A 219,901-nucleotide genomic window follows, 5' to 3' on the forward strand; every position below is an offset into this window, starting at 1 on the left:
GGTAACCGCCCGGCCCGTGGTGGCGGCAACGACCGCCCGGCCCGTGGTGGCCGTGGTGGCGAGCGTGGCGGCCGCGGCCGCAAGCCGCAGCAGCAGTCCGCGCCAGCTGCCGAGGCCCCCAAGGCCGAGGCACCCGCCGCAGCTGCCGCTCCGGCTGAGAGCACCGGAACGGAGGCCTGACCGACATGCTGATCCCTCGTAGGGTCAAGCACCGCAAGCAGCACCACCCCAAGCGCAGCGGTATGTCCAAGGGTGGTACGCAGGTTGCGTTCGGCGAGTACGGCATTCAGGCCCTCACTCCGGCGTACGTGACCAACCGCCAGATCGAGGCGGCTCGTATCGCGATGACCCGCCACATCAAGCGTGGCGGCAAGGTCTGGATCAACATCTACCCGGACCGCCCGCTGACGAAGAAGCCCGCCGAGACCCGCATGGGTTCCGGTAAGGGTTCCCCCGAGTGGTGGGTCGCGAACGTCAAGCCCGGACGGGTGATGTTCGAGCTGTCCTACCCGAATGAGAAGACTGCGCGTGAGGCGCTTACCCGCGCTGCTCACAAGCTTCCGATGAAGTGCCGGATTGTTCGGCGCGAGGCAGGTGAGTCGTGATGTCGGCCGGTACCAAGGCGTCCGAGCTGCGCGAACTGGGCAACGAGGAGCTCCTCAACAAGCTCCGCGAGGCCAAGGAAGAGCTGTTCAACCTCCGTTTCCAGGCGGCGACCGGTCAGCTCGAGAACCACGGTCGGCTCAAGGCCGTCCGTAAGGACATCGCGCGGATCTACACCCTGATGCGTGAGCGCGAGCTGGGCATCGAGACGGTGGAGAGCGCCTGATGAGCGAGAGCAACGTGACTGAGACCAACACCGACCGCGGTTTCCGCAAGACCCGTGAGGGTCTGGTCGTCAGCGACAAGATGGACAAGACCGTCGTCGTCGCTGTCGAGGACCGCGTGAAGCACGCGCTGTACGGCAAGGTCATCCGCCGTACGAACAAGCTCAAGGCGCACGACGAGCAGAACGCTGCCGGCGTCGGCGACCGCGTCCTCCTGATGGAGACGCGTCCGCTGTCGGCGACCAAGCGCTGGCGCATCGTCGAGATCCTCGAGAAGGCCAAGTAATTCTCTGAGGGGTATCCCTCAGGGTTCGTTCCGCCAGGCTCCCGGGGCAGTTCGCTGAACTGCCCCGGGGGAACCGGCAGACAAACAGGAGATAGACGTGATCCAGCAGGAGTCGCGACTTCGCGTCGCCGACAACACGGGTGCGAAGGAAATTCTCACCATTCGTGTTCTCGGTGGCTCGGGTCGCCGCTACGCGGGCATCGGTGACGTCATCGTCGCCACCGTCAAGGACGCGATCCCCGGTGGCAACGTGAAGAAGGGTGACGTCGTCAAGGCGGTCATCGTTCGCACCGTCAAGGAGCGCCGCCGTCCCGACGGCTCGTACATCCGCTTCGACGAGAACGCCGCCGTCATTCTGAAGAACGACGGCGACCCTCGCGGCACCCGTATCTTCGGCCCGGTGGGCCGTGAGCTGCGCGAGAAGAAGTTCATGAAGATCATCTCGCTCGCGCCGGAGGTGCTGTAAGCATGAAGATCAAGAAGGGCGACCTGGTCCAGGTCATCACCGGTAAGGACAAGGGCAAGCAGGGCAAGGTCATTGCCGCTTACCCGCGCGACGAGCGCGTCCTGGTCGAGGGTGTCAACCGGGTCAAGAAGCACACGAAGGCCGGCCCGACCGCCAGCGGTTCGCAGGCCGGCGGCATCGTGACCACCGAGGCCCCTGTCCACGTGAGCAACGTTCAGCTCGTCGTGGAGAAGGACGGCAACAAGGTCGTCACGCGTGTCGGTTTCCGCTTCGACGAAGACGGCAACAAGATCCGCGTTGCCAAGCGGACGGGTGAGGACATCTGATGACGACCACCACCACTCCGCGTCTGAAGACGAAGTACCGCGAGGAGATCGCGGCCAAGCTGCAGGAAGAGTTCTCGTACGAGAACGTCATGCAGACCCCCGGCCTGGTCAAGATCGTGGTCAACATGGGTGTCGGCGACGCCGCCCGTGACTCGAAGCTGATCGACGGCGCCATCCGCGACCTCACCACGATCACCGGCCAGAAGCCGGCCGTGACGAAGGCCCGGAAGTCCATCGCGCAGTTCAAGCTGCGCGAGGGTCAGCCGATCGGCTGCCACGTCACGCTCCGTGGCGACCGCATGTGGGAGTTCCTGGACCGCACCCTGTCGCTCGCGCTTCCGCGCATCCGCGACTTCCGTGGTCTGTCCCCCAAGCAGTTCGACGGCCGTGGCAACTACACCTTCGGTCTCACGGAGCAGGTCATGTTCCACGAGATCGACCAGGACAAGATCGACCGCGTCCGGGGTATGGACATCACCGTGGTCACCACGGCGACCAACGACGCTGAGGGCCGTGCCCTTCTCCGTCACCTCGGCTTCCCGTTCAAGGAGGCGTAAGCGAGATGGCGAAGAAGGCTCTTATTGCCAAGGCTGCTCGTAAGCCCAAGTTCGGTGTGCGCGCCTACACCCGCTGCCAGCGCTGTGGCCGTCCGCACTCCGTGTACCGCAAGTTCGGCCTCTGCCGCGTGTGCCTTCGTGAGATGGCTCACCGTGGCGAGCTGCCGGGCGTGACCAAGAGCTCCTGGTAATTCCCCTCTGTCCTTAGGGACTTGGGAATTACCGGAGGCTCTCGGTAAGTATCTGGTCGGTAGGTGGCCCACCTCTCCATGGCTTAGGCTAGGAGGGTTGGGCGCCTGCCGCCCTGACCGACTTACTACGCCGTAGGTCCCCGCGCCGCACCCGTCCCGCCTCTGAGTGGGGAGAGGGATGGCGCAGATAGGAAACCACGGCGAGAGAGGCCGAAGGCCAATTCATGACCATGACTGATCCGATCGCGGACATGCTGACTCGTCTGCGTAACGCGAACTCGGCGTACCACGACTCCGTGGCTATGCCGCACAGCAAGATCAAGTCGCACATCGCGGAGATCCTCCAGCAGGAGGGCTTCATCACGGGCTGGAAGGTCGAGGACGCCGAGGTTGGCAAGAACCTCGTTCTCGAGCTGAAGTTCGGCCCGAACCGTGAGCGCTCCATTGCGGGCATCAAGCGGATCTCCAAGCCCGGTCTCCGGGTTTACGCGAAGTCCACCAACCTGCCCAAGGTCCTCGGCGGCCTCGGCGTGGCGATCATCTCCACGTCGCACGGTCTTCTGACCGGACAGCAGGCAGGCAAGAAGGGCGTAGGTGGGGAAGTCCTCGCCTACGTCTGGTAGTCGGGAACGGAGGAATAGCTAATGTCGCGTATTGGCAAGCTCCCCATCACGGTTCCCGCCGGCGTGGACGTCACCATCGACGGCCGTACGGTCTCGGTGAAGGGCCCCAAGGGTTCCCTCTCCCACACCGTCGTCGCGCCGATCGAGATCGCTAAGGGTGAGGACGGCGTTCTCAACGTCACCCGCCCGAACGACGAGCGTCAGAACAAGGCCCTGCACGGCCTGTCCCGCACGCTGGTGGCGAACATGATCACCGGCGTGACCCAGGGTTACGTGAAGAAGCTCGAGATCAGCGGTGTCGGTTACCGCGTGCTCGCGAAGGGCTCCAACCTGGAGTTCTCGCTGGGCTACAGCCACCCGATCCTGGTCGAGGCCCCCGAGGGCATCACCTTCAAGGTGGAGTCCGCGACCAAGCTTTCGGTCGAGGGCATCGACAAGCAGAAGGTCGGCGAGGTTGCGGCCAACATCCGCAAGCTGCGCAAGCCCGACCCGTACAAGGCCAAGGGTGTCAAGTACGAGGGCGAAGTCATCCGCCGCAAGGTCGGAAAGGCGGGTAAGTAAGCCATGGCATACGGTACGAAGATCGCTAAGGGTGACGCTTACAAGCGTGCCGCGATCAAGCGTCGCCACATCCGGATCCGCAAGCGGGTCTCGGGCACGGCCGAGCGTCCTCGCCTGGTCGTGACGCGCTCGAACCGCAACATCGTCGCCCAGGTCATCGACGACATCCAGGGTCACACCCTGGCGTCGGCGTCGACCCTGGACACCACCATCCGTGGTGGCGAGGGCGACAAGTCGGCGCAGGCCAAGCAGGTCGGCGCCCTGGTCGCCGAGCGTGCCAAGGCCGCGGGCGTCGAGACCGTTGTGTTCGACCGTGGTGGTAACCAGTACGCCGGGCGCATCGCCGCCCTGGCGGACGCCGCCCGCGAAGCCGGACTCAAGTTCTGAGTCGGTTCCGTAGCTAGCGGAAACAGAGAGAGGTAATTCCAATGGCTGGACCCCAGCGCCGCGGAAGCGGTGCCGGTGGCGGCGAGCGGCGGGACCGGAAGGGTCGCGACGGTGGCGCTGCCGCCGAGAAGACCGCATACGTTGAGCGCGTTGTCGCGATCAACCGTGTCGCCAAGGTAGTCAAGGGTGGTCGTCGCTTCAGCTTCACCGCGCTGGTCGTGGTGGGCGACGGTGACGGCACCGTAGGTGTCGGTTACGGCAAGGCCAAGGAGGTGCCGGCCGCCATCGCCAAGGGTGTTGAGGAGGCCAAGAAGCACTTCTTCAAGGTCCCCCGTATCCAGGGCACCATCCCGCACCCGATCCAGGGCGAGAAGGCCGCGGGCGTCGTCCTGCTCAAGCCGGCTTCCCCCGGTACCGGTGTTATCGCCGGTGGCCCGGTGCGCGCCGTTCTGGAGTGCGCCGGCGTTCACGACATCCTGTCGAAGTCCCTGGGCTCCGACAACGCGATCAACATCGTGCACGCGACCGTGGCGGCCCTCAAGGGCCTGCAGCGTCCCGAGGAGATCGCGGCTCGCCGTGGTCTGCCCCTCGAGGACGTCGCCCCCGCGGCTCTTCTCCGTGCACGTGCCGGGGCGGGTGCGTAATGGCTCGCCTCAAGGTCACGCAGACGAAGTCGTACATCGGCAGCAAGCAGAACCACCGCGACACCCTGCGCTCCCTTGGTCTCAAGGGCATCAACACGCAGGTCGTCAAGGAGGACCGCCCCGAGTTCCGCGGAATGGTGCACACCGTCCGCCACCTCGTGACGGTTGAGGAGGTCGACTGACATGGCGGAGCAGAACCCGCTGAAGGTCCACAACCTCCGGCCCGCCCCGGGCGCCAAGACCGCCAAGACCCGTGTGGGTCGTGGTGAGGCGTCCAAGGGTAAGACCGCTGGTCGTGGTACCAAGGGCACCAAGGCCCGTTACCAGGTTCCGGAGCGCTTCGAGGGTGGCCAGATGCCCCTCCACATGCGTCTCCCGAAGCTCAAGGGCTTCAAGAACCCGTTCAAGACCGAGTTCCAGGTCGTGAACCTCGACAAGCTGAGCGCGCTGTTCCCCGAGGGTGGCGAGGTCACCGTCGAGGCCCTCGTGGCCAAGGGTGCCGTTCGCAAGAACAGCCTTGTCAAGGTCCTCGGCCAGGGTGAGGTCACCGTGGCGCTGCAGGTGACGGTTGACGCCGTCTCCGGCTCCGCCAAGGAGAAGATCACCGCCGCCGGCGGTACCGTCACCGAGCTCGTCTGAATTCACCAGGCTTCTCGATGACTTGAGCGATTCCCAGCCGGGGATGCCCCACATATGGGGCATCCCCGGTTGGTCGTTCCAAGGGGGGCACGGTCGCCGGTAAGGTGGCGTGCACTGTCTAAGTTCCGTGCGGTCTGCCCGCGCGGTTTTTGTGACTGATACGTATTCGTCGATCCTCAGACCACTACCTCTGACGCACGTGCGCGGGGGTCGCAGGAGGCACCGTGCTCACCGCGTTCGCCCGGGCGTTCAAGACGCCCGACCTGCGCAAGAAGCTGCTCTTCACGCTCGGCATCATCGTGATCTACCGGATCGGTACGCACGTACCGATTCCCGGCATCAACTACAAGAACGTCCAGACCTGCATGGACGTCGCGAACACCAATCAGGGGCTGTTCGGTCTCGTCAACATGATGAGTGGTGGTGCCCTGCTGCAGATCACGATCTTCGCGCTCGGCATCATGCCGTACATCACGGCGAGCATCATTCTGCAGCTCCTTACCGTGGTGATCCCGCGGCTCGAGGCCCTCAAGAAGGAGGGCCAGGCGGGCACGGCCAAGATCACGCAGTACACGCGTTATCTGACCGTGGCGCTCGCGATCCTGCAGGGCACCGGCCTGGTGGCCACCGCCCGCACCGGCGCGCTCTTCTCCGGCTGCCCCGTCGCCAGCGAGATCGTGCCCGACCAGTCGATCTTCGTCACCGTCACCATGGTCATCACGATGACCGCGGGTACGGCCTGTGTGATGTGGCTCGGTGAGCTCATCACCGACCGCGGCATCGGCAACGGCATGTCGATCCTGATGTTCATCTCGATCGCCGCGACCTTCCCGAGCGCCCTGTGGGCCATCAAGCAGCAGGGCTCGCTGGCCGACGGCTGGATCGAGTTCGGCACGGTCATCGCGGTCGGTCTGGTCATGGTCGGCCTGGTGGTCTTCGTCGAGCAGGCGCAGCGACGCATTCCGGTCCAGTACGCGAAGCGCATGATCGGCCGCCGGTCCTACGGCGGTACGTCGACCTACATTCCGCTGAAGGTCAATCAGGCCGGAATCATCCCTGTGATCTTTGCCTCTTCACTGCTCTACATTCCGGCTCTCGTCGCGCAGTTCGCGGGGGGCAACTCGGGGTGGAAGCAGTGGATCGAGGCGAACCTGACCAAGGGTGACCACCCGATCTACATCACGACGTACTTCTTGCTGATCGTGTTCTTCGCCTTCTTCTACGTGGCTATCTCGTTCAACCCCGAGGAAGTCGCGGACAACATGAAGAAGTATGGTGGCTTCATCCCGGGCATCCGGGCTGGCCGTCCGACCGCTGAGTATCTGAGTTACGTACTCAACCGGATCACCTGGCCGGGCTCGCTGTATCTGGGCCTGATCGCTCTTGTACCGACGATGGCGTTGGTGGGCTTCGGCGCGAACCAGAACTTCCCGTTCGGCGGGACAAGCATCCTGATCATCGTGGGTGTGGGTCTGGAAACCGTGAAGCAGATCGAGAGCCAGCTCCAGCAGCGCAATTACGAAGGGTTCCTCCGCTGATGCGTATCGTCCTCGTCGGGCCGCCCGGTGCGGGCAAGGGAACGCAGGCTGCGTTCCTTGCCAAGAACCTGTCGATCCCGCACATCTCCACGGGCGACCTCTTCCGCGCCAACATCAGCCAGGGCACGGAGCTGGGCAAGCAGGCGAAGGCGTTCATGGACGCCGGCAACCTCGTCCCCGACGAGGTGACCATCGGCATGGCCAAGGACCGCATGGAGCAGCCGGACGCCGTGAACGGCTTCCTGCTCGACGGCTTCCCGCGGAACGTGTCGCAGGCGGAGGCGCTTGACGCGTCGCTCAAGGCGGACGGCCAGCAGCTCGACGCGGTGCTCGACCTTGAGGTCCCCGAGGACGAGGTGGTCAAGCGCATCGCGGGCCGCCGCATCTGCCGGAATGATTCGAGCCACGTCTTCCACGTGTCGTACAGCAAGCCGAAGACCGAGGGCGTCTGTGACGTCTGCGGCGGCGAGCTCTACCAGCGCGGTGACGACAAGGAAGAGACCGTGCGCAAGCGGCTCGACGTGTATCACCGCGAGACCGAGCCGATCATCGACCACTACAAGGCCCAGGGCCTTGTCGTCACGATCTCGGCGCTCGGCAAGGTGGACGAGGTCACCAAGCGTGCGATGGACGCGCTCTCTCGCGAGGACGCGTAACTCAAGCAGTGACACGTGGGCCGCGGCATCCCCCAGGGGTGCCGCGGCCCACGTCGTGGACGGGGCGCGGGGAGGTTCGTCCCCGCCGTATCGTTGTGGATGTCCCGTCATCTCAGGTTCAGAAAGGCTCAGGCCCCTTCATGGTGCAGATCAAGACCCCCGAGCAGATCGCGAAGATGCGTGAGGCGGGCCTTGTCGTCGCCGCCATTCACGCCGCGACGCGTGAGGCCGCGGTGCCCGGCGCCACGACCAAGGACCTGGACGACGTCGCGCGCAAGGTGATCGCCGAGCACGGCGCCAAGTCCAACTTCCTCGGGTACGGCGGCTTTCCCGCGACGATCTGCACCTCGGTCAACGAGGTCGTCGTACATGGCATCCCGGATGAGAAGACCGTCCTGAAGGACGGCGACATCATCTCCATCGACGCGGGCGCGATCATCGACGGCTGGCACGGCGACGCCGCCTTCACCGCCTTCGTCGGCACCGGTCACGCTCCGGAGCTGGTCGAGCTCTCCCGGGTGACCGAGGAGTCGATGTGGGCGGGCCTCGCCGCCATGAAGCAGGGCAACCGCCTCGTCGACATCTCCCGCGCCATCGAGACGTACATCCGCCGGCAGCCGAAGCCGGGCGGCGGCAAGTACGGGATCATCGAGGACTACGGCGGTCACGGCATCGGCACCGAGATGCACATGGACCCCCACCTCCTGAACTACGTCGAGCGCCGGCGCGGCAAGGGCCCGAAGCTGGTCCCCGGCTTCTGCCTGGCCATCGAGCCGATGGTGTCCCTCGGCACGCCCCGCACGGAGGTCCTCCAGGACGACTGGACGGTCATCACGACGGACGGCACCTGGTCCTCGCACTGGGAGCACTCGATCGCGCTGACGGAGGAGGGCCCGCTGGTCCTCACGGCTCCTGACTGCGGCAAGGCGAAGCTGGCGGAGTACGGGGTTACGGTCGCGCCGGATCCGCTGGGCTAAGCCGCGGTGGGTGCCGCCCCGACGGACGGAGTCCGGCGCAGCCGCTCGAAGCATGTGAGGCGCGCCAGCGCCGAGCCCGCGAGGGGGGCGTCGGGAAATGGTCGACTGGACGGTCATCACGACGGACGGCACCTGGTCCTCGCACTGGGAGCACTCGATCGCGCTGACGGAGGAGGGCCCGCTGGTCCTCACGGCTCCTGACTGCGGCAAGGCGAAGCTGGCGGAGTACGGGGTTACGGTCGCGCCGGATCCGCTGGGCTAAGGGCTGGGCGGCGCCCGGGTTGCTTAAGGATCTCCCTGGTGGGGCATTCTTTCTCGATTCGTCTTTCCGGGTGGCCTGACGTAGACTGACGCGTCGGCTCTCGTGCATCCGTGTGTCTGCATGCGGTGTGTGAAGTCGATCAAGGTAGTCGATTCGAAGGGCGAAGCGTGGCCAAGAAGCAAGGTGCCATCGAGATCGAAGGCACTGTCGTCGAGTCTCTTCCGAACGCCATGTTCAAGGTGGAGCTCCAGAACGGCCACCAGGTCCTGGCACACATCAGCGGCAAGATGCGCATGCACTACATCCGTATCCTCCCTGACGACCGGGTCGTGGTGGAGTTGTCTCCGTACGACCTGACGCGTGGCCGGATCGTCTACCGGTACAAGTAGATCTTGCCCGCACCCCATTCACGTGGGGTGATGGCACTGACCCGGAGAACCTCACCCAATGAAGGTCAAGCCGAGCGTCAAGAAGATCTGCGACAAGTGCAGGGTGATCCGCCGTCACGGCCGGGTCATGGTTATCTGCGACAACCCGCGCCACAAGCAGCGCCAGGGCTGACGCACGACTGCAGTTCGCAGATTTTCGCGCGACGCAATTAAGCACATATGCAGGACCCGTCCCTCTTCAGATCCATCGGTAATGGAGGGCGACACCCCCGGTCGGAGGCCGGGGACCCAGGATGTACCTCATACGGCACCTGGGAACGGTTCTGCTGAAGACCTCCGAAAATCAACAGGAGCCTTGAATGGCACGCCTTGAAGGTGTTGACCTCCCGCGCGACAAGCGCGTTGAGGTTGCCCTCACGTACGTGTTCGGCATTGGCCGCACGCTGTCCCAGCAGACGCTGGACGCCACCGGTGTGGACCGCAACACCCGCGTTCGCGACCTGACCGAGGAAGACCTCGTCAAGATCCGCGAGTACGTGGACGCCAACATCCAGACGGAGGGTGACCTCCGCCGCGAGATCCAGGCCGACATCCGCCGCAAGGTCGAGATCGGCTGCTACCAGGGTCTGCGTCACCGTCGTGGCCTGCCCGTCCGCGGTCAGCGCACCAGCACCAACGCCCGCACCCGTAAGGGCCCGCGTCGCGCCATCGCCGGTAAGAAGAAGCCGGGCAAGAAGTAGTCCTCAGCGGTCGATCGACAGCTGTCGCTGCAGGACCGACCACCTCGCGTAGGAGTTATAGATGCCCCCCAAGGGTCGTCAGGGCGCTGCCAAGAAGGTGCGCCGCAAGGAAAAGAAGAACGTCGCTCACGGGCACGCCCACATCAAGAGCACGTTCAACAACACGATCGTGTCCATCACGGACCCGACCGGCAACGTGATCTCCTGGGCCTCCGCCGGCCACGTCGGCTTCAAGGGCTCGCGCAAGTCCACTCCGTTCGCCGCGCAGATGGCCGCCGAGTCGGCTGCCCGTCGCGCGCAGGAGCACGGCATGCGCAAGGTCGACGTCTTCGTCAAGGGCCCGGGTTCCGGTCGTGAGACCGCCATCCGTTCGCTCCAGGCGACCGGCCTTGAGGTCGGCTCGATCCAGGACGTGACGCCCACGCCGCACAACGGCTGCCGTCCGCCCAAGCGCCGTCGCGTCTGACGTTCGTACGTCGCTTGTCTTGAGGATTCGGGCGGTACGGCTCTTCGGAGTCGTATCGCCCGTACCCTTGTAACGAATCAGGGCATCAAATAGTGGGTGCCCCTGACTGAAGGATCGCAACATGCTGATTGCTCAGCGTCCCTCGTTGACCGAAGAGGTCGTCGACGAATTCCGCTCCCGGTTCGTGATCGAGCCGCTGGAGCCGGGCTTCGGTTACACCCTCGGCAACTCCCTGCGTCGGACCCTCCTGTCGTCGATTCCCGGTGCGGCTGTCACCAGCATTCGCATCGACGGTGTCCTGCACGAGTTCACCACCGTGCCGGGCGTCAAGGAAGACGTCACCGACCTCATCCTCAACATCAAGCAGCTCGTCGTGAGCAGCGAGCACGACGAGCCTGTCGTGATGTACCTGCGCAAGCAGGGTCCCGGTCTCGTCACCGCCGCCGACATCGCGCCGCCGGCCGGTGTCGAGGTGCACAACCCGGACCTGGTCCTCGCCACGCTCAACGGCAAGGGCAAGCTGGAGATGGAGCTGACCGTCGAGCGCGGTCGCGGCTACGTCTCCGCCGTCCAGAACAAGCAGGTGGGCCAGGAGATCGGTCGTATTCCGGTCGACTCCATCTACTCGCCGGTTCTGAAGGTCACGTACAAGGTCGAGGCCACGCGTGTCGAGCAGCGCACCGACTTCGACAAGCTGATCGTCGACGTCGAGACCAAGCAGGCCATGCGTCCGCGTGACGCCATGGCGTCCGCCGGTAAGACGCTGGTCGAGCTGTTCGGTCTCGCCCGTGAGCTGAACATCGACGCCGAGGGCATCGACATGGGTCCGTCCCCGACGGACGCCGCCCTGGCCGCCGATCTGGCGCTGCCGATCGAGGAGCTCGAGCTCACCGTTCGGTCGTACAACTGCCTCAAGCGCGAGGGCATCCACTCCGTGGGTGAGCTCGTGGCTCGTTCCGAGGCCGACCTGCTCGACATTCGCAACTTCGGTGCGAAGTCGATCGACGAGGTCAAGATGAAGCTGAACGGCATGGGTCTTGCGCTGAAGGACTCGCCTCCCGGCTTCGACCCGACCGCCGCCGCGGACGCCTTTGGCGCCGACGACGACGCGGACGCCGGGTTCGTCGAGACCGAGCAGTACTAAGAGCTCGGGACCGACGGATTGATTTTGGCTGCGCGTGCGTTTTGTTTGCTCGCGCAGTTCCCCGCGCCCCTTACGGGGCGCGGTCCGCTGACCCCGGTACCTGATACGGCCGGGGCAGACATCAAGGAGAAACACCATGCCGAAGCCCACCAAGGGTGCCCGTCTGGGCGGCAGCGCCGCGCACGAGAAGCTGCTGCTGGCGAACCTTGCCAAGCAGCTCTTCGAGCACGGTCGCATCACGACCACCGAGGCGAAGGCCCGTCGTCTGCGTCCCTACGCGGAGCGTCTGGTCACCAAGGCGAAGAAGGGTGACCTTCACAACCGCCGCCAGGTGCTGTCCGTCATCACCGACAAGAGCATCGTGCACACGCTCTTCACGGAGATCGGCCCGCGCTACGAGAACCGCCCGGGTGGTTACACCCGTATCACCAAGATCGGTAACCGTCGTGGCGACAACGCGCCCATGGCGATCATCGAGCTGGTCGAGGCCCTGACCGTGGCGCAGGCTGCCACCGGTGAGGCCGAGGCGGCGACGAAGCGTGCCGTCAAGGAAGACGCCCTCAAGAAGGACGCGCCCGTTGAGGACGCTCCGGTTGAGGCCGCTGAGGAGTCCAAGGACGCCTGAGGCATAGCGCTTCTGTGAGCGGGTCCGCCCCCTGGGGGCGGGCCCGCTTTCGTATGCACCTGGTGCTGAGAGGATTGCGGTGTGAGTGATGAAGTAGAGCCCGGCTTTGTGCGGGTGCGCCTCGACCTTTCCTACGACGGGAAGGACTTCTCCGGCTGGGCCAAGCAGCGGCAGGGGCAGCGGACCGTCCAGGGGGAGATCGAGAGTGCGCTGCGGACCGTGACGCGGTCGCAGGAGACGTACGAGCTGACCGTCGCGGGGCGGACCGACAGCGGGGTGCACGCCCGGGGGCAGGTCGCCCATGTCGATCTGCCGGAGGGCGTGTGGGCCGAGCACGGTGACAAGCTGCTGCGGCGGCTCGCCGGGCGGCTTTCGCACGATGTGCGGATCTGGAAGGTGGCCGAGGCGCCCGCCGGGTTCAACGCGCGGTTCTCGGCCGTGTGGCGGCGCTACGCCTATCGCGTGACCGACCATCCCGGCGGTGTCGACCCGCTGTTGCGCAGTCATGTGCTGTGGCACGACTGGGAGTTGGATCTCGACGCGATGAACGCGGCTGCCGAGCGGCTCATCGGCGAGCATGACTTCGCGGCCTACTGCAAGCGGCGTGAGGGTGCCACGACCATTCGTACGCTGCAGGAACTGCGGTGGGAGCGGCGGGACGACGGGATTCTCGAGGCGACCGTGCGGGCCGATGCCTTCTGCCACAACATGGTGCGGTCGTTGGTGGGTGCCATGTTGTTCGTGGGGGACGGGCATCGGCCTGTGGAGTGGCCCGCGAAGGTGCTTGCCGCCGGCGTCCGGGACTCCGCCGTGCATGTCGTGCGGCCGCACGGGCTGACCCTTGAGGAAGTCGGTTACCCCGCCGACGAGTTGCTCGCCGCGCGCAGCAAGGAAGCGCGCAACAAGCGGACGTTGCCCGGCGCCGGGTGCTGCTGAGCCCCGGTCGCCGGACCGTCGACTTCCGGTCTACTGCGGGGCGTTGGCCGCGGCGGAGGCCTGCGCCTCGCCCCGCCGGTTGATCTGCTGGAAGGTGAAGCGGGCCAGGTCGTCGCCGACGGAGTAGACCTTGCGGTCCTGCTTCGTGACGTCCTTGTCGCTGGTGAAGCCGGTGGTCGTGAAGTAGGCATAGCGGCCGTACGCGTTGTACGTGCCGCGGCAGACCGCCGTACGGCAGAAGCTGGGCACGCCCTTGCCGGGGAGCGAGACGACGAGGCCCTTCTCCGCCTGCTTGTTGACCTTCTCGGCCTGGGCCGCGGTGTCGAAGACGGCCACGCCGACCGTCACCGCCACGTTGTCCTTCACATAGCTGGCGCGGTACAGCGTCTTGCAGTCGTGCTTGGTGAGGAGCGAGCCCAGGGCGGCCTGGGTGACGCTCGCGCACTTCTTCGTGCCGCTGGTCGCGCCCTTCTTGTAGACGCTGTCGCCCGAGGTCAGCGTCTTGCCGGGGAAGAGGGTGTCGGCGCTGAGCGGCGCCTTGTCCTTCTTGGCGCTGGAGATGAACTCCTTGGGGTCCGGCGGGGGCGGCGGCGTCGTCTCCTCGAAGGACGGGCCGGGGTTCGTGCTCGCCCCGGGGATGTCCGCGGTCGTCGGCAGCTCGCTGGCCGGCTTGTTCGACGCGGAGGAGTTGTCGCTGTTCGCGGAGACGACCGCGACGGCCACGGCGGCGGCGACCGCGACCGTGGCGAGCGCGCCACCGCCGATCATCAGCCACTTGCGGCGCCGGGCGCGCGACTCGGACGCCTCGGCGAGCGCCGCCCAGTCAGGGGTCTGTCCATCGCCCGGACCCCACTGAGGTCCCCCTTGCCCAAAGCTCATGCGCCGCATCTTAGACGGGGAGTTGGGGATGTTGAGCCGGGGCCGGGGGCAGCCTCCGACCTAGCCTGATCCGTATGAATACGGGCAAAGACGCTCTTAGTGGGTGGTTGTCGCGGCCTGCGACCTGGCACGTCTGGGCGGTGCTCGGGGCGGTGCTGCTCGCCGCGGTCGTCCGGGTGGGGCTGCGCGGCCCGGACGGCGGGATGGACAACGCGATCGTGGTGGGGGCCGCCGAGGCCTGGCTGGACGGGCGCTCGCCCTACGCCGACCGGCACTTTCTGTATCTGCCGGGGGCCGTGCTCGCCGCGCTGCCGCAGGCGCTGCTCCCGCAGTCCGTCGTGCGGTTCCTGGTGCCGGGCGGGGTCACGGCCGCGCTCGTCGTCGGGTGGGCGTGCGCGCTGCGGATCCACGGGGTGGCGTGGGGCAGCCGGTTCGCGGTCATCGGGCTTCTCGCGCTCGCCGTGGGGTTCGCGCCGTTCGGGCACCTCGTCGAGCTCGGCAACTGGACCGTGGCGTCGGCGGCCGCGCTGCCCCTCGCGCTGTTGCTCGTGTGCCGGGGGAGGTGGGTGGCCGCGGGCCTGGTGATCGGGGCGGCCGTCGCCGTGAAGCCGCTGCTCGCGCCGGTGGCGCTGCTCTTCGTCTTCGCGCGGCGGTGGCGGGGGCTCGCGGGGGCCGTGCTCGTGCCCGGGGCGGTGTCCGTGGGGGCGGCGCTGCTCATGCCGGATCCGACCGGGTTCTTCACGCGGACGCTGCCGTTCCTGTTGCGGGGCGACGACCGTTTCGTACGGCTCTATGAGGCGTCGCCCGCTGCGGTGCTTCCGCGTCTGGGGGTGCCGCAGGGGGCGGCTTCGCTGCTGGCGGTCACGGCTGCGGCGGCGGGGGTGTGGTGCGCCTGGCGGCGGTGGTCCTGCGGGGGCGCGGGGCCGCTGCGGGTGGTCGAGACGGCCGTGATGCTGATGCTGGCGGCCTTCCTGGTGTCCAGGCCGTCGTACGACCACTATTTGCTGGTCGTCGTGCCGCTGCTGCTCGCGGGGGCGCTCATGCCGGGTGCGGTGGCCAGGGGGCCGTGGTTCTGGGTGGCGCTCGTGCCGCAGGTGCCGGGGTTCAGCTGGCCCTGGCTGGAGCCGGGTACCAGGCGGGCCTTCCGGGATTTCGTGACGCTCTGTGTGCTGGCGCTCACGGTTGCCCGGAGCTGCGTCCGGACGGGCGGGGTCATGGCTGGAAAGTTCAGTCCCGCCCGTGGTGGGGGAGTCGCCGGTGCCGGTCTCCGGAGCCGCGTTTTGACCCGTACGGGGCGGCGCGGGTAGTCTCGGGGATTGTTATGCGTATTGGCTTCGTCGTTCTCACGCGAAGGGCCCATACGTAGGTTCCCTGGAGCAGTTACCAGTGGCTCGCATACGGGCAGCGTCCCCGGCATTGTGTGCCCCAGCTGCATGATCGCTTCCGATCGTTTCTGGGGTGCCGTGTGTCTGGACCCCATCCACTGAAGAAGCGAAGGCTACGAAGTGCGTACGTACAGCCCCAAGCCCGGCGATGTCACTCGCCAGTGGCACATCATCGACGCGCAGGACATCGTCCTGGGCCGTCTGGCGACTACGGCAGCGAACCTCCTCCGGGGCAAGCACAAGCCGACCTATGCGCCGCACATGGACATGGGTGACTTCGTCATCATCATCAACGCCGAGAAGATTCACCTCTCCGGCAACAAGAAGACCCAGAAGCTGGCTTACCGCCACTCCGGCTTCCCGGGCGGTCTTCGTTCGGTGCGCTACGACGAGCTGCTGGCGAAGAACCCCGAGAAGGCCGTCGAGAAGGCCATCAAGGGCATGATCCCCAAGAACACCCTGGGTCGTCAGATGCTCTCGAAGCTGAAGATCTACTCGGGCGACCAGCACCCGCACGCTGCGCAGCAGCCGGTGCCGTTCGAGATCACCCAGGTCGCGCAGTAGTTCCGGCCACACCCCCTAAGACGTAAAGAAAGATCTGAGGAGAATCGTGGCCGAGACCACCGTTGAGCAGCCGGTCGAAGAGACCGAGGTTGTTGACGTAGAGCAGTACACCACCGAGTCCGAGGCGCCCGTCGAGGGCGAGTACACCTCGGAGTCGAACGCCGCGCGCTTCGGCGACCCGCAGCCGGCCGCCGGCCTGGGCCGTCGCAAGAACGCCATCGCCCGCGTCCGGATCGTCCCGGGCACCGGCAAGTGGAAGGTCAACGGGCGCACGCTCGAGGACTACTTCCCGAACAAGGTCCACCAGCAGGAAGTCAACGAGCCCTTCAAGGTGCTCGAGCTCGACAACCGCTACGACGTCATCGCCCGCATCTCGGGTGGCGGCGTCTCCGGCCAGGCCGGTGCGCTCCGTCTCGGTGTCGCCCGTGCGCTGAACGAGGCCGACGTCGAGAACAACCGTGGCGCCCTCAAGAAGGCCGGTTACCTCAAGCGTGACGACCGTGCGGTCGAGCGCAAGAAGGCCGGTCTCAAGAAGGCCCGCAAGGCTCCGCAGTACAGCAAGCGTTAATCTGCCTGCTTGTGCTTTTCGTTCGCCCCGGCGGCACGTTGTGTGCCGCCGGGGCGTTCGTTTATCGGGAACCCTGGTGATCACCGGGGCGGGACCCCGGTGATCCCGGGGTAGAAGTCCGGAGGAGGACAGCAGTGGGACGACTCTTCGGCACGGACGGCGTGCGCGGTGTCGCCAACGCGGATCTGACGGCCGAGCTCGCGCTCGGGCTCTCCGTTGCGGCGGCTCATGTGCTCGGCGAGGCGGGCACGTTCGAGGGCCATCGGCCGGTCGCGGTGGTCGGGCGGGACCCCCGCGCGTCAGGGGAGTTCCTGGAGGCCGCGGTGGTCGCCGGTCTCGCGAGCGCGGGCGTGGACGTCCAGCTCGTCGGTGTGCTGCCCACCCCCGCGGTGGCGCATCTCACCGGTGCGCTGGGCGCCGACCTCGGCGTGATGCTCTCCGCGAGCCACAACGCCATGCCGGACAACGGCATCAAGTTCTTCGCGCGCGGCGGCCACAAGCTGGCCGACGAGCTCGAGGACCGTATCGAGTCCGTGTACGAGGAGCACCGCACCGGCGCTCCCTGGCAGCGCCCCACGGGCGCGGGCGTCGGCCGTGTGACGACGTACGACCAGGGCCTCGACCAGTACGTCGCCCATCTCATCGGCGTCCTGCCGAACCGCCTCGAAGGGCTGAAGATCGTCCTCGACGAGGCGCACGGCGCGGCCGCCCGTGTCTCGCCCGAGGCGTTCGCCCGCGCCGGTGCCGAGATCATCACGATCGGCGCCAAGCCGGACGGCCTGAACATCAACGACGGCTGCGGCTCCACGCACCTGGGCCTCCTGAAGGCCGCCGTCGTCGAGCACGGCGCCGACTTCGGTGTCGCGCACGACGGCGACGCGGACCGCTGCCTGGCCGTGGACCACACGGGCGCCGAGGTCGACGGCGACCAGATCCTCGCGGTGCTCGCGCTCGCCATGCGGGAGCACGGCAAGCTGCGCTCGAACACCGTTGTCGCGACGGTCATGTCGAACCTGGGCTTCAAGCTCGCCATGGAGCGCGAGGGCCTGTCCCTCGTGCAGACCGCCGTCGGCGACCGGTACGTCCTGGAGTCGATGAAGGAGCACGGCTTCGCCCTCGGCGGCGAGCAGTCCGGGCACGTGATCATCCTCGACCATGCGACGACGGGTGACGGCACGCTGACGGGCCTCCTTCTCGCGGCGCGCGTCGCCGAGACGGGGCGTTCGCTCGCGGAGCTCGCCGGGGTCATGGAGCGGCTTCCGCAGGTGCTCATCAATGTGCCCGACGTCGACAAGTCGCGGGTCACGACCTCCGCGGAGCTGACCGCCGCCGTCGTCGAGGCCGAGGCCGAGCTGGGCGCGACGGGGCGGGTGCTGCTGCGCTCGTCGGGCACCGAGCCGCTGGTGCGGGTCATGGTCGAGGCGGCCGACATAGAGCAGGCCCGGTCGGTGGCCGGGCGGCTTGCCGACGTGGTGAAGTCCGCGCTGGGGTAGGGCTGTTGTCCGTTCTAGCGGAGTCCTGACTTCGCCGTACGTTCGTGCTGTCTGGTCCAGAGGACCTTCTGGACCAGCAGCGTGAGCGTGCCGGCCAGGACGATGCCGAGCAGGTTGAGAAGCAGCTGTTCGGTGGAGCCCCATGCCTGCTTGTACTCGCTGTAGCTGAAGGCGACGGCCGCGTTCGCCGCGGCCGGGACCGTCGTCACCGAGATCGCCACGCCCACCAGCGCGCCCGACTTGGCCGAGGTGAGCGAGAGCGTGCCCGCCGCGCCGGCGAGGACGGCCACGACGAACGAGAACCAGTCGGGGCGGTAGATGAAGTTCGTGTTCGGGCGCTGCGACTTCAGGGCCTCGTCGCTGAACAGGTTCATCGCGTCCATGAAGTAGCTGAAGCCGACGGTGACCACCATCGCCGCCGCGAAGCCCACCAACAGGGCGATCAGCGAGCGCAGCGCGAGCCGCGGGGCGCGCTGCACGAGGGCGGTGCAGAAGCCCGCGAGCGGGCCGAACTCGGGGCCGACCGCCATCGCGCCGACGATCAGGATCGCGTTGTCGAGCACGACACCGCAGGCCGCGATCATCGTGGCGAGCGTGATGAAGGCGACGTACGTGATCGAGAGCGTCGACTCCTCGTGCGTCGCGTCCGTGAGCTGCTCCCACAGGACCGCGTCCGCGCCCTCGCCCGGCGCCTCGTCCTCCGCCTTGTCCGCGCGCAGGGAGAGCGACAGATCGATGTGTTCGAGGGCGATCGAGCCGGTCTTGTCGATGTCGAGCGCGCGCAGGCCCCCGATCAGGGTGTCGCCCGCTTCACGGGCGACATCGCACATCACGACGTCACCCGCCGGGTTGCGGGCCGCGCCCGGCACGACGGCCAGGTGCGTGGCGCCGACCGTCTTCTCGATCAGGCGCACCACGGCGTCCGTCTTGTCGGCCGGAGTGATCAGGCGCAGATGCAGCATGCGCGCAGCGTAGCCGGGGGAGCCGGGCGGCTACAGCTTGCGCAGGCTCAGGCGCTGCACCTTGTGGTCGGGGCCCTTGCGTACGACCAGGGTCGCGCGGCCGCGGGTGGGGGCCACGTTCTCCACCAGGTTGGGCTTGTTGATGGTCCGCCAGGTGGTGCGGGCGTAGTCGAGGGCCTCTTCCTCCGACACCTGCGTGTACTTGCGGAAGTACGAGGACGGGTTCTGGAAGGCCGTCGCGCGCAGCTTGCGGAAGCGGTTCAGGTACCAGCGCTCGATGTCCTCCGTGCGCGCGTCCACGTACACGCTGAAGTCGAAGTAGTCGGCGAGGCCGACGCGGGTGCGGCCGTCCTTGCCGGGGAGGGCCGGCTGCAGGACGTTCAGGCCCTCGACGATGAGGATGTCGGGGCGGCGGACGGAGAGGCGCTGGCCCGGCACGATGTCGTAGATCAGGTGGGAGTAGACGGGGGCAGTCACCTCGTCCTTGCCCGCCTTGATGTCCGCCACGAAGCGGGTGAGGGCTCTTCTGTCGTACGACTCCGGGAAGCCCTTGCGGGACATCAGGCCGCGGGCCTCCAGCTCCTTGGTGGGGAGCAGGAAGCCGTCCGTGGTGACCAGTTCAACGCGGGGGTGCTCGGGCCAGCGGGAGAGCAGGGCCTGCAGGAGGCGGGCGACGGTGGACTTGCCGACCGCCACCGAGCCCGCGACTCCTATGACGAAGGGGGTTCCGGACTGGGACCCCTTCTCGCCGAGGAAGGTGTTGAGGGCGCCGCGCAGGCCGTCCGTCGCGCCGACGTAGAGGTTGAGGAGGCGGGAGAGCGGGAGGTAGATGTCCCGCACCTCGTCGAGGTCGATGACGTCACCGAGGCCGCGCAGCTTCTCCAGCTCTTCCGCGGTGAGGGGCAGGGGTGTCTTCTCGCGGAGAGCACTCCACTCGGCGCGGGTGAGGTCGACGTAGGGAGTCGCCTCCGGCTTGTGCCGGTGGGCGCTCCGGGGTGCCGTCGGGGGCACGGAGACCGAAGAGATCACAGTCCATTGTTACGGCTGTTTGAACGGGGCGGAGGGTGGGGTGCGTCACCCTGCGGGGCTCGGGCGGGGCTCTAGGCTGCTGCCCGTGATTATTGGGGTTGGTATCGACGTGGCCGAGATCGATCGGTTCGGTGCGTCGCTCGAGCGCACGGCCGGGATGGCCGAGCGGTTGTTCGTGGAGCGGGAGTTGTGGCTGCCGAGCGGGGAACGGCGGGGCACCGCGTCGCTTGCCGCGCGGTTCGCGGCGAAGGAGGCGCTGGCCAAGGCGCTGGGGGCGCCGGCGGGGCTGCGCTGGACGGACGCGGAGGTGTTCGTCGAGGAGAGCGGGCAGCCGCGGCTGCGGGTGAAGGGGACGGTGGCCGCGCGGGCCGCCGAGCTGGGGGTACGGCAGTGGCATGTGTCGCTCAGCCATGACGCGGGGGTGGCTTCCGCTGTGGTGATAGCTGAGGGGTAGGGGTTCTGGCGGTCGGCTGTGGTCGGTTGGTCGCTGCGGGCCGTGTTGTCGGCTGACAGACTCGGGGCATGCGTACTGCGTACTCCGTGGAGACGGTCAGGGCCGCCGAGCGGTCGTTGATGGCCCGGTTGCCGGAAGGCGCCCTGATGCAGCGGGCCGCCGCCGGGCTCGCCGTGGTCTGCGCCCAGGTGCTCGGCAAGGTGTACGGGGCCCGTGTCGTGCTGCTTGTGGGCAGCGGGGACAACGGGGGCGACGCGCTGTACGCCGGGGCGCGGCTCGCCCGGCGTGGCGCGGGGGTCGGCGCGGTGCTGCTCTCGCCCGATCGGGTGCATGCAGGTGGGCTCGCGGCGTTCCGTGCGGCCGGGGGGCGGGTGCTTTCCGCTGCGGATTCTCTTGGGGTGGAGGACGCTCTGCGGGGTGCCGACCTTGTCGTCGACGGGATCGTGGGCATCGGCGGGCAGGGCGGGCTGCGGGCCGGGGCCGCTCAAGTGGTGGGCCTGGTGCGGGAGTCGGGGGTGCCCGTGGTCGCCGTCGATCTGCCGAGCGGCGTCGACGCCGACACCGGGGTGGTGGCCGGGGACGCGGTGCGGGCCGACGTCACGGTGACCTTCGGGGCGTACAAGCCGGGGCTGCTTATCGATCCCGGGCGGGAGTACGCCGGTGTCGTGCGGCTCGTGGACATCGGGCTCGGGGCGGTGCTCGGGGCTCCTGAAGTGGAGGCTCTTCAGTACGAGGACGTGGCCGCGCTGCTGCCGGAGCCGACGGGGGAGAGCGACAAGTACCGGCGGGGCGTGGTGGGTGTCGTCGCCGGGTCGGCGCGGTATCCGGGGGCCGCGGTGCTCACGGTCGCGGGTGCGCTGCGGGGTGGGGCGGGGGCCGTGCGGTACGTCGGGCCTGCCGTGGACGCGGTGATCGCCCGGTTCCCCGAGGCGCTTGTCTCCGACGGGGCGCCGTCCAAGGCGGGGCGGGTGCAGGCGTGGGTGGTCGGGCCGGGGCTCGGGGACGATGCGGGGCGTCTTCAGGACGTGGTCGCCGCGGATGTGCCGGTGCTGATCGACGCGGACGGGCTGCGGCTTGTCGAGGCCGAGGTGGTGCGGGGGCGTTCCGCTCCGACTCTGCTGACGCCGCATGCGGGGGAGGCGGCGGCGCTCCTTGGGGTCTCGCGGGGGGAAGTGGAGCGGGGGCGCCTTGCGGCTGTGCGGGAGTTGGCGGGGCGGTATGGGGCGACGGTGCTTCTGAAGGGGTCTACGACGCTGGTGGCCGGGGCTGCGGGCGGACGCGGGGGTGGCCGCGGGGGCGTGGTGCGGGTCAATCCGACGGGTACGCCGTGGCTTGCCACCGCGGGCAGTGGGGATGTGCTGTCGGGGCTTGCCGGGTCGTTGCTGGCGGCGGGGCTTTCGGCGGGGGACGCGGGGGCGGTGGGGGCGTATCTCCATGGTCTTGCCGCTCGGCATGCGGCGGATGGGGCGCCGGTGGGGGCGCAGGACGTTGCGGCGGCGCTTCCGGTGGCTTGGCGGGATGTACGGGGGTAGGCCTGCGGCCTCGGGCCGCTTGTTGTCCCGCCGCTTCGCGTTGTTGTCCCGCCGATCAGCGGCGGATCTTCGGGTGGGTGTGCCGCGGAGGGAGTCGGTGGCGGCGGCGGGCGGAGGGCGCCACCCTTTGGGTGACTCCGCCGCGCGGCTCAGCGCCACGCCCATGCCCCGCAGGGTTCGCTCATCGCATGATCAGTCAGACCGCCCGGCGCGTGCTTTCTCTGCTCCTTGCGATGGCCGCCGCCATCCCCGCGGGGCCCGCCATCGCCGAACCCCCGCCGCCGCGCCCCGCATCCCCCGCGCCCGGCGTCCCGCTCCCTCCGCCACACCCCTGGCAGCAGGACACCCCGGACCAGGCCCTGGCGCCGGACACCTACACCCCCAGTGCCGAAGAAGACGCCGTCGAACCGGCCCCCGCCCGCGGCGAAGAGCTCATCGAATCCGTGCCGCCCGGTGTTGACGTGCCGAATGCCGCGAAGAAGAAGTGCCCCACGCGCGCGTACCGCGTCGCCTGTGTCGATCTGCGGCGTCAGTTGATGTGGGTGCAGAAGGGGAAGCGCGTGCTGCTCGGGCCCATGCCCGTGCGGAGCGGGCGGGCCGGGTACGCGACCCGTACCGGGTGGCACAAGGTCTACTGGAAGCACAAGAACCACTGGTCGTCGATCTATGAGACGCCGATGCCCTACAGCCAGTTCTTTGACGGCGGGCAGGCCTTCCACGGCATCTACGCCAGCATCCACAACCCGCCCGGCTCGCACGGCTGTGTGAACCTGCGGCTCGACGACGCACGTCGCCTGTGGAAGACGCTCCACAAGGGAGACCGGGTCTATGCGTGGGGGCGCAGGCCCGGGACCTGAGGCGCGCGGCTGCGTGGGTGTCGGTGGGCTCTGAGAGACTGGTCGGCGTTATGACTGAGACCGCACCCTTGCGTGCCCGCGCCGAGATCGATTTGGCCGCCCTCCGGGCCAATGTGCGGACTTTGCGTGCCCACGCGCCAGGCGCCGCCTTCATGGCCGTGGTGAAGGCCGATGCGTACGGACATGGAATGGTGCCCTGCGCTCGGGCCGCGATCGAGGCCGGTGCCACCTGGGTGGGCACCGCGACCCCCGAGGAGGCGCTCGCGCTGCGCGCCGCCGGGATCCAGGGGCGTCTGATGTGCTGGCTGTGGACCCCGGGCGGGCCCTGGCGCGAGGGCATCGAGGCCGACCTCGACATGTCGGTGAGCGGGTTGTGGGCGTTGCGCGAGGTCGCGGCCGCCGCGCGGCAGGCGGGGCGTCCCGCGCGTGTTCAGCTGAAGGCCGACACCGGGCTCGGGCGTAACGGCTGTATGCCCGCCGACTGGCCCGAGCTCGTCTCGCAGGCGCTTCAGGCCGAGGCCGAGGGGCTTGTGCGCGTCACCGGGCTCTGGTCGCACTTCGCGTGCGCAGATGAGCCGGGCCATCCCTCCATCGCCGCTCAGCTCCGGCTCTTCCGCGAGATGGTCGCCGCCGCCGAGGAGCGGGGGATCCGGCCCGAGGTGCGGCACATCGCCAACTCGCCGGGCACGCTCACCCTGCCGGAGACCCACTTCGATCTCGTACGACCGGGCATCGCGATGTACGGGATCTCGCCGAGCCCCGAGGTGGGGACGCCGGAGGACTTCGGTCTGCGCCCCGTCATGAGGCTCAGCGCCTCGCTCGCCCTGGTGAAGCATGTTCCGGGGGGTCACGGCGTCAGTTACGGGCATCACTACGTCACGCCCGGGGAGACCACCCTGGGCCTCGTCCCCCTGGGGTACGGGGACGGGATCCCGCGGCACGCCTCTGGCACCGGACCGGTTCTCGTCGGCGGCAAGTGGCGGACGGTCGCCGGGCGTGTGGCGATGGACCAGTTCGTGGTCGACCTCGGCGGTGACGAGCCGGCGGCCGGCTCCGAAGCCGTCCTGTTCGGCCCCGGTGACCGGGGCGAGCCGACCGCCGAGGACTGGGCGCAGGCGGCGGGGACCATCGCGTACGAGATCGTCACCCGCATCGGATCGCGTGTTCCGCGCGTCTATGTGAATGAGCGGGCCGAAGAGGGCGACCGGCTCGACGACTGAGTAGGAGCGGCACGTGAGCGAGAGCAGCACGGGGGCGGCCGCGGAAGCGGTGACGGAAGTCGCCGCCGCGGCCGGGAACTGGCGCAGGGCAGGCATCGCCGGTGCCGCGATAGGCGTCGTCGCGGCGGGCGCCGCGGCCGGTGTCGCCATCGAGCGGCTGACCGTCGGCCGCGGCATGCGCCAGAAGGCACGGCTCGCGCTCGACGCGTCGGGTCCTTACGGATCGCTGCGCGGCATGCCGGGCAAGGCGTACGCGGACGACGGCACGGAGCTTTCGTACGAGGTCGACGAGGTCGAGGCGGAGAGCGCGCAGGCGCCGCGGCGGCGCCGGCTCTTCGGGCGCAAGGTGCCCGCCCCGGTCACCGTCGTCTTCAGCCATGGCTACTGCCTGAGCCAGGACTCCTGGCACTTCCAACGGGCCGCCCTGCGCGGTGTCGTGCGGTGTGTCTACTGGGACCAGCGCAGCCACGGCCGGTCCGGGCGCGGGGCCGCACAGCTCGACGACGGGAAGCCGGTCTCCATCGACCAGCTGGGGCGGGACCTTAAGGCCGTCATCGACGCGGCCGCGCCCGAGGGGCCGCTGGTCCTGGTCGGGCACTCCATGGGCGGCATGACGACGATGGCGCTTGCCGACCAGTTCCCCGAGCTGATCCGCGAGCGGGTCGTGGGGGTCGCTCTTGTGGGTACGTCGGCCGGGCGGCTCGGTCAGGTCAACTTCGGGCTTCCGGTGGCCGGGATGAACGCCGTCCGGCGCGTCCTGCCCGGCGTGCTGAAGGCGCTCGGTTCGCAGGCCGCCCTGGTGGAGCGGGGGCGGCGGGCCACATCCGATCTCTTCGCGGGGATCATCAAGCGCTACTCGTTCTCGTCGAAGGACGTGGACCCGGCGATCTCGCGGTTCGCCGAGCGGATGATTGAGTCGACGCCGATCGACGTGGTCGCGGAGTTCTATCCGGCGTTCGCCGAGCACGACAAGGCGGAGGCGCTGCGGTACTTCGCCGAGCTGCCGGTGCTCGTGCTCGCCGGGGAGAAGGACCTGGTGACGCCGAGCGAGCACAGCGAGGCGATCGCCGATCTGCTCCCGGAGGCCGAATTCGTGCTCGTACCGGACGCGGGGCATCTGGTCATGCTGGAGCACCCCGAGGTGGTCACCGACCGGCTCGCGGACCTGCTGGCCAGGGCGGGTGCCGTGCCTGCGGCGGCGGATGCGCGGACTTCAAGCGGCTGACGCAGCCGCTAACGTGGTCGGCATGGAAGCACCGCACGACCCGATCCCCGCCACCACCCTCAAGATCACCGTCAACTCGCCCGAGCAGATGGGCGAGTTGGGCCGCCGGCTTGCCAAACTGTTGCGCCCCGGCGACCTGGTGATGCTCACCGGCGAGCTCGGCGCGGGCAAGACGACCCTGACCCGTGGCCTCGGTGAGGGCCTCGGCGTACGGGGCGCCGTCACGTCCCCGACCTTCGTCATCGCCCGCGTCCACCCGTCCCTCGGCGACGGACCGCCGCTCGTGCACGTGGACGCGTACCGCCTGGGCGGCGGGCTCGACGAGATGGAGGACCTCGATCTCGATGTCTCGCTGCCCGAATCGGTGATCGTCGTGGAGTGGGGTGACGGCAAGGTCGAGGAGCTCTCCGACGATCGGCTGCGCGTGCTGATTCACCGTGCGGTGGGCGACACCACGGACGAGGTGCGGGAGGTGACGCTGAGCGGCGTCGGGGCGCGCTGGGCCGAGGCGGACCTCACGTTGCTGGCCGCGTAGTCCCGTGCGGGGCCTTTGCTTTCGTACGTTTCAATGAAGGTTCCGACAAGGCGTCGGGAAGATGTTGCGCCGGGCGCTCTGCGCGTGGTCACATGGATACCGGTACAGGTTAGGTCTACCTAACCATGTCTGCCCCGGAGCCCCAGGAGGCGTCCATGTCGGCTTCTGAACGTGACGCGCGGCGGGCCCCTGGGCCTTCGGGCGTTTCCATGAGCGTGCTGCTGGCTTCGTGTGCGGCTGCTCGGGCGGTGTCCACGCCGCCGAGCGCGCCGGAGCGCGGGGTGCGGGTTCCTCGGGAGCGGAAGAGCGCCTAGGGGGCTGCCTCGGATCGCCGTGCGCGGCTGCGGGGCTGTTGTGGTTGCTCGCGCAGTTCCCCGCGCCCCTGACGGGGCGCCCCCCCGGCGGTATCTGAGGGGCTGTACCTAAGGAACGACTACGACCTTCGCGCTGATCGTTGCGAACTCCCACATCGCGTTGCCGTTCTCGCGTGACTGGCGGATGCCGCCCGTCTTCTTCGACGGGTCCGGCTTCGGTGTCGAGCCGTCCACCGCCGAGCTGAATCCGATCGCGATGCCTTCCACGCTGGTGAAGCGCACGACGTGCTCGATCGGCACGCCGTCCGTTCCGGTGACCGTCCCCGAGCGCGAGCTGACGGCGTACGTCCCCGGTACGGGGTCCACCGTGCTCGGCGTGACCTTGTACGTGCGCTGCGCCTTGCCGGAGGCCTTGACCAGCCAGACGCGGTCCTCGCCCACCGAGTAGATGACCCGCTCGCCCGAACCGGAATGTGCGGGGACCGCCTTCGGGCCGGCCTTGTCCTTGGGGGAGCGTGACGCGGAGGCCGAGGGGTCGGCGTCCGGCTTCTTGCCCGTCAGGTGGTCCGGCGCGCTGGCCGATGCCTGGTACGCGAGGAAGCCGACCGCGGCGAGCGCGGCCGCGGTGAGCCCGGCCACGAATCCCGAGCTGCTCCTGGACAACTGCGCCACCCTCTTCGTACTCCGCACGGCTACGCGTTGACGGTAGCAGCAGGTGTGCGGCTTCCCCGGTCGGCCGTGCGCCGTGCGCCGGAGCCGTAGGCTGTTCGCGTGCTCTTGCTCGCTCTGGATACCGCAACCCCCGCCGTCACCGTCGCCCTGCACGACGGGTCGTCCGTCGTCGCAGCCTCCAGCCAGGTGGACGCCCGCCGCCACGGCGAGCTGCTGCTGCCAGCCGTCGACCGGGTGCTAGCCGAGGCGGGGCTGAGACTCGACGCGGTGACCGGCATCGTCGTCGGCGTGGGCCCCGGCCCCTACACCGGTCTGCGCGTCGGCCTGATGACCGCCGACACCTTCGGCCTCGCGCTCGGTGTGCCGGTGCACGGCGTGTGCACGCTCGACGGCCTCGCGTACGAGTCCGGCATCGAGAGCGGCCCCTTCGTCGTCGCCACGGACGCGCGGCGCAAGGAGGTCTACTGGGCGCGGTACGCGGACCCCCGCACCCGCCTCACGGACGCCGCCGTGGACCGGCCCGCGGACATCGCGGAGGCGGTGGCCGGGCTGCCCGCCGTCGGCGCGGGCGCGGTGCTCTACCCCGACACCTTCCCGGACGCCCGCGCCCCCGAGCACGTCTCGGCGGCCTCGCTGGCCTCGCTCGCCGCGGAGAAGCTCGCCGCCGGCGAGGAGCTGCTGGCCCCCAGGCCGCTCTACCTGCGCCGCCCGGACGCGCAGGTCCCCAAGAACTACAAGGTGGTCACCCCCAAGTGACGTCCGTGACGACAGTCGTCCTGCGCGAGATGCGCTGGTGGGACATCGAACCCGTCTTCGTCCTGGAGAAGGAGCTCTTCCCGGACGACGCCTGGTCGCGCGGCATGTTCTGGTCCGAGCTCGCGCACGCGCGCGGCCCGCTGGCCACCCGCCGCTATGTCGTGGCGATGGACGGCGAACGGCTCGTCGGGTACGCGGGGCTCGCGTCCTCCGGCGACCAGGCCGACGTACAGACCATCGCGGTGGCCCCGAGCCACTGGGGCACGGGGCTCGGCTCCCGGCTTCTGACCGATCTGCTGGGCGCGGCGACGGCCTTCGAGTGTGCCGAGGTCATGCTGGAAGTGCGGGTCGACAACACACGGGCGCAGAAGCTGTACGAGCGCTTCGGCTTCGAGCCCATCGGCTTCAGACGCGGCTACTACCAGCCGGGCAATGTGGACGCCCTGGTGATGCGCCTGACCGATCCATCAACCTCAGTGAATCCCGCGCAAGGAACCGACACCCATGGCTGACGAACCGCTCGTACTCGGCATCGAGACCTCCTGCGACGAGACCGGCGTCGGCATCGTCCGCGGTACCACCCTGCTCGCCGACGCCGTCGCCTCCAGCGTCGACGAGCACGCCCGCTTCGGCGGTGTCGTGCCCGAGGTCGCGTCCCGCGCGCACCTGGAAGCCATGGTGCCGACCATCGACCGCGCCCTGAAGGAAGCGGGCGTGACGGCGAAGGACCTCGACGGCATCGCGGTGACCGCGGGGCCCGGTCTCGCGGGCGCGCTGCTTGTCGGCGTCTCGGCGGCCAAGGCGTACGCGTACGCGCTCGGCAAGCCGCTGTACGGCGTGAACCACCTGGCCTCGCACATCTGCGTGGACCAGCTGGAGCACGGCACGCTGCCGGAGCCGACGATGGCGCTTCTGGTGTCGGGCGGTCACTCCTCGCTGCTCCTGTCCGCCGACATCACTTCGGACGTACGTCCGCTGGGTGCGACCATCGACGACGCGGCGGGCGAGGCCTTCGACAAGATCGCGCGGGTGCTCAACCTGGGCTTCCCCGGCGGTCCCGTCATCGACCGTTACGCGAAGGAGGGCGACCCGACAGCGATCACCTTCCCGCGCGGTCTCACCGGGCCGCGCGACCCCGCGTACGACTTCTCCTTCTCCGGTCTGAAGACGTCCGTCGCGCGCTGGATCGAGGCCAAGCGGGCCGCGGGCGAGGACGTTCCCGTACGTGATGTGGCGGCGTCCTTCCAGGAGGCGGTCGTCGACGTGCTGACCCGCAAGGCCGTGCGGGCCTGCAAGGACGAGGGCGTGGACCACCTGATGATCGGCGGCGGCGTGGCCGCCAACACCCGGCTGCGGGCGCTCGCGCAGGAGCGCTGCGAGGCGGCCGGGATCCGGCTGCGGGTGCCGCGGCCGAAGCTGTGCACGGACAACGGCGCGATGGTCGCCGCCCTCGGCGCGGAGATGGTGGCCAGGAACCGCTCGGCCTCGGCCTGGGACCTGTCGGCGGATTCTTCGCTGCCGGTGACGGAGCCGCACGTCCCGGGGCACACGCACGATCACGACCACTCTCACGATCACGTGCACGAGGTCAGCAAGGAGAACCTCTACTCGTGACCGTCGCGCTGATGTGGGAGGCCCGCGCCGCCGAAGGGCGGGGCGAGGAACTGCTCGCCTGGGCGCGGGCGCAGGTCCTGGACGGTGAGCCGGCCCGGCGGGAGAGCTTCCGCGCCCCGCAGGACCGGGTGCTCGTGCTGACCTGGTGGGACGCCGCGTACGACGCCGACCTTCCCGAACTGCCGGAGCCCGCACCGGAGTTGGTGACGCGGGCCGTGCACAGGTGGCGGTTCGAATCGGTCGGCGTGGACTGACGCGGCGTACGCCCGAGCCCTAGTCCGGCTCGGGCACCCGCAGGAGCAGCGCCACGGCCGTCAGCGCCAGAACCGTCGTGACCACCGTGGACAGCAGGGCGAGCGTGCCCGGCGTTGTCGTGCGCCCTGGTTCAGCAGTGCCATCCCGTCCCCCGTGATCGGCCCGGAAGTGTCAGGGGCGTCCCGCCTGCCCCAGGAGCCCGTCGATGACCGCTCCCAACTGCTTGGACACGTCGTAGTCCGCCGTCAGTTCCAGCCAGCGGTCGGCCAGTGCGGTCATGTGGGGCAGCTCATCGGCGTCCGCGGCCGTGATCATGTCGGGGAAGTGGCGCTTGCGGTCGGGTTCTTCGGCGCGGCGGGCCATCGCCTGACGGAAGACCAGGTCGCCGTACACGCAGTGCCAGATGGTGCGGTAGGCGGCGACGGCCTGGCCCGGCGTGAGTCCGAGCGTCATCGCCGAGCCGACGATCTCGTCGACCATCCACAGCGCGCCCTTGTCGGTGAGATCACCGAGGCTCAGGACCTCGACCACCCAGGGCATGCCCGCCAGCGTGCCGTGCATGTGCACGGAGACCGCGAGCATCCGGTCGCGCGGGTCGTCGGGCAGCTGGGGGCGGGGGACCGAGTCGGCCATGCCGGACAGGGTGAGCATCAGGAGCTCGTCCTTGTCGCGTACGTGGTGGTAGAGCGCCATCGGGGTCGTGCCGACCTCCTTGGCGACCCGGCGCATGCTGAGGGCGGCGACGCCTTCCTCCTGGAGGATGCGGCGCGCGATGCCGACGATCGCGTCGAGGTCGATGCGGCTGGGGCGGCCGCGTTTCTTCTTCTCTTCGGTCTTTTTCTCTTCTGCCTTTTCAGCTGCCACGTGGCTCATTGTCGGGGAACGCTTCCCGGTTGATTTTCTATACGCGTATAGTAATGTTCCTGGGCATGGTGAAAACTGCTGACTCGACGCCCTCGCACCACCGTTGGCTGCTGCCGGTGCTGCTCACCGTGCAGTTCCTCGTCTCGCTCGACATGTCCGTCGTCAACATCGCGCTTCCCGACATCGGCGACGACCTCGGCTTCGGGGCCGATTCACTGATCTGGGTGGTCAACGCCTACGCGCTGGCCTTCGGCGGCCTCCTCATGCTCGGCGGGCGGCTCGCCGACCTGGTGGGGCGGCGGCGCACCCTGATCGCCGGCTTCGCGGTCTTCGGTGCCGCCAGCCTGGCGGGCGGTCTCGCAGGCACGCCGGGGCAGCTCGTCGCGGCGCGGGCCGTGCAGGGCGCGGGCGCGGCGGCGCTCGCCCCCGTCGCCCTCGCCCTGATCACCGTCAACTACGAGGCGGGGGCCGCGCGTTCGCGGGCGCTCGGGCTCTGGGGGGCGTCGGGCGCGCTCGGCGGCGCGGTCGGCGTGATGGCGGGCGGACTGCTCACGGACTGGGCCGGCTGGCGCTCCGTGATGCTGATCAACGTCCCGGTGGTCCTTGCCGCGCTCCTCCTCTCGCGCGGCGGCGTCCCCGCCGAGCGGCGCACCGGGCCCGCGCCGCGCCTCGACGTGGTGGGGGCGCTGCTCGTCACGGCGGGCATGGCGGTGCTTGTCCTCGGCCTGGTGCGCACGGAGACGTACGCATGGGGATCCGGTACGACCCTGGGCACGCTGGGCGCGGCGGTGGTGCTGCTTGCCGCCTTCGCCGTCGTCGAGTCCCGCAAGCGGGATCCGCTGCTGCGGCTCGGCCTGCTGGCGCACCGGCCGGTGCTCTCCGCGAACGCGTTCTCGCTCCTGATGTCGTCGGGCCAGTTCGCCGCCTTCTACTTCACCTCGCTCTACCTCCAGGAGGTGCTTTCGTACGGTCCGACGACGGCGGGAGCGGCCTTCCTGCCCTTCTGCGTGGGCGTCGTCGCCGGTTCGGTCATCTCGGCGCGGACCGTGGCGCGCTTCGGGGAGCGGGCGCTCCTGGTCACCGGCGGGCTGCTCGGGGCGGCGGGGCTCGCCTGGTTCGGGCTCACGGTGGGCGTCGACGGCACGTTCCTGAACTCCATCCTGGGGCCCTCGATGGTCGCGAGCGTGGGCATCGGCATGTGCTTCGTGCCGCTGGGCACGGCCGCGACATCGGGTGTCGCCGCCGAGGAGACCGGCATGGCGTCGGGGCTGCTCAACAGCTCCCGGCAGCTGGGCGGCTCGCTGGGGCTCGCGGTCCTTGCCACGGTGGCGTCGGGGGTCACGGGGGAGGGGCGGGGGCCGGGCCCGCTCGTCGACGGGTACGCGGCGGCGTTCTGGGTCGCGGCGGCGCTCCTCGTCGCGGCCGCCCTGGCGACAGCCGTGCTGCATCGCGCGCCCGCACGGCTCCGACCTGCGCAGACGCAGGCCCAGGAAGAAACTTCGAAGAATCTCGGCGACGATGTCGATCCGGGCGTCTCCCGTTCGACGCATGGGTGAGAGGCGGGCAGAAGCCCCGCCCACGCACCGAATGGAGAACCGGTCATGCCGCGCTACCTGACGATGATCCGCATCGACGAGAAGAACTCTCCCGAGGGCGGCCCGAGCCCCGAGATGGGGCAGCGCATGGGTGAGCTGCTCGAAGAGATCACCAAGGCGGGCGTCATGCTCGACACCGCCGGCCTCACGCCGACGTCCGAGGCCTCCCGGGTGCACTGGGAGGGCGGCCGCCTGTCCGTCACGGACGGGCCGTTCACCGAGGCCAAGGAGGTCGTCGGCGGCTACTCGATCTCCCAGTGCAAGGACAAGGCCGAGGCGATCGAGTGGGCAAGCCGCTTCCTGAAGATCCACGACGAGGAGTGGACGGTGACGGCGGAGGTGCGGGAGATCGCCGAGGGCTGAGTCTTTGCGGTGCCCCGCGCAGGGTGCTCTGATGGGTGGCCGTGACGGCCCACTCTTCTGAGCACCCTCGCCCTTCCGAGCACCCTCGCCCGGACGCCTCCCGCGGCGCCATCGACACCGTCTTCCGGATCGAGTCGCCGCGCGTCGTCGCCGGTGTCGCGCGGATCGTGCGCGACGTGGGCATCGCGGAAGAACTGGCCCAGGACGCGCTGGTCGCCGCGCTCGAACAGTGGCCGGCGACCGGCGTCCCCGACAACCCGGGCGCCTGGCTGATGACCACGGCCAAGCGCCGCGCCATCGACCTCGTACGCCGCAGGGAGCGCTACGCGCTCAAGCTGGCCGAGATGGGCCGCGACCTGGAGGCGGCGCCGCCGTCCGCCGACGACCCGGCCGACGCCGACCCCGACGACATCGACGACGACCTGCTGCGCCTCGTCTTCACCGCCTGCCACCCGGTGCTCTCCGCCGAGGCCCGTATCGCGCTGACGCTGCGGCTGCTCGGCGGTCTGACGACGGCGGAGATCGCCCGCGCGATGCTGGTCCCCGAGCCGACGGTGGCCCAGCGCGTGGTGCGCGCGAAACGCACTCTCGCCGCCAAGGGCGTGCCCTTCGAAGTTCCGTACGGTCCCGACCGCGAGGCCCGCCTCGGATCGGTCCTGGAGGTCATCTACCTCATCTTCAACGAGGGGTACGCGGCCACGGAGGGCGACGACTGGCTGCGTCCTTCCCTCTGCGAGGACGCGCTGCGCCTTGCCCGCGTGCTGTCCGGTCTGATGCCGAAGGAGCCCGAAGTGCACGGCCTGGCGGCGCTGTTGGAGCTGCAGGCCTCGCGCGCCGGTGCGCGGACGGGTCCTGCGGGCGAGCCGGTGCTCCTCGCGGAACAGGACCGGCGCCGCTGGAACCAGGCGCTGATCCGGCGCGGCTTCGCGGCGCTCGCGCGGGCGCGGGCGGTTTCCTCGGCGGCTCCCGGGCCGTACGCCCTGCAGGCCGCGATCGCCGCGAACCACGCGAACGCGGCTTCGTACGAGGAGACGGACTGGGCCCAGATCGCCGCCCTGTACGCCCTGTTGGCCGAGCGGGCGCCCTCGCCGGTGGTCGAACTGAACCGCGCGGTGGCGGTCTCGATGGCCTCAGGCCCGTCGGAGGCGCTGCCCCTGGTGGACGCGCTGGCCTCTGAACCGGCCCTGAGGGGTTACCACTTGCTGCCGAGCGTGCGGGGAAATCTGCTGCTGCGGCTCGGTCGCCGGGCGGAGGCGCGGGCGGAGTTCGAGCGGGCGGCGGGGCTTGCGCGGAATGTGCGGGAGCGGGAGCTTTTGCTGGCGCGGGCGGGGGAGTGCGGGTAGGGGTGCCCCCAGCTGTGCGCACCGGATGATCACCGGCTTCGACGAGTTCGTCCTCAAACTCCCCCAAGCTCTTAAAGAGCAGGGAGGGACCCCCTCGACGGGCTGAAAGATTCAGGTACCGGGTGGCCGATCAGCATCGTCGGCGCCCCACCCACCCGCGTGAGAAAAACCGTCGCCGAGTTCTTGCCCTGCGGCTTCACCTTCCGTCGCAGCTCCTCCGGCTCCACCGCCGACCCCCGCTTCTTCACCGTCAGGATCCCGACCTCGCGCTCCCTCAGCACTGCCTTCAACTTCTTCACCCCAAAGGGGAGTTGATCGGTGATCTCGTACGCCACCGCGTACGGCGTCTGGTGTAGCGAGTCCGACGTGACGTACGCGATCGTCTCGTCGATCAGACCGCCCTCGACCCGCGCGGCCACCTCCGCCACCAGATGCGCACGGATGACGGCGCCGTCCGGCTCGTACAGATAGCGCCCGACGGACCGCACCTCCGGATCCGGCAGCATCGCGTCGAGCGAGGACCACAGCGAGGCTCCCGATGGCAGCAGCGTCGCGCGGTGCGAGGCGGGGGACTCGGTGCCGAACCACAGCACGGCCTCCTTCACGTCGCCGCCGTCCGAGATCCACTCCGCAGCGGCGTCGTCCGGCACCGCCTCGTGCGGGATCCCGGGAGCGATCTTCAGCGCCGCGTGCGGTGCCTTGCGGGCGGCCTCGATCGCCCAGGAGAGGGGCGGCGAGTAGGCCTCGGGATCGAAGATGCGGCCCCGCCCGCCCCGCCGCGCCGGGTCCACGAAGACTGCGTCGTACGCGGATGTGTCGACCTCGGTGACATCGCCCTCGCGCACCTCGATCAACTCCGCGAGCCCAAGCGCCTCCGCGTTCGCACGCGCCACCGCGCACGTCAGCGGGTCGCGGTCGACGGCGAGGACCGCGATCCCGGCCCGCGCGAGCGCGATCGCGTCGCCGCCGATGCCACAGCAGAGGTCGGCGAGACTGCGTACGCCCAGTGCCTTGAAGCTCTCCGCGCGGTGCACGGCCACGCTCGTGCGCGTCGCCTGCTCGACGCCGTTCGGCGTGAAGAACATCCGCCCCGCGTCCTCGGCGCCGAACTTCGCCACCGCCCGCCGCCGCAGCCGCGCCTGTGCGAGGACCGCCGTGACCAGTTCCGCCGGGTGCTCGCGGCGCAGTCGGGTGGCGACGGCCAGCTCCCGCGCGGGCTCGGCCTCCCGCACCTCGTCGAGATCGAGCAGGGACCGGCCCTCGGGGGTGAGCAGCGCGGAGAAGGAGGCCAGGGCGTGGTCGAGGTCGTTCACCCGGCCCATTGTGGGCCAGTCGGTGGATGGTGCGCGCGCGGCGGCGGTGTCGGCCCCTCATCAGGGCCGTGAGCTGCAAAGATCCGGCGCCATGCAACTAGTACGACAAAACGATCAATACGGCAGAAGACGGAAGCGACGGAAGGGCCGGACGCGGGTCACCGCGGCTGTCCTCACCGCCGCCGCGATCGCCTCCGGCTGTGCGGTCGGAGGTGAGTCGGACGGTGTGAAGCCCGCCCCCGGCCAGCAGCGCCTCGAGGCCCCGCCGGCCCGCGCTCTCGACTCCTACGCCCACAAGCTCCGCGTCGCCCAGGGCGCCCGCGCCGCCGCCGCGAAACGCTGGGGCCTGGCGAAGACCCCGCTGACCGCTCCCGCGGCCCCCGCCAAGAAGCCGCGGATCACCACCCGCAAGGGCTTCGAGGTCAAGGGCCAGGCGGGCCTGCCGCCGGTCTTCACGACCATCCCCACCAAGAAGAAGGTCGTCTTCCTGACCATCGACGACGGCGCCGAGAAGGACCCGGCGCTGCTGAAGATGATGACCGAGCTGAAGATCCCGTACACCGCGTTCCTCAGCGACTATCTGGTCAAGGAGAACTACGGCTACTTCAAGAAGATGCAGTCCCGCGGCGTCTCCCTGAACAACCACACCCTCAACCACCGCTATATGCCGGGACTTTCGTACGCGGGCCAGCGCCGCGAGATCTGCGGCATGCAGGACATCATCAAGAAGCGGTACGGCAAACGGCCCGAGCTCTTCCGCCCGCCGTACGGCAACTACAACGTGGACACGCTGCGCGCCGCCAAGTCCTGCGGCATCAAGGCGGTGCCGCTGTGGGCGTCGGAGGCCTTCGTCGACCGCATGGAGTGGCGCGAGTGGGACAAGGACCTGCACCCCGGCGACATCATCCTCACGCACTTCAGGGGGCGCGAGCACTGGAAGGGCAGCATGCCCGACATGATCCGCAAGGTCATGAAGACGGTCACGGACAAGGGGTACGCGGTGGCCAGCCTTGAGGACTACCTGTGACCGGGCGGGCGCGGCGATTCCTTGCCGGAGCCCTCGCGGCAGCCGTCCTCGCGCCCGCACTCCTCACGGGCTGCGCCCAGTCGGTGGACCCGATCGAGAGGCTGGGCCGGAAGGCGGCAGAAAAGGTCCCGAAGCGGGAGCCGGAGGCTGACCGCTGTGGGCAGGCGTTCCGCAGGGCGAGTGGGGTCTCCCCTGGTCGAGCGGAGCCGAGAGCTTTGGGAAGGGTGGGCACAGCCCCACCTGCCGGGCCACCGAAAACGCAACGGCACGAGGCAACGGAGACGGAACCCCCCACCACGGAGAAACGTTGCCAAGAGGGGCCCGGGGCATCCCCCGCACCCCCAGAAGGCACCCCCCACCGCTAAGACCCGCGTCAGCAATTGGCACTCCGCTTGACCGAGTGCTAATCCCCGTCCTAGTCTCAGCTCTGGCACTCCCCACTGGAGAGTGCCAATAGCGACGGGCAGGTCCGGCACCCGCGACGACGGATCCACCTGGTCGCCACTTCAGACTGTTAACCCCGTAGATCTCCGAAGGGGGAGACCGGATCGTGACGACCGCCAGCTCCAAGGTTGCCATCAAGCCGCTCGAGGACCGCATTGTGGTCCAGCCGCTCGACGCCGAGCAGACCACGGCCTCGGGCCTGGTCATTCCGGACACCGCGAAGGAGAAGCCCCAGGAGGGTGCTGTCCTCGCCGTGGGCCCGGGCCGCTTCGAGAACGGCGAGCGCCTGCCGCTCGACGTCAAGGTCGGCGACGTCGTGCTGTACAGCAAGTACGGCGGCACCGAGGTGAAGTACAACGGCGACGAGTACCTCGTCCTCTCGGCTCGCGACGTGCTCGCGATCGTCGAGAAGTAATTCACCCGAAGCAGAACATTGCTTTGAGCTGCGCCCCTGGTCACCCCGCTGATTGCCGGGCGGCAAGGGGCGCAGTTCGTTCAATCCCGAGTTTTCGAGAGGGCTGAACCGCTCCCATGGCGAAGATCCTGAAGTTCGACGAGGACGCCCGTCGCGCCCTTGAGCGCGGCGTCAACAAGCTTGCCGACACGGTCAAGGTGACGATCGGCCCCCGCGGCCGCAACGTCGTCATCGACAAGAAGTTCGGCGCCCCGACCATCACCAACGACGGCGTCACCATCGCCCGTGAGGTCGAGGTCGAGGACCCGTACGAGAACCTCGGCGCCCAGCTCGTCAAGGAGGTGGCGACCAAGACCAACGACATCGCGGGTGACGGCACCACCACCGCGACCGTGCTCGCCCAGGCCCTGGTCAAGGAAGGCCTGCGCAACGTCGCCGCGGGCGCATCCCCGGCCGCCCTGAAGAAGGGCATCGACGCCGCCGTCGCGGCCGTCTCCGCGGAGCTCCTCGCCACCGCGCGCCCGATCGACGACAAGGCCGACATCGCGGCCGTCGCCGGTCTGTCCGCCCAGGACCCGCAGGTCGGCGAGCTCATCGCCGAGGCGATGGACAAGGTCGGCAAGGACGGTGTCATCACCGTCGAGGAGTCCAACACCTTCGGCCTGGAGCTGGACTTCACCGAGGGCATGGCCTTCGACAAGGGCTACCTGTCCCCGTACATGGTGTCCGACCAGGAGCGTATGGAGGCCGTCCTCGACGACCCGTACATCCTCATCCACCAGGGCAAGATCTCCTCCATCCAGGACCTCCTGCCGCTGCTCGAGAAGGTCATCCAGGCCAACGCCTCGAAGCCGCTCCTGATCATCGCCGAGGACGTCGAGGGCGAGGCCCTTTCGACCCTGGTCGTGAACAAGATCCGCGGCACCTTCAACGCCGTCGCGGTGAAGGCCCCCGGCTTCGGCGACCGCCGCAAGGCCATGCTCGGTGACCTCGCCACGCTCACCGGCGGCACCGTCATCGCCGAAGAGGTCGGCCTCAAGCTCGACCAGGTCGGCCTGGACGTGCTCGGCACCGCCCGCCGCGTGACCATCACCAAGGACGACACCACCGTCGTCGACGGCGGCGGCAACGCCTCCGAGGTCGAGGGCCGCGTCAACCAGATCAAGGCCGAGATCGAGGCCACGGACTCCGACTGGGACCGCGAGAAGCTCCAGGAGCGCCTCGCGAAGCTGGCCGGCGGCGTGTGCGTCATCAAGGTCGGCGCCGCCACCGAGGTGGAGCTGAAGGAGAAGAAGCACCGTCTGGAGGACGCCATCTCCGCGACCCGCGCCGCGGTCGAGGAGGGCATCGTCTCCGGTGGTGGCTCCGCTCTGGTGCACGCCGTCAAGGTCCTCGAGGGCAACCTCGACAAGACCGGCGACGAGGCCACGGGTGTCGCGGTCGTCCGCCGCGCCGCCGTCGAGCCGCTGCGCTGGATCGCCGAGAACGCCGGCCTCGAGGGCTACGTCATCACCTCGAAGGTCGCCGAGCTCGACAAGGGCTTCGGCTTCAACGCCGCGACCGGTGAGTACGGCGACCTGGTCAAGGCCGGTGTCATCGACCCCGTCAAGGTGACGCGCTCCGCGCTGGAGAACGCCGCGTCGATCGCTTCGCTGCTGCTGACGACCGAGACCCTGGTCGTCGAGAAGCCGGCCGAGGAAGAGGCTGAGGCCGGGCACGGCCACGGGCACTCCCACTAAGGCTGCCCTGTAGCTGAACTGAGGCCCGGTGCCCCCTGGTTGGGGGTGCCGGGCCTCAGTGTTTTCGGATGCTCGTCTGCCGGGTTTCGCGTCTTTTCCGGCTGCGGATCGTGGTCCGTCCTCGCGCAGTTCCCCGCGCCCCTTACGGGGCGCCCCCCGGATGTCTTACTGCGGGCCGTACTTGCGTCCCGTACGTGAGGTGACCCCACCCAGCAACGCCCTCGGGGTCACCTTCACCACCCCCATCAGGGTCTTGTAGCGGGGGTCCGGGATCGACAGGGTCTTGCCGCGTGCCAGGTCGGACAGGGCCGCCGCGACCAGCTTGTCCGCGTCGAGCCACATCCACTTGGGGATGTTGGACGTGCCCATCCCGGCGCGCTCGTGGAACTCCGTGCGGACGAAGCCGGGGCACAGCGCCATCAGCCGCACCCCGGAGCCGGCCAGGTCCTTCGCCGCCCCCTGGGTGAACTGCACGACCCACGCCTTCGAAGCGCCGTACGTCCCGCGCGGCACGAACGCCGCCACCGACGCGACGTTGACGACACCGCCACGGCCCCGCTCCCGCATCGCCTCCGCGGCCGCCGACGTCAGCCGGAGCACCGCCTCGCAGTGCACCTTGAGCATCGTCAGCTCGTCGGCCATGGGCACCTCGAGGTATTCGCCCTTGTTGCCGAACCCGGCGTTGTTGACCAGGAGGTCGACCGGGTTCCTGCGGTCTCCGAGCCGCTTCTCGACGGCGGCGATCCCGTCGTCCGTGGCGAGGTCGGCGGTGAGCACCTCCGCCTCGATGCCGTGCCGGTCGTGCAGTTCGGTCGCCTGTTCCCGCAGCCGCTCGGTGTTCCGTGCCACGAGGACCAGGTTGTGGCCGTCACCGGCGAGCCGCCGGGCGAAGGCCGCGCCGATACCGGCGGTCGATCCCGTAATCAGAGCCGTAGTCATGGACCAAGGCTAGTGAGATCCGGACGACCGCTGCGCCGCAGGCCCGCGCCGTACCAATCCCCGCACTACTCCCCGTACTTCTCCACGTACTTGCGCGCCGACTCGATCGACCCGGGATGCAGCGCGTCGCCCGCCGCAAGCAGCCTCGGCAGCAGGTTCTTCTCCGTCGTGACGGCCCTGAACTGGAAGGCGACGGTGACCTCGTGGTCAGGGCGGTGCACGATCTCGATCGTGTCCCCGCCCCGGATCTCACCCGGCTCGATCACCCGCAGATACGCGCCGGGAGCGCCCTGCCGGGTGAAGCGCTTCACCCATGCCTTCTCGCCGACATGGCCCTGGAACGTACGGCAAGGGATGCGGCTCGACGTCACTTCGAGGATCAGCTCGGGGCCGACGCGCCAGCGCTCGCCGATCTTCGCGCCGCTCACGTCGAGCCCGGCGGTCGTGAGGTTCTCGCCGAATCCGCCGTTGGCCAGCGTGCGCCCGAGCGTGCGCTCCCACTGGTCGAGGTCCTCGCGCGCGAAGGCGTACACCGCCTGGTCGTTCCCGCCGTGGTGCCGCAGATCGCAGACCTCGTCGCCGGCGAGGCCGCTCCCGCCGACCCCCTTCTCGCCGGGCGCAGTCACCCGGACGGCCCCATCGGCCGGCTGCTTGTCGATGCCGGTACCGCCCGAGGGCGCGTCGGTGTACTCGACGGCCTTGAGCCGGCCCAGATTCACAGAGAGAAGCTTCATGAGGGCAGGCTAGGCGAGCCCGCTCAAAGCGTCGACGCAATATTGGGCACTTCGCCCAAGTGTCGCTTATGCTCGAACCATGATCGAGGCCCGTCATCTCCGCGTCCTGCGTGCGGTCGCCGCCACCGGCTCCTTCTCCGCCGCGGCGCGCGAGCTCGGCTGCACCCAGCCCGCCGTCAGCCAGCAGATGAAGGCACTCGAAGGCTCGGCGGGCACACCGCTGCTGATCCGCACGGGCCGCGAGATGCGCCTGACCCAGGCGGGCGAGGCCCTGGTCCGGCACGCCGCCGGGATCCTGGCGGGGCTCACCGCCGCAGAGGAAGAGGTCGCCGCCATCGCGGGCCTGCGGGCGGGCCGTGTCCGCCTCGTCTCCTTCCCCAGCGGCAGCTCGACCCTCGTGCCGAGTGCGCTCGCCGCCCTGCGCGCCGCACACCCCGGCACCCGGGTCTCCCTGGTCGACGCCGAGCCACCGCGCTCGGTCGAGATGCTGCGCGAGGGCGACTGCGATGTGGCGCTCGCCTTCCGTTACGAGGGGGCATCGGCAGCCGAGGAGTGGGACGACCTGGTGGTGCGCCCCCTGCTCGCCGACCGGCTCGTAGGTCTCGTGCCGGACGGGCACCGGCTCGCGAAGGCGGAATCGGTCGCCATCGGGGAGCTCGCCGACGAGCCGTGGATCGCGGGCTGTCCGCGCTGTCGCAGGCAGCTGGTGGAGGTCTGCGAAGGGGCGGGTTTCGTGCCCCGGATCGATTTCGCGACGGACGACTATCCGGCGGTGATCGGCCTGGTCGGCGCCGGCCTTGGCGTCGCGGTGCTGCCCGAGCTCGCCATCGAGTCGGTACGCCCCAAGGGTGCACGCACGGTGACGGTGGAGCCCGCCGTGCAGCGCGAAATCGTCGCGCTCACCTTGCCCGACCTGGCGCAGGTGCCCGCGGTGGCCGCCACGCTTGACCACCTCGAGCGGGCCGCAGAGCGCTGAGCGCCTGCGAAGAAACGTTCCTTCAAGAACGCGAGACCGCGTTTCCGCCGACCGCCGAGTGCGGCGCCGCTGACGCCGCGACCAGGCGGTTGCGGGCCCGGCCCATGAGTTCCTCGCGCTCGTCCTCCGTCAGCCCGCCCCACACGCCGTAGGGCTCGCGCACCGCGAGTGCGTGAGCGGCGCACTCCGCGCGCACCGGGCACCTCATGCAGACCTCCTTGGCGGAGTTCTCACGCGCGCTTCGTGCCGCGCCACGCTCGCCCTCGGGGTGAAAGAAGAGCGAGCTGTCGACCCCGCGGCAGGCCGCGAGGAGCTGCCAGTCCCACAGATCTGCGTTCGGTCCGGGAAGGCGGGAGAAATCTGCCATTGCTTGTCTCCTGGTAGCCGTTCTGCGCGGATACGGTGCCCACGACCGTACATCTACTGTCTAAGGAGATGAAAATATGACTCATTGGAAAATCTAGCCACAGACACCAGTAAAAGGGAAGGAAACCGGCTAAATGGGGCATGGCTTGTGATGAAAGGTTGAGGGTCTCCTGCGCTGCCCCCGCTGTGTCCGCGCCCTCACGTAGAGTGCCGAAGGAGGCTGACCGCCCCGTAACTCTTTCGGGTGACCGTCGTTGAGAGTGCGGAGGCGGTTGAAAGAACAAGCGCTCGGGCAGATGTCCGAGAGCGTCAACCGCACAGGTGACGAACATGTATCCAGCCTGGAGGCTCAAGGTGACGCGCAGCAGCTGTGAGAGCCGCGGAGGACAGTCATGACATCCGTCCTCGTCTGCGACGACTCCCCGCTCGCCCGAGAGGCGCTCCGCCGCGCGGTCGCGACCGTGCCCGGCGTCGAGCGCGTGACGACAGCGGCCAACGGCGAGGAAGTCCTCCGCCGCTGGGGCGCCGACCGCTCGGACCTGATTCTGATGGACGTACGCATGCCCGGTCTGGGCGGCGTGGAGACCGTCCGGCGGCTGCTGTCCGCCGACCCCGGTGCGCGCATCATCATGCTCACCGTCGCCGAGGATCTGGACGGCGTCGCGCTCGCGGTCGCCGCCGGCGCCCGCGGCTATCTCCACAAGGACGCCTCGCGCGCCGAGCTGCGTGCGACCGTCACCCAGGCGCTCGCCGATCCGACGTGGCGTCTTGCTCCGCGCAGACTGCGCTCGGCCGAGATGGGCGCGGCGCCCACGCTCACCGCGCGTGAGATCCAGGTGCTCGAGGGCATGAGCCACGGCCGGTCGAACGCCGAGATCGGACGTGAGCTTTTTCTCTCCGAGGACACGGTCAAGACGCACGCCAGGCGGCTGTTCAAGAAGCTCGGCGCCTCGGACCGCGCGCACGCCGTGGCGCTCGGTTTCCGCTGGGGCCTGGTTCGTTAAGTGTCCCGCCGCGGGGGCACGGCGATCCCCGCCCGCCGTCCGGTGGGCGGGGTGAGCGATGCCTGTCGCGCCCCTTCGCGGGAGCGGTTGCAGCCGCTTCGCCGCCGATGCCGCATCCTTGATGTGTGGAGTTCCTCGGGGACAAGTCGGTCGAGCGGGAGGGGAGGGCGCAGGAGATGAGTTCCGGCGCACCTGCTCATAACGCTTCGGTGCACAACTACGGACGCGGTGCCGCGGACCAATCGGCGCCAAGGCACCATGGACCGATGCGCGATGACAAGACGACGGTGATCGGTGCCCTCGTTCTTCGCGCGGTCGAGGGTGATGAGCAGGCCACGCACGATCTCCTGGCCCATGTGCACCCCCTGGCACTGCGTTACTGCCGTACGCGGCTTTCCCGACTGCCCGGTGACGCACGGCACTTCGTGGAGGACCTGGCGCAGGAAGTGTGTGTAGCCGTCCTTCTCGCGCTGCCGCGCTACAAGGACACGGGGCGTCCCTTCGAGGCGTTCGTCTTCGCGATCGCGGCGCACAAGGTCGCCGATCTGCAGCGTGCGGCCATGCGTCACCCCGGTTCCACGGCCGTGCCGTCGGACGAGATGCCCGAGCGGCCCGACGACTCGCTCGGCCCGGAGGAGCGCGCGCTGCTCAGCAGCGACGCCGAGTGGGCCAAGAAGCTCATGGCCAACCTGCCGGAGAACCAGCGCGAGCTGCTGCTCCTGCGCATCGCGGTCGGGCTCACGGCCGAGGAGACCGGGCAGATGCTGGGGATGTCCCCGGGGGCCGTGCGGGTGGCGCAGCACCGGGCGCTGAGTCGGTTGCGGGCACTGGCCGAGCAGTAGCGGTCGAGGACCGGTCGACGGTTGTCTTCGGCGGTCGTTCATGATGTGTGAACGTACAAACCTGGCCGATGATCTTGATCGTGGAATGAGACACCCTCGGATCCCGTTAGCATGGACATCCGCACCGATCAAGGCCATTTGGGGAAGGTGTCATGACTGCAAACGTCGACGGAGTGCCCGAGAAATTCGCGACGCTCGGGCTGACCTACGACGACGTGCTGCTGCTGCCCGGCGCGTCCGACATGGCGCCGGACCAGATCGACACTTCCTCGTTCATCTCGAAGAACGTGCGGGTCAACGTCCCGCTGCTGTCCGCGGCGATGGACAAGGTCACCGAGTCCCGCATGGCGATCGCCATGGCGCGGCAGGGTGGCGTCGGCGTGCTGCACCGCAATCTCTCCATCGCCGACCAGGCCAACCAGGTCGACCTGGTGAAGCGCTCCGAGTCCGGCATGGTCACCGACCCGATCACGGTGCACCCGGACGCGACGCTCGGCGAGGCCGACGCGATCTGCGCCAAGTTCCGCATCAGCGGCGTCCCGGTGACCGACGCGGCGGGCAAGCTGCTCGGCATCGTCACCAACCGTGACATGGCCTTCGAGTCGGACCGTACGCGCCAGGTGCGCGAGGTCATGACGCCGATGCCGCTGGTCACCGGCAAGGTCGGCATCTCCGGCGTGGACGCCATGGAGCTGCTGCGCCGCCACAAGATCGAGAAGCTTCCGCTGGTCGACGACGCGGGCGTCCTCAAGGGCCTCATCACGGTCAAGGACTTCGTCAAGGCCGAGAAGTACCCGAGCGCCGCCAAGGACAAGGAAGGCCGCCTCCTGGTGGGCGCCGCCGTCGGTGTCGCCGGTGACGCCTTCGAGCGTGCCCAGGCCCTCGTCGAGGCGGGCGTCGACTTCATCGTCGTCGACACCGCGCACGGCCACTCCCGCCTGGTCGGCGACATGGTCGCCAAGATCAAGTCCAATGCCTCCGGCGTGGACGTCATCGGCGGCAACATCGCCACGCGTGACGGCGCCAAGTCGCTCATCGACGCCGGTGTCGACGGCATCAAGGTCGGTGTCGGACCGGGCTCCATCTGTACGACGCGTGTCGTGGCGGGCATCGGTGTTCCGCAGGTCACCGCCATCTACGAAGCCTCGCTCGCCGCCAAGGAGGCCGGGGTCCCGGTCATCGGCGACGGCGGCCTGCAGTACTCGGGCGACATCGCCAAGGCGCTCGTCGCCGGCGCGGACACGGTCATGCTGGGCTCGCTGCTCGCCGGCTGCGAGGAGTCGCCGGGTGAGCTGATGTTCATCAACGGCAAGCAGTTCAAGTCGTACCGCGGCATGGGCTCGCTGGGGGCCATGCAGACCCGTGGCGAGCGCAAGTCCTTCTCCAAGGACCGCTACTTCCAGGAGGGCGTCGCCTCCGACGAGAAGCTGGTGCCCGAGGGCATCGAGGGCCAGGTTCCCTACCGCGGCCCGCTCTCCGCGGTGGTGCACCAGCTGGTCGGCGGTCTGCGCCAGTCGATGTTCTACGTAGGCGGGCGCACGGTTCCCGAGCTCCAGGAGAACGGCCGTTTCGTACGGATCACTTCGGCGGGCCTCAAGGAGAGCCACCCGCACGACATCCAGATGACGGTCGAGGCGCCGAACTACACGAACAAGCGCTGACCCAAGCGCTGACCCGAAAACGCCGCGCACGCGCGCGTGGGGGCGGCCCGGATTCCCGGGGCCGCCCCCTTGGCGTGCGTCGGGGATACTGGTACGGCAGACAGAGTGCCGAAGTGGCGAAGTAGTGCCGAAGTACCGAAGAAAGCTGAAGGGCCACCCACGTGACTGAGATCGAGATCGGGCGCGGCAAGCGCGGCCGCAGGGCGTACGCCTTCGACGACATCGCCGTCGTACCGAGCCGTCGGACCCGCGACCCGAAGGAGGTCTCGATCGCCTGGCAGATCGACGCCTACCGCTTCGAGCTGCCCTTCCTGGCCGCGCCGATGGACTCGGTCGTCTCGCCGCAGACCGCGATCCGCATCGGTGAGCTGGGCGGTCTGGGCGTACTGAACCTCGAGGGCCTGTGGACGCGGTACGAGGACCCGCAGCCGCTGCTCGACGAGATCGCCGAGCTGGACACGGACAACGCGACCCGCCGCCTCCAGGAGATCTACTCCGCGCCGATCCAGGCCGACCTGATCGGGCAGCGCATCAAGGAGGTGCGCGACTCGGGTGTCGTCACCGCCGCCGCGCTCTCCCCGCAGCGCACCGCCGAGTTCTCCAAGGCCGTCGTGGACGCCGGTGTGGACATCTTCGTGATCCGCGGGACGACCGTCTCCGCCGAGCACGTCTCCGGTGCCGCCGAGCCGCTCAACCTGAAGCAGTTCATCTACGAACTCGACGTGCCGGTCATCGTCGGCGGCTGCGCCACCTACACCGCCGCGCTGCACCTGATGCGCACCGGCGCCGCCGGTGTCCTCGTCGGCTTCGGCGGCGGCGCCGCGCACACCACGCGCAACGTCCTGGGCATCCAGGTGCCGATGGCCACCGCCGTCGCGGACGTCGCGGCCGCCCGCCGTGACTACATGGACGAGTCCGGCGGCCGGTACGTGCACGTCATCGCGGACGGCGGCGTGGGCTGGTCCGGCGACCTGCCCAAGGCCATCGCCTGCGGCGCCGACTCGGTGATGATGGGCTCCCCGCTGGCCCGCGCCACGGACGCGCCCGGCAAGGGCCACCACTGGGGCATGGAGGCAGTCCACGAGGACGTGCCGCGCGGCAAGCGCGTCGACCTCGGTGTGGTCGGCACGACCGAGGAGATCCTCACCGGTCCCTCGCACATCCCGGACGGCTCGATGAACTTCTTCGGGGCGCTGCGCCGGGCGATGGCCACGACGGGCTACAGCGAGCTCAAGGAGTTCCAGCGCGTCGAGGTGACGGTCGCGGACTCGCAGCACAAGCGCTGACGGTTTGGTTTTTGGACTGATGTCCACGAAGGGCCCCGGTACTCGTACCGGGGCCCTTTGCGTGTCTCAGAGGCGGTGCGCCGCGCCCGCCGGGGTGGCGCCCCTTGTGTCGAGGAGCAGTTGGGCCTTCACGGCAAGGCCCTGCAGGTCGTACGTGCGGTGGTGCTGCAGCAGGATCGTGAGGTCGGCTTCGGCGGCCGCTTCGTAGAGGGAGTCCGCGCGGGGGACGGGGTGGCCGAGGACGCTCCAGTTCGGGACGTAGGGGTCGTGGTAGCTGACGGCGGCGCCCAGTTCCATCAGACGGGTCGCGATCTCCTGGGCGGGGGAGCCCTGCTGGTCGGCCAGGTCGGGCTTGTAGGTGACGCCGAGCAGCAGGACGCGGGCGCCGCGGGCGGACTTGCCGTGTTCGTTGAGCAGGGTCGCCGAGCGCTGGATGACGTACTGGGGCATGCGGTCGTTGACCTGCTGGGCCAGTTCGACGATGCGCAGGGGGCGGGCGCCGCGGGACGGGGTGGGGATGTCCAGGGGGACGCCGTGGCCGCCGACGCCGGGTCCTGGACGGAAGGCCTGGAAGCCGAAGGGCTTGGTCTCGGCGCAGCGGATGACGTCCCACAGGTCGATGCCCAGGTCGTGGCAGAGCACGGCCATTTCGTTGACCAGCGCCATGTTCACGTGCCGGTAGTTGGTCTCCAGGAGGTGCACGGTCTCGGCCTCGCGGGGGCCACGCGCGCGTACGACCTTGTCGGTGAGGCGGCCGTAGAAGGCGGCGGCCGATTCGGTGCAGGCGGGCGTGATGCCGCCGATGACCTTGGGGGTGCCCGCGTAGCCGTGGGTGCGGTTGCCGGGGTCGAGGCGGCCGGGCGAGTAGGCGAGATGGAAGTCGCGGCCCGCGCGCAGGCCGGAGCCCGACTCCAGGATCGGGCGCAGGAACTCCTCTGTTGTGCCCGGGTACACGGGCGATTCGAGGATGACGGTGGTGTGCGGACGCAGCCGTGCGGCCAGGGCGTGCGCGGCGTCGGCCACTTGGCTCAGGTCGAGCGAGCGGTCCGCCGCCGGCGGGGTGGGCGCGCAGATGACGGCGGTGCGGACCCGGCCGAGCTCGACGGGGTCGGTGGTCGGCCTGAAGCCCCCCGAGAGCATCCGGCGGACGTCGGCGGCGGTGAGGGTGCCCTCGGCGCCGTCGCAGGGCAGGCGGCCGCCTGCCAGGTCGGTGGCGCGGACGGGGTCGTAGCCGATGGTGGCGATGCCGCCGGCGACGGCGGCCTGGGCGAGGGGCAGGCCGAGGTGGCCGAGACCGATGACGGCGAGATCTGCGGGCATGGCGGTGGGCCGTCCTCCCAATAGCCGGAGTGGGACGAGCGCGCAAGCCCTGTGGACAAGGTGGACCAGCGCAATGTCAGACTAGGAGTAAATATGACCGTTATGCGGCATTGCGTGGCGCCGGATCTTGGAGTGTTGTCCACAGGCGGCGACCGAACTCAGCGGGCTCGACCAGAATCTGGGCATGATGTGAGCGCGACCACACCCGAAACGAAACGGGAGGCAGCGGTGAGGACAGCGACACTGGGGCCGGCGGAGCGTGCCGAGTCACTTGCGGAAATGGCCGAGCGGGAGCTGGACGTCCTGGTCGTGGGAGCGGGAGTGGTCGGCGCGGGCACCGCGCTCGACGCCGTGACCCGCGGTCTCTCCACGGGCTTGGTCGAGGCGCGGGACTGGGCGTCGGGCACGTCGAGCCGGTCGAGCAAGCTGATCCACGGCGGCCTGCGCTATCTGGAGATGCTGGACTTCGCGCTGGTGCGTGAGGCGTTGAAGGAGCGCGGCCTGCTCCTGGAGCGGCTCGCCCCGCACCTCGTGAAGCCGGTGCCGTTCCTCTACCCCTTGCAGCACAAGGGCTGGGAGCGGCTCTACGCCGGGTCGGGCGTCGCGCTGTACGACGCCATGTCGATGTCCCGCGGCCATGGCCGCGGACTGCCCATGCACCGCCATCTGAGCCGGCGTCACGCCCTGCGCGTCGCCCCGTGCCTGAAGAAGGACGCGCTGGTCGGGGCGATGCAGTACTACGACGCGCAGATGGACGACGCCCGCTATGTGGCGACGCTGGTGCGCACGGCGGCCGCGTATGGCGCGAAGGTCGCCAACCGGGCCCGAGTGACCGGCTTCCTGCGGGAAGGTGAGCGGGTTGTCGGTGCTCGGGTACAAGATGTCGAGGGCGGCGGGGAGTACGAGGTCCGGGCCAAGCAGATCGTGAACGCGACGGGTGTCTGGACGGACGACACCCAGGCGATGGTCGGGGAGCGGGGGCAGTTCCACGTCAGGGCGTCCAAGGGCATCCACCTGGTCGTGCCCAAGGACCGGATCAGCTCGACGACCGGGCTGATCCTGCGGACCGAGAAGAGCGTCCTCTTCGTCATCCCGTGGGGGCGGCACTGGATCGTGGGGACGACGGACACCGACTGGGACCTGGACAAGGCGCATCCGGCGGCGTCCAGCGCCGACATCGACTATCTCCTCGAGCATGTGAACTCGGTGCTCGCGGTGCCCCTCTCGCGGGACGACGTGCAAGGGGTGTACGCGGGCCTTCGGCCGCTGCTCGCCGGGGAGTCGGACGCCACGAGCAAGCTGTCGCGTGAGCACACGGTGGCGCATCCTGCGCCGGGCCTCGTGGTCGTCGCGGGCGGCAAGTACACGACGTACCGGGTGATGGCGAAGGACGCGGTGGACGAGGCGGTGCACGGCCTCGACCAGCGGGTCGCCGACTGCGTCACCGAGGACATCCCGCTCGTCGGCGCGGAGGGATACAAGGCGCTGTGGAACGCGCGGGCCAGGATCGCCGCGCGCACCGGGCTCCATGTGGTGCGTGTGGAGCATCTGTTGAACCGGTACGGCTCGCTGGCGGAGGAGGTGCTCGCGCTGGTCACCGACGATCCCTCGCTGGGCGCGCCGCTGCAGGCGGCCGACGACTATCTGCGCGCCGAGATCGTCTACGCCGCGTCGCACGAGGGGGCGCGGCATCTGGACGATGTGCTGACGCGGCGTACGCGCATCTCGATCGAGACGTTCGACCGGGGCACGCGCAGCGCGCGGGAGTGTGCCGAGCTGATGGCGCCGGTGCTCGGCTGGGACAAGGACCAGGTGGAGCGGGAGGTGCAGCACTACGAGAAGCGGGTGGAGGCGGAGCGGGAGTCGCAGCGGCAGCCGGATGACTTGACGGCTGATGCGGCGAGGTTGGGGGCGCCGGACATCGTGCCGCTGTAGCGCTCCGCTGGTGACCTGGATCGCCGGCTGCGGGTGCGTCGTGGCTGGTCGCGCAGTTCCCCGCGCCCTGCGGGGCGCGCCACGCTATGTGCAGAACTCAGCCGACAGGAGCGTGCGTTCGAGGGTCGGGTCCGCTATCCCGTCCGTGTTGACCCGGAAGGTCAGGACGCGGTCGCCGTCCCGGGTGGCGGCGGTGCGGACATAGCTGCCGGCGATGTGGCCGTTGTGGCCCCAGACCGTGGTGCCGCAGGGGAGCTTCTGCGGGTAGAGGCCCATGCCGTAGCGGCCTTGTGCGGCACGGGTGTTGAGCATCTGGTGGAGCTGGGTGGCGGGGAGCAGTCGGCCGCCCAGCAGAGCGGCGTAGAAGCGGTCCAGGTCGGCGAGGGTGGAGATCAGTTCGCCCGCGGCGCCCGCGACGCGCGGGTTGAGGGCGGTCACGTCCTCGCCCTCGCTCGTGTACGCCCGGCCGTGCGGGGAGGGGAGTGTGGTGCGGGCGCCGGGGAACGAGGTGCCGGACAGGCCGAGCGGGGTGATGATGCGGCGCGTGGCCTCGGTGGCGTACGCGTTGCCGGTGACCCGCCTGATCACCATGCCGAGCACCACGTAGTTGGTGTTGGAGTAGGACCAGCGGCCGGGTGCGGTCGCCGGCAGGGCTAGGGCGGTGCGGACCGCCTCCAGGGGAGTGACGGGGATGAGGCCTTTGGTTCCGGCGGTGTAGTCGGCGAGACCGCTCGTGTGGGTCAGCAGTGCGCGCAGGGTGAGGGTGCGGCCGTCGAGGTCGGTGCCGTCCAGGTCGGTGCCGTCCGTGTCGTTCTCGCCGCGGATGAGGCCCGGCAGGTGACGCTCGACGGGGTCGGACAGGGACAGGCGGCGTTCGGCGGCGAGTTGGAGGACGACCGTCGCGATGAACGTCTTGGTGATGCTGCCCGCGCGGAAGTGGTCGGTGCGGCGGATGCCGGGGGCGGAGCCGGTGGCTGAGGCCGTGCCTCCGGATGCGTCGGTGCCGTCGGCGCCGGTGTGAGTGCCGGTACCAGTGCCCGTATCGGTGCTGTTGTTGTCCGTGCGGGCGACGAGGGCCTTGTAGGTCTGCGTGAAGTGCCAGCGTGGGCCTTGGTCCGGTTGTTGGGCCGCCTGGGGTTCGGGCTGCCCCGGCGCCGCCGGGGGCCACGGGTCCTCGCGGGTCAACAGAGCCGCGGCCGGGGCCTTGCCTCGGGTCACCAGCAGCGGAAGAGTGACGTCCGTCGCGGGTGCCGCGGCGAGCGGCGAACTGGCGGTCGGCAGGCCGAAAAGGGCCAACGCGAGGGGTATGACCAGCAGTGTCCGCGAATTGGGCATGACCGAGCCTCCTTGTGCGAGCCCATCATGGGGGACCGTGGACCCTGGGCGTAGAGCGGTCCCCGAGTGAGGGACAATGAAGGCTCTGTCAGGGCGGGTTGCGCGGGTAGCAGCGGTAGCAGCAGAGGGGACGCATGTCGGACGCGGAGAAGACGGGTCAGTCCCGTCAGGACAAGAGCGAACGTCTCCTCTCCGGGCGCTACCGGCTGGGGGAAGTGCTCGGCCGCGGCGGAATGGGAACCGTCTGGCGCGCCAAGGACGAGACACTCGGCCGTACGGTCGCGGTGAAGGAGCTGCGCTTCCCGTCGAGCATCGACGAGGACGAGAAGCGCCGCCTGATCACGCGTACGTTGCGTGAGGCGAAGGCGATCGCGCGGATCCGCAACACCAGCGCGGTGACCGTCTACGACGTGGTCGACGAGGACGACCGCCCGTGGATCGTGATGGAGCTGGTCGAGGGCAAGTCGCTCGCCGAGGCCATTCGCGAGGACGGTCTGTTGACGCCGCGGCGCGCGGCAGAGGTCGGCCTCGCCGTGCTCGACGTACTGCGCTCGGCGCACCGCGAGGGCATCCTGCACCGTGACGTGAAGCCGTCCAACGTACTGATCGCCGAGGACGGCCGGGTCGTCCTCACGGACTTCGGCATCGCTCAGGTCGAGGGCGACCCGTCGATCACGTCCACCGGCATGCTCGTCGGCGCCCCCTCGTACATATCGCCGGAGCGGGCGCGCGGGCACAAGCCCGGTCCCGCGGCCGACCTGTGGTCGCTCGGCGGGCTGTTGTACGCGGCGGTGGAGGGCGTGCCCCCGTACGACAAGGGGTCGGCCATCGCGACCCTCACGGCGGTGATGACGGAGGACGTCGAAAAGCCGACGAACGCAGGTCCCTTGGAGAAGGTCATCTACGGCCTGCTCGCCAAGGACCCCGAGCTGCGGCTCGACGACGCGGCGGCGCGGGCGTATCTGCTGGACGTCATTCACGCGCCCGAGGCCAAGGACGAGCCGGAGCCGGTCGAGGCGACGAAGGTGGTGCCGCTGCCGCCGGCTCCTCCGGAGAAGCGGGCGAAGGCCGCGCGGTCGCCGCGGGTGGGGATGGCGAAGCGGTTCGGCAAGGGTGGTTCCGGTCGTGGGGCCGGGGCGGCCGCTGCGGGTGCCGCGGGTGCCGCGGGTGCGGCCGCGGCGTCGGCCGCGGTCGGTGCGCCGGGTACGAAGAGCACCGACGCGCCGTCGGACGCGGCCGCTACGGCGAGTGCCACCGACACGGCGGCGGCCGGCAAGTCCGGCGATGCGTCCACGGCTTCGGACGCCGCGGACTCCGGCGCGGGAGTGGCCACCTCTGGAGTCGTCTCCGCAGGCAAGGGCAAGAAGTCCGAGGAAGCGGCCGAGCGGCTGCGCGGCGCGCTTCAGTCGGTGCGGAAGGCGGCGGCGACGGCCGCCGCGACGGCGTCCACGCGGGGCGCGCAGACGAACGCGGGCACGGCGGCCGGGCACCCGGAGGGCGCCCCGCCGGTTCCCGCGGCACCGCCGCGCGGGCCTGCCAAGGCCTCGGCCTCGCTCACCGATGTGGTGCCGCGGCGCACGCTCGTGATCATCTCGGTGGTCGTCGTGCTCGCGGTGCTCGGGACCGTGCTTGCCCTGGCGCTCGGCGGCGGGGACGACGGCGGTGCGCGGGACAGCAAGGGCGGCGACAAGGCCGCGTCCAGCGGGGCGACCGCGGGCGGCGGCGAGAAGGACCCGGAGAAGGACAGCGGGGCCGAGAAGGAGAAGGACAAGGGCAAGGAGGGCTCGGGAGCGGGCACCGACCCGGGGTCCGACCCGGGCGCCGACGCCGGTGAGGGCCACGACCCGAGTGAGGGCGACGGCGGCGGCAAGGAGCCGGACGACGGCGCCGATTCGACGTACAAGCACTCCCAGGGATTCTCGATCGGGCTGCCGAAGGGCTGGAAGTACCAGTCCACGGCGATCGCGGGCGCCCGCTTCAGTGGGCCCGACGGGCAGAAGCTCCTGATCGGCTGGACGACGACGCCCAAGGACGACCCGGTCGCCGACTGGAAGAACCAGGAGTCGGGCATGGTCCGGTCCCAGTACAAGCGGATCCGGATAGAGAAGGTCGGCTTCCGTGGCTGGAACACGGCCGACTGGGAGTTCACGTACGTCGACGGCGGCACGAAGTACCGCTCGATAGACCGTGGGTTCGTCGTCAACGGCGGTCTGGGCTACGGAATGATGTACACCGCGAAGGCCGACGACTGGGACAGCGACCGGCGCAAGGACACGTGGCGGACCTTCACGCGGACGTTCGAGCCGAAGAAGTAGCCGAGCCCGAGCGATGAAGTGGGCGAGCCGGAACGATGAAGTGGGCGAGCCGGCCGGGGCGGGAGGCGGCACCTCCCCGGCGCGCTGTTCTGTGAGATCTCGCATCCCCTCAATGCGCTTCGGCTCCGGCACGTATCGTGAGTGCTTGCGGACCGTACGCAGCCGCAACAGGGCGTAAGACGAACGGAATTGACCACCGGGCGGACGGGGGAGGCGTCGTGGACGAATACGCGGGGCGGGTACTCGCCGACCGCTATCGCCTGCCGTTGCCTCCGGCGGATGAGTACGAACTCGCCGAGACCCGTGCCTTCGACACCTACAGCGGGCAGGAAGTCCTGGTCAGGCAGGTGCCGTTGCCCGAGGTCGTCGACGCGGAGGTGCTCGAGCTCGACGAGCGTGACTTTCCCGACGGGGAGTTGCCCGCGGGGTTCGTGAGCGCGGGGGCGGTGCGGCGGCCGTCGGCGCGTACGACGCGCAGGCCCTCGGATCCGGCGGTGCGGCGCGCGATCGAGGCCGCGCAGGCCGCCGCGCAGATTCCCGACCATCCGCGGCTCGACCAGGTCTTCGACGTGTTCGCCGAGGGCGGTTCGCTGTGGATAGTCAGCGAGTTGGTGGCGGCGAGGCCGCTGGCCGCGCTGCTTGCGGAGCGTCCGCTGAGTCCCTACCGCGCGGCGGAGGTCGCGTCGGACGTGGTGACGGCCCTGCGGGTGCTGCACGCGCACGGCTGGGTGCACCGCAACATCACCGCGCGCACGGTGCTGGTCTGCGACGACGGCCGGGTGGTCCTGACGGGCCTGGCGGCGGGCGCGGCGGAAGAGGCGCTGTGCGGCTACGACCCGCGCCCCGAGGAGGTCCTCGGGGGCTTCGAGGCCGACGGCTCTGCCGCTGCCGCTGATGAGACGGACGATGAGGGTGGGTACGCGGAGATAGAGCCCGGCGGCGCGGGCGCCGACGCCGACGAGTCTCCCGAGGAGCCGGCCGCCGAGCCCGAGCCTCAGGTCGATGTGCGGGCGGCGCGGGCCGGTGCGATAGCCGCGTATCGCGCCGGGACGCGGGCCGCGGCGCGGCTGAGCGAGGGCGAGGTGCCGGGGCCGCGGGGCGGCGGTGCTTCGGATGAGGCGGGGCGTCGCGACGGTTTCGAGGCGTACGACGGTGAAGGCTCGGACGGATACGGCGCGGACGGATACGGCTCGCGTGGGTACGGCGGTGGCGACAGCGGTGGCGGCGAAGCCGATGTGGCCGGGCGCATCCTGGACCCGTACGGCGTCGCGGGCACGAAGCCGTGGCATGGGGCGGTGCCCAGGGGCGGCGGCGAGGTGTCCCGTCGCGAGGGGCAGGGGGGTGCTCCGCATCGTGGCGGCCCCGGTAGTCCGGCGCCGGGGCATGGGATTCCGGGCCAGGCGTCGCGTGGTGGTGTTCCTGGGGCTGAGCCGGGGCGTGGTGAGTTGGGTCGTGGAGGGTCCGGTTCCGGGTCGGGTTATGGGGCTTCTGGTTCTGGGGCGGGTCGCGGCGTTTCTGGGGCTGAGGCGGGTCGTGGTGAGTTGGGTCATGGTGGCTCCGGTTCCGGGTCGGGTTATGGGGCTTCTGGTTCTGGGGCGGGTCGCGGTGTTCCTGGATCTGCGCCGGGCCGCGGTGAGTTGAGTCGTGGTGGTCCCGGTTCCGCGCCGGGCCGCGATGAGTTGGGCCGCGGAGCTGCCAGCCCCGCGTCGAGCCGCGGCGAACTGGGCCGCGGCGGTCCCGGGTCCACCCCGTCCCGCGGCGAGCTGAGCCGCGGCGGTCCCGGGTCCACCCCGTCCCGAGGCGAGCTGAGCCACGGCGGTCCCGGTTCCACCCCGCCCCGCGGCGAGCTGCGCCACGGTGCGCGAGGCCGTGTGTCCGCCCCCGGTGGCGCCGCCTCCGGCCCGAACCCCGGCCCTTCGAACCCCGGCCGTTCGACCTCCGGCCCCTCGACCCCCGGCCCCCGAAGCCCCCACACCCCCGACTCCGCCCCCAACCCCGGCAATTCCGGGCACACCTACTGGGACGCCCTCGTCGCCGAGCGCAGTGGTGCCCGGCGGGGGCCCGCCACCGCCTTGGCCGCCGAGCGGGCGCGGCATGCGCGGATGACCGTGGTGGGGGCCGTCACCGAGCGGTGGGCGCCCGAGCAGGCCGGGCCCGTGCATGAGAACTGGCAGCTTGCCGCGCCCATCGGGCCCGCCACGGACCTGTGGGCGCTTGGCGCGTTGCTGTTCCGTGCCGTGCAGGGCCATGCGCCGTACCCGGAAGAGAGCACGTTCGAGCTCGTCCAGCTGGTCTGCGCCGAGCCGCCCGCCTTCGCCGAGGAGTGCGGTCCGCTCCGGCCCGTGGTCGAGTCGCTGCTGCGGCAGGACCCGACGGAGCGGCTCGACTTCGAGGAACTGAGCGGCTGGCTGCGGTCGTTGGTCCGCTCGGCGCCCGAGCCGGAGGCCGGTGCGAACGTCGTGCCCGCGCCGCCGTTCGACGCCCGCCGGCTGCCCATCCTGCGTCGCCGTGGCGAGGTCGTGCGCCGCCGTCGCGCCGCCGCTCAGGCCGCCGCCGTGTCGCGGCAGAACGGGCGGCACAAGCACAAGGCCGGGTCCAAGGCCGGATCCAAGGCCGGGTCCAAGGCCAAGGGCAGGGCCAACCCCAGGCGGGGGCGCGAGAGCAGGGCCGCGATGCCGGCGGCCGCTCCGCCGCCCAGACGCGCCACCGCGCCGCGCCAGCCGCGCAGCAGCGCGGGACAGCGGCCGCGCTCCCTGGGACGCGTACTGCTCCTGCTCATCCTCGTCGGCCTCGTCGCGGCAGTCGCGTACGCGATGGTCTTCATGCCGAAGTCGGGGGAGAGGGAAGGCGGCGACAGCGGACGGGCCGGTTCCGCGGGGGACGTCGGGAGCAGTCAGGCGCCGACGCCTGACAGCAGTTCCAGTGCGCGGCCGGGCCAGGACGGAAAGCCGGACAACTCCGGTGAGCCGAGCGACAAGCCGGAGAAGAGCCCGAGTTCGGAGCAGCCGCAGACCAGCGGGCCCGAGGTGCCGCAGGGCTTCACGCTCCGCAAGGACGCCGAGGGCTTCCGGGTGGCCGTCGCCAGCGGCTGGGACCGGCAGCCCAAGAACGGGCGCGGGCAGGTTCTTTACACCCACGGCGACTTCCAGCTGATCGTCGTGCCGGGGCGGGACGGCACGGACGAGTACGGCAGCGATCCCATGAAGTACCAGCGGGAGCACGAGCGGGAGCTGCAGCCGTTCCGGGACTCGACGTGGGCCACGTCCGGCGGGATGCGCACCGTGGACGTGGGCGGGCGGACCATGGCCGAGGGGCAGTTCACCTGGCAGGACGCGGAGGGACGCGAGATCTTCGTACGCAATCTCGCGATGCCCGTCGGCGGGAAGTACCACGTCGTGCAGCTGAGGGGTCCGGAGGCCGAGCGGGACGAGGTGACGCGGCTCTTCGAGCAGGCGTCGGCGACGTATCAGGTCGCGGACTGACCGTCCAGGCGCGGAAGTTGACCGTCCGTGACCAGTACTTTCGGGTGTCCGGCCGACGCGCAAGGCGGCGCGCCCACAGTGCGTGAAGCATCACAGTGCGATCTCCGTGCACCCCCGAAGGTTCCCTGTACGCTGCCCCCTCCCTAATCTTGGCCCTGTCAAGACCAATGATGGGGAATCGTGAATCAGATGCAGGGCCTGCTCCTCGCGGGCCGCTACCGGCTCGGTGAGTCCATCGGGCACGGTGGCATGGGGCGGGTGTGGCGCGCGCACGATGAGGTCCTGCACCGGGCCGTCGCCGTCAAGGAGCTGACGGCCGCACAGTGGGTGCAGGAGGCCGACCGCGCGGTGCTCTTCGCGCGCACCCAGACGGAGGCCCGCGCTGCGGCCCGCATCAACCACCCCGCCGTCGTCACGGTCCACGACGTCCTCGAGTACGACGACCGGCCCTGGATCGTGATGGAGCTGGTCGACGGCTGTTCGCTGGCGGACGCCGTGAAGGACCAGGGCCGCGTCGACCCGGTCGAGGCCGCCCGCATCGGCCTGTGGACCCTGAAGGCGCTGCGTGCCGCGCACGCCGCCGGGGTCCTGCACCGTGACGTCAAGCCCGGCAACGTACTTCTGGCGGACGACGGCCGCATCCTGCTCACCGACTTCGGGATCGCCGCGATCGAGGGCGACACGACGATCACGCGGACCGGCGAGGTCGTCGGCTCCGTCGACTATCTGGCTCCGGAGCGGGTCAGTGGCGCCAACCCCGGGCCCGCGTCCGACCTGTGGGCGCTCGGCGCCACGCTCTACACGGCGGTCGAGGGCAACTCCCCCTTCCGGCGCACGTCGCCCCTCGGCACGATGCAGGCCGTGGTCGGCGAGGAGCCCGCGCCGCCCGAGCATGCGGGGGCGCTCGCGCCCGTCATCGGCGCGCTGCTGAGCAAGGACCCGGAGGACCGGCCCACCGCCGAGGAGGCCGAGCTGATGCTCGCCGAGGCGGCGGAGGGGCGGCGGCCGAGCGGGGCACAGGCGTACGTCCCGACGCAGGTGCATGTGACCGGGCAGCAGCCCGTGCCGCAGGCCGCGCACTCGGCAGAGCCGGGGACGGCCGTCCAAGGCGCGGCGGGAACAGCCGCCCATGGCCATGGCTCCGGCACGTTCGTCCACGACGGTCACTCCCACCACCCCCCGAAGCGCCGCAAGTGGCCCGTGATCGTCTCCGTGGTCGCGGCCGCCGTACTGCTCGGTGGCGGCGGGGCCGCCGTGTCCCTGTACCTCGGGGACGGCAGGCACGAGGCCAGTACGCAGGGGGCGGAGGACGGGGATCCCGGCAAGACCGTCGGCGGCATCCCCGCCGACTGGCCGCGGGTCAACGACGACGAAGGCTTCAGCCTCAGGCTGCCCAAGGGCTGGGTGCGTGAGATGGACGGCAACCAGATCGACTACACGCCGGACCACGGACGCCATTTCGTACGCATCAGTATCGACCGCAAGACGGCGTGGGAGAGCCCCTACCTGCACCAGCTCGACCTGGAGAAGAACATGAAGGTCAAGCTGCCCGCCTACAAGCGGCTGCAGTTGGACTCGAACACCTTCCGCGACCGGGCCGGCGCCCTCTGGGAGTTCAGCTGGACGGCGGGTGCGAACGACACGACGGCGGGAAAGCGCCGCGCCATCTCGCAGTCGTATCTCAGCCGCGACGGCATCGAGTACGTGATCTACATGTCATCCCCCGCCGAGGACTGGGGCACCGCACGGCAGCAGTTCGACGCGATCCTCCGGAGCTTTAGGGAGAAGCCGGTCAACTAGGCGCGCAGGAGGCGGGCGGTACGAGCGGCCGGAACCAATCCGCCGCCCGGGCCCACAGGGTCCGGGCCCGCACAGGTGGGGCATGATGGCCCGCATGGGGAGCGTGGGGGACAACGCCCGGGTCATAGCTGGCCGTTACCGCCTGGAGGCGCGGCTCGGCCGGGGCGGCATGGGCGTGGTCTGGCGGGCCACCGACCAGTTCCTCGGGCGTCGGGTCGCCGTCAAGGAAGTCGAGCTCGACGAGACGCTCTCCGATGCCGAGTCGCTGCTGCAGCGTGAACGCACCCTGCGCGAGGCGCGGGCGGCCGCGCAGCTCAGGCATCCGCACATCATCGTCGTACACGACGTGGTGGTACAGGACGAACACCCGTACATCGTCATGGAGTTGATCGAGGGCGGCTCGCTCGCCGGACGGATCGCGCGGTCCGGGCCGATGGACGCGCGCACGGTCGCCCGGATGGGCATCGATCTGCTCGGCGCGCTGCGCGTCGCGCACGCCGCGGGGGTCCTGCACCGCGACATCAAGCCCGCGAACGTGCTCCTGGAGGAGGCGACCGGCCGTGTCGTCCTCACCGACTTCGGGATCGCGCAGGTCAGCGGGGCGACGACGCTCACCGAGACCGGGTCGTTCGTGGGCTCGCCCGAATACACCGCGCCCGAGCGGATGTCGGGCGAGACCACCGGGCCCGCGTCCGACCTCTGGTCGCTGGGAGCGCTCCTCGTCGCCGCGCTGACCGGGGAGTCGCCCTTCCGCAGGGACTCGATCGGCGGCGTCCTGCACGCCGTCGTCTTCGACGAGATACGCCCGCCGCCCGCCGCCGCACCGCTGCTGCCCGTCGTGCTCGGCCTCCTGGAGCGCGATCCGCGGCGGCGGTTCGACGTGGCGGAGGCGGAGCGGCTGCTTCGGCTGTACGTCGAGACGGGGCGGATGCCCTCGACGGCGGCGGGCCGGGCCGGCGGTCAGCCGTCGGCGCTGCCGGACGGCTACTCGCCCACCCAGCGCGATCTGCCGGTCCGTCCGGCGGCGGGTCCTGCCGCGCCCTTCCGGGGCCGGCGCCGCGTGCTCCTCATCGCCGCCGCGCTGGTGGCCGCGGTGGCCGGGGCCGGGGTGTCGGCCGCCGCGCTCCTGATGGGCGGTGGCGGCGACGGTGGCGGTGGTACGCCGACGAGTTCGGCGCCGCGTACCTCGCAGACCACGGGGACGGCGACGGGCAGCCCTTCGCCCACCCCCACGGTGACGGTCACCCGCGGCAACACCGCGACGCCGTCCACGCCCGCGGCCCCCGACGGCTACCGCATCGCGAAGGACCGCAGGGGCTTCACGCTCGCCGTGCCGGAAGGTTTCGCCCGCGAGGTCGACGGGCCCCGCACCTTCTACAAGTCCCCCGGCGGCACCTTCCGCATCGGCATCAAGGAGTCCGACCCCGACCCCGGCGGCCCGCTGGCCGTGCAGCGCCGCTCCGACGCCAAGGGCCCCGAGAACAACCCCGGTTACCGCGACGCCGAGATCACGCAGACCACGCACAACGGCAGGCCGGCCGCCCTGTGGCAGTTCACCTGGGACGGCTTCAGCGCGGCGGAGGGCGCCCGGCACACGTACGACCTGTGCTGGGAGGAGGGCGGCCGGATGTACGACGTGTGGGTCTCGGCGCCGGTCGGCAAGGCCGAGGAGGGCAGGCGCTATTTCGACACGGCGGTGGACACGTTCATGAGCCGCTGACGCCCCGACGGGTTCCCGGTGGACTTCTGTACGAAGCATCACCACGGTCACAAGTCAGTGACCCGAGTGGAACCAGAGGCCATCGGCAGGGTACTGATGTGTGCATGAGTAACGACGGGGGAGCCTCCTACGGCCCGTACGAACCCACCAGTTTCGGACTGCAGCCGCCGCAGTCCGGCGTCCCCGGACAAGGGGGACAAGGTGGGCAGTACGGGGGGCAGTACGGCGGGCAGCACGGTCCCGCCGCGCCGACGCCGCCTCCGTCGCCGTACGCCCAGCCCACCCAGGTGGTGCCGAACCAGCCCTCGGAGCCCGACCCGGGCGCGGGCCGCCTGATCGCGGGCCGCTACCGCCTCCTTTCGAAGCTCGGCCACGGCGGCATGGGCACGGTCTGGCGCGCGAAGGACGAGACGGTGGACCGCGAGGTCGCGGTCAAGGAACCCCGCATCCCCGACCACCTGCCGGAGCGGGAGCGCGCCAACGCCTTCGAGCGGATGCGCCGCGAGGCGCGCGCCGCGGCCCGCCTCGACCACCCGGCCGTGGTCAACGTCCATGACGTGGCCGTGGAGGACGGCCAGCCGTGGATCGTCATGGAACTGGTCCAGGGCCGCTCGCTCGGCGCCGCACTCCAGGAGGGCACCCTGGGCGCAGGCGAGGCCGCCCGCGTCGGCCTGGAGGTGCTCAACGCCCTTGACGCCGCCCACCAGGCGGGCATCCTGCACCGCGACGTGAAGCCGGACAACGTGATGCTCGGCTCGCACGGCCGCGTCGTCCTCACCGACTTCGGCATCGCGCAGATCGAGGGCGAGACGAACCTGACGGACACCGGCGGCTTCGTCGGCTCCCCCGAATTCATCGCCCCGGAGCGGGTGTTGGGCCAGCGCCCCGGCCCGGCCTCTGACCTCTGGTCCCTCGGCGTGGTCCTCTACGCGGCGACGGAGGGCGTCTCGCCCTTCCGCCGCAACAACACCCCGGCGACCCTCCAGTCCGTCCTGAACGCGACACCGGCGGCCCCCGCCTCGGCCACGGGCCCCCTGGCGGACGCGATCAACCGCCTCCTGACCAAGGAGCCGGCCCAGCGCCCGAACGCCGGGCAGATCCGCACGCTCCTGGAGGAGTCGGTGCGGCCGCCGCAGTTGGCGCCGACGCGGGTGGTGCAGGTCGGCGCCGGCGGAAGCGACGGCCGCAAGGGCGTCTTCCTCAGCCGCAAGGCGCTGGCGACCGTCGCTGCTGTGGTCGTCGCGGCCGTGGCGGCGAGCGTGCTGGTCGCCCTGAACCCCTTCGAGGGTTCGGACGCAGACACGGAGGGCTGGAAGGAGCACGAGTCGAACGTGGTCGCTGCCACCGTCTCCGCGCCGGGGCACTACGTGGAGACCAAGCCGGACGACACCGACACGGACAAGACCTGGGTCAGGTACACCGACCCCAGTGGCGCGATCTTCATCACGCTCGACCTCGCCGAGAAGAAGGACACCACCGAGGAGATCCTCGGGTCCGCCGCGTCCCAGGCGTACGCCGACATGGAGGACTTCAAGGCGAGCGGCGAGAGCTCGTTCAGCAGCATGTCCAGCGACCCCGCTCCGGACGGAACGACGAAGGACGCCAAGTACGAGGAGAAGGACGCCGCCGAGAACACGGTCAAGTACACCGACTCGGAGTCCGAGTCGCCGCACGAGGCCAAGATCTTCTACTACCGGACCCAGTCCGGGAACATGTACCGGCTGTGGATCGACTACCCGGGCAAGGGCGACTTCGTTGAGCGCGGCCGCGAGGTCGCCAAGACCGCCATCGCCAACCTGAAGATCGCGAAGCCCTGACCCGGCATGACCGATGACGGGGGACGTCTGATCGGCGGCCGCTACCGCCTGGCGGAACGCATCGGGTCCGGCGGCATGGGCACCGTATGGCGTGCCGTCGACGAGCTGGTCGGGCGGGACGTCGCGGTCAAGCAGCCCCGGCTGCCGGGGGATCCGCACGACGCGGCGGAGCGGCGCATGTACGCCCGGCTGCAGCGGGAGGCGCGGGCCGCCGCGCAGGTGGAGCATCCGGCGGCGGTGGCGATCCACGACGTGGTCGTGGAGGACGAACTGCCGTGGATCGTCATGGAGTTGATCCGCGGCGATTCGCTGCACGAGCTGCTCAAGCGGGGCGCGCTGCCGCCCGCCGAGTCCGCGCGGATCGGCCTCGCGGTGGTGGGCGCGCTGGCCGCCGCGCACGCCAGGGGCATCGTGCACCGTGACGTGAAGCCCGCGAACGTACTCATCGGGCCGCACGGCCGTGTCGTCCTCACCGACTTCGGGATCGCGCACATCCAGGGCGAGGAGTCGCTCACGGTCAGCGGCGAGTTCGTCGGCTCGCTCGAATTCATCGCGCCCGAGCGGATGTCGGGCAGCACGGCAGGCCCCGAGTCCGACCTGTGGTCCCTTGGCGTGCTGCTCTACGCGGCCGTGGAGGGCTGGTCCCCTTTCCGGCGTACGACGCTGGAGTCCACCCTGGCGGCCGTGCTCTCGGCGGAGGTTCCGCCGCCGGTCAGGGCGGGCGAACTGGGCCCGCTGATCGAGCGGTTGCTGTCCAGGGACCCCGCGCTGCGGCCCGACGCCTCCGAGGCCGCGCTCGCCCTGGAGGCGGTGGCGGAGGGGCGGCCGCTGCCGGAGCCCTTCGGCGGCGAGGTGGCCCAGGATCCTTCGGGTCTGCGGGAGTTGTCGGACGACGTGGGGACGGTGCGCCTCACCCCCGCTCCACGGCCCACACCGGACGCGGACGCGGGCGAGACCGCCTCGGCCGAGCCCGCCGCCAAGCCGCCCGCGCGCGCCAAGGGGCGCCTGATCGCCGCCGCGCTCCTGGGCGTCGTACTGGTCGGAGGTGGCGTCTGGCTCGGCACCTCGCTGGGTGACGGCGGTGACAGCAAGGTGGAGGCGGACACAGGCAAGAAGGAAGGCAGCGAGAAGCCGGACGACGACAAGAAGGAGAAAGGCGAGGCGAGCCCCTCGGGCGAGGGCGACTGGACCGTCCACAAAGAGCCCAAGGTCGACGCCGAGATCTCCGTCCCCGCCACATACACCGAGATCATCCGCGACCCGGCCAACCCCATCGTCGAGTACTCCGAGCCCGACGGCCCGGTCTCGCTGCGCGTCACCAAGCCGACAACCGCCGCCACCCCCGCCATCACCTGGGCGAACGCCGAGGCCAAGGAGTTCGAGGGCGCCCCCTACGAAGCAGTGAACACCGAGACCACCCCGACCAGCTTCCACGGCCAGGACGCGGCCCTGCTCGACGCCACGTACACGGAGAGCGCGGAGGAGGACCTGGTCGAGCCGGTCGTCACCCGTGAGCTGCACCTCCTGATCGTCACGGACGCCGGGGAGCACTACGACCTGATGGTGCGGATGCCCAAGGGCGTCAAGACGTACGAGAAGCAGGGCACCGACCTGTTCAAGGCGGCGCGCGAGCGGCTCGGCGTGGGGAGCCCGCTGGTCGGCGGCTCCCGAAATTGATGGACCAGCTTGATCAACTCCCGCTAAGCCCCTGATCAGGGGCTTTGCCGCCAGCGATCGCTGGCATCGTGTGTGTGCCCGGTGAAAGCTGATTACCGACGGGTACCCAAAACGTTGACCTGGGCCTACGCTCTGCCCCATGACGGACTCGCAGGCCACCGCAACGCCCCTCGGAACGAACCCGACAGCCACCGCCCCCGAAGGCGCGCGCACCGCCGCCGACGTGGTGACGCCCGAGCTGATCGCGCAGCTCACCCGGGACGTCGTCGGTTCGGGGCGGACCGCCAATCACACGCCGTTCACCGGCGAGAAGCTGGCGGACCTGCCCGAGTCCACCCCCGAGGACGTCGCCACCGCCTTCGAGCGTGCCCGGGTCGCCCAGGTCGCCTGGGAGCGCACCCCGGTCCGCCGCCGCGCCGCGGTCCTGCTCCGCTTCCACGACCTGGTCCTTCAGCGTCAGGCCGAGGTCCTCGACCTCATCCAGCTGGAGACCGGCAAGGCCCGCCTTCACGCGCACGAGGAGCTGCAGGCCGTCGCCGTCGCCGCCCGGCACTACGGCCGCAAGGCCCCCGCGTATCTGAACCCCAAGCGGCACACCGGCGTCGTACCGACCCTCACGAAGGTCACCGAGAACCGGCAGCCGCGCGGCGTCGTCGGGCAGATCGCGCCGTGGAACTACCCCTTCGAGCTGTCCATCGGCGACGCGCTCCCGGCCCTGGTCGCGGGCAACGCCCTGGTGATGAAGCCCGACACGGAGACCTGCCTGACCGCCCTGTGGGCGCGTGACCTGATCATCGAGGCCGGGCTGCCCGCCGAGGTCTTCCAGGTCGTCATCGGTGAGGGCCCGGTCGTCGGCCCCGAGATCGTCAAGCACGCCGACTACGTCTCGTTCACCGGCTCCACCCGCACCGGCCGCGAGGTAGCCCAGGGCGCGGCCGGCCGTCTGGTCGGCGTCTCGCTCGAACTCGGCGGCAAGAACGCCATGTTGGTCCTGCACGACGCCGACGTCGACAAGGCCGCGGCGGGCGCCGTGCGCGCCTGCTTCTCGTCCGCCGGTCAGCTGTGCATCTCCATCGAGCGGCTGTACGTCCATGAGTCGATCGCGGACGAGTTCGTGTCGCGCTTCGCCGCGCGGACGAAGGCGATGCGGCTCGGCAAGTCCCTCGCGTACGGCGCCGAGATGGGCTCGCTGGTCGGCGAGCGCCAGCTGGAGACCACCAAGCGGCACGTCGAGGAGGCGGTCGCCAAGGGCGCCACGCTCGTCGCGGGCGGCGTCGCCCGGCCCGACATCGGCCCCTTCTTCTTCGAGCCGACGATCCTGGACGGCGTCGAGTCCCCGATGGCGGTCTGCGCCGAGGAGACCTTCGGCCCGGTCGTCTCCATCTACCGCTTCACCGACGAGAACGAAGCGGTCGAGCTCGCCAACTCCACGTCGTACGGCCTCAATTCCTCGGTCTGGACGAAGGACGGCAGCCGCGGCCGCAAGATCGCCGCCCGTCTGCGCACCGGCACGGTGAACGTGAACGAGGGCTTCGCGCCCGCCTACGGCAGCGTGCAGTCCCCGATGGGCGGCATGAAGGACTCCGGTCTCGGCCGCCGCCACGGCTCCGAGGGCATCCTCAAGTACACCGAGGCGCAGACCGTCGCGCACCAGCGTCTGATCCCGCTCGCGCCGTCCTTCGGCATGGACGACGAGAAGTACGCGGCGTTCATGAGCTTGAGCCTGAAGGTCATGAAGGCGTTCCGCTTGCGCTGAGAGCGCCCCGAAGGGGCGCGGGGAACTGCGCGCCCAGCCACGAACCGCCCGCAGGGAATATCAACGAGGAGAGTTCATGCCACAGGAGAGCTCTGCCCAAGGCCAGTTGGGCGACGAGGCTGTGTACGACTACGACGTCCTCGTCGTAGGCTCCGGCTTTGGCGGTTCCGTCTCCGCCCTGCGGCTGACGGAGAAGGGCTACCGCGTCGGCGTACTCGAAGCGGGCCGTCGCTTCACCCGCGACGCGCTCCCGAAGAACTCCTGGGACCTCAAGAACTACCTGTGGGCACCGGCGCTCGGCCTCTACGGAATCCAGCGCATCCATCTGCTCGGCAATGTGATGGTGCTGGCGGGGGCGGGCGTCGGCGGAGGTTCGCTCAACTACGCGAACACGCTCTACGTACCCCCCGAGCCGTTCTTCAACGACCCGCAGTGGAAGGACATCACGGACTGGCAGGACGAGCTGAGCCCCTACTACGAGCAGGCCAAGCGCATGCTCGGGGTGCGGCTCAACCCGACCACGACACCGTCCGACATCCATCTGAAGGCGACCGCCCAGGCCATGGGAGTGGGCGACAGCTTCCACATGGCGCCGGTCGGCGTCTTCTTCGGAGACGAGCAGGACGCCTCAGGATCTTCAACGGCCGAGCCGGGCCAGGAAGTTCCCGACCCCTACTTCGGCGGCGCGGGCCCCTCGCGCAAGGCCTGCACCGAGTGCGGCGAGTGCATGACCGGCTGCCGCCACGGCGCGAAGAACACCCTCAACGAGAACTACCTCTACCTGGCGGAGAAGGCCGGCGCCGTCATCCACCCGATGACGTCCGTCGTCACCGTCACCGAGGACTCGCGGGGCGGGTTCGCCGTCGCCACCCTGCCCACCGACGCCAAGCGCAAGGGCAAGGGCCGGACGTTCACGGCCCGCAAGGTCGTCGTCGCCGCGGGCACCTACGGCACGCAGACGCTCCTGCACCGCATGAAGGACAACGGGCTGCTGCCGCACATCTCCCCGCGGCTCGGCGCGCTGACCCGCACCAACTCCGAGGCCCTGGTGGGCGCCCAGACCACCGACCGCCGCTACCGCAAGGCACATGGCGGAGCGAAGCCGGACTTCACCAAGGGCGTCGCGATCACCTCGTCGATCCACCCGAACGACTCCACGCACATCGAGCCGGTCCGCTACGGCAAGAAGTCCAACGCGATGGGCGGCATGACGATCCTCCAGGTCCCCTACAGCGCGAAGGCGCGCGTGGCCGGCTGGCTCGGCAACGTCGCCAAGCACCCCTGGCTGATGGTCCGTTCGCTCTCCAACCGGCGCTGGTCGGAGCGGACCATCATCGGCCTGGTCATGCAGTCGCTCGACAACTCCTTGATCACTTACCGCAAGGAGAAGGGCATCGGCAAGGGCCTGCTGACCGCCCGGCAGGGGCACGGCGCGCCCAATCCGAACCAGATCCGCGAGGCCACCGAGGCCGCGACGCTGCTCGCCAAGGAGATCAACGGCTTCCCGGGGTCGAACGTCGGCGAGCTGATGGGCACCCCGCTGACCGCGCACTTCCTGGGCGGCTGCCCGATCGGGGACTCCGCCGACACCGGAGTCATCGACCCCTACCACCGCCTCTACGGCCACCCGGGCATCTCGGTCGTCGACGGCGCCGCGGTCTCCGCGAACCTCGGCGTGAACCCGTCCCTGACGATCACCGCGCAGGCCGAGCGCGCGATGTCCTTCTGGCCCAACAAGGGCGGCGAGGACACCCGTCCCGCACAGGGCACGGCGTACGTACGTCTCGCGGCCGTCGAGCCGAAGACCCCCGCGGTGCCGGACGACGCGTTCGGCGCGCTGAAGCTGCCGTTCCTGGGGATGCCGGCGGTACCGGCGAAGAAGTAGCGCCTGCGCGCTGTTGAACGTACGTACGCGAAAGGACCTGCGCCCCCCTCCGAGCGCAGGTCCTTTCGCGTGCTCAGGTGCCGTCGCGAGACGGCGTGCCGCGGTGCGGTGTACCGCTGTACCGCGTACCGCTGTACCGCGTACCGCTGTACCGCGTACCGCTGTGCGGCGTACCCCGCTTACGCGGAGGCGTCGGCCTTCTTGCGGCGGACGATGAAGACGGCGCCCGCACCGGCGACGACGGCGACACCGCCGACGAGACCGATGGTCGGCAGCATCGAGCTGGAGCCGGTCTCGGCGAGGTTGCCGGTGGCCGGGATCTCGTTGGTGCCGCCCTGCGGCGCCTTGCCACCCTGCGGCTTCTTGCCGTCCTGGCCCGGCTTCTCCTCGGCCTCACCCGGGTTCTCGTTGCTGCTGCCGGCCTTCAGGACCGTGAACTCGTAGAACGCGAAGGCGTTGTGCACGCAGTTCGCCTCGGAGTCCAGGTAGCCGCCGAGGCCGAGCGCGTAACCGTCGCCGGCCGGGGCCTTGGCGCTGATGTTGACGCGCAGCTTGATGTCGACCTTCTCCTTGGCGCCCAGCTCCGTGGCACCGAAGTAGAGACCGCCCGAGACCTCGTCCGCGATGGACTCCCAGGACTTGGAGTCCGGGTTGAAGTACTGGATCTGCGCGTAGCTGGCGAGCCAGTCCTGCTCGTCCTCGCTGTCCGACCAGTTGTCCACGGCGGCCAGCCACTGGACCTCGCCGAGGTCCTCGTCGCTCGGGTTCGACGCGGTCAGCTTGAACTGGTGCCAGCCGCTGCCGGCAACGATCTTGCCGGGCAGACCCGAGAGCCCGAGCTCCAGCTTGGAGTCGACGTCGACGCCCTCGTCGTCGACCGGGCAGTCCGTGGGGGCCTCGGTGGGCTCCTCGGTCGGCTTGGCCGTCTCGGTCGGCTTCCCGGTCGGTTCGGCCGTCTCGGTGGGCTTGGCCGTCTCCGTCGGGGCGGCCGTCTCGGTGGGCTTGGCCGTCTCGGACGGGGCCGCCGTCTCCGTCGGCTTGGCCGTCTCGGTCGGCGTGGCCGTCTCGGAGGGCTGGGCCGTCTCGGTGGCCGTCGCGCTCGGAGACGAAGTGGTGGTGTCCTCGGTAGCGAAGGCGGCAGGGGCCGACAGCAACGCGATCGGGGCTATGGCAGCGGTCGCGGCCGCGGCGGCCATGACACGGCGAAGCTTCATGAAGACCTCAGGAAGTCCGGCGTACTGCCTGGTGAGCAGTACGGAGGTGGAGGCCTCCGCGGTGGGGACGCGGGTGTGGCCGTTGTTACGCATGCATGACCTGCGTCCCCTGTGAATGGTTGTCCTGGAACTCACATCATTCTTATGTGGCTTGAATCACATGGCTTGTGCGGTTGTCGCGGGGTGCCGTAGAAATTCCTCCGCCCGACGGCGAACGGCCGCCGGGCGAAGGGCAGTAGGAGGGGGCTGCGTGACAGTGCCGGACGAGATGCCGGAGCACATACCCGACGAGGTGTGGGAACGGTTCGAGCGCGACAGTCTGCGCGACATCCGTACGTCCGCGCCGAAGGAGCCGTCCGCGCGGGCGCGCATGGTGGCCGAGCGGCTGCGGCGCCTGGACGAGGAGGCGGCGCGCCAACAGGCGGCGGACTCACGGGCGTTGGGCCGTCGACGCAGAAAGCGCAAGGCCGCGCGGGGGGAGGATGCCGCCGGGGCATGGCGGCCCGACGAGTGGCGGTCCGCGCCCACCGGGCCGCGCCGCAGCGCCCGTTCGGAGCGCAGCCGCCGGGTGTGGAGCGTGGTGATCGTGGTGGGCGGCATGGCGCTGGCCATCGTGTTCCTGAGCCCGTTCCGCTTCTGGATGTGGGGCTAGCCCGTACGACGGTCGCGCCGGCCGAAGCGGAACCAGGCGCGATGATCTTCCGTCGTACGAGGGGTGCGGGTGACTCCGCATGGTGCGACAGGAAGAAAGAACGGGGAGCGGGAACGTGAAGTCAGCTGTGTCACGCGGCGTGGTGGCCGTTTCGGTGGTGGCGGCACTCGGCCTGACGGCGGCGTGCAGCGGGAGCGGCGGCGACGGCAAGGGCGGCTCCGGTGGCAAGAAGCCGTCGAAGTCCGCGGGTGCCGCCGGGTCCTCGGCCGCCGAGAAGCTGGAGAAGTCCGCTCTCGCTACGGGTGACGTCAAGAAGTACAAGGTGGAGAAGGCATCCGAGGCGTCTGGGGCGTCTGAGGCGTCTGAGGCGTCCGCGGACAAGACCGCGCCGCCCTCGGCTGCCGTGCGTCCCGGCGAGTGCCGTTCGCTGTCGGACATGCTCAGGGCCACCGCACCCGAGGGTCCGAAGGCGCAGGTCGTACGGACGCTGAGCAGCACCGACATCGACGACGCCACGACGACCGAGGTCGAACTTCTCGCGTACGACAAGGCCGGCGCCGAGAAGACGATGGACACCCTGCGGTCCGCGTCGAAGTCGAAGAAGTGCGCCACCTTCGGGGTCGGCGGCCACCGGTACTTCGGCGTGCGGCCGCAGCCGGCTTCGGTCGGCGGCGACGAGTCCGTCTCGTTCAAGCTCGCGAGCCGCGCGGGTGAGTTCCTGGCGCGGGACAAGGTCACCGTCGTACGCAGCGGCTCGACGCTGATGTCCTTCCACGCGTCGAACGTCTTCGACCAGAAGGCCGTGAAGTCCGCCAGGCAGGGCGACCCCGAGGTCGCCGATGCGATCGTCGACGCGCAGCTGTCGAAGGTGGAGAAGTAGCCCCCGCCGGTGACTGAGGCGCGGTCGGCGCAGAGCGAAGGGCCCCGCGGGACGGATCCGCGGGGCCCTTGGCTGTCAGCACCGACGTCAGGGCAGCGTCGGTGCCGCGGAGCGGCGCCGGGGGAGTGCGCCGCGAGTCTGTGGGGCGCCGGTGGCCGACCCGGCGCACGAGGGGCGCTCACGTGGTATCGACCATTGGCAATGGAATTGTGGAGTGCCGCGTTTGCGGCCCGTACCTCTACGCATCGTGCTGGATCTGGCGTTGCCTGCGCAACCGTTTCGACCAGATCTAGACGAACAGGGACAGCTCGGGGTTCTCGACGGGACGGCCGGGTCGGCTGGGGGCTGCGGGACGGTTGGGGGGACGGCCTGGGAGGCATCTTGGGGGACGTCTTGGGGACGTCTTGGGGACGCTTTGGGGGACGGAGGCCGGCCGGCTTCGGGCGTCCCCGAAGCCGACCGTTCTCTTGGGTGACCGGGCTGCTGTCCCCTGCCGTCCGGTCACGTCTCTGGAGCGAGGTCCCACGGCGTACACGGTGTGTGCGCCTCATCGCTCCAGCGGAGCCACGCGTGGTTTTCCCGTGCCCGCCCCTGGCTGGCACGGACATCGGGACCAACGAAGCCCCTCCGGAACCGGTCACGCGCCGTACGGGTGAGAGCGGACCCGAACTCAGGTCCGGTGGCACAAGGGTTCCGGGGACCCGGACCCGGCAGGCGGTGGGACGGTCCGGGGCGGTTCAGACGCGGCCGCGGCACAGCTCGAGGAGCGTCATCGCGAGCGACGTGCCGGGCTTGCCGAGCGCGTCCCTGTAGTGGCCGAGGACCTCCATCTCGCGGGAGAGATTCACGCGGCGGCCGCCCGAGGCGATCCGGGCCTCCTGGATGACGGAGGACACGGCCATCCGTTCCTGGACGAGGCCGATGATGCGGTCGTCGAGCGCGTCGATCCGCTCGCGGGCGTTCTCGATCACATCGGCTGCCTCGGGGGTGCGGGCGCCGGTCTTCTCGGTCGTGGCGGAGGTGGTGGCGGTGCTCATCTGGGGCTCCTCGTCGGATGGGAGGCGGCCCCGGAGCGACAAGGTCCGGAATGACAGAACGCCCCGGGCCTTGTCGGCCCGGGGCGCCTGGGAAGTCGCTTGTCAGTGGATCAAGCAGCTCGACCATGGCAGCCGGCGGGCCGGTTGCCATAGGTAAAGAGGAAGCTGAGGTGCTTGGTCACGAGGTCAGTATGCCCCCAGGCGCGCGTGCCCGGTCAACACGGGTTCCGTCGCGGCTCGGATGCTGAGACGCCCCCCGGCGCCGGGCCCCGTGCGGACCGGCTCCCGTCGGATGCGACGAAGGGAGTACTCACGCGCCCGTTAGAATCGACAAAACAGACCCCTTGCCACACGCACTGAGCCCCAGCTCACGCTCAACGCCGGAAGGCCGCCGCCGTGCCATCAGCGTCCCCCGCTGCCGCCGCTCCCGACACCGTTCTGGTCGTCGACTTCGGAGCGCAGTACGCCCAGCTCATCGCCCGACGTGTCCGTGAGGCCCGGGTCTACAGCGAGATCGTGCCGAGCACGATGCCGGTCTCCGAGATGCTCGCGAAGAACCCCGCCGCAATCATCCTCTCCGGCGGCCCCTCGTCGGTGTACGCGGACGAGGCACCGCGCCTGGACCGCGCGATCTTCGAGGCCGGCGTCCCCGTCTTTGGCATGTGCTACGGCTTCCAGCTGATGGCGACCACCCTCGGCGGCACCGTCGACAACACGGGCGCCCGCGAGTACGGCCGTACGCCACTGGCCGTCTCCAAGCCCGGCTCGACGCTCTTCGAGGGCACCCCGGCCGAGCAGTCCGTGTGGATGTCGCACGGCGACGCGTGCAGCGCGGCGCCCGAGGGCTTCTCCGTCACCGCGTCCACGGACGTCGTGCCGGTCGCGGCCTTCGAGAACGACGAGAAGAAGCTGTACGGCGTGCAGTACCACCCCGAGGTCATGCACTCCACGCACGGCCAGCAGGTGCTCGAGCACTTCCTCTACCGCGGCGCCGGCCTGAAGCCCGACTGGACCACCGGCAACATCGTCGAGGAGCAGATCGCCTCGATCCGCGAGCAGGTCGGCACCAAGCGCGCGATCTGCGGCCTCTCCGGAGGCGTCGACTCCGCCGTGGCCGCCGCGCTGGTGCAGAAGGCCATCGGCTCGCAGCTGACCTGCGTGTATGTCGACCACGGTCTGATGCGCAAGGGCGAGACCGAGCAGGTCGAGAAGGACTTCGTCGCGGCGACGGGCGTGCAGCTCAAGGTCGTCGACGCGCAGGAGCGGTTCCTGAGCGCGCTCGCCGGTGTCTCCGACCCGGAGCAGAAGCGGAAGATCATCGGCCGCGAGTTCATCCGCGTCTTCGAGCAGGCGCAGGCGGAGATCGTGGCCGAGGCGCCGGGCGACCAGCCCGTCGAGTTCCTCGTCCAGGGCACGCTCTACCCGGACGTCGTCGAGTCCGGCGGCGGCACCGGCACCGCCAACATCAAGTCCCACCACAACGTGGGCGGCCTCCCCGAGGACCTCGAGTTCCAGCTGATCGAGCCGCTGCGCCAGCTCTTCAAGGACGAGGTGCGGATGGTCGGGCAGGAGCTCGGTCTGCCGGACGAGATCGTCCAGCGCCAGCCCTTCCCGGGCCCCGGCCTCGGCATCCGTATCGTCGGCGAGGTCACGAAGGACCGTCTCGACCTCCTCCGCGACGCCGACGCGATCGCCCGCGAGGAGCTGACCGCCGCCGGTCTCGACCGTGACATCTGGCAGTGCCCCGTCGTGCTGCTCGCGGATGTGCGCAGCGTGGGCGTGCAGGGCGACGGCCGGACGTACGGCCACCCGATCGTGCTGCGGCCCGTCTCTTCCGAGGACGCCATGACCGCCGACTGGTCGCGCCTTCCGTACGAGGTCCTCGCGAAGATCTCGACGCGCATCACGAACGAGGTCGCCGACGTCAACCGCGTCGTCCTCGACGTGACGAGCAAGCCGCCGGGCACCATCGAGTGGGAGTAGTCCCACAGGGCTTACTGCGGGGCTTCCCGCGGAGCTCTCCGCAGGGCTGAAACGGCGCCGTCCACTTCTGTGGGCGGCGCCGTTCGCGTACGTCAGGTCCGCCTGGTCGTCCGCGCGGGCGCACCCGGCTTCCACAGCCGCACGGCCAGATACTTCTCGTCCTCGATGTACGTACGGACCACCTCGGCCAGTTCCGTACGGAACAGGTGGAACGGCTCCGGCGGCCCGACCTCCCCGGCATAGCGCGCGACGGTCTCGGGGTCCGTCACCTCGATGGCCCGCCCGGCGATCCGGATGTCGCCGCCCGCCATCTCCGTGCCGGCTCCCGGATTCGCCTGGAGGGAGAAGCGCGGGTCGCGGCGCAGGTCGAGCGCCTTCATCGAGTTCGGCATCATGCCGAGCCACAACTCGCCGTACAGGAAACGGACTTCGAGCCCCGTGGTGCGCGGCGAACCGTCTTTGCGGAGCGTGGCGATGACGTGGTGGGTGAAGAGGCCGAAGCGCTCCTCGGCGGTCCGTGCGAAGTCGGGTTCTGCCGCGGCGAAGGCTGCCCAGTTCGATGTCATACGGCTCGATGTCATACGGCTCGATGTCATACGGCGAGTGTGGCGCCAATACCCGACATCCTCTGTCCGGCTTCGCATCCCGATTGCGCACTCTCTTCACAGGGACCCCCTGTCTTCCTGCGCTGACCGGCGGTAACTTCCGCTCCGTACAGCGAGGGATGGAGGAACCATGCAGGCGCCCACACCGATACCCGTCGAACGGCTGCAGTTCGCGATGCCGCCCGTCCACGACTCGATGGCGGACGAACGGCGGTACCGCAAGGAGCGGCTCGCCGGGGCGCTGCGGCTTTTTGGCCGGCTCGGATACGAGGACGGGGTTTCCGGGCACATCACGGCGCGCGACCCGGAGTACGACGACTGTTTCTGGGTGAACCCCTTCGGGATGCCCTTCAAGCACATCACCGTGGGCGATCTGGTCCTCGCCAACGCGGAGGGGCAGGTCGTCGAGGGCCGCCACCACGTCAACCAGGCCGCCTTCACCGTCCACGCGCAGGCGCATCTGGCGCGGCCCGGCGTCGTCGCCGTCGCCCACTGCCACTCGCTGCACGGCCGCGCGCTCTCCACGCTCGGCGAACTCCTCGACCCCATCACCCAGGAGTCCTGCGCCTTCTACGAGAGCCACGCGCTGTACGACGGCTACACCGGTGTCGTCGTCGACGCGGAGGAGGGGCGGCGCATCGCGACCGCGCTCGGCGACCACAAGGCCGTCATCCTGCGCAACCACGGACTCCTCACGGTCGGCGACTCCGTGGACGCCGCCGCCTGGTGGTTCCTCACCCTGGAACGCTCCTGCCAGGTCCAGCTGAGCGCACGGGCCGCGGGCCGCCCGGTCCTGATCGGCCACAAGCAGGCCGTGGCGACGCGCGAACAGCTCGGTAGCGATCTGGTGGCCTGGATCAACTACCAGCCCCTGTGGCAGGACATCAGCCGCAGCGAACCGGATCTGCTGACCTGAGCCGCCGCTCCCCTCCGTCAACCCCGGCGCGCCGGCCTCACCCGCCCTGACCTGACCCGAGGGACCCGATCGACTTCCCGTACGGCACAATCCCCTTTCATTGCAAGGAAGTTCACGGATCGGTGCTTCACGGATCGGTGCTCGGACGAGGGCGGGGAAGGCGGCGTACGAGGTGGCGGTGCAGGAGGCTCGGCAGGGCGCGCACGGGGGTGGCTGCGCGTGCGGTGACTGCCCGCACGGTGCGCGCGAGGGACACCGGCGGGCCGTGGCCGAGTTCCTCGCCAAGCGCGACGAGCTGGCCGCCGGGGAGGGGCTTCCCGCGGCGGTCGCGCACTCCGCGGGCGCTTCCCGGCAGTGGGTGTCGGACGAACTGACCCAGTCCGCGCGCGCCGTCGCCGAACGCGGCCGCGCCGAGGGCGAGGCCTGGCTCGGCCTGCTCCGGCAGCGCACCCTCGGTGTCGTCTGGGGAGCCGTGGGCGTGCTGCTCCTGGTGCAGGCGCTCACCGCGATCGGCACCGGCTGGACGCTCGCCCGCACGGCCGGGCTCCTGTCGGCCGTGGTCGTCGGCGGCCTGCTGTCCGGCGCCGGACATCTGCACCGGGCGCGCGGCGGCGTCCTCGCGCCGGTGATCGGCGAGGACAATCGCCTCTCCACCTCCCGTGCCGTGGCGGCCTGCTGGATCCTCCTCGTCGTCTTCGCCGTTCTGGTCCTCGCCGGGCAGCTGACCGGCGCTTCCGGGCACCGGCAGCGGGACGAGCTGATCGCCGGTCTCGAAATCGCCCGCGCAGCCGGAGCCGTGACCGTCCTCACCGTGGTGTGCGGGGTCGCCGTGCTCGTCCGCCGTGTGGTGGGCCTGCGGGTCCTCGGCCAGCGGCTGCAGAAGGTGCCGGCCCACCGGCCCCGAGCCGCCGATCTGCTCACCGACGACGCGGGCCGCGGCAGCTTCGCGGACACGCAGTACGTCCTGGTCAGCGCCGTCGCCATCGTCTTCGCCGCGGTACGGCTCGCGCGCCGTCCCGAAGAGCTGCCCGACCTGCCGTGGGGGCTCGCGCTGCTCGTCCTGGTGTCGGCGGCGACATACCTGGCGGGCAAGTACGCCGAGGGCGGCCGCCCCGTGATCCTCTCCGTGGTGCGGGCCCGCGAGGCCGGCGACCTCGACGCCCCCATCCGCACCGGCGACGACATCGAGATCCGCGGCGCCGGATTCGTGCCCCCGGGCGCGCAGAGCGCCGACCGTCTCGCCCGCATGGTCGTCCGCATCGGAACGGTCCACGTCCATGTGCCGCTCGTCCCCGTGCCCGGCGGATTCACCAACCCGACCGACGCGGCGCTGACCGTCCCCGTCCCGGTCGACGTGGAGCCGGGCCGCGTCGACGTCCAGGTGATCACCGCGGCGGGCGTGGAGACGAACCGGTGCACGATCGACGTCACGGACTGAACCACGGACCGCAGCACGGCCTCCACCACGGACCGAGTCATCGACCGATGAGCTCGGCACGGCAACGGATCTGTTCTCGCGAATTCGGTGTACGCCACTGAGCAGGGCCCCCTCTTCGTACGTATCGTCTGATGGCGGGTCAATGGGAGAGACGGTCAACGGGAGAGGCGGCGAGAGCGATGGCTCACGGCATGCGCACCGACAGCCACAACAGCTACGTCAGAAGCAGCGGCTGGAGGGAGAGCGCTTCCCGCTATGCCCTGCTCCCGCTCCGCGTCTTCCTCGGCGTCACCTTCATCTACGCCGGCCTGGACAAGATCACCGACAGCGCGTTCATGTCCGCAAGCGGCGCCGGGTCCATCGGCGAGATGATGGAGGGCGTCCGCGACATCTCCGCCATCCCGGCCCTCGTCGACCTCTCCCTCAAGAGCCCCGTCGGCTTCGGCTACGCCATCGCCCTCGGTGAACTCGCCGTCGGCATCGGCACCCTGGTCGGCCTGTTCGCCCGGATCGCGGCGCTCGGCGGCGCGCTGATCTCGCTCAGCCTCTGGCTGACCGTGAGCTGGTCCACCGAGCCCTACTACTACGGCAACGACCTGGCGTACCTGATGGCCTGGCTGCCCCTGATCCTCGCCGGGGCGTCCATCTTCTCGGCCGACGCGATGCTTGCGACCCGGCGCAGGCGCGCCTCGGGGCTCGTCTAGCCCCGGGGCTCACCCAGGCGCTCACCGGTACTCGGCCGTACGCCCGGCCGTGCGTCGCCTGGACGTCCGTCAGCCGTCCGTGGAGTCGTCGGGTGACCGGTCCGCCGGGCGGCCGGGTATGTGGTCCGCCGGGAGGTCGGTCGAAGGGCCGGGTGAGCGGTCGGTCGAGTGACGGGTCGAGTGACGCGTCGAGCGGTGGCCGGGGCGGCCGCGTATGCCATAGGCCACGGCTGCCGTCGCGCCGCCGAGCAGCAGGCCCGCCAGCAACAGGGGGAACGCCACGAACCACGGCGTGTCCCAGAGGCCGCCCGCGTCACCCGCGTAGGCGATCGCCGCTATCAGCAGGAACAGGCCCAGGACCAGCTTGCCGGGATGGAACTCATGACGTAGCACGGGTCACCTCCGCCTGTCCGATGCCCACTTCGACGTTCAGCTCAAGTGTGCCGCCGTCCTTGCTGCCCGCGGGCGGGTCCAACGTCACCCTCTTCTCCTTGCCCGGAGCGATGTCCACATCTCCGTCGCGGTCGTCCGGCAACTGGATGTCGCCGACCCCGACTTCGACGTTCAGCTTGACCGTGCTGTCCTTCGGCACGATCACCTTCAGCTGTCCGGCCCCCACCTCTGCACTCGTCGTCACCGTCCGGTCCTTGCCGGGGCCGGCCCGGCTCAGATCGAGGGTGCCGATGCCCGTACCCAGTTCGTAGTTGGGCCGCACCTGCTCCGACGTGGCCGGTTTCCAGTCCGTGCGCGCCCAGGTGGTGCTGATGTCCTTGGGCAGCGCGGCCGCGCCCGCGAGCAGCGTCGCCGTGATCACCGCGAGGATGATCGAGCCCACCCCCGTACGCCCGGCGAAGGCACTGACGGCGATGCCGACCGCGAAGACGGCGAGCGCGCACGCGAGGCCGGTCTGCAGGCTGGTGCCGAGCGCCTGCTCCTCCCACGTCAGGCCCGTGCCGAGGCCGCCGGCGACCAGTGCCGTCAGGAAGACCGAGCCGCCGATCCAGCGCGGGCCGCGCGGCTTGGGCCGAGGGGTGGGAGCCGCGGGCTCGCCCTGCCGTATCCGACCGTGTGGCGGATCCGGCTGGTACTCGACGGTGACGCCCTCCGGCCCCCAGAAATAGCCCGAGATCCCGTCGTGCGTGCCGTCCTTGACGATCGGGTCCCGCCACCACGAGGGCGCCCCGGCCACCGGCGGTGCCTTCGCCTCGGGCGGTGCGTCCGCGACGGTCTGTGCCGCCACCGGGTCGGGATCGGTCAGGCCGCGCTGCTGCGACCAGTACCCCGCGCCCGCGAGGAGCAGGGCGAGGACGGCGGCGAAGGTCAGCGCCCCGCCGTTGTTCAGCAGGGACAGGAAGACTCCGCAGCCGACGAGCGCGAAGAGCACGGCCGTCAGGGCCTGGCCGTCGACCCGGCCGGAGAGCAGCCTGCGCGCCTCGTTCTCCTCCTCGTCGTCGAAGGGGACGAACAGCCACGCGAAGCCGTAGAAGACAAGGCCGAGCCCGCTGGTGACCGAGAGGACCGCGAGACCGATCCGGAAGATCACCGGATCCATGTCGCAGTGCCGCCCGAGCCCCGCGCACACGCCGCCCAGCTTCTTCTGACGGCGGTCACGGCGGAAGTTCCGCACGCCCGCGGGCCCGCCCGGCTCCTGTGCCGTGGCGGACAGCGGATCGCGCTGCGCGGCCTGCGGGCCCGTCCCGGCGGGCTGCTCGTCTGTCATGTGTCCATGGTGACGGGCGGGAGGCCGCGACGGCAGTCGGAACAACCCTGGCCGAACCCTGATATCACCCCTGACGTACCCCTGCCCCGACCTGCGGCCACCGTTCGTCCGGGGCGGAGATCAGGGGAGTCTCGGGGGTCGACCCTGATGCCCCCGCCCGCGTACGCGTGTGAATATCGGAGACATGCCGGAAGCCGCAGCAGTACCCATCGAAGACGAGCGGCCGCTGCGAAAGCTCTACCGCAGCGGTGACGGTCGTTGGCTCGGCGGAGTCGCGCGCGGCCTCGCAGGGCACCTCGGGCTGCCCGTCGTCTGGGTGCGGCTGATCTTCGTCGGCCTTTTCATGGCGGACGGCCTCGGCGCGCTGTTGTACGCGGCGTTCTGGTTCTTCGTGCCGCTGGGCGTCGGCGGTGTCGACGCCCAGCGCGCGCCCTCCGCCGTCACCACAGAGACGACGGCCGACGGCCGCCGCAAGCTCGTGGCCCGCAAGCCGGACAAGGGGCAGCTCGTCGCGCTGCTCGCGATGGTCGTCGTCGCCATGGTCTTCGTCGGCAATGTGGACCTGGGCAGTTCCACCAAGGCCTATCTCGTCCCGACCCTGCTCGTCGCCGCCGGTGTCGCCCTCGTCTGGCGCCAGGCGGACAACGCGCGCCGGGCCCGCTGGATGGCGGTCGGCCGCCGTCGGCGCACGCTGACCATCGCCCGTGCGGCGGCCGGGGTGCTGCTCGTCGGTGCCGGTGTCTCCGGCATCGTCGTGCTGCAGGGCTCGACCTCGCACCTCAGCTCCGTGCTGCAGGCGGCGCTCGCCGTGCTCGTCGGCGTCGCCCTGCTCGCCGGCCCCTATCTCGTACGCATGATGCAGGACCTCTCCGAGGAGCGCCTGATGCGGATCCGCGCCCAGGAGCGGGCGGAGGTCGCCGCGCATGTGCACGACTCGGTGCTGCACACCCTGACCCTGATCCAGCGCAACGCGGAGAACGCCTCGGAGGTGCGCAGGCTGGCCCGCGCCCAGGAGCGCGACCTGCGTCAATGGCTCTACAAACCGGAGGGCACGGGCAAGGACGAGGACGACGAGCCCGACACCCTCGCCGAGGCGGTCCGGCGCAACGCGGCGGAGGTCGAGGACAAGCACGGCGTCCCCATCGAGGTCGTCATAGTCGGCGACTGCCCGCTCGACGACCGGCTGTCCGCGCAGATGCAGGCCGCGCGGGAAGCGATGGTGAACGCCGCCAAGTACGGTGGCGAGGGCGGTGCGGTGCAGGTCTTCGCGGAAGTTGAGGGGGAGACGGTGTTCGTGTCCGTCCGGGACCGTGGCCCCGGGTTCGATCTGGATTCCGTGCCGGACGACCGCATGGGAGTACGAGAATCGATCATCGGCCGTATGCAGCGCAACGGCGGCACGGCGCGGCTGCGCGCCGTGCCGGGGGGCGGCACGGAAGTCGAGCTGGAGATGGAGAGGACGGCGACGACATGAGCGACGCGAGTGAGCCCGTGGGGCCCAGGGGCGGATCAGAGGGTGCGCCCGACCCGACCGCGGCCGGACCGGACACGTCGGCCGGACCGGGCACGTCGGCCGTGCCGACTGAATCGGCTCGGCCCGCCGATGCGGCCGGTACTGCCGTCGGCGGTGACGAGGAAGGCCGCCGGGTGCGTGTCGTCCTCGTCGACGACCACCGGATGTTCCGTACGGGCGTGCAGGCGGAGATCGGCAGGACGGCGATCACGGGCGTCGAGGTCGTGGGTGAGGCCGCCGATGTCGATCAGGCGGTCACGGTCATCACGACGACGCGTCCGGAGGTCGTGCTCCTCGACGTGCACCTTCCGGGCGGCGGCGGGGTCGAAGTCCTTCGCCGTTGCGCGCCGTTGATGTCCGACGCCGAGAACCCGGTGCGGTTCCTCGCGCTCTCTGTGTCGGACGCCGCCGAGGACGTCATCGGAGTCATCCGGGGCGGCGCCCGCGGCTATGTCACCAAGACCATCACCGGCACCGATCTGGTCGACTCCGTCTTCCGTGTGCAGGACGGCGACGCGGTGTTCTCGCCGCGGCTCGCCGGGTTCGTCCTCGACGCCTTCGCGTCGACCGACGCGCCGCCGGTCGACGAGGACCTGGACCGCCTCACCCAGCGCGAGCGCGAGGTGCTGCGGCTCATCGCGCGCGGGTACGCGTACAAGGAGATCGCCAAGCAGCTCTTCATCTCCGTGAAGACGGTGGAGTCGCATGTGTCGGCGGTGCTGAGGAAGCTGCAGCTGTCCAACCGGCATGAGTTGACGCGGTGGGCTACGGCTCGGCGGTTGGTCTGACGGGTCGGTCGGACTTCAGCGGTGTGTGCCGCCCGCGACCGCGGTGGGGGTCAACATCCGTACCGCCCAGCGGTAGTGGCCGACCGCCTTGGTGACGCCGACCAGGCCCGTCAGCCACAGGACCAGGCCGGCGCCCATGCCGAGGGCGACGTCGCCGTACGAGTCGCGTCCCGGCTCGGCGTAGGCGGCGGCAGCGAAGGACGCCCCCAGGCCCAGCGCGCACAGGACGAAGGAACCGAGGAGCCAGCAGAGGCTCAGGCCGGGGGAGCGGAGCGCGGAGTCCGCCGTCGGGTGGCTGTCCAACGCGAGCCAGGTGTCGGTGAGTTGGCGTATCTGCCGGTCGCGGCGGATGCCCAGGGCGACGCCGATCACCGAGGGGACGAGTGCCCCCAGGCCCAGGACGGCGCAGACCGGGCCGAACACGATGACCATGGGCTCCTTGTCCTCGACCATCTGGATCGGCAGCGCGAGCAGCGACCACCCGATGACGCCGCCGAGCCCCAACAGCCAGAGCAGCAGCAGCCGGTGCACTCCCAGGCTCCGCCTGCGCAGCTCTTCGAGTGCCATGCCGCGGTCGGCGAGGAGCGCGTTGCGGTCCGGCCACGTGCGCAGGTGGGCGGGCGGCGGTGGGGGCGGCAGCGTACGGCGGGGCATGAGCCAGAACAGTACCTTCGGGCTGCTCGGACTCTTTGTGAGGCCCTTCACGCCACCCGCGTGGCCCCCGCGAACGGCATCTGGCTGATCGGTGCCAGGCGCACCGGCGCGCTCGGGTTCGGGGCGTGGATCATCTGTCCGTTGCCCACGTAGATGCCGACGTGACTGATGCCCTGGTAGAAGAAGACCAGGTCTCCTGGCTGCAGTTGGGAGCGCGGGACCCGGTTGCCCGCCGCGATCTGGGAGTACGTCGTACGGGGAATGGCGACCCCCGCGGAGCGGTACGCGGCCTGGGTGAGCCCGGAGCAGTCGAAGGCGTTGGGGCCCGTGGCGCCCCATACGTACGGGCTGCCGAGCGCCTTGTAGGCGTAGGAGACGGCCGTCGACGCGCGGGCGTTGGGGGCTTTCGCCGGGGCGTCCAGGGCGGCGTCGCGGCCGGCGGCGCGGGAGGTCCGGTCCTGATCGCCGTCGCCCGCCAGCCGCGCACGCTCTTCGGCGGTCAGCCGGGCGAGCAGCCGCTTTGCGGAGTCCAGCTTTCCGTTGACCGTCTTCTTGTGCTTCCTCAGCTCCGCCTGGCGGGATTCGAGGCGGTCGAGCGTGCCGTCGGCCTCGCTGTGCAGCTGGTCGATCTCCTGGAGCTGCTTGCGTACGCCGCTGACGGCCGAGGCCTGGCGGCTGCCCGCACGGTCGGCGAGCGCGGCGCGCTCCAGGAACTGGTCGGGGTCGGAGGAGAGCGCGAGCTGGACGGCGGGATCGATGCCGCCGCTGCGGTACTGCGCCGCGGCGATCGAACCGAGGCCCTCGCGCGCCGAGTTGAGCTTCTCCGTCTTGCGGGCCGCCTCGTCGCGCAGCTCGCCCAGGGACTCCTCGGCCTTGTCCGCCTTCTCCTTGGCGCCGTTGTACTTCTCGGCGGCGATCTCCGCCTCGCGGTAGAGCGCGTCGACCTTGGACTTCACCTCGGTCGGGCTGAGCCGGGGGTCCGCGTGGCCCGTCCCGTCGAAGGCGGTCGCCGTGGCGGCCCCGGCGAGGGCGAGGGTGGCGGCGGTACGGGCCGTACCGCCGCTGAGCGCGCGCTGTCTGGGCTTGCGGTGAGCTGCCACGAGGGGGCTCCTTAGGGTCCGGCGACGGCCCGCACAGGGGGAGCGGACCGCCGCCGGGTTTCTCGGCGGTGGTGTCCGACTGCCGCCCCTGGTCCGGACGGCGGTGGGGAGCCGGTCACCTGACGAAGGACGCTAAACCTGACCGTCACGGGTTGGTGACGGAATGTACGCAACTGACGGAAGTGCTCCGGCCGGTGGCCGTATGTGGCCGCGCGCATCGCGTGGCCGCACAGCCTTCGTACAGGCCCCTGACCGATGCGCCGCTTGTGGCCCACCTGGGTGCCGAGCGGTGGTATGGCCCCGGCTAGGCTCCGGATCCATGGACGTACTCACCCATGTCTTCGTCGGTCTGCACATCATCGGTATCGCCTCCCTGCTGGGCGGCTTCCTCACCCAGATGAAGCAGATGGGCCAGGGCACGGCCCGCTTCAACCCCGCGATGCTGCACGGCGCGCTGACCATGCTGGTCACCGGCGTGATCCTGGTGGGCCTCAACCAGGCGGACGACAACCCGGTCAACAACCTCAAGATCGGCATCAAGATGGCCGTGCTGATCGTGATCCTCGCGCTGGTCTATGTGAAGCGGGACGAGGAGAAGGTCGACAAGGGCATGTTCGGTGCGGTGGGGCTGCTGACCACGGCGAACATCTTCATCGCGGTGCTGTGGACCTGACCACCGCAGGAAAACGGCCCTCCACGCGCGCGTGGAGGGCCGTTTTCCTTTGCGTGTGACGGTTACGCGGGGCGCACCACGCTGTGGATCGGCATGTAGTAGATCGACTCGACGCGGACGTTCGTGCCCGGCTTCGGGGCGTGGATCATCTTGCCGTCGCCGATGTAGATCCCCACGTGGCTGATGTCGTCGTAGAAGAACACCAGGTCACCCGGCTTGGCGTCGGCGGTTTTCACCGTCGTGCCGACCTTCACCTGGTCCCACGTGGTGCGCGGCAGGGAGATGCCCGCGGCCTTCCACGCGTCCTGGGTGAGACCGGAGCAGTCGTAGGAGTCGGGGCCCGTGGCACCCCACACGTACGGCTTGCCGATCTGCGCCTCCGCGAAGGCGATGACCTTCGCGGCCTTCGTCGCGTAGCCGCTGTCGGTGTCCCCGGAGCCGGTGCCGGTACCGGTGTCGGAACCGGTGTCCGGGGTCTCAGTGTTCTCGTCGGTCCCGTCGTTCTGCTGCTCTTCCTCGCGCTCCTTGGCGGCCGCCTCTTCCGCCGCCTTGCGCTTGGCCTCCGCCTCGGCCTCCTGCTTGCGGGCCAGTTCGGCGGCCTTGCGCCTGGCCTCTTCTTCCTTCTTCTTCTCGATCGCCGCGAGCCGCGCCTTCTCCTCGGCGGTCAGCTCGGAGAGCAGCGTCCGGGCCTTCGTGAGCTTGTCCTGGACGGCCTTCTTGCTCGTCTTCAGGTCGTCCCGCGAATCGCTCAGCGTCTCCAGGGACTTCGCGGCCTTCGCGCGCTGCTTCGTCGCCGACGCCTGCTGCGTCTGGTAGTCGTCGACGGCCTTCTTCTGGCGCTCGGTCAGCCGGTCCGAGAGATGGTTCTGGTCGAAATACCCCTGCGGGTCATCGGCGAGCATCATCGTGGCGGTCTCGGAGACGGCGCCGGTGCGGTACTGGGCCGCGGCGAACGAACCGAGCTCCTGACGGGCCTCGTTCAGCTTGTCCGTGCGCTGGGCCACGTCGTCCAGGAGGGTGTCGACCTTCTTGCGCTGCTTCTCGGTGCGCTCCTTGGCCGAGTTGTACTTCTGGGTGGCCACGCCGGCCTGCTGGTAGAGGTCGTCGACCTTCTTCTGGACCTCTTCGAGACTGGGCTTCTGTGGCGCCGAGGGGGCCGCTTGGGCGCTCTGCGACAAGAGGGCCACGGAGGTGAGGGCCGCCGTCGTGATGCCGATGGCGGGAGTGGTGCGTATTCCGGCAATGCGGGTCCGCGGCTTGCGGTGCGACGCCAAGGGAGGCGACTCCTTCCGTAGACCGCCTACCGGGTTAGCTGTCGGGTTCGGGCGGGTGGTTCGGAAGGTTGCCCTACAGTCCCGTACTTCGTACGGGACCGATTCACCCCAAGGTCTTGGTGGGTCCCCGGCTCCGAGGAGGTCGGACTCGGCGGAGGCCACCCGTTCCCGGCGGGGTTCGCCGGTGGAAGTACGAGCAGCCCGCGGAGCACGCTAGCCAACTCGTGTGGTCCGTGTGAAGGTTGATGTTCGATATGCCCGATACATTTTCGTGACTTTACGAAGCTCTTGACGCGGGCACGCCGTGCCGTAGCGGAGCGTCACCGCCCGCGGGCGGGGCGTGAGGGGTCTCCCCTGCTCGAGCGGAGCCGAGAGCTTGGGGAAGGATCGAGGTGGCCGGAACCCGGGGCGGGTTGTCAGTGGGGCCGCCTAGACTCGGGAGGCGATGAGCAGCCTCTTTGATGACAGCTTCCTGGCGGACCTCCAGCCCTTGCGGGCATCGGAGGGGGAGCCCCCGCCGCCGCCCGAGGACAGTGCTCCGGAGCCCATTCCGGATGATCTGTTCGACGGGAAGTTCGACGCGCCCACGCCCCGGGACGCGCACTACCGCGGCGGCGCGCCCCGCCCGGTGATCGACCCGGCGGCGCTGCTCGACGGTCTGAACGAGAACCAGCGCGCGGCCGTCGTGCACGCGGACTCCCCGCTGCTCATCGTGGCCGGCGCCGGCTCCGGCAAGACCCGGGTCCTGACCCACCGCATCGCCCATCTCCTGGCCGAGCGGCATGTGCACCCGGGACAGATCCTGGCGATCACGTTCACGAACAAGGCCGCGGGCGAGATGAAGGAGCGCGTCGAGCAGCTCGTCGGGCCGCGCGCGAACGCGATGTGGGTGTCGACCTTCCACAGCGCCTGCGTCCGCATCCTGCGCCGCGAGTCGAAGAAGCTGGGCTTCACCTCCTCCTTCTCGATCTACGACGCCGCCGACTCCAAGCGGCTCATGGCGCTGGTCTGCCGTGACCTGGACATCGACCCGAAGAAGTTCCCGCCGAAGTCCTTCAGCGCCGAGGTCTCGAACCTGAAGAACGAGCTGATCGACGAGGAGACCTTCGCAGGACAGGCCGCGGACGGCTTCGAGAAGACCCTCGCCCAGGCGTACGCGATGTACCAGTCGCGGCTGCGCGAGGCGAACGCGCTCGACTTCGACGACCTGATCATGACGACGGTCCACATGTTCCGCGCGTTCCCGGACGTCGCCGAGCACTACAGGCGCCGCTTCCGGCACGTGATGGTCGACGAGTACCAGGACACCAACCACGCGCAGTACGCCCTGGTGCGCGAGCTGGTCGGCCCCTCCGGAGGCGAGGGGGACGATCCGGCCGAGCTGTGCGTCGTGGGTGACGCCGACCAGTCGATCTACGCCTTCCGCGGCGCCACGATCCGCAACATCCTCCAGTTCGAGGAGGACTACCCGAACGCGACGACGATCCTCCTGGAGCAGAACTACCGCTCCACGCAGACGATCCTCACCGCGGCCAACGCCGTCATCGAGCGCAACGAGAGCCGCCGCCCCAAGAACCTGTGGACCAACGCGGGCGCGGGCGCGCGCATCACCGGCTATGTCGCCGACACCGAGCACGACGAGGCGCAGTTCGTCGCCGACGAGATCGACCGGCTCACCGACGCGGGCGACGCGAAGGCCGGCGACGTCGCGATCTTCTACCGGACGAACGCGCAGTCGCGTGTCTTCGAAGAGATCTTCATCCGCGTCGGCCTGCCCTACAAGGTCGTCGGCGGTGTCCGCTTCTACGAGCGCAAGGAGGTCCGGGACGTCCTCGCGTATCTGCGCGTGCTCGCCAACCCGGAGGACTCCGTACCGCTGCGGCGCATTCTGAACGTACCCAAGAGGGGCATCGGCGACCGCGCGGAGGCGATGATCGACGCGCTCTCGCAGCGCGAGAAGATCTCCTTCCCGCAGGCGCTGAAGCGCGTCGACGAGGCGTACGGCATGGCGGCCCGCTCGGCGAACGCCGTCAAGCGTTTCAACACGCTGATGGAGGAGCTGCGGACCATCGTCGAGTCCGGCGCGGGCCCGGCCGTCGTCCTGGAGGCCGTGCTCGAACGGACCGGCTATCTCGCCGAGTTGCAGGCCTCGACCGACCCCCAGGACGAGACGCGCATCGAGAACCTCCAGGAACTGGCCGCCGTGGCCCTGGAGTTCGAGCAGGACAGTGGTGCGGCGGGCGAGACGGGCGCCGAGACGGAGACCGAGGCGGAGGGTGCGGGCGCGGGTGTCTCCGGTTCGCTCTCCGAGTTCCTGGAGCGGGTCGCGCTCGTCGCCGACTCGGACCAGATCCCGGACGAGGACGACGACGGCTCCGGTGTCATCACGCTGATGACCCTGCACACCGCCAAGGGCCTGGAATTCCCCGTCGTCTTCCTGACCGGCATGGAGGACGGCGTCTTCCCGCACATGCGCTCCCTGGGCCAGGTCAAGGAGCTGGAGGAGGAGCGCCGTCTGGCGTACGTGGGCATCACGCGCGCGCGGGAGCGGCTGTATCTGACGCGGTCCTCGATGCGCAGTGCCTGGGGCCAGCCCTCGTACAACCCGCCCTCGCGCTTCCTCGAAGAGATCCCCGACGCCCATCTGGACTGGAAGCGGACGGGGTCCGTCGGCGCGCCGGCGTCCTCCGGACCCGCGGCGGGCATCACGTCCTCCCTGTCGTCGTCGCGCTCGCGTGCCGGCGGCGCACAGGGCTTCGCCACACGCCGCGCCACCGAGAAGCCGGTGGTCTCGCTGGCGGTCGGTGACCGGGTGACGCACGACCAGTTCGGCCTCGGGACCGTGGTCGGGGTGAAGGGCTCGGGTGCGAACGCCGAGGCGACGGTGGACTTCGGAGAGCCCAAGCCGAAGCGCCTGCTGCTGCGGTACGCGCCGGTGGAGAAGCTGTAACGCCGGGGGCGGCGGCCGGAGTTGCGTCGGTCGCCGCCGCGGGTCGCAGCCGGAGTTACGTCGGGTCGAGGTCGTGGCTGCGCAGCCACGGCAGCGGGTCTATCGCCGAGCCGCCGCCGGGACGCACCTCGAAGTGCAGATGCGGTCCCGTGGAGTTGCCGGAGTTCCCGGAGAAGGCGATGACGTCGCCCGCCTTGACGGGGCCGCTGGAGATCTTGTGTGTGGAGAGGTGGCAGTACCACGTCTCCGTGCCGTCCTTGGCGGTCACTATCGCCATGTTTCCGTAGGCGCTGTTCCACTTCGTGGAGACGGTGCCGTCGGTCGCGGCCATCACTTCGGTGCCGTACGACACCGGGAAGTCGATTCCGGAGTGCGCCGACATCCAGTTGATGCCTGCCTGGCCGTAATAGGCGCTCAGCCCCTGCTGCTTGACCGGCAGCGAGAACTTGGGGCGCAGGCGCTCCTTGCGTGCGGCTTCCTCGGCGGCCTTCTTCTCGGCGGCCACCTTCTGCGCCTTGAGGTCGATGCGTTCCTGGGTGCGGCTCGCCCGGTCCGCGAAGTCGCCCGCGTCCGCCGAGAGGTTCTCCAGCTGCGTGTCGAGCTTGTTGTTGGCCGCGGAGGGCTTCACCGACGTCGGGTCCGGGGCCGTGGCGGCCTGGGTCTCCTTGCCGTCGTCACCGCCGAAGCTGCCCACGGAGGCGGCGGCGATACCGGCGACGCCCATCACACAGGCCGAGGGCACGGCCACCGTGAGCAGGGCGGAGCGCTTGGCGGGGGTGCGGCGGCGGGTCCGCGAACGGGAGCCGCGGGAGCGGTCCATGACCGGCGGCTCGTCGTCGTCGGTGTCGCGTCCGAAGCTCGGCTCGATCGGGCCGAGCGGCTCCGCGGGCGCCTCGTCCGGGGTGAACTCGTGTTCGGCGGGGGCGGGTTGGGCGTACGGATCGGACGCGTAGGAGTCGACCGGGGTGTCGGCCGCGTACGCCGCGTGCGCGTAGGCCTCTGCGGGCTCGGAGGGCTCGTACGGATCCAGGGTTCCGTGCTCTTCGACAAGCGCCGTCGTGTGCGCCTCGGTTGCCCCGTACGTCTCGTGTGTCCCGGTCGCTCCGTACGCCGCCTCGTGGCCGCCGGAGTTCCAGGCCGTCGCGTCGTACGCCCCGGTGTCGAAGGGCTGCGCCTCCCACTGGCCGGTCTGCTGCGGCTGGTTCCAGGCGGTGGAGTCCCACTGCTCACTGGCGTCGGGGCCCGGCTGGGCGGGGATGTCCGTGGCGAGCGTCTGGTAACCGCCGGTCGGCCACGCGGCGCTGGTGTCGTAACTGCCCGTCTCGTAGCCGTTCGCGTCGTACGCGACCTGGGGCTGCGCGGCGTACGGGTCGTAGCCGAGTGTCTGCTGTGTCCCCGTGGTTGACCACTGGCCGGTGTCGTACTGACTGCCGGGCATGTCGCCGAAGAGCGGGTCGGAGGCGAAACTTCCGGTGTCGGGATTCGCCGTGTCGTAGCCGCCGGTGGTGGTGAACGTGCCGGTGGAGTAGCCGTCGTACCCGGTGTAGCCGCCGTGCTGCGTGCCCTGGTCGTACGACGCATAGGGCGCGTAGTCGGCGGGTGCCGAGGCCGGGGGAGTGGGGGTCCCCGACGGGTGACGGTCGTTCACCAACTTCTCTTTCGCCTCGGCAGCAGGGGGCAGAGCAGTGCGGTGACTGTACCCGGCGGTACGCGGGCGCGACAATCTTCGGCAGGTTTCCTGATCTCAGGAAACGGGCATTCGGCCGCCTTTCGGCGGACTGTGGGCACAGCTTTGGCCCTGCGTTCGAGAAGCGTTCGACGAATCGTGGTGAACGCGGGGCGTGGGAGCCGCTGCTGAGGTCGCCGCGCGTGCCGCATTTACGTCACCGCGTGCCGCTTCATGCCACCGCGCGTGCCGCCTTCACATCGCCGCGCCTGCCGCCTTTACGCCACCGTCAGTCCGTTCAGTCCGCCCGCGCCCCGATCTCCCGTGGCCGGCTGGTCGATGGCCTGGCGGATTCCGGTGGCGACCGCGGGATGCACGGGCAGGGCGAGGTGGCCGATGCCCGAGACGCGTACGTTCTCCGCGATCAGGTCGGGATGGTCGATGCAGGCCGTTTCCAGGGGGATCATCAGCCGGTCCAGGTCGCTCCAGAAGCTCACGAAGCGCGTGCGGCACTCCGGCGCGGGTTCGCGCAGCTCCTCGATCACATCTGAGCCGGGGCGCATCTGGCGCACGATCGGGTGCGCGTCGGCCAGCGGCACCACCCGTGTGCCCGAGTGCGGCGTACCGAGGGTGACCAGCGTGCGCACGCGCCGGTCGCCGCCCAGGCGCTGCGCGTAATAGCGGGCGATCAGACCGCCGAGGCTGTGGCCGACGATGTCGACCCGGGCGTGGCCCGTGCGCTCGCAGATCTCCTCTATGTGGCGGCCGAGCAGCTCGGCGGCGGTGCGGATGTCGCAGGTGAGAGGGGAGTAGTTGAGCGCCTCCACATGCTGGCGGCCGTGCTGGGCCAGGGAGCGGCGGAGCAGCACGAAGACGGAGCGGTTGTCGATGAAGCCGTGCAGCAGGACGACCGGCGGCCTGCTCTCGGTGGGGAGCCGGGGGGCTTTGGGGGATGACGGCGCGGGGACGGTCCTGCGTTCCGGCACGATGCCCGAGGGGTAGAGGAGGAGATGCCCGGTGAGGATCGCCAGCTCGAGTGCGGTCGCTTTCAGCAGGGTCAGGGAGAGTCCCGCCAGTCTGGCGGGGAGCAGCGAGCAGAGCGGGTGAAAGGGCAGGACCCTCGTGACGGTCATGGTCGACCTCCCGGTCGGCACGCAGGAGGACGGCTCTGTCCCCCGTGTGCCCGTAGCGGGGAGGCGCGGCGGAGGGCGGGCGGCGGCGCGTGGTCGGCGCCGGTGGCCTGCCCACCGGCGGCGCGATCGCCGATACGCCGCATCACCACGCCGCGCGGCTGACTGCGCGGTGGTGCGGCGTCCTCCTTGCGGCTCCCCTTGCGCCGTCCCGAATACGGTCCGTATACCGACGGATACGGGAGTGGCGCGCAGCGAACGTGTCCCTTTGTGTGATTTCCCCCTCGCTCTCCACCGTGAAACTGCCGGGTGAGAGATGCTGGAGATAACGTTCGTTCACTTCCCCGGCCGGTGCGGCACGGGGTGCCAGTGCTTGGACAGATGGATATCGGTACATGGAGGCAGTGATGGGTGTGGCAGCCGGTCCGATCCGCGTGGTGGTCGCCAAGCCGGGTCTCGACGGTCATGATCGCGGGGCCAAGGTGATCGCGCGGGCACTGCGTGACGCCGGTATGGAGGTCATCTACACGGGGCTGCACCAGACGCCCGAGCAGGTCGTGGACACCGCGATCCAGGAGGACGCCGACGCGATCGGTCTCTCCATCCTCTCCGGTGCGCACAACACGCTCTTCGCGCGCGTGATCGAGCTCCTCAAGGAGCGCGACGCGGAGGACATCAAGGTCTTCGGCGGCGGCATCATTCCCGAGGACGACATCGCCCCGCTCAAGGAGAAGGGCGTCGCGGAGATCTTCACGCCCGGGGCGACGACGGCTTCGATCGTGGAGTGGGTCCGGGCGAACGTGCGGCAGCCTGCGGGCGCCTGAGCGGTTCGCCTTCTTGGGGGTGCGGGCGGGGGTGCCGGTATTCATGGCGCCCCCGGTTTTGCCTGCCCCGGCCCTGGCTCTGGAGCTGATGTGCTCGGCGGATTCGCTTGCCCCGGCGTACGCGGCTCCACCCCCAGCTCCGCGCGCATCGCCGCGCGTAGGCGCAACGTGCTGACCAGGCGCTGGAACGCCTCCGACCAGTAGCCGCCGGCGCCGGGCGACGCGTCCTCCGGCTCGTCCGGGATCGCGGTGAGCACGTCGAGCCGGACCGCCTCCGCCGGGTCGAGGCAGCGCTCCGCCAGGCCCATCACGCCGCTGAAGCTCCAGGGATAACTCCCCGCGTCCCGCGCGATGTTCAGCGCGTCGACCACGGATCGCCCCAGGGGCTCCGACCAGGGCACCGCGCAGACGCCGAGCAGCTGGAACGCCTCCGAGAGGCCGTGCGCCGCGATGAACCCCGCGACCCAGCCGGCCCGTTCCTCGGCGGGCAGCGTGGCCAGGAGTTTCGCGCGCTCGGCGAGCGACGCCGCGCCCGGTCCCGCCGCGTCGGGCGACGCGGGGGCACCGAGGAGCGCCCGGGACCAGGTCGCGTCGCGCTGCCGCACGGCGGCTCGGCACCACGCCGCGTGCAGCTCGCTCCGCCAGTCGTCGGCCACGGGCAGCGCCACGATCTCGGCGGGGGCTCGGCCGCCGAGCCGCTGCGGCCAGCAGGCGAGAGGGGCCGCCTCCACCAACTGGCCCAGCCACCACGACCGTTCACCCCGGCCGGCGGGTGGCTTCGGGACGACGCCGTCGCGCTCCATGCCCGTGTCGCACTCGTGCGGGGCCTCGACAGTGAGCGTCGGTGTGCTCTTCGTGCCGTTCGCATGGTCGATGGCCACGCAGGATGTGGCCCGGTCCGCCATCCGCGCGGCGAGGGCGGACGAGGGGAGCGCGGAGAGCAGCTCGGCCGCCGTGGCACGGACGTTGCGGCTGCGGTCGGCGAGTGCCTGTTCCAGGAACGGCTCGTCGGCGTCGCAGAGCCGCGTACGCAGCGAGTCGAGGAACATCAGGCGGTCCTCCGCCCGCTCCGTGCCCCAGGTGGTGGCGAGCAGGGCCCGCGCGGCGGCCGGGTCGTGGGCCCGCACCGACGCGAGCAGGGCGACGCGCTCGGCGAACAGGCCCTCCTCCCAGAGCTGTTGGACCTGCGCGGTCTCCTCCGGGGCGGGCAGGGCCACGCCGCCGCCGGGAGTGGAGCGCAGCGCGAACTTCCAGTCGGGGTTGAGCCGTGCTAGCCACAGCGCGCGCGGGCCCGCGAAGGCGAGGGCCTGCGGCCGGAGGTCCGTGCGCCCACGGGCCGCGTTCAGGAGCGCAGGAAGCAGCTCCGGGGGTGCCGCGAAGCCCCGTTCGTTGGCCAACGCCAGCCACTGCGGCAGCAGTTCCATCAGATCGGGCACCGCGCCACGGCGTCCTCCGCTGCCCGCTCCGGGGTGATCGGTGAGCAGGGTGGCGAGGCGGCGCCGGGCCGTGGGCGGCACGCAGGGCCTGGGATCGTCGGCGGCGGGCTCGGGCGGCGCGGCGGCGGGCGCGGGGCGCAGGCCCGCTCTGCGCCGGAGGGTCTGCACGGCGGCCGCGTCCAGGAGCGCGGTCGGGGCGTCCTTGCCCGGTGCGTGTACGGGGGGTGTGCGGCGGTCGGTGCCGAGGAGCGCGGCGGTCACCAGCTCCTCCCAGGGGGTGGCGGCGGCCTCGTCGAGCGGGGTGGTGCCGGTCATGAGGTCCCTTCTTGTGAAGTAAGCGCCTTTGAAATGCCTGCTCTTGGAGTACGTGATGCTGCGCGGGCGGCAGCGGTGGCGCGAGGTGCGGTCAGCACAGCGGCACCGCTTCTCCTGTTCCCTGCGGCCAGGCCGTCAGGGGAGTGAAGCCCTGGTGGCCACATTCGCCGAACACCGTCACCGGAGCGCCTCCGGAGAGTGCGACCAGGCGCCACAGCCCAGGTCTGGACGTCGCGGACGGGGTGATGGGCAGGGCAAGTGCCCCTTCCGCGTCCGCCAGTTGCCAGCCGTCCGCGTGCGGGGTCGGTATCACCTCGCGCAGCGTCACCGGCCAGGAATCCAGCCACGGGTCAAGGCGCAGCGCCTCTCCGTAGCAGGACGTCGCCCGCGCCGTGCTCACACCGGGCGGCCGGGCCGCCGTGGGTGCCGGCGCCGCGAACTGCTCGCCCAGGTCCGTGCGCAGCTGCCCTGCGCCCGGGTGGGCGGTCAGCTCGGCGTCCAGCGCAAGGCCGACCGGAAGCGAGAGCGCCGGGGCGCGGCCCGCGGCTCCGTACGAGAGAAGCAGGGCCGTGCGCCCGCACTCCGTGCCGTGCAGCCAGATACGGCGGGTGGTGAGCTTGCTGTCCGCCGTGTCGTACTGCGCGAGCACCAGCCAGCTGTCCCGTACCGGTGGGCCCTGCGCGGGCGTGGGCAGGCCGATGCGGGAGCGGACGGTGCCGGCCAGCGCGTCCGGCAGCCGCTCGCGGTGCAGCCAGCCCTGGTCGAGGAGGTGGAGCAGCGCGCACTCCTCCAGCATCCGCACCGGCCAGCCGGGCCCGGAGGACGGTATGGACCCCAACTCCCGCACCCGCGCGGCAAGTCCGGGCGCCTGCGCGTCGACCATCCGGGCCGCCGTCTCCTCCCACAGCCCGTACCCCGTCTGTTCGGCGGCCGCTATGCCGCCGCGCAGCAGATCGGAGAGGCGCTGCTCAAGCTCCGTCGCCCCCGCCGTGACCCGCTCGGCCCGCCGCTCCGCCCTGCGGCGCGCGGCCTCCGGATCGGCGGGCGCGGGCGAGCCCGGCTCCGCGGCCGGGCCCTGCTTCGACTCCGCTCTTTTACGGCGCGCAGAGAGCCACTCCCGCGCCCATTCCGGCGGCTGCGCATCGGGCACCCTTCCATCCGCCCCCGTCGTCCAGAGCAGCAGCAGCCCGAGCGCGTGCTTGCACGGGAACTTGCGGCTCGGACAACTGCACTTGTACGCCGGTCCCGCCGATCCGGTGATGTCCGTGATGTCCACGACTGTCTGATACGGCTTGCTGCCGCTGCCCTTGCACAGCCCCCACACAGCCCCCTCGCCCGAACTGCCTGCCTCCGACCACGGCCCGGCGATGCCGAGCCTGCTTCCCGCCTTGCGTGACGGGGCATCAGGTGCCAATGCAAGGACCTGATCCGCCGTCCAGCGCACCCCCTGCTGAGTCATGTCTTCGACGGTAGGTCCCGCCACTGACAATCGACCTGACGCTCGACATCCGTGCAGGTCAGAGGCGTTCGGAGGTCGATTGTCAGTGGCGTGGTGCACCGTTGGAAACACATCCGGGCCAGACACGTCCGGACGAGCTGGAGGGGGATCGCTCCATGACTGTTTCCGTCGACGAGACGACGACCGACAACCAGTCCGCAGCCGCGTCCGCGAAGGCGGGGGAGGTGCTGCGGCCGCACGCCGAGCACGCCTTCGCGGCCGAACTCGCCGCGCTGGCCGCGCAGGACGACCGGCCCCGGCCCGCCCGCTGGCGGCTTTCGCCCTGGGCCGTCGCGATGTATCTGCTCGGCGGCACGCTGCCGGACGGAACGGTCATCACGCCGAAGTACGTGGGCCCGCGCCGCATCGTCGAGGTCGCAGTCAGCACCCTCGCCACCGACCGTGCACTGCTGCTGCTCGGTGTGCCCGGCACGGCGAAGACCTGGGTGTCCGAGCATCTGGCGGCCGCCGTCAGCGGCGACTCGACGCTGCTCGTGCAGGGCACGGCCGGCACGCCGGAAGAGGCGATCCGCTACGGCTGGAACTACGCGCAGCTGCTCGCGCACGGCCCCAGCCGCGACGCGCTCGTGCCCAGCCCCGTCATGCGGGCCATGGCCGACGGCATGACGGCGCGGGTCGAGGAGCTGACCCGCATCCCCGCCGACGTACAGGATTCGCTGATCACGATCCTGTCGGAAAAGACCCTGCCCATACCGGAGTTGGGTCAGGAGGTGCAGGCCGTGCGCGGCTTCAACCTCATCGCCACCGCCAACAACCGCGACCGCGGGGTCAACGACCTGTCGAGCGCGCTGCGCCGCCGCTTCAACACGGTCGTCCTGCCGCTGCCGGAGAGCGCGGACGCGGAGGTCGACATCGTCTCGCGCCGCGTCGACCAGATCGGGCGCGCGCTCGATCTGCCGGCCGGGCCCGACGGTATCGACGAGATACGCCGCGTCGTCACCGTCTTCCGCGAGCTGCGGGACGGCGTCACGGCCGACGGACGTACGAAGGTCAAGTCGCCCAGCGGCACGCTCTCGACGGCCGAGGCGATCTCCGTGGTCACCAACGGCCTTGCCCTGGCCGCCCACTTCGGGGACGGCGTGCTGCGGCCCGGCGATGTCGCCGCGGGCATTCTCGGCGCGGTGGTCCGCGACCCGGCGGCGGACCGGGTGATCTGGCAGGAGTACTTGGAGGCGGTGATCCGTGAGCGTGACGGCTGGAAGGACTTCTACCGCGCGTGCCGCGAGGTGAGTGGGTGACGGATGTCGGCGGGGTCCGAGGTGAGAGGCGAAAGGGGGTGCGGACATGAGTGACGAGGTGCGCGGGGGCGTGGAGCCGGGCGGGGGTGCGGAGTTGGGCACGGAGGCTGAGGTGGGGGCAAAGGTGAAGGCAGAGGTGAAGGCAGAGGTGGGGGTGGAAGCGGAGTTGATCAGTGGTGCGGAATGCGGCGAGGCCGCCGTGGCTCGGGGGCGTTCGGGGGAAGGGCCGCTGCTGCTCGGTGTGCGGCACCACGGGCCGGGGTCGGCGCGGGCGGTGCGGGCCGCGCTTCAGGAGGCCGCTCCCCGAGTGGTGCTGATCGAAGGGCCGCCGGAGGCCGACGCGTTGGTGCCGCTCGCGGCGGACGAGGGGATGCGGCCGCCGGTCGCGTTGCTCGCGCATGTAGTGGACGAGCCGGGCCGCTCGGCGTTCTGGCCGCTCGCCGAGTTCTCTCCGGAGTGGGTCGCGATCCGGTGGGCCGCGGGGGCGGGCGTTCCGGTGCGGTTCATGGATCTGCCGGCGGCGCATTCGCTGGCGCGGGCGGAGGGCTCGGCGGATGCGGACGTGGATGCGGACGCTGACCTGGACGCCGACGTGGACGCGGTGCCGATCGATCCTTCCCCAAGCTCTCAACTCCGTTCGACCAGGGGAGACCCCATCTCCCTGCTCGCCGAGACCGCCGGGTACGACGATCCCGAGCGGTGGTGGGAGGACGTCGTGGAGCACCGGGGCACGGGCGGCGACGTGTTCGCGCCGTTCGAGGCGCTCGGCGAGGCCATGGGGGTGCTGCGGGAGGAGTACGGGAGCGGCGGGGACGACCGGGACCTGGTCCGCGAGGCGTATATGCGGATCCAACTCCGGGCGGCACAGCGGGAGTTCGGTGGCGATCGGGTTGCCGTCGTGTGCGGGGCCTGGCATGTGCCCGCGCTGCGGCAGAAGGTGACCCTGGCGGCCGACCGTGCGCTGCTCAAGGGGTTGCCCAAGGTGAAGGTCGACATGACCTGGGTGCCCTGGACGCACCGCCGGCTGGCCCGGGCGAGCGGGTACGGGGCGGGGATCGCGTCGCCCGGCTGGTACGGGCATCTGTTCAGCGTGCCCGACCGGCCCGTCGAGCGCTGGCTGACCAAGGTCGCGCGGCTGCTGCGCGACGAGGACAGGATCGTGTCGTCCGCGCACGTCATCGAGGCGGTGCGGCTCGCGGACACGCTCGCCGTGATGCGGGGGCGTCCGCTGCCGGGGCTGACCGAGACGACGGATGCGGTCCGGTCGGTGCTGTGCGAGGGCTCCGACGTACCGCTCTCCCTCGTGCACGACAAGCTCGTCGTCGGGGACGTCCTCGGGGAGGTGCCCGAATCGGCGCCCGCGGTGCCGTTGCAGCGGGACCTCACGCGGCTGCAGCGGAAGCTGCGGCTCAAGCCGGAGGCACTGGAGCGGGAGTTGGAGCTCGATCTGCGCAAGGAGACGGACGCGGCACGCAGCAGGCTGCTGCATCGCCTCCGGCTCCTGGGGATCGGCTGGGGCGAGCCGGCCGAGTCGCGGGGGAGCACGGGTACGTTCCGGGAGACCTGGCGGTTGCGGTGGGAGCCGGAGCTTTCCGTGCGGGTGGCGGAGGCGGGGGTGTGGGGGACGACGGTCCTGGCCGCGGCGAGCGCGAAGGTCGAGGCCGAGGCGGTGGGGGCGGGGGCGCTGGCCGATGTGACCTCGCTTGCCGAGCGGTGTCTGCTGGCGGAGTTGCCGGATGCGTTGCCCGTGGTGATGCGGGTGCTTGCGGATCGGGCGGCGTTGGATGCGGATGTCGGGAACCTTGCGCAGGCGTTGCCTGCGTTGGTTCGGGCCCTCCGTTATGGGGATGTGCGGGGTACGGGGACGGCTGCGTTGGGTTCTGTGGCTGTGGGGCTTGCTGAGCGGGTGTTTGTGGGGTTGCCCCCTGCGTGTGCGGGGCTTGATGAGGACGCGGCCTTTGTCATGCGGGGACACGTTGACGCGGTTCACCAGGCGGTGGGGCTGTTGGGGGAGTTGGACCTTGCGCCTGGTTCATCGGTGCCCGGCAGTGAGGCGTTGTGCCCACCCTTCCCCAAGCTCTCGGCTTCGCTCGAGCAGGGGAGACCCCACTCGCCGTGCGGAACGCCTGCCCACAACGCGGCCGGCCACGACGAGGGCGGGACGCCTGGCCGCAGCGTGAGTGGGGGCGGGCATGGTTTGAAGCTGCGGTGGTGGGGTGTGCTTCGGGTGTTGGGGGAGCGGGAGAGTGTTGTTGGGGTTGTGCGGGGGCGGTGTGTGCGGATTCTCATGGATTGTGGGGAGTTGGGGGAGGGGGAGGCCGCTCGGTTGATGGGGCTTGCTCTGTCTCGGGGGAATGAGCCCGCTGAGGCCGCTGCCTGGATCGAGGGGTTCGTCGGGGGTGGGTCCGGGGGCGGCATGTTGCTCGTGCACGACGAGCGGTTGCTGGGGCTTGTCGACGAGTGGTTGAGCGGGGTTTCTGACCAGGGCTTCACCGATGTGCTGCCGTTGCTGCGGCGCACGTTCTCCGCCTATGAGCCGGGCGTGCGGCGGACGTTGGGGGAGTTGGTGCGGCGCGGGCCCTCGGCCGGTGGCGGCGGCGCGTCGGCTGTGGACGGGGGCATACCCGGCTTCGGGAGCGATCTTGATGCGGAGCGTGCGGATGCCGTTCTGCCGGTGGTGAGCCTGTTGCTCGGGGTCGGGGTCGGGGTCGATGGCAGTGGCGAGCTTGTGGGGGTGGGCCGATGACGCGGGGCGCGGCAGCAGGAAGCGTGGAGCAGGGCGCGGGCGGGGACCCCGCCGCCGAGCGGTTGCGGCGGTGGCGGCTGGTGCTCGGCGGGGAGTCGGCCGACGGCACGGGGTGTGCGCTCGGCGGGCGGGACGCGGCGATGGACGGTGCGCTGACCGCGCTGTACGGCGGTGGGGAGGAGAAGAAGGGCCGGGGGCGGGAGCGTTCGGCGGGGCTCGGGGCGTCCGCGCCGTCCGTGGCGCGCTGGCTCGGGGACATCCGGACGTACTTCCCGTCGTCCGTCGTCCAGGTCATGCAGCGTGACGCCATCGACAGGCTCGGGCTCTCCACGCTGCTCCTGGAGCCGGAGATGCTGGAGGCCGTGGAGGCCGACGTACACCTGGTGGGGACTCTCCTCTCCCTCAACAAGGCCATGCCCGAGACGACCAAGGAGACCGCGCGGGCCGTCGTGCGCAAGGTGGTCGAGGACCTGGAGAAGCGGCTCGCCACACGCACCCGCGCCGCCCTCACCGGCGCGCTCGACCGCAGCGCCCGCGTCAGCAGGCCGCGCCACCACGACATCGACTGGAACCGCACGATCGCGGCCAACCTCAAGAACTATCTGCCGGAGTACCGGACGGTCGTGCCCGAGCGGCTCATCGGGTACGGGCGGGCATCGCAGTCCGTGAAGAAGGAGGTCATCCTCTGCATCGACCAGTCGGGGTCGATGGCCGCGTCGGTCGTGTACGCCTCGGTGTTCGGCGCCGTGCTCGGGTCGATGCGGTCCATCAGCACCAGGCTCGTCGTCTTCGACACGAATGTGGTCGATCTGACCGATCAGCTCGACGATCCGGTGGATGTTCTGTTCGGTACGCAGCTGGGTGGCGGTACCGACATCAACCGGGCGCTCGCCTACTGCCAGTCGCAGATCACCCGCCCCGCGGACACGGTCGTCGTCCTCATCAGCGACCTCTACGAAGGCGGCATACGCGACGAGATGCTGAAGCGGGTCGCGGCGATGAAGGCGTCCGGCGTGCAGTTCGTGACGCTGCTCGCGCTGTCCGACGAGGGGACCCCCGCATACGACCGCGAGCACGCGACGGCGCTCGCGGCGCTCGACGCACCGGCGTTCGCGTGCACCCCGGATCTCTTCCCCGAGGTGATGGCGGCGGCGATCGAAAGGCGCCCTCTTCCCATACCGGACATGAATACGCATCGGTAACAGGAGACTTGCGCGATGGCGGGCGGCCCGTGCGAGGATCGGCGGGCTTCACTCCCGGAGCATCGCGCTCAGCGTCGAGTTCCGTGTCCCGCCCCGCCCAGCAGAGGAACCACCTCATCTTGACCTCCGCAGCAGTCGTTCTGCCCGATGCCGCTGTGCGCATGGTGCGCGCGGTGGCCGGGCGGCGTGCGCTGCAAGTGGTGCTGCTGCTCGCGGGGTTGCTCGCGCTCGGCTTCCTCTGCGGTGAGCGGGCGCAGGCGGCCGATGGGCTGCCGGCCCCGGATCGCGTCGAGTCCGCGCGGTCGGCCGACACGGCGGTGCGCGAGGAGTCGGCGGCTGCGGCGGGGCCCGACGGTTCCGCCGAGCCGGTCCGTGAATCGGCCCGCGCCGCGCAGACGACGGTGCGCGAGGCTCCCGGTGAGCTCGCCGCCGGCGCCCGTGCCGGTGTCGATGCCGCCGGGCCCGTTGTCCGTGGCGTACACGATGTCGCCGTGAACGGGGTCGTGCGTCCGGTCGTCGACGAGGTCACCGGACTTCTCGTCGGCGCCCCGGAGCGGGTGCTGCCGGACATGCCCGAGCTTCCGCGGCCCGGCACCGGGCTCGGTGACGGCGAGGATGCCGACGGCGGTACCGGAGCAGATGCGCCGGACAGTGCCGCCGATGCGCGCGGCGGTCAGAGCGAGGCGAATGGCCGGGCGCACGATGGGCGGAAGTCCCGTGCGGCGAAGGCCGAGTCCTCGTACGGCAGCGGTGATGCGTACTCCGTCGGTCGGCTGACGCGCGGTGACGGTTCCTGGGGCGGCGACGTCTCGGGAAGCGCGCTCCGCGGCGGGCACGAGCCGCTTCCCGCGCCCGGTGGTCCGGTGCGGACGCTGGGCGGGCCTTCGGCCGGTGACGGAAGCTCGACGCGGCACGGCGATCCGGGCGCCGCATCGGGCGCAAGCCGTGCGCCGGTGCGGCTGCTTGCCGGCGCCGGGGCCTCTCAGGTCTCCGCGTCCCTCCGCGACAGACACCGGGACATTCCCGAATTCCCTGGCTAGGGCAGCCCTTTCCCCGCGATGACCTGCCGCGCGGGGGCGGAACAGGTCTGCCCGCCGGTCCCCGGACGGTTCCGGACATCCCCGGAACATCCCCTGACCGGATCCACAGCCAGAGTTCGAATTCGAAGGATCTGACGCAAGCATGAACAAGAACATCCGCCGTTCCATCGTCATAGCCGCCGGTGTCACGGGTGCCTGGGCGCTCGGTTCCACCGTCGCCAGCGCGGACGAGCTGCCGCAGCACTCCATCGCCCTGCCGGACCAGGCGTCCGACGCGGTCGAGGACGTCTCGGTCGAGGACGTCTCGGTCGACGACGTCTCGGTCGACGACGTCAAGGGCGACGCCGCCGAGGCCAAGGCCAAGGCCAAGGCCGAAGCCAAGGGCAAGGCCAAGTCGACCGTCGCGGACGCGAAGTCCACCGTCGCCGACGTGCGCGCCGCCGCCCCCAAGGCCGACCTCCCCCAGGTCGACGCCCCCGCCGTCAGCACCCCGGACGTCCGCACCCCCGAGGACTCCGTCGACTACCTCTTCGGCCCGCTCTCCGCCTTCGCCCCGGAGCTGGAGAACACCACCGCGACGGCCAACACCACCGCCACCGCGGCCACCACCACCGCCACCCCGATCGTCGACGAGACGGCCACGGCCGTGCTGCCGCCCGTCGCCGCCACCGCCGTCGACGGCGTCGTGCCGGTCGCGGGCCAGGCGGCCAACGACGTCACGTACCTGGCGCAGGGCGTCGTCGGCGATGTCCAGCCGTTCGCCGGTGGGGTCGTCGGCGAGGTCGGGCCCTTCGTGCAGGGTGTCGTCGCCGATGACGTGCAGCCCTTCGCGGGCGGTGTCGTCGGCTCGGTCTCGCCGCTCGTGCAGACCGTCGCCGACCAGGTGCAGCCCGTCGTCCAGGGCGTCGGCGGCAGCGCCGACCAGCTGGCGTACGGCGTGACGGGCGACGTGCGGCCGTTCGCCGGTGACGTCGTCGGCCAGGTCTCGCCGTTCGCGCAGGACCTGACCGGCACCGTCGCCCCCGACGCGCAGGCGCTCGCCGGCAACGCCGTCACCGGCGCCCAGGGCGTGACCGACTCGGTCGCCCCGAGCTACCTGCCGACGTACGAAGAGGCGTACAACGCGACGTACAACGCGACGTACAGCACCACCCAGGGCGCGACGTCCGGCATCTGAGGCACAGAAGAACAGCGCAGAACCGCGAGCACCTGATCGCGGAAGCGACAGCCGTACGGCGGTATCCGTGCCACCGCTGGCCTTACCCGTCGTATCAGCCGTAACAGGCGCAAACGGGCGGCCCCTGGATCCACAGGGGCCGCTCACCTCGGCGTTCGGGCGGTTGTGAGGATGAGGCGAGGGCGGGATCTGTGACAGTCATCACCGCCCAAATGTGATCCGCGATTTAGGGACCCGCCTCCCTCGGCGATAACCTGCGAGACGGACATGCCGCGTACCGGACTCCGTCCTACGCCTCCCTTGTGACAGCGCAGTCACGTTGCCCTCCGCGGCACGCCCACGCAGACAGCTGACACCAAAGCAGCGAGATCGCAGCGAGATCACGGAAAAGGGACGGACGCGCGTGGACCTGTTCGAGTACCAGGCGAGGGACCTCTTCGCCAAGCACGGTGTACCGGTGCTGGCCGGTGAAGTCATCGACACGCCTGAGGCGGCGCGCGAGGCCACCGAGAAGCTGGGCGGCAAGTCGGTCGTCAAGGCGCAGGTGAAGGTCGGTGGCCGCGGCAAGGCCGGCGGCGTGAAGCTGGCCGACAACCCGGACGAGGCCGTCGCTCGCGCGACGGACATCCTCGGCATGGACATCAAGGGCCACACGGTCCACAAGGTGATGATCGCCGAGCTTTCCCCGGAGATCGAGGCGGAGTACTACGTCTCGTACCTCCTCGACCGCACCAACCGCACCTTCCTCGCCATGGCGTCGGTGCAGGGCGGCATGGACATCGAGGAGGTCGCGGAGAAGACCCCCGAGGCCCTCGCGAAGGTTCCGGTCAACGCCGTCGAAGGCGTGAACATCGAGAAGGCCCGCGAGATCGTGGCCCAGGCGAAGTTCCCGGCCGAGGTGGCCGAGGGTGTCGCCGAGGCCATGGTGACCCTGTGGGACACCTTCGTCGCCGAGGACGCGCTCCTCGTCGAGGTCAACCCGCTGGTGAAGACCAAGGACGGCCGCATCCTGGCCCTGGACGGCAAGGTCTCGCTCGACGAGAACGCCGACTTCCGCCAGCCCGACCACGAGGCGCTCGAGGACAAGGACGCAGCCAACCCGCTCGAGGCTGCTGCCAAGGCCAAGAACCTCAACTACGTCAAGCTCGACGGCGAGGTCGGCATCATCGGCAACGGCGCGGGTCTCGTCATGAGCACCCTCGACGTCGTCGCGTACGCCGGTGAGGCGCACAACAACGTCAAGCCGGCCAACTTCCTCGACATCGGCGGCGGCGCTTCGGCCGAGGTCATGGCGAACGGCCTGGAGATCATCCTCGGCGACCCGGACGTCAAGTCCGTGTTCGTCAACGTCTTCGGCGGCATCACCGCGTGCGACGAGGTCGCCAACGGCATCGTCCAGGCGCTCGAGCTTCTCAAGTCCAAGGGCGAGGAAGTCACCAAGCCGCTGGTCGTGCGCCTCGACGGCAACAACGCGGAGCTGGGTCGCAAGATCCTGAGCGACGCCAACCACCCGCTCGTGCAGCGTGTGGACACCATGGACGGCGCGGCCGACAAGGCCGCCGAGCTCGCGGCCGCGAAGTAAGGGACGAGGGACAGAACAGCCATGGCTATCTTCCTCAACAAGGACAGCAAGGTCATCGTCCAGGGCATGACCGGTGCCACGGGCATGAAGCACACCAAGCTCATGCTGGGTGACGGCACGAACATCGTCGGCGGCGTGAACCCGCGCAAGGCCGGCACCGAGGTCGACTTCGACGGCACGTCCGTGCCGGTCTTCGGCACGGTCAAGGAGGCCATGGAGGCCACGGGCGCCAACGTCTCCGTCCTCTTCGTGCCGCCGGCCTTCTCCAAGGCCGCCGTCGTCGAGGCGATCGACGCCGAGATCCCCCTCGCGGTCGTCATCACCGAGGGCATCGCCGTCCACGACTCCGCCGCCTTCTGGGCGTACGCGAAGTCGAAGGGCAACAAGACCCGCATCATCGGCCCGAACTGCCCCGGTCTCATCACCCCGGGCCAGTCGAACGCCGGCATCATCCCGGGCGACATCACGAAGCCGGGCCGCATCGGCCTGGTCTCGAAGTCCGGCACGCTGACGTACCAGATGATGTACGAGCTCCGTGACATCGGCTTCTCGTCGGCCGTCGGCATCGGTGGCGACCCGGTCATCGGTACGACGCACATCGACGCCCTCGAGGCGTTCGAGGCCGACCCCGACACCGACCTGATCGTCATGATCGGCGAGATCGGCGGCGACGCCGAGGAGCGCGCGGCGGACTACATCAAGGCCAACGTGACGAAGCCGGTCGTCGGCTACGTCGCGGGCTTCACCGCCCCCGAGGGCAAGACCATGGGCCACGCCGGCGCCATCGTCTCCGGCTCTTCTGGCACCGCACAGGCCAAGAAGGAGGCCCTTGAGGCCGCCGGGGTCAAGGTCGGCAAGACGCCGACCGAGACCGCCAAGCTCGCGCGGGCGATTCTGGCCGGCTGAAGCTTGACCTAGCTGTTGAAGGTGGGCCCGCATCTCTTTTTTTGAGGTGCGGGCCCACTCTTTTGCCTGCGGGTTCGTCGTGGCTTGTCGCGCCCACGCGGCGGAGCCGCAAATGTCACAGCCCCGCGCCCCTAACGGGGCGCCTACTCCGCCTGTGGTGTCAGGCGTTCCGGGCCGCTTGAGAGTTCGTTGCGCAGCTTGCTGTGGAGGGACTGCTCCTCGTACGACAACGGGGCCGGGCCCATTCTCGGCGGGACTCCGTTGATGGCCTTGCCCGGGGACTGCGGGGGCTCGTAGTGGGTGGGGGCCGTGCGCAGGGTCAGGGCCGTCGCGCCGATGATCAGGGCCGTGAAGGCGATCGCGGCGCGGGTCCAGAGGCGGGCGCGGTGTTCGCTTCCGGTGCGCACCCGGTCCGCCTTCGGGGGCTGCAGTTTTTCTGCCTTGCAGAGTTCGCTCAGACGCCGGTGCAGGGCGTCCGGGGTCGCCGCGAGCTCCGGGATCTTCTCGATGATCGTCTCGTGCGCGCGCAGCAGCCGGTTGGCCGTCGCGGGCGTGCTCGCCTCCGTCTCGGCCGCCGTCTCGGGCAGGTCGAGGCCGACGCCGTCGTAGAGCAGCAGGGTGCGGCGCTGTGCGGGCGGCAGGCTCATCAGTACGTCGAGGAACGCGCGGTCGGCCGGTTCGGCGGGCGGGGCGTCCGGGTGCCGGTGGGCGGGGCGCAGGCGGTGCCAGGGCGACATGGCGTACTCGTACGCCGCCGCGCGGACCCAGCTCGCGGGGTCGCGGTCGACCGCCACCTCGGGCCAGCGCTGCCAGGCGAGCTGGAAGGCGCGTTCCACGGATTCCTGGGCGAGGGTGCGGCGGCCGGTGAGGAGGTAGGTCTGGCGGACCAGGGCGGGGGCGCAGGCCGCGCAGAGGGCGTCGAAGGCTTCCGCGGGGGTGAGGGTCTTGGCGGGCGGGGGTTCTGGCGTGGCTACCGCCACTGCGTGGGGCGTCGGCCTGCCGTTGCTCTTGGCGGTGCTCGGCAGGGTGCCTTGTGCCCGCCCTTCTCCAAGCTCTCGGCTTCGCTCGAGCAGGGGAGACCCCACTCGCCGTGCGGCAGAGGCGGCCGGCTGTTGCTCCTCTGCGAACGTCGCCAGGAGTTTGGCGTAGATGTCGCGTCTGCGGCCGCGTGGGGTGGTGCGGCCCGATTCCCAGGAGCGGACTGTTTCCTTGGTGACGCCCACTTTTGTGGCGATCTCCGCCTGGCTCAGGGACTTTGCCTCGCGCAGTCGCCGGCATTCCTTGGGGGACGGCAACGGGGTAGCAGGGCTCTGGGTCATGTCGGACTCTCCGCGCCGGGGGCCGTGTGCCGTCGTGCGGTGGGCAGCGGGGCGCAGCTGATCCGCCGTACGAAAAAGTACATAAACGTATCTTGAGCGACACATCGGGCATTCGCCTGTTACAGGGAGAAAGCGCGTGTCGTTGGGAGCATGGCGGCGTGACTCAAATCACCCACCGCAGCTCTTCGTTGCCGCCCCTGATGCCGCCGTTGGAGCGGGCGCGCGGCCGCTCACCCGGATTGGCGACCTGCCTGTTCGGCGGGGCGGTCGCGGCCGGGCTCGGGCTCGGTTCGTTCGCCGTCCTGGTGATGGTGCTGTGGATCAGCTCGCCCTATCCGGACAGCGGGCCCGGCGGGGCGCTGCATGTCGCGGCCGCGGTGTGGCTGACCGCCCACGGCACGGAGCTGATCAGGACGGACACGCTCTCCGGGGTGCCCGCGCCGGTCGGCGTGACCCCGCTGCTCCTGATGGCGCTTCCGGCCTGGCTTGTGCACCGGGCGGCGCGGGACGCGGCGGATCCGGAGGGGCGGGCGATGGCGGTGCGGACCGCGTGGTGCGGGGTGGTCGGCGGCTATCTGCTGGTGGGTACGGCGGCGACGCTGTACGCCGCGGGGGGTGAGCTGCGGCCGTCGTGGGTGAGCGCGGCCGTGCAGGTGCCGCTGGTGGCGGCGGTCGCGGGGGCGGTGGGCGTGTGGACGGCGCACGGGCGGCCGCGCCAGCCGCTGCCGGGCCTGGTGACGCGTGCCCTGGGCGCCCTTCCCGAAGGGGTACGTCCCTTCTTCGTACGCCGATACCTGCCGGCCGTCACGCGGGCAGCGGCGGCGGGGGCGGCGGTGCTCGTCGGCGGTGGCGCGCTGCTCGTGGCGGCGTCGCTCGTGCTGCACGGAGGGCTGGTCCTGGAGTCGTTCGCGCAGGTCACGGACGTGTGGCCGGGGCGGTTCGCGGTGCTGTTGCTCGCGGTGGCGCTGGCGCCGAACGCGGCGGTGTGGGGTGCGGCGTACGGGCTCGGGCCGGGCTTCGCGCTGGGTACGGGGAGTGTGGCGGGGCCGCTCGCCGTGGGTGCGGGGCCGCTGCTGCCGGCGTTTCCGCTGCTGGCGGCGGTGCCGGGGGAGGGGCCTGGGTCGCCGCTGACCTGGGCGGCGGGGGTGGTGCCGGTGGTGGCGGGCTGCGCGGTCGCGTGGTTCACGGTGCGGGCGGCGGCGCCTGCGTACGGGGAGCGGGACGAGGCGTGGTCGCGGGGGTGGACGGCGCTGGTCGCGGGGGCGGCGGCGGTGCTGTGCGGGGTGGCTGTGGCGGTGCTTGCCGCGCTGGCGGGTGGGCCGATGGGGGTGGCCGTTCTCGCGGAGTTCGGGCCGGTGTGGTGGCAGGCGGGGGGTGCGGCGGTGGCCTGGACCGCGGGGATCGGGGTGCCGGGGGCGTTGGCCCTGCGGGCGTGGAGGCTGCGGGCTGCTCTGCGGTGGGTTCGCTTGCCCCGCGTGCCGTTGCCTCGTCGCCGGGTCGCTCCTGCATCGGAGGCTGCCGCTTCGCCGCCCGCGGAGTTCGAGCCGTACGACTTCCTGCCGGGCGGCGGCGACTGGCACGGGGACGCCGCCCGCGAGTCCCGCTGGACCGCGCTACGGGAGGCGGGGGAGGGCTCTCCCCCTCCCCCCTGAACCATCGACACCCGGCGGTAAGGGCTGTGCCCACCCGTTCCGCCCTGCGGAACGCCTGCCCACAGCGAGGGTGGGCGCCGCTGGGTAATCGCGTGGGTGGGCGGGAAAAGGGCGACCGCCGAGGGGATCAGTCCCGGTCCGCGAGCAACGGCCGCAGCTCCTCCGGCAGGAGCTCCTCGCAGGACTGCTTCGACGTGGTCGTCAGTGCGTCGTTCACGCACGTGTAGTAGTCCCGGTACACCAGCTGCGCGGCAAACGTCGCCGCCACCATCGCCAGCGCGAGCGAAGCCGTCACCAGGCCGCTGATCGCCGCGGTCGTCTGCGGCTTCGTGCTCGAGGCGTCGGCCGCAGGCCCCTGCTTGGCGGGAGCGGGGGCGGCGGTGGGAGCCGGAGCCGTCGGGTCCGGAGCCTTCGGCTTCGCCCGCAGCGAGCTGATGCCCCAGTACAGCGCCAACGCACCCAGTAGCAGCGCGACGTACCGCCAGCCGAAGAGCGCGAAGAAGAAGGCCCACATGCCGGAGAGCAGCGCGTAACGCGCGCGGCGCTGGGCCGGGTCGGTCGGGTCCCAGCGCATACCGGAGCCGGAACCCGAGCCGGAAGGACCGTCGGGGCCGGAGCCCTGCTGGCCGGGCCGCTCGCCGAAGCCGCCCTGGGAGCGGCCGGGCTGCCGGTCGCTCCACTGGCTGCCCCAGGGGGAGTTGCCCTGGTCGGGAGAGTCGCCGCCGTTGCCGGGGCGCGGGCGCCACGGCTGGTCCGGGGTGCCATCGGGCGGCGGCGCGAAGGGGTTGTCGTCCTTCTTGTCGCCGGAGGAGCCCGACGACCCCGACGACCCCGAAGAGTCCGAAGAGCCGGAGTCCTGGGAGTCCTGCGGCGGGGACGACGGGCGGCCGTCGCGCAGCAGCGTCGAGCCGCGCTCCCCTCCGTGCGTCAACCCGAACGCGAAGGACAGCGGGAGGCGGAGGCTACGGTCCGGCATCAGGTGTGCGTCTTCCCCTTGGTCGAGCGAGCTGTGTACGAGCTTCGGCAGCGGCATGGCGCCGTGGCACAGACGCTACCTCCCGGCCGCGCCCCCGTCCCGTGAGGGGCGCCTCCGTGTGCCGGTATCGTTGCTGACGGTCGGCCGCTTCGTAGAGTTCCCCGTATCGCGGGGCACGAAGCCTTTGTATGACCGTACAAAGCTGCCGTACAGAGCCGCCGTACAAGACGCACCTCCCGAGAAAGGGCCCCGCTGTGGCCAAGAGCCCTGTGGCCAAGCGCCTCGTCGTGCTGGTCTCCGGATCAGGCACGAATCTGCAGGCTCTGCTCGACAAGATCGCGACGGACGGGACGGCGGGCTACGGAGCCGAGATCGTCGCCGTCGGCGCGGACCGCGAGGGCATCGCGGGTCTCGAGCGGGCCGAGCGGGCCGGGATCCCCACCTTCGTGTGCCGGGTCAAGGACCACGCGGACCGCGCCGCGTGGGACGTGGCGCTCGCCGAGGCCACGGCCGCGTACGAGCCCGACCTGGTCGTGTCGGCCGGGTTCATGAAGATCGTGGGGAAGGAATTCCTCGCACGGTTCGGCGGCCGGTTCGTGAACACGCACCCCGCCCTGCTGCCCAGCTTCCCCGGGGCCCACGGTGTGCGCGACGCGCTCGCGTACGGCGCGAAGGTCACGGGATGCACCGTCCACTTCGTCGACGACGGCGTCGACACCGGCCCGATCATCGCCCAGGGCGTGGTCCCGGTCGGGGATGAGGACGACGAGAGCGCTCTGCACGAGCGCATCAAGGAAGTCGAGCGAAGGCTGCTCGTCGATGTCGTGGGGCGTCTGGCCCGTAACGGCTACCGCATTGAGGGACGAAAGGTACTTATCCCGTGACCGCCGAAGGTACGCACGGTTCGCAGCGCCCGATCAAGCGCGCGCTCATCAGCGTCTATGACAAGACCGGGCTCGAGGAGCTCGCGCGCGGGCTGCACGCCGGCGGCGTCGAGCTCGTCTCGACCGGTTCGACCGCCGCGAAGATCGCCGCCGCCGGGGTGCCCGTCACCAAGGTCGAGGAGCTGACAGGGTTCCCGGAGTGCCTGGACGGCCGGGTCAAGACGCTGCACCCGCGCGTGCACGCCGGGATCCTCGCCGACCTGCGCCTCGATGACCACCAGCGGCAGCTCGCCGACCTAGGCATCGAGCCGTTCCAGCTTGTCGTCGTGAACCTCTACCCCTTCAAGGCGACCGTGGCGTCGGGCGCGACGCCCGACGAGTGCGTCGAGCAGATCGACATCGGCGGCCCCTCGATGGTCCGCGCCGCCGCCAAGAACCACCCCTCGGTGTCGGTCATCACGAGCCCTTCCCGGTACGCCGACGTGCTCGCCGCGGTCCGTGACGGCGGTTTCGACCTGAGCGCGCGCAAGCGTCTGGCCGCTGAGGCGTTCCGGCACACCGCCGAGTACGACCTCGCGGTCGCCTCCTGGTTCGCGGACGACTACGCCGCCGACGGCTCGCCCTTCCCCGAGTTCCTCGGCAGCGCCTACGGCCGCAAGAACGTCCTGCGCTACGGCGAGAACCCGCACCAGAACGCGGCCCTCTACGTCGACGGCCATGGCGGCCTCGCCGAGGCCGAGCAACTGCACGGCAAGGAGATGTCGTACAACAACTACACGGACACGGACGCCGCGCGCCGTGCCGCGTACGACCACGCCGACCCCTGCGTCGCGATCATCAAGCACGCCAACCCGTGCGGCATCGCGATCGGCGGGAACGTCGCCGAGGCGCACCGCAAGGCGCACGCCTGTGACCCGCTCTCCGCGTTCGGCGGTGTGATCGCCGTGAACCGTCCGGTCACCAAGGAGATGGCCGAGCAGGTCGCCGAGATCTTCACCGAGGTCATCGTCGCGCCCGAGTACGAGGACGGCGCCCTCGAAGCCCTCACCAAGAAGAAGAACATCCGCGTCCTGCGCGCCCACCGGGCGCCGGCCGGCGCGGTCGAGGTCAAGCAGATCGACGGCGGCGCGCTGCTCCAGGTCACCGACCGGTTGCAGGCCGACGGCGACAACCCGGCCAACTGGACGCTGGCCACCGGCGACGCCCTGAACCCGGGCGAGCTCGCCGAGCTCGAGTTCGCCTGGAAGGCGTCCCGCGCGGTGAAGTCCAACGCGATCCTGCTCGCCAAGGACGGCGCCTCGGTCGGCGTCGGCATGGGCCAGGTCAACCGCGTCGACTCCGCGAAGCTCGCCGTCGAGCGGGCGGGCGCCGAGCGCGCGCACGGTGCGTACGCCGCGTCCGACGCCTTCTTCCCGTTCCCCGACGGCCTGGAGATCCTCACCGATGCGGGCGTCAAGGCCGTTGTCCAGCCCGGCGGTTCGGTCCGCGACGAGCTGGTCATCGAGGCCGCGCGGAAGGCCGGAGTGACGATGTACTTCACCGGTACGCGGCACTTCTTCCACTGACCTCGCCGCTCACCACAACGGGCCCTGCCCCCCTCAAGAGGGGGGCAGGGCCCGTTCGTTGACCGCTCGCCTCAGTAGCGGGGGCGGGCGAACCAGGCGGTGCCGCTGGGCACGACCGGCGCGATCGTGATGATGACGGCGAACGTCACCCAGATCAGCGGGCCGATGATCGCGGTCGCGAACCCGGAGTCGAGGCCGACGAAGAGGCCGATCAGACCGACGACGCCGCCGAGCGCGCCGTAGACGACCGTGGTGATACGGACGCCCTGGCCGCCGCGGCTGAACTTCACGCCGAGCGTGATGGACAGGGTCCCGAGGGCGGCCGCGACGAGAGCGGCGATGATCGCGATGCCGGCGACCGCGTCACCGGCGTCGCTCATGCCGCTGAGGCCCAGGTCCTCGCCGCTGTCGCCGGCGTCGCTCGCGATCGCACCCAGGTAGAGGTAGACGATCGCCAAGATGATCTGCACCGCGGAGATCAGGAACAGGAACACGCGGGCCGTCACGAGGAGCCCCGGCATCGACTGCGGCATCATGTTGCCGCCCGGGTAGCCGGGGTAGGCCGGCTGCTGCGGGTAGCCGTAGCCCTGCTGCGGCGGGACGCCCGGAGGGGCCTGCTGGGGATAGCCGTATCCGGGAGCGGCCGGGGGCTGCTGGGGCGGCTGCCCGTAAGGGTTGTTCGGGTCGCCGTAACTCATGGCGGTCTTCCTCCGTCGGGTAGTGCGGGGACGACGCGGCACATCACGGAGGAAGTTCTACAGATGCGGTCCGTCCCCCCGACACTGCCCGCGGCACTGTGCCGCCAATCGTTCTTTAGGCCGGGCTTATTTGTCCAGCCGCATTCCGTATGTGTTGTGCAAGTGCAACAGAGCTGGTCAGGTCTCGGGACACAGCTGGGACACAGGCGGGGGTGCGGGGGCGCCCTGATTGGTACCGGGCGGGCCTCATCCGGGAAGATGGGGTCATGACCGCCCAGATTCTCGATGGCAAGGCCACCGCAGCTGCGATCAAGTCCGAACTGGCCGTCCGCGTGGCGGCCCTCAAGGAGAAGGGCAGCACCCCCGGACTCGGCACCGTCCTGGTCGGTGACGACCCGGGCAGCCAGAAGTACGTCGCGGGCAAGCACCGCGACTGCGCGCAGGTCGGTATCGCCTCCATCCAGCGCGAACTGCCCGCCACCGCGACGCAGGACGAGATCGAGGCCGTCGTCCGCGAGCTCAACGAGGATCCCGCCTGCACCGGTTACATCGTGCAGCTCCCGCTGCCCAAGGGCATCGACGAGAACCGCATCCTCGAGCTGATGGATCCGGCCAAGGACGCGGACGGCCTGCACCCGATGAACCTCGGCCGCCTCGTCCTCAACGAGCCGGCCCCGCTGCCCTGCACGCCGAACGGCGTGATCACGCTGCTCCGTCAGCACGGCGTGGAGATCAACGGCGCGGAGGTCGTGGTCGTCGGCCGTGGCGTGACGATCGGCCGCTCGATGCCGCTGCTGCTCACCCGCCGCTCCGAGAACGCGACGGTGACGCAGTGCCACACCGGCACGCGCGACCTGGCGTACCACCTCAAGAAGGCCGACATCATCGTGGCCGCCGCGGGCGTCCCGCACCTGATCAAGGCCGAGGACGTGAAGCCGGGCGTCGCGGTCCTGGACGTCGGCGTCTCGCGCGACGAGACCGGAAAGATCGTCGGCGATGTGCACCCGGACGTCTACGAGGTCGCCGGGTGGATCTCGCCGAACCCGGGCGGCGTGGGCCCGATGACGCGCGCCCAACTGCTCGTCAACGTCGTCGAGGCGGCCGAGCGCGCCGCCGCTGCCGCGAGCTGACCGGGAAGAGGGCGAGCCCATGAGCGTAGGCGCGAAGGGCGGGAACGGAGCGGCGTCGGCGTCGTCCGGGCCGGACGACGCTGACGAGAGCGGGGCCGCGGCGTCCGAACCGCAGGCTGCCGAGTCCGAGTCCGAGCCGAGGGCCGGGGCGTCCGAGCCGCAGACCGAGCCGCAGTCCGAGGGCCAGACCGCTGGACACGGCGGCGCGGCCGGCCCGAACGGGCAGGCCGAGCGGGCCTCGCGGCGGCCCGAGCAGGGAGCCGGGGCGTCCGAGTCGCAGGCCGACGGGCAGGCCGGCGCGCAGGCCGAGGGGCACGTCAGCGCGGTCGGTGCCGACGGGCAGGTCAAGCGGACCTCGCGGCGCTTCCCGCTGTTCACCCGCGACACCGCGCGGCCCGAGGGCGGCGGCCGTGCCGCGAGCGGTGACGCGCCCGCGCCCGCCCGCCAGTGGCCGCTGCTCGTGGTGATCGCGACGGTGGCGATCGGGCTGCTGCTCACCGCACTCGACGTGTTCCGCGTCGGGACGATACTGATCGGCGTCGCGCTGATCGGGGGTGCCGTGCTGCGCTGGGCGCTGCCCGACGTCGGCATGCTGGCGGTGCGTTCGCGCTTCACGGACATGGTGACGTACGGCGTCCTTGGCGTCGCCATCGTGCTGCTCGCGCTGATGGCACAGCCGAAGCCGTGGCTGGAGATCCCGTTCCTCAGCGACACGCTGCACCGCACGATCACCACCTGAGCGAGCGCACACGGCGGCCCGCACTCTCCCCCTATGAGTGCGGGCCGCCGTGTCGTCCCATCCCGGAAACTACCGGCGGCGCGGCGGCCCCGTCGTCCCGTCACGGGTTGACGTTCGGCCGCACCCGGCGCGGTAGCCTGCCGGTTCCTGCAACTTCCGCTGTACCGCGGAAGTTTGACGTTCGGTTGCCCGCCCCGGCGCTACGCTGCGGCGATGCGGATCCGCCCTCTCGTCGCCGACGTGGCGATCGCGGCCGCCCTGACGACGGTCGCCGTACTGCTCGGGCAGGAGTCGGCGCGCCAGGGGTGGCCCGAACTCGACGCGCCTGGCCATGCGTTGGTCGTCCTCGCCAATGTCCCCGTGGTGTTCCGGAGCAGGGCGCCGCTCGCGGTGCTGCTCCTCGTCCACGGGGTGTGGATCGGTTATGTCGCCGCCGGCTACTGGCCCGTGGTGAACACCTTCGCGCCCATGCTCACCGTCTACACGGTGGCCTCCCTGCGGCCCGACCGCGTCTCCGTGCCCTGCGCCGCGCTGATGAGCGCCGTCTGGATCTACGCGGGCCTGGTGAGCGACGGCGCGTCGATGGCGTCCGTCGTCGGGCAGGCCGTCGGATTCGCCCTCGTGCTGTGGCGGTTCGGACATGTGGCGCGCAGGTCCGCCGAACTGGCCCGCCAGTTGAAGCGCGAGCAGGACGAGCGCGCGCGGCGCGAGGTCGCGGAGGAACGCGGGCGCATCGCACGGGAGTTGCACGACGTCGTCGCCCATCACATGTCGGTGATATCCGTGCAGGCGGGCCTCGCGAAGTTCGTCTTCGCCTCCGACCCGGCCACCGCGCACGCCGCGCTCTCCACCATCTCCGGCACCAGCGGCGAGGCGCTCGAGGAGCTGCGCCGGATGCTGCGGGTGCTGCGGGCACAGGAGGACGGCGACGAACCGCCCGACGCGCCGATGCCGGGGCTCGCGCGGCTCGGCGAGATGGTCGAGCGGGTACGGGCCGGGGGAGTCGCCGTCGAACTGCGCATCGAGGGGACGCCACGGCAGCTGGCCCCTGGCGTCGAACTCTGCGCGTACCGCGTGGTCCAGGAGGCGCTCACCAACGTACTGAAACATGCTCAGGGCGCCGCCGCGGTCGTCGAACTCCGTTATGAGCGGCACCACGTGACGGTTTCGGTCACGGACGACGGGGAGGGGGTGATTCTGGACAGAGTGGGCGGGGGGAGCGGCCACGGCTTGATTGGGATGCGGGAGCGGGCCAAGCTCTACGGCGGGACGATCAGCATCGGCCCGCTGAGCGAGGGAGGGTTCGCCGTGCGCCTTACCCTGCCGACATCGGCGCAGGCCGCACCGCAGGGGGACGGCGCGACTTAAATGACCAGGGTTCTCGTCGTCGACGACCAGTTCCTCATCCGGGCAGGCCTTGTGGGGCTGCTGCGTGCCGCGCCCGGCGTCGAAGTCGTCGGCGAGGCGGGCGACGGCGCCGAGGCCGTCGAACTCGCCGCGGAGACCCGCCCCGACGTCATCCTGATGGACATCCGAATGCCCGGCATGAGCGGCATCGTGGCCACCGAGAAGATCCTCGCCGAGGCGCCCGAACCGGCCCCGCGCGTCCTGGTGTTGACCACCTTCGACCTCGACGAGTACGTGTACGGGGCGCTGCGCGCGGGAGCCTCCGGCTTTCTGCTCAAGGACTCGGGGCCCGAGCGGCTGCTCGCCGCGGTGGCCGCGGTCGGCTGCGGCGACGCGCTGTTCGCGCCCAGTGTCACCTGCCGCCTCGTCGAGGCGTTCGCCCGGCAGGCCGGTGCGGACGGTGCGCCGTCCCAGCCTCCGCCGGATCTGCAGGCCTTGACGCTGCGCGAGGTCGAGGTCCTGAAGCTGATCGCGCGCGGCCTGTCCAACGCGGACATCGCCGACCGCCTCTACATCAGCGAGGCCACCGTCAAGACCCATCTCAACCGCACGATGAGCAAACTCGACCTCGACAGCAGGGCGCAGGCCGTGGTGGTGGCGTACGAGACGGGACTCGTCACGCCGGGCGACGCCCGCTGACCCCGGACGCGTGAAGCGGCGCCCGTCCTCTCCCCCGACGAGGACGGGCGCCGCTGCGGTGGTGTGGGACTGCACTGCCGTGGTCAGCGGCAGTTGACCCACTTGTTGGAGAGGATCTTCAGCTTGTGGTCGGCGTTGCCCTTCTCGCCGCGGGGCTGCGTGCCGATGTACTTCGTGTAGTTCTTGCCCGCGTAGAGGGCCACGTCGCACTTGCGGCCGTTGTTGTAGCCGGACCAGGAGCCGCCCGCGAACACGGCGAACCTGGACAGGTCCTTGTTGTTGTACTGGACCTTCTGCATCCGCCCGGTGAAGTTCTTGCCGGACCAGACGCACAGCCAGCCCTTGGGACAGTCCGACGCCCCCTTGGCCTCGACGCCGGCCGGAGCCGCGGCGCCCCCTGTGCTCGCCATCGCCACGCCGCTCGCCGACCCGCCCATGAGGGCGAGCGAGGCGATGCCGATGCCGACGGTCCTGCGCGTTGCCGTGATGTTCATGTCTTCCCCCGAAGAATTCACGGTGATGTGGAGGGCGGCGCGGGGTGGACCGCGCCGCCCGTTGTGCACTGATGACGATGGGGGACGGCGGGCGCGGACCGCCAGATCCGCCGGTGCGATCAGGCACGCGCGGGACGTCCCGGGCGCTGACCTGCGGGTCCCTGGTGCGTGGGACGGCTTGGGCGGGACGGCTTGGACCGGCCGGATTCGGCAGGACGCAGGAACTGGCGCCGGGCGTTCGGGCATCCTCTACTTCAGGGACTGAAGGACATGGGGTGGAACATGTCTCGATGGAAGGAACTGCCCGACTCGCTTGACCCGCGGGTGCGGCAGTTCGTCGTAAGGCTGCGCAGGCTCAAGGACCACAGCGGTCTCGGCCTGGCGGCGTTGGCATCCCGGACGGGGTACAGCCGTTCGTCCTGGGACAGGTATCTCAACGGCAGGTCACTGCCTCCCGCGGAGGCCGTCGAGGCGCTCGCGCGGGCCTGCGACACCGAACCGGCGCCGCTCCTCGCGCTGCGTGAAGTGGCCGCGGAGGGCTGGGGCGTAGACGTAGACGTAGAGGTGGATGTGGACACGGGCGCGGGCGCCCCGGCGGGGGAGACCGCCCCGGCCGTGCGCCGCCCGGTCCCCTGGCTCGCGATCGTCCTTTCGAGCGTGTGCACGGCGCTGGTGATGCTCGCGGTGTTCGCGCTGCTCGCGCCCTGGGAGGAGGAGAGCGACGGCAAGGGGGACGACAAGCCGTTCACGGGTGAAGCCCACCCGGAATTCGGCGAGTTCGAGTACAAGCCGGGCAAGACCTATGAGTGCGAGGTGCGGCGCGACGACAACGGCCTGCTGTACGCGGGCTACAGCCGCACGCGCACGGAACTGATCGAGCGGTTGTCCACCCGGTGGTCCGTGGTGGAGGCGCAGTGCCTCCTGGAGCACCGCGAGGCATCGCCCGGAGTCGCCGACGGCGCGTTCGGCAACAACACCGAGCGCGCGGTGAAGCGGATCCAGGACAAGGCGAACATCGCGGTCGACGGCAAGATCGGCCCCGATACGTGGAAGGTGCTGCGCAAGTGACCAGGCAGGAACCGCCGTCGGAGTGTGTACGTCTCGCCGAGGCGCTCCGCGAACTGCGGGCGGCCGCGGGGCTGAGCCTGGCCGCGCTCGCGGCGAAGACGCCGTACAGCAAGTCGTCGTGGGAGCGCTACCTCAACGGAAAGACGCTGCCGCCCCGGCAGGCCGTCGAGGAACTGTGCGTCCTCGCGGGGGAGCGGCAGGACCGGCCGCTCGCCCTGTGGGGTCTCGCGGAGTCCGCGTGGAGGGGCCGCGCGGGCGTGGGCGGGGCGGGGCCCGCCGGAGCGCGGCGCGAGGAGCCGCGTGACGTGGCCGACGCGCACACGCCGGATGCCGACGGTGAGCCGGACCCCCCCCTGCGCGGGGGCTGGCGGTCCACCGGGTTCCTCGCCGGGGCGCTCGGCGGTCTCGCCGCCGTCGCGGCAGGGGTGCTCCTGGTCGTCTGGGGCTTCGGCGGCAGTGGCACGGACGCGGAGGGCGCCCCGACCACCGCCAACTCGGGCCCCGCGCCGGGCTGTTCGGGCGACTCCTGCACCGGCAAGGACGCGGAGGCCACCCGCTGCTCCGGCGCGGCGAACCCGCCCGGCACGCTGGCCGAGCACCGCTTCGGCGGCGGCACGGTCGTCAAGGTGCGGCGCTCCGTGGAGTGCGGGGCGGTGTGGGCCCGGATCGACCGGGGGCGGGTGGGTGACCGGGTCGAGATCGTCGCGCCGGGCATCGGCACCCAGCAGACCGAGGTGCGGGACCGGTTCGACGAGGAGGGTTCGCTCTCGACGCCGATGGCCACCGCGCGCCGTGCCGCGCTGCCGGACGTGCGGGGCTGCCTGGTGCGGGACGGTGAGCGGCAGTGCTTCGGGACGGCTGACGAATAGGACCCGGTCACGCTGACAAACAGGCCCCGGAAAACAAGACGGCGCCCGTCCTCTCCCCCGTGGGAGGACGGGCGCCGCCGGTCTGTGGGGCCGCTTTCAACGAGTTCCAGCGTCATGCCCGCGCCAATTCCGTTCAAGGGATGCCTTGCCCCTGTGGCACGGAGGTGACCATTCCGCAACGGTGTGCGAAGCCCGCAACAGGTGCCGACCGGGTGCGGAGGGAACCACTTCGGGCCGTCCGACCGTCATGTGGGCAAACTGGGCACATGCTGGGGGTGAAGCATGAGTGCTGCCTGGCGGCCGCTGCCGGAGGGACTTCCCCCGGAAGTGCGGCACTTCGTGGAACAGCTGAGGCTGCTCAAGGACCGCACCGGCCTGAGCCTGGTCGCGCTCGGCAAGGAGACCGCGTACAGCAAATCCTCCTGGCAGCGCTACCTCAACGCACAGCAGCCACCGCCCCGCCGGGCGGTCACGGCGCTGTGCGAGGTGGCGAAGGAGGACAGCGAACGGGTCTGTGCGCGCTGGGAGTTGGCGGTGCGCGTGTGGCCGCGGGGCACAGCGGGGGGCGCGGATTCAGCCCCGCGCGTCGTGCTGAGCAAGGAGGGCAAGCGCGCGAAGCCGCGCAAGCGCGCCGCGTGGACGTGGCGTTCGATCGCCGGTCTCACCGCGTTCCTCGTCCTCATGGTGCTGCTGGAAGGCCTGCTGAGGAATCTCATGAGCTAGGGCCGCCACGGAGTGACGGCCCCAGTCGGGGGTGCGGGTGGAATCGGGGGTGCGTGAAGTCGGGGATCAGCCACGCCAGTTGTACGCGGCCTTCTTCCACTCGCCGCCGATCTTCACGTAGTACGTGCTGCCGAGGCGCTTGAAGGTGACGTCGTGCTTGTAGCCGCTGTAGGTGACGCGGCCGTTGTACCCCGGGCCGTCCAGGTAGTCGTCCGCGACGCCGAACGTCTCCTTGCCAGCGATTCCGTCGACGTCCTCCACGTCCTCGCGCTGCTGCCACCACTTGGTGGCCGACTCGGTCTTGCGGCCGAAGCTGCCGTCGATGTCCCACTTCTTGAACGTGTGCCGGTTGCCGTTGCTGTCCTTCCACTTCGCCCCGTCCGCGTACAGGACGGTCTGCCAGAGCCGCGTGGCGTTGCTGTTCGCGTGGCTGTGGCGGGACAGGTCGCCCTCGTCGCCCCAGTCGTTGTACGCGGCGCCCTTGCCGTCGATGACGTGCGGACCGCTCGCCTGTGCGAGCGATGCCGTGCCCCCGAGCGCGAGCGCGGCCCCCGCCGTCACGGCGATCGCCGAGCCGAGCAGCCGCTTCGACCTGCCCTTGCTGATGCGCATCTGATCCCCCCTAGGTGGTGCGTTGACCCCTCCGATGCTGCCTTCCGGCCGCCGCTCACAAAAGGGTCAACAGGCGCATTCGGGATGCTTTGGGACGTCCCGGGCCGCTACCTGGGGTTCCGGATTGTGATGCGGGACAGCGGTGGGACACTGGACGCCGGCCCGCGGGGAGTGCGACGGTGCACGCCAGTGGCCCGAATGCTCCCGTGCGCCCCCAGTCTGGGAACTGACATCCTGACTTCTGGCATCCCTCTGGGTAGTCCATGACAGGGGTGGCGGGGGGCTGCCCCCTTGGCAGGGCAGGGGGCTTCACGCGCGGGGGCAAGTAGGCACGTACGGGGGGAATAGGGGGAGTAATGCCTCGTTGGAAGGCGCTACCGGATGAGCTTGATCCGGAGGTCAGGGAGTTCGCCAATCAGCTGCGCAGGCTCGTCGACCGCAGTGGTCTGAGCATTGCCGCGGTGTCGGACCGCACCGGGTACAGCAAGACGTCGTGGGAGCGCTATCTGAACGGGCGGCTGCTCGCCCCGAAGGGTGCGATCGTCGCGTTGGCCGAGGTGACGGGCACCAACCCCGTTCACCTCATCACCATGTGGGAGCTCGCGGAGCGCGCCTGGAGCCGCTCCGAGATGCGCCACGACATGACCATGCAGGCCATCCGGATCTCCCAGGCGCGGGCCGCGCTCGGGGAGCTGGGGCCGAACCCGCCCAAGGGCAAGGGCAAGGGCGGTCCGGGCACGGCGCGGGGCGGCTCGGCGGGCGGCACAGGCACCGATGTCGACGCCGGTGGCCGTGGCGGCCGGAGCATGACGGGGGTCGCGGGCCCGGCGGGCGTCGCGCCCACGGCGCCTCCGCAGGCCTCGCCGTCCGGCGCGGGCGTGGCAGCGGGCGCGGGAGCCGGTGCGTACGGGGCTGCTTCCTCGTACGGCGTCGGGGACGGCGGCCGGGGGCCCGTCGCCGCGCCGCCCGGCACGCAGGAGCCGCGCCGCGGCGGGGATTCGCCCGACGGGCAGCGGCGGCGCAGGAAGCTGACGATGTTCCTCGCGGGGACGGTCGGCGCGCTCGTGGTCATAGCCGCGGTCGTCTTCCTGACGGACTTCGGCAAGGGCGACAAGGGCGACGAGGGCGCGAAGCCGCCGGCCTCGCCGACCACGAGTGACACGGATCTGCCCGCGGGCGTCGAGTGCAGCGGCAAGAGCTGCACCGGCAAGGACCCGGAGACGATGGGCTGCGGCGGCGAACTGGCCAAGACGACGACGCGCGCGACGGTCGGCAAGGCGCTGATCGAGGTCCGCTACAGCCAGACCTGCGGGGCCGCGTGGGCGCGGATCACGCAGGCGGCGGTGGGGGACAAGGTGACGATTTCGGCCGGCGCGGGCGCCAAGCAGGCGGGGACCGTGAACGCGGACTTCGACGCGTACACGCCGATGACGGCCGTGAAGGACGGGGCGTCGGCGGAGGCGTGCGCGACGCTGAAGTCGGGCGTCACCGGCTGCACGAAGTAGGCGGACGCTTGGCCCACCCATTCCGCCGGGCGGATCGCCTGCCCACAACGACGCACGGCTGCCGGGTAATCGGGTGGGCGGGCGGGAGAAATCCGCCGCGAAGCGGCGGCTCAATCCGTACGCATGGATCCCAGGCGCCCGGGAAGGCGCGCAAGTACCCCCACGGGATGGGTCACACCCCCGGGCGGCCGTCACGCTCCCCCTCCTGAGGTGGCGGCCGCCACCATGTGCGCCGGGCCACACGGACCCGGCGCACCGCCCCGCCCGAGGCGGTATAGCCTGACTCCGGATCTCTCTTGATGCCAAGAGATCGATCATCGAGAGGCGATCGAAGAGGCGTCGGCAGGGGATCCAGCACAAGGGGCAGGGACCCCCACCGCCAGCTGTCTTACGGAGATCGCCATGACCCGCACTCCCGTGAATGTCACCGTCACCGGCGCGGCCGGCCAGATCGGCTACGCACTGCTCTTCCGCATCGCCTCGGGCCACCTGCTCGGCGCGGACGTGCCGGTCAACCTGCGCCTTCTGGAGATCACGCCGGCGCTGAAGGCCGCCGAGGGCACCGCCATGGAGCTCGACGACTGCGCCTTCCCGCTGCTGAACTCCATTGAGATCAGCGACGACCCGAACGTCGCCTTCGACGGCGCGAACGTCGCCCTCCTCGTCGGCGCCCGCCCCCGCACCAAGGGCATGGAGCGCGGCGACCTGCTCGAGGCCAACGGCGGCATCTTCAAGCCGCAGGGCAAGGCCATCAACGACAACGCCGCGGACGACATCAAGGTCCTCGTCGTCGGCAACCCGGCCAACACCAACGCGCTCATCGCGCAGGCCGCGGCCCCGGACGTACCGGCCGAGCGCTTCACCGCGATGACCCGCCTCGACCACAACCGCGCGCTGTCGCAGCTCGCGAAGAAGACCGGCACGTCGGTCTCCGACATCAAGCGTCTGACCATCTGGGGCAACCACTCGGCGACCCAGTACCCGGACATCTTCCACGCGGAGATCGCCGGCAAGAACGCCGCCGAGGTCGTGAACGACCAGGCCTGGCTCGCCGACGACTTCATCCCGACCGTCGCCAAGCGCGGCGCCGCGATCATCGAGGCCCGTGGCGCGTCCTCGGCCGCCTCCGCCGCCAACGCCGCCATCGACCACGTCCACACGTGGGTCAACGGCACGGCGGACGGCGACTGGACCTCCATGGGTATCCCGTCGGACGGTTCGTACGGCGTTCCGGAGGGCCTGATCTCCTCCTTCCCCGTCACCACCAAGGACGGCAAGTACGAGATCGTCCAGGGCCTGGAGATCAACGAGTTCTCGCGTGCGCGCATCGACGCGTCCGTGCAGGAGCTCGCCGAGGAGCGCGAGGCGGTCCGCGGCCTCGGCCTCATCTAGTACGTCATCGCGTACGTCTAGTACGTCATCGCGTCCGGCTCTGCCCGTACGCGCGTTCGTCCACTGCGCCCCCGGAAGCCGCTCGATCGGCAGCCGGGGGCGCAGTGCGTCCGGTCCGGTACCCGAGGGTGACCAGTGCCGCCGCGGCCACCACCGTGAGCCCCACGACCCGCAGCGCCGCCTCCATCCCGGAGCTGAACCCCGGGTGCGAGGCGAGGACCGTCCCCGTGACGGCGACCCCGAGCGCGGCCCCGATCTCCCGCGCCGACGTCCCGAGCCCCGAGCCGAGGCCCGCCTGGTGCGGTGGCAGCGACGAGACGACGCCGAGGGCGAGCGCGGGCATGGAGAGACCCGTGCCCGCCGAGATGACGAGCAGCCAGCAGGCGTACACCGCGTAGGGCGTGCCTTCGTGCGCCGTTGACGCGCCGAGCAGGCCGAGCCCGATGAGGAGCAGTCCGCCGCCGACCAGCGGTCGTGGCCGATTCGACCAGCGCGCCGCGAACCTGGGGACCAGGATCATGCCGACCGTGAGCGGCACGATGGCCAGGCCCGCACGGGCGGCGCCGTACCCCTTCACGTACTGCAGATACTGCGAGTTGACGTAGAAGAGCGAGAAGAGACCGAAGAAGGACGCGGCCGTTCCGAGCGTCGCGGCCCGCAGCCGGCGGGACCCGAAGACCCGCGGGTCGAAGAGCGGCGAGCGGGAGCGCAGGGCGTGCCCCGCGAACGCGGCGACGAGCGCCGCGCCCACCCCGAAGGCGATGGCGATGCGCGCCGACGTCCAGCCGTGCGCCGGGCTCTCGATGATGCCGAAGAGCACCGCGACAAGACCGCCGGTCAGGAGCGTGGCGCCGAGGGGATCGATGGCGGCCCCGACCGACTTCTCCGTACGGGGAGTTGTGCGCGCCACGGCCAGGGCGAGCAGCGCGGCGAGCGGCACCATGACCCAGAACAGGGCGCGCCACGGCAGATACTGGCCGATCAGGCCGCCGACGGCATTGCCCGCGAAGCCGCCGAGCCCGGCGGCGAGCGCCCAGGAGGCGACCGCGCGCGGCCGGTGCTCGGGCGATGCGGTGCGCACCAGGATCGACATGGTCGCGGGCATGATCAGCGCGGCGCCCGCGCCGGAGACACCGCGTCCGGCGATCAGCGGGACGGGCCCTGTGGCGAGCGCGCTGACCGTGGCGCCCGCGGCGAAGAGGCCGAGCCCGCAGAGCAGCGCGCCCTTGCGTCCGTAGCGGTCGCCGACGGCGCCTGCGGGGATGAGCAGCCCCGCGAAGACGATGACGTACGCGTCGACCGTCCACAGCAGTTCGCTCGACGACGGGTGGACGGACGACGAAGTCAGCTGCGGGATGAGGAGGTTGATGGCGGCGACCATGCTCTGCGCGACGAGCACGCAGGCACAGAGGGTGAGTTCGGCCGAGCGCTTGAGCTGCTTGAGCGGCACGGCCTGGTTTCGGGCAGGCGAGGGCAAGGCTCCTCCAGGGAGCGTCGTGGCGTGGTGTGGGATGCCCTGTCACCGTAGGCTCGCCGCCTACCTGATCTCCAGTGCAACCTTTGCAAGGGGTAAATGCACGTGACGCATTCAGAAGAGGCCCGTTCCAAAGTGGCGCATTCCGAAGTGGCGCATTCCGAAGTGGCACCGTCCGACCCGGGCCGGGGCCTCGACCTGAACCTCCTGCTCGCCCTCGACGTACTGCTCGACGAGGAGAGCGTCTCCGGCGCCGCCCGCCGTCTGCATCTGTCCGAGCCCGCGATGAGCCGCACCCTGGGCCGCATCCGCAAGGCGCTCGGCGACCCCGTCCTGGTGCGGGCGGGGCGGCGGATGGTCCCCACCCCGCACGCGCTCGCCGTCCGGGCCGAGGTGAGCGCCGTGGTGGAACGCGCCCGCGCCCTGTTCGCCGGCCCCGGCGCGGCCGATCTGCGCACCGTGTCCCGCACCCTCACCGTCCTCGGCAGCGACGTGATCGCCGCCGCGTACGGCCCCGCGCTCTTCGCCCGCGCCGCGGCCGAGGCCCCCGGCGTACGCATCCGGTTCCTCGGCGAGAGCCATGTGGACGCTCCCGTGCTGCGCGAGGGCACGGCCGATCTGGAGGTCGGGGTGATCGACACGGTCGCGCCCGAGGTGCGGATCGAGCGGCTGCACGACGACCGGATGCTGGGTGTCGTACGTCCCGGACACCCCTTGCTGCACGGCGAGTTGACGCCCGAGCGGTTCGCCGCCGCCGATCACATCACGGTCTCCCGCAAGGGCAGACTGCACGGCCCGCTGGATGCCGCGCTCGCCGAACTGGGCCTGGAGCGACGGGTGGTGGGCAGTGTCGGCACCTATCCGTCCTCCCTCTTCGTGCTGCTCCGCACCGACCTGGTGGGTCTGGTCACGTCCTGGGCCCGGCCGCTGACCGACACCCTGGGCCTGGTCACCTTCGACGTCCCGCTCGACCTGCCGCCACTGCGCCTTGCCATTGCCTGGCATCCCCGGCACGACGCGGATCCGGCGCACGCGTGGCTGCGGGGGTGTGTGCGGGATCTCCTTGAGGGCACCTGAAATCTCCTTGAGGTCACCTGAACGAGTGCCGGGAATTCACCTGTCCGAGCGGCGTGCCCCCCTTCCCGCGGCCACCGGGCGCACACTCCGTCTAGCCTCCAATTCCGATTGATACCAACGGAGTTGGCGCCATGGCAGGTAACACCGAGGCCACCAGACTGCTGTGTGCCGGCGTCCACCTGGACGCGGTGTTCCGCGGCCGGGTCGTGTCCGAGCTCGTCGACCACGCGGAGCGCCCCGTCGCGCCGCCGTTCGGGGCCGATGTGCTTCCGGTGCTCGCGCACGCGCTGCGGGCCCGGCGCGAAGAGGTGACCACCGCGCTGCTCCTGGCAGCGGTGTGGATCGGGTTCCTCGTCACCGACGCGGTCCTTGCCTGGGACGCCCTTGAGGACTCCCAGGGCGGCGATTCCGGAGTGTCCGGCGCGGACTTCGTACTGCTCGCCCTCGACCCCGAGGCGTTCGGCGCGCCGATCCCCGGCACGTTCGGCGGCGTGGTGCCGGGCGGCTGGGCACTGTCGTACGCGGTGGTCGTCCTGCTGCTGTGGCTGGCCCGGGTGTTCTCCGGCAGGGGCGCCGACGGCAGCGTGCTGCGGAAGGTGAACCTGCCGCCGATCCTGTCCTGGCTGCGGCGCCGGATCGGCTGGCTGGTGACGGGGTTCGCGTGGTGGTGCGCCGCCTCGTACACGGTCTTCGCGGTCATCGAGATCAAGGAGACCCGGACGCCGTACCCACTGATCTTCCCGCTGCTCATCGCGGCCGTGGTGTGGCGGCACCAGTACCTGCGCAAGCGCATGCTGCGTACGCGCCTGGCACGGCAGACCTTCGCCGAGACCGAGCAGCCCGCGCTGCCCGCACGCTTCAGCCGCATCGCCGACTGCATCCGCCGCGAACAGGACGCCAAGGTCACCCTCTACGACGCGAACCGGCCCTTCCTGGGCGCAGGGAAGCCCCGTGAACCGTGGTCCGTCGTGCTCGAACTGCAGCGCGCCGACACGGAGCCGGACGGCGGCCTGCCCAAGCAGCGCGCGTACGAACCGCTCTCCGCGCGCGAGGTCATCGAGATGATCCGGCCCCGTCTGAAGGACCTGCGCACCTCCGCCAAGGCCACGAGCGTGGACCGGCTGCGGGACCTGGAGATCGAGGAGTTCGTCTATCTGCCCGCGGGCGCGGGCCGTGCGGAGCAGGTCTACACAGGCCAGGGGTACGACACCGCGGGCGTCTACGACACCGAGCAGACCGAGCGGCACATCGCCAGGGCCGCGGGCGAGGGCGGCGAGGCGCGACGGCACTTCCTGCGCATCAGGGTCGGCGCCTGGAACGAACAGGTCGTCGTCTCGCTCCTGGTCAGGGTGCACACCCAGGGCGGGATGCTGGTCCTCGAAGTGGTGCCGCACGTACTGGGTCCGATCGTCCCCGAGTTCCGCGAGGTCGACACGATCGTGGCGCGTGAACCGGAGGGCCCCGTCCGCGACGCCCTGCGCGCCTGCGTCGACGGGCCCGCGGCAGGCGTGGCGGTCGGCATCGCCGCCCTGCGCGCGCTGCCCTCCGCCGGCACCTCGTTCCGGCTCTGGCTCGCACAGCCCGAAGGGCCCGTACCCGCGCCGCGCGCCGCCCGCATGCTGCGCGCCCTGTGCTCCCGGCTCGGCCTGGGCGGCCCGGCCCAGGCGCCGCCGGACGCCCCGCTGGTCTCGCTGCGCCAACTGGCGAGCACCGACGAACTCTCCCTCTTCCAGGAGATGGACGTCGCCCGCTACATCCGAACCCTCCAGGACCGCATCGGCGAGGGCGTACGCGACGCGCTGCAGGCCGGCGGCTTCCGCACGGACCGCCTGGAACAGAACATCACGCAGATCAACAACAGCGGGGTCTACATCAAGGAGATGTCCGGCGGCGCCCTCGCCACCGGCACCCACGGCCGGGCCACGCACACCGAGAGGAGCACGGCATGAGCGGCGACGGGGAGAGCGGCGGCGGCGCGCACGTCCAGATCGGTTCGATCACCGGCGGCTCGCAGGCCTTCGGCTCGCACGGCAGGGCCGATTCCACCAACTACTCGGTGGTGACGGCCGATCCGCACCACCAGCACCTGCTCACCCAGGTGCGGGCCCTGCGCAGTGCGCTGCCCGAGGCGGCGGACCGTACGCCCGACGAGGCCGCGCTCGACGCCGAACTGGACGAGGTGGAACGGGAGATCGGCCGCAGCGGGCGCAGCGACGGCGGGCTGCTCACACGCCTGCGCGGTCGGCTTGAGCAGTACACCGCGGCCGCCGCGACGGCCGCGTCCGTCACGGCGGTCATCCAGGCGATCGCCCAGATCACCGGCTGAGGAAACGGCCGTGCGGATCTTCGACGCCGACCGCCAGGAGTGGGTCGGCCACGATCAGGAGCAGCGGATCGCCGAGCTCCACGACCGGGACGCGGTGCGCCAGGACAAGGCGCTGCGCGGCGCGGTGTCGGTCCTCGCGGTCTGCGCCCTGGCCTTCGGCGGCTGGGCGCTCGGCTGGAAGGACGAGCCGGAGCCGAGGGGGTACTTGGCGGTTCTCGAACCGCCCGTGGTGAGCCCGGAGGATGCCCCGTCGCCCTCCGCGTCGGGCGGTCTGCCGGTCGGATACGAGACCGTGCAGGACGAGTTCGGCTACCGGCTCGCCCTGCCGTCCGACGGCTGGAGCCGCGCGACGGGCGGCTCCCAGTACGGCCCGGAGGTGGTCAACTACCGCAGCGCGGACGGTAGTCGGCGGCTCCAGATCTACGAGGTGGAGGAGGAGAGCCCGTACGCCTCGCTGGACCTGTGGCTGTCGGACGTGGCCAAGCCGGCCGGCTTCCGCCAGCTCTCCGAGGTGACCCGCACGGTCGACGCGGGGCGCCCTGGCGCCCGACTCACCTACCAGGCCGACCATTTCAAGGGCGAGCCCGGCAACGGCACGTGGTACGCCATCGACCACCGCTTCGAATCGGTGGACGGCCGGATCTACGCCCTTGCCGTGTACGGCGCCGACGCGGACGGCAGGGAAGACGAGGAGGAGCTCATGGCCACGGCCCTGGCGTGGTTCTGCCCTCCGGACGAGATCTGCGCCCCCGGCTGATTGCTGTTGTCAACGTACTCGCCGATGTAGTACTTCTTATATATGAGCGAGCAAGTGCACAACAGGTTGGCGATGGTGCGCGCGGAGCGAAAGGTGTCGCGTCAGAGCCTGGCCGAGGCAGTGGGGGTCCACTACCAGACCATCGGCTACATCGAGCGCGGGCAGTACAACCCGAGCCTCGACCTGGCGCTGAAGATCGCGGAGTTCTTCGGGCTGCCGGTGGAGGCGTTGTTCTCGCTCCGGCCGTTCCGCCCGCTCACGGATGAGGTCTACGGGAGGAGTCAGGGATGATGACGGACCAGCAGGCGCGGGAGATGACCGGGTACGACCGGCGGATGTTCGCGCTCATGAACCGGCGGGAGGCGGCGTCCCTCCACGCCACCGCCGGGCGCAGGCGGCTCGCGGTCGGCGTGCACATCGCGCTGACCGTGGCGAGCGTCGCGGCCTGGCTGCTGACCGTCGTGGGCGATCAGCGGTGGGCGATGTGGACGATGCTCGCCCTGATCCTGCCGTGGTGCTTCGCCACCGGCGTCATCAACGGCGCGACGCGCGGCCTCCTCGAACTGCGCGAGCGTGCACTCGACGAGCGGCAGCGCGCGGAGAAGGCCCGTGTCGCCGCTCGCGCGCGGGGGCTCACGCATTGGCTGCTGCTCGCGGCCGCCGTCGGTGCGGGCGTGGTCGCGCTCCAGGGCCGGGACACCGAAGGGCTGCTCTTTCCCGTCCTGTTCACCCTGTTTGTCCTGCACTGGCTGATGCCGCTGTGGGTGGCGGGGCTCGCCGTGCAGGACGAGCCCGAGGACCCCGAGGGCCCCGAGGTGTGAGGGGAGCGGTCGCTCAGGAGTCGGCTGCCGGTCCGCCGTCCCGGACGCCCTGCAGCTGCGACACGTTCACCGAGTCCTCGTCCGAGGGCGTGTCCTTCGGCACCGGCTTGTCGTACTCGGACAGCGTCAGCGTCGAGTCGCTCCCTTCCCCCTTCTCCGTGGCCCTGACCAGGTACGGAGTGCCCTCGGCCGCGACGTACATCGTGGTGGTCTTGCCGTCGTCCCTGCCGGTGACGGGGATGACGTCGGTGCCGTCGACCTTGGTCCGCTCGCCCTTCTTGAGCGTCGACTCGTCGCCCGACTCGTCCCGGACCTCCTTCTGGATCTCCTTCAGGTCGCAGACCCCGGCCATGTCCTTGAGCAGGGCGTCACTGGTGGTGCCGTAGAGATAGCGGTCCCCGATGATGTCGGCCGCGGCCTCGCCCTGGCCGCCGGGGAGCTGTGCCTTCCAGAAGGCGGCGTCGGGCTTCATCCAGACCCTCTCGCCCCGTTTGATCAGCTCCAGGCTGCCGCCGTCGTCCGCCATGGTCAGTGACCCGACGCAGTTGTCGTCCTGGTCGAGGGTCAGCTCCATCGTGGCGGGCTCCTCGTCGTCGAGGTCCTTGCCCTTCTGCTCCAGTTCGAGATGGACGGACTTGGCGTCGAGCAGTTCCTTCTCCGCCTTGTCGGAGATCTCCCGCGCGCTCAAATCCTCCGTGTCGGCGAGCGCGACCGCCGGGGCGGCCAGGAGTGCGGCCGCCGTACAGGCCGCTGTTCCCCACGCCTGCTTCCTGGAAATTCTGCGCATTACGCCACCTCCAGTGACAAACCCCTCTTCGAGCGTACGTTTCGCCCCGAGTGCCTGCACGGGCAGTGACACAGCGCACTTTCGGCCATGTAATACGCATGGTTTCTTCACCCGAGGGCAGGTGGACCCGGCTACCGCGAGTGACAGGCGGGGCATATGACAGGAACGGAAGGCAAACGGGACGTGTCCGCACAACAGACCATCCATGTGGGCGGAGAGTGGCTAAGCGCCCTCTCCGGCGCCACGCGCGAGATCCTCGACCCGGCGGATGCCAAGCCGTTCGCAGTGATCGCCGAAGGCGGCACCGAGGACGCCGACGCGGCCATCGCCGCCGCCCGCGAGGCCTTCGACCACGGAGCGTGGCCGCAGACTCCGGTCGCCGAGCGTGCCGCGCTCCTTCGCCGCGTCGCCGACCTCCTCGTACGCGACCGGGAAGAGATCGGGCTCCTGGAGAGCCGCGACGCCGGCAAGACCCTCGAAGAGGGCCGCGTCGACGTGGACTGCGTCGCCGACGCCTTCCGCTACTTCGCCGACCTGGTGATCGGCGAGGGCGCGGGCCGTGTCGTCGACGCGGGATCCGACGACATCCACAGCGTCGTCGTGCACGAGCCCATCGGCGTCTGCACGATGATCACGCCCTGGAACTACCCGCTCCTGCAGGCCAGCTGGAAGATCGCCCCGGCGCTCGCCGCGGGCAACACCTTCGTCATCAAGCCGAGTGAGATCACGCCGCTGACCACGGTCGCGCTCATCGAGCTGCTCGTCGAGGCCGGCCTCCCTGCTGGTGTCGCCAACATCGTGACCGGTCCCGGCCACACCGTCGGCGCCCGGCTCTCCGACCACCCCGACGTCGACCTGGTCTCCTTCACCGGCGGCCTCGTCTCCGGCACCAAGGTCGCCCAGGCCGCCGCGCTCGGCGTGAAGAAGGTCGCCCTCGAACTCGGCGGCAAGAACCCCAACGTGGTCTTCGCCGACGCCTGCGCCACCGAAGAGGGCTTCGACACCGCCGTCGACCAGGCCCTCAACGCCGCCTTCATCCACAGCGGTCAGGTCTGCTCCGCCGGTGGCCGCCTCATCATCGAGGAGTCCGTCCGCGAGCGCTTCGTCGCCGAACTCGCCCGCCGGGCAAGCAGGATCAAGCTCGGCCGGGGCACCGAGGACGGCGTCGAGTGCGGTCCGCTCGTCTCGCAGCAGCAGCGCGAGAAGACCGAGATGTACGTCGCGTCCGCCCTGGAGGAGGGCGCGGTGCTCCGCTCCGGCGGCAAGCGCCCCGAGCCGAGCGACGCCCGCCCCGCGACCGGCTACTTCTACGAGCCCACCGTGCTCGACCAGTGCCACCGCGAGATGAAGGTCGTACGCGAAGAGGTCTTCGGCCCGGTCCTGACGGTCGAGACCTTCCGCACCGAGGACGAGGCCGTAGCGCTCGCCAACGACACCGAGTACGGTCTCGCGGGCGCCGTGTGGACCACCGACGCCGGTCTCGCGCGCAGGATGGCCCGCCGCATGCGCCACGGCACCATCTGGATCAACGACTTCCACCCCTACCTGCCGCAGGCGGAGTGGGGCGGCTTCGGCAAGAGCGGCGTGGGGCGCGAGCTCGGACCCGCCGGGCTCGCCGAGTACCGGGAGTCCAAGCACATCTACCAGAACCTGGCGCCCGCGCCGGTGCGCTGGTTCGCGGGCTGAGCCCTCGATACGTACGACCGCTCATTACGCGCAGAACGTTGGAGTAACCGCATGTCCCAGACCGAGTACGACTACGTCATCGTCGGTGGCGGCACCGCAGGATCGGTGATCGCGTCCCGGCTGACCGAGAACCCGGACGTCACCGTCGCCGTCATCGAGGGCGGCCCCAGCGACATCGACCGCCAGGACGTCCTCACGCTGCGCAAGTGGCTCGGCCTGCTCGGCGGCGACCTCGACTACGGCTACACCACCACCGAGCAGCCGCGGGGCAACTCGCACATCCTGCACAGCCGCGCCAAGGTGCTCGGCGGCTGCTCGTCGCACAACACCCTGATCTCCTTCAAGCCGCTGCCGTCCGACTGGGACGAGTGGGAAGAGGCCGGGGCCACCGGCTGGGGCGCCAAGGCGATGGACCCCTTCTACGGCAAGCTGCGCAACAACGTCGTACGCGTCGCCAAGAAGGACCAGAACCAGATCGCCACCGACTGGGTCGAGGCGACGAAGACCGCGCTCGGCGTCCCCGAGGTCGTCGGCTTCAACGACAAGCCCTTCGACGAGGGCGTCGGCTTCTTCGACCTCTCGTACCACCCGGAGAACAACAAGCGCTCCTCCGCCTCGGTCGCCTACCTGCACCCCCACATGGAGGCCGGTGACCGCCCGAACCTCCATCTCTTCCTGGAGACCTGGGCCACCAAGCTGGAGCTTGAGGGCAAGACCGCGCGCGGCGTCCACATCCGCACCAAGGACGGCGCGGAGCAGCTGCTCACCGCCCGCCGCGAGGTGCTCGTCTGCGCGGGCGCCGTCGACACCCCGCGCCTGCTCATGCACTCCGGCATCGGCCCGGCCAAGGACCTCGAAGCCCTCGGCATCCCGGTCGTGCACGACCTGCCGGGCGTCGGCGAGAACCTCATCGACCACCCCGAGTCGGTCATCGTCTGGGAGACCAACGGGCCGATCCCCGGCAACTCCGCGATGGATTCGGACGCCGGTCTCTTCGTGAAGCGGGACCCGGACCACAAGGGCCCGGACCTGATGTTCCACTTCTACCAAATCCCGTTCACGGACAACCCGGAGCGGCTCGGCTACGAACGCCCCGAGCACGGCGTGTCGATGACGCCGAACATCCCCAAGTCCCGTGCGCGCGGCCGTCTTTACCTCACCTCGGCGGACCCCGAGGTCAAGCCCGCCCTCGACTTCAAGTACTTCGAGGACGAGGGTGACTACGACGGGCAGACGCTCGTCGACGGCATCAAGCTGGCGCGCAAGGTCGCGCAGGCCGAGCCGTTCGCCAAGTGGCTCAAGCGGGAAGTGTTCCCCGGCCCCGACGTCACCGACGACGCCGAGATCAGCGAGCTCGTGCGCAAAGCCGCGCACACGGTGTACCACCCCGCAGGAACCTGCCGAATGGGTGCCTCCACTGATGAACTCGCCGTGGTCGACCCGGGTCTGCGGATCCGGGGACTCGAAGGAATCCGAATCGCGGACGCATCCGTCTTCCCGACGATGCCGGCCGTGAACCCGATGATCGGAGTGCTCATGGTCGGGGAAAAGTGCGCGGAACTGCTGACCGGGAGTGATGTCCGATGACCACCACCACTGACAAGACGCCCGCGACCGAGTCCGCGGCACCCGTGTTCACCGTCCGGGACCTGTGGAAGGTCTTCGGCCCCAAGGCCCAGCGGATCCCGGGCAATGCCGAGTACGCGGGTCTCTCCACGGCCGAGCTGCGCGAGCGCACCGGCTGCACGGCGGCCGTCCGGGACGTCAGCTTCGACGTCCAGCGCGGCGAGGTCTTCGTCGTCATGGGCCTGTCCGGCTCCGGCAAGTCCACGCTGGTGCGGACCCTGACCCGGCTCATCGAGCCGACCAGCGGATCCATATCCATGGACGGCACGGACGTGCTCGGCATGGACAAGAACCAGCTGCGTGAACTGCGCCGCCACAAGGCCGCGATGGTCTTCCAGAACTTCGGCCTGCTTCCGCACCGCACGGTCCTCGACAACGTCGCGTACGGCCTGGAGATCCAGGGCGTCGGCAAGGCCGAGCGCCGCGCCAAGGCCATGGAGGTCGTCGCCAAGGTCGGCCTCGAAGGCCTGGAGAACCGCCGCCCCACCCAGCTCTCCGGCGGCCAGCAGCAGCGCGTCGGCCTGGCCCGCGCCCTGGCCGTCGACCCCGAAGTGCTGCTCTTCGACGAGCCGTTCAGCGCGCTCGACCCGCTGATCCGCCGCGACATGCAGGAAGAGGTCATCCGCCTGCACCGCGAAGAGGGCCGCACCATGGTCTTCATCACCCACGACCTGAGCGAGGCGCTGCGCCTGGGCGACCGCATCATGCTGATGCGGGACGGCGCCATCGTGCAGCTCGGCACCCCCGAGGAGATCGTCGCCAACCCGGCCGACGACTACGTCCGCGACTTCGTCCAGGACGTGGCGCGCGAGCAGGTCATCTCCGTACGCCGCGCCATGCGCCCCGCCGTGGGCGACGAGGCCGATTCCGGTGCCGCGATCGGCCCGGACACGCTGGTCGTCGACGCGATCGAGGCCGTCGCGCGCAGCGGCGAGCACTGCCGCGTCGTGGACGGCGGCCGCACCCTCGGTGTCGTCGACCACGAGCAGCTGCTCGCGGTGGTCGCGGGCCTCGACAATGACCCCCAGGACAAGGAGGTGGCGGCTGTATGAGTGTCGCCCCGTCTCCGGTACTGGAGAAGAAGGACAGCGTGTCCCCGCCGGGCCCCACTGAGGGCCCCGGGCCGCTGGCCGCTCTCGTGCGCAACCCCAAGGCCATCGCGCTGCTCGTCGCCGTGCTCGTCGCGGTCGTCTCGGCTGCCGTCACCGCGAACGGCGTCTGGCCATCCGACCTGACCTTCGACGTGCGCTCGCCGCTCGACGACGTCAACACGTGGATGGCGCAGAACCGCGACCGCCACTGGATCTTCCTGTACTTCCTGCTGCACATCAGCAACACCTCGGAATCCGCGGTGGAGGGTGTGCTCAGCGGTCTGGAGAGCCTCGGCTTCATCGGGGTGACCGTCGCCGCCGTACTCATCTCCTGGTACGCGGGCGGGGCCGGCCTGCGCCGCCGCTCGCTGACCCTCGCGGGCACCGCCTTCGCCACCTTCGCCGTGATCGGCGTGCTCGACGTGTGGGAAGAGGCGATGGAGACCCTCGCCCTGATGGTGGTCTGTGTGGCCGTCGCGGCGCTGGTCGGCGTACTCCTCGGACTCGCGGCCGGACTCTCGGACCGCGCCGAGCGGATCCTGCGGCCGGTCTTCGACACCATGCAGGTCCTTCCGGCCTTCTCCTATCTGCTGCCCTTCGTGATGATGTTCGACGTCGGCACCCCGGCCGTCTTCATCTCGACCGTCATCTACGCATCCCCGCCGATGGCCCGGCTCACCTCGCTCGGCCTGCGCGGCGCCGACGCGGCCGCCCTGGAGGCCTCGCAGTCGCTCGGCGCCAGCGCCTGGCAGCGGCTGTGGACGGCCCGCCTTCCGCTGGCCCGCAAGCAGATGCTGCTCGGCCTCAACCAGACGATCATGATGTCGCTCTCGATGGTCGTGCTCGCCACGGTGGTCGGCGCCGGCGGTCTCGGCGACCCGATCTTCACGGCGATCTCCACCCTCGACGTGGGTCTCGCGGCCCCGGCGGGCATCGCGATCGTGCTGATCGCCGTCTGGCTGGACCGCACGACCGCCGGGTTCGGCGCACGCGTCGACGACTCGGCGCCCCCGCGCAGCGCTTTCGCGACGCGCATCCTGTGGGCTGCCATCGCGGCGCTTGTCGCGGGTGCCACCGTGCTCGGCCAGGCGCTTGGCCGGACCGAGTGGCCGGAGAACTGGATCGTCTCCATCTCCGAGCCGGTCAACGACGTCGTCGGCTGGGTCGAGCGTGAGTTCAGCTCCGGCGTCCCGGTCGTCGGCGGCACCCTCACCTGGGCCAGCGGCTTCACCCGTGGCGTCATCAACCCGATGTTCGACGCGCTGCTTGCCACTCCCTGGTGGGCGCTGCTCCTGGTCGCGGGTGTCCTGGCCTATCTGGCCGGCCGCTGGCGCGCGGCGGTCACCGTGGTGCTCGCGCTCGCCGCGATCGGTGCGATGGGGTTGTGGAACCGCTCGATGGACACGCTCTCGCAGGTGATCGCCGCTCTGGTGGTCACGCTGGTCCTGGGCTTCGCCATCGGTGTGCTCGCGGCCCGGGTCGCCTGGGTGGAGCGGGCGATCCGTCCGGTGCTCGACACCATGCAGACCCTGCCGGCCTTCATCTATCTGATCCCGATGATCGCGCTGTTCAACAACGACCCCTCGGCCGGTGCGGTGGCAGCCGTCATCTATGCGCTGCCCGCCGTCATCCGCATCACGGCCCAGGGCATCCGCCAGATCGACCCCTCGGCCCTGGAGGCGGCCCGCTCGCTGGGTGCCTCCACCGGCCAGCAGCTCTGGCAGGTCCAGCTGCCGCTGGCCCGGCCCGCACTGCTCGTCGCGCTCAACCAGGGCATCGTCCTGGTCCTCTCGATGGTCGTCATCGGCGGCATCATCGGCGGCGGCGCGCTCGGCGTGGACGTGATCAGGGGCCTCACCAAGGGCGATCTCGGCCTCGGCATGACGGCCGGTATCGCGATCGTCTGCCTCGGGCTGGTCCTCGACCGCATCTCCCAGCCCGGCAAGGACGTCAAGGAACGCGCACTGCGCTGACGTACCCACCCCCCCCGGATCCCGCTCTCCTGCTACGTAAGGGAACAGTCTCGTGAACCACAGCAAGCGGATACGCACTACCGTCATCGCCGGTCTCGGCGCCGCCTCCATGGTCGCGCTCAGCGCCTGCAGCGCCGCCGACACCAAGTCCTCCGGCAGCTCCGACGAGGTCACCATCGCGGTCCCCTCGTGGGTCGGCGCACGCGCCAACGCCGAGGTCGCCAAGGTGCTCCTCGAGGACGAGGTCGGCGTCAAGAAGGTCGACCTCAAGCAGCTCGACGAGCCGATCGCCTGGGACGCGCTGAACAACGACAAGGCCGACGCGATCCTGGAGGACTGGGACGGCCAGCCCAAGAAGCAGAAGCTCTACATCGACCAGAAGAAGACGGTCGTCAAGGGCGGCGACCTGGGCGTCACCGGCCACATCGGCTGGTACGTGCCGAAGTACTACGCGGACAAGCACCCCGAGATCCTCGACTACAAGAACCTCAACAAGTTCGCCAAGGACTTCAAGAGCGACCGCAGCGGCGGCAAGGGCGAGTTCATCGGCGCGGCCCCCTCGTACACCACGTACGACGAGTTCCTGATCAAGAACCACAAGCTGAACTTCAAGATCAAGGACACGGGCAACGAGGCGGCCCAGATCAAGGAGATCCAGGGCAAGTACGCCGCCAAGAAGCCCTTCATCACCTACTGGTGGGAGCCCCTGTGGGCGAACGCCGACATGGAGATGGTCGAGGTGAAGCTGCCCGAGTTCAAGGAGGGCTGCAACGAGCCCGAGGCCAAGACCGAGTGCGGTTACGCCAACACCCCGCTGCAGAAGTACTTCAACGCCGACTTCGCCAAGGACGGCGGCGACGCCGCGAAGTTCCTGAAGAACTTCAAGTGGACGACCGAGCAGCAGAACGAGGTCGCCATGTCCATCGCCAAGGACAAGATGAGCGGCGAGGCCGCGGCCAAGAAGTGGGTCAAGGAGAACAAGGACGTCTGGGAGTCCTGGATCCCGAAGAAGTGACGTAACTGCCGTACGCGACGGTGCCGGTGCCCATTCAAAGGGCCCCGGCACCGTCGCGTTACCCACCCGGCGTATTGCACTTTCGTGCAATTGTGGGGCCCGATCTGCCGCGCCTACCTTGGGCTGTGTTCATGCCAAGCCTGAAGAGAGATGGTAGACGCGTATGAATCTCCCTCGTCGAGTGAGTACGCGAGTGTGCGCACTCGCCGTCGGTGCCGCCGTCCTGACGCCGATGATGGGCGTCGGGTCGGCGCAGGCCAGCCCGTCACCTGCCGCAGCGGAGAAGTCCGATGTGGCCGCCAAGGCCGGATTCCACACCAAGAAGGGCACGCTCAAGTGCCGTAAGAGGGGCGAGACCGCCTGGATCTGGGACTCGGCCGTGGGTGCGTCGCGGGTGTCGTGGAAGCCTGCCGGCGGCAGGCTGGTCTCCAGGATCTGGAAGCACGATCCCAGCGGTGCCTCGACGCGGACCATTCCGACGTGGCGCAAGTCCGTGAAGTGGAAGGTCACTTCATCCTGGGGAAACCCGAACAACCTGAACAAGGTGTACGGCTACTGCAGTTCGCAGGGCTGGCGGGTCGGAAAGGCGTCGGACAAACTCAAGCAGAAGAAGTCCGGCACCAAGACCTGCCCCGCGGGGAAGACGGTCTATATCTCCTCCGCCGGAATCGGCAACATCAAGCACCGGTTCAAGTCGACGGGTGGCGGCGCGCTGCGCACGCACAACTTCGGCGGTTCTCAGCAGGTTCTGGTGACGGACCGCGCAACACCCACCGAAATGCGTTCGGTGAAGTGGCGGGTGGAAGCCTGGAGCATCAAGGACCAACTCCCCGATGCCCAGACCGGCCGGGTCAAGCTCTCCTGCATCAGCAAGTACTGACGCCGTTCCGGGCTCCCGTCGTACGGGAGCCCGGCACCGTCACGTCTGCCGCAGCTGACCGGCGATCTCCCGCAGTGCCTCCGTCGCCCGGATCAGCAGGCCGGGCCCGAACGTGATCCGAGTGACGCCCAGTTCACCCAGCTTCCGCAGGTCCGGGCCGTGCGGGTGCGCGCCCGCGTTGACGGGGCCCTCGATGTCCGCAAGGAGCCGCGGCAGCACCTCGGGCGGCGCGGAGATCGGATAGACGCAGTCCGCGCCCGCCGCCACGTAGAGCCGGGCCCGTTCGACGGCCTGCGCGGGGTCGGCGACTCCCCGGATGAACGTGTCCACACGGGCGTTGATGAACACCCGCCCGTCCGCGACGGAACGCACCTCCGCCAGCCAGTCCGCCTGCTCGCGCGGATCCTTGAGAACCCCGTCCGAGGAGTCCTCCAGGTTGCAGCCCACCGCGCCCGTCTCCAGGAGCCGCTCCACCAGCTCCTTGGGCGGCAGGCCGTAGCCGTCCTCGATGTCCGCGGACACCGGCACGGACACCGACCGTACGATCCTGCGCACCGCCGCGAACATCTCGTCCGGCGGCACCGATCCGTCCGCGTACCCCAGCGACGCGGCGACCCCCGCGCTCGGTGTGGCCAAAGCCGGGAATCCGACCTCCTCGAAGAGCCGCGCGCTTGCCGCGTCCCAGGGTCCCGGCAGGACGAGCGGGTCACCGGGCGCGCGCCCGTGGTGCAGCGTCCTGAAGTCGTCGACGAGGCTCACGGCGTATACCCTCCGGGCTCGATGCGGCGGCTGACCATCAGCCGGTTCCAGCTGTTGATGACGGCGATCAGGCCGATGAGATGGGCGAGTTCGGCCTCGTCGAAGTGCTTGGCCGCCTGCTCATACGTCGCGTCGGGCACGAAGCCGTCCGTGAGGACCGTGATCGCCTCGGTGAGCGCGAGCGCCGCACGCTCGCGCTCGCCGAACAACTCCCCCGCTTCTTCCCAGGCGTTGAGCAGCGCGATGCGTTTGGCGCTCTCGCCGGCCTTCAGGGCGAGGTCCACATGCATGTCCAGGCAGAACGCGCACGCGTTGATCTGCGAGGCCCGCATCATCACCAGCTCGGCGAGCACGGGGTCGCCGAGCCCCTTCTTGGCGGCCGCGCTCAGTGCGGACATCGCGCGGCCGACGCCCTTGTCCAAGTAGGTCGTACGAGGGCTCACTTGGCGTCCGCCGCCTTGTAGTGGCCCGGCACCTGCCGCGTGGAGACGCCGAAGCGGTTCCACGCGTTGATCACCGTGATCGCGGCGATGAGCTGGGTCAGCTCCGCCTCGTCGAACTGCTTCGCGGCCTTCTCGTACACCTCGTCCGGCACGAAACCGTCGGTCAGGACGGTGATCGCCTCGGTCAGCTCGATCGCCGCGATCTCCTTCGCGGTGTAGAAGTGCTGCGACTCCTCCCATGCGCTGAGCTGGATGATCCGCTCGACGCTCTCGCCCGCGGCGAGCGCGTCCTTCGTGTGCATGTCGAGGCAGAGCGCGCAGTGGTTGATCTGCGAGGCGCGGATCTTGACGAGCTCGAAGACCACCGGGTCGAGGCCCTTACGGGCGGCCGCGTCGAGCCGGATCATCGCCTTGAAGACTTCGGGGGCGTGCTCGGACCAGGCGAGGCGGGGGGTGTGCTCGTGCAGGTATTCCTTGGGCTGCCTGGTCTGCGCCGTCTGCGCCGTCTGCGCCGTCGGCGCCGTCAGTGCGGAGGTGCTGTCGTTCGCGTTCTCGTTCGCGTTCTCGTGCGTGGTCATGGTGTCGACCGTACGGCCCGAATAGCCCAGAGGTATGGTCCATTTCCATGGAAGAATCGTGGGCCACTTTGGGGGTCGACCTCCATCTGGAGACGGCCGGTGACGCGTCGCGCTCCGGTGTGCGCAAGGGGCTCACGGACGCCCTGCGCGAGGCGGTGCGCGGCGGGCGCCTGGCCCCCGGCACCCGGCTGCCCTCCTCACGGTCGCTCGCCGTCGACCTGGGCATCGCGCGCAACACGGTCGCCGACGCGTACGCGGACCTGGTCGCCGAGGGGTGGCTCACCGCGCGGCAGGGGTCGGGGACCCGGGTCGCCGAGCGGAGGGTCCCGCGTCCCACGGCGCCCGCGCGGCCCCGCCGGGTCGGCGGCGCACCGACGTACGACCTGATGCCGGGCACCCCGGACCTCGCGTCCTTCCCCCGCGCCGAATGGCTCAAGGCCGCCCGCCGCGCGCTGAACGCCGCGCCGAACGACGCGCTCGGCTACGGCGATCCGCGCGGCCGGACCGAGCTGCGCACCGCCCTCGCGGACTACCTCGCGCGGGCGCGGGGAGTGCATGCGGACCCGGACCGCATCGTCATCTGCGCCGGCTTCGCACACGGACTGAAGCTCCTCGGCGAGGTGCTGCGGGCGCGTCGGCTGCGGGAGGTGGCGGTGGAGCCGTACGGACTCGACGCCCACTGGGAGATCCTGAGGCGGTCGGGGCTGCGGACAAGACCGCTGACCTTCGACGAACTGGGCACATCCACCGCCGAGTTGGGGCCTGGCTCGGCGAAGGTGGCGCTGCTCACCCCCGCGCACCAGTTCCCGATGGGCGTACCGTTGCACCCCGACCGGCGTGCGGCCGCCGTCGACTGGGCGCGGCGCACGGGCGGGCTGATCCTGGAGGACGACTACGACGGGGAGTTCCGCTACGACCGGCAGCCGGTGGGCGCGCTGCAGGGGCTCGACCCCGACCGCGTGGTCTACCTCGGCACGGCGAGCAAGTCCCTGGCTCCCGGCCTCCGGCTCGGCTGGATGGTCCTGCCGGCGCCGGTCGCAGCGGAGGTCATCGAGGCGAAGGGCGGCACCGACTGGAGCTGCGGGGTGCTTGATCAGCTGACGCTCGCGGAGTTCATCACGTCCGGTGCGTACGACCGTCATGTGCGCGGCGCACGGCTGCGCTACCGCCGCCGCCGCGACCAACTGGTCGCCGCGCTGGCCTCGCGGGCGCCGGAGGTGCGGGTGTCGGGGATCGCGGCGGGCCTGCACGCGGTCCTCGAACTCCCGGCGGGCACGGAGCGCTCGGTGGTGGAGGCGGCTAGCTGGCAACGCCTTGCCCTGCAGGGGCTTGAGCAGTTCCGGCATCCCGCGGCGCGGGTTGCTCTGCGGGATGCGCTGGTGGTGGGGTATGGGACGCCGGCGGATCACGCGTGGGCGGGGGCGCTGGACGCACTGTGCAGGGTGCTGCCGTAGGGGGGCAGGGCTTTTCCCGCCCACCCGCCCGATTGCCCCGCAGCGGCTCCCATCGGCCGACGTGCTGTCGTCGGGCGCGCCGCCGTACCGCCGCTTCGCGGCGAAAGCTTTCCCGCCCGCCCACCCGATTGCCCCGCAGTTGCCCGCCCTTTCAGCCCGTCCGGCGTTTGAGGACGAGCTCGCCGGAGGCGGTGATCTGCGGTCAGCTCGCGGCCGGCGGAGCCGGAAGGGATTCGGGTAGGGGTGGGATCGGGGAAAGGGAAACGCCCCTACCGAGCCCCCTCAACCCCCGCCTCACCAACCCCCGCCTCACCGAACCGCGCCAGCGCCAACGCCCCCGCCACCGCCACCACAAACCCCAGCACCGCCAGCCACCCCAGCCCCTCCCGGGTCCGGTCCCCCAGCCACACCACCCCCACCAGCGCAGGCCCCACCGTCTCCCCGATCACCATCCCCGCGGTGGCGGTGGTGACGGAGCCCCGCTGCAGGGCCGACGTCAGCAGGAGGAACGCCGCACCGCCGCCCACCAGCAACGCGTACGTCGCCGGATTGGTGACAAGCGCGCCCAACGACACCTCGTCGATCAGCCGCACCGCCACCTCCACCACCCCGAACCCGAACCCCGCCCCGAGCCCGAGCGCCAACGCCCGCCCCCGGTCCGGCAGCCGCCCCGCCACGGCCCCGAGCAACAGCACCCCCACCGCCACGCCCAACATGGCGTACTGCAGAGTCGTCGACCCGCCCGTGTCCCCCTCCTCGCCCGACGCCAGCCCCAGCATCGCGAGCCCCGCGCACACCACCCCCACCGCTCCCCACTCGACCCCGCTCAGCCGCACCCGCAGCAGCCGCGCAGAGACCACCGCCGTCACGGCGAGGCTCGCCGCGAGCGCCGCGCCCACGGCATAGATGGGGATGGAGCGCAGGGCAATGATCTGCAGCACAAATCCGAGCCCGTCGAGGCCGAGCCCCGCGATGTACCGCCACTGGCGCACCGCCCGCAGGAGCAGTGCGGGATCGACTCCGGATCCCGTACCCGGCGCGGTCGCACGCGCGGCGATCGCCTGGAGGACCGAGGCCGTGCCGAAGCAGACCGCTGAACCGAGCGCGCAAATCATCCCAAGAGACACGAAGTGACTGTAGAGGAAGGGGATTCCGTGGAGCCGGTTGGCGGGCCGGGCGGAGGCTTACCTACGCTGATCGCCGATCACGTACAACATCACGTACGCAAACACCGCGTACGCAACAACACGTGCGCAAAGCAACACGTGCGCAAGCAACACGTACACAAACAACGGGGAGTGAAAGAACCGATGGCAGCGGAGAAGCAGCGGCGCAGGCTGCGGTCAAGCACGGTCGTGCTCGGCGGAATGGGTGTCCTCGCGGCGACCCTGAGCGCCTGCGGCTCGGAGCCGGACAAGCGGTGTGTGGACCGCGACAGTTACGACCTCGTCAACGGCTACAAGATCGTCGCGGACAAGAACTGCAAGAGCGGCGGATCGTCGTACTCGTCCGGCAAGGGCCGCAACACCGGCAGCTCCTATGGATCCGGAACAGGAACCGGAACCGGAACCGGCAAGTCCGGCCGAATGGACGCCGACTGGTACTACGACGCGGACATCGACGGCCGCTACGCCGACTACGGCACCTTCAGCCACAGCGAGGCCGTCGACCGCGACGGCTTCGGCTGCTCGGGCAGCGGCAGCGGCGGCGGCTGAGCCGGAACCGGACAGACCGAGGTTCGAGACCATGGAACGCCGCACCCTCACCCCACGCCCCGGCTGGCAGCAGACCGTCGAGGATCAGGGGCTCATCTACCCGCTCACCCGCTACCCGGACGATTCGCTCCGCCCGTACTGGGACGAGTCCGCCTGCTACGTCTTCTCGCTGCCCGAGGTCGAGGCCCTGGAGGAGGTCGTCGAGGAGCTGCACGCGATGTGCATCGCGGCGGCCGGGCACATCGTCACGCACGACCGCCTCGCGGACCTCGGCATCACGGACCCGCGGGTCGCCGCAGCGGTCACCGAGGCCTGGCACCGGCGCGCCGAACTCCCTTCCCTCTACGGCCGGTTCGACCTGCACTACGACGGCCGTGACGGCGCACCCGCCAAACTCCTGGAGTACAACGCCGACACCCCGACCTCCCTGGTCGAGGCGGCGAGCCCGCAGTGGTTCTGGATGGAGGAGCGCTTCCCCGGCGCCGACCAGTGGAACTCCCTCCACGAACGCCTCGTCGACGCCTGGAAGAAGCAGGCCGCCCTGCTGCCGCCCGGCGGCCCGCTGTACTTCGCGCACTCCGCGGGCGACGAGCTCGGCGAGGACCTGATGACCGTCGCGTATCTGCGCGAGACCGCGCAGCAGGCGGGGCTCGACACCGAGGCGATCTCCATGGAGGACATCGGCTGGGACCGGCTCTCGGGGCGGTTCGTCGACAAGAAGCTCCGCTTCATGCGCAGTTGCTTCAAGCTCTACCCGTGGGAGTGGCTCACCACCGACCGGTTCGCCCCGCACGTCCTGGACACCCTCGACAACGGCGGCGGCACCGGCTCCACCCTGTGGATCGAGCCTGCCTGGAAGATGCTGCTCTCCAACAAGGCGCTGCTCGCGATCCTCTGGGAGCTCTACCCGGGCCACCCGAACCTCCTCCCCGCCTATCTCGACGGCCCCCGCGAGCTGGCGTCGGAACGGGGCTACGTCGCCAAGCCGCTGCTCGGCCGCGAGGGCGCCGGCGTCACGGTGCACCCGCCGGCCGACGGTCCGGTCTCCCTGCGCGAAGAGGCCTGCTGCTACCAGGAGTTGGCGCCGCTGCCCGACTTCGACGGCAACCGCGTCGTGCTCGGCGCGTGGGTCGTCGAGGACGAGTCGGCGGGGCTCGGCATCCGGGAGTCGTCGGGTCTGATCACGGACGAGTACGCCAGGTTCCTGCCGCACGTGATTCTCTGAGGCTGGGGGTCGGGGGTTGGGTTGGGTGCTCAGGCCGGGGTTGCTGCCGGTGGCCTCAACTCGCCTGAGTACCCTGCGGATTGATCGATCCGATCACGTACGGAGGCGAACCGCATCATGGCCGACAGCAGGATCAACACCACGCAGCCGCACACGGCCCGCATCTGGAACTACTGGCTCGGCGGCAAGGACAACTACCCGGTCGACCAGGCGGCCGGGGACCAGATCCGTACGCTGCACCCCGGCATCGGCGAATACGCCCGCGCCGACCGGCTGTTCCTGGGGCGGGCGGTGAGCCACCTGGTCACCGAGTGCGGCATCCGCCAGTTCCTCGACATCGGCACCGGCCTGCCGACCGCCGACAACACCCACGAGGTCGCACAGCGCCTGGCCCCCGAGACGCGCGTCGTCTACGTGGACAACGACCCGCTGGTCCTCACCCACGCGCGGGCGCTGCTGACCAGCTCGCCCGAGGGGAAGACCGACTACCTCGACGAGGACCTGCGCAATGTCGAGGCCATCCTCGAACACGCCGCCAAGACCCTGGACTTCGACCGGCCCGTCGCGCTGATGCTCCTCGGAGTCGTCATCTTCATCGACGACGACTCCGAGGCGTACGGCATCGTGCGCCGCCTGCTCGACGCGCTCCCGGCCGGCAGCCACCTGGTCCTCTCGCACACCATCACCAGCCCGGCGATGCCCGACGTGGACGAGGCCGTGGCGTTCTGGAACGAGAACGGCACACCGAAGCTCACCCAGCGCACCCCGGACCGGGTCGCGGAGTTCTTCGACGGGCTCGAACTCCTCGACCCGGGCGTGGTGTCGTGCAACCGCTGGCGCCCGGAGACGGATGCGGCGTCCGGCCTTGCGGACGTGGCCATGTTCGGCGGGGTGGGCCTCAAGCGCTGAGGCCGGGGGAATCCGGCGTCAGGCGGACGAGCATCTTGCCGGTGTTGGCGCCGCGCAGCACACCGAGGAAGGCGTCGGGCGCCTGCTCGATGCCATCGACGACGGTCTGTTCGGTGCGCAGGGTGCCGTCGGCGAGCAGCCCCGCTGCCTTGCCGATCCACTCGGGGAACAGGTCGAAGTGGCTGCTGACGAGCATGCCGCGCAGGGTCGCCTCATGGGTGGCGGCACGGAAGAGGTTGTTCGGCCCCGGCGCCGGCTCGGTGGTGTTGTAGCCGCTGATGGCGCCCACCAGGGCGATGCGGCCTCCGGTGCGGATGGCGCCGATGGCGGCTTCGAGATGGTCGCCGCCGACCGAGTCCAGGTAGACGTCGATGCCGTCGGGGGCGGCCTGGGCGAGCTGCTGCGCGATGCCGCCCTGGCGGTAGTCGATGGCCGCGTCGTAACCGAACGTGTCGAGCAGCTTCTTGGTCTTCGCCGGTCCGCCCGCCGAGCCGATCACACGGGAGGCCCCGAGCTCGCGGGCCAGCTGTCCCGCGACGCTGCCGACCGCGCCTGCGGCCGCCGAGATGAAGACGACGTCGCCCGCACGGACCGGTGCGGTGCGGGTGAGCGCGGCGTACGCGGTCAGGCCGGTGGTGCCGAGCGGGCCGAGGTAGGCGGCCTCGGGGGCGAGCGAGGTGTCGATGACGGTGGCCGCCGCCGCGTCCACCACGGCGTACTCCCGCCACCCCAGGAAGTGCGAGACGCTCGCGCCCACCGGGATGCCGGGCGCCCTGGACGCGACGACCTCGCCTATGGCGCTGCCTTCGAGGGCGGCGCCGAGAGCGAAGGGCGCGATGTAGGAGGGGGCGTCGTCCATGCGGCCCCGCATGTACGGGTCCACGGACATCCAGGTGTTGCGTACGAGGATCTGGCCCTCGGCGGGCTCGGGGATGCCGGTGGTGACCAACTCGAAGTCGGCGGGGGAGGGTTCGCCGGTGGGGCGGGCGGCGAGGCGGATTTCGCGGGAGGTGGCGGTGTTCATGGTGACGTTCCTTCTCTGAGTGTCCGGTGTTCGGTGTTGTGCTGCGGTGATGGGACTACCGTGCCGGGAGCCGCGCACGGAACGCTGACGGTTCACGCACGGGGGCTGACGGCTCGCGCGCGGGGGCCGGGTGCGGCTGGTGATCGCTGTGCCGCGGGCCCGCATTACCGTTGCGGCATGCGATTCGAGGTGCTGGGCCCGTTGGTGGTGCGCACGGAGGGCGGGGCGGTCGTCCCGGTTCCCGAGCCGAAGGTCCGTGCGCTGCTCGCGAATCTCCTGCTCCACGAGGGGCGGCCGGTCCCGGCTGACGTACTGATCGACGACCTGTGGGGCGATCGCCTGCCGGGCAACCCCGCCAACACCCTGCAGACCAAGGTCTCCCAGCTGCGCCGGGCCCTGGAGAAGGCGGAGCCGGGCGCGCGGGAGCTGGTGGCGCACGGGCCGTCCGGGTACGTGCTGCGGGTGGCCGCGGAGTCGACGGACGCGGGCAGGTTCGCCGCGCTGACTGCGTTGGCGTACGACGCTGCCGAGCCGCCTGCGGATTCTCGTACGGATTCTCGTACGAAGGTGAAGTGGCTCTCGGAGGCGCTGGCGCTGTGGCGGGGACAGGCCTACGCGGACTTCCGGGACGCGGGCTTCGCGCGGGCGGCGGTGGCGCGGCTGGAGGAACAGCGCCTGACGGCCCAGGAGATACGGGCCGAGATCATGCTTGACCTGGCAGGTCCGGGTGAACAGGGCGCGCTGGCCGATGAGTTGGCAGACCTGGTGGCCGAACAGCCGCTGCGTGAACGGCTGCGGGGTGCCTACATGCGCGCCCTCTACCGTGCGGGGCGCCAGACGGAGGCCCTGGACACCTACCGTGACCTGCGCGAACGCCTGGCCGACGACTTGGGCATCGACCCCGGTGCGGAACTGACCGCCCTCCACGGCGCGATGCTCCGCCAGTCCCCTGAGCTGTCCGCGCCGACGCCTTCTTCTCCTGCACACCCCCTCACGAATCTCCCCGCACCCGTGACGGCATTGATCGGCCGGGAGAAGGCGGTGGCCCGCGTACGCCAACTCCTCTCCACAACCCGCCTGGTCACCCTCACGGGCCCCGGCGGTGTGGGCAAGACCCGCCTCGCACTGGAGGCGGCGGCGGGCTTTACGAAGGACTTCACGGAAGACTTGGCCGACGGCGTGTGGCTGGCGGAGCTGGCCGGCACGAGGACCGGCGTGGCCGAGACGGTGGCCGCCGCGCTGGGCATCCGCGACGACGTTTCAGTGATCCGGGACGAGGAGCCGGAGGGCGGGCGCGGTGCCTGGGGAAGCGCTCGGGGAGCGGAGAGCTCGCCCCCTCCCCTCGCGACGGTGCTCGCCAAGGCGCTCGCCCCGCGGCGGCTGCTTCTGGTGCTCGACAACTGCGAGCACGTACTCGACGAAGTGGCCGCGCTCCTCGACCAACTCCTACGGCACGCCCCCGGTCTACGCGTCCTCGCCACCAGCCAGGAACCCCTCGCCATCGCCGGCGAGACCCTGGAGGCCGTCGCACCCCTCGGCGAGGATGAGGCCCTGGAGCTGTTTGCTGCGCGGGCCGCGGCCACGGCCCCCGGCTTCGCGCTCTCCGCGGAGAACACCGACGCCGCCGCCCTCATCTGCCGCCGCCTCGACGGCATCCCGCTCGCCGTCGAACTGGCCGCCACCCGCGTACGAGCCCTCGGCGTACACGCCCTCGCCGACCGCCTGCACGACCGCTTCCGCCTCCTGAACCAGTCCCGCCGAGACGCCCCCGCCCGCCAGCGCACCCTGCGCGCGATGATCGACTGGAGCTGGGAACTGCTGACCCCGGACGAGCAGTCCGTGCTGCGCCAACTGTCGGTCTTCAGCGGCGGATTCACCCTCCAGTCCGCCGAAGCGGTGTACAAAGCCCCGGGAATCCCTGGCGGGGGGACGGGCGTGACGGTTGGCCTGGGTGGGGGTACGGGTGCGATGCCTGGCGCGGGCGGGGGCATGGGCGCGATGCTTGGCTCTGGCGGGGGTACGGGTGCGACATCTGGCCCGGGCGGCGGCATGGATGCGATGCCTGGCGCGGGCGGCGGCGCGGGTGCGATGCCTGGCGCGGGCGCGACGCTTGGCTCTGGCGGGGGTAAGGGTTCGATGCCTGGCCCGGGCGCCGGCATGGGCGCGATGCTTGGCCCCGGCGGGAGCACGGCCGCGACACCCGGCCCCGGCGGCGGTACGGCGGAGACGCCCGGCCCCGCCCTGGACGTACTCGACCTCATCACCCGCCTGGTCGACCGCTCCCTCCTCACGGCGGCACCCGGCACCGACGACACGCACGGCATCCGCTACCGCATGCTCGAATCCGTCACCGCCTACAGCCTCGAACGCCTCGACGAGGCGGGAGAGACGAAGGACACCCGCCGCCGCCACGCCCGCCACTACACCCACCTGGCCGAACAAGCCGCCGGCCAACTTCGCGGCCCCGCCCAACACCACTGGCTGCACCGCCTGGACACCGAAACGGTCAACCTGCGCGCCGCACTGGAGTGGGCCGCGATGGACGACGACCAGGCCGAGGACGGGCCGGCCCTTGTCGTGTCCCCCTCGGGTGGGTCAACGCCATCCTCGGACCTCACCGCTCCGGGCGACGCGCCCCCGAGCCATTCAGCCCGGACCGATACCGCACTCGGCGCCACCACGGCGCACGTTGACGCCCTCAGCGGCACCGTACCCATCGGCGATCCGAGCGGATCCGGTGTGTCCGGCGGCGGTGCACTCACCGGCAGTGCTGTCACCGGCAGTGCACTCACCGGCGGTGCCACCACCGGCGGTGCCGCCACCCGCAGTGTGCCCGGCGGCAGCACGCTCTCCGAGCCATCGGCTCGCCCTGCCGCCCAGGACCGCCCCGCCCCCGGCGCCGCCGCAACCCCCCTCTCCCTGCGCCTCGCCAACTCCCTGACCTGGTACTGGTTTCTCCGCGGTCGTCTCGGTGAAGCCGAGCGGTCGCTCGGGGGTGCCCTGGACCCGTATCCGAACGGGAGCGCCGCCGCCTCCGCCCGTACCGCCCGCGCCGCCTTCGCCCTGCTGACTGGCGACGCACCCCGCGACATCGCCGCCGATGACGACGCCGACCCCCGTTCCCGCTGGCTGCTCGCCTACGCCGGCTGTGGATTTCGTACGCCGCACGGGGACGCCACGATCGACGGGATCCTGGAGGAGTTCCGCGCGGCGGACGACCGCTGGGGTGTGGCCGCCGCCCTCAGTGTCCGTGCCACGCTGGCCCTCTACCGCGGCGACCTCCCGGCCCTGCGCCGCGACGCCGAGGACAGCGCCGCCCGGTTCGCCGAACTCGGCGACCGCTGGGGCCAGTTGCAGGCCTCCGAGCAACTCGGCGTCCTCGCCGAGATAGCCGCCGACTACGAAGCCGCCACCCGGCTCCACCGCGACGGCATGCGCGACGCGGAGGAACTGCGCCTGTGGACCGATGTCTCCTTCCGCCTCTCACGCCTCGGCCGCATCGCCCTGCTCACCGGCGACGACGCCGCCGCCACAGACTTCCACGCACGCGCCGCCCGACTCGCCGAGCAGCACTCGCACCGCCCCGCGCAGCAGTTCGCGGAGACGGGCCTGGCCATCGGCGCCCGCCGCCGTGGCGACCTCGACACCGCCGAGCAGCACCTCCTGCCGTGGCTCGCCTGGAACCGCCGCCTGGGCGTCGACTCAGGCTCCGCCCTGATCCTGGCCCAGCTCGGCTACGTCGCCGAACAGCGCGGCGACGCGCAACGCGCGGAGGAACTCCACCGCGAAGGCCTCACCACGGCCCGCGCCACGGGCGACGACCGCGCGGTCGCCCTGGCCCTGGAGGGCCTGGCCGGCGCCCACTCCCTTGCGGGCGACCACACCCGCGCCGCCGAACTCCTCGGCGCCGCGGCCGCTCTGCGCGAGGCGGCCGGCAGCCCACTGCCACCCGCCGAACGCGCCGACGTGGACCGCGCCGCCCACCGCTCCCGCACTGCCCTGGGCGAGGACGACTACACCGCCGCCTTCACCCACGGCCACACATCCCCACCGGAGGGCTGGTGAGCCCCTAGGGGGCAATCCCTTCCCCGGCGGGGGAGCGGCCCCGCCAGGGTGCGGCACGCCGAACTAGCTCAGCACCGCCCGGAGTTGATCAAGCCCCCAGTCCAGGTCCTCCTTACTGATCACCAGCGGCGGGGCGATCCTGATCGTCGACCCATGGGTGTCCTTGACCAGCACCCCCCGGTCCATCAACTTCTGGGAGATCTCCCGGCCCGTGCCGTGCGACGGGTCGATGTCGACGCCCGCCCACAGCCCACGGCCCCGCACCTGCGTCACCGCGCCCGTGCCGGCGAGCAGCCCCAGCTCGGAGTGCAGATGCTCGCCCAGCTCGGTGGCCCGCTGCTGGAACTCGCCCGTGGCCAGCATGGCGACGACCTCCAGCGCCACCGCGCACGCCAGCGGATTGCCGCCGAACGTCGAACCGTGCTCACCCGGCTTGAACACCCCGAGCACATCCGCGTCCGCCACCACCGCGGACACCGGAACGACACCCCCGCCGAGCGCCTTGCCCAGGATGTACACGTCCGGCACCACGCCCTCGTGCTCGCACGCGAACGTCCTGCCCGTCCTGCCGAGCCCCGACTGGATCTCGTCCGCCATGAAGAGCACGTTCCGCTCGCGCGTCAGCTCCCGCACACCCGCGAGATATCCGGCCGGTGGCACCAGAACCCCGGCCTCGCCCTGGATCGGCTCCAGAAGCACCGCCACCGTGTTCTCCGTGACCGCGGCCCGCATCGCCGTCAGATCGCCGTACTGGACGATCTCGAATCCCGGCGTGTACGGGCCGAAGTCGGCCCGCGCCTCCTGGTCGGTGGAGAAGCTGACGATGGTCGTCGTCCGCCCGTGGAAGTTGTCGCGCGCCACGACGATCTTCGCCCGCCCGTCCGGCACCCCCTTGACCTGGTACCCCCACTTTCTGGCCGTCTTCACGGCGGTCTCCACCGCCTCCGCCCCTGTGTTCATCGGCAGCACCATCTCCTTGCCGCACAGCTCCGCGAGCCGCGTACAGAACTCGGCGAACCGGTCGTGGTGGAAGGCCCGCGAGGTGAGCGTCACCCGCTCCAGCTGTGCCTTGGCGGCATCGATCAGGCGGCGGTTGCCGTGCCCGAAGTTGAGCGCCGAGTATCCGGCCAGCATGTCGAGGTAGCGGCGCCCCTCGATGTCCGTCATCCACGCACCCTCCGCCGACGCGACCACGACGGGCAGCGGATGGTAGTTGTGCGCGCTGTGCGCTTCGGCCGAGCTGATGAACTCTTCGGTAGTCGACACGGGGTCTCCGATCGTCCTGCGGCATGGGGCGGGTGTGGCGCCCAATTTCTATCGTCGCTCGGATCGTGGACGAAGAAACCTGCCGTCCCGGCGCGCCAGCTAGGCTGGCTCCGACAGCACGGCGACTGGCGCGCGGGGAACGGACCCCGGGGAAGCCGTGCGAGGCAGAACCTTCGAGGTGCCGCCCGCCTGGGCACCCCGGGACCACGACCGGACACTCACCGCTCGCCCCGGAGGACGCCATGACCCACCCCTCTCCTTCCTCGTCTTCTTCATCGGCCGATTTGCCTTCGCCGAACGCCCTCAGCCACCCCGCGCTCGCCGCGCAGGACCCCGAACTTGCCGCCCTCGTCGGCGCCGAGGAACAGCTCCAGGCCGACACCCTGCGCCTGATCCCCAGCGAGAACTATGTCTCCACCGCAGTCCTCGAAGCCTCCGGCACCGTCCTGCAGAACAAGTACAGCGAGGGCTACCCGGGCCGCCGCTACTACGAGGGCCAGCAGAACATCGACCCCGTCGAGCGCCTCGCCGTCGCCCGCGCCAAGTCCGTCTTCGGCGTCGAGCACGCCAACGTCCAGCCCTACTCCGGCTCCCCGGCCAACCTCGCCGTCTATCTGGCCTTCGCCGATCCCGGCGACACCGTGATGGGCATGGCCCTGCCCATGGGCGGCCACCTCACCCACGGCTGGGGCGTCTCGGCCACCGGCAAGTGGTTCCGCGGTGTGCAGTACGGCGTCCGCCACGACACCGGCCTCATCGACTTCGACGAAGTACGCGACCTCGCCCTCAAGGAACGCCCCAAGCTGATCTTCTGCGGCGGCACCGCCCTTCCCCGCACCATCGACTTCGCCGCGTTCGCCGAGATCGCCCGCGAGGCCGGCTCCGTCCTGGTCGCCGACATCGCGCACATCGCCGGTCTGATCGCCGGCGGCGCACACCCCTCACCGGTGCCGCACGCCGATGTGATCTCCACGACCACCCACAAGACCCTGCGCGGCCCGCGCGGCGCGATGCTGATGTCCCGCGAGGAGCACGCCAAGGCCATCGACAAGGCGGTCTTCCCCGGACTGCAGGGCGGCCCGCACAACCAGACCACGGCGGCCATCGCCGTCGCCCTCCACGAGGCGTCCAAGCCCTCCTTCCGCGACTACGCCCACGCGGTCGTCGCCAACGCCAGGGCCCTCGCCGAAGCGCTGCTCGCCCGCGGCTTCGACCTGGTCTCCGGCGGCACCGACAACCACCTGATCCTGATGGACCTCACCCCCAAGGACGTCCCCGGCAAGGTCGCCGCCAAGGCCCTCGACCGGGCCGGGATCGTCGTCAACTACAACACCGTGCCGTACGACCCGAGGAAGCCGTTCGACCCGTCCGGCGTCCGCATCGGCACCCCCTCGCTCACCTCCCGTGGTCTCGGCACGCAGGACATGCCGACCGTCGCCGACTGGATCGACCGCGGTGTCGCCGCCGCCCGCACCGGCGACGAGGACGCCCTGACGAAGATCCGCTCCGAGGTCGCCGACCTGATGGCCGCCCATCCGGCCCCGGGCCTGCCGACCCACTGATCCCCGGCAGATCACGTCCCGCCTCCCTCCGCCGGTCACCTCACCGGCCGGGGGAGGCCGCACCGCTCACACATCCCGCAGCGACGCGAGCGGTGACCGGCCCTCGGCGAGCGGCCCCCGCAGCAGCAGCGCACACCCGCCGCCCCCACCGCGACGCCCGTTGCGGACGCACTGTGTTCCTCGTCTCATTGGCGACGATCGACAGCAGCCACGGCTTGAACGCCGAGCCCTCCCTGAACCGCCCCAAGGAGCAGTACGCCTTGAAGAAGGCCTGCCGCACCACGTCTTCCGCGTCCGATCCCGCCCCGAGCGCCGCGGCCGCCACCGGCGCGCACACGCGCGATCACCGCACCCTCGTCGACGACGCGGCCCCCCTCCAGGACCTCCCCCTGTGCCCGCGGCGGATCACAAGATCGCGGCACACCCGTCACACGTCTGTTTCCGAGCAATGAGAGACACCTGAGAGAATGAGCCTCATGGCCTCTGATCGTCCTCGCGTGCTCTCCGGAATCCAGCCCACCGCGGGCTCGTTCCACCTCGGCAACTACCTCGGCGCCGTCCGCCAGTGGGTGGCGCTGCAGGAGTCCCACGACGCCTTCTACATGGTGGTGGACCTGCACGCGATCACGATGCCGCAGGACCCGGCCGAGCTGCGTGCCAACACCCGCCTCGCCGCCGCCCAGCTGCTTGCCGCGGGACTCGACCCGGAGCGCTGCACCCTCTTCGTCCAGAGCCATGTCCCCGAGCACGCCCAGCTCGCCTGGATCATGAACTGCCTCACCGGCTTCGGCGAGGCCTCGCGGATGACGCAGTTCAAGGACAAGTCCGCCAGGCAGGGTGCGGACCGCGCCTCCGTGGGCCTCTTCACGTACCCGGTCCTCCAGGTCGCGGACATCCTGCTCTACCAGGCCAACCAGGTCCCGGTCGGCGAGGACCAGCGCCAGCACATCGAGCTCACCCGTGACCTGGCCGAGCGCTTCAACGGCCGGTTCGGCGAGACGTTCACCGTTCCGGCGGCGTACATCCTCAAGGAGACGGCGAAGATCTACGACCTTCAGGACCCGTCGATCAAGATGAGCAAGTCGGCGTCCGCTCCCAAGGGCCTGATCAACCTCCTCGACGATCCCAAGGCCACCGCCAAGAAGGTCAAGAGCGCGGTCACCGACACGGACACGGTCGTGCGCTACGACACCGAGAACAAGCCGGGTGTCAGCAACCTCCTGACCATCTACTCGACGCTTACGGGGACCGGTATTCCGGAACTGGAGCAGAAGTACGCCGGCAAGGGCTACGGTGCGCTGAAGACCGACCTCGCCGAGGTCATGGTCGAGTTCGTGACCCCCTTCCGGGACCGCACCCAGGCCTACCTGGACGACCCGGAGACGCTGGACTCGATCCTGGCCAAGGGCGCGGAGAAGGCGCGTGCCGTGGCCGCGGAGACTCTCGCCCAGGCGTACGACAAGGTGGGCTTCCTGCCCGCCAAGCACTGAGCCACACAACCCCCTGTACCGAGCCACGTACAGCAGCGCCCTCTGCCCGCCACCCGACCGACAGGAGTACGACGTGGGGACCGTAACGATCGGTGTTTCGATCGCGGTCCCGGAGCCACACGGCAGCCTGCTCCAGGAGCGGCGCGCGGGCTTCGGGGACCCCGCGGCGCACGGCATTCCCACCCACGTCACGCTGCTCCCGCCGACCGAGGTGGACGCATCGGCTCTGCCGGCGGTCGAGGCGCACCTGGTGACCGTCGCGGCCGCCGGGCGCCCCTTCCCGATGCGGCTCTCCGGTACGGGTACGTTCCGTCCGCTGTCGCCCGTCGTCTTCATCCAGGTGGTGGCGGGCGGCTCGGCCTGCGGATGGCTCCAGGAGCGCGTCAGGGACGCATCCGGGCCCATCGAGCGCGAGCTGCAGTTCCCGTACCACCCGCACGTCACGGTGGCGCACGGCATCTCCGAAGAGGCCATGGACCGGGCGTACGCAGAGCTCGCCGACTACGAGGCCGAGTGGCCCTGCACCGGATTCGCGCTCTACGAACAGGGCGCCGACGGAGTGTGGCGCAAGCTGCGCGAGTTCGTCTTCGGAGGGGGCGGCCCCCTCGTGCCTCCGCAGGCGACGGCCCCGGCCGCGCACGGCACGCTGCCCGCCCGCTGACCTCCCCCTAGGAGGTGCCTCCTCACCGCAGAAGCAGGAGAGGCACCTCACACCGGAAGCCGCCGGAACACCGTCCGCGGCACATGCCGCAGCGCCGACATGACCACCCGGAGCGCCCCGGGCACCCACACCGTCTCCGAGCGCCGGCGCAGGCCCGTCTCGATGGCCTCGGCGACCGCCTCAGGAGTGGTCGCCATCGGGGCCTCCTCCAGGCCCGCCGTCATCTTCGAACGTACGAAGCCGGGGCGCACGACCATCACGTGCACGCCCGTTCCGTGCAGCGCGTCGCCCAGGCCCTGGGCGAAGGCGTCGAGGCCGGCCTTGCTCGATCCGTAGATGAAGTTGGAGCGCCGCGCCCGCTCGCCCGCGACGGACGAGAGGACCACAAGGGAGCCGTGCCCCTGGGACTGCAGCGCCCGCGCGCACACCAGGCCCGCGGAGACCGCCCCGGTGTAGTTCGTCTGCGCGACACGCACCGCCGACAGCGGCTCGTCCTCGTCGCGTGCCTGGTCGCCGAGGATGCCGAACGCGAGCAGGACCATGTCGATGTCGCCCTCGGTGAAGATCTTCCCGAGGGTGTTCTCGTGGGACTCGGAGTCGAGCGCGTCGAAGGCGACGGTGCGGACGTCCGCGCCCATGTCGCGCAGGCCCGCCGCGGCCTTCTTCAGGCCCGGGGACGGCCGCCCGGCCAGCCACACCGTGCGGGTGCGCCGCGCGACCAGACGGCGGGCGGTGGCGAGGCCGATCTCGGAGGTGCCACCGAGCACGAGCAGCGACTGGGGGGTGCCGAAGGCGTCCTTCATGGGACCAACTCCTGGAGGTACTAGAGGGCGAGGCGGCGTGAGAGGTCCGAGCGGAACAGGCCGCGCGGGTCGAGATCGGCCCGCAGCGCGCGGAAGTCGTCGAGCCGCGGATACATCGCGGCGAGCATCTCGGGCCGCAGGCGGGAGTCCTTGGCCAGGTAGACGCGGCCGTCGGAGGTGGCCACTTCCTCGTCCAGTTCGTCGAGGAAGGCGCCGAGGCCCGGCAGGTTCGCCGGGATGTCCAGGGCCAGTGTCCAGCCGGGCATCGGGAAGGAGAGCCAGCCCGGATCGCCCTCTCCGAAGCGCTTCAGTACGGCGAGGAAGGACGGGCAGCCGCGCTCCGAGATGCGCCGCACGATGCGTCGCAGGGCTTCTTCCTTGCCGTGTCCGACGACGAATTGGTACTGCACGAAACCGCTGCGTCCGTAGACGCGGTTCCAGTGCGGGACGCCGTCCAGGGGGTGGAAGAACGTGGAGATCTTCTGGAGCTCGCCCACGCGGGAGCGGGGCGCCTTGCGGTACCAGAGCTCGTTGAAGAGGCCCACCGACTTTCGGCCGAGGAGCCCTTCGGGCAGGAAGCGCGGGGCGGGCGGCAGTTGGCCGGGGCGGAACGTCAGCGGGGCTCTGCGCGCGCGTGCCGGAAGGGCGTCCAGGGGAGCGTGGTCGCCGCGCGTGAGCACCGAGCGGCCCATCGACTTGCCGCGCGCGAGGAGGTCGATCCAGGCGACCGAGTAGCGGTAGCGGTGGTCGGTGGCGGCGAGGCGGGCCATCAAGTCGTCCAGGTCGGCGGCGCGTTCCGTGTCCACCGTCATCAAGGAGGTCTCGACCGGCTGTAGTTGGAGGGTGGCCGCGAGGATCACGCCGGTCAGGCCCATGCCGCCCGCCGTCGCGTCGAACAGGGCGGTGCCGCGCTCGAAGGACCGCACCGTGCCGTCGGCGGTGAGCAGCTCGATGGCGTTGACATGGCGCGAGAACGAACCGGAGCCGTGGTGGTTCTTGCCGTGGATGTCGGCGCCGATCGCGCCGCCGACCGTCACGTACCGCGTCCCCGGGGTCACCGGCACGAACCAGCCGAGCGGGAGCAGGACTTCCATCAGGCGGTGCAGCGATACGCCGGCGTCGCACAGGACGGTGCCCGCGTCGGCGTCGATGGCGTGCACACGGTCCATGCCGGTCATGTCGATGACCGCGCCGCCCGCGTTCTGCGCGGCGTCCCCGTAGGCCCGTCCCAGGCCCCTGGCGATGCCGCCGCGCTCGTCGCACGCGCGCAGGGCCGCGGCGGCCTCCTCGGGTGAACGGGGGCGGATCAGCCGGGCGGTGGTGGGGGCGGTGCGCCCCCAGCCGGACACGGACACAGCCTCGGACGTCGTCACGGAAGCGGATGCGGAGTCGGCAGGCATGGGAGCGACCGTATCGCCCCTGTGTGGGTGGTTTGTCCTGAATCATCCAAGCTCTCACCGAAATGGGTGATTGATGGAGTGTCGTCCGATATTGACGTAAATATTGAGAGGTCGCCTAGAAGAGTCGGGAGCCGCGGTTCCTGGAGTCCTCGGAAAAGGAGGCCACATGCACGACATGGACCACCGGCTGCTGTCGGCCCTGCGCGACTGCGGCTCCGACAAGCGCGTGGCCGCGGCCGCGCGCTCTCTCTCCTGGACCGGCGAGCACGGCGCGCTCTGGCTCGTCGCGGGCCTGGCGGGCGCCGCGGTCGACCGTGAGCGGCGCGGAGCGTGGCTGCGCGGCACGGCGCTCACCGCGGCGGCCCACCTGGCCAGCATGGGCGTCAAACGGGTCGTGCGACGCCCGCGGCCCGGCGCGGACACCGGGGCCGAGCCCCTCGTCAGGACCGCGGGACGGCACTCCTTCCCCAGCTCGCACGCCACGTCGGCCGCCGCAGCGACCGTCGCGTACGGCGCGCTGAGCCCTGCGGGCGCCCGCATCGTGCCGCCGGTCGCCGCCGCGATGTGCGTCTCCCGGATGGTCGTCGGCGTCCACTACCCGAGCGACGTGGCCGCAGGCGCGGCCCTGGGCGCCCTCACCGCGCGCGTGGGCGCCGCCTGGATGAACGGGGGCCGCAGCGATGGCTGAGCGCGCCGCCCTGCTCGAACGCCCCGGCCCGCCGCAGCCGTCGGGCCCCCGTTCGCTTGCCCTGCCGCTGGGCCTCCTGAAGACCGCGCGTCCCCGCCAGTGGGTCAAGAACGTCCTGGTCGTCGCGGCCCCCGCCGCGGCGGGCGAGCTCTTCTCGCGCCACTCGCTCGGCCAACTCGCCATCGTCTTCGCGCTGTTCACGGCCGCCGCGTCCGCCGTCTACCTCATCAACGACGCGCGCGACGCCGACGCCGACCGCGCCCACCCCACCAAGTGCCGCAGACCGGTCGCGGCGGGGCAGGTCCCGGTGCCCGTCGCGTACGCGGTCGGGGGACTGCTCGCCGTCCTCGCCCCCACGGCCGCCGCCGCGCTCTGCACACCACTGACCGCGGCGCTGCTCGCCGCCTACGTAGTGATGCAACTCGCCTACTGCGTCAGCCTCAAGCACGTACTCGTCGTCGATCTCGCCGTCGTCACCACGGGCTTCCTGATGCGGGCCATGATCGGCGGGATCGCCCTCGGCATCCCGCTCTCGCGCTGGTTCCTCATCACCACCGGCTTCGGCGCGCTCTTCATGGTCTCCGCCAAGCGCTACTCCGAAGCCGTCCAGATGTCGGGCGGCGCCGAGAAACCGGGCGCCACGCGCGCGTTGCTCACCGAATACACCACCGGGTACCTGCGCTTCGTGTGGCAGCTGGCCGCCGGGGTCGCCGTCCTCGCGTACTGCCTGTGGGCCATGGAGAGCGGCGGCACCGCCAACGGCAGCCTGCTGCCCTGGCGGCAGCTGTCGATGGCCGCCTTCGTCCTCGCGGTCCTGCGGTACGCCGTGTTCGCCGACCGGGGCACCGCGGGCGAGCCCGAGGACGTCGTCCTGCGCGACCGTGCGCTCGCCGTCATCGGCGTGGTGTGGCTGGCGATGTACGGACTCGCGGTCGCCGACTGGTGAGCGTGATGAGCGCCCTCAGGGGGCGGCTGCGGGCCATGGGCCCCGAACTGCTCGGCTTCGCCGCCGCCGGGATCTGCGCGTACGCCGCCGACCTCGGCCTCTTCCTCTGGCTGCGCGGCCCCGTCGGCCTCGAACCGCTGACCGCCAAGGCGCTGTCCTTCGTGGCCGGTTGTACCGTCGCGTACGCGGGCAACGCGCTCGGCACCTACCGGGGCGAGCGGGCCAGGGTGTCGCGCCTGCGCCGGTACGGGATCTTCTTCGCCGTCAACATCGCGGGCGCCCTGGTGCAGTTGCTCTGCATCGCCGTGTCCCACTACGGCCTCGGCTTCACCTCGCAGCGCGCGGACACCGTCTCCGGAGCCGGAATCGGTATGGCACTCGCCACTGTTCTGCGTTTCTGGGGTACCCGCACCTTGGTCTTCCGCACAGCGGGCAGGGAGGCATCATGGACTGGCTGAAAAAGCTCCCCGGCATCGGGCCCCTGGTGGAGCGCGCGATGCGCACGCACGCGTGGAGCGCGTACGAGCGGCTCGACAGCGTGCACTGGACCCGCCTCGCGGCCGCGATGACGTTCATCAGCTTCCTTGCGCTCTTCCCGCTGATCACCGTCGCCGCCGCGATCGCCGCCGCGACGCTCTCCAAGAGCCAGCAGGAGAAGCTCGAGGACACCATCTCGAAGCAGGTCCCCGGCATCTCCGATCAGCTGAACCTGGACGCCCTGGTCGCCAACGCGGGCACCATCGGGCTCATCGCGGGCGCCCTGCTGCTCTTCACCGGCATCGGCTGGGTCGGCTCGATAAGGGAGTGCCTGCGGGTCGTCTGGGAGCTGGAGGACGAGGAGGAGAACCCTGTCCTGCGCAAGGTCAAGGACGCCGGCGTGCTCGTCGGGCTCGGCGGCGCAGGCCTCGCGTCCGTCGTCGCCTCGACCCTCGCGTCGACCGCCGTCGGCTGGAGCGCCGACCTCATCGGGGTCTCCAGGGACGGCTGGGGCGGGCTGCTGCTGCAGGCGCTCGCGTTCGCCATCGCGGTCCTCGCGGACTTCCTGCTGCTGCTCTACGTCCTGACGCTGCTGCCGGGGGTCCAGCCGCCGCGCCGTCACCTGATCACCGCGGGTCTGATCGGCGCGGCCGGGTTCGAGCTGCTCAAGCTGCTGCTCGGCGGCTACATGAAGGGCGTCGCGGCGAAGAACATGTACGGCGCCTTCGGAGTGCCCGTCGCGCTGCTCCTGTGGATCAACTTCACCGCGAAACTCCTGCTGTTCTGCGCCGCCTGGACGGCGACGCGGAAGCAGGGACGTACAGAAGAAGAGCCAGAGGAAGAGCCGGCAGAAGACGACCGGGGCGCCCCGAACGACGGGGCGCCCTCCGGAGACGTCAGCGACGGCCCTTCCGGCGCACCAGGTCCGGCAGCGGCAGCCGGCGGCTGATCACGAACCACCCGGCGGCCAGGAGCACCAGCACACCGCCCACGACACCGAGCGCGACACCGACGCCGCCGCCCGAGTCCTTGTCCGCGGCGTGCGCCACGTTCTTGGCCGGATCCGACTTGCCCTTGCCCGCGCCCGGAGCGCCCTTACCGCTGCCCGTGCCGGCACCCTTCGGGGGGACCAGTTCGCCCACCGGGTCGACCTTGCCCGAGGCCTGGAAGCCCCAGTCCAGCAGGCGTTCCGTCTCCTTGTAGACGGCGTGCTGTTCCCCGGAGTCGGGGTTCATGACGGTGACGAGCAGCACCTTGCCGTCGCGCTCGGCGACACCGGTGAAGGTGGTTCCGGCGTTCGTGGTGCTTCCGTTCTTGACGCCCGCGATGCCCTTGTAGGGGTCGAGACCGACGTCTCCTGTAAGGAGTCGGTTGGTGTTCTGGATCTCGAAGGGCTCGCGCTTCTTCTTGCCCTTGTCCTTGCCCTTCGTGATCTTCTTGGTCTCGCCGGGGAACTTGGCGGTGGCCGTCGAGCAGTACTCGCGGAAGTCCTTCTTCTGCAGACCGGATCGGGCGAACAGCGTCAGGTCGTACGCGGAGGAGACCTGCTTGTCGGCGTCGTAGCCGTCCGGGCTGACGACGTTGGTGTCCAGGGCCTGCAGTTCCTCGGCGTGGGACTGCATGTCCTTGACGGTCTTCGCGACGCCGCCGTTCATCGACGAAAGGACGTGCACCGCGTCGTTGCCCGACCGCAGGAAGACGCCCAGCCACAGGTCGTGGACCGTGTACGTCTCGTCCTCCTTGACGCCGACCATGCTGCTGCCCGCGCCGATGCCCGCCAGGTCGGAGAGCTCGACCTTGTGCTTCTGCGTCTTGGGGAACTTCGGCAGGACCGTGTCGGCGAAGAGCATCTTCAGGGTGCTCGCCGGGGGCAGCTTCCAGTGCGCGTTGTGCGAGGCGAGCACGTCGCCGGACTCGGCGTCCGAGACGATCCAGGAGCGTGCCGACAGGTCCTTGGGGAGCACGGGCGCACCCGCCTTCAGACTGACCTGCGTGCCTGCCTCGCCGAGCTTGGCGCCGCCGACCGTCGACATGGAGGAGGGCGGCTTGGGCTTCTTGTCGCCTCCTGGCTTGCCGTCCGCCAGTGCGGGCGCTGCGGTCGAGAAAGTCAACAATGCGGCGGAAGTGACCAACAAGGCGGTCTTTTTTGCGGCAGGCACGGACGAGAACGTACAGGGCGTCGCTGTGGACGTCGCCGTCGAGGTGGCCTGTGTGTCGCGCTCCTGACCCCGGCGGCTGTGCGGAAGGGAGGCTCGCGATACTGAACGCATGAAGCTCAGCCGCCCGGTCTCCTGGTTCCTGCTCGCCTTCGGCGTGTGGAGCTGGTTCATCTGGATCACTTTCGTCAAGAACCTGTGGAAGGACGGCAGCGGGCTCGCCTTCGACGACGGCGACCCGACCGCGTACTTCTGGGTGCACCTGACGCTCGCCGTCGTCTCCTTTGTCTTGGGGACGGTGGTGGGGGCCATCGGGTTGCGTGGGGTGCGGGCTCTGCGCCGTACGTCATAGCCGTGATCATTCTCTTCGTCCTCATCGGCCTCGCCGTCCTCGCAGCCTTCGCCGGGCTGCAGTGGTACGCGTGGCGGCGCCTGGTGCGGGACACGACGGCCCGGCCCGGGTTCGTGCGGCGGGCCGGTGCGGCGGTCTTCACGGCGGGGCCGCTGCTGATGTTCGCGGCGGTCGCCGGCGAGCGGGCCGGTGCGCCGTTCTGGCTGCAGCAGGTGCTGGCCTGGCCGGGCTTCATGTGGATGGCCCTGTCGGTCTACCTGGTCCTCGCACTGCTCGCGGGCGAGCTAGTACGCCCCGTCCTGCTGGGACTGCTGTGGCGGCGACGCTCGGAAACGACTCCTACGGAGACGGCGCTTACGAAGGCCACTCCTACGGAGAGGGCGTCTACGGAAGCCACTCCTACGGAGGATCCGGCTTCGACGGGTGACGCCCCCTCCGTCTCCGCCGCCCTCGCCTCCGTCTCCGCCGAGGAAGCGCCGCGGAATCCGGCCACTCCCTCGCGCCGCCTCTTCGTCTCCCGGATCGTCGGCGGCACCGCCGCGGCCGTCGCCGTCGGAACGGTCGGATACGGAACGTACGGCGTGCTGCGCGGCCCCCGGGTGAAGCGCGTCACCGTGCCGCTGGCCAAGCTGCCGCGCTCGGCGCACGGGTTCCGGATCGCCGTGGTCAGCGACATCCACCTCGGGCCGATCCTCGGGCGCGGCTTCACCCAGCGCGTGGTCGACTCGATCAACGGCACCCAGCCCGACCTCATCGCCGTCGTCGGTGACCTCGTCGACGGCGACGTCGATGACCTCGGGCCCGCCGCGGCACCGCTGGCGCAGCTCCGGGCCCGGCACGGCAGCTACTTCGTCACCGGCAACCACGAGTACTTCTCCGGCGCGGAGCAGTGGGTCGATCACGTACGCGAACTCGGCCTGCGCCCCCTGGAGAACGCGCGCGCCGAACTGCCCGCGTTCGACCTCGCGGGCGTGGACGACATGGCGGGCGAGAGCGAGGGGCACGGGCCCGACTTCGCCAAGGCGCTCGGCGACCGCGACCGGTCACGGGCGTCCGTGCTCCTGGCCCACCAGCCGGTCGTCATCCACGACGCGGTCAAGCACGGCGTCGACCTCCAGCTCTCCGGGCACACCCATGGCGGACAGCTCTGGCCAGGCAACTTCATCGCCGACCTGGCCAATCCGACGCTTGCGGGACTTGAGCGGTACGGCGACACCCAGCTGTACGTGACGCGCGGCGCCGGCGCGTGGGGGCCGCCGGTGCGGGTCGGGGCGCCGTCCGACATCACGGTCGTGGAACTGGCCTCCCACCAGGCGTAATCGGCTGCTGGTCCGATTCGGTTCCCTTTGGTTCGGACTTGGCCGGATACTGCGGGGTCGCACGGTGACGGTGTGACACCGGGCGCTTCCTCTGCGCAGCATCTGGTGTCGGAAGTGTGTGCGATTCCGGGTGCTTGTGTGTGTGCCCGAGCCCGAGGGGGGACCCAGGATTGTTACGACGTCACGCGTTCCGGCTGCCACCGCATCCGGCGTCCGTCGCGCTCGCTCGCGTTCGCGTTCGCGATCATTTGACGGCCTGGGGGCATACGGAGAAGAGCGTGGCGCGCCATGACGTCGTACTCCTGGTGTCGGAACTCGCGACGAACGCGGTCTGCCACGGCCTTGTCCTTGAGCGGGAGTTCGAGGTCGCGGTCACGGTGCTCGCCGACGGTGACTGCTTCATAGAGGTCTCCGACGAGATCCCCATGGGCCCGGAGCTGCGGGGCACGGGCACCTGGGAGGACGAGAACGGCCGGGGGCTGCGGCTCCTGGACGCGCTGGCCGAGGCGTGGGGCGTCTGGCAGCGCGGGAGACACGGCAAGACGGTGTGGGCGCTGGTGCGGGGCACGGGGGACGCCGGGTGGCCCTGATCCCTGCTGGCCGGGCCCGCCGCCGTCACGACGGCGAGGCGGGCCTCAACTCGAGCTCTGCGCGGGCAGAGTGACCGTCACGGTGAGCCCCTCGCCCGGAACCGTCTCCACCTCGACCTCGCCCCCGTGCGCGGTGACGACCCCCTGCACGATCGCCATGCCGAGGCCGCTGCCCGCGCCGCCGCCCGCGCGGAAGAAGCGGTCGAAGATGCGGGCCGCGTCCTGTGCCTCGAGGCCGGGTCCCCGGTCTTCGACACGCAGTCGCACCAGCCCGTCCACCCGCTCCACGCCCAGCGTGACCGGCGCGTCGGCCGGTGTGTGGACGCGTATGTTGCCCAGCAGATTGCCGAGCACCTTGCGCAGCCCCGACTCGTCCGCGCGGATCAGCAGCGCGCCGTCGGCGCGGACGGTGAGCGGGCGCTTTGGCTCCTGCACCCGCAGGTCGTCGGCGGCGTCCCGCACCAGACGGCTCAAGTCGACGTTCCTGAAGCGCAGTTCCGGCTGCTGGTCCAGGCGGGCCAGGGTCAGCAGCTCGTCGACCAGGCGCCCCATCCGGTCGGCCTCGGCGTTGACGCGGTCCCACGCGCGCGTGCGCTCCGCCGGGTCGCGGAGCATCCCCTTGTCGTACAGCTGGAGGTAGCCGCGGATCGCCGACAGCGGCGTACGCAGCTCGTGCGAGGCGTCGGCGACGAAGCGGCGCAGCTGTGCCGAGCTGCGTTCGCGGGTCTCGAAGGCCGATTCGACCTGGTGGAGCATGGAGTTGAGGGCAAGCCGCAGCTGCTCGGTCTCCATGACGGGCGTGCGGCTCGACGGCACCCGCCGCGTCAGGTCGCCGTCGGCGATCGCGGACGCCGTCTCGACCATGTCCTCCAGCGGGCGAAGACGGTGGTGTGCGGAGATCATCGTCAGGATGGCGAGCAGCCCCAACAGGGCCACTCCGAAGGCGGCGTCGACCTTCAGTGCCTTCGTGATGCCCGAATGCAGGCTCTCCGTAGAGGTGGCCATCAGGACGGTCGTGCCGTCGTCGAGGCGTGCGCCCACGGTGCGGTAGGGGTCGCCGTCCAAGGTGACGTCGCGCGGCTGCGATGCGCTGACCAGCGCGCCCGGGTCGTCCACCGCGGAGGCCAGGGCGCGCTGGCGCGGTGTCGGCTCCAGCGAGCCGATGGGAACGGGCTTCCCGGAGGCGCCGATCGCGACGATGAGAGTGTCCGCGCGCGGGAGCCCACCACTTCGGTCGGTGCCGTCGGGGGAGAGGTTGTCGAGCGCCATGCCGAGCGCGCTGATGTATTCGATCTGCTTCATGGTCAGACCCATGCGGTGCAGCGAGTCGCGCGAGGAGGTCAGCTCCGCGTCGATGTTGTCGAGCAGGAAGTGCCGCATGCCCATGATGCTCACGGCCGTCGCGGTGACGATGCCGAGGGCAAGCAGCGCCACGTTGACCCACGTGAGCTTGGCGCGCAGCGAGTGCGTGCCGCGGTGCGTACGCCTCATGCGAGTCCGTATCCGACGCCCCGCCGTGTCGTGATCACCGGCGGGCCGATGGCGGCCAGCTTGCGCCGCAGATAGCTGATGTAGGTCTCGACGACGGTCGACTCCGCCGTGTGCTCGTAACTCCACACATGGCGCAGCAGCTGCTCCTTGGGCACGACGCGGCCGGCGTTGCGCACCAGGAAGCGCAGCAGGGCGTACTCGGTCGGCGTGAGCTGCGCCGTGCGGTCCGCGCGGCGCACCACGTACGTCGCGTCGTCGAGCTCCAGGTCGCCGTAGCGCAGCGGCGGGCGCTGGGGGAGCACGTCGCCCGCCCTGGTGCGGCGCAGGACCGCCCCGATACGGGCGACGACCTCGTCGATGTTGAACGGCTTGGTGATGTAGTCGTCGCCGAAGCCGAGCGCGCCCACGACCTCCGCCGGCGCGTCCCGCGCGGTCAGGAACACCAGTGCCAATTCGGCGCGCCGGGCGCGCAGTTCCCTGCCCAGCGCACGCCCGTCGCCGTCCGGCAGCATCACGTCCAGGAGCGCCACGTCGGGCCGGGTGCGTTCGGCGAGCGCGAGGGCATCGCGCACGGTGCCCGCCACCATCACGTCGAAGCGGTGATAGCGCAGGGCGATGGCCAGCACGTCGGCGATGCTCGGCTCGTCCTCGACGACGAGGACGGTCGCCCCCTCGCCCCGCGGCGTTCCGACATCTGTTCCCAGGCGGCCTTCGGCGTGGCTCATGCCCCCAGTATCGGCGCGGACGTTATACGAAGTCTCCGTCCGTGCCTTGGAGTTACTTGAGAATCATGGCCGCGCCGCGCCGCAGCGGCGCCGTGCCGCCGATGCTGAGGTCCGACGAGGCACGGACCTGGGGGACTCGGCGACGCGGAGGAGGAACGGATCGTGACGGCATTGGCGCGGTGGTGCCATGCGCACCGCCTGGTGGTCCTTGTGCTGTGGGTGGGTGCCCTGTTCGGCCTTGGGGCGGCGGGGACCTCCGCGGGCACCGCCTACTCGAATGTGTTCACCCTGCCGGACACGGACTCCACGCGCGCGTACGACCTGATGACGAAGGCGTTCCCGGAGCGCTCGGGGGACACCGACACGGTCGTGTGGCGCGTCGACGAGGGTGCTTCGGTGCGCGACAAGGACGTACGTTCCCGGATCGAGCCCGCGCTGAAGGACATCGCCGGCATGAAGGGCGTCGGCGAGGTGGTGGGCCCGTACGCATCCAAGGAGGCGGGCCCCTCCAAGGAGACGGGCGCCTCTAAGAAGGCGGGTGCCTCTAAGAAGGCAGGTGCCTCCAAGGAGGGGGGTGCTTCCAAGGAGGCAGGTGCCTCTAAGAAGGAGGGCGCTTCCAAGAAGGCGGGCCCCTCCAAGAAAGCAGGCGCATCCAAGGAGGCGGGCGCATCCAAGGAGGCGGGCGCATCCAAGGAGGCGGGCGCGGCCAAGGAAGCTGGCGCGGCTCAGATCAGCGAGAACGGGCGGATCGCCTACGCCCAGGTGACCTTCACCGAGCAGGCGAACTCCGTCCCCAAGGACCTCGTCCAGGACGTCGTGGACACGGCTCAGAACGCCGAACGCGGCGGCCTCCAGGTCGAACTCGGCGGCCAGGCGATCACCCGCATCCAGGAGCCGCCCACCGGCACCTCCGAACTCGTCGGCATCGCGGCCGCGGCCGTAGTCCTCTTCCTGGCCTTCGGATCGCTCTTCGCGATGGTCCTGCCGATCGTCATCGCGGTCTTCGGAGTGGGCCTCGGCATGCTCTCGACGATGCTGCTCAGCCATGTCACGGACATCCCCGAAGTGGCCCCGCTGCTCGGCTCCCTGATCGGCCTCGGCGTGGGCATCGACTACGCGCTCTTCATCGTGACCCGGCACCGGCGCGGCATCCTGCGCGGCATGGAGCCGCGGGATGCGGCGGTGCAGGCGCTGAACACCTCCGGCCGCGCGGTGCTGTTCGCGGGCGGCACGGTGTGCATCGCGCTCGCCGGAATGCTGGTGATGAACATGCGCTTCCTGGACGGTGTGGTCATCGCGGCCTCCCTGACGGTGATCCTGAGCGTCCTCGCGGCCGTCACGCTGCTGCCCGCGCTCCTGGGGCTGCTCGGCCCCCGGGTGCTCAGCCGAAGGCAGCGGCGGCGTCTCGCGGCGACGGGGCCCGAGCCGGCCGAGGCGAGCGGCCTCGCGGCCCGCTGGTCGTCGTACGTACAGAAGAGGCCGCGTTCGATCGCGGCACTCGCCTTCGTGGTGATGGCCTTCCTCGCCCTGCCGCTGCTCTCCCTGCGGCTCGGCGCGACCGACCAGGGCAACCACCAGGAGTCGACGACGACCCGGCAGGCGTACGACATGCTGGCCGACGGCTTCGGTCCGGGATTCAACGGCCCACTCCAAGTAGTGGCCGAAGAGACCGACACCGGAGGCCTGGTGGAGAGCATCCGGTCGACGGAGGGCGTCGCCCAGGTGGCGGCGGCCCCACCGTCGGACGGCATCTCGGTGATCAACGTCGTCCCGACCACGTCTCCCCAGTCGGAGGAGACCGACCAACTCATCGACCGGCTACGGGGAGACGTGATTCCGGAGGCCGGCGTCGAGGCGCACGTCGGCGGCGTGACGGCCATCTTCAAGGACTTCGCCGCGGTGACGGGCGACCGGCTGCCCTACTTCGTAGGAGCGATCATCGCGCTCGGCTTCCTCCTGCTGCTGATCGCGTTCCGCTCGCTGGTGGTGCCCCTGACGGCCGCCCTGATGAATCTGATCGCGGCGGCCGCGTCCTTCGGCGTACTGGTGGCGGTCTTCCAGTGGGGCTGGGGCACGGAGCTCCTCGGCGTCGGCAAGGAGGGACCGATCACGGCGTTCCTGCCCGTCATCATGCTGTCGCTGCTCTTCGGGCTCTCGATGGACTACCAGGTGTTCCTGGTGAGCCGCATGCACGAGGAATGGGTGCACACGAAGGACAACGCCCGCGCGGTCCGGGTGGGCCTCGCCGAGACGAGCAGGGTCATCAACTGCGCGGCCCTGATCATGATCTGCGTCTTCTCCGCGTTCGTCCTGAGCGGCGACATGGAGGGCGCAATGGCGGGCATCGGCCTTGCGGCAGCGGTGGCCCTCGACGCGTTCATCCTGCGTACGGCGCTGGTCCCGGCGGCGATGCAGCTGCTCGGCCGCGCCAACTGGTGGCTCCCCGCGGGCCTGGAGAAGCGCCTGCCGCACCTGGCGGTGGAGCCACAGGAGGAGCCGGAGCAGGCCCCGTCCGAAGCCGTCCCCCACGCGCGCGTGGAGCCCAACGGCTCGGGCACGGCCTCCGTAGGCATGGCCTCCGTAGGCACTGCCTCCGTAGTGCACGGTTTCATCCGCACAGTGGAGGGCGACCCGGTGCCGGACGCGACCCTGACGCTGCTCTCCAAGGGCGGCCGCAAACTGGACCGCGTGACGTCACTGGCCGACGGCTCGTACATCGTGGCGGCCCCCTCGGCAGGCGCCTACCTACTGGCAGCCACGGCCCCCGGCTACGCCTCACGCGCCCGGCACATCATGGTCGCCGACGAGCCGCTCATGTACGACATGGAGCTGGCGCCGGGGGAGGTGGACGCGGTCAACTGAGCCCCGCCGTGCTGCGGCGGCTCTGCGCGGTCGACGGGGGAGCGGCACTCAGGCGACGGTGTCCCTGGAGGCGTTCTGCGAGCGCCCGGTGCCGCTCTCGCCGTCCGGGGTGAACCGACGGTCCTCGCCCCCGACTTCACGAGGCGTACGCGCGCCGCCTGCTCTGAACCCGCGCACTCCTGGCACCGCCGCCGTTCCCACGCACGCGATGCCCACCACGCAGGCCGCGATCCAGAGGGGCGCCGCCACGCCCCACGCGTCCGCCGCGAGGGGTGCGAGCACGTAGCCGAGGGGCATCGCGGCCAACGAGAGCAGCCAGTCGTACGAGGTGACGCGGGCCAGTACGCCGGGCGGTATCGCCGCCTGGACAGATGTCTCCCACACAGGGCTGAGGAAGCCGAGGCCCGCCTGTGCGACGGCGTAGGCGCCGATGATGAGCGGGGCGGGGGCCTCGGCGGCGAGCAGGCCGAGGGGCAGGGCGTACGTCGCGAGGCCCAGGTTGGCCGCCAGGATCGGGCGCCGGGGCCGCGCCCGCCCAGCCAGCAGCGAGCCGAGCAGCAGCCCGATCGCGCCCGCCTGCAGGATGCCGATCCATACGTCCTCGCCGCCCAACTCCTTGACGGCGATGGCGGGTCCGAGGGTGGTGAGCACGGCGGCGGCGCCGTTCCATGCGGAGTGCGCGACGAGGCTGGTCCAGTACCAGTCCCGGCACCGCACCTCCTGCCACCCCTCGACCAGGTCCCTACGGAGTGAACGGCGCCCCTCCGGGGTGACCCGCCGCACGCGGATGGCGGCCAGCAGGCACGCGCTGACGGCGAACGAGACCCCGTCCAGCACGAAGGCCCAGCCGGGGCCCGCGTACTTGATGAGGAGCCCGGCGAGCGCGGGCCCGCCGACCATGGCGGTGCTCTTGACGACGCCGAGTGCGGAGTTGGCGGCGTGCCGCTCCTTCCCGTCGACGGTGCCGGTGATGAGGGTCGGCAGGGTGGGCATGGCGAACGCGGAGGCGGCGCCGCCGACCGCCGAGGCGAGGGCGATGTGCCACAACTGGGGGTTGCCCCCCAGGAGTTCGACGCCTACGAAGAGCTGCGTCAGGCACCGCACGACGTCGGTGCCGAGCGCGACGGTACGGGCGTTGAACCGGTCGCCGACGACCCCGCCGATCGGAAGCAACAGCAGCCTCGGCCCCATCGCGCAGCCGAGGACGAGGGCAAGCGCGGAGGCGGAGCCGGTGGCGCGGATGACGGCGAGGGAGAGGGCGGCTGGGATGACGGCGTCGCCGATGAGGGAGAGGGAGCGGCCGAGGAAGAGCAGCCGGAAGGGGCGGTTGCGCAGCAGGAGGTGCGACGGCATGGAGAGGACTGTATTTCGGAACCAAATTATTCGTCAACGAAATATATGGAACCGAAGAACCGAAGTAGGCTGCGCTCCATGGCGGACAAGCGCGACAGCACGACGGCGAGGGACGCGGGATCGGGGAACGTACCCGAGAAGGCCAACGAAGCCCACGAAGCCCACGAAGCCCACGGAGTCCTCGAAGGAGCCTCCGAGCCGGCCGCCGCCCGCGACTGGACCGACGGTCACGTCGAACGCTGGCTCCCCGTGCTCCCCGGCCTCGACCCCGACATCGAGGGCGCCGTCACCCGCATGAAGAAGCTGACGGTGTATCTGCGCCGGATCCGCGAGCAGTCCCTGGTCGACTTCGACCTGGAGCGCCCCGAGTTCGACACCCTCCACAAGCTGGCGGGTCGCGGCGGCCGGGCCACCCCCTCCGAGCTGGCCGCCGACCTGGACCTCGCGCCCGCCTCCGTAACGGGCCGTCTGGGCGGCCTGGAGAGCCGGGGCCTGATCCGCCGCACCCCCTCGAAGGAGGACCGGCGCCGGGTCGACGTGGAGCTGACGAAGTCCGGCCGCTCGATCTGGCTCGGCGCGATGGATGTGCTCGGCCACGAGGAGTACCGCCTCCTGGGCGTGCTCTCGAAGGACGAGCGGGCCCAGCTCTCGGACATGCTGCGCCGCATCATGCTGGTGGCGGAGGAGGGCGGCGGCGCGTCCTGGCGCTGACGCCGTTCCTGCCCCCGCGGGTCAACTCCGCGCCAGCTCGGGCCGCTTGCGGTAGTCGGTGAACCCGACGACGTTCCCCCACGGGTCGGCGACCTCCACGGTCCACCCGGTGGCCACGGAGAACGGCGGCGCGAGCAGCTTGACCCCCGCCGCGTCCAGCGCACGCCCCGCGGCACGCGCGTCGCGCACCTCCAGCCACACCCTGGGGGAGGCCCACGGCGGCGGCTGCCGGACGACTTCGTCCTCCACGCGCAGCAGAACGCCGGGCATCTCCTTGCCCACCTTGAGGATGGCGAGCCCGATCTCGTCGATCCGGGCGGAGACGGGGAACCCGAGACGTTCGTAGAACCCGACGGCCTCGTCCAGGTCACCGACGGGGAGCAGGACGTTGTCGAACCCGAGGAGATCGGTCGCCTGTCCGGCGGCGGCCTCGCCTGCGGACTGGCCGACGGACTGGTCAGCTGAAAGGCCGACCGACTGGTTGTCTGACATTCCGTCAGAATAGGTCGGCCGCCCCGAATTCAGCCGCACTGCCACCGCGGAGCGCCCACATGGACGCGGACGTCACCCGGCTGGCGTGCAGCGAGACTGAATCGGTTGCCAGATAGGAGATCCGTACGGGGGCTCAGAGAGCATCCCGGAAGGTGCGCAGTGCTGCCAGGGCAGGAGAGGGGGACGGCGTCCGGTCCGTCACGAGCCAGTCCGTGCTGTCGATCGCCTCGATCACGAAGGGGCTGCCGGAAAGATCCATGACTGCCAGGGCCGCCGGATCGGGATCGGTGCCCTCGGCCACGGCGATCAAGATCAGGTCCTGGACCTGCTCGACCCGGTTCGCGAATTCCCGCAGGGAGGGCCAGTCGAAGGGGAGGCCGGTGGGGGCTGCCAGGGCGGCCTCCTCGACTTCTTCGACCGAGCGGCCGCCCGGCATGACCCCGACACCAGTGAATTCGAGGAGCCGCCATGTCCAGCGGGCTCCCGGTACGAAGGGCAGCAGGTCTGAGAGGTTGACGTAGCGCCCCTCCGGCCCGTGCATGGGGATCTCGACGGTGTCGACAGCGTCTGGCATGGTCACGGCCATTCGAGCGGTTCGGCGGGGCCTCTTCGAAGGGTGCCGCCTGTGGGGTTCGGGAGATGTCTGTGCTGGTGAGGATTCTCGTGGTTCTGAGGCCGTCTGTGGTCGGTGAAGTCGATGTCGCGCACCGGCCGGCCGTCCGCGTCGAACTCGCGGGCCTGCGCGTAGCTGTCGCGCCGCCCTCGGTGGATGCCGAGCTGAGTGTGCGGGTAGCCCTCCGCCGCAGGATCCGGCGCTGGGTTTCCATGCTGGTCGCGCGGTAGTTCCCGGTTGGGGAAGCCCTGACCGTATGGATAGGGCGAGAGGCCGAGCGGGTCGCTCCAGGTGTGCGGGTTGTCGACATAGGTGACCGGATGGGGCGCAGGGGCGAGGCCGAGGGGGTCCGGGGTGGCGTAGCGACCGGTCTCCGGCTCGTAGTGGCGGAAGTAGTTGTGGTGCAGGCCCGTCTCGGGGTCGTAGTACTGGCCGGGGAAGCGCAGAGGTGTGTACGCGCTGCTGTCCGATGCCCATGCGGTGGCGCCCCACAGGGTGCTGCGGCTGCGCCAGGCGATGTCACCTTTTTCGCCGACGAGTTCGGTCGGGGTGCCGATGAGGTCAGTGACAATCATGAAGAAGCGGGAGTCAATCTCCCGCTGCGAGGTTTCGGGAGCCGCATCGCCAGCGGGGGTGGTGATGCGTTCCAGCTGGGTCAGTGGCCGCATCCTGTCGTGGTCCCACGTCATCGTCACATCGTGCGGGAGGCCACGTGCGCGGTGTGTCTGCTCGCAGAGCGTCGTGCCGTCCCAGGTGAAATCGGTCTGCTCGACGATGGTACGGCCGTCGTGGGCAATGCGCTGCTTGGCTGAGCGTCGCCCCAGCGGGTCGTACTGATACGTCCACCGGGTGCCGTCCGGTGTGACGACTGACCGGAGTTTGTCTTGTACGTCCCACTCGTAGCGCCAGGTCTCTGGCTTGCGGGAGAGCCGGGAGCGCTGCCGCAGGACGATGCGTCCCAGGGCGTCGTACTCGTAGCGGACGCGGCCTGCCCGGGCGAGGCGGGTGCCTTCGTAGATGCGGGTGCCGACCGCGTCCTGGCCGGGGTGGGCACTCGGCCAGGCTGCCTCGGTCTGGTTGCCCGCCTCGTCGTAGGCGTAGCGCTCTGTCCAGTCCTCGGCGTGGACGGCGGTGACCCGCTTCGCCGCATCGAGGTCGAAGCGGCGGCTGCCGGAGACCTGGTCGTCGATGCCGAGGAGGTGACCGTCGCCGCGGTACCGGTAGGCGCGGTGTTGGACGCGGCGGGTGCCGCCAGCCGCAACGGACTGTGCGGTGAGGCGCCCCCGTTCGTCGAAGGAGTGTGTGAAGGTGAGGTCTGCGCCGAGGTGCCGGGCCACTTCCTGGCCCGCCGCGTCGTACTCGAAACGGAGCGCGTGACCTGAGGCGTTCGCTCCGCTCGGGTGGCCTGCTGCGTCGTAGGACCAGGTGGTCGTCGCCCCGGTCGGCGTGGTGCGGCTGATGACCCGGCCCAACGCGTCGTATGCATGGGTGAGTTCGCGGCCGTCTGTGTTTTGTGAGACGAGGCGGCCAGCCGGGTCGCGACGTAGCGTGAGGGTGCTGCTGCCGGTGCTCGCGTGGACGAGGTGGCCCGCCGCGTCGTAGGTGTAGTCCGTGACCGCGCCGTCGGCGTCTGACCGGACCACCCGTCCCACGGGGTCGTGCTCGTACTCCACGCGCTGCCCGAGTGCGTTGGTCCGCGCAACGAGGCGGCCTGCCGCGTCGTGGGTGTAGCGGATGGAACGGCCGTCGAAGTCCGTCTCGGTCACTGGGCGCCCGGCGGCGTCGTACTCGTACTGCCACTGGAGGCCCTGCGGGTTGGTGACGCGGATAAGCCGCAGCGAGGGGTCGTAGTCGAAAGTGTGGCGCGCGCCGTCGGCATCCGTGCGCGCCGACAGGAGGTCGAAGTGCGTGTACTCGAGCCGCGAGGTGGCACCCGCCGCGTCTGTGTGCTTTATGCAGTTGCCCTCGCCGTCGTAAGACCAAGTCTCGGTCGCTCCGTCCGGGGTGCTGCGGCTGGTGAGCAGCCCTTCTGCGGACCAGGTGAGATGGGTGGTGCGGCCGAGTGGGTCGATGAACTGTTCTGGCAGCCCGGCGGCAGTGCGCGTCCAGCGGGTCGTGGCCCCCAGCGGATCACGTGAGCTGAGGGGCAGGCCTGCGGGGTCGCACGTGACCGTGGTGGTGTGGCCCAAGGGGTCGGTGATGGCGGTGACGTGCCCCTGCGCGGAGTAGCTGTAGCGATAGGTCGCGCCGTCCGTGTCCGTGACAGCCGTGCAGTTGCCGCGTGAGTCGTACGCGCGGTGCCAGGTGGTCCCGTCGGGCAGTTCGCCCGCCGTGGGCAGGCCGAGGGCCTCGTCGTACGTGTACCGGACCGTGCTGCCGTCGGGCCTGACCACCAGCGTGGGGAGGCCGAGGTCATTGCGTACGTACCGCGTGGTGTGGCCCAACTCATCTGTCCGGGAGAGGAGATGATGGTGCTCGTCCCTGGCGGTGCGGATGATGCCGTCGAGAGGGTTGATCTCGGCGATGACCTGGCTGTTGTCGTTGATGACAAAGCGGGTCACCGCGCCCTCGGCGGTGGTGAGGGTGGTGATGCGGGCACCCGGCCAGTCGGGGGTGTGACCGTCGTAGTCGAGAGTGATGGCGATGTGTCCAGATTCGCCGCCTTCGGCGATGCAGCGGTCGTGTTCGTCGTACGAATAGTCGTAGCGGCTGCCGTTGCTGTCGATCCATGAGGTGACGCGCAGCCGATGATCGTAGGCGAACGCGAGGGCATCGCCGGTGGAGTTGACGACCTTGGTGAGGGCGTCCTCCGTGTAGTCGTACGTCCTGATGGTGAGGTCCGAGCCATCAGCGGCCGCACCGGCGAGAGCCAGCGAGTTGATGTGGCCCTCGTGCACGGTGAGCTTGAGGTGGTAGCCGCCGGAGTGCCGGATGCCGAGCGGTGTGCCGTCCTCGTCGTAGTCGAAGTCGATCGTGTTGTGGTGGCGATCGGAGACCCGGACGAGCTGAGCGATGTCGTCGACCGGCGTGGTGAAGAAATGGACGTGGCCGGTGAGTGGGTCGTCGATGCGGTAGCCGCCGTTGTCGAGCAACGTGAGGGGGCAGTGTGAACCGGCTTCGGGGAGGACCGGGCTGCCGGATTCGGTGGGGTGGGGGTAGGAGAGCAGCAGGCCGTCCTCGGTGACGTGGACGATGCCTCCGGCGTGCGTCTCCAGGCGCTGGTCGATGGTTGAGGACCAAGTGGGGCCGAACCACCAGCCGGTGCGGTAGCCGGAGGACACCCGGCGGGTGAAGGCGAGCGGCAGGGTGCCGGGCAGGGTGATGTCGGTCTGCGGCAGGAACATGAAGCCGGTGGCCATATCGATCGGGTCGGAACCCTGGGACGTGACGGCGTCGGCGGCCCTGTTGTCAGCGCCTTTCGCGCCGCTGGCGGCAGCCTTGTCGGCGTTCTTACCCAGCCCCTTTACGCCGTTCTTCAGGCCCTTGAGGCCCTTGCCGAGTTTGGCGGCGGTGGTCAGGCCTTTGGCTCCGGGTATGCAGTCCAGGGCGGCGAAGGCGACGTCCAATAGGCCCGCTTGGCCTTTTGCGTATTTGTTGAGGGTGTCGGCCAGGACGATGACAGCGGCCACGACGACGATGGCGGCGAGGATGGGCCCGCCCACGATCATCGCGATCACGCCGACCACGGCGACGACGACCTTGCAGATCTCGACGATGGCGTCCCAGTTGTCGGAGACCCAGTCCCCGATCTCCTCCCACCACTTGCGGTTCTGGATGCCCGCGTCGGAGGCCTCGTCGATCTTCCGCTTGGCCGTCCCGGCGGCCTCCTGGCGCATCTTGCGCGCGTCCTCGGCCATCTTCTTCGCCGCGTCCAGCGCACTCTGCGCCGAGGTGACATCACCCTGCGCGGTGGTCTGCGCCTTCTCGGCGGATGCGGCGTTGCGGGTGGCGGCCTTGACCTTGTCCGGGTCCGGCTTGGGCACATCCTTGCCAGACTTGCCGCCGCTGTCGTCCTTGTACTTGTCGGCTTCCTTGCCCGCCCGCTCCACCCACGAATTCGCCGACGTCAGCTTCGACTTGGCACTGCTCAGATCGGCTTGTGCCTCACGGCCCTTGACCAGCGCCTTGTCCGCGAGCGTCTGGGCGCGCTCCAGATCCGGCCAGTACGCGGACAGGGCATCGCCGGCCATCTCGTAGCTCTTCTTGAGCTTCTTCAGCTTGGCGGGAGCATCCTCGAACTGCTCCGTGAAAGCGTCCGCGGTCTTGCCCGCCCACCGCAGGATCGCGTCCTCGCCCGCCATCCCCTTGATGTCGCGCAGCACCCTGCCCACATCGTCGGAGAAGTCATGCAGATTCTTGGCGAGACTCCGCACCCGGTCCGGATCACCCGGAGTCGGATCCTTGTCCAAGTCCAGGACATGCCAATCCGACGGACGATGGCCCCCCATGTTGCTCCCCCTTGCTGCGCTCGTTTTGGTCTAGCGGTTGATGGACTGGATCTCTTGGACCGTCACGTCCTGCGTCGCCCCGTACGTTCCGTCCGGCAGGTCGTCGCCCTCGCCGGTCGTGCTCGTCCAGGTGATCTTCCAGGTGAGGGTGGCCTTGAGCGCGTACGGCTCCGAGTCGCCGGTGGCACGGAGATAGTTCACGCCGCACGGCGGAATCTTGCCCGCCTTGCCCTTGGCGTACGGCTCGCCGATCGAGCCGTCGGCGTTGATCTTGCAGTCGCCGGAGGCGGGGGAGGTCTCGGCGTCGCCCGTGCCCGGTTCGAGGTGCAGTGAGACCGGTTCAGCTGTCGTTGTTGCCGACAGGCCTGTGCCCGGGAGGCTCGCGGTGACGGACACTTTCTTGAACTTCGCCTTGTCCAGCCACACCCACGTCGGGAGGTTCACCGTCGACTGCCCCGCCGGAGCCATCGCGATCTCCGTTCCGGGGACCGGGAGTTCGTCGTAGGCGTACTCGGCGAGAATCCGCGGCGAGATGGCCAGCGGCTCATCGGGGGTCTCCGCTTCGTCGACCCAGAAGGGCGCCTTGTCGCAAGACGTCGCCTCCGGGTCGTCCTCCCGGTTGGGATTGACGACAGACGCCCAGAACATTCCCTCGCCCTGCTTGTCGAGGTTGTAGTCCTTGTACGGCTTGCCCTTCTCGTAGTAGCCGTCGTACATGTCGGCGACCATGTTCCCGAGCCCGAAGGGGTTGAACTTTCGGAGGTTGCCGACGGACTTCTTCAACTCCTTGGGGGAGAAGGCGGGTTCGTACCAGCAGGCAGGTGGTGTCCAGTTAGAGTCCGCGGAGGAGAGGGTGCCGGACTTCGCCGTGGCGGTGCTGCCGTTGACGGTGGTCTGGACCTTGGTCTCGACGGTGATCTTGCCGCCACCGGAGCTGTCGGTTTCGCTGCCGCCCTTGCCGGTGCCGCCCGGCCCGATGGCGTACGCGGACGACGGCAACCCCACCAGCACCAGCGCCGCCGTCACGGAAGTGGTGATGTGACGTGTCACTTCGCGCACGACGCGGCCCCTCGCTTACCGAACCCCTTTGTGTTCTGCCAGACGCCCTTCGCATTCAGGGTCAGCCGGGTGTTGTAGAGCACGAAGTTGTCCTTGGGCTTCGTTTGGCCGGCTGCCTTGACCTTGCCCGTCTTGCGATCGGTATTAGACGCCCCGCTCTCGTCCGCGCAGTAGACGAGAGTCGCGGTCTTGGCGTCGACCAGGGTCACCCGTCGATCGAAGTAGCGGATCGTACCCTTGTAGCTGATGCCTGCGTCCAGGAAGCTCTGCACGTACTTGGCCTCGGACAACAGCGCTTCGCCCTTGTTGTAGAAGCTCAGTGCAGACGAGTCTTGGTCACCGCTCAGGATGGCGGCGCTCTCAGCGTTGATCCCGCGCTCGTTGTCCGCGAGCACCGCGTCCTTCGTCGCGTCGCCCGTCGATCTCCCCTCGAAGACGTTCTTCACGCCCTTGGGCAGCTCGACCTTCGGCCGCTCGATCCCGTCATTCGAGGGACTCGCCTCCGGCGATGTTGACTTCTTCCCGGGGGCCGCGTCGGCCCCAGCGATCTTGTCTTTGTCGCTGGAATCGTCGCTCCCACCGCCACAAGCCGTCAGCAGAAAGGCTGCTGTCGCAGCGAAGACGACAGCAGCGGCGGGCAAGGTTCGGCGGTTCACGGTCAGCTCCCGGTGAGGCGATGGTTGTCCTATGTGAACCAAAGCTATCTGTGGGGCTTCTGAGGGCGCCAGGCGGGATTAGGACGCTGGGATAAGGCTAGTTGCGATACTTGAGGTGTATTGCCGCTTTTCTTCTGATGCGGGGCGTGAGCGGCGGAGGCTAAATCTGTGACGTTTCATGCAACAAGGATCAGCTCTGGATGTGCTCCCAAGGGGGCCCGTTTGCTGTTGCAGGTGTCACGGTCGCGGTACTGGCGGGAACAGCTGATCGGCTATGCCTCGACGCCTCCGAGGGCCCCTTGGCGTATCGCTCCCAGAAGGGAAGCGAGGGAGGCGGTCCTCAAGGTGAGGTTGATGGTTGGCTCGTCGAATTCGCGTAGGCGCGTCGTCCTGCCCGGGGCGGTGGCGAGTTCGACGCAGTTGCTGGCCTCACTGCTGTAGGACGACTTCTGTCAGTGCAATTCGGGCATCGCGGAACCTTTCAGAGGGCGGCGATGAGGCTGTGGATGAAGTCGCGGGAGGCCGAAGCGCCGAGAGACAGCTCTTCCAGGCGACCCATGATCGTGCGGTACTCCATCAACTGCGCCTCTGCATGGAGGAATTCCGAGCCGTGCACCGTGTCCAGTTGCGCCGTGTCCAATTGGGGGTGAGGCCCTTGGGCGATGACCACTGTACGGCTCGTCGGCGCAGTCGTAGCCGAGCGCGAAGGTTCGAACGCGGTCGGCGCTGACGCCGAATCTGCCGGCTTCGATGTTGCTGATGCGTGCTGGGTTGACGCCCAATTTCTGGCCTGCTTCCCGGGAGTTGAGGCCAGCGCGCTCGCGCAGTTTTCGCAGCTCAGCACCTAGGCGCTGCTGCCTGACGGTTGCGGTCGACCTGGGGGGGCACATCTCGCACTGAAGAGGCAACCCACCTCCCACGCCGACGAAGACTGGGAGTACGCCTTCCGCATCCCTCACACTCCCCTCGGCTCGGCACCGTCCGGGCCCACGTGCGCGCCGTGCTCACCCGCTACCGCGTACGCCCCCTCGACAACGTCCAGCTCGTCGTCTCGGAGCTGGTCACCAACTCCCTTGCCTGTACGCGCGATTCCATCGGCGTGAGACTGGCCGGCGCCCAGAGCGGGCTCCACCTCAGACTCTGGGACAGCAGTCCGCAGCTTCCGCCGTCCCCCCTCGGTATCAGTGACGTCGGCTCCGAGCGCGGGCGCGGTCTCTAACTCCTCCGCAACTGCGCCGACGACTGGGGGCGGAATGGCGCGCCCCGTACACGTAGCTCGCGAAGCGCATGGCCCCAGACGCACATGGGCCCCGCTCCTCAAAAGGAGGGTGGGGCCCACAGTGACGTACGGACGAGAGGGAAGGACTCAGAAGCGCCGCGTGATCAACGCCCGCTTCACTTCCTGGATCGCCTTCGTGACCTCGATGCCGCGCGGGCAGGCGTCCGTGCAGTTGAACGTCGTGCGGCAACGCCACACGCCGTCCTTGTCGTTGAGGATCTCCAGGCGCTGCTCGGCCGCCTCGTCACGCGAATCGAAGATGAAACGGTGCGCGTTGCGGTTGAGGGTGACGATCACCCCGCTGAGCTGGAGTTCTTGCGCTGGTTGGCATGGAAGCGCGCCTTCTTCTGGCGATTCCCGCATGTGTTCATGTCGCACCATCTGCGGGTGCGGCTTTGGCTGGTGTCGAAGAAGGCGGCCTGGCAGGTCGGCGATGCGCACAAAGCCAGTTTTCCGTCTCGTTCGCCCGCGATGATGCTGATCGCGTCGGCGGCGATCACGCTGAGGGCATCTTCCACGCAGGAAGCCGAGCTGAGCCGCCATCGCCGCTTGCCCTCGGGCGTCAGGATCGCCGCGGCTCGCCCCTGGGCGCTGCGGTCATTGATGACTTGGACAGCAGCCGCAGGCAGAGCCTCCTGGATCGCGGCCGCTGTCGCGGCGGCGTGAATCGACTCCCTCAGTTCCCGGGCGAGGTCGAGCTGGGCGGTGGTGCAGGAGTCCACGGCGAGGCCGCTCACGGCCAGCCAGTCGATGAGTCGGTGCGGCGTGGGGATGCGCTCCACGGCGTTGCCATGACGCTCCGACAGGGTCCCCGTGAAGCTGGTCGCCAGCACGTTGCCGAGGCGGAAGTCAGGGAATCCAGCACGCATGGAACCACCTTAGCCGGTTGCGGCGCGGCTCGGGGGACTGCTAGAACCGTCTTAGCCGGTTCCGCGATGGCCAGGAGGTCTCATGCCCCGTCCAATCAGCGACGTGCAAGCAGACGTGCAAGCATTTGAAGCCCACGCGCCTGACGCCGACCTCGACGATCTGCGCGCGCGATTGGCCGCGGCGCGGCTGCCGGAGACCGAGACGGTCCATCGCGCCGCGCCCGACCCTCGCCGATGGGACCAGGGCGTTCCGCTCGCCGACCTCGTCGATGTCGTGAACTACTGGCGCACCGGCTACAACTGGCGGTCGTTCGAAGAGCGCCTCAACCAGATCGGCCAGTTCCGTACGACCATCGATGATCTGGGAATCCACTTCCTGCACCGCCGATCCGCGCGCGCAGATGCCACGCCTCTGATCTTGACGCACGGCTGGCCAGGCAGCATTGCCGAGTTCATCGATGTGGTGGACGAGCTGGCAGATCCGAAAGACGCAGCCGCGCCGGCGTTCCACGTCGTGGTTCCGTCGCTGCCGGGCTTTGGTTACAGCGACAAGCCGGCCACCACCGGGTGGGGAACGGAAAAGATCGCGGCCGCATGGGTGGAACTGATGGGAAGGCTCGGCTACAGCAAGTTCGTAGCCCACGGCGGAGACTGGGGAGGGAATATCACCACGGTTCTCGGCGGCAGGTTCCCGGCGCACGTTCTCGGCATCCACACCTTGTTCGCGGAGGCGCCGCCCGGATTGACGACGGACGGGCTGACGGCGGCCGAGCGCAAATGGACCGAGGAAACCCGCCACTTCTGGCGCCACCGCGCGGCGTACGCGAAGCAGCAGGCGACCCGCCCGCAGACCATCGGCTACTCGCTCGTCGACTCACCGGTCGGGCTTCTCGCCTGGATCCTCGACAAGTTCGCCGAGTGGTCGGACACCGAGGACAGCCCGTTCGGGTCGATTTCCATCGACCGCGTTCTTGACGACGTCACTCTGTATTGGCTGACGCGGAGCGGCGCATCGGCGGCCCGCATTTACTACGAAAGCCACAACTCACTGGACCCCGAACTCCGGGTCGACGTCCCGTCGGCAATCACCATGTATCCCCGCGACATCGAGAAGAGTCCGCGCCCCTGGGCACAGGAGCGGTACCGACAGATCGTCCGATGGGGGTCGCCCGAGAAGGGGGGACATTTCCCGTCGCTGGAGGTTCCCGAGTATTTCGTCAAGGATCTACAGGAGGGGCTCGCGGCAGTGCTGGCCGCCAATCGGTGAATGCGGCCGGGTGAGCCTCGTTCCGTCAGCGGTTGATCGACTGAATCTCCTGGACGTTGACGTCCTGCGTCCCGTCGAACGTGCCGTTCGGCAGGTCGCCGCCCGCGCCGCCGGTGCCTTCCCAGGTGATCTCCCAGGTGATGGACGCCTTCAGCTGGAACGGCTTGCCGTCGGTGGCCCGCAGGTAGGAGATGCCGCACGGCGGGTCCTGCTTCGAGGAGCCCTTCGTGTACGGGGTGCCGATGCTGCCGTCGTCGTTGACCTTGCACTCACCGGACGCGGGGAAGGTCTGCGCGTCCGCCGTACCGGGCTCCAGGTGGAGGCTGACCGGTTTCGCCGTGGTCTCTGCCCACAGGTCCGTACCGGGCAGTTCGGCGCGGACCTTGACGTCCTCGAAGGTGCCCTTGTCCAGCCAGACCCACGTGGGCAGGTTCACCGTCGACTTGCCTTCCGGCTTCAGTTCGACCTTGGTGTCCGGGACCTTGACCTTGTCGTACGCGTACGAGGCGAGGACCTCGGGCGTCGGGGCGTTGTCGATCTTCGGGAGGGTGCCGGCGTCCTGCCAGAAGAGGATCTCCTCGCAGTCGTACGCCGCCGGGTCGTCTTCCATGTCAGGGTTGACGACACCGCGCCAGAACTTGCCCTTCTTGCCGAGGTTGAAGTTCTTGTAGCTCTTGATGCCGTCGCTCGGCGACTTGTCCTTCTCGAAGGTGTCCACCATCAACTGCTCGCCCCAGCTGAGCGAGGGAGTGACCGGGACCAGGTTCTCGTTGGGCGTCTTCTTGAGCTGGTCCGTCGCGGCCTTCACCTGCTCGGATGTCGCCACGGGCTCGTACCAGCAGGCCGGGGGCTTCCAGTTGGGGTCCACCGGGGCGAGCCCCTTGGTGGAGGAGCCGCCCTTGCCGCCGCTGACCTGGTTGACCGTGATGTTCGTGGTGCCGACCCCGGCGTTCAGCGTGTTCTTGTTCGCGCCGCCCGAAGGCCCCGGTGGATTCTGGTTGTTCTTGTCCCCGATGGCATACGCCGCCGTCGAGGAGAAGCCCAGAGTGAGGGCCGTGGCGAGGAGGAAGGCACCTGCCTTCGCGGACGTGCGCATCACTTGCACCCGCCCGGGACGGTCTCCAGGGAGACGGTCTGCCACACGCCCTGCTTGGACTTGGTGAGCCTGGCCCGGTACTGCAGCACCGAGTCGGGGGTGTCGGGGGTGGCCGTGACCTTCTTGGTCTTGCGGTTCTTGGTGGAAGCCTTGCGCTCGTCGACGCAGTAGAAGAACACTGCCGTGTCCTTGCCGTTGACGTTGACCTTCGGGTTGTAGGCCTTGACCTCACCGATCAGGCTGTCGTCGGTCTCGGTGAAACCCTTGATCCACTTGCGGGCCGTGGTGAGCGAGGCGCCCGAGTTGTAGAACGCCACCGCGTCCGAATCAGGGTTCCCCTCGATGATCGCCGCGTACTTCGCCCGCAACTCCTCCTTGCCGTCGTCCAGGACCCCCTGGGCCTTCGGGTCACTGTTCGTCCAGCCCGAGAAGTTCGCCTGGAACTCGGCCGGGATCTTGATCTCCGGGCGCTTCGCCCCGTCCGGCTTCGCCGACGGACTCGCGGAAGCCTTCGAGCCGCCACCCGCCCCCTCGATCTTGTCCGAGGACCCGTCGTCTCCGCCTCCCGAACCGCAGGCGGTCAACAACAGGGCCGCGGACGCGGTGAGTGTGGCCGTCATGAGACGGATGGGGCGGTTCACTCGGGACTCCCGTGAGGTGGGGGGTAACTGAAGCGAACCAACGCTATCTCTGGGGCGACTGAGGACACCAGGCGGATTTGGTCAACAGCCTGTGCATTTATGGCGATTCAGGCACATTGGTCGCCGGGTCGACGCTCAACTACCGTCCCGCACAGGCTTTCCCGCCTCCAGGACTTCCGTGACGTCGAGCGTGACCTTCGCGCCGATCGACTCGGGGAGGGTGACCAGCTGGCCCGGGGCGTGCACCTGGTGCGTCTTGTACTCGTCGTTGGACGGGTCCATGAGGGTGTGGAGGCGCCCGTGCTTGCGGTCGACGATGACGTAGATCGGGAGCTCGGCGGCGGCGTACGACGTGACCTTTGCCCGGAGGTCGTTCTCGTAGTTGCTGGAGGTGACTTCGAGGACGAGGCGGAAGGAGAGGGGGTCGTAGCAGTTGTTCTCGATGAGGTGCTCGTCGATGTCGGCGTCGACCACGACGAGGTCGGGGATCGCGTAGTCCACGGCACCCGTGGGGAGCCAGAGTCCGACTCCTTCGAGAACCTCGGTTTCCCCGCCGTCGAGCCCGGCCGCGGCGAACGGGCGCCTCAGCCGGGAGAGGGCGCGGGCATGTGCCACGTCCGGGGGAGGGGTCACGGTGATCTGGCCTCCGATGATCTCGACGCGGTGGCCCGGGTTGCGATCCATGAGCAGGTTCGCCTCGGCGAGCAGGGACCGCTCGCCGGACAGGTCGTCATGGGGCCGCTCGGCAGCTGCTGCGGACATCGCGTGCCTCCTGAGGGCTGGTGTCGAGAGCATCATCGTAGGACGAGGGAGGGGCCGGAGTCCGGTCCCGACGCGTTCACCGGTATGGGTGAGGCGTGCGTCATCCGCCGGCACGGCGAAGGCCCCGCTCCCGGTACAGGACCGGGAGCGGGGCCTTCAGAAACGTACAGACGTACAGACGACCGAGGAGAACTCAGAAGCGCCGCGTGATCAACGCCCGCTTCACTTCCTGGATCGCCTTCGTGACCTCGATGCCGCGCGGGCAGGCGTCCGTGCAGTTGAACGTCGTGCGGCAACGCCACACGCCGTCCTTGTCGTTGAGGATCTCCAGGCGCTGCTCGCCCGCCTCGTCACGCGAATCGAAGATGAAACGGTGCGCGTTGACGATCGCAGCCGGGCCGAAGTACTGGCCGTCGTTCCAGAAGACCGGGCACGAGGACGTGCAGGCCGCGCAGAGGATGCACTTCGTCGTGTCGTCGAAGCGCTCGCGGTCCTCCGGCGACTGCAGGCGCTCGCGCGTCGGCTCGTTGCCCGTCGTGATCAGGAACGGCATGACGTCGCGGTACGCCTGGAAGAACGGGTCCATGTCGACGACCAGGTCCTTCAGGACCGTCAGACCCTTGATGGCCTCGACCGTGATCGGCTTCTCCGGGCTGATGTCCTTGATCAGGGTCTTGCAGGCCAGGCGGTTGCGGCCGTTGATGCGCATGGCATCCGAGCCGCAGATGCCGTGGGCGCAGGAGCGACGGAAGGTCAGCGACCCGTCCAGGTCCCACTTGATCTTGTGGAGTGCGTCGAGGACACGCTCCTTGGGGTCGATCTCCACCTGGAAGTCTTCCCAGGTCGCGTCCGCCGAGATCTCCGGGTTGAAGCGGCGGATGCGGAACGTGACCGTGATGTACGGGGAGTCGGCGAAGCCCGCCTCGGGCTTGGCGTCTTCCTTGTCGAGGGTCGGGGTTGCCATCAGTACTTACGCTCCATCGGCTGGTAGCGGGTCTGGACGACAGGCTTGTAGTCGAGACGGATCGAGTCCGTGCCGTCGTCGCCGACCTCGCGGTACGCCATGGTGTGGCGCATGAAGTTGACGTCGTCGCGGTTCGGGAAGTCCTCGCGGTAGTGACCGCCGCGCGACTCCTTGCGGGCCAGGGCCGACTGCGCCATGACCTCGGCCAGGTCGAGCAGGTTGCCCAGCTCGATGGCCTCGAGGAGGTCGGTGTTGAAGCGCTTGCCCTTGTCCTGGATCGAGACGTTGAGGTAGCGCTCGCGGAGCTCCGCGATCTTCTCCACCGCCGTCTTGATCGTCTGCTCCGTGCGGAACACCATGACGTTGGCGTCCATGGTCTCCTGCAGCTCCTTGCGGAGCTCGGCGACCCGCTCGTTGCCCGAGGCGTCGCGCAGGCGCTCGACCTGGGAGACGACGAGCTCCTCGGCGTTCTCCGGGAGTTCGACGAAATCGTTCTTCGCCGAGTACTCCGCGGCGGCGACGCCCGCGCGCTTGCCGAAGACGTTGATGTCCAGGAGCGAGTTGGTGCCCAGGCGGTTGGCGCCGTGGACCGACACGCAGGCCACCTCGCCCGCCGCGTACAGACCCGGGACGACGGTGGTGTTGTCCGCGAGGACCTCACCCTCGACGTTCGTCGGGATGCCGCCCATGGCGTAGTGCGCGGTCGGCTGGATCGGGATCGGGTCCGTGTAGGGCTCGATGCCGAGGTACGTACGCGCGAACTCCGTGATGTCGGGCAGCTTGGCGTCCAGCTGCTCCGGCGGGAGGTGCGTCAGGTCGAGGTAGACGTGGTCGCCCTCGGGGCCGCAGCCGCGGCCCTCGCGGATCTCCGTGTAGATGGAGCGCGAGACGACGTCACGGGACGCGAGGTCCTTCATGACCGGCGCGTACTTCTCCATGAAGCGCTCGCCGTCCTTGTTGCGGAGGATGCCGCCCTCACCGCGGGCGCCCTCCGTAAGAAGGATGCCCATGCGCCAGATGCCGGTCGGGTGGAACTGGAAGAACTCCATGTCCTCCAGCGGCAGACCGCGGCGGTAGCAGGCCGCCTGGCCGTCACCCGTCAGCGTGTGCGCGTTCGACGTCACCTTGAAGAACTTGCCGGTGCCGCCCGACGCGTAGACCACGGACTTCGCCTGGAAGATGTGGATCTCGCCGGTCGCGAGTTCGTAGGCGACGACGCCCGCGCTCTTCTTGACGCCGTCGACCTCCACGAGGAGCTGGTCGAGGACGTAGAACTCGTTGAAGAACTCCACGCCCTCCTTGATGCAGTTCTGGTACAGCGTCTGGAGGATCATGTGGCCGGTGCGGTCGCCCGAGTAGCAGGCACGGCGGACAGGAGCCTCGCCGTGGTTGCGGGAGTGACCGCCGAAACGGCGCTGGTCGATCTCGCCCTTGGGCGTACGGCCGAAGGGCAGGCCCATCTTCTCCAGGTCGAGGACCGCGTCGATGGCTTCCTTCGCCAGGATCTCGGCGGCGTCCTGGTCGACCAGGTAGTCGCCGCCCTTGATCGTGTCGAAGGTGTGCCACTCCCAGTTGTCCTCCTCCACGTTGGCGAGCGCGGCGGCCATGCCGCCCTGCGCCGCGCCCGTGTGGGAGCGGGTGGGGTAGAGCTTCGTCAGGACCGCGGTGCGGCTGCGCTTCGTCGCCTCGATGGCCGCGCGCATGCCCGCGCCACCGGCGCCGACGATGACAGTGTCGTACTTGTGAATCTTCACTGGGTTCGCCTCGGCTTTAGCGGATGTTCGGGTCGAAGGTGAAGATCACCAGCGTGCCCAGGAGGATGGTGAACACCGTGGCGGTGTACAGCAGGCCCTTGAGCCACAGGCGCGTGTTGGCGCGCTCCGCGTAGTCGTTGATGACCGTGCGCAGGCCGTTGGCCCCGTGCAGCATCGCGAGCCACAGCATCAGCAGATCCCAGACCTGCCAGAACGGGGACGCCCAGCGGCCCGCGACGAACGCGAAGCCGATCTTCGATACTCCGCCGTCGAGCACCAGCTGGATCAGCAGGTGGCCGAGGACCAGGACGACCAGGACGACGCCGGACAGGCGCATGAAGAGCCATGCGGCCATCTCGAAGTTGCCGCGGGTCGAGCGCGGGGTCTTGGAGGTGCGCTTGCGCGGCGCCTCGATGACGGGTGCCGGATTGTCGACGTCGTAGAGCGAGGCGCCCTCGACGGGGCCCACTCCGGACTTCTCGAGCGTGGTGTCGGACATGTCTGGCGTCAGCTCCCGAAGACTTCGCGGACGGCGTGGCCGAGGACCGGGTAGAGCGCCCCCACCATCAGGACGACCCAGATGCCGACGACGGTCCAGAGCATCTGCTTCTGGTAGCGCGGGCCCTTCGACCAGAAGTCGACGGCGATGACACGCAGGCCGTTCAGTGCGTGGAAGAGGATGGCGGCGACCAGGCCGTACTCAAGGAGTGCGACGAGGGGCGTCTTGTAGGTGCTGACGACATCGTCGTACGCCTCCGGGGAGACGCGGACGAGAGCGGTGTCCAGCACATGCACGAACAGGAAGAAGAAGATGAGGACGCCGGTGACTCGATGAGCCACCCAGGACCACATTCCTTCCCGGCCGCGGTACAGCGTTCCAGCCGGCACGGCAGAACCCTCCGGGAGCGGGGATTGGGGCCAGCCGGCTTGGGTGGTCGGACGGGCCCGGCCGGGTACGGTCCACCGGCCGCTCGTCATCGTATCGACGAGTTGTCGGTTCGCTCGCGCGGGGTAGCCAGGTGTGATCAAACAGGCAATCAAACAGGCACGTACGGGCTATTCAGCTCGTGCACGAGCCGGGTGAGTCGCCCGCGGGCCAGCTTGCGCAGTTCCTCGGCGGCCAGGACGCGCTCTTCCTCCGGGTCGTTGCCCAGGCGCGCGCGGATTCCGGCCAGCAAATGGTCCAGGGCCTCGCCCTGGGCGACGCCGTCCAGACAGATCACGAATACGTGACCGAAGCGGCTCTCGTACGCGGCGTCCGCGGCGCTCAGTGCGGTGTGCGCGGCGGAGTACGTGCCCTGACGGGGGACACGTGGCTCAAGAGGTTCGCAGGCCAGGGCCTCGGAGAGGTCGGCGGGCCGGAGGTCGTACGCCGCCTCGTCGGACGCGGCGAGCAGCGCGTCGAGGTCGGGGTAGGGCCGGTGGGCGACGAGGCGGCGGGCCCAGGCGCGACTGCCGCAGCAGGCGAGCAGGGCGGCTTCGGCGGCTGCCGGCTCTGCGGTGTTCAGCTGCTCTGGGGTTCGGGACGGACTGTGCGGGGGCAGCGGGACTCCTGGGCAGGGGGCATCGATGAGGGACGGCTGGGGGATTTGTCGTAACGCTAGCGAGATGTGGTGGTGGCTGTCTGACGGATGCGTGAACTTCACCCGGATGGGAGAGTTTCGCTTCGCGTGGTGGACGGTACGGTCGCGGGCCCCGTTTTAACGTGGGCGGATGACTGGTGTCTGTGCACAGGACGGCAAGCAGTGATCCCCCGCCGGTTGGCCGTCGCCGCCGGAGTCGTTGCTGCCGGGGCCGTTGCCTTGACCGTGGCGGTCTGGCCCGACGGGAGTGATGGTGCGGGCGAGGCCACTCCACCCCCCTCCGACGGCAAGTCCGCCGTCTTGCAGACTCCCACCCCATCGCCCACGAAAAAGACGTACCCCCTCTCCAAGGCCCCGGCCGTCATCCCCGCCGTGCGCGAGCACACCGCGGCGCGCGGGCCGGGGTGGCGGCCCGCGGCCGGTGGGCGTGTCGTCGTCGGGGACGAGGGCCTCGCGGACGAGGGCAAGCTGCTCGCCGGTGAGCTCAAGCTCGCGTACGCGGGGGACGACGACCCCCGCAAGGGGGACGTGGAGCTGGCCATCGATGAAGACGCCGATGGCGGCGACGAGTCGTACACCCTCTCCGTGAAGGGGCAGCGGGTGAAGATCAGCGCCCCGGCCGAAGCGGGTGTCTTCTACGGGACGCGCACGCTGAAGCAGGAGGTGAAGGGGGAGCGGACCGCGCCCGAGGGCGTCGTGCGGGACCGGCCCGCCAAGCCGCAGCGCGGCTTCATGATCGACATCGCCCGCAAGCACTTCAGCGCGGAGTGGATCGAGGACCGTGTCCGCGAACTCGGCGACCTCAAGTACAACCAGCTCGGGCTGCACTTCTCCGACGACCAGGCGTTCCGCATCGAATCGGACTCGCACCCCGAGGTCGTCTCGCCAGAGCACCTCACCAAGGCGCAGGTCCGCCGCATCCTCAAGCTCGCGGCCGCCCGGCACATCACGGTCGTGCCGGAGATCGACTCGCCGGGGCACCTCGGCGCGGTCATCAAGGCGCACCCCTCCCTGCAGCTCGTCGACACCCGCGGCGTCGCCGCGCCCGGCGCGGTGGACATCTCCAAGCCGCAGGCCGCCGAGATCGTCGACGAGCTGCTTGAGGAGTTCGCCGATCTCTTCCCCGGGCGCTACTGGCATCTGGGCGCCGACGAGTACCGCGCCCTCGTGGTCGACAACCCGGAGGCCTCCTATCCGCAGCTGGCCGCCGCGGCCCGCGAGCGGTACGGGCAGGGCGCCCGCGTCCAGGACCTCGCCACCGGCTGGCTCAACGACCGGGCCGACACCATGCGTCCGTACGAACGGCAGCTCAGGGCGTGGAACGACGGGTTCTTCCGCGGCGGGGTCGAGGAGGCCGCCGACGATCTGGACGTCGCGTACTGGACGGGCAAGGAGATCGGGGCGCGGGAGCCCGTCGAATATCTCAAGGCGGGCCGGAAGGTCGTCAATTACAACGACGAGTACCTCTATTACGTGCTCGGCCAGCCCAACGCCTTCGTCTATCCGACCGGACAGCGGATCTACGAGCAGTGGACCCCGCTGGTGATCCGCGGGACGCGGCCGGTGAGCGCCGAGTACGACGACCAGATTCTCGGCGGCACCTTCGCGGTCTGGTGCGATCTGGCCGGATCGCAGACCCCGGAACAGGTCGCGGCGGGGATCAGGATGCCGCTGCGGGCGACGGTCCAGAAACTGTGGGATCCGCGTAAGCCCGCGCTGCCGTGGGGCGACTTCGTGAAGCTGGCGGGCGAGGTGTCATAGGTGGCGCCGAGTAGTCGCACGGATCCGTTTTCTGCTTTTTGGTGGCGAACTCGCGTAAGTCTGTGGTGTATTCGGCCAAAGCCGATCGCAGCCGTCGAGCGCAGTTGAGCAGAGTCGAACCACGGGGGGACGCGGGCATGGGCTACTGGGGTTACTACGTCGTGGGCAGGAGCGAGCGGCCGCTCGTGGAGCTCACGGCGGTGGCGGGGGTGCGGGACGAGCTCAGCCTCCTCGTCCAGCGGGACGACGGCTGGCAGGTGTGGGAGGTGCCGGGCGGCGAGGGCACGCGCGACGTCGGCAGCATGAACTCCCTCGCCCTGGAGACGGGCGCGCCCGCGCTCTTCGGTTACGTCATGGACAGCGACTGCGTGGTCGTCGAGGCGGCCGCCCCGGAGAGCGGGGCCTGGACGACCTGCCTGGCGAGGACCGCGATGGCGGGATACCTGGGCGACGACGGGCTCAGCCTCGACGACTACTTCCTCGAGCCGCGCGACGCGGCGGACCGGGCGGTGGCCTGGGCGGCGGAGTCGGGCAGGACCGTGCCCGCGGCGCCGATCCTCGACGTCCTGAACGCCGCCGCGGAGCCTTCGGCGGAGCAGCTCTTCTTCCGCTTTCTGGACCGTCTCGGCGTTGTCCCGCAGTGACCGGCGGGGCTCCCGTTCCGCTTCTCTGCCGTGACTGTTCCGTGACTGTGTGACGTTCCCGGCGGGCCGCACGCAGTAGAGGACGTGCAGAGTCCGCAACAGGAGGCGTACATCATGGGCGGCCCGAGTCTGGTCGAGCTGATAGCCGAGGCCGACGAGAGAGGTCTCGCGGCGAGCGGTCTCGCCTGCCTCGACCGGTGCCTACCGCTCCTCGGGGGCGGTGACGAGGTGCTCCGGCCGCTGTGGGGGAGCCTCGCGGAGGGCGGCGCGTGGGACATGGCGCTGGCCGACGCCCGTGCCGCGCTCGCGGGTTCGGCCTCCCCGGAGGGGGCCGCCGGCGACGAGGCCGTCACGCTCGCGCACCGGATGCTCGGCGCCGTGCCCGCCGCGCGTTCCGCCGCCGAGCTGCGCGAGTGGGCCGACGCCTGCTCGGTCGCCGCGCTGCAGATCCACCGGCTGCTCGACACCATGCCGGACGGCGGCTCCCAGCGGTCGTCCGTGACCGCGCGGCGCGAGGGGCGCACGGACGGCATGTCGCCGCTGGTCGCCGCCGAGCTGCGCCGCCAGATCCAGATCCTGGAGCTGCTGGCCAACCAAGGTGCGGGCGCGGGTGGCCTTCGCCAGGCGCTTGACGTGTCGACGGAGGGGCGACGGGTGCTGCGGGCCGTGGTGTCGCGGCGGGAGCGGGGCCGGGGCTAGCGCCCCGAAGGGGCGCGGGGCTGTGACCAGCCGACGAGGGGGCCGGGCCCCGAAGGGGCGCGGGGAACTGCGCGACCAGCCACGACGCACCCGCAGATGAGTACCGAACTTCCCGCGGCGCCGGGCGCTGCAGGAGGGCCCCCGCGGTCATCGGCGTCTCCGCGGGGCCCTCCTGCGATCCCCTCCTATGGCCCCCGGCCCGTTACTTCGCGCCGAAGATCGCCGCCAAAGGCTGCTTCTTCTTGAAGACGGTGGACGGCGCCGTCACATGCTCGCCGCCGATGTAGAGGCGCTCGCCCGCGAAGAGAATCCGCCGCTCCGTCGTGAACCGCGCCTCCATCTCCCAGCTGGCGGACGGGTTCTGCTGGATCTTCGTCTTCTTGTACGTCGTCGGGTCCAGCTCCCAGACCGCGCCGCCCGCCTCGTCCACGACGCTGGCCTCCTGGTACGCGATGACCTTGCCGTCGTCCGCGACGCCGACCGGGGTCAGGTGACCGCCGTCCACCCCCTCGGCCTTGCCCTTCTGCTTGCCGGTCTTCAGGTCGAGGGCGACCAGGTCGTTCTCGGCGTCGGACGACGCGCTCGCGGGCTCCGAAGTGCCGAGGAAGAGCGTGTCCTTGGTGACGGCGATCTGCTGGCAGCCGGTGACCTCGGTGGCCGGGCAGTCCAGCTTGTACTTCCCGTACTTGCCGCCCACTGTGCTGATCGTGCTCAGCAGCTTGCCCTGGGCCCCGCTGTCGTCGATCGTCAGGAACTCCGAGGCCCCGGACGAGCCCTTCTTGGCGTCACCGCCGTCGGCGCCCACGACCAGCGGGTCGGTGGAGACGACGTGCGCGTTCTCCGTGCCTGCCGGGAGTTTGTACGTCGACTTCACCGCCTTCGTCGCAGGGTCGACGGTCTGGAGCGTCAGCTGAGGGCTGTCGACCTCGCCGCAGTCGCGGAGCGCGATCAGCTTCTCGTCGCTGCCCGCGTAGCCCTCCACCGGGCATTTCTCGTCCGATGGCTTCCACAGGGGCTCGCCGCTGACCTTCCAGCCCGCGTCGGTGAGGCTGCCCGCCGCGGCGACCGTGCCGCCGCCGATGGTGACCTCGTCAAACATCTGCGCGGAGCCGTACTCGTCGGTGGCCTGCTTCTGCCACAGCAGCTTGCCCTTGTTCAGGTCGACGAGGCCGACCTCCGTACAGACGGAGGGGTCCTTCTTGGCGTCCTGGAAGAGCACGGCGATCTGGCCGTCCTTGGTGGGCTCCGGCGACGTCCAGCAGATCTCACCACCGAGCGGCACCGTCCACTCGGCCTTTCCGCCGGCGAGCGGATAGCCGACTATTTTGTTCAGATCGGCCTTCACGAAATTCTTGTCGGTCGTCCACATCCCCATGGCGCCGACCATGTCCTTCACCTTCGCCATCGGCACCTGGCCCAGCAACTTCGCCTCGACGGCGGCCGATTCGGACCCGTCGTCGGCACCGCTTCCGCTCCCGCCCGAACCGTCGTCGCTCTCGCCGCAGCCGCTGAGCAGGAGCGCGGCCGCGAGTAACGAGCCGAGGGCTGCCGCCTTGCGTGACATCTGAATCTCCTTGTGGGCATGGGTACTTGACCCACCGGTCATCGTGCGACGACCGGCCGGCCAAGTGTTTTCGCTTGGATTGGCGATCCTTCCTTTTGGGTAAGGGAATTTCAACTCGGAATTCCTTATCTCTGCTTCAGTTGAAATGTTCCCGGGAACATTTTGCGGAATTGGCGGGCTGCTTGATATTGAGGCGCTGCTTACTGTTACCGCCTCCGGCGACCGAGAAGCCGGCGCCGGCGGCCGCCGCGATGCGGGGGCATGCCGCGCGGTTCGTCGCGCGGGCGAGCGCGCGCAGCCGGCTGCCGCTCGACTACAGCGTGGCCAGCCTCCGCGTCGTCGACTCCCTCGTCGAAGGGCTCCGCACGGGGACCTCGGAGCGGAACCGGGTCGAGGGGGTGCTCTTCGGGCTCGGTGCGTACGTGGGTGAGGTGCTGGTGCGGCGCGCCGGTGCCGTGTGGGTGGATCTCGACGACAGCCGACGCGCCTGGTTCGGGCAGTCCGTGGGCGTACGGATGCCGGACGCCAGGGTCTGGAATCCGCTCGGGAAGGTCGTCAACCGTTTCGAGCTCGGCCCCGAGGAATCGCTGCAGACCTTCTATCTGACGCTGCACGGGCGCAAACGGGGCTGAAGGCCGGCCCGATACGGGCCTCTGGCACGCTCGACGACATGACGATTGACGTGGTGTACGGCGAGGGCTGGGATGCGGTGCGGCGGGTCGTCGTCGGGCAGCTGAGTCCAGAGGCCGCGGCCGCGCGGGATGCAGCCGGAGCGCAGTACGCCGTGATCCTGCGGGGGCCGGGAGCGGGGCAGCCCGTCGTGTTGCATGTCGCCTGGGCCCAGCACTATCTCGGCGCCTGGGAGTACGACGAGCAGGGGCGCCGCGTGCGGGAGGTCGACCTCCGGCGCATCGAGCCCGGCCGGCTCTTCCTCAACCACACGGCGCAATGGCGTTACGAATCTCCCGACATGGCGGAGTTCGCGGACGACGCGGGCAGCGTGACCATGGATCTGTGGCCGGACGGCTGTGGCTGGACGCGCGAGCAGCCGAAGGGGGACAAGGGCGGCCTCATGCAGAAGGGGGTCGAGCTTCCGCCGGAGCAATGCTGGTTCCCTGCTCCTGAGTTCGGTGACTGGGCCGCGCTCTCCGAGGCAGTGGATTTCTCGTCGGTCGGTGGTGGTCCCTTCGTGAACGGCGCCCTTGTGGAGGCGGGGGATGACCGAGTTCCCCTCGCCGCCCCGCAGCCCAACTGGCGAGCACCTCGTGGTGCCCAGCCGGAGCACCTGGAGGAGATGTTCACCGACGGCAGCCGATTCCTGCTTCCCTCGGAGTACGTCTCCTATGGCGACCCCGTGCCCGCCGCGGAGCGTGAGGTGGTCGTACGTGTCCGGAAGCGCGGGCCGCTGGAACTGCCGACCGGGGAGCTTGTCGTCCGTGATCCGTCGTGGGGCGGCGCATCGGCCGATGCGTACAAGCCGTACACGGTGTCCGTGCGCCCGGGGAGCTACCGCGTCGAGATCGCTCAGGCGATGTCGACGTCGATGCCGATGTACGTCGTCGGAGTCCGGCTCGTCATATCGGAACAGCCGACCGTGTCTTGGGAGTTGGCCGTGACACGGGATCAGGACGTGCGGCTTCTGCGGGACGGGGAGTACTACGGCTTCGGCGTGGACGCCGGGATCGGTGCGCTCGCCGACGCCTCCGTCGTGGCGCGGCTCTCCGCCCGCTTCGTCGAGCTGTTCGTGAGGGGGCCGCACGCATGGGGCGAAGGGGCCACGGACGGAGGGCGCGTTCTCGCCGACTTGGCCACCGGCGCCAACATGGTCACCTTCTCCAGCGGTATGGGTGACGGCTCGTACCCGGTGTGGATCGGGCGGGCCGCAGACGGCGAGGTCACCTGCTTCGTCGCCGATATGCAGATCCTCTGCGACGCGGAGCGGTGTGGTGCGGAGATTGATGGACGGTTGTGAGGCGCAGCTGCGGGGCGCGGCCCGGCGGGGGATCCGGGCCCGGCTCTTGCTGCTGGGGTGGAACCTTGTCGTCATCCCCTCGGCGCTCGTCCTGGTGTTCGCCGTTCTCGGTCTCCGCTCGACCCCTGTGTTCCAGGGCCTTGCCATGGGGCTGATGTGGACCGTTCTGTCCAGCGGGCAGGCCTGGAAGAATCCTGAGCGGGTTCGGGCGCTGCTGGATGACGACGAGGAGCTGTTGACAGCCTTCCCGGCACGGCTGCTGCCCTCCCGAACTCGAACTGGGCTGCGTGGATGGTCTGTTGCCGGTAGCTGCTTTCTCGTGCTCACCACACGGCGGGTCCTGGTCTTCGCCCACAACCGGGTCGTGGATGTTCCCACCGGCCACCTCTGGGACGCGCCTCGGCGTGACTGTCGGGCGGAACTCCGTCCGGACGCCCGCCGATTGAAGGTCACCCACGGCGAGGCGAGTTCCGAGTTTCGGTTGGCCGCCCGGCACAGGAAGGCCACCGAGCGGTTCGCTGTCGCGCTGGGGAGGGGGTGGTGGTGAACAACGGCGGGTGCCTACGACCCCGAGTACAGCCGCGGCAGGTCGATGAGGACCGCCTTTCCGCCGGCCGCCGCCGCGCGCAGCTCCGGGGTGAAGCCGACGCCGCTGTAGCAGGCGGGGCGCGTATGGGTGGTGTCGATGCCTCGGGCGGCGAGGAGGCCGATGATGTGACGGAGCCGGTCCAGGTGGCGTACGTCCATCGTCTTGTGCCACTTGGCCTCGCCCACGGACAGCAGGATGCCCTTGTCCTGGCCGATCGCGCCGTGGATGACCACGTCCACCTGGTGGGTTGTGCGGGCGGCCGGGTCGGGCACGGCTCCCGAGCTGACCTCGATGGGCAGGCCGCCGAACGTCTCCGGCTCCGCGTGCCATTCCGCCCAGGTGCGGCACAGCTGCTCGAAGTGCGGGCCGACGATCTGGCTGAGGAAGGTGTGCTGGGCGCGTTCCCAGACCGTGGCGGCTCCACGGCGACGGGCGAGTTGTGCCGCCTCGGGGCGTACGACCGCGTGGTGGAAGGCGATCAGGGGCTCGGCGATGCGGTAGGCGGTGCGATTGCGGCGGAAGGCGTCCGGTCCGACCGTCAGCAGGCCGCAGCGTTTCAGGACTGTCAGCGGCTGTGAGATGTCGGTGGCCTTGCGGCCGACCGCGCTCGCGATGCCGCCGCTGGTGTGGTTGCCGGTGGCTACGGCGGCGAGGACCGAGTGGTAGAGGGAGCGGTCCCGTAGGTCGGGTTCGGCGGAGAGCAGGAATTCCGCCTCGCTGTGCAGCGGGCGGGCCGGGTTGAGGACGGTGCGGCACACCCAGTCGTCGAAGTCGTCCGGCCCGTCCGGGACGTCGTCGTCCACGAACTCGCGGCGGTAGGCGGGGGTTCCGCCGACGACGGCGTGGGTGAGGACGGCCAGGCGGGGATCGGTGATGCTCCAGAACTCCGCCGCCTCGCGGTATCCCAGGGAGTGCACGACGAGGTCGAGCCCCGCTCTGCCGTAGAGGGGAGACGTGCCGGCGAGCAGACCGCCCATGAACGACATCGCGCTCCCGCAGAGGAGAAGGCGCGGGTGGCGTTCGAGGTGTCTGCCCGAACGGACGCCCAGGGCGGCTTGGAGCTGGGACGGGAGAGCGGGGGCATTGCGGACCAGATACGGGAACTCATCGATGATCACGGGGAGTTGACGGTCCGCGGCCAGCGAGAAGAGCAGCTCCAGCGCTTCGCCCCAGTCCGCGGGCCGGGCCGGGGCGGGGGCGTCGGTGTAACGGGCGACGGCCTCGCCAAGGAGGCGCAGTGACTCGGCGGCCGACGCCTCCACGGCGGCGTAGTAGAAGCCTCCCGTGGCCTCGGCCAGTGCTTGCAGCAGGAAGCTCTTTCCCTGGCGGCGGCGCCCGGAGACCACACCGAGGCGAGGGCCCGCGCCCTCGCTGGTGGCGAAGGCGGTCAGCTCGCTCCACTCCCAGCCGCGGTCGAACATGTCGGCCGGTTTGGGGAGATGGCGGTGAACGGGGCGTGCGGCCATGGGCACCTCGCTGGTGGGCCGTCGGACTCTGGGGTCGATTCTTAGGGACGTACTTCTAAGAAGTACATCTCTAAGAACGAAGCCGCACTCGCGAAGATACGGTCTGCTGCCGGATGACCATGGTCTGCGAGAGGGGCGCAGGCCCACGCGAATGCGGCCTGCGCCCCTCCGATCCGCACCGTTACGGCGTCAGCACCTGCCCCAGGTGCGCCCCCGCCGGAGTCCCCAGCGACGTACGCCCGTAATAGACGCCACCCGACGTCGAGACGCCCGACGAGCCGCTGTCCAGCTGGAGGATCGTGCCGTCGCCCGTGTCCTCGCCGTCCACGCCGATCGCCAGGTCCGCGCGGCCGTAGCCGGAGAGGTCCGTCAGGACGACCGATGAGCCGAGGCGGTCCGCCGACTCCGTGGAGCCCGTGATGCCCGTCGTGTCCTGGGAGAAGGCCAGCGCGCCCGTGCCCGTCAGGCCGGACGACGAGCCCTTCAGGAGCAGCGACGTGCCCGCGTCCTTGCGGGACGTGCCGTCACGGGTGATGTCCTCGTTCGGGGCGCCCGTCAGGACGTCCGCGTAACCGTCGAGGTTGTAGTCGCCCGCCGAGACCGACCAGCCCATCGCGTCGCCCGACTCGGCGGCGCCCGGGACGCCTGACGTGTCCTGGTGGATCGTCTTCATGCCGGTGGTCGTGAAGCCCGTCGACGTGCCCGGGACCACCGTCACCTGGCCGCCCGCGAAGGCGCCCGACTCGGCCGTGTACGGCTGGCCGATCACCAGGTCGTCGTAGCCGTTGCCGTTCACATCGGCCACGGCGAGCGAGCGGCCGCCCTTGACCGAGAGTGAACCGACTCTGCTCAGGCCCGACCTGGTGCCCTTGAACCACTGGACCTTGCCGATGCCGGCCTGGTCGCGGTAGGTCAGCGCCACGTCCGCGTAGCCGTCGCGGTTGAAGTCGCCGGACGCGGCGTCCGCGTACGCGATGGCCGTGTCGCCGGACGTCAGGGTGCCGCCGACCTCGTTGCCCGGCGCGAAGCGCGCCGCCCACGTGCCGCCGGTGCCGGTCGACGCCGAGAAGACGTCCGCCTTGCCGTCCGCGTTGAAGTCCGCGACGGCCACCGCGGAGCCGAACTTGGCGCCCGGGTAGTGGAAGTCGTCCGCGAGCTGCATGTCCGTGCCGGACGTGAACGCCGGGCCGTAGAGGATCGTGACCGCGCCGCGGTCCGCGTTGGTGGCGTCGTCCTCGCCGGGGGCGCCGATCGCCAGGTCCGCGTAGCCGTCGCCGTTGATGTCGCCCCAGGCGGTGGCCGCCGCCCAGTTGTCGCCCGCCTCGGAGGCGCCGGGGACGCCGGGGCTGGATTGCGTGAGGGTCTTCTTCGATGCGCCTACCGGGCCGTCCAGGCCGCCGGGGACGATCGTGAGCGTGCCTACGCCGCCCGATGCCTTCGGCGTGCCCGCGACCAGGTCCGTGATGCCGTCGCGGTTGAAGTCGGCCGTGGGGATCGCGGAGTTGCGGCCCGCGCTCGCCGCATGGCGGCGGATCTCGCCGAGCTTCGAGTAGAGGTTCTTGCCGGGGCACTCCGTCGCGAAGCCGTCCCGGTGGCCCGAGATCGTGTCGAGCGACGGGGTGTCGCCCTTCTTCCAGACGCCCGTGTCGTCGCCCGCCGTCAGCGTGACCTTGGCCAGCGGGTCGCCGCCGTACTGGCCGAGCTTCCAGGCCGCGACGCGGGAGACCGACTCCAGGGCGGCGCGGGTCGGCTTGCCCGCTTTCTTGTACGTCGTGCCGGGTGCGGGGTTCTCGTTGCCCTCGAAGTCGCCGAGGAGCGCGATGCCCGCCGACTCGGCGTTGAAGCCGTACGTGTGCGCGCCCTTCACCGGCAGGTCGGTGCCGCCGCCGCGGCCCTCGAAGACCTGGCCGCACTTGTCCACGAGGAAGTTGTAGCCGAGGTCGTTCCAGCCCTCGGTCTCCACGTGGTACGTCATGATGCCGCGGACCAGGGCCGCGGACTGGGCGCAGCTGTAGTCGTTCGTACCGACCGTGTGGTGGACGAAGACCGCCTTGACCTTCTCGACGTACTCGGGCGGGTCCTTGACCAGGGACTCGTCCGCGCCCCAGTCCGCCCGGCCGGTCATCGGCGGCTTGGTGACCGTGGACGGCGGCGCCGGCGGCTTCGTCGGCTCGGGGTCGGGTGACGGGGAGCCGGACGGGGTGGGGGAGGTGCCCGGCTCCGATGCCGTCGGGGACGGTGCCTGCGAAGTGGGTTCCTCCGTCGGGGGCTGCGAGGTGGGCGCCTGTGACGGCGCGGGCGACGCGGGCTCGGTCGGCTCCGGCGTAGGCGTCGGCGTCTCGTCGGCCGCGGCCTCCATGGGCGCGGCGAATGCCGCGGGCGCCATCGCCGAACCGTCGAGCGCCGGGTTGTCCGCCTCCTTGGACGTCACACCCGGGTCGACCAGGTTGACCTCAAGTCCCGTCGGCAGCAGGGCACTTGAGGCACCGTCCGCCGCGACCACCCGGACCTCCACGCCGTCGGACGGGCCGACCCAGAGCGGCTCGGAAGCGGCGCGCATGCCGGCCTCGGCCTTCTCGGGCAGATGCAGCTCCAGGTCCAGGTTCTGCCAGCCGGTCCACTTGTCGTCCTCGATGGAGCGCGTACGCACCTGCGCCGTGCCGTCGAGCTCCTTCGTCACGCCGGTCCACGAGACGCCGAGCAGCGAGAACTGCTTGGTCGACGTGCGCGGCAGCTCCCTCTTCTTCGCGCCGTCGGCCTTGAGCGCGATGTCGTGCACGCTCACCGGGCGCTTGCCGCGCGAGCCGCCGTCCGCCGGATCCGTCGCGGGATCCGCCATCGCGTACGTGATCGCCCCCGCGCCCCCCAGCACGACGGCCCCGATCGTCAGCCACGCCCTGCGCTTGAGACTCAAAGGTCTGTACGCATGCGTGGTACGCGCTGATTCGCGCGGTTTGCGCGGGCTCAAATGCCCCACCCCTTAGCGGAATTGCCGACTGACCTGCCGGTTGACCAAAGCGAGTGCGTACGACCGGCCGGGAGGGCAAAGGGTTGTACGGATCCGGGCCCGAAACGACGTGATGTATCCCGCACCTCTGACGGGTGACATATGGCCTGAGCATTGCGCTGGGTCACGTGACAGCTGTGAACGAGAAGTGGACGAGGAGTGTGGGTGGGGACCGTGGTACTTGGGGCGGGGAAGCGGCGACAGTGGCTGCGAGCGGCGGCCTGCTGTCTCGTGATGGGGGCGCTCGCGTCCTGCGGTTCGGAGGGGAAGATCTACGAGGGAATGGTCGAGCGGACCCCGCCGGAGCCGCCGAGGCCCGCCGACGAGGTGCGCGGCGAGCGGCTCTCCGAGGAGGCCATGCGGCTCCTCAAGGACGCCGAATCCCTTCGCATCGCGGTCGAGATGACCGGCCCCGGGAAGCACCAGAAGATCTCCGTGCACATGGACCGTCACAACAAGTGCACCGGAACCTTCGACGACGGGCCCATGAAGAAGGGTGACATCGTCATGGTCGGCGCCGATGAGGCCTACTTCCGGTTCTCGGACGAGGCGCTCGACGCGGTCCGCGCCCACGGCGTGACGCTCGGCCCGGAGGCCGAGGCCAAGTCCAGGGAGCGGACAGCGCTCGCCCGCGGCAAGTACCTGAGGATCCCTGATCAGCCCCAGGGGCCGAAGGGCGTTTCGCCCACGCGGATGTGTGACCTGGGCACGGCGCTCGGTGATCTGGGCGACGCCCCGGCCGACGGCGCGCGTGCGCTGCCGGAGAAGCAGTGGCACGGCCAACGCGTGACCCCGCTCGTCGAGAAGGACGGCGGGAACGACATGACCGTCTATCTGGCGGCGGGCGACAAGCCGTACATCGTCGGCATGACGCAGACGCGGGGCACCGAGCGCATGGTGATGGAGATGTCCGACTACGACAAGCCGGTCGTCGTGGCGTCCCCCGACCCGTCCCTGGTCCTCGACATGACGGACATCGGCCTGGGCGGTGGCTCGCCGTTCGCCGTGTGAACCGTCCGAACCGTCCGAACCGTCCGAACTGAACCGACTGAACCGTCTGGACCTGTGACATTTCTGTGCGCACCGACGCTGCTCAGCGTGGGGGCACGGACACGGTGAGCCGTGTCGCACCAGTACGAATGGGAAAGCGTGGGCCGAGGAGGAGAACCCCGTCGCGCGCAGGCGTACGACGAGGAGCTTGGCGCGGCTGTCGCGCGGGCGCAGGAGGGCGACGAGGCGGCCTTCGCGGTCGCGTACCGCCTGGTGCAGCCGGGGATCCTCGGCTATCTGCGCGGCCTGGTCGGCCACGACGGCGAGACCGCGGAGGACGTGGCGGCCGAGGCCTGGCTGGAGATCGCCCGCGATCTGGGGCGGTTCCGCGGTGACGGGGCGGGCTTCCGCGGCTGGACGGCGACCATCGCGCGGCACCGGGCGCTCGACCATCTGCGCCGCCAGAAGGCCAGGCCTCGACCGTCCGCCCTGGAGCAGGACATGCTCGAACTCCCCGGACCGCACAGCACTTCGGGCCAGGCCCTGGAGGCGATCTCCACGGAGCAGGCGCTCGCGCTGATCGCCGGGCTGCCGCGCGACCAGGCGGAGGCGGTGCTGCTGCGGGTCGTCGTCGGCCTTGACGCCCCCTCGGCGGCCCGGGTCCTCGGCAAACGCCCCGGCGCGGTCCGCACCGCGGCGTACCGCGGCCTGAAGCGGCTTGCCGAGCAGCTCGGCGAGGCGCGGGGTGTGACGGATGACGGGCCCGGTCCGCTGGGGGAGTCGAGATGACCCGGGAGTCAGGATGGACGTGAACGAGAATCGCTCCGGGGGTGAGCGCGCCCTGGATGCGCTGCTCGGCGACGCCGTACGGGTCGGCGACGTCGACCCGGATTCGCAGGGCCGCGCGGTCGCGGCGTTCCGCAGCGCGCGGGACGCGGGCGCACACCGGACGCGCACCCGCCGCCGCGACGACTGGCGCCCGCGGTTGCGCCGCCGCACCCTCGGCTCCCTGCGCGCGGCGGTCGGCGCGGTCCTCGCCAGCCTGCTCCTCGGCGGGGTCGCGATCGCCTCCATCGGCACGTCCGCCCAGGAAGCCCCCGCCCCGCCGAAGAAAACCTCCCACCCGACCCGCCCCTCCCCGGCAGTCCCCTCGCCACAACCCTCTGCCCCGTCGAGCGCCCCCGCACCGAGGGCCGAGCCGAGCACCCGCCCGAGCAGCAAGCCAAAGGGCGACGACAAGGGCAAGAAGAAGGGCAAGCGCTCCGAGCGCCCCAGGGGATCCCACGGCCGCCCGACTGACTTACCGCCAAAGTCCCACGGCAAGCACTAGCGCCCCAAAGGGGCGCGGGGAACTGCGCGACAAGCCACGACGCACCCGCAGCCGAACAAAAAAACCCGGCGGCGAAAGCAGCAATCCAAGGCCGCGGGGCAACCAATTCACCCGCCAAGCCCTCTGCCAAGGTGAGCGGCCGGGGTCGCCACCCCCCACAGGAGAGACCCCGGCCGTCACGCGGCACGGACCGCACGCGGCCCGTACTCCCTTCAGCGCCGCGCGTGCGTTTTCTGTCACACCGCGTTGTGTCACGCGCTAGTTGCGCGTTGTACCAAACATGGACGTGAGCCCACTTCAGCCCGTAGCGTGCTGCTTCGCGCCAGGCTGCGGAGGCAGGACCGCAACCGGTGTAGGCGCATAGGGAGAAGTTGTGCTGGGGGACGACGCGGAACTGACCGCCGCGGTGCTTGCGGCACAGGACGGGGACGAGACCGCGTTCCGGACTGTGTACCGCGCTGTGCACCCGCGGCTGCTCGGCTACGTACGAACGCTGGTCGGAGACCCGGACGCGGAGGATGTCGCGTCCGAGGCCTGGCTGCAGATAGCCCGTGACCTGGACCGGTTCAGCGGTGACGCGGACCGGTTCCGCGGCTGGGCCGCACGCATAGCGCGCAACCGCGCGCTCGATCACATCCGCATGCGGGGCCGCCGCCCCGCGATCGGCGGCGACGAGACCGAGCTGACCGGGAAGCCGGCCGACGCGGACACCGCGGGCGAGGCGATGGAGTCCCTGGCCACCGGCGACGCGCTCGCGCTGATAGCCAAGCTGCCGCAGGACCAGGCCGAGGCGGTCGTCCTGCGCGTGGTCGTCGGGCTCGACGCCAAGAGCGCGGCCCAGACCCTCGGCAAGCGCCCCGGAGCGGTCCGCACGGCCGCGCACCGCGGTCTGAAGCGGCTCGCGGAGCTGCTCGGCGCGGACGGTCCGCTGAACCCGGACGCGTTGGACGCCGTGCCTCCGCAGCGAGAGCCGCGTGGGCGTGCGGTGACATCCGCCGGTGTGACGCAATCGCGTTCGCGGGCGCAGAAGGACATGTGATGGCCGACGAGGATTACAGGTGGCTGGACCGCGACGCGGCGGAGCGTTTGCTGAGCGGTGAGTCCTTCGACGGCGCCGACCATCACACGCGGGAGCGGGCCGAGCGGCTCGCCAAGACCTTGGACTCGCTGACCGCCGACGAGCGCGTGCTCGCGGGTCCGCCCGGTGACCTCTCCGCCGAACTGCCTGGTGAAGCCGCCGCCCTCGCGGCTTTCCGGGAGGCCCGTGGCCTTTCCGCAGGGGCCTCTTCTACGCGCGTCGGAGCGGGTCAAACCGTACAAATCGTCGGCTCTGCCGCGCCCGGGCGCCCGACCCGCTGGGGTCGCCCCATGCGCTTCGGGCTCGCCGCCGTCCTGGCGGGCTGCATGATCGGCGGTGTCGCCGTCGCGGCCGGTACGGGCGTGCTGCCCTCGCCGTTCGGCGGCCGGGACGAGAAGGGCCCCGCGGCCTCCGCGTCGCCCGTCGCGCCGCCGCAGCCGCTGGAGTCGGCGACCGGTGGGGCGAGCACCGCACCGGACGTCGAGCCCGACGACGTACACACGACACCGGACGGCAGCTCGCGCGAGCCCGGCAGCAGCGCGCCGCCGCGCTCGCCGGAGGCCTCCGCGTCCCAGGGCGGCGGCGGCTCCCAGCAGCCCGGCACCGGCGATCCGCAGCGCGATGACGAGGCCGCCGACTGGCGCAGGAAAGTGGTCGCCGCCTGCCAGGAGCACCGCAACGGCGAGCTCCGGGGCGAGAAGAAGCGCCGCCTGGAGAAGCTCCTCGGCGGCTCCGAGGGAATCACCGAGGCCTGCAACCGCGTGCTCGGCGACGGCGGCGACCGCGAGGGCGACGGCGGTGGCGGCAGCGGCGGTGACGACGACGGCGGCAACGGCGGCGACGGCGACAAGGACGGCGACGGATCGTCCGGCAACGACCCCGAGGGCAACGGCGGCGCCAACCCGGTCCCGCCGATCGTCTCGCCGACCAGCTCGCGCACCGCGACCCCCACGGCGTCCTACAGCGCCAAGCCGGTCCTGCCCTCGGCCTCCGCCTCCACGGGATCTTGACCAGCGGGCATTTCCCCTGGTCGCACCGCTGATCGTTCAAGGTGTGACGTTTTTTGAAGCGGTGACGCAGTAACAAGTGAGCCGACTGGTCATCGGCCCGCGCACGAGCCGGGGGTTCCCCCCGTACCTTTGGCTCCGTGCCACCAGCGTGGGCGGGAGACGTTCCCCCGATCCCGCCCACGCTGCCTAATCCTTCTCATCTTTCGCCCGTAGCGGGCTCACTTGTAGACGACGACCTTGTCGCCGTTCCTGACCTGCGCGAACAGGTTCGCGATCTTCTTCTCGTCGCGTACGTTCACACAGCCGTGCGAGGCGCCGTTGTAGCCGGTCGCCGCGAAGTCCGACGAGTAGTGCACGGCCTGGCCGCCGCTGAAGAACATCGCGTACGGCATGGCGGTGTCGTACAGCGTCGAGACGTGATGCCGGGACTTCCAGTACACCTCGAACGCGCCGTCGCGGGTCGGCGTGTACTGCGAGCCGAACCGCACGTCCATCGTCGACACGGCCTTGCCGTCGATCATCCAGGTCAGCGTGCGGCTGGCCTTGCTGATGCACAGGACGCGGCCGTTCAGACAGCGCGGATCGGGCTTCGACGGCGGGATGCCGCCCCCCGAGTAGAGCTCGAACTTGGTCGGCTTGTGCGTCATGCCGAGCAGCTTCTGCCAGGTCACGGTGTCCGTCGTCCCCGTACGGGGCAGCCCGCGCTTGCCCTGGAAGCCCTTGACCGCGGTGGCGGTGGACGCGCCGTACGTCTCCGACGGGTCCTGGTGGAACCAGGCGATCTGCCGCAGCCTGGCCTGCAGCTCCCGCACCTGGGGGCCGCTCGCGCCCCGGTCGAGCAGGGTCTTGGGCGGCGGCTTCGGCGCCGCGGCCGGGGTGTCCGCCCCGTCCGGCTTCTCGCCGCCCTTGTCGGATCCCTTGCCGGCGCCCTTCTTGTCGCCGTCGCCGTCCCTGTCCCCGTCCCCGGGCTTCGTCGTGGAGATCCGCACGGGAGGCTGCGCCTTCCCGTCCGTATCGACGGCCTGTGCCGTACATCCGCTGACCAGGGCGGCCATGACCACGGCCCCCACGGCTATCGAGCCCTTGCCCACAACGACCCCCGTTGTCGATCGACGAACCCGCGAAAGGCGTTTCCCGCGAGTGACCACCCCTGCACGTTGCCGCATGCTGGAGGCAGCCCACTAGTAGGAGGCGCCGAGAGATGTCCCACGAGCCCCGCGAGTCCGGTTCCCGCGAGTCCGAGTCAGGACTGCCCATCGAGCCCGTGTACGGCCCGGAGGCCCTCGACGGCTGGGACCCCGCCCAGAAGCTGGGCACACCGGGCGCCTACCCCTACACGCGCGGCGTGTACCCCTCCATGTACACGGGCCGCCCCTGGACGATGCGCCAGTACGCGGGCTTCGGCACGGCCGTGGAGTCGAACGCCCGCTACCAACAGCTGATCGCGAACGGCACGACGGGCCTCTCCGTCGCCTTCGACCTGCCCACCCAGATGGGCCACGACAGCGACGCGCCCCTCGCGCACGGCGAGGTCGGCAAGGTCGGCGTGGCCATCGACTCGGTCGAGGACATGCGGGTCCTGTTCGACGGCATCCCGCTGGACAAGGTCTCGACGTCGATGACGATCAACGCCCCCGCGGCCCTGCTGCTCCTGATGTACCAGCTGGTGGCCGAGGAGCAGGGGGTGGCCGCCGACCGTCTGACGGGCACGGTCCAGAACGACGTCCTGAAGGAGTACATCGCCCGCGGGACGTACATCTTCCCGCCCAAGCCGTCCCTGCGCCTGATCGCGGACATCTTCAAGTACTGCCGCGCCGAGATCCCGAAGTGGAACACCATCTCGATCTCCGGCTATCACATGGCGGAGGCGGGCGCGACGCCCGCGCAGGAGATCGCGTTCACCCTCGCCGACGGCATCGAGTACGTACGGACGGCGGTGGCGGCCGGCATGGACGTGGACGACTTCGCGCCGCGCCTCTCCTTCTTCTTCGTGGCGCGTACGACGCTCCTGGAGGAGGTCGCCAAGTTCCGTGCGGCCAGGCGGATCTGGGCCCACGTCATGCGCGAGGAGTTCGGCGCGAAGAACCCGAAATCCCTGATGCTGCGCTTCCACACGCAGACCGCAGGCGTCCAGCTCACCGCCCAGCAGCCCGAGGTGAACCTGGTCCGGGTCGCGGTCCAGGGCCTTGGCGCGGTGCTCGGCGGCACCCAGTCCCTGCACACCAACTCCTTCGACGAGGCGATCGCGCTCCCCACCGACAAGTCGGCCCGCCTCGCCCTGCGTACGCAGCAGGTCCTGGCGTACGAGACGGACGTGACCGCCACGGTCGACCCGTTCGCCGGTTCGTACGTCGTCGAGAAGCTGACGGACGACGTGGAGGCGGCGGCGCTCGCGCTGATGGAACGGGTCGAGGACCTGGGCGGCGCGGTGGCCGCGATCGAGCACGGCTTCCAGAAGAACGAGATCGAGCGCAGCGCCTACCGCATCGCCCAGGAGACCGACTCCGGCGAACGCGTGGTGGTCGGCGTCAACCGCTTCCAACTGGACGCGGAGGAACCCTACGAACCCCTCCGCGTGGACCCGGCCATCGAGGCCCAGCAGGCGGCCCGCCTGGCGAAGCTGCGGACGGACCGCGACCAGGCCGCGGTGGACGCGGCGCTCTCCTCGCTCCAGGACGCGGCGAAGGGCGAGGCGAACGTCCTCTACCCGATGAAGGACGCGCTGCGGGCGCGGGCGACGGTGGGCGAGGTGTGCAATGCGCTGCGGGAGGTGTGGGGGGCGTATGTGCCGACGGACGCATTCTGACCAGGGGGTTACTCGAATGGGTGATGCAGGGCGGAATGACGGCGGGGGCGGTTACGCTCATGAAGAGTGCTCCCGAAAGGAGGCTGACATGGCCGTGATAATGCATGAGACGTCGCTCGCCGATGCTGCCGACCGCCTCTGGGAAGAGCTGCCCGGACACCGGGTGGAGATCCTCAACGGGAGCATTGTTGTGACACCGTCGTCGGATGGCTCGCACCAGGTGACCCTGTCCCGCCTCACCAGGAGGTTCTACGACGCAGGGACAGACGAAGCAGGCGTCGAGCCTGTGCAGGGGATCGGCCTCTGGCTGCCGACCGGTTCTGACGACTATGCGGTGCCCGACCTCTCCATCGTCGACATTGACTTCAGGGATGAGGCCGTCGAGAAGAACTGCTACGCCCCGCATGTGTTCCGGCTGGTCATGGAAGTGACATCGTCCAACTGGGGCAACGACCTGGTGACGAAGGTCGAGACCTACGCCAGGACGCGCATCCCCGTATACGTCGTCGTCGACCGCAAGCACGACGAGGTGCTGGTGTACTCGGACCCTGTCGGGGACGAGTACGTGACCTGCTCTCGGTACAAGCGTGGCCAGACCGTCCCCGTCCCCCCGTCCGTAGGCGTCACCCTCGACCTCTCCGTGGACACCCTCCTCGACGGCGACTGACCGTCCGCTGAGCGGACGCCGCCCCCCGCTGTCGCAAGCCCGTGCGACACTCCGCCCATGCTGGGTGTCATCGATCTTCCGACCTATCTCGCGGGCCTCGTCCTCATCATTCTGCTGCCGGGACCGAACTCGCTGTACGTGCTCTCCGTCGCCGCCCGGCGCGGCATACGCACCGGATATACCGCGGCCGCCGGCGTCTGGTGCGGTGACACCGTCCTGATGACGCTGTCGGCGGCCGGAGTGGCGTCCCTGCTGCAGGCCAACGCCGTGCTCTTCGGGATCGTGAAGTACGCCGGTGCCGGGTATCTGACCTGGCTCGCGGTCGGGATGCTGCGGGCCGCGATCGGCATGTGGCGGGCGCGGCGCGAGCAGTCCGTGGAGCAGGCGGACGGGGCGGGCGGCTCGATGGAGCGGCCGTTCCGCCGGGCCCTGGTGATCAGCCTCCTGAACCCGAAGGCCATCCTCTTCTTCATCGCCTTCTTCGTGCAGTTCGTGGACCCCGGGTACGCCTATCCCGCGCTCTCGTTCCTCGTGCTCGGGGCCCTCGCCCAGGTGGCGAGCGTTCTCTACCTGACGGCTCTGATCTTCAGCGGCACCAAGCTGTCGGCCGCCTTCCGCCGCCGCAAGCGGCTCTCTGCCGGGGCCACTTCGGCGGCGGGTGCGCTGTTCCTCGGGTTTGCGGTGAAGCTGTCGCTCGCCAGTGTGTGAGCGTCGGCTCAGTGGTGCCAGGCCTCGCCTCCCACGTTGTGGATCATGCGCTGGAGGACCTTGAGGGTGCGGATGTAGTCCTCATCGGGGATGCCCTCGTGGATCTCGGCGCGGAGATTTCCCTGGCGCACGGCGGTGTCGTCTCGCAGGGTGCGGCCCGCGCCGGTGATGGTGATGCGGGCGCCGGCCTCGTCCTCGGTCAGCAGCCCGCGCTCCCGCAGGGCGCGGATGTCGTGGTGCAGATTGCCGTCGCCCACGCCCAGGTAGCCGCGCAGGATCGCCACGACGTCCGCCGTTTCGCGCCCCTCGGGGGTGTCGACGAGCTGGTTCAGGATCCACCACTGCGGCTGGGTGAGCCCGGCCTCGGCCAGCATGGTGCGGATGTGGTGGACGACGGCCGCTCCGGCGGTCGATGCCCAGTAGCCGATGGGCTGGTTGATGAGTTCTTCGTCGCTGTGGGAGTACGTGAAGGTGTCCGTGGAGTTCGTCATGCCTCAGAACGTAGAACCTGAAGTTTGGTTGAGGTCAACTGATTCCGAGGGTGACCTTGAGATGGTCGGTCAGGCCTGTCGCGTCCTCGCCCGCCCACGCCACGTACCCGTCGGGGCGGACGAGGAACAGGCCCTTCCCGTACGGCGCATACTCCGGCGTGCGATGTACGTGGATCAAGTCCCTGTCCAGGGAGGGCAGTTCGGCGTCGTCGGCGTCGACGGCCAGCAGCGTGAAGTGCGGCCCTCGGAACGCGTCGAACAGCCTCCCCCCGGCATACGGCCCGTCCGGTGCCCGGTCGCCCGCCCGCAGCGCCTCCTCCGCAAGGCCGGTGCGGGTCTCCGCCGTGAGTGAGCTGTCCCGGTAGCCGAGGCCCAGCTGCCGGGTGGCCGCCCCGCGCCGTTCCTCGCCCCGGTGGATGCGGGTGGAAAGCCCCAGCATCTGGGCGGCGTTGGGGAGGCGCTCCTCCTCGTAGGTGTCGAGGAGGGCCTCCGGTGCGCCGCCCCGCAGGACCGCGCCCAGCTTCCACCCCAGGTTGTAGGCGTCCTGGACGCTGGTGTTCAGGCCCTGCCCGCCCGCGGGGGAGTGCACATGCGCCGCGTCCCCGGCCAGGAACACCCGCCCGTCGCGGAAGCGGTCCGCCATCGCCGCGCGCGGCCGGAAGTCGGAGGCCCACCGCACCTCGGTGACGTCATCGGCGGCGAGATGGGTGCGGGCCGCGACGACCGCGCGTACGCCGTCGAGCGAGGTGTCGGGAGCCGTCCCGTCCGTGAACTGGGCCGTCAGCTGGAAGTCCGGGGTGCCCGGCAGCGGGCAGATCGCCAGGAACCCCGTGCCATCGGCCGTGGGCGGGAACATGTGCCAGTTGTCGCGGTCCAGGGCGGGGATGCGGACGTCGGCGACCAGGATCGGGTTCGGGTCCACGGTCTCGCCCGTCATGCCGATGCCGAGCGCCGCCCGCACGGTGGAGCGGCCGCCGTCGGCCGCAACGGCGTACGCGGCGTGGACGGTCCGCCCGTCCGAGAGGCGGGCGGTGACGCCTTCCCCGTCCTGCGTCAGACCGCTCAGCTCGGCGCCGAACTCCACGTCGGGGCCGCCGAGTTCGCGAAGCCGGGCGGACAGGATCTCCTGGGTGCGCCACTGGGGGAGCAGCAAAGGGCTTGCGTACGGGGCGTCCGGCGTCGCCTCCGTCTCGTCGAACATCCGGTGCTCGCCCTGCCGCTCGCCGCCCTGCCAGATCATGCCGACCGGGGCCGGGCCGCCCGCCGCGAGGGCCGCGTCGATGATTCCGAGGTCGTCGAAGACCTCCTGGGTGCGCGGCTGGATGCCCTTGCCGCGCGAGCCGGGGAAGAGGGCGTCGGCCCGCTCGACGGCCAGGCCCCGCACGCCGCGCCGGGCGAGATCGCAGGCGAGGGTCAGACCGGTGGGGCCGGCGCCCACGATGAGTACGTCCACCGTCAGGGGAGTTTCCTCCAGTGGACTTTCCTTAACGCTGTTAAGTGCCATGCCCCGAAGCCTGCGCTTAACGGTGTTAAATTGTCAAGGTGGCTACGAAACCGCTGGACCGGACCCGAGTGGCGCGCGCCGCGCTGAAGCTCCTGAACGAGACGGGGCTCGACGGGCTCACCCTGCGCGCCATCGCCAAGGAGTTGGACGTCAAGGCGCCCGCGCTGTACTGGCACTTCAAGGACAAGCAGGCGCTGCTCGACGAGATGGCGACGGAGATGATGCGCCGCATGACGGAGGACCTCGCGGCGAGCGCGGACGCGGCCGCCGCGCCGGACGCCGACTGGCGGACCGCCCTCGCCGCCGCGATGCGGGGCCTGCGGCGGCATCTGCTGATGTACCGGGACGGCGCGAAGGTCTACAGCGGTACGCACTTCACCGACACGTCGTACGCCGAGCCCATGGAGGCCCATCTGCGCATGCTCACCGGCGGCGGCTTCACGCCCGGCGGGGCGGCCCGTGCCTGGGCCACGGCGTACAGCTACACGATCGGATACGTCATCGAGGAGCAGGCCATGGGGCCCGACCCCGCGAAGGAGGCGGGCGGCTACGACCTGGAGGCCCGCGCCGAGCGCCTCGCCGCCTATCCGCTGGCGGCGGCCGCCGGGCAGGAGATGTTCCGCGACTACGACGCGGGGTTCGAGAAGGGCCTGGCCGCGGTGATCGCCGGGGTCGGGGCGACGATGCTGGAAACCTGGCGAGCATAGTCTTGCCCCATGAATGAAGGCGAGACGCTGGAACGGCTGGTCCAGGAGCTGGTGGACGCCATGGGGGAGGCCGAGGTCGCCATGGGCGAGGCGATGGACGTCGCCCGCGCGGTGGCGGACGACGCCGACACCGCCGCGGACGGAGTCACTTCCGAACCATGAGCCCGTTCCGGATCAGCGGCGTGAGCCGCTCCTCCACGAAACGGTTCAGCAGCCACGCGAGCAGCAGCATGGCCGCGATCGTCAGACCGAAGGTCGCGTACGACGGGAGGCCGAGCCCCCGATGCAGCGCCGCCACCGTCACCCAGCCCAGGTGCTCGTGCACCAGGTAGAACGGGTACGTCAGCGCTCCCGCCACCGTCAGCCACCGCCAGTCGACGCGGTGCAGCGCGCCGAGCGCGATCAGCAGGACGGCCGCGAAGCCCGCCGTCACGACGGCGATGATGCCGAACGACGTGCGGTAGGAGAAGAAGTCCGGGTTCGGGGCGTGCCACAGCCGGTCCACCGCGTAGTGCTGGCCGATCAGCCAGCTCACCCCCACGATGCCCCAGGCCGTGAGGTCCCTGCGGTCGCGGTGGACGAGGTAGATGCCGATGCCGCCGATGAAGAAGGGCGCGTACTCGGGCATCAGGACGAGGTCGAGCAGCGGCTCGTTCGCGCCCTCGGCGACCGCCGCAGCCAGGGTCCACACCGCGCAGAACAGGATCACGCGGGCCCGGTTCGCGCCCGGCAGGACCACGAAGAGCGCGAAGAGCGCGTAGAAGCGCAGCTCGGCCCAGAGCGTCCAGCACACGCCCAACACCCGGTCCACGCCGAGGGGTTGCTGCAGCATGGTGAGGTTCACGAGCGCGTCGCTCGGGGCGACCGCCTCGTACGTGACGACGGGCAGTGCGAAGACCGCCGTCACCAGGATGATCGCGGCCCAGTACGACGGGAAGAGCCGGGAGACGCGTGACGCGAAGAAGGACCGCAGCGGACGGCCCCAGCCGCTCATGCAGATCACGAAGCCGCTGATCACGAAGAAGATCTGCACGCCCAGGCAGCCGTACGCGAACCAGTTGTGCGCCGTGGGGAACTGAAGCTGCGGCGAGCTGCCCCAGGCCTCGGTTATCTCACCGTCGCGGCCGCCGTAGTGGTAGGCCGCGACCATCAGCGCCGCGATCAGCCGCAGCCCGTCGAGCGCTCTGAGCCGTGGGCGCGCGCGCCTGGCCGGGGCCGGGATCGTGCGCGAAAGGGTCTCCGCCCCCGGGGAGTTCTTCGGGAGCGTGGTGCCGGGAGAACTCATCCGAGCGCGGTCCGCTTGATGGTGCGCTTGACCGAGCGGGCCCGCCGGGCGACCCGGCGTACGGCCGCATTGCGCGGGATGAACGACAGCTGCGAGGGCAGCGCGCCGGGCAGCGCGAGCGCGGTGAGGCGGCGCCGCTTGAAGTAGCGCCAGGTGTGCGGCGAGAGGTGCTGCGACAGATAGCGCTCGGCGGCGGTCCGCCGGCGCGGATAGATCTGCGGCTGCATGGCGAAGCCGACGGCGACGAGCAGCTCGCCGAGCCGGGCTGTGGGCATGCCGGGCTGGCGACCGGTGACCGCGCCCTTGTCCATGAGATCCGGCAGCAGCGCGTCCACGATCGTGACCGGTACGCGATTGCTGTTCTGGTAGGGCGCGAGGCGCTCCAGGAGGGTCTCCGTGCCGGTGCGCGCGACGGGGAGGTTGTAGAGCGCGGACGCGGTGAGCAGGCCGGTCGAGAAGCAGCCGATGACCAGGGCCGGGCGCATCCGCTGGTAGAGCACCTCGGCGAGCACCGGCGAATCGAGGACGGTCAGCTCGACGCCGATCGCCTCCGCCTCCTTCTCCAGGAGCCGCGACCAGCGGGCGGGCGCGCTCGGGTGCGGCTTGAACACCACGCGGGTGTGGCCGAGTCCGGCGGCGCCGCGCACCATGCGTACGTGCAGCTCCTCCTCTTCCTCGGCGGTCAGGATGCCGAGGGCGGAGAGGTACTGGCCGAGCAGCAGGGCCGGTTCTGTGATGTCCGGGATATCCGGGTTGCCCGTCTCGGTGTCGGCCAGCTGCCCGAGCACCTTCACGAAGGCCTCGGTCGGCACGATCTCCGGCGGCACGTCGAACTCGGTCAGGAGCAGCGGGGTCAGGCCCGGCACCAGGTCCAGGTGGAGCAGCCGCCGTACGCGCGTGCCGACCAGCGGGTCGATCTTGTTGCGGGTGGGGCCGTAGCTCATCAGGCCGTCCGCGTAGACGTCCACGGGCGCGCCCGTGAAGATCTGCGCGAGCGCGAGGGCCGGGTTGACCTGGATCGACTCGACGGCCAGCTCGACGGCGTCGTCACCGAGGCCCCACAGGAGCCGGAAGTACCGCTCCCACATCGGGATGTCGTCGGAGCGCGGGCTCCAGCCGCCCGGATGAAAAGGGCAGATGGCCTCGTTCCAGGAACGCACCTCGTCGAACCGGTCGCGCAGCCGCGCGAACCCCGGCATCTCGTCCACGGCGACCGTCGTCTCCGGCGTCGCCGCGTTATTGCTGACCAGCAGGATCCGCCGGTCGGCGGGCCCGAACCGGTCGGCGTCGATCGCGGCGGCAAGCGTCGCCGTGCCGTACAGCGTGGACGCCATGAAGATCTGCGTCTTCGCCATTACGCGGCCACCTCCGCCGACACCGGACGCCGGCGCAGTCGGCGAAGCCGTGTGGCCCGCTGTATGTCCATGGAGTCGAGGGCGTCGTCCAGGACACCTTGCGGCATCCGCTTCAGCGCGGCCGCACTCATTGACTTCAATTTCCGCGCCACAGGTGGCTCGAACCTTTCGATGGATCCCAGATGGTGGGAAATGATCGCGCAGTAAGTACGGACGGCCTTGGGCAGGAGTTTGTCCGCGTCGCGGTCCTCGGCGGTTTCCCGTACGACCTGGTCGAATGCCCGAATGAAATCGAGCTGGCGTACGTCGCCGATCTGCGTCAGTGACGATGCGACGCCGCGCCGATAGAACACACCGAGCAGACCCACCGCGGCGAACGATTCCGCCTCGCGGTGAAGCCGCCAGATCCACGGCCGGTCCTCCGCGGTGCGCAGGCCGTCCGTGAAGTGAAGCAGGCCCCTGTCGGCGAGGCGCCGGTGGTAGATGCCCGCCCACGCGTACGCGTAGTCGACGGACGTCGAGCGGTCGGCGGGCAGGATCACATCCCGCGGCGACATCGCCACACCGCGCAGACCGTGCGGGACACGGTGGACGCTGCGCGCCCGCGCGGTGCACTGCACATGGTCGGTGCGCACGAAGTCGCACCCCAACTGCTCGATGGAATCGACGAGTCGGGCGTAATAGCCGGGCGCGAGCCAGTCGTCACCGTCCAGGAAGGTGAGGTACTCGCCGCGTGCCGCGTCAAGGCCCGTGTTGCGGGCGGTCGCCAGACCGCCGTTCGTCTCATGTCTGAGATGGACGGCGCCGGGCAGCTCGCGCGCGGCACGCTCCAGAATCTCTGGAGTCTCATCCTTCGAACAGTCGTCGACGAGAATGAATTCGAAGTCTTCGCGTGCGTTCGCCCGCAGACTCTTCAAGGTGTCGGGCGCGTATTGCTGCACGTTGTAGAACGGCACGATGACGGAGAGCTTAACCACGTGGGTGACGTTAGGTGTCGGCCCGGCATTCGTCTTGACCGATGGTGAGATGTCAGGTGAACGACGCATGGCGGAATGGTTAACCCGGCTGCTTACCAGCGGTTTCCCGGGCTGATTCGCCATTCGTCGGCGTGCTGTTAACCGTTTGTTGCACCTGAGTTGGGCCGCGAATCGAAATGCCTTCCTAGCGTCCTTCCTGTGCCAGTAAGCAACAGCGGGACGACACGGATCACCGTGCTCGCCGACTCCGACACCCGGTGGAAATGGGGTGCGCTCACCGCGAGCCGCCTCACCGGCGGGGACCCGGACACGCGCCTCGACGGACGCCTCCTGAGAGGCCGGGCCACGCCCACCGTCCGTCAGCTCGAAGAGGTCGGGGTGCGCGCGGACTCGCTCCGCGAGGTCACCGCGATCGAGTTCCTGCGCGAGGTCGAGCGCGAAACGCCCGACGTGATCGTGCTCGCCCTCGTGGGTGGCGCGGTCCAGGCGGTCCTTCACGGACTCGCCCGTACGGCGGAGGACTCCACGGCCCCGGGCAGGCGTCCCGTCGTCGTCACCGGCTATGTCGGCGTCGTCTACGAGAAGCTCGCCGACGGCCTGCTGCTCCGGCACGGCGCGGACGTCGTCCTCGCCAACTCCCGCCAGGACGCGGAGCGTTTCCGCGCCGTGTACGAGGGAGTGGGCGCCGACGCGGCATCGGTGACGGAGGCCGCGCTGCCGTTCCTCGGCGGATCGGCCTACGAGCCGCACGATCCGTACACCGTGGTCTTCGCCGCCCAGCCCTCCGTACCGGAGAGCCGCGAGCAGCGCACCTACCTGCTGCGCCGCATGGTCGAGCACGCACGCCTGCACCCGGACCGCGAGGTCCTGATCAAGCTGCGCAGCAAGCCCGGCGAGCACACCACGCACATCGAGGAACTGCCGTACCAGAAGCTCGCCAAGGGCGAGAACCTGCCGCCCAACTGCCGTCTCGTGTACGGGAACATGGGCGAGGTACTCGACCGCACCGACCTGCTCGTCACGGTCAGCTCCACCGCCGCGCTCGAATCCCTGCACCGCCGCATCCCCACCGCGGTCCTCACCGACCTCGGGGTGCGCGAGGCGCTCGGCAACCACCACTTCATCGGCTCCGGATGCCTCACGTCCTGGGACGAGATCGACGCGGGGCACAGCCCCGAGGCCGCCCCGGAGTGGGTCGCACGGCAGGGCGTCGCGCCCGACGGGACGTACGAGAAGGCCTTCGACGAGGCGCGGGACCGGGTCACCGCACTCCTGGCGCAGCCCGAACTGCCGCCCATCGCCCCGTACTACAGCCTCACCACGGCCCCCGGATACCTCCCCGGCATCCTGGCCCGCCACCACCTCGGCCCGGACGGCGCGCCGCTGCCCGGCGCACCCGCCGGGGACCGCGAGCCGGGCCCGGTGCGCCAGGCCGTCCGCAGCGCGGCGCGCGGCGCCTACCGGCACGGGGTGCAGCGCGTGGCCCCCGTCATCCGGCGGATGGGCGAGCTGTGATCCCCGCGCAAGGCCTCCCCTCCCCAGGTCTCCCCAGCCAAGGCACCCCCCAAGGAGCCCCCATGTCCAACCCCCACCCAGCGGGAACCCCCGCACGCCGTGTCCTCGCCGTCATCCCGGCCCGCGGCGGCTCCAAGGGCGTCCCCGCCAAGAACCTCGCACCGGTCGGCGGTGTGCCGCTGGTGGCGCGCGCCATCCGTGAGTGCCTGGCGGCGCGGCTCGTCACGGACGTCGTGGTCTCCACGGACGACCACGTGATCGCCGAGGCGGCACGGTCCGCCGGCGCCGAGGTGGTCCTGCGCCCCGCCGCGATCGCGGGGGACACCGCGACCAGCGAGGCGGCGGTGCTGCACGCCATGGACGCGCACGAGGAGCTGCACGGCACCTCCGTGGACGTGGTCCTCCTCGTCCAGTGCACCAGCCCCTTCATCGTCCGCGAGGACATCGACGGCGTGGTCGGCTCGATCGTGGACGGCGGCGCCGACACGGCACACACCGTGGCGCCCTTCCACGGCTTCGTCTGGCGCGACGCCGACGACGAGCCCGCGGCCCTCGAGGCGGAGCGCACCGGCGAGCTGGGCGGCACCACCAAGGTCGCCAACTCCACGGCCACCGAAGGCGGTTACGGCGTCAACCACGACAAGTCCTTCCGCCCGCGCCGCCAGGACCGCCCCCAGGACCTCCTGGAGACCGGCGCGGTCTACGGCATGGACGTGGCGGGCTTCCGCGAGCACAAGCACCGCTTCTTCGGCCGCACCGAGCTCGTCCGTACGGACCCGGCGCGCGTCCTGGAGATCGACGACCCGCACGACCTCGCCCGGGCCCGCGCGCTCGCCCCGCTCTTCGACGCCGACCGGGCGGACGCCCTTCCGACCCGCGACGACATCGACGCGGTCGTACTCGACTTCGACGGCACCCAGACCGACGACAGGGTGCTGATCGACTCCGAAGGACGGGAATTCGTCTCCGTGCACCGCGGGGACGGACTCGGCATCGCGGCCCTGCGTGACGCGGGCCTGCCGCTGCTGATCCTGTCCACGGAACAGAACCCGGTCGTCGCCGCACGGGCCAGGAAGCTCAAGATTCCGGTCCTGCACGGCATCGACCGCAAGGACCTCGCACTCAAGCAGTGGTGCGAGGAGCAGGGCATCGCTCCCGAGCGCGTGCTCTACGTCGGCAATGACGTCAATGACCTCCCGTGCTTCGGCCTTGTCGGCTGGCCCGTGGCGGTCGCGAGCGCCCACGACGTCGTACGCGGCGCCGCACGCGCGGTCACCGCTCTCCCCGGTGGTGACGGCGCGATCCGAGAGATCGCCGCATGGATCCTCGGCCCCTCCCTCAACAAGTAAGGAAAGTTCCTGCCATGAGCTCCAACTCCCGTCTGCGCACCTTCGGTTCGAAGACCGCCGGTCCCGGCCGCCCCGTCTACATCACCGGCGAGATCGGCATCAACCACAACGGCGAGCTCGACAACGCCCTCGCGCTGATCGACGTGGCCGCCGACGCCGGCTGCGACGCGGTCAAGTTCCAGAAGCGCACCCCGGAGATCTGCACCCCGCGCGACCAGTGGGACATCGAGCGCGACACCCCCTGGGGCCGGATGACGTACATCGACTACCGCCACCGCGTGGAGTTCGGCGAGTCCGAGTACCAGGCCATCGGCGAGCACTGCGCCAAGCGCGGCATCGACTGGTTCGCTTCCCCGTGGGACACCGAGGCGGTCGCCTTCCTGGAGAAGTTCGACGTCCCCGCGCACAAGGTGGCGTCGGCGTCGCTCACGGACGACGAGCTGCTCCGCGCCCTGCGCGCCACGGGCCGCACGGTCATCCTCTCCACCGGCATGTCGACCCCGAAGCAGATCCGCCACGCGGTGGAGGTCCTCGGCTCGGACAACATCCTGCTCTGCCACGCCACGTCGACGTACCCGGCGAAGGCGGAGGAGCTGAACCTGCGCGTCATCAACACCCTGCAGCAGGAGTACCCGAACGTCCCGATCGGCTACTCCGGCCACGAGACGGGCCTGCAGACCACGCTCGCCGCGGTCGCCCTCGGCGCCACGTTCGTCGAGCGCCACATCACCCTCGACCGCGCCATGTGGGGCTCGGACCAGGCCGCTTCGGTCGAGCCGCAGGGCCTGACCCGCCTCGTCCGCGACATCCGCACCATCGAGGCGTCCCTCGGTGACGGCGTCAAGAAGGTCTACGAGTCGGAGCTCGGCCCGATGAAGAAGCTGCGCCGCGTCGCGGGCGTCGTCGCCGAGGCCGAGTCTTCTGCGGATGCCGACCTCGAGCCGGTCGCGGTCTGAGCGCGCTGACGCTCTTACCGGACCTTTCACCGGGACTCCTTACAACAAGGACAGGACACGGTCATACGACGATGAGCCCCCGACCCGGGCCGACGGCCCCCACCGCCACGCTCCGCTCGACTCTCGCGTTCGTGGAGAGCCCTGTGCAGCTCCTCAACGTCCTCGAGTGGGCGCATACGGCGGGTGCGACCGGCCCGGCCGGGGGACTCACCGTCGTCGTCCTCTCCCCGAACGACCCCATGACCCGCGGCCAGTTGCGCCGCATGGCCCAACTCGCCCGCGACGAGGGCCTCAACGTCCGCTGGGAGGAGGCGCGCGGCGGCCCGGCCGCACCCTTCCACACGATCGGCGGCCTGACGGGCGCGCTGCGGTCGGCGGACCGCATAGTGATCGGCGACCCGTTCTCGCGCTACGTACAACTGCTCCTGACGATCACCCGGGCGCGCTCGCTGGTCGTCGTGGACGACGGCACGGCGACGATGGAGTTCATCTCCCAACTGGCCGCCGGTGAACGGCTGGTGCGCTGGCACCGCCGTGGCGGCCGCCCCGGCGTACGCGACATCGCCTTCGCCCCGATCTCGTCCTCAGCACGCCGCCGCCTGACCCCCGGCGGCAGGCGCACGGTGGAGGTCTTCTCCTCCATGCCGATCGAGTCGGCGCCGGCGGGGGTCGTGATCACGGCGAACACCTTCTCCTGGACCCGCGAACGCTTCGGCCCGCCGCGGGTGTCGAAGGGCGCGGACCTGGTCGGTACGTCCCTCGTGGAGACGGGCGTGGTGGACCCGGACAGCTACTTGGAAGCGGTCCGCTCCCTGTCCCGCGCACACGGCGCAACACGCTACTTCGCACACCGCCGCGAAAGCTCCGAGAAGCTCCACCGCCTGGCAGTGGAGACGGGCCTGCAGGTGGTCCGCCCGGACCTCCCCCTGGAACTGATCGCCCGCCGGGGCCCGATCGGCCGCACGATCCTGAGCTTCCCGTCGACGGTGGTCCACACGCTGCCGTTGGCGCTGGTGGGCACGGAGGTTCGAGTAGCGGTCTGCGACATCGACCCGGCCTGGCTGACGGAGAACGCGTCGCCGCGCGCCCAGGGCTTCCTCTCCGGGGTCACAGGAACGGCCCGCGACGTCCAACGCCTGGCTTCGGTGGCCTCGGCGGGAGCGCCGGTTACGGCGTGACGTGGTCGAGTTCGCTCATCTCGACCAGATGCGTGGGCTGTTCGGTGGCGACGTCAGGACCCCTGTGGGGCGAGTGCCACTGGAGGCGGGTTGCTGGGCCTGTGGCTTTGATTGGTGCCGGGGCCGCCCGGTTGTCCTGAGGTTGGCGGTTCCGGGCCGGGAGTCAAGGGCGCTCCTTCGTCGCGTCGGCTGCGCCGATTCCGCTGCGCTCC

At 70.3% G+C, this 219,901-nt stretch carries 205 protein-coding genes, 5 pseudogenes and 1 riboswitch (1 of these 211 cut by a window edge); of the genes and pseudogenes, 140 read left to right on the plus strand and 70 right to left on the minus strand.

The window, feature by feature from the left end:
- The 25 genes and pseudogenes from rpsC to truA all read left to right on the plus strand — a co-directional run.
- Positions 1 to 180: the 3' end of a 30S ribosomal protein S3 gene (rpsC, locus tag AB0G47_RS14305; RefSeq protein WP_135332556.1), read on the plus strand. Its footprint begins 663 nt before the window's first position; only the last 180 of its 843 coding nucleotides appear in the window; the start codon falls outside the window, past its left edge; it ends in the stop codon at positions 178 to 180.
- Between the two features lie 5 nt (positions 181 to 185).
- Positions 186 to 605 carry a 50S ribosomal protein L16 gene (rplP, locus tag AB0G47_RS14310; RefSeq protein WP_135332557.1) on the plus strand — a complete coding sequence of 140 codons (420 nt, stop codon included), beginning with the start codon at positions 186 to 188 and terminating at the stop codon, positions 603 to 605.
- On the plus strand, positions 605 to 829 hold the full coding sequence (gene rpmC / locus AB0G47_RS14315; RefSeq protein WP_010036720.1) for a 50S ribosomal protein L29: 225 nt from the start codon (positions 605 to 607) through the stop codon (positions 827 to 829). Before rplP ends, rpmC begins: the two co-directional genes overlap by 1 nt.
- The gene (rpsQ, locus tag AB0G47_RS14320) at positions 829 to 1,113 is read left to right on the plus strand and encodes a 30S ribosomal protein S17 (RefSeq protein WP_360768521.1); all 285 of its coding nucleotides are present in this window, start codon (positions 829 to 831) and stop codon (positions 1,111 to 1,113) included. Before rpmC ends, rpsQ begins: the two co-directional genes overlap by 1 nt.
- 97 nt (positions 1,114 to 1,210) lie before the next feature.
- Positions 1,211 to 1,579: a 50S ribosomal protein L14 gene (gene rplN, locus AB0G47_RS14325; RefSeq protein WP_003974257.1), complete on the plus strand. Its 369-nt coding sequence runs from the start codon at positions 1,211 to 1,213 to the stop codon at positions 1,577 to 1,579.
- Positions 1,580 to 1,581: 2 nt separating this feature from the next.
- Positions 1,582 to 1,905, plus strand: coding sequence for a 50S ribosomal protein L24 (rplX, locus tag AB0G47_RS14330; RefSeq protein ID WP_055553504.1), 324 nt, complete (start codon positions 1,582 to 1,584; stop codon positions 1,903 to 1,905).
- Positions 1,905 to 2,462: a 50S ribosomal protein L5 gene (rplE, locus tag AB0G47_RS14335; protein ID WP_360768525.1), complete on the plus strand. Its 558-nt coding sequence runs from the start codon at positions 1,905 to 1,907 to the stop codon at positions 2,460 to 2,462. Before rplX ends, rplE begins: the two co-directional genes overlap by 1 nt.
- A 5-nt stretch (positions 2,463 to 2,467) precedes the next feature.
- Positions 2,468 to 2,653: a type Z 30S ribosomal protein S14 gene (locus AB0G47_RS14340; protein ID WP_003956452.1), complete on the plus strand. Its 186-nt coding sequence runs from the start codon at positions 2,468 to 2,470 to the stop codon at positions 2,651 to 2,653.
- Between the two features lie 224 nt (positions 2,654 to 2,877).
- Entirely contained in the window at positions 2,878 to 3,276 is a 399-nt protein-coding gene (rpsH, locus tag AB0G47_RS14345) for a 30S ribosomal protein S8 (protein WP_030359017.1), read from the plus strand.
- A gap of 21 nt (positions 3,277 to 3,297) precedes the next feature.
- Positions 3,298 to 3,837 (plus strand): 50S ribosomal protein L6, encoded by a 540-nt coding sequence (gene rplF, locus AB0G47_RS14350; RefSeq protein WP_360768529.1) that lies wholly within the window; start codon positions 3,298 to 3,300, stop codon positions 3,835 to 3,837.
- A gap of 3 nt (positions 3,838 to 3,840) precedes the next feature.
- Positions 3,841 to 4,224, plus strand: a complete 384-nt coding sequence (gene rplR / locus AB0G47_RS14355; protein WP_360768532.1) for a 50S ribosomal protein L18 — start codon at positions 3,841 to 3,843, stop codon at positions 4,222 to 4,224.
- Between the two features lie 41 nt (positions 4,225 to 4,265).
- Positions 4,266 to 4,868 carry a 30S ribosomal protein S5 gene (gene rpsE / locus AB0G47_RS14360; RefSeq protein WP_135332562.1) on the plus strand — a complete coding sequence of 201 codons (603 nt, stop codon included), beginning with the start codon at positions 4,266 to 4,268 and terminating at the stop codon, positions 4,866 to 4,868.
- Complete coding sequence (rpmD, locus tag AB0G47_RS14365; protein ID WP_055553514.1) at positions 4,868 to 5,050, plus strand: 50S ribosomal protein L30; 183 nt, start codon at positions 4,868 to 4,870, stop codon at positions 5,048 to 5,050. The genes rpsE and rpmD overlap by 1 nt, the downstream gene beginning before the upstream one ends.
- A gap of 1 nt (position 5,051) precedes the next feature.
- On the plus strand, positions 5,052 to 5,507 hold the full coding sequence (gene rplO, locus AB0G47_RS14370; protein ID WP_098244248.1) for a 50S ribosomal protein L15: 456 nt from the start codon (positions 5,052 to 5,054) through the stop codon (positions 5,505 to 5,507).
- Positions 5,508 to 5,731: 224 nt separating this feature from the next.
- A complete protein-coding gene (gene secY, locus AB0G47_RS14375) occupies positions 5,732 to 7,045 on the plus strand; it encodes a preprotein translocase subunit SecY (RefSeq protein ID WP_360768537.1) in 1,314 nt (437 codons plus the stop codon).
- Positions 7,045 to 7,701, plus strand: coding sequence for an adenylate kinase (locus AB0G47_RS14380; RefSeq protein WP_360768539.1), 657 nt, complete (start codon positions 7,045 to 7,047; stop codon positions 7,699 to 7,701). The genes secY and AB0G47_RS14380 overlap by 1 nt, the downstream gene beginning before the upstream one ends.
- Before the next feature lie 140 nt (positions 7,702 to 7,841).
- Positions 7,842 to 8,678, plus strand: coding sequence for a type I methionyl aminopeptidase (gene map / locus AB0G47_RS14385; protein ID WP_360768542.1), 837 nt, complete (start codon positions 7,842 to 7,844; stop codon positions 8,676 to 8,678).
- Positions 8,679 to 8,772: 94 nt separating this feature from the next.
- A pseudogene (locus AB0G47_RS14390) lies at positions 8,773 to 8,940 on the plus strand (type I methionyl aminopeptidase); the annotation flags it as partial.
- Between the two features lie 167 nt (positions 8,941 to 9,107).
- On the plus strand, positions 9,108 to 9,329 hold the full coding sequence (gene infA / locus AB0G47_RS14395) for a translation initiation factor IF-1 (RefSeq protein WP_003948620.1): 222 nt from the start codon (positions 9,108 to 9,110) through the stop codon (positions 9,327 to 9,329).
- A 58-nt stretch (positions 9,330 to 9,387) separates the two neighbouring features.
- Positions 9,388 to 9,501 carry a 50S ribosomal protein L36 gene (gene rpmJ / locus AB0G47_RS14400; RefSeq protein WP_003974245.1) on the plus strand — a complete coding sequence of 38 codons (114 nt, stop codon included), beginning with the start codon at positions 9,388 to 9,390 and terminating at the stop codon, positions 9,499 to 9,501.
- Positions 9,502 to 9,688: 187 nt separating this feature from the next.
- On the plus strand, positions 9,689 to 10,069 hold the full coding sequence (gene rpsM, locus AB0G47_RS14405; protein ID WP_360768545.1) for a 30S ribosomal protein S13: 381 nt from the start codon (positions 9,689 to 9,691) through the stop codon (positions 10,067 to 10,069).
- A 61-nt stretch (positions 10,070 to 10,130) separates the two neighbouring features.
- Positions 10,131 to 10,535 (plus strand): 30S ribosomal protein S11, encoded by a 405-nt coding sequence (gene rpsK, locus AB0G47_RS14410; RefSeq protein WP_003948617.1) that lies wholly within the window; start codon positions 10,131 to 10,133, stop codon positions 10,533 to 10,535.
- A 121-nt stretch (positions 10,536 to 10,656) separates the two neighbouring features.
- A complete protein-coding gene (locus AB0G47_RS14415) occupies positions 10,657 to 11,679 on the plus strand; it encodes a DNA-directed RNA polymerase subunit alpha (protein ID WP_016645160.1) in 1,023 nt (340 codons plus the stop codon).
- A gap of 136 nt (positions 11,680 to 11,815) precedes the next feature.
- Positions 11,816 to 12,304 carry a 50S ribosomal protein L17 gene (rplQ, locus tag AB0G47_RS14420; RefSeq protein ID WP_360768549.1) on the plus strand — a complete coding sequence of 163 codons (489 nt, stop codon included), beginning with the start codon at positions 11,816 to 11,818 and terminating at the stop codon, positions 12,302 to 12,304.
- Between the two features lie 81 nt (positions 12,305 to 12,385).
- Positions 12,386 to 13,240 (plus strand): tRNA pseudouridine(38-40) synthase TruA, encoded by an 855-nt coding sequence (gene truA, locus AB0G47_RS14425; RefSeq protein ID WP_360768552.1) that lies wholly within the window; start codon positions 12,386 to 12,388, stop codon positions 13,238 to 13,240.
- A 30-nt stretch (positions 13,241 to 13,270) separates the two neighbouring features.
- On the opposite strand, the gene AB0G47_RS14430 is transcribed toward truA, so the two are convergent.
- Positions 13,271 to 14,119, minus strand: coding sequence for a hypothetical protein (locus AB0G47_RS14430; protein ID WP_360768555.1), 849 nt, complete (start codon positions 14,117 to 14,119; stop codon positions 13,271 to 13,273).
- Between the two features lie 74 nt (positions 14,120 to 14,193).
- Between AB0G47_RS14430 and AB0G47_RS14435 the strand changes: the two genes are divergently transcribed.
- From AB0G47_RS14435 to glmM, 4 genes are all read left to right on the plus strand, one after another.
- Positions 14,194 to 15,426 (plus strand): glycosyltransferase family 87 protein, encoded by a 1,233-nt coding sequence (locus tag AB0G47_RS14435; protein WP_360768558.1) that lies wholly within the window; start codon positions 14,194 to 14,196, stop codon positions 15,424 to 15,426.
- Positions 15,427 to 15,624: 198 nt separating this feature from the next.
- Entirely contained in the window at positions 15,625 to 16,068 is a 444-nt protein-coding gene (gene rplM / locus AB0G47_RS14440) for a 50S ribosomal protein L13 (RefSeq protein ID WP_135336143.1), read from the plus strand.
- A 46-nt stretch (positions 16,069 to 16,114) separates the two neighbouring features.
- On the plus strand, positions 16,115 to 16,636 hold the full coding sequence (gene rpsI, locus AB0G47_RS14445) for a 30S ribosomal protein S9 (protein ID WP_360768561.1): 522 nt from the start codon (positions 16,115 to 16,117) through the stop codon (positions 16,634 to 16,636).
- A gap of 134 nt (positions 16,637 to 16,770) precedes the next feature.
- The gene (gene glmM, locus AB0G47_RS14450; RefSeq protein ID WP_360768564.1) at positions 16,771 to 18,129 is read left to right on the plus strand and encodes a phosphoglucosamine mutase; all 1,359 of its coding nucleotides are present in this window, start codon (positions 16,771 to 16,773) and stop codon (positions 18,127 to 18,129) included.
- A 14-nt stretch (positions 18,130 to 18,143) separates the two neighbouring features.
- Here the strand turns inward: glmM and AB0G47_RS14455 are convergent, their stop codons facing one another.
- Both AB0G47_RS14455 and coaA read right to left on the minus strand, forming a co-directional pair.
- Complete coding sequence (locus AB0G47_RS14455) at positions 18,144 to 19,091, minus strand: DUF389 domain-containing protein (protein WP_360768566.1); 948 nt, start codon at positions 19,089 to 19,091, stop codon at positions 18,144 to 18,146.
- Positions 19,092 to 19,121: 30 nt separating this feature from the next.
- Positions 19,122 to 20,102, minus strand: a complete 981-nt coding sequence (gene coaA, locus AB0G47_RS14460; protein WP_360769024.1) for a type I pantothenate kinase — start codon at positions 20,100 to 20,102, stop codon at positions 19,122 to 19,124.
- A gap of 103 nt (positions 20,103 to 20,205) precedes the next feature.
- On the opposite strand from coaA, the gene AB0G47_RS14465 reads away from it, so the two are divergent.
- From AB0G47_RS14465 to tsaE, 6 genes are all read left to right on the plus strand, one after another.
- Complete coding sequence (locus tag AB0G47_RS14465; RefSeq protein ID WP_360768569.1) at positions 20,206 to 20,574, plus strand: holo-ACP synthase; 369 nt, start codon at positions 20,206 to 20,208, stop codon at positions 20,572 to 20,574.
- Between the two features lie 68 nt (positions 20,575 to 20,642).
- On the plus strand, positions 20,643 to 22,106 hold the full coding sequence (locus tag AB0G47_RS14470) for an NAD(P)H-hydrate dehydratase (protein ID WP_360768572.1): 1,464 nt from the start codon (positions 20,643 to 20,645) through the stop codon (positions 22,104 to 22,106).
- Positions 22,107 to 22,294: 188 nt separating this feature from the next.
- On the plus strand, positions 22,295 to 22,963 hold the full coding sequence (locus tag AB0G47_RS14475; RefSeq protein ID WP_360768574.1) for a L,D-transpeptidase: 669 nt from the start codon (positions 22,295 to 22,297) through the stop codon (positions 22,961 to 22,963).
- A 50-nt stretch (positions 22,964 to 23,013) separates the two neighbouring features.
- On the plus strand, positions 23,014 to 24,183 hold the full coding sequence (gene alr, locus AB0G47_RS14480) for an alanine racemase (protein WP_360768577.1): 1,170 nt from the start codon (positions 23,014 to 23,016) through the stop codon (positions 24,181 to 24,183).
- Between the two features lie 13 nt (positions 24,184 to 24,196).
- A complete protein-coding gene (locus AB0G47_RS14485) occupies positions 24,197 to 25,408 on the plus strand; it encodes an alpha/beta hydrolase (RefSeq protein WP_360768580.1) in 1,212 nt (403 codons plus the stop codon).
- A gap of 22 nt (positions 25,409 to 25,430) precedes the next feature.
- Complete coding sequence (gene tsaE / locus AB0G47_RS14490) at positions 25,431 to 25,943, plus strand: tRNA (adenosine(37)-N6)-threonylcarbamoyltransferase complex ATPase subunit type 1 TsaE (RefSeq protein ID WP_360768582.1); 513 nt, start codon at positions 25,431 to 25,433, stop codon at positions 25,941 to 25,943.
- 422 nt (positions 25,944 to 26,365) lie between these two features.
- Here the strand turns inward: tsaE and AB0G47_RS14495 are convergent, their stop codons facing one another.
- On the minus strand, positions 26,366 to 26,920 hold the full coding sequence (locus AB0G47_RS14495; RefSeq protein WP_360768585.1) for a hypothetical protein: 555 nt from the start codon (positions 26,918 to 26,920) through the stop codon (positions 26,366 to 26,368).
- A 108-nt stretch (positions 26,921 to 27,028) separates the two neighbouring features.
- Between AB0G47_RS14495 and tsaB the strand changes: the two genes are divergently transcribed.
- From tsaB to AB0G47_RS14515, 4 genes are read left to right on the plus strand one after another with little or no spacing between them, the layout of a single operon-like run.
- On the plus strand, positions 27,029 to 27,685 hold the full coding sequence (gene tsaB, locus AB0G47_RS14500) for a tRNA (adenosine(37)-N6)-threonylcarbamoyltransferase complex dimerization subunit type 1 TsaB (RefSeq protein WP_360768588.1): 657 nt from the start codon (positions 27,029 to 27,031) through the stop codon (positions 27,683 to 27,685).
- Between the two features lie 29 nt (positions 27,686 to 27,714).
- Complete coding sequence (gene rimI, locus AB0G47_RS14505; protein ID WP_360769027.1) at positions 27,715 to 28,197, plus strand: ribosomal protein S18-alanine N-acetyltransferase; 483 nt, start codon at positions 27,715 to 27,717, stop codon at positions 28,195 to 28,197.
- On the plus strand, positions 28,190 to 29,299 hold the full coding sequence (gene tsaD, locus AB0G47_RS14510; RefSeq protein ID WP_360768591.1) for a tRNA (adenosine(37)-N6)-threonylcarbamoyltransferase complex transferase subunit TsaD: 1,110 nt from the start codon (positions 28,190 to 28,192) through the stop codon (positions 29,297 to 29,299). Before rimI ends, tsaD begins: the two co-directional genes overlap by 8 nt.
- Positions 29,296 to 29,553 (plus strand): hypothetical protein, encoded by a 258-nt coding sequence (locus AB0G47_RS14515; RefSeq protein ID WP_360768593.1) that lies wholly within the window; start codon positions 29,296 to 29,298, stop codon positions 29,551 to 29,553. The genes tsaD and AB0G47_RS14515 overlap by 4 nt, the downstream gene beginning before the upstream one ends.
- 172 nt (positions 29,554 to 29,725) lie before the next feature.
- Here AB0G47_RS14515 and AB0G47_RS14520 read toward each other — a convergent pair whose 3' ends face one another.
- Complete coding sequence (locus AB0G47_RS14520; protein WP_360768595.1) at positions 29,726 to 30,427, minus strand: helix-turn-helix domain-containing protein; 702 nt, start codon at positions 30,425 to 30,427, stop codon at positions 29,726 to 29,728.
- A 56-nt stretch (positions 30,428 to 30,483) separates the two neighbouring features.
- Here AB0G47_RS14520 and AB0G47_RS14525 point away from each other — a divergent pair, with 56 nt between their 5' ends.
- From AB0G47_RS14525 to AB0G47_RS14535, 3 genes are all read left to right on the plus strand, one after another.
- Positions 30,484 to 31,974: an MFS transporter gene (locus tag AB0G47_RS14525; protein ID WP_360768598.1), complete on the plus strand. Its 1,491-nt coding sequence runs from the start codon at positions 30,484 to 30,486 to the stop codon at positions 31,972 to 31,974.
- A 45-nt stretch (positions 31,975 to 32,019) separates the two neighbouring features.
- On the plus strand, positions 32,020 to 32,376 hold the full coding sequence (locus AB0G47_RS14530) for a YciI family protein (RefSeq protein ID WP_360768601.1): 357 nt from the start codon (positions 32,020 to 32,022) through the stop codon (positions 32,374 to 32,376).
- 110 nt (positions 32,377 to 32,486) lie between these two features.
- On the plus strand, positions 32,487 to 33,719 hold the full coding sequence (locus AB0G47_RS14535) for a sigma-70 family RNA polymerase sigma factor (RefSeq protein ID WP_360769030.1): 1,233 nt from the start codon (positions 32,487 to 32,489) through the stop codon (positions 33,717 to 33,719).
- A gap of 71 nt (positions 33,720 to 33,790) precedes the next feature.
- Here AB0G47_RS14535 and AB0G47_RS14540 read toward each other — a convergent pair whose 3' ends face one another.
- On the minus strand, positions 33,791 to 35,032 hold the full coding sequence (locus tag AB0G47_RS14540) for a methyltransferase domain-containing protein (protein ID WP_360768604.1): 1,242 nt from the start codon (positions 35,030 to 35,032) through the stop codon (positions 33,791 to 33,793).
- A gap of 91 nt (positions 35,033 to 35,123) precedes the next feature.
- Between AB0G47_RS14540 and AB0G47_RS14545 the strand changes: the two genes are divergently transcribed.
- The 3 genes from AB0G47_RS14545 to groL all read left to right on the plus strand — a co-directional run bounded on the left by AB0G47_RS14545 (position 35,124) and on the right by groL (position 38,657).
- The gene (locus AB0G47_RS14545; RefSeq protein WP_360768607.1) at positions 35,124 to 36,059 is read left to right on the plus strand and encodes a polysaccharide deacetylase family protein; all 936 of its coding nucleotides are present in this window, start codon (positions 35,124 to 35,126) and stop codon (positions 36,057 to 36,059) included.
- A 550-nt stretch (positions 36,060 to 36,609) separates the two neighbouring features.
- Positions 36,610 to 36,918: a co-chaperone GroES gene (groES, locus tag AB0G47_RS14550; protein WP_006347174.1), complete on the plus strand. Its 309-nt coding sequence runs from the start codon at positions 36,610 to 36,612 to the stop codon at positions 36,916 to 36,918.
- A gap of 116 nt (positions 36,919 to 37,034) precedes the next feature.
- Positions 37,035 to 38,657: a chaperonin GroEL gene (gene groL, locus AB0G47_RS14555; RefSeq protein WP_360768610.1), complete on the plus strand. Its 1,623-nt coding sequence runs from the start codon at positions 37,035 to 37,037 to the stop codon at positions 38,655 to 38,657.
- A 165-nt stretch (positions 38,658 to 38,822) separates the two neighbouring features.
- On the opposite strand, the gene AB0G47_RS14560 is transcribed toward groL, so the two are convergent.
- Together AB0G47_RS14560 and AB0G47_RS14565 are read right to left on the minus strand one after the other, a co-directional pair.
- Positions 38,823 to 39,596, minus strand: a complete 774-nt coding sequence (locus AB0G47_RS14560; RefSeq protein WP_360768613.1) for an SDR family oxidoreductase — start codon at positions 39,594 to 39,596, stop codon at positions 38,823 to 38,825.
- Between the two features lie 65 nt (positions 39,597 to 39,661).
- Positions 39,662 to 40,330 carry an MOSC domain-containing protein gene (locus AB0G47_RS14565; protein ID WP_360768616.1) on the minus strand — a complete coding sequence of 223 codons (669 nt, stop codon included), beginning with the start codon at positions 40,328 to 40,330 and terminating at the stop codon, positions 39,662 to 39,664.
- Positions 40,331 to 40,409: 79 nt separating this feature from the next.
- Here AB0G47_RS14565 and AB0G47_RS14570 point away from each other — a divergent pair, with 79 nt between their 5' ends.
- Entirely contained in the window at positions 40,410 to 41,306 is an 897-nt protein-coding gene (locus AB0G47_RS14570) for a LysR family transcriptional regulator (RefSeq protein ID WP_360768619.1), read from the plus strand.
- 22 nt (positions 41,307 to 41,328) lie between these two features.
- On the opposite strand, the gene AB0G47_RS14575 is transcribed toward AB0G47_RS14570, so the two are convergent.
- The gene (locus AB0G47_RS14575; protein ID WP_360768622.1) at positions 41,329 to 41,673 is read right to left on the minus strand and encodes a WhiB family transcriptional regulator; all 345 of its coding nucleotides are present in this window, start codon (positions 41,671 to 41,673) and stop codon (positions 41,329 to 41,331) included.
- A gap of 391 nt (positions 41,674 to 42,064) precedes the next feature.
- Between AB0G47_RS14575 and AB0G47_RS14580 the strand changes: the two genes are divergently transcribed.
- From AB0G47_RS14580 to AB0G47_RS14595, 4 genes are all read left to right on the plus strand, one after another.
- Entirely contained in the window at positions 42,065 to 42,676 is a 612-nt protein-coding gene (locus AB0G47_RS14580; protein ID WP_003948568.1) for a response regulator transcription factor, read from the plus strand.
- Positions 42,677 to 42,942: 266 nt separating this feature from the next.
- Positions 42,943 to 43,518, plus strand: a complete 576-nt coding sequence (locus AB0G47_RS14585) for a sigma-70 family RNA polymerase sigma factor (RefSeq protein ID WP_055549856.1) — start codon at positions 42,943 to 42,945, stop codon at positions 43,516 to 43,518.
- Positions 43,519 to 43,670: 152 nt separating this feature from the next.
- Positions 43,671 to 45,179, plus strand: coding sequence for an IMP dehydrogenase (gene guaB / locus AB0G47_RS14590; RefSeq protein WP_360768626.1), 1,509 nt, complete (start codon positions 43,671 to 43,673; stop codon positions 45,177 to 45,179).
- Positions 45,180 to 45,340: 161 nt separating this feature from the next.
- On the plus strand, positions 45,341 to 46,465 hold the full coding sequence (locus AB0G47_RS14595; protein WP_266870046.1) for a GuaB3 family IMP dehydrogenase-related protein: 1,125 nt from the start codon (positions 45,341 to 45,343) through the stop codon (positions 46,463 to 46,465).
- A gap of 66 nt (positions 46,466 to 46,531) precedes the next feature.
- Here AB0G47_RS14595 and AB0G47_RS14600 read toward each other — a convergent pair whose 3' ends face one another.
- On the minus strand, positions 46,532 to 47,785 hold the full coding sequence (locus AB0G47_RS14600) for a nucleotide sugar dehydrogenase (protein WP_360768630.1): 1,254 nt from the start codon (positions 47,783 to 47,785) through the stop codon (positions 46,532 to 46,534).
- A 228-nt stretch (positions 47,786 to 48,013) separates the two neighbouring features.
- On the opposite strand from AB0G47_RS14600, the gene AB0G47_RS14605 reads away from it, so the two are divergent.
- Positions 48,014 to 49,720, plus strand: a complete 1,707-nt coding sequence (locus AB0G47_RS14605) for a glycerol-3-phosphate dehydrogenase/oxidase (protein WP_360768633.1) — start codon at positions 48,014 to 48,016, stop codon at positions 49,718 to 49,720.
- An 84-nt stretch (positions 49,721 to 49,804) separates the two neighbouring features.
- Here AB0G47_RS14605 and AB0G47_RS14610 read toward each other — a convergent pair whose 3' ends face one another.
- Positions 49,805 to 51,055 (minus strand): serine hydrolase domain-containing protein, encoded by a 1,251-nt coding sequence (locus tag AB0G47_RS14610; protein WP_360768636.1) that lies wholly within the window; start codon positions 51,053 to 51,055, stop codon positions 49,805 to 49,807.
- 134 nt (positions 51,056 to 51,189) lie between these two features.
- Between AB0G47_RS14610 and AB0G47_RS14615 the strand changes: the two genes are divergently transcribed.
- From AB0G47_RS14615 to AB0G47_RS14650, 8 genes are all read left to right on the plus strand, one after another.
- Positions 51,190 to 53,370, plus strand: a complete 2,181-nt coding sequence (locus tag AB0G47_RS14615; RefSeq protein WP_360768639.1) for a serine/threonine-protein kinase — start codon at positions 51,190 to 51,192, stop codon at positions 53,368 to 53,370.
- Positions 53,371 to 53,588: 218 nt separating this feature from the next.
- The gene (locus tag AB0G47_RS14620; RefSeq protein ID WP_360768642.1) at positions 53,589 to 56,852 is read left to right on the plus strand and encodes a protein kinase; all 3,264 of its coding nucleotides are present in this window, start codon (positions 53,589 to 53,591) and stop codon (positions 56,850 to 56,852) included.
- A gap of 189 nt (positions 56,853 to 57,041) precedes the next feature.
- A complete protein-coding gene (locus tag AB0G47_RS14625) occupies positions 57,042 to 58,652 on the plus strand; it encodes a serine/threonine-protein kinase (RefSeq protein ID WP_360769032.1) in 1,611 nt (536 codons plus the stop codon).
- A 94-nt stretch (positions 58,653 to 58,746) separates the two neighbouring features.
- A complete protein-coding gene (locus tag AB0G47_RS14630; protein ID WP_360768645.1) occupies positions 58,747 to 60,372 on the plus strand; it encodes a serine/threonine-protein kinase in 1,626 nt (541 codons plus the stop codon).
- A 104-nt stretch (positions 60,373 to 60,476) separates the two neighbouring features.
- Entirely contained in the window at positions 60,477 to 62,189 is a 1,713-nt protein-coding gene (locus AB0G47_RS14635; RefSeq protein WP_360768647.1) for a serine/threonine-protein kinase, read from the plus strand.
- 6 nt (positions 62,190 to 62,195) lie between these two features.
- Positions 62,196 to 63,866: a serine/threonine-protein kinase gene (locus AB0G47_RS14640; protein WP_360768650.1), complete on the plus strand. Its 1,671-nt coding sequence runs from the start codon at positions 62,196 to 62,198 to the stop codon at positions 63,864 to 63,866.
- 139 nt (positions 63,867 to 64,005) lie between these two features.
- The gene (locus AB0G47_RS14645) at positions 64,006 to 65,622 is read left to right on the plus strand and encodes a succinic semialdehyde dehydrogenase (protein WP_360768653.1); all 1,617 of its coding nucleotides are present in this window, start codon (positions 64,006 to 64,008) and stop codon (positions 65,620 to 65,622) included.
- A 76-nt stretch (positions 65,623 to 65,698) separates the two neighbouring features.
- Positions 65,699 to 67,507 (plus strand): GMC family oxidoreductase, encoded by a 1,809-nt coding sequence (locus tag AB0G47_RS14650; protein WP_360768655.1) that lies wholly within the window; start codon positions 65,699 to 65,701, stop codon positions 67,505 to 67,507.
- Between the two features lie 179 nt (positions 67,508 to 67,686).
- On the opposite strand, the gene AB0G47_RS14655 is transcribed toward AB0G47_RS14650, so the two are convergent.
- Positions 67,687 to 68,814 (minus strand): LAETG motif-containing sortase-dependent surface protein, encoded by a 1,128-nt coding sequence (locus tag AB0G47_RS14655; RefSeq protein ID WP_360768657.1) that lies wholly within the window; start codon positions 68,812 to 68,814, stop codon positions 67,687 to 67,689.
- Positions 68,815 to 68,971: 157 nt separating this feature from the next.
- Between AB0G47_RS14655 and AB0G47_RS14660 the strand changes: the two genes are divergently transcribed.
- Together AB0G47_RS14660 and AB0G47_RS14665 are read left to right on the plus strand one after the other, a co-directional pair.
- Complete coding sequence (locus AB0G47_RS14660; protein ID WP_360768659.1) at positions 68,972 to 69,373, plus strand: hypothetical protein; 402 nt, start codon at positions 68,972 to 68,974, stop codon at positions 69,371 to 69,373.
- Positions 69,374 to 69,488: 115 nt separating this feature from the next.
- Positions 69,489 to 70,253 carry a hypothetical protein gene (locus AB0G47_RS14665; RefSeq protein WP_360768662.1) on the plus strand — a complete coding sequence of 255 codons (765 nt, stop codon included), beginning with the start codon at positions 69,489 to 69,491 and terminating at the stop codon, positions 70,251 to 70,253.
- A gap of 737 nt (positions 70,254 to 70,990) precedes the next feature.
- Here AB0G47_RS14665 and AB0G47_RS14670 read toward each other — a convergent pair.
- The gene (locus tag AB0G47_RS14670; RefSeq protein WP_360768665.1) at positions 70,991 to 71,290 is read right to left on the minus strand and encodes a chorismate mutase; all 300 of its coding nucleotides are present in this window, start codon (positions 71,288 to 71,290) and stop codon (positions 70,991 to 70,993) included.
- A gap of 396 nt (positions 71,291 to 71,686) precedes the next feature.
- Here AB0G47_RS14670 and guaA point away from each other — a divergent pair, with 396 nt between their 5' ends.
- On the plus strand, positions 71,687 to 73,273 hold the full coding sequence (guaA, locus tag AB0G47_RS14675; protein ID WP_360768668.1) for a glutamine-hydrolyzing GMP synthase: 1,587 nt from the start codon (positions 71,687 to 71,689) through the stop codon (positions 73,271 to 73,273).
- A 92-nt stretch (positions 73,274 to 73,365) separates the two neighbouring features.
- Here guaA and AB0G47_RS14680 read toward each other — a convergent pair whose 3' ends face one another.
- Complete coding sequence (locus AB0G47_RS14680) at positions 73,366 to 73,839, minus strand: pyridoxamine 5'-phosphate oxidase family protein (RefSeq protein ID WP_360769035.1); 474 nt, start codon at positions 73,837 to 73,839, stop codon at positions 73,366 to 73,368.
- Between the two features lie 169 nt (positions 73,840 to 74,008).
- Here AB0G47_RS14680 and AB0G47_RS14685 point away from each other — a divergent pair, with 169 nt between their 5' ends.
- The 3 genes from AB0G47_RS14685 (at position 74,009) to AB0G47_RS14695 (ending at position 76,936) form a co-directional block, all read left to right on the plus strand.
- Positions 74,009 to 74,794, plus strand: coding sequence for a class II aldolase/adducin family protein (locus AB0G47_RS14685; RefSeq protein ID WP_360768671.1), 786 nt, complete (start codon positions 74,009 to 74,011; stop codon positions 74,792 to 74,794).
- 172 nt (positions 74,795 to 74,966) lie between these two features.
- A complete protein-coding gene (locus AB0G47_RS14690) occupies positions 74,967 to 76,232 on the plus strand; it encodes a hypothetical protein (RefSeq protein ID WP_360768674.1) in 1,266 nt (421 codons plus the stop codon).
- 179 nt (positions 76,233 to 76,411) lie between these two features.
- Positions 76,412 to 76,936, plus strand: a complete 525-nt coding sequence (locus tag AB0G47_RS14695; protein ID WP_360768677.1) for a DoxX family protein — start codon at positions 76,412 to 76,414, stop codon at positions 76,934 to 76,936.
- A gap of 69 nt (positions 76,937 to 77,005) precedes the next feature.
- On the opposite strand, the gene AB0G47_RS14700 is transcribed toward AB0G47_RS14695, so the two are convergent.
- Positions 77,006 to 77,329 carry a hypothetical protein gene (locus AB0G47_RS14700; protein ID WP_360768680.1) on the minus strand — a complete coding sequence of 108 codons (324 nt, stop codon included), beginning with the start codon at positions 77,327 to 77,329 and terminating at the stop codon, positions 77,006 to 77,008.
- Positions 77,316 to 78,656 (minus strand): PspC domain-containing protein, encoded by a 1,341-nt coding sequence (locus AB0G47_RS14705; protein ID WP_360768683.1) that lies wholly within the window; start codon positions 78,654 to 78,656, stop codon positions 77,316 to 77,318. The genes AB0G47_RS14700 and AB0G47_RS14705 overlap by 14 nt, the downstream gene beginning before the upstream one ends.
- 184 nt (positions 78,657 to 78,840) lie before the next feature.
- Here AB0G47_RS14705 and AB0G47_RS14710 point away from each other — a divergent pair, with 184 nt between their 5' ends.
- Positions 78,841 to 80,130 carry a PspC domain-containing protein gene (locus AB0G47_RS14710; RefSeq protein WP_360768685.1) on the plus strand — a complete coding sequence of 430 codons (1,290 nt, stop codon included), beginning with the start codon at positions 78,841 to 78,843 and terminating at the stop codon, positions 80,128 to 80,130.
- On the plus strand, positions 80,127 to 80,957 hold the full coding sequence (locus tag AB0G47_RS14715) for a response regulator transcription factor (protein WP_360768688.1): 831 nt from the start codon (positions 80,127 to 80,129) through the stop codon (positions 80,955 to 80,957). Before AB0G47_RS14710 ends, AB0G47_RS14715 begins: the two co-directional genes overlap by 4 nt.
- 15 nt (positions 80,958 to 80,972) lie before the next feature.
- Here the strand turns inward: AB0G47_RS14715 and AB0G47_RS14720 are convergent, their stop codons facing one another.
- Positions 80,973 to 81,611, minus strand: a complete 639-nt coding sequence (locus AB0G47_RS14720) for a hypothetical protein (protein WP_360768691.1) — start codon at positions 81,609 to 81,611, stop codon at positions 80,973 to 80,975.
- Between the two features lie 47 nt (positions 81,612 to 81,658).
- Positions 81,659 to 82,711 carry an NlpC/P60 family protein gene (locus AB0G47_RS14725; RefSeq protein ID WP_360768693.1) on the minus strand — a complete coding sequence of 351 codons (1,053 nt, stop codon included), beginning with the start codon at positions 82,709 to 82,711 and terminating at the stop codon, positions 81,659 to 81,661.
- 319 nt (positions 82,712 to 83,030) lie between these two features.
- Here AB0G47_RS14725 and AB0G47_RS14730 point away from each other — a divergent pair, with 319 nt between their 5' ends.
- Complete coding sequence (locus AB0G47_RS14730) at positions 83,031 to 83,384, plus strand: hypothetical protein (RefSeq protein ID WP_360768696.1); 354 nt, start codon at positions 83,031 to 83,033, stop codon at positions 83,382 to 83,384.
- Positions 83,385 to 83,446: 62 nt separating this feature from the next.
- On the opposite strand, the gene AB0G47_RS14735 is transcribed toward AB0G47_RS14730, so the two are convergent.
- Positions 83,447 to 84,658, minus strand: coding sequence for an NlpC/P60 family protein (locus AB0G47_RS14735; RefSeq protein WP_360768699.1), 1,212 nt, complete (start codon positions 84,656 to 84,658; stop codon positions 83,447 to 83,449).
- Positions 84,659 to 84,665: 7 nt separating this feature from the next.
- A riboswitch (cyclic di-AMP (ydaO/yuaA leader) is annotated at positions 84,666 to 84,822 on the minus strand.
- Between the two features lie 281 nt (positions 84,823 to 85,103).
- On the opposite strand from AB0G47_RS14735, the gene pcrA reads away from it, so the two are divergent.
- Entirely contained in the window at positions 85,104 to 87,608 is a 2,505-nt protein-coding gene (gene pcrA / locus AB0G47_RS14740) for a DNA helicase PcrA (protein ID WP_360768700.1), read from the plus strand.
- A gap of 55 nt (positions 87,609 to 87,663) precedes the next feature.
- Here the strand turns inward: pcrA and AB0G47_RS14745 are convergent, their stop codons facing one another.
- Together AB0G47_RS14745 and AB0G47_RS14750 are read right to left on the minus strand one after the other, a co-directional pair.
- Positions 87,664 to 89,256 (minus strand): M23 family metallopeptidase, encoded by a 1,593-nt coding sequence (locus tag AB0G47_RS14745; RefSeq protein ID WP_360768703.1) that lies wholly within the window; start codon positions 89,254 to 89,256, stop codon positions 87,664 to 87,666.
- Positions 89,257 to 89,552: 296 nt separating this feature from the next.
- Positions 89,553 to 90,407 (minus strand): alpha/beta fold hydrolase, encoded by an 855-nt coding sequence (locus tag AB0G47_RS14750; protein ID WP_360768706.1) that lies wholly within the window; start codon positions 90,405 to 90,407, stop codon positions 89,553 to 89,555.
- Between the two features lie 404 nt (positions 90,408 to 90,811).
- On the opposite strand from AB0G47_RS14750, the gene AB0G47_RS14755 reads away from it, so the two are divergent.
- On the plus strand, positions 90,812 to 91,228 hold the full coding sequence (locus tag AB0G47_RS14755; protein WP_266870102.1) for a cobalamin B12-binding domain-containing protein: 417 nt from the start codon (positions 90,812 to 90,814) through the stop codon (positions 91,226 to 91,228).
- Positions 91,229 to 91,269: 41 nt separating this feature from the next.
- On the opposite strand, the gene AB0G47_RS14760 is transcribed toward AB0G47_RS14755, so the two are convergent.
- Together AB0G47_RS14760 and AB0G47_RS14765 are read right to left on the minus strand one after the other, a co-directional pair.
- Positions 91,270 to 92,979 (minus strand): DUF5691 domain-containing protein, encoded by a 1,710-nt coding sequence (locus AB0G47_RS14760; protein ID WP_360768710.1) that lies wholly within the window; start codon positions 92,977 to 92,979, stop codon positions 91,270 to 91,272.
- 91 nt (positions 92,980 to 93,070) lie between these two features.
- On the minus strand, positions 93,071 to 94,438 hold the full coding sequence (locus tag AB0G47_RS14765) for an SWIM zinc finger family protein (protein WP_360768713.1): 1,368 nt from the start codon (positions 94,436 to 94,438) through the stop codon (positions 93,071 to 93,073).
- Between the two features lie 155 nt (positions 94,439 to 94,593).
- Between AB0G47_RS14765 and AB0G47_RS14770 the strand changes: the two genes are divergently transcribed.
- The 7 genes from AB0G47_RS14770 to sucD all read left to right on the plus strand — a co-directional run bounded on the left by AB0G47_RS14770 (position 94,594) and on the right by sucD (position 104,389).
- Entirely contained in the window at positions 94,594 to 95,736 is a 1,143-nt protein-coding gene (locus AB0G47_RS14770; RefSeq protein ID WP_360768716.1) for an AAA family ATPase, read from the plus strand.
- A 46-nt stretch (positions 95,737 to 95,782) separates the two neighbouring features.
- Positions 95,783 to 98,482: a DUF5682 family protein gene (locus tag AB0G47_RS14775; RefSeq protein ID WP_360768719.1), complete on the plus strand. Its 2,700-nt coding sequence runs from the start codon at positions 95,783 to 95,785 to the stop codon at positions 98,480 to 98,482.
- Positions 98,479 to 99,684 carry a VWA domain-containing protein gene (locus tag AB0G47_RS14780; RefSeq protein WP_360768721.1) on the plus strand — a complete coding sequence of 402 codons (1,206 nt, stop codon included), beginning with the start codon at positions 98,479 to 98,481 and terminating at the stop codon, positions 99,682 to 99,684. The genes AB0G47_RS14775 and AB0G47_RS14780 overlap by 4 nt, the downstream gene beginning before the upstream one ends.
- Before the next feature lie 119 nt (positions 99,685 to 99,803).
- Positions 99,804 to 100,724: a hypothetical protein gene (locus AB0G47_RS14785; protein ID WP_360768724.1), complete on the plus strand. Its 921-nt coding sequence runs from the start codon at positions 99,804 to 99,806 to the stop codon at positions 100,722 to 100,724.
- A gap of 142 nt (positions 100,725 to 100,866) precedes the next feature.
- Entirely contained in the window at positions 100,867 to 101,901 is a 1,035-nt protein-coding gene (locus AB0G47_RS14790) for a hypothetical protein (RefSeq protein WP_360768726.1), read from the plus strand.
- 403 nt (positions 101,902 to 102,304) lie between these two features.
- The gene (sucC, locus tag AB0G47_RS14795) at positions 102,305 to 103,483 is read left to right on the plus strand and encodes an ADP-forming succinate--CoA ligase subunit beta (protein ID WP_360768729.1); all 1,179 of its coding nucleotides are present in this window, start codon (positions 102,305 to 102,307) and stop codon (positions 103,481 to 103,483) included.
- Positions 103,484 to 103,504: 21 nt separating this feature from the next.
- On the plus strand, positions 103,505 to 104,389 hold the full coding sequence (sucD, locus tag AB0G47_RS14800) for a succinate--CoA ligase subunit alpha (RefSeq protein ID WP_360768732.1): 885 nt from the start codon (positions 103,505 to 103,507) through the stop codon (positions 104,387 to 104,389).
- Positions 104,390 to 104,532: 143 nt separating this feature from the next.
- Here sucD and AB0G47_RS14805 read toward each other — a convergent pair whose 3' ends face one another.
- Entirely contained in the window at positions 104,533 to 105,708 is a 1,176-nt protein-coding gene (locus tag AB0G47_RS14805; protein ID WP_360768734.1) for a helix-turn-helix domain-containing protein, read from the minus strand.
- A gap of 200 nt (positions 105,709 to 105,908) precedes the next feature.
- Here AB0G47_RS14805 and AB0G47_RS14810 point away from each other — a divergent pair, with 200 nt between their 5' ends.
- Positions 105,909 to 107,360 (plus strand): DUF6350 family protein, encoded by a 1,452-nt coding sequence (locus tag AB0G47_RS14810; RefSeq protein WP_360769037.1) that lies wholly within the window; start codon positions 105,909 to 105,911, stop codon positions 107,358 to 107,360.
- A 127-nt stretch (positions 107,361 to 107,487) separates the two neighbouring features.
- On the opposite strand, the gene AB0G47_RS14815 is transcribed toward AB0G47_RS14810, so the two are convergent.
- Positions 107,488 to 108,336 (minus strand): hypothetical protein, encoded by an 849-nt coding sequence (locus AB0G47_RS14815; protein WP_360768737.1) that lies wholly within the window; start codon positions 108,334 to 108,336, stop codon positions 107,488 to 107,490.
- 254 nt (positions 108,337 to 108,590) lie between these two features.
- Between AB0G47_RS14815 and purN the strand changes: the two genes are divergently transcribed.
- Entirely contained in the window at positions 108,591 to 109,220 is a 630-nt protein-coding gene (purN, locus tag AB0G47_RS14820; protein ID WP_360768740.1) for a phosphoribosylglycinamide formyltransferase, read from the plus strand.
- Complete coding sequence (purH, locus tag AB0G47_RS14825) at positions 109,217 to 110,785, plus strand: bifunctional phosphoribosylaminoimidazolecarboxamide formyltransferase/IMP cyclohydrolase (RefSeq protein ID WP_360768743.1); 1,569 nt, start codon at positions 109,217 to 109,219, stop codon at positions 110,783 to 110,785. Before purN ends, purH begins: the two co-directional genes overlap by 4 nt.
- Before the next feature lie 71 nt (positions 110,786 to 110,856).
- Here purH and AB0G47_RS14830 read toward each other — a convergent pair whose 3' ends face one another.
- Complete coding sequence (locus AB0G47_RS14830) at positions 110,857 to 111,483, minus strand: hypothetical protein (RefSeq protein ID WP_360768746.1); 627 nt, start codon at positions 111,481 to 111,483, stop codon at positions 110,857 to 110,859.
- 266 nt (positions 111,484 to 111,749) lie between these two features.
- Between AB0G47_RS14830 and AB0G47_RS14835 the strand changes: the two genes are divergently transcribed.
- From AB0G47_RS14835 to AB0G47_RS14850, 4 genes are all read left to right on the plus strand, one after another.
- A complete protein-coding gene (locus tag AB0G47_RS14835; protein WP_360768749.1) occupies positions 111,750 to 112,613 on the plus strand; it encodes a bifunctional methylenetetrahydrofolate dehydrogenase/methenyltetrahydrofolate cyclohydrolase in 864 nt (287 codons plus the stop codon).
- Positions 112,614 to 112,632: 19 nt separating this feature from the next.
- A complete protein-coding gene (locus AB0G47_RS14840; protein WP_360768752.1) occupies positions 112,633 to 113,352 on the plus strand; it encodes a DUF3017 domain-containing protein in 720 nt (239 codons plus the stop codon).
- Between the two features lie 213 nt (positions 113,353 to 113,565).
- Positions 113,566 to 114,720, plus strand: a complete 1,155-nt coding sequence (locus AB0G47_RS14845; RefSeq protein ID WP_360768755.1) for a histidine kinase — start codon at positions 113,566 to 113,568, stop codon at positions 114,718 to 114,720.
- The gene (locus AB0G47_RS14850; RefSeq protein ID WP_360768757.1) at positions 114,721 to 115,398 is read left to right on the plus strand and encodes a response regulator transcription factor; all 678 of its coding nucleotides are present in this window, start codon (positions 114,721 to 114,723) and stop codon (positions 115,396 to 115,398) included.
- An 83-nt stretch (positions 115,399 to 115,481) separates the two neighbouring features.
- Here the strand turns inward: AB0G47_RS14850 and AB0G47_RS14855 are convergent, their stop codons facing one another.
- The gene (locus tag AB0G47_RS14855; RefSeq protein WP_360768759.1) at positions 115,482 to 115,892 is read right to left on the minus strand and encodes a peptidase inhibitor family I36 protein; all 411 of its coding nucleotides are present in this window, start codon (positions 115,890 to 115,892) and stop codon (positions 115,482 to 115,484) included.
- Positions 115,893 to 116,174: 282 nt separating this feature from the next.
- Between AB0G47_RS14855 and AB0G47_RS14860 the strand changes: the two genes are divergently transcribed.
- The 3 genes from AB0G47_RS14860 to AB0G47_RS14870 all read left to right on the plus strand — a co-directional run bounded on the left by AB0G47_RS14860 (position 116,175) and on the right by AB0G47_RS14870 (position 118,552).
- Positions 116,175 to 116,960, plus strand: a complete 786-nt coding sequence (locus tag AB0G47_RS14860) for a helix-turn-helix domain-containing protein (RefSeq protein ID WP_360768762.1) — start codon at positions 116,175 to 116,177, stop codon at positions 116,958 to 116,960.
- Positions 116,957 to 117,829, plus strand: a complete 873-nt coding sequence (locus AB0G47_RS14865) for a helix-turn-helix domain-containing protein (protein WP_360768764.1) — start codon at positions 116,957 to 116,959, stop codon at positions 117,827 to 117,829. Before AB0G47_RS14860 ends, AB0G47_RS14865 begins: the two co-directional genes overlap by 4 nt.
- 282 nt (positions 117,830 to 118,111) lie before the next feature.
- Positions 118,112 to 118,552, plus strand: a complete 441-nt coding sequence (locus AB0G47_RS14870; RefSeq protein WP_360768767.1) for a helix-turn-helix transcriptional regulator — start codon at positions 118,112 to 118,114, stop codon at positions 118,550 to 118,552.
- Between the two features lie 66 nt (positions 118,553 to 118,618).
- On the opposite strand, the gene AB0G47_RS14875 is transcribed toward AB0G47_RS14870, so the two are convergent.
- Positions 118,619 to 119,164, minus strand: a complete 546-nt coding sequence (locus AB0G47_RS14875) for a peptidoglycan-binding domain-containing protein (RefSeq protein ID WP_360768769.1) — start codon at positions 119,162 to 119,164, stop codon at positions 118,619 to 118,621.
- Between the two features lie 356 nt (positions 119,165 to 119,520).
- Here AB0G47_RS14875 and AB0G47_RS14880 point away from each other — a divergent pair, with 356 nt between their 5' ends.
- A complete protein-coding gene (locus AB0G47_RS14880) occupies positions 119,521 to 120,669 on the plus strand; it encodes a DUF2690 domain-containing protein (RefSeq protein WP_360768771.1) in 1,149 nt (382 codons plus the stop codon).
- 402 nt (positions 120,670 to 121,071) lie between these two features.
- Complete coding sequence (locus AB0G47_RS14885; RefSeq protein WP_360768774.1) at positions 121,072 to 122,061, plus strand: malate dehydrogenase; 990 nt, start codon at positions 121,072 to 121,074, stop codon at positions 122,059 to 122,061.
- A 25-nt stretch (positions 122,062 to 122,086) separates the two neighbouring features.
- Here the strand turns inward: AB0G47_RS14885 and AB0G47_RS14890 are convergent, their stop codons facing one another.
- Complete coding sequence (locus tag AB0G47_RS14890) at positions 122,087 to 123,511, minus strand: MFS transporter (RefSeq protein ID WP_360769040.1); 1,425 nt, start codon at positions 123,509 to 123,511, stop codon at positions 122,087 to 122,089.
- 174 nt (positions 123,512 to 123,685) lie between these two features.
- Here AB0G47_RS14890 and AB0G47_RS14895 point away from each other — a divergent pair, with 174 nt between their 5' ends.
- From AB0G47_RS14895 to AB0G47_RS14920, 6 genes are all read left to right on the plus strand, one after another.
- Entirely contained in the window at positions 123,686 to 124,612 is a 927-nt protein-coding gene (locus tag AB0G47_RS14895; protein ID WP_360768777.1) for a LysR family transcriptional regulator, read from the plus strand.
- A gap of 131 nt (positions 124,613 to 124,743) precedes the next feature.
- Positions 124,744 to 126,561: a hypothetical protein gene (locus AB0G47_RS14900; protein WP_360768779.1), complete on the plus strand. Its 1,818-nt coding sequence runs from the start codon at positions 124,744 to 124,746 to the stop codon at positions 126,559 to 126,561.
- Positions 126,558 to 126,938, plus strand: a complete 381-nt coding sequence (locus AB0G47_RS14905; protein WP_360768782.1) for a hypothetical protein — start codon at positions 126,558 to 126,560, stop codon at positions 126,936 to 126,938. Before AB0G47_RS14900 ends, AB0G47_RS14905 begins: the two co-directional genes overlap by 4 nt.
- Positions 126,939 to 126,948: 10 nt before the next feature.
- Positions 126,949 to 127,695: a hypothetical protein gene (locus tag AB0G47_RS14910; RefSeq protein WP_360768784.1), complete on the plus strand. Its 747-nt coding sequence runs from the start codon at positions 126,949 to 126,951 to the stop codon at positions 127,693 to 127,695.
- A gap of 42 nt (positions 127,696 to 127,737) precedes the next feature.
- The gene (locus AB0G47_RS14915; RefSeq protein WP_266870156.1) at positions 127,738 to 127,986 is read left to right on the plus strand and encodes a helix-turn-helix transcriptional regulator; all 249 of its coding nucleotides are present in this window, start codon (positions 127,738 to 127,740) and stop codon (positions 127,984 to 127,986) included.
- Positions 127,986 to 128,516 carry a hypothetical protein gene (locus AB0G47_RS14920; protein WP_360768787.1) on the plus strand — a complete coding sequence of 177 codons (531 nt, stop codon included), beginning with the start codon at positions 127,986 to 127,988 and terminating at the stop codon, positions 128,514 to 128,516. Before AB0G47_RS14915 ends, AB0G47_RS14920 begins: the two co-directional genes overlap by 1 nt.
- 13 nt (positions 128,517 to 128,529) lie before the next feature.
- On the opposite strand, the gene AB0G47_RS14925 is transcribed toward AB0G47_RS14920, so the two are convergent.
- The gene (locus tag AB0G47_RS14925) at positions 128,530 to 129,303 is read right to left on the minus strand and encodes a hypothetical protein (RefSeq protein WP_360768790.1); all 774 of its coding nucleotides are present in this window, start codon (positions 129,301 to 129,303) and stop codon (positions 128,530 to 128,532) included.
- 156 nt (positions 129,304 to 129,459) lie between these two features.
- On the opposite strand from AB0G47_RS14925, the gene AB0G47_RS14930 reads away from it, so the two are divergent.
- The 6 genes from AB0G47_RS14930 (at position 129,460) to AB0G47_RS14955 (ending at position 137,574) form a co-directional block, all read left to right on the plus strand.
- Positions 129,460 to 130,989, plus strand: coding sequence for an aldehyde dehydrogenase family protein (locus tag AB0G47_RS14930; protein WP_360768792.1), 1,530 nt, complete (start codon positions 129,460 to 129,462; stop codon positions 130,987 to 130,989).
- 51 nt (positions 130,990 to 131,040) lie between these two features.
- Positions 131,041 to 132,576: a GMC oxidoreductase gene (locus AB0G47_RS14935; protein WP_360768795.1), complete on the plus strand. Its 1,536-nt coding sequence runs from the start codon at positions 131,041 to 131,043 to the stop codon at positions 132,574 to 132,576.
- Positions 132,573 to 133,667 carry a glycine betaine/L-proline ABC transporter ATP-binding protein gene (locus AB0G47_RS14940; protein ID WP_360768798.1) on the plus strand — a complete coding sequence of 365 codons (1,095 nt, stop codon included), beginning with the start codon at positions 132,573 to 132,575 and terminating at the stop codon, positions 133,665 to 133,667. The genes AB0G47_RS14935 and AB0G47_RS14940 overlap by 4 nt, the downstream gene beginning before the upstream one ends.
- Positions 133,664 to 135,679: an ABC transporter permease subunit gene (locus AB0G47_RS14945; protein ID WP_360768801.1), complete on the plus strand. Its 2,016-nt coding sequence runs from the start codon at positions 133,664 to 133,666 to the stop codon at positions 135,677 to 135,679. The genes AB0G47_RS14940 and AB0G47_RS14945 overlap by 4 nt, the downstream gene beginning before the upstream one ends.
- A 109-nt stretch (positions 135,680 to 135,788) precedes the next feature.
- Positions 135,789 to 136,694, plus strand: a complete 906-nt coding sequence (locus AB0G47_RS14950) for a glycine betaine ABC transporter substrate-binding protein (RefSeq protein ID WP_360769042.1) — start codon at positions 135,789 to 135,791, stop codon at positions 136,692 to 136,694.
- Between the two features lie 181 nt (positions 136,695 to 136,875).
- Entirely contained in the window at positions 136,876 to 137,574 is a 699-nt protein-coding gene (locus AB0G47_RS14955) for a hypothetical protein (protein WP_360768804.1), read from the plus strand.
- Between the two features lie 39 nt (positions 137,575 to 137,613).
- Here AB0G47_RS14955 and AB0G47_RS14960 read toward each other — a convergent pair whose 3' ends face one another.
- The 3 genes from AB0G47_RS14960 to AB0G47_RS14970 are packed head-to-tail and all read right to left on the minus strand — an operon-like array spanning position 137,614 to position 139,354.
- The gene (locus AB0G47_RS14960) at positions 137,614 to 138,333 is read right to left on the minus strand and encodes an isocitrate lyase/phosphoenolpyruvate mutase family protein (RefSeq protein ID WP_360768807.1); all 720 of its coding nucleotides are present in this window, start codon (positions 138,331 to 138,333) and stop codon (positions 137,614 to 137,616) included.
- Positions 138,330 to 138,776, minus strand: coding sequence for a carboxymuconolactone decarboxylase family protein (locus AB0G47_RS14965; protein WP_360768810.1), 447 nt, complete (start codon positions 138,774 to 138,776; stop codon positions 138,330 to 138,332). The genes AB0G47_RS14960 and AB0G47_RS14965 overlap by 4 nt, the downstream gene beginning before the upstream one ends.
- Positions 138,773 to 139,354, minus strand: a complete 582-nt coding sequence (locus AB0G47_RS14970; RefSeq protein ID WP_360768812.1) for a carboxymuconolactone decarboxylase family protein — start codon at positions 139,352 to 139,354, stop codon at positions 138,773 to 138,775. The genes AB0G47_RS14965 and AB0G47_RS14970 overlap by 4 nt, the downstream gene beginning before the upstream one ends.
- 47 nt (positions 139,355 to 139,401) lie before the next feature.
- Here AB0G47_RS14970 and AB0G47_RS14975 point away from each other — a divergent pair, with 47 nt between their 5' ends.
- Entirely contained in the window at positions 139,402 to 140,808 is a 1,407-nt protein-coding gene (locus AB0G47_RS14975) for a PLP-dependent aminotransferase family protein (RefSeq protein ID WP_360768815.1), read from the plus strand.
- A 269-nt stretch (positions 140,809 to 141,077) separates the two neighbouring features.
- Here the strand turns inward: AB0G47_RS14975 and AB0G47_RS14980 are convergent, their stop codons facing one another.
- Positions 141,078 to 141,923 (minus strand): hypothetical protein, encoded by an 846-nt coding sequence (locus tag AB0G47_RS14980; protein WP_360769044.1) that lies wholly within the window; start codon positions 141,921 to 141,923, stop codon positions 141,078 to 141,080.
- 195 nt (positions 141,924 to 142,118) lie between these two features.
- On the opposite strand from AB0G47_RS14980, the gene AB0G47_RS14985 reads away from it, so the two are divergent.
- From AB0G47_RS14985 to AB0G47_RS14995, 3 genes are all read left to right on the plus strand, one after another.
- The gene (locus tag AB0G47_RS14985; RefSeq protein WP_360768818.1) at positions 142,119 to 142,523 is read left to right on the plus strand and encodes a hypothetical protein; all 405 of its coding nucleotides are present in this window, start codon (positions 142,119 to 142,121) and stop codon (positions 142,521 to 142,523) included.
- Between the two features lie 31 nt (positions 142,524 to 142,554).
- On the plus strand, positions 142,555 to 143,748 hold the full coding sequence (locus AB0G47_RS14990; protein WP_360768821.1) for a glutathionylspermidine synthase family protein: 1,194 nt from the start codon (positions 142,555 to 142,557) through the stop codon (positions 143,746 to 143,748).
- A gap of 117 nt (positions 143,749 to 143,865) precedes the next feature.
- Positions 143,866 to 144,657: an SAM-dependent methyltransferase gene (locus tag AB0G47_RS14995; protein WP_360768824.1), complete on the plus strand. Its 792-nt coding sequence runs from the start codon at positions 143,866 to 143,868 to the stop codon at positions 144,655 to 144,657.
- Here the strand turns inward: AB0G47_RS14995 and AB0G47_RS15000 are convergent.
- Positions 144,647 to 145,681, minus strand: a complete 1,035-nt coding sequence (locus tag AB0G47_RS15000) for an NADP-dependent oxidoreductase (protein WP_360768827.1) — start codon at positions 145,679 to 145,681, stop codon at positions 144,647 to 144,649. The two genes, AB0G47_RS14995 and AB0G47_RS15000, sit on opposite strands and share 11 nt — an antisense overlap.
- Positions 145,682 to 145,858: 177 nt before the next feature.
- Between AB0G47_RS15000 and AB0G47_RS15005 the strand changes: the two genes are divergently transcribed.
- Positions 145,859 to 149,746 carry a BTAD domain-containing putative transcriptional regulator gene (locus tag AB0G47_RS15005; RefSeq protein ID WP_360768830.1) on the plus strand — a complete coding sequence of 1,296 codons (3,888 nt, stop codon included), beginning with the start codon at positions 145,859 to 145,861 and terminating at the stop codon, positions 149,744 to 149,746.
- Positions 149,747 to 149,809: 63 nt separating this feature from the next.
- Here the strand turns inward: AB0G47_RS15005 and rocD are convergent, their stop codons facing one another.
- Positions 149,810 to 151,012: an ornithine--oxo-acid transaminase gene (rocD, locus tag AB0G47_RS15010; protein WP_360768832.1), complete on the minus strand. Its 1,203-nt coding sequence runs from the start codon at positions 151,010 to 151,012 to the stop codon at positions 149,810 to 149,812.
- A gap of 242 nt (positions 151,013 to 151,254) precedes the next feature.
- On the opposite strand from rocD, the gene glyA reads away from it, so the two are divergent.
- Positions 151,255 to 152,574: a serine hydroxymethyltransferase gene (gene glyA, locus AB0G47_RS15015; protein ID WP_360768835.1), complete on the plus strand. Its 1,320-nt coding sequence runs from the start codon at positions 151,255 to 151,257 to the stop codon at positions 152,572 to 152,574.
- Between the two features lie 166 nt (positions 152,575 to 152,740).
- Here the strand turns inward: glyA and AB0G47_RS15020 are convergent.
- Positions 152,741 to 152,954: pseudogene (locus tag AB0G47_RS15020) on the minus strand (sigma factor); the annotation flags it as partial.
- A gap of 96 nt (positions 152,955 to 153,050) precedes the next feature.
- Between AB0G47_RS15020 and trpS the strand changes: the two are divergent.
- Together trpS and AB0G47_RS15030 are read left to right on the plus strand one after the other, a co-directional pair.
- Entirely contained in the window at positions 153,051 to 154,064 is a 1,014-nt protein-coding gene (gene trpS / locus AB0G47_RS15025) for a tryptophan--tRNA ligase (RefSeq protein ID WP_360768838.1), read from the plus strand.
- Positions 154,065 to 154,137: 73 nt separating this feature from the next.
- On the plus strand, positions 154,138 to 154,725 hold the full coding sequence (locus AB0G47_RS15030; protein ID WP_360768841.1) for a 2'-5' RNA ligase family protein: 588 nt from the start codon (positions 154,138 to 154,140) through the stop codon (positions 154,723 to 154,725).
- A gap of 47 nt (positions 154,726 to 154,772) precedes the next feature.
- Here AB0G47_RS15030 and AB0G47_RS15035 read toward each other — a convergent pair whose 3' ends face one another.
- Complete coding sequence (locus tag AB0G47_RS15035) at positions 154,773 to 155,528, minus strand: decaprenylphospho-beta-D-erythro-pentofuranosid-2-ulose 2-reductase (RefSeq protein WP_360768844.1); 756 nt, start codon at positions 155,526 to 155,528, stop codon at positions 154,773 to 154,775.
- Between the two features lie 20 nt (positions 155,529 to 155,548).
- Positions 155,549 to 156,928, minus strand: coding sequence for an FAD-binding oxidoreductase (locus AB0G47_RS15040; protein WP_360768847.1), 1,380 nt, complete (start codon positions 156,926 to 156,928; stop codon positions 155,549 to 155,551).
- Positions 156,929 to 157,094: 166 nt separating this feature from the next.
- On the opposite strand from AB0G47_RS15040, the gene AB0G47_RS15045 reads away from it, so the two are divergent.
- Genes AB0G47_RS15045 through AB0G47_RS15060 form a run of 4 tightly spaced genes read left to right on the plus strand, consistent with a single transcriptional unit; the run spans position 157,095 to position 159,988 of the window.
- The gene (locus tag AB0G47_RS15045) at positions 157,095 to 157,616 is read left to right on the plus strand and encodes a phosphatase PAP2 family protein (protein WP_360768850.1); all 522 of its coding nucleotides are present in this window, start codon (positions 157,095 to 157,097) and stop codon (positions 157,614 to 157,616) included.
- On the plus strand, positions 157,609 to 158,562 hold the full coding sequence (locus AB0G47_RS15050) for a decaprenyl-phosphate phosphoribosyltransferase (RefSeq protein ID WP_360768853.1): 954 nt from the start codon (positions 157,609 to 157,611) through the stop codon (positions 158,560 to 158,562). Before AB0G47_RS15045 ends, AB0G47_RS15050 begins: the two co-directional genes overlap by 8 nt.
- Positions 158,563 to 158,567: 5 nt before the next feature.
- Positions 158,568 to 159,020 (plus strand): GtrA family protein, encoded by a 453-nt coding sequence (locus tag AB0G47_RS15055; protein WP_360768856.1) that lies wholly within the window; start codon positions 158,568 to 158,570, stop codon positions 159,018 to 159,020.
- A complete protein-coding gene (locus tag AB0G47_RS15060) occupies positions 159,008 to 159,988 on the plus strand; it encodes a YihY/virulence factor BrkB family protein (protein WP_360768859.1) in 981 nt (326 codons plus the stop codon). The genes AB0G47_RS15055 and AB0G47_RS15060 overlap by 13 nt, the downstream gene beginning before the upstream one ends.
- On the opposite strand, the gene AB0G47_RS15065 is transcribed toward AB0G47_RS15060, so the two are convergent.
- Positions 159,936 to 161,198, minus strand: coding sequence for a D-alanyl-D-alanine carboxypeptidase (locus tag AB0G47_RS15065; RefSeq protein WP_360768862.1), 1,263 nt, complete (start codon positions 161,196 to 161,198; stop codon positions 159,936 to 159,938). The genes AB0G47_RS15060 and AB0G47_RS15065 overlap by 53 nt on opposite strands.
- 109 nt (positions 161,199 to 161,307) lie before the next feature.
- Here AB0G47_RS15065 and AB0G47_RS15070 point away from each other — a divergent pair, with 109 nt between their 5' ends.
- The 3 genes from AB0G47_RS15070 (at position 161,308) to AB0G47_RS15080 (ending at position 163,456) form a co-directional block, all read left to right on the plus strand.
- A complete protein-coding gene (locus AB0G47_RS15070; protein WP_360768865.1) occupies positions 161,308 to 161,547 on the plus strand; it encodes a hypothetical protein in 240 nt (79 codons plus the stop codon).
- A 2-nt stretch (positions 161,548 to 161,549) separates the two neighbouring features.
- Positions 161,550 to 162,866 (plus strand): metallophosphoesterase, encoded by a 1,317-nt coding sequence (locus tag AB0G47_RS15075; protein ID WP_360768868.1) that lies wholly within the window; start codon positions 161,550 to 161,552, stop codon positions 162,864 to 162,866.
- Positions 162,867 to 163,036: 170 nt separating this feature from the next.
- Complete coding sequence (locus AB0G47_RS15080; protein WP_360768872.1) at positions 163,037 to 163,456, plus strand: ATP-binding protein; 420 nt, start codon at positions 163,037 to 163,039, stop codon at positions 163,454 to 163,456.
- 45 nt (positions 163,457 to 163,501) lie between these two features.
- Here AB0G47_RS15080 and AB0G47_RS15085 read toward each other — a convergent pair whose 3' ends face one another.
- Together AB0G47_RS15085 and AB0G47_RS15090 are read right to left on the minus strand one after the other, a co-directional pair.
- Positions 163,502 to 164,947, minus strand: coding sequence for a HAMP domain-containing sensor histidine kinase (locus AB0G47_RS15085; RefSeq protein WP_360768874.1), 1,446 nt, complete (start codon positions 164,945 to 164,947; stop codon positions 163,502 to 163,504).
- Positions 164,944 to 165,672, minus strand: coding sequence for a response regulator transcription factor (locus tag AB0G47_RS15090; protein ID WP_360768877.1), 729 nt, complete (start codon positions 165,670 to 165,672; stop codon positions 164,944 to 164,946). Before AB0G47_RS15090 ends, AB0G47_RS15085 begins: the two co-directional genes overlap by 4 nt.
- Positions 165,673 to 165,843: 171 nt before the next feature.
- Here AB0G47_RS15090 and AB0G47_RS15095 point away from each other — a divergent pair, with 171 nt between their 5' ends.
- Positions 165,844 to 168,534, plus strand: coding sequence for an MMPL family transporter (locus AB0G47_RS15095; RefSeq protein ID WP_360769047.1), 2,691 nt, complete (start codon positions 165,844 to 165,846; stop codon positions 168,532 to 168,534).
- Between the two features lie 48 nt (positions 168,535 to 168,582).
- Here the strand turns inward: AB0G47_RS15095 and AB0G47_RS15100 are convergent, their stop codons facing one another.
- Positions 168,583 to 169,887, minus strand: a complete 1,305-nt coding sequence (locus AB0G47_RS15100) for an MFS transporter (protein WP_360768879.1) — start codon at positions 169,885 to 169,887, stop codon at positions 168,583 to 168,585.
- A gap of 78 nt (positions 169,888 to 169,965) precedes the next feature.
- Between AB0G47_RS15100 and AB0G47_RS15105 the strand changes: the two genes are divergently transcribed.
- Entirely contained in the window at positions 169,966 to 170,598 is a 633-nt protein-coding gene (locus tag AB0G47_RS15105) for a MarR family transcriptional regulator (RefSeq protein WP_360768882.1), read from the plus strand.
- A 21-nt stretch (positions 170,599 to 170,619) separates the two neighbouring features.
- Here AB0G47_RS15105 and AB0G47_RS15110 read toward each other — a convergent pair whose 3' ends face one another.
- The 8 genes and pseudogenes from AB0G47_RS15110 to AB0G47_RS15145 form a co-directional block, all read right to left on the minus strand.
- A complete protein-coding gene (locus AB0G47_RS15110) occupies positions 170,620 to 171,090 on the minus strand; it encodes a VOC family protein (protein WP_360768884.1) in 471 nt (156 codons plus the stop codon).
- A gap of 133 nt (positions 171,091 to 171,223) precedes the next feature.
- Positions 171,224 to 171,664: a hypothetical protein gene (locus tag AB0G47_RS15115; RefSeq protein WP_360768887.1), complete on the minus strand. Its 441-nt coding sequence runs from the start codon at positions 171,662 to 171,664 to the stop codon at positions 171,224 to 171,226.
- 2 nt (positions 171,665 to 171,666) lie between these two features.
- Positions 171,667 to 176,151: an RHS repeat-associated core domain-containing protein gene (locus AB0G47_RS15120; RefSeq protein ID WP_360768890.1), complete on the minus strand. Its 4,485-nt coding sequence runs from the start codon at positions 176,149 to 176,151 to the stop codon at positions 171,667 to 171,669.
- A 30-nt stretch (positions 176,152 to 176,181) separates the two neighbouring features.
- Complete coding sequence (locus AB0G47_RS15125) at positions 176,182 to 177,210, minus strand: hypothetical protein (protein ID WP_360768893.1); 1,029 nt, start codon at positions 177,208 to 177,210, stop codon at positions 176,182 to 176,184.
- Positions 177,198 to 177,866, minus strand: a complete 669-nt coding sequence (locus tag AB0G47_RS15130; protein WP_360768896.1) for a hypothetical protein — start codon at positions 177,864 to 177,866, stop codon at positions 177,198 to 177,200. The genes AB0G47_RS15125 and AB0G47_RS15130 overlap by 13 nt, the downstream gene beginning before the upstream one ends.
- A 272-nt stretch (positions 177,867 to 178,138) precedes the next feature.
- Positions 178,139 to 178,306: pseudogene (locus AB0G47_RS15135) on the minus strand (DUF397 domain-containing protein); the annotation flags it as partial.
- Between the two features lie 41 nt (positions 178,307 to 178,347).
- Positions 178,348 to 178,506 (minus strand): Scr1 family TA system antitoxin-like transcriptional regulator, encoded by a 159-nt coding sequence (locus tag AB0G47_RS15140; RefSeq protein ID WP_360768899.1) that lies wholly within the window; start codon positions 178,504 to 178,506, stop codon positions 178,348 to 178,350.
- A gap of 100 nt (positions 178,507 to 178,606) precedes the next feature.
- Positions 178,607 to 178,756, minus strand: a pseudogene (locus AB0G47_RS15145) (helix-turn-helix transcriptional regulator); the annotation flags it as partial.
- A 101-nt stretch (positions 178,757 to 178,857) separates the two neighbouring features.
- On the opposite strand from AB0G47_RS15145, the gene AB0G47_RS15150 reads away from it, so the two are divergent.
- Positions 178,858 to 179,085: an ATP-binding protein gene (locus tag AB0G47_RS15150; RefSeq protein WP_360768902.1), complete on the plus strand. Its 228-nt coding sequence runs from the start codon at positions 178,858 to 178,860 to the stop codon at positions 179,083 to 179,085.
- A 147-nt stretch (positions 179,086 to 179,232) separates the two neighbouring features.
- On the opposite strand, the pseudogene AB0G47_RS15155 reads toward AB0G47_RS15150, so the two are convergent.
- Both AB0G47_RS15155 and AB0G47_RS15160 read right to left on the minus strand, forming a co-directional pair.
- Positions 179,233 to 179,421: pseudogene (locus AB0G47_RS15155) on the minus strand (succinate dehydrogenase iron-sulfur subunit); the annotation flags it as partial.
- 17 nt (positions 179,422 to 179,438) lie between these two features.
- A complete protein-coding gene (locus tag AB0G47_RS15160; RefSeq protein WP_360768905.1) occupies positions 179,439 to 180,014 on the minus strand; it encodes a CGNR zinc finger domain-containing protein in 576 nt (191 codons plus the stop codon).
- A gap of 82 nt (positions 180,015 to 180,096) precedes the next feature.
- On the opposite strand from AB0G47_RS15160, the gene AB0G47_RS15165 reads away from it, so the two are divergent.
- Complete coding sequence (locus AB0G47_RS15165) at positions 180,097 to 181,281, plus strand: epoxide hydrolase family protein (RefSeq protein WP_360768907.1); 1,185 nt, start codon at positions 180,097 to 180,099, stop codon at positions 181,279 to 181,281.
- A 25-nt stretch (positions 181,282 to 181,306) separates the two neighbouring features.
- Here AB0G47_RS15165 and AB0G47_RS15170 read toward each other — a convergent pair whose 3' ends face one another.
- From AB0G47_RS15170 to AB0G47_RS15205, 8 genes are all read right to left on the minus strand, one after another.
- A complete protein-coding gene (locus tag AB0G47_RS15170; protein WP_360768910.1) occupies positions 181,307 to 182,377 on the minus strand; it encodes a hypothetical protein in 1,071 nt (356 codons plus the stop codon).
- Entirely contained in the window at positions 182,377 to 182,997 is a 621-nt protein-coding gene (locus AB0G47_RS15175) for a hypothetical protein (RefSeq protein ID WP_360768912.1), read from the minus strand. The genes AB0G47_RS15170 and AB0G47_RS15175 overlap by 1 nt, the downstream gene beginning before the upstream one ends.
- Before the next feature lie 156 nt (positions 182,998 to 183,153).
- Positions 183,154 to 183,780, minus strand: a complete 627-nt coding sequence (locus AB0G47_RS15180; RefSeq protein WP_360768915.1) for a Uma2 family endonuclease — start codon at positions 183,778 to 183,780, stop codon at positions 183,154 to 183,156.
- A 193-nt stretch (positions 183,781 to 183,973) separates the two neighbouring features.
- Positions 183,974 to 184,744, minus strand: coding sequence for a succinate dehydrogenase iron-sulfur subunit (locus AB0G47_RS15185; protein WP_360768918.1), 771 nt, complete (start codon positions 184,742 to 184,744; stop codon positions 183,974 to 183,976).
- Positions 184,744 to 186,498: a succinate dehydrogenase flavoprotein subunit gene (gene sdhA, locus AB0G47_RS15190; RefSeq protein WP_360768921.1), complete on the minus strand. Its 1,755-nt coding sequence runs from the start codon at positions 186,496 to 186,498 to the stop codon at positions 184,744 to 184,746. The genes AB0G47_RS15185 and sdhA overlap by 1 nt, the downstream gene beginning before the upstream one ends.
- Before the next feature lie 16 nt (positions 186,499 to 186,514).
- A complete protein-coding gene (locus AB0G47_RS15195; protein WP_266870224.1) occupies positions 186,515 to 186,997 on the minus strand; it encodes a succinate dehydrogenase hydrophobic membrane anchor subunit in 483 nt (160 codons plus the stop codon).
- An 8-nt stretch (positions 186,998 to 187,005) separates the two neighbouring features.
- The gene (sdhC, locus tag AB0G47_RS15200; RefSeq protein ID WP_076684883.1) at positions 187,006 to 187,386 is read right to left on the minus strand and encodes a succinate dehydrogenase, cytochrome b556 subunit; all 381 of its coding nucleotides are present in this window, start codon (positions 187,384 to 187,386) and stop codon (positions 187,006 to 187,008) included.
- Between the two features lie 149 nt (positions 187,387 to 187,535).
- On the minus strand, positions 187,536 to 188,006 hold the full coding sequence (locus AB0G47_RS15205) for a 2-oxo-4-hydroxy-4-carboxy-5-ureidoimidazoline decarboxylase (protein WP_360769050.1): 471 nt from the start codon (positions 188,004 to 188,006) through the stop codon (positions 187,536 to 187,538).
- A 237-nt stretch (positions 188,007 to 188,243) separates the two neighbouring features.
- Here AB0G47_RS15205 and AB0G47_RS15210 point away from each other — a divergent pair, with 237 nt between their 5' ends.
- From AB0G47_RS15210 to AB0G47_RS15220, 3 genes are all read left to right on the plus strand, one after another.
- Positions 188,244 to 189,842 carry a glycoside hydrolase family 20 protein gene (locus tag AB0G47_RS15210; RefSeq protein ID WP_360768924.1) on the plus strand — a complete coding sequence of 533 codons (1,599 nt, stop codon included), beginning with the start codon at positions 188,244 to 188,246 and terminating at the stop codon, positions 189,840 to 189,842.
- 137 nt (positions 189,843 to 189,979) lie between these two features.
- Positions 189,980 to 190,486, plus strand: coding sequence for a hypothetical protein (locus AB0G47_RS15215; protein WP_360768927.1), 507 nt, complete (start codon positions 189,980 to 189,982; stop codon positions 190,484 to 190,486).
- 114 nt (positions 190,487 to 190,600) lie between these two features.
- Positions 190,601 to 191,185: a hypothetical protein gene (locus AB0G47_RS15220; RefSeq protein WP_360769053.1), complete on the plus strand. Its 585-nt coding sequence runs from the start codon at positions 190,601 to 190,603 to the stop codon at positions 191,183 to 191,185.
- Between the two features lie 202 nt (positions 191,186 to 191,387).
- Here the strand turns inward: AB0G47_RS15220 and AB0G47_RS15225 are convergent, their stop codons facing one another.
- Entirely contained in the window at positions 191,388 to 192,749 is a 1,362-nt protein-coding gene (locus AB0G47_RS15225) for a hypothetical protein (RefSeq protein ID WP_360768930.1), read from the minus strand.
- Positions 192,750 to 193,000: 251 nt separating this feature from the next.
- Between AB0G47_RS15225 and AB0G47_RS15230 the strand changes: the two genes are divergently transcribed.
- Genes AB0G47_RS15230 through AB0G47_RS15240 form a run of 3 tightly spaced genes read left to right on the plus strand, consistent with a single transcriptional unit; the run spans position 193,001 to position 195,268 of the window.
- The gene (locus tag AB0G47_RS15230; protein ID WP_360768933.1) at positions 193,001 to 193,381 is read left to right on the plus strand and encodes a hypothetical protein; all 381 of its coding nucleotides are present in this window, start codon (positions 193,001 to 193,003) and stop codon (positions 193,379 to 193,381) included.
- A gap of 38 nt (positions 193,382 to 193,419) precedes the next feature.
- Positions 193,420 to 194,721, plus strand: a complete 1,302-nt coding sequence (locus AB0G47_RS15235) for a DUF4241 domain-containing protein (RefSeq protein WP_360768936.1) — start codon at positions 193,420 to 193,422, stop codon at positions 194,719 to 194,721.
- Between the two features lie 46 nt (positions 194,722 to 194,767).
- Positions 194,768 to 195,268 carry a hypothetical protein gene (locus AB0G47_RS15240; protein ID WP_360768938.1) on the plus strand — a complete coding sequence of 167 codons (501 nt, stop codon included), beginning with the start codon at positions 194,768 to 194,770 and terminating at the stop codon, positions 195,266 to 195,268.
- A gap of 14 nt (positions 195,269 to 195,282) precedes the next feature.
- On the opposite strand, the gene AB0G47_RS15245 is transcribed toward AB0G47_RS15240, so the two are convergent.
- Positions 195,283 to 196,776, minus strand: a complete 1,494-nt coding sequence (locus AB0G47_RS15245; protein ID WP_360768941.1) for an ATP-binding protein — start codon at positions 196,774 to 196,776, stop codon at positions 195,283 to 195,285.
- Between the two features lie 181 nt (positions 196,777 to 196,957).
- Positions 196,958 to 199,615 (minus strand): FG-GAP-like repeat-containing protein, encoded by a 2,658-nt coding sequence (locus AB0G47_RS15250; RefSeq protein ID WP_360769056.1) that lies wholly within the window; start codon positions 199,613 to 199,615, stop codon positions 196,958 to 196,960.
- Between the two features lie 333 nt (positions 199,616 to 199,948).
- On the opposite strand from AB0G47_RS15250, the gene AB0G47_RS15255 reads away from it, so the two are divergent.
- The 5 genes from AB0G47_RS15255 to AB0G47_RS15275 all read left to right on the plus strand — a co-directional run bounded on the left by AB0G47_RS15255 (position 199,949) and on the right by AB0G47_RS15275 (position 204,191).
- Complete coding sequence (locus AB0G47_RS15255) at positions 199,949 to 200,794, plus strand: hypothetical protein (RefSeq protein WP_360768944.1); 846 nt, start codon at positions 199,949 to 199,951, stop codon at positions 200,792 to 200,794.
- 138 nt (positions 200,795 to 200,932) lie between these two features.
- A complete protein-coding gene (locus AB0G47_RS15260; RefSeq protein ID WP_360768947.1) occupies positions 200,933 to 201,562 on the plus strand; it encodes an RNA polymerase sigma factor in 630 nt (209 codons plus the stop codon).
- 13 nt (positions 201,563 to 201,575) lie between these two features.
- Positions 201,576 to 202,103, plus strand: coding sequence for a hypothetical protein (locus tag AB0G47_RS15265; protein WP_360768949.1), 528 nt, complete (start codon positions 201,576 to 201,578; stop codon positions 202,101 to 202,103).
- 373 nt (positions 202,104 to 202,476) lie between these two features.
- Positions 202,477 to 203,142, plus strand: a complete 666-nt coding sequence (locus AB0G47_RS15270) for an RNA polymerase sigma factor (protein WP_360768952.1) — start codon at positions 202,477 to 202,479, stop codon at positions 203,140 to 203,142.
- A complete protein-coding gene (locus AB0G47_RS15275) occupies positions 203,142 to 204,191 on the plus strand; it encodes a hypothetical protein (protein ID WP_360768955.1) in 1,050 nt (349 codons plus the stop codon). The genes AB0G47_RS15270 and AB0G47_RS15275 overlap by 1 nt, the downstream gene beginning before the upstream one ends.
- A 218-nt stretch (positions 204,192 to 204,409) precedes the next feature.
- Here the strand turns inward: AB0G47_RS15275 and AB0G47_RS15280 are convergent, their stop codons facing one another.
- A complete protein-coding gene (locus tag AB0G47_RS15280) occupies positions 204,410 to 205,246 on the minus strand; it encodes a L,D-transpeptidase family protein (RefSeq protein WP_360769059.1) in 837 nt (278 codons plus the stop codon).
- A gap of 146 nt (positions 205,247 to 205,392) precedes the next feature.
- On the opposite strand from AB0G47_RS15280, the gene AB0G47_RS15285 reads away from it, so the two are divergent.
- The 3 genes from AB0G47_RS15285 (at position 205,393) to leuE (ending at position 208,372) form a co-directional block, all read left to right on the plus strand.
- Entirely contained in the window at positions 205,393 to 206,997 is a 1,605-nt protein-coding gene (locus AB0G47_RS15285) for a methylmalonyl-CoA mutase family protein (protein ID WP_360768958.1), read from the plus strand.
- A gap of 88 nt (positions 206,998 to 207,085) precedes the next feature.
- Positions 207,086 to 207,664 (plus strand): Uma2 family endonuclease, encoded by a 579-nt coding sequence (locus AB0G47_RS15290; RefSeq protein WP_360768961.1) that lies wholly within the window; start codon positions 207,086 to 207,088, stop codon positions 207,662 to 207,664.
- A gap of 57 nt (positions 207,665 to 207,721) precedes the next feature.
- Positions 207,722 to 208,372, plus strand: a complete 651-nt coding sequence (gene leuE / locus AB0G47_RS15295; RefSeq protein WP_360768964.1) for a leucine efflux protein LeuE — start codon at positions 207,722 to 207,724, stop codon at positions 208,370 to 208,372.
- 8 nt (positions 208,373 to 208,380) lie between these two features.
- Here leuE and AB0G47_RS15300 read toward each other — a convergent pair whose 3' ends face one another.
- Positions 208,381 to 208,863 (minus strand): MarR family winged helix-turn-helix transcriptional regulator, encoded by a 483-nt coding sequence (locus AB0G47_RS15300; RefSeq protein WP_360768966.1) that lies wholly within the window; start codon positions 208,861 to 208,863, stop codon positions 208,381 to 208,383.
- 34 nt (positions 208,864 to 208,897) lie between these two features.
- Positions 208,898 to 210,367 (minus strand): FAD-dependent monooxygenase, encoded by a 1,470-nt coding sequence (locus AB0G47_RS15305; protein WP_360768969.1) that lies wholly within the window; start codon positions 210,365 to 210,367, stop codon positions 208,898 to 208,900.
- Positions 210,368 to 210,405: 38 nt separating this feature from the next.
- On the opposite strand from AB0G47_RS15305, the gene AB0G47_RS15310 reads away from it, so the two are divergent.
- Positions 210,406 to 211,074 carry a TetR/AcrR family transcriptional regulator C-terminal domain-containing protein gene (locus AB0G47_RS15310; RefSeq protein ID WP_360768972.1) on the plus strand — a complete coding sequence of 223 codons (669 nt, stop codon included), beginning with the start codon at positions 210,406 to 210,408 and terminating at the stop codon, positions 211,072 to 211,074.
- Positions 211,075 to 211,083: 9 nt separating this feature from the next.
- Positions 211,084 to 211,236 carry a hypothetical protein gene (locus AB0G47_RS15315; protein ID WP_360768975.1) on the plus strand — a complete coding sequence of 51 codons (153 nt, stop codon included), beginning with the start codon at positions 211,084 to 211,086 and terminating at the stop codon, positions 211,234 to 211,236.
- Here AB0G47_RS15315 and AB0G47_RS15320 read toward each other — a convergent pair.
- The 3 genes from AB0G47_RS15320 to AB0G47_RS15330 are packed head-to-tail and all read right to left on the minus strand — an operon-like array spanning position 211,220 to position 214,691.
- Complete coding sequence (locus AB0G47_RS15320) at positions 211,220 to 212,359, minus strand: acyltransferase (protein WP_360768977.1); 1,140 nt, start codon at positions 212,357 to 212,359, stop codon at positions 211,220 to 211,222. The two genes, AB0G47_RS15315 and AB0G47_RS15320, sit on opposite strands and share 17 nt — an antisense overlap.
- The gene (locus AB0G47_RS15325; RefSeq protein WP_360768979.1) at positions 212,356 to 213,714 is read right to left on the minus strand and encodes an alpha-2,8-polysialyltransferase family protein; all 1,359 of its coding nucleotides are present in this window, start codon (positions 213,712 to 213,714) and stop codon (positions 212,356 to 212,358) included. Before AB0G47_RS15325 ends, AB0G47_RS15320 begins: the two co-directional genes overlap by 4 nt.
- On the minus strand, positions 213,714 to 214,691 hold the full coding sequence (locus AB0G47_RS15330; protein WP_360768982.1) for a glycosyltransferase family 2 protein: 978 nt from the start codon (positions 214,689 to 214,691) through the stop codon (positions 213,714 to 213,716). The genes AB0G47_RS15325 and AB0G47_RS15330 overlap by 1 nt, the downstream gene beginning before the upstream one ends.
- Positions 214,692 to 214,889: 198 nt before the next feature.
- On the opposite strand from AB0G47_RS15330, the gene AB0G47_RS15335 reads away from it, so the two are divergent.
- From AB0G47_RS15335 to AB0G47_RS15350, 4 genes are all read left to right on the plus strand, one after another.
- A complete protein-coding gene (locus AB0G47_RS15335) occupies positions 214,890 to 216,206 on the plus strand; it encodes a DUF6716 putative glycosyltransferase (RefSeq protein ID WP_360768985.1) in 1,317 nt (438 codons plus the stop codon).
- A 62-nt stretch (positions 216,207 to 216,268) separates the two neighbouring features.
- The gene (locus tag AB0G47_RS15340) at positions 216,269 to 217,555 is read left to right on the plus strand and encodes an N-acylneuraminate cytidylyltransferase (protein WP_360768988.1); all 1,287 of its coding nucleotides are present in this window, start codon (positions 216,269 to 216,271) and stop codon (positions 217,553 to 217,555) included.
- A 14-nt stretch (positions 217,556 to 217,569) separates the two neighbouring features.
- Positions 217,570 to 218,511, plus strand: a complete 942-nt coding sequence (locus AB0G47_RS15345) for an N-acetylneuraminate synthase family protein (RefSeq protein WP_360768991.1) — start codon at positions 217,570 to 217,572, stop codon at positions 218,509 to 218,511.
- Positions 218,512 to 218,582: 71 nt separating this feature from the next.
- Positions 218,583 to 219,689, plus strand: a complete 1,107-nt coding sequence (locus tag AB0G47_RS15350; protein WP_360768993.1) for a hypothetical protein — start codon at positions 218,583 to 218,585, stop codon at positions 219,687 to 219,689.
- Positions 219,690 to 219,901: the final 212 nt, after the last annotated feature.

Source organism: Streptomyces sp. NPDC021622 (genome assembly GCF_040640795.1).
Classification (GTDB): domain Bacteria; phylum Actinomycetota; class Actinomycetes; order Streptomycetales; family Streptomycetaceae; genus Streptomyces.

What these genes read in the sequence shown, in the direction of transcription:
- rplP (WP_135332557.1), top strand. Translation starts at nt 186, where the DNA reads ATGCTGATCCCTCGTAGGGTCAAGCACCGCAAGCAGCACCACCCCAAG.
- rpmC (WP_010036720.1), top strand. Translation starts at nt 605, where the DNA reads ATGTCGGCCGGTACCAAGGCGTCCGAGCTGCGCGAACTGGGCAACGAG.
- rpsQ (WP_360768521.1), top strand. Translation starts at nt 829, where the DNA reads ATGAGCGAGAGCAACGTGACTGAGACCAACACCGACCGCGGTTTCCGC.
- rplX (WP_055553504.1), top strand. Translation starts at nt 1,582, where the DNA reads ATGAAGATCAAGAAGGGCGACCTGGTCCAGGTCATCACCGGTAAGGAC.
- rplE (WP_360768525.1), top strand. Translation starts at nt 1,905, where the DNA reads ATGACGACCACCACCACTCCGCGTCTGAAGACGAAGTACCGCGAGGAG.
- AB0G47_RS14340 (WP_003956452.1), top strand. Translation starts at nt 2,468, where the DNA reads ATGGCGAAGAAGGCTCTTATTGCCAAGGCTGCTCGTAAGCCCAAGTTC.
- rpsH (WP_030359017.1), top strand. Translation starts at nt 2,878, where the DNA reads ATGACCATGACTGATCCGATCGCGGACATGCTGACTCGTCTGCGTAAC.
- rplF (WP_360768529.1), top strand. Translation starts at nt 3,298, where the DNA reads ATGTCGCGTATTGGCAAGCTCCCCATCACGGTTCCCGCCGGCGTGGAC.
- rplR (WP_360768532.1), top strand. Translation starts at nt 3,841, where the DNA reads ATGGCATACGGTACGAAGATCGCTAAGGGTGACGCTTACAAGCGTGCC.
- rpsE (WP_135332562.1), top strand. Translation starts at nt 4,266, where the DNA reads ATGGCTGGACCCCAGCGCCGCGGAAGCGGTGCCGGTGGCGGCGAGCGG.
- rpmD (WP_055553514.1), top strand. Translation starts at nt 4,868, where the DNA reads ATGGCTCGCCTCAAGGTCACGCAGACGAAGTCGTACATCGGCAGCAAG.
- rplO (WP_098244248.1), top strand. Translation starts at nt 5,052, where the DNA reads ATGGCGGAGCAGAACCCGCTGAAGGTCCACAACCTCCGGCCCGCCCCG.
- AB0G47_RS14380 (WP_360768539.1), top strand. Translation starts at nt 7,045, where the DNA reads ATGCGTATCGTCCTCGTCGGGCCGCCCGGTGCGGGCAAGGGAACGCAG.
- map (WP_360768542.1), top strand. Translation starts at nt 7,842, where the DNA reads ATGGTGCAGATCAAGACCCCCGAGCAGATCGCGAAGATGCGTGAGGCG.
- rpmJ (WP_003974245.1), top strand. Translation starts at nt 9,388, where the DNA reads ATGAAGGTCAAGCCGAGCGTCAAGAAGATCTGCGACAAGTGCAGGGTG.
- rpsM (WP_360768545.1), top strand. Translation starts at nt 9,689, where the DNA reads ATGGCACGCCTTGAAGGTGTTGACCTCCCGCGCGACAAGCGCGTTGAG.
- rpsK (WP_003948617.1), top strand. Translation starts at nt 10,131, where the DNA reads ATGCCCCCCAAGGGTCGTCAGGGCGCTGCCAAGAAGGTGCGCCGCAAG.
- AB0G47_RS14415 (WP_016645160.1), top strand. Translation starts at nt 10,657, where the DNA reads ATGCTGATTGCTCAGCGTCCCTCGTTGACCGAAGAGGTCGTCGACGAA.
- rplQ (WP_360768549.1), top strand. Translation starts at nt 11,816, where the DNA reads ATGCCGAAGCCCACCAAGGGTGCCCGTCTGGGCGGCAGCGCCGCGCAC.
- AB0G47_RS14430 (WP_360768555.1), bottom strand. Translation starts at nt 14,119, where the DNA reads ATGAGCTTTGGGCAAGGGGGACCTCAGTGGGGTCCGGGCGATGGACAG.
- AB0G47_RS14435 (WP_360768558.1), top strand. Translation starts at nt 14,194, where the DNA reads ATGAATACGGGCAAAGACGCTCTTAGTGGGTGGTTGTCGCGGCCTGCG.
- AB0G47_RS14455 (WP_360768566.1), bottom strand. Translation starts at nt 19,091, where the DNA reads ATGCTGCATCTGCGCCTGATCACTCCGGCCGACAAGACGGACGCCGTG.
- AB0G47_RS14470 (WP_360768572.1), top strand. Translation starts at nt 20,643, where the DNA reads ATGCGTACTGCGTACTCCGTGGAGACGGTCAGGGCCGCCGAGCGGTCG.
- AB0G47_RS14475 (WP_360768574.1), top strand. Translation starts at nt 22,295, where the DNA reads ATGATCAGTCAGACCGCCCGGCGCGTGCTTTCTCTGCTCCTTGCGATG.
- alr (WP_360768577.1), top strand. Translation starts at nt 23,014, where the DNA reads ATGACTGAGACCGCACCCTTGCGTGCCCGCGCCGAGATCGATTTGGCC.
- tsaE (WP_360768582.1), top strand. Translation starts at nt 25,431, where the DNA reads ATGGAAGCACCGCACGACCCGATCCCCGCCACCACCCTCAAGATCACC.
- rimI (WP_360769027.1), top strand. Translation starts at nt 27,715, where the DNA reads ATGCGCTGGTGGGACATCGAACCCGTCTTCGTCCTGGAGAAGGAGCTC.
- tsaD (WP_360768591.1), top strand. Translation starts at nt 28,190, where the DNA reads ATGGCTGACGAACCGCTCGTACTCGGCATCGAGACCTCCTGCGACGAG.
- AB0G47_RS14520 (WP_360768595.1), bottom strand. Translation starts at nt 30,427, where the DNA reads ATGAGCCACGTGGCAGCTGAAAAGGCAGAAGAGAAAAAGACCGAAGAG.
- AB0G47_RS14525 (WP_360768598.1), top strand. Translation starts at nt 30,484, where the DNA reads ATGGTGAAAACTGCTGACTCGACGCCCTCGCACCACCGTTGGCTGCTG.
- AB0G47_RS14530 (WP_360768601.1), top strand. Translation starts at nt 32,020, where the DNA reads ATGCCGCGCTACCTGACGATGATCCGCATCGACGAGAAGAACTCTCCC.
- AB0G47_RS14545 (WP_360768607.1), top strand. Translation starts at nt 35,124, where the DNA reads ATGCAACTAGTACGACAAAACGATCAATACGGCAGAAGACGGAAGCGA.
- groL (WP_360768610.1), top strand. Translation starts at nt 37,035, where the DNA reads ATGGCGAAGATCCTGAAGTTCGACGAGGACGCCCGTCGCGCCCTTGAG.
- AB0G47_RS14560 (WP_360768613.1), bottom strand. Translation starts at nt 39,596, where the DNA reads ATGACTACGGCTCTGATTACGGGATCGACCGCCGGTATCGGCGCGGCC.
- AB0G47_RS14565 (WP_360768616.1), bottom strand. Translation starts at nt 40,330, where the DNA reads ATGAAGCTTCTCTCTGTGAATCTGGGCCGGCTCAAGGCCGTCGAGTAC.
- AB0G47_RS14570 (WP_360768619.1), top strand. Translation starts at nt 40,410, where the DNA reads ATGATCGAGGCCCGTCATCTCCGCGTCCTGCGTGCGGTCGCCGCCACC.
- AB0G47_RS14575 (WP_360768622.1), bottom strand. Translation starts at nt 41,673, where the DNA reads ATGGCAGATTTCTCCCGCCTTCCCGGACCGAACGCAGATCTGTGGGAC.
- AB0G47_RS14580 (WP_003948568.1), top strand. Translation starts at nt 42,065, where the DNA reads ATGACATCCGTCCTCGTCTGCGACGACTCCCCGCTCGCCCGAGAGGCG.
- AB0G47_RS14585 (WP_055549856.1), top strand. Translation starts at nt 42,943, where the DNA reads ATGCGCGATGACAAGACGACGGTGATCGGTGCCCTCGTTCTTCGCGCG.
- guaB (WP_360768626.1), top strand. Translation starts at nt 43,671, where the DNA reads ATGACTGCAAACGTCGACGGAGTGCCCGAGAAATTCGCGACGCTCGGG.
- AB0G47_RS14600 (WP_360768630.1), bottom strand. Translation starts at nt 47,785, where the DNA reads ATGCCCGCAGATCTCGCCGTCATCGGTCTCGGCCACCTCGGCCTGCCC.
- AB0G47_RS14610 (WP_360768636.1), bottom strand. Translation starts at nt 51,055, where the DNA reads ATGCCCAATTCGCGGACACTGCTGGTCATACCCCTCGCGTTGGCCCTT.
- AB0G47_RS14615 (WP_360768639.1), top strand. Translation starts at nt 51,190, where the DNA reads ATGTCGGACGCGGAGAAGACGGGTCAGTCCCGTCAGGACAAGAGCGAA.
- AB0G47_RS14625 (WP_360769032.1), top strand. Translation starts at nt 57,042, where the DNA reads ATGCAGGGCCTGCTCCTCGCGGGCCGCTACCGGCTCGGTGAGTCCATC.
- AB0G47_RS14630 (WP_360768645.1), top strand. Translation starts at nt 58,747, where the DNA reads ATGGGGAGCGTGGGGGACAACGCCCGGGTCATAGCTGGCCGTTACCGC.
- AB0G47_RS14635 (WP_360768647.1), top strand. Translation starts at nt 60,477, where the DNA reads ATGAGTAACGACGGGGGAGCCTCCTACGGCCCGTACGAACCCACCAGT.
- AB0G47_RS14640 (WP_360768650.1), top strand. Translation starts at nt 62,196, where the DNA reads ATGACCGATGACGGGGGACGTCTGATCGGCGGCCGCTACCGCCTGGCG.
- AB0G47_RS14645 (WP_360768653.1), top strand. Translation starts at nt 64,006, where the DNA reads ATGACGGACTCGCAGGCCACCGCAACGCCCCTCGGAACGAACCCGACA.
- AB0G47_RS14650 (WP_360768655.1), top strand. Translation starts at nt 65,699, where the DNA reads ATGCCACAGGAGAGCTCTGCCCAAGGCCAGTTGGGCGACGAGGCTGTG.
- AB0G47_RS14655 (WP_360768657.1), bottom strand. Translation starts at nt 68,814, where the DNA reads ATGCGTAACAACGGCCACACCCGCGTCCCCACCGCGGAGGCCTCCACC.
- AB0G47_RS14670 (WP_360768665.1), bottom strand. Translation starts at nt 71,290, where the DNA reads ATGAGCACCGCCACCACCTCCGCCACGACCGAGAAGACCGGCGCCCGC.
- AB0G47_RS14680 (WP_360769035.1), bottom strand. Translation starts at nt 73,839, where the DNA reads ATGACATCGAACTGGGCAGCCTTCGCCGCGGCAGAACCCGACTTCGCA.
- AB0G47_RS14685 (WP_360768671.1), top strand. Translation starts at nt 74,009, where the DNA reads ATGCAGGCGCCCACACCGATACCCGTCGAACGGCTGCAGTTCGCGATG.
- AB0G47_RS14695 (WP_360768677.1), top strand. Translation starts at nt 76,412, where the DNA reads ATGGCTCACGGCATGCGCACCGACAGCCACAACAGCTACGTCAGAAGC.
- AB0G47_RS14705 (WP_360768683.1), bottom strand. Translation starts at nt 78,656, where the DNA reads ATGACAGACGAGCAGCCCGCCGGGACGGGCCCGCAGGCCGCGCAGCGC.
- AB0G47_RS14710 (WP_360768685.1), top strand. Translation starts at nt 78,841, where the DNA reads ATGCCGGAAGCCGCAGCAGTACCCATCGAAGACGAGCGGCCGCTGCGA.
- AB0G47_RS14715 (WP_360768688.1), top strand. Translation starts at nt 80,127, where the DNA reads ATGAGCGACGCGAGTGAGCCCGTGGGGCCCAGGGGCGGATCAGAGGGT.
- AB0G47_RS14720 (WP_360768691.1), bottom strand. Translation starts at nt 81,611, where the DNA reads ATGCCCCGCCGTACGCTGCCGCCCCCACCGCCGCCCGCCCACCTGCGC.
- AB0G47_RS14730 (WP_360768696.1), top strand. Translation starts at nt 83,031, where the DNA reads ATGGACGTACTCACCCATGTCTTCGTCGGTCTGCACATCATCGGTATC.
- pcrA (WP_360768700.1), top strand. Translation starts at nt 85,104, where the DNA reads ATGAGCAGCCTCTTTGATGACAGCTTCCTGGCGGACCTCCAGCCCTTG.
- AB0G47_RS14750 (WP_360768706.1), bottom strand. Translation starts at nt 90,407, where the DNA reads ATGACCGTCACGAGGGTCCTGCCCTTTCACCCGCTCTGCTCGCTGCTC.
- AB0G47_RS14755 (WP_266870102.1), top strand. Translation starts at nt 90,812, where the DNA reads ATGGGTGTGGCAGCCGGTCCGATCCGCGTGGTGGTCGCCAAGCCGGGT.
- AB0G47_RS14760 (WP_360768710.1), bottom strand. Translation starts at nt 92,979, where the DNA reads ATGACCGGCACCACCCCGCTCGACGAGGCCGCCGCCACCCCCTGGGAG.
- AB0G47_RS14765 (WP_360768713.1), bottom strand. Translation starts at nt 94,438, where the DNA reads ATGACTCAGCAGGGGGTGCGCTGGACGGCGGATCAGGTCCTTGCATTG.
- AB0G47_RS14770 (WP_360768716.1), top strand. Translation starts at nt 94,594, where the DNA reads ATGACTGTTTCCGTCGACGAGACGACGACCGACAACCAGTCCGCAGCC.
- AB0G47_RS14775 (WP_360768719.1), top strand. Translation starts at nt 95,783, where the DNA reads ATGAGTGACGAGGTGCGCGGGGGCGTGGAGCCGGGCGGGGGTGCGGAG.
- AB0G47_RS14780 (WP_360768721.1), top strand. Translation starts at nt 98,479, where the DNA reads ATGACGCGGGGCGCGGCAGCAGGAAGCGTGGAGCAGGGCGCGGGCGGG.
- AB0G47_RS14790 (WP_360768726.1), top strand. Translation starts at nt 100,867, where the DNA reads ATGAACAAGAACATCCGCCGTTCCATCGTCATAGCCGCCGGTGTCACG.
- sucD (WP_360768732.1), top strand. Translation starts at nt 103,505, where the DNA reads ATGGCTATCTTCCTCAACAAGGACAGCAAGGTCATCGTCCAGGGCATG.
- AB0G47_RS14805 (WP_360768734.1), bottom strand. Translation starts at nt 105,708, where the DNA reads ATGACCCAGAGCCCTGCTACCCCGTTGCCGTCCCCCAAGGAATGCCGG.
- AB0G47_RS14810 (WP_360769037.1), top strand. Translation starts at nt 105,909, where the DNA reads ATGCCGCCGTTGGAGCGGGCGCGCGGCCGCTCACCCGGATTGGCGACC.
- AB0G47_RS14815 (WP_360768737.1), bottom strand. Translation starts at nt 108,336, where the DNA reads ATGCCGGACCGTAGCCTCCGCCTCCCGCTGTCCTTCGCGTTCGGGTTG.
- AB0G47_RS14830 (WP_360768746.1), bottom strand. Translation starts at nt 111,483, where the DNA reads ATGAGTTACGGCGACCCGAACAACCCTTACGGGCAGCCGCCCCAGCAG.
- AB0G47_RS14835 (WP_360768749.1), top strand. Translation starts at nt 111,750, where the DNA reads ATGACCGCCCAGATTCTCGATGGCAAGGCCACCGCAGCTGCGATCAAG.
- AB0G47_RS14840 (WP_360768752.1), top strand. Translation starts at nt 112,633, where the DNA reads ATGAGCGTAGGCGCGAAGGGCGGGAACGGAGCGGCGTCGGCGTCGTCC.
- AB0G47_RS14845 (WP_360768755.1), top strand. Translation starts at nt 113,566, where the DNA reads ATGCGGATCCGCCCTCTCGTCGCCGACGTGGCGATCGCGGCCGCCCTG.
- AB0G47_RS14850 (WP_360768757.1), top strand. Translation starts at nt 114,721, where the DNA reads ATGACCAGGGTTCTCGTCGTCGACGACCAGTTCCTCATCCGGGCAGGC.
- AB0G47_RS14855 (WP_360768759.1), bottom strand. Translation starts at nt 115,892, where the DNA reads ATGAACATCACGGCAACGCGCAGGACCGTCGGCATCGGCATCGCCTCG.
- AB0G47_RS14860 (WP_360768762.1), top strand. Translation starts at nt 116,175, where the DNA reads ATGTCTCGATGGAAGGAACTGCCCGACTCGCTTGACCCGCGGGTGCGG.
- AB0G47_RS14870 (WP_360768767.1), top strand. Translation starts at nt 118,112, where the DNA reads ATGAGTGCTGCCTGGCGGCCGCTGCCGGAGGGACTTCCCCCGGAAGTG.
- AB0G47_RS14875 (WP_360768769.1), bottom strand. Translation starts at nt 119,164, where the DNA reads ATGCGCATCAGCAAGGGCAGGTCGAAGCGGCTGCTCGGCTCGGCGATC.
- AB0G47_RS14880 (WP_360768771.1), top strand. Translation starts at nt 119,521, where the DNA reads ATGCCTCGTTGGAAGGCGCTACCGGATGAGCTTGATCCGGAGGTCAGG.
- AB0G47_RS14885 (WP_360768774.1), top strand. Translation starts at nt 121,072, where the DNA reads ATGACCCGCACTCCCGTGAATGTCACCGTCACCGGCGCGGCCGGCCAG.
- AB0G47_RS14900 (WP_360768779.1), top strand. Translation starts at nt 124,744, where the DNA reads ATGGCAGGTAACACCGAGGCCACCAGACTGCTGTGTGCCGGCGTCCAC.
- AB0G47_RS14905 (WP_360768782.1), top strand. Translation starts at nt 126,558, where the DNA reads ATGAGCGGCGACGGGGAGAGCGGCGGCGGCGCGCACGTCCAGATCGGT.
- AB0G47_RS14915 (WP_266870156.1), top strand. Translation starts at nt 127,738, where the DNA reads ATGAGCGAGCAAGTGCACAACAGGTTGGCGATGGTGCGCGCGGAGCGA.
- AB0G47_RS14920 (WP_360768787.1), top strand. Translation starts at nt 127,986, where the DNA reads ATGACGGACCAGCAGGCGCGGGAGATGACCGGGTACGACCGGCGGATG.
- AB0G47_RS14925 (WP_360768790.1), bottom strand. Translation starts at nt 129,303, where the DNA reads ATGCGCAGAATTTCCAGGAAGCAGGCGTGGGGAACAGCGGCCTGTACG.
- AB0G47_RS14930 (WP_360768792.1), top strand. Translation starts at nt 129,460, where the DNA reads ATGACAGGAACGGAAGGCAAACGGGACGTGTCCGCACAACAGACCATC.
- AB0G47_RS14935 (WP_360768795.1), top strand. Translation starts at nt 131,041, where the DNA reads ATGTCCCAGACCGAGTACGACTACGTCATCGTCGGTGGCGGCACCGCA.
- AB0G47_RS14940 (WP_360768798.1), top strand. Translation starts at nt 132,573, where the DNA reads ATGACCACCACCACTGACAAGACGCCCGCGACCGAGTCCGCGGCACCC.
- AB0G47_RS14945 (WP_360768801.1), top strand. Translation starts at nt 133,664, where the DNA reads ATGAGTGTCGCCCCGTCTCCGGTACTGGAGAAGAAGGACAGCGTGTCC.
- AB0G47_RS14950 (WP_360769042.1), top strand. Translation starts at nt 135,789, where the DNA reads ATGGTCGCGCTCAGCGCCTGCAGCGCCGCCGACACCAAGTCCTCCGGC.
- AB0G47_RS14970 (WP_360768812.1), bottom strand. Translation starts at nt 139,354, where the DNA reads ATGACCACGCACGAGAACGCGAACGAGAACGCGAACGACAGCACCTCC.
- AB0G47_RS14975 (WP_360768815.1), top strand. Translation starts at nt 139,402, where the DNA reads ATGGAAGAATCGTGGGCCACTTTGGGGGTCGACCTCCATCTGGAGACG.
- AB0G47_RS14980 (WP_360769044.1), bottom strand. Translation starts at nt 141,923, where the DNA reads ATGATTTGCGCGCTCGGTTCAGCGGTCTGCTTCGGCACGGCCTCGGTC.
- AB0G47_RS14985 (WP_360768818.1), top strand. Translation starts at nt 142,119, where the DNA reads ATGGCAGCGGAGAAGCAGCGGCGCAGGCTGCGGTCAAGCACGGTCGTG.
- AB0G47_RS14990 (WP_360768821.1), top strand. Translation starts at nt 142,555, where the DNA reads ATGGAACGCCGCACCCTCACCCCACGCCCCGGCTGGCAGCAGACCGTC.
- AB0G47_RS14995 (WP_360768824.1), top strand. Translation starts at nt 143,866, where the DNA reads ATGGCCGACAGCAGGATCAACACCACGCAGCCGCACACGGCCCGCATC.
- AB0G47_RS15000 (WP_360768827.1), bottom strand. Translation starts at nt 145,681, where the DNA reads ATGAACACCGCCACCTCCCGCGAAATCCGCCTCGCCGCCCGCCCCACC.
- AB0G47_RS15005 (WP_360768830.1), top strand. Translation starts at nt 145,859, where the DNA reads ATGCGATTCGAGGTGCTGGGCCCGTTGGTGGTGCGCACGGAGGGCGGG.
- glyA (WP_360768835.1), top strand. Translation starts at nt 151,255, where the DNA reads ATGACCCACCCCTCTCCTTCCTCGTCTTCTTCATCGGCCGATTTGCCT.
- trpS (WP_360768838.1), top strand. Translation starts at nt 153,051, where the DNA reads ATGGCCTCTGATCGTCCTCGCGTGCTCTCCGGAATCCAGCCCACCGCG.
- AB0G47_RS15035 (WP_360768844.1), bottom strand. Translation starts at nt 155,528, where the DNA reads ATGAAGGACGCCTTCGGCACCCCCCAGTCGCTGCTCGTGCTCGGTGGC.
- AB0G47_RS15040 (WP_360768847.1), bottom strand. Translation starts at nt 156,928, where the DNA reads ATGCCTGCCGACTCCGCATCCGCTTCCGTGACGACGTCCGAGGCTGTG.
- AB0G47_RS15045 (WP_360768850.1), top strand. Translation starts at nt 157,095, where the DNA reads ATGCACGACATGGACCACCGGCTGCTGTCGGCCCTGCGCGACTGCGGC.
- AB0G47_RS15050 (WP_360768853.1), top strand. Translation starts at nt 157,609, where the DNA reads ATGGCTGAGCGCGCCGCCCTGCTCGAACGCCCCGGCCCGCCGCAGCCG.
- AB0G47_RS15055 (WP_360768856.1), top strand. Translation starts at nt 158,568, where the DNA reads ATGAGCGCCCTCAGGGGGCGGCTGCGGGCCATGGGCCCCGAACTGCTC.
- AB0G47_RS15060 (WP_360768859.1), top strand. Translation starts at nt 159,008, where the DNA reads ATGGACTGGCTGAAAAAGCTCCCCGGCATCGGGCCCCTGGTGGAGCGC.
- AB0G47_RS15070 (WP_360768865.1), top strand. Translation starts at nt 161,308, where the DNA reads ATGAAGCTCAGCCGCCCGGTCTCCTGGTTCCTGCTCGCCTTCGGCGTG.
- AB0G47_RS15085 (WP_360768874.1), bottom strand. Translation starts at nt 164,947, where the DNA reads ATGAGGCGTACGCACCGCGGCACGCACTCGCTGCGCGCCAAGCTCACG.
- AB0G47_RS15090 (WP_360768877.1), bottom strand. Translation starts at nt 165,672, where the DNA reads ATGAGCCACGCCGAAGGCCGCCTGGGAACAGATGTCGGAACGCCGCGG.
- AB0G47_RS15100 (WP_360768879.1), bottom strand. Translation starts at nt 169,887, where the DNA reads ATGCCGTCGCACCTCCTGCTGCGCAACCGCCCCTTCCGGCTGCTCTTC.
- AB0G47_RS15105 (WP_360768882.1), top strand. Translation starts at nt 169,966, where the DNA reads ATGGCGGACAAGCGCGACAGCACGACGGCGAGGGACGCGGGATCGGGG.
- AB0G47_RS15110 (WP_360768884.1), bottom strand. Translation starts at nt 171,090, where the DNA reads ATGTCAGACAACCAGTCGGTCGGCCTTTCAGCTGACCAGTCCGTCGGC.
- AB0G47_RS15115 (WP_360768887.1), bottom strand. Translation starts at nt 171,664, where the DNA reads ATGCCAGACGCTGTCGACACCGTCGAGATCCCCATGCACGGGCCGGAG.
- AB0G47_RS15120 (WP_360768890.1), bottom strand. Translation starts at nt 176,151, where the DNA reads ATGGGGGGCCATCGTCCGTCGGATTGGCATGTCCTGGACTTGGACAAG.
- AB0G47_RS15160 (WP_360768905.1), bottom strand. Translation starts at nt 180,014, where the DNA reads ATGCGTGCTGGATTCCCTGACTTCCGCCTCGGCAACGTGCTGGCGACC.
- AB0G47_RS15165 (WP_360768907.1), top strand. Translation starts at nt 180,097, where the DNA reads ATGCCCCGTCCAATCAGCGACGTGCAAGCAGACGTGCAAGCATTTGAA.
- AB0G47_RS15170 (WP_360768910.1), bottom strand. Translation starts at nt 182,377, where the DNA reads ATGCGCACGTCCGCGAAGGCAGGTGCCTTCCTCCTCGCCACGGCCCTC.
- AB0G47_RS15175 (WP_360768912.1), bottom strand. Translation starts at nt 182,997, where the DNA reads ATGACGGCCACACTCACCGCGTCCGCGGCCCTGTTGTTGACCGCCTGC.
- AB0G47_RS15180 (WP_360768915.1), bottom strand. Translation starts at nt 183,780, where the DNA reads ATGTCCGCAGCAGCTGCCGAGCGGCCCCATGACGACCTGTCCGGCGAG.
- AB0G47_RS15185 (WP_360768918.1), bottom strand. Translation starts at nt 184,744, where the DNA reads ATGGCAACCCCGACCCTCGACAAGGAAGACGCCAAGCCCGAGGCGGGC.
- AB0G47_RS15195 (WP_266870224.1), bottom strand. Translation starts at nt 186,997, where the DNA reads ATGTCCGACACCACGCTCGAGAAGTCCGGAGTGGGCCCCGTCGAGGGC.
- AB0G47_RS15215 (WP_360768927.1), top strand. Translation starts at nt 189,980, where the DNA reads ATGGGCTACTGGGGTTACTACGTCGTGGGCAGGAGCGAGCGGCCGCTC.
- AB0G47_RS15220 (WP_360769053.1), top strand. Translation starts at nt 190,601, where the DNA reads ATGGGCGGCCCGAGTCTGGTCGAGCTGATAGCCGAGGCCGACGAGAGA.
- AB0G47_RS15225 (WP_360768930.1), bottom strand. Translation starts at nt 192,749, where the DNA reads ATGTCACGCAAGGCGGCAGCCCTCGGCTCGTTACTCGCGGCCGCGCTC.
- AB0G47_RS15230 (WP_360768933.1), top strand. Translation starts at nt 193,001, where the DNA reads ATGCGGGGGCATGCCGCGCGGTTCGTCGCGCGGGCGAGCGCGCGCAGC.
- AB0G47_RS15235 (WP_360768936.1), top strand. Translation starts at nt 193,420, where the DNA reads ATGACGATTGACGTGGTGTACGGCGAGGGCTGGGATGCGGTGCGGCGG.
- AB0G47_RS15245 (WP_360768941.1), bottom strand. Translation starts at nt 196,776, where the DNA reads ATGGCCGCACGCCCCGTTCACCGCCATCTCCCCAAACCGGCCGACATG.
- AB0G47_RS15250 (WP_360769056.1), bottom strand. Translation starts at nt 199,615, where the DNA reads ATGGCGGATCCCGCGACGGATCCGGCGGACGGCGGCTCGCGCGGCAAG.
- AB0G47_RS15265 (WP_360768949.1), top strand. Translation starts at nt 201,576, where the DNA reads ATGGACGTGAACGAGAATCGCTCCGGGGGTGAGCGCGCCCTGGATGCG.
- AB0G47_RS15275 (WP_360768955.1), top strand. Translation starts at nt 203,142, where the DNA reads ATGGCCGACGAGGATTACAGGTGGCTGGACCGCGACGCGGCGGAGCGT.
- AB0G47_RS15280 (WP_360769059.1), bottom strand. Translation starts at nt 205,246, where the DNA reads ATGGCCGCCCTGGTCAGCGGATGTACGGCACAGGCCGTCGATACGGAC.
- AB0G47_RS15285 (WP_360768958.1), top strand. Translation starts at nt 205,393, where the DNA reads ATGTCCCACGAGCCCCGCGAGTCCGGTTCCCGCGAGTCCGAGTCAGGA.
- AB0G47_RS15290 (WP_360768961.1), top strand. Translation starts at nt 207,086, where the DNA reads ATGGCCGTGATAATGCATGAGACGTCGCTCGCCGATGCTGCCGACCGC.
- leuE (WP_360768964.1), top strand. Translation starts at nt 207,722, where the DNA reads ATGCTGGGTGTCATCGATCTTCCGACCTATCTCGCGGGCCTCGTCCTC.
- AB0G47_RS15300 (WP_360768966.1), bottom strand. Translation starts at nt 208,863, where the DNA reads ATGACGAACTCCACGGACACCTTCACGTACTCCCACAGCGACGAAGAA.
- AB0G47_RS15305 (WP_360768969.1), bottom strand. Translation starts at nt 210,367, where the DNA reads ATGGCACTTAACAGCGTTAAGGAAAGTCCACTGGAGGAAACTCCCCTG.
- AB0G47_RS15315 (WP_360768975.1), top strand. Translation starts at nt 211,084, where the DNA reads ATGAATGAAGGCGAGACGCTGGAACGGCTGGTCCAGGAGCTGGTGGAC.
- AB0G47_RS15320 (WP_360768977.1), bottom strand. Translation starts at nt 212,359, where the DNA reads ATGAGTTCTCCCGGCACCACGCTCCCGAAGAACTCCCCGGGGGCGGAG.
- AB0G47_RS15325 (WP_360768979.1), bottom strand. Translation starts at nt 213,714, where the DNA reads ATGGCGAAGACGCAGATCTTCATGGCGTCCACGCTGTACGGCACGGCG.
- AB0G47_RS15340 (WP_360768988.1), top strand. Translation starts at nt 216,269, where the DNA reads ATGTCCAACCCCCACCCAGCGGGAACCCCCGCACGCCGTGTCCTCGCC.
- AB0G47_RS15345 (WP_360768991.1), top strand. Translation starts at nt 217,570, where the DNA reads ATGAGCTCCAACTCCCGTCTGCGCACCTTCGGTTCGAAGACCGCCGGT.
- AB0G47_RS15350 (WP_360768993.1), top strand. Translation starts at nt 218,583, where the DNA reads ATGAGCCCCCGACCCGGGCCGACGGCCCCCACCGCCACGCTCCGCTCG.